This is a genomic window from Acinetobacter seifertii, assembly GCF_016064815.1.
Classification (GTDB): domain Bacteria; phylum Pseudomonadota; class Gammaproteobacteria; order Pseudomonadales; family Moraxellaceae; genus Acinetobacter; species Acinetobacter seifertii.
This window is the reverse complement of sequence record NZ_CP065820.1, coordinates 2,479,870-2,710,555: the sequence shown is the minus strand read 5'-3', so window position 1 is coordinate 2,710,555 and position 230,686 is coordinate 2,479,870. Positions and strand designations below refer to the sequence as shown.

Annotated in this window: 215 protein-coding genes, 3 pseudogenes and 1 riboswitch (2 of these 219 running past the window's edge); of the genes and pseudogenes, 142 read left to right on the top strand and 76 right to left on the bottom strand. The window is 38.3% G+C overall.

All coding sequences use genetic code 11. The annotated features are described in order from the left end of the window. Window positions 1–532, bottom strand: partial view of an isocitrate lyase/PEP mutase family protein gene (locus I8T81_RS12575; protein ID WP_198071353.1) — the 5' portion only. 287 nt of this gene lie to the left of the window's left edge; 532 of the gene's 819 nt are visible here — the first part of the coding sequence; its start codon is at window positions 530–532; its stop codon lies off the left edge, out of view. Window positions 533–847: 315 nt separating this feature from the next. Between I8T81_RS12575 and I8T81_RS12570 the strand changes: the two genes are divergently transcribed. Then, window positions 848–1,552 carry an SDR family oxidoreductase gene (locus I8T81_RS12570; RefSeq protein ID WP_198071352.1) on the top strand — a complete coding sequence of 235 codons (705 nt, stop codon included), beginning with the start codon at window positions 848–850 and terminating at the stop codon, window positions 1,550–1,552. A 120-nt stretch (window positions 1,553–1,672) separates the two neighbouring features. Here I8T81_RS12570 and I8T81_RS12565 read toward each other — a convergent pair whose 3' ends face one another. Then, window positions 1,673–1,993 carry a pyrimidine/purine nucleoside phosphorylase gene (locus tag I8T81_RS12565; RefSeq protein ID WP_004702576.1) on the bottom strand — a complete coding sequence of 107 codons (321 nt, stop codon included), beginning with the start codon at window positions 1,991–1,993 and terminating at the stop codon, window positions 1,673–1,675. Between the two features lie 238 nt (window positions 1,994–2,231). Here I8T81_RS12565 and I8T81_RS12560 point away from each other — a divergent pair, with 238 nt between their 5' ends. The 3 genes from I8T81_RS12560 (at window position 2,232) to metC (ending at window position 4,894) form a co-directional block, all read left to right on the top strand. After that, window positions 2,232–2,702, top strand: coding sequence for an Lrp/AsnC family transcriptional regulator (locus I8T81_RS12560; RefSeq protein ID WP_004702573.1), 471 nt, complete (start codon window positions 2,232–2,234; stop codon window positions 2,700–2,702). 41 nt (window positions 2,703–2,743) lie between these two features. Beyond that, a complete protein-coding gene (locus I8T81_RS12555; RefSeq protein ID WP_198071351.1) occupies window positions 2,744–3,472 on the top strand; it encodes an AAA family ATPase in 729 nt (242 codons plus the stop codon). 240 nt (window positions 3,473–3,712) lie between these two features. Next, entirely contained in the window at window positions 3,713–4,894 is a 1,182-nt protein-coding gene (gene metC, locus I8T81_RS12550) for a cystathionine beta-lyase (protein ID WP_198071350.1), read from the top strand. A 215-nt stretch (window positions 4,895–5,109) separates the two neighbouring features. Here metC and I8T81_RS12545 read toward each other — a convergent pair whose 3' ends face one another. Beyond that, entirely contained in the window at window positions 5,110–5,832 is a 723-nt protein-coding gene (locus tag I8T81_RS12545; RefSeq protein WP_198071349.1) for a type 1 glutamine amidotransferase, read from the bottom strand. 747 nt (window positions 5,833–6,579) lie between these two features. Here I8T81_RS12545 and I8T81_RS12540 point away from each other — a divergent pair. Further along, window positions 6,580–6,792 carry a cold-shock protein gene (locus I8T81_RS12540; RefSeq protein ID WP_002054492.1) on the top strand — a complete coding sequence of 71 codons (213 nt, stop codon included), beginning with the start codon at window positions 6,580–6,582 and terminating at the stop codon, window positions 6,790–6,792. A 353-nt stretch (window positions 6,793–7,145) separates the two neighbouring features. Here the strand turns inward: I8T81_RS12540 and I8T81_RS12535 are convergent, their stop codons facing one another. Continuing rightward, on the bottom strand, window positions 7,146–7,718 hold the full coding sequence (locus tag I8T81_RS12535; protein ID WP_039252003.1) for a TetR/AcrR family transcriptional regulator: 573 nt from the start codon (window positions 7,716–7,718) through the stop codon (window positions 7,146–7,148). 321 nt (window positions 7,719–8,039) lie between these two features. Between I8T81_RS12535 and I8T81_RS12530 the strand changes: the two genes are divergently transcribed. Together I8T81_RS12530 and I8T81_RS12525 are read left to right on the top strand one after the other, a co-directional pair. Beyond that, complete coding sequence (locus I8T81_RS12530) at window positions 8,040–8,903, top strand: heme oxygenase-like domain-containing protein (RefSeq protein ID WP_049065761.1); 864 nt, start codon at window positions 8,040–8,042, stop codon at window positions 8,901–8,903. A gap of 129 nt (window positions 8,904–9,032) precedes the next feature. Beyond that, on the top strand, window positions 9,033–9,518 hold the full coding sequence (locus I8T81_RS12525; protein WP_198071348.1) for a hypothetical protein: 486 nt from the start codon (window positions 9,033–9,035) through the stop codon (window positions 9,516–9,518). On the opposite strand, the gene I8T81_RS12520 is transcribed toward I8T81_RS12525, so the two are convergent. Then, window positions 9,515–10,213, bottom strand: coding sequence for a DUF1826 domain-containing protein (locus I8T81_RS12520; protein ID WP_198071347.1), 699 nt, complete (start codon window positions 10,211–10,213; stop codon window positions 9,515–9,517). The genes I8T81_RS12525 and I8T81_RS12520 overlap by 4 nt on opposite strands. Window positions 10,214–10,747: 534 nt before the next feature. Between I8T81_RS12520 and I8T81_RS12515 the strand changes: the two genes are divergently transcribed. The 4 genes from I8T81_RS12515 to I8T81_RS12500 all read left to right on the top strand — a co-directional run bounded on the left by I8T81_RS12515 (window position 10,748) and on the right by I8T81_RS12500 (window position 12,997). Continuing rightward, window positions 10,748–11,212 (top strand): hypothetical protein, encoded by a 465-nt coding sequence (locus I8T81_RS12515; RefSeq protein WP_198071346.1) that lies wholly within the window; start codon window positions 10,748–10,750, stop codon window positions 11,210–11,212. A 133-nt stretch (window positions 11,213–11,345) separates the two neighbouring features. After that, complete coding sequence (locus I8T81_RS12510) at window positions 11,346–11,744, top strand: hypothetical protein (protein ID WP_198071345.1); 399 nt, start codon at window positions 11,346–11,348, stop codon at window positions 11,742–11,744. A gap of 349 nt (window positions 11,745–12,093) precedes the next feature. Continuing rightward, the gene (locus tag I8T81_RS12505) at window positions 12,094–12,288 is read left to right on the top strand and encodes a hypothetical protein (RefSeq protein WP_100291390.1); all 195 of its coding nucleotides are present in this window, start codon (window positions 12,094–12,096) and stop codon (window positions 12,286–12,288) included. A 250-nt stretch (window positions 12,289–12,538) separates the two neighbouring features. Further along, window positions 12,539–12,997: a hypothetical protein gene (locus tag I8T81_RS12500; protein ID WP_077164220.1), complete on the top strand. Its 459-nt coding sequence runs from the start codon at window positions 12,539–12,541 to the stop codon at window positions 12,995–12,997. 95 nt (window positions 12,998–13,092) lie between these two features. On the opposite strand, the gene I8T81_RS12495 is transcribed toward I8T81_RS12500, so the two are convergent. The 3 genes from I8T81_RS12495 to I8T81_RS12485 form a co-directional block, all read right to left on the bottom strand. Then, window positions 13,093–13,521, bottom strand: a complete 429-nt coding sequence (locus I8T81_RS12495) for a GNAT family N-acetyltransferase (RefSeq protein ID WP_151684506.1) — start codon at window positions 13,519–13,521, stop codon at window positions 13,093–13,095. A gap of 116 nt (window positions 13,522–13,637) precedes the next feature. Beyond that, window positions 13,638–13,982, bottom strand: a complete 345-nt coding sequence (locus tag I8T81_RS12490) for a hypothetical protein (RefSeq protein WP_151684504.1) — start codon at window positions 13,980–13,982, stop codon at window positions 13,638–13,640. 124 nt (window positions 13,983–14,106) lie between these two features. Continuing rightward, window positions 14,107–15,354: a serine hydrolase gene (locus I8T81_RS12485; protein ID WP_198071344.1), complete on the bottom strand. Its 1,248-nt coding sequence runs from the start codon at window positions 15,352–15,354 to the stop codon at window positions 14,107–14,109. Between the two features lie 714 nt (window positions 15,355–16,068). Here I8T81_RS12485 and I8T81_RS12480 point away from each other — a divergent pair. The 6 genes and pseudogenes from I8T81_RS12480 (at window position 16,069) to I8T81_RS12460 (ending at window position 26,250) form a co-directional block, all read left to right on the top strand. Next, on the top strand, window positions 16,069–16,629 hold the full coding sequence (locus tag I8T81_RS12480; RefSeq protein ID WP_198071343.1) for a TetR/AcrR family transcriptional regulator: 561 nt from the start codon (window positions 16,069–16,071) through the stop codon (window positions 16,627–16,629). A gap of 199 nt (window positions 16,630–16,828) precedes the next feature. Beyond that, window positions 16,829–19,978: a type VI secretion system Vgr family protein gene (locus I8T81_RS12475; RefSeq protein ID WP_198071342.1), complete on the top strand. Its 3,150-nt coding sequence runs from the start codon at window positions 16,829–16,831 to the stop codon at window positions 19,976–19,978. 12 nt (window positions 19,979–19,990) lie between these two features. Beyond that, window positions 19,991–24,907: an RHS repeat-associated core domain-containing protein gene (locus tag I8T81_RS12470; protein ID WP_198071341.1), complete on the top strand. Its 4,917-nt coding sequence runs from the start codon at window positions 19,991–19,993 to the stop codon at window positions 24,905–24,907. Then, window positions 24,904–25,230, top strand: coding sequence for a hypothetical protein (locus I8T81_RS12465; RefSeq protein ID WP_000066162.1), 327 nt, complete (start codon window positions 24,904–24,906; stop codon window positions 25,228–25,230). The genes I8T81_RS12470 and I8T81_RS12465 overlap by 4 nt, the downstream gene beginning before the upstream one ends. A gap of 174 nt (window positions 25,231–25,404) precedes the next feature. Then, window positions 25,405–25,653, top strand: a pseudogene (locus tag I8T81_RS19055) (hypothetical protein); the annotation flags it as partial. Between the two features lie 279 nt (window positions 25,654–25,932). Continuing rightward, window positions 25,933–26,250 (top strand): hypothetical protein, encoded by a 318-nt coding sequence (locus tag I8T81_RS12460; RefSeq protein ID WP_198071340.1) that lies wholly within the window; start codon window positions 25,933–25,935, stop codon window positions 26,248–26,250. A 33-nt stretch (window positions 26,251–26,283) separates the two neighbouring features. Here I8T81_RS12460 and I8T81_RS12455 read toward each other — a convergent pair whose 3' ends face one another. The 4 genes from I8T81_RS12455 to I8T81_RS12440 all read right to left on the bottom strand — a co-directional run bounded on the left by I8T81_RS12455 (window position 26,284) and on the right by I8T81_RS12440 (window position 30,533). After that, the gene (locus tag I8T81_RS12455; RefSeq protein ID WP_198071339.1) at window positions 26,284–27,174 is read right to left on the bottom strand and encodes an arginase family protein; all 891 of its coding nucleotides are present in this window, start codon (window positions 27,172–27,174) and stop codon (window positions 26,284–26,286) included. Further along, window positions 27,171–28,238, bottom strand: a complete 1,068-nt coding sequence (locus I8T81_RS12450; RefSeq protein ID WP_198071338.1) for a GNAT family N-acetyltransferase — start codon at window positions 28,236–28,238, stop codon at window positions 27,171–27,173. The genes I8T81_RS12455 and I8T81_RS12450 overlap by 4 nt, the downstream gene beginning before the upstream one ends. Before the next feature lie 9 nt (window positions 28,239–28,247). After that, on the bottom strand, window positions 28,248–29,687 hold the full coding sequence (locus tag I8T81_RS12445) for an aspartate aminotransferase family protein (RefSeq protein WP_077168274.1): 1,440 nt from the start codon (window positions 29,685–29,687) through the stop codon (window positions 28,248–28,250). Window positions 29,688–29,765: 78 nt separating this feature from the next. Continuing rightward, a complete protein-coding gene (locus tag I8T81_RS12440) occupies window positions 29,766–30,533 on the bottom strand; it encodes a MipA/OmpV family protein (protein WP_151762215.1) in 768 nt (255 codons plus the stop codon). A 432-nt stretch (window positions 30,534–30,965) separates the two neighbouring features. Here I8T81_RS12440 and I8T81_RS12435 point away from each other — a divergent pair, with 432 nt between their 5' ends. The 6 genes from I8T81_RS12435 (at window position 30,966) to I8T81_RS12410 (ending at window position 35,449) form a co-directional block, all read left to right on the top strand. After that, on the top strand, window positions 30,966–31,685 hold the full coding sequence (locus tag I8T81_RS12435) for an MtnX-like HAD-IB family phosphatase (protein ID WP_077168276.1): 720 nt from the start codon (window positions 30,966–30,968) through the stop codon (window positions 31,683–31,685). Further along, a complete protein-coding gene (locus tag I8T81_RS12430; protein WP_198071337.1) occupies window positions 31,682–32,566 on the top strand; it encodes an alpha/beta hydrolase in 885 nt (294 codons plus the stop codon). Before I8T81_RS12435 ends, I8T81_RS12430 begins: the two co-directional genes overlap by 4 nt. After that, window positions 32,563–32,922, top strand: a complete 360-nt coding sequence (locus I8T81_RS12425; RefSeq protein ID WP_198071336.1) for an EamA family transporter — start codon at window positions 32,563–32,565, stop codon at window positions 32,920–32,922. Before I8T81_RS12430 ends, I8T81_RS12425 begins: the two co-directional genes overlap by 4 nt. Next, window positions 32,919–33,317 (top strand): DMT family transporter, encoded by a 399-nt coding sequence (locus I8T81_RS12420; RefSeq protein ID WP_049064871.1) that lies wholly within the window; start codon window positions 32,919–32,921, stop codon window positions 33,315–33,317. Before I8T81_RS12425 ends, I8T81_RS12420 begins: the two co-directional genes overlap by 4 nt. Window positions 33,318–33,615: 298 nt before the next feature. Then, window positions 33,616–34,560 carry a DUF4424 family protein gene (locus I8T81_RS12415; protein ID WP_198071335.1) on the top strand — a complete coding sequence of 315 codons (945 nt, stop codon included), beginning with the start codon at window positions 33,616–33,618 and terminating at the stop codon, window positions 34,558–34,560. Between the two features lie 91 nt (window positions 34,561–34,651). After that, entirely contained in the window at window positions 34,652–35,449 is a 798-nt protein-coding gene (locus I8T81_RS12410; RefSeq protein WP_198071334.1) for an SDR family NAD(P)-dependent oxidoreductase, read from the top strand. Here the strand turns inward: I8T81_RS12410 and I8T81_RS12405 are convergent. Next, window positions 35,446–36,048: an HvfX family Cu-binding RiPP maturation protein gene (locus I8T81_RS12405; protein ID WP_004702534.1), complete on the bottom strand. Its 603-nt coding sequence runs from the start codon at window positions 36,046–36,048 to the stop codon at window positions 35,446–35,448. The two genes, I8T81_RS12410 and I8T81_RS12405, sit on opposite strands and share 4 nt — an antisense overlap. A 163-nt stretch (window positions 36,049–36,211) precedes the next feature. Here I8T81_RS12405 and I8T81_RS12400 point away from each other — a divergent pair, with 163 nt between their 5' ends. From I8T81_RS12400 to I8T81_RS12330, 15 genes are all read left to right on the top strand, one after another. Then, window positions 36,212–36,520 (top strand): HvfA family oxazolone/thioamide-modified RiPP metallophore, encoded by a 309-nt coding sequence (locus I8T81_RS12400; RefSeq protein WP_004702533.1) that lies wholly within the window; start codon window positions 36,212–36,214, stop codon window positions 36,518–36,520. Window positions 36,521–36,589: 69 nt separating this feature from the next. Continuing rightward, window positions 36,590–37,453 (top strand): HvfB family MNIO-type RiPP peptide maturase, encoded by an 864-nt coding sequence (locus I8T81_RS12395; RefSeq protein WP_100193390.1) that lies wholly within the window; start codon window positions 36,590–36,592, stop codon window positions 37,451–37,453. Next, a complete protein-coding gene (locus tag I8T81_RS12390; RefSeq protein WP_198071333.1) occupies window positions 37,404–38,165 on the top strand; it encodes an HvfC family RiPP maturation protein in 762 nt (253 codons plus the stop codon). The genes I8T81_RS12395 and I8T81_RS12390 overlap by 50 nt, the downstream gene beginning before the upstream one ends. Further along, window positions 38,162–38,782 (top strand): RNA polymerase factor sigma-70, encoded by a 621-nt coding sequence (locus I8T81_RS12385; RefSeq protein WP_004702529.1) that lies wholly within the window; start codon window positions 38,162–38,164, stop codon window positions 38,780–38,782. Before I8T81_RS12390 ends, I8T81_RS12385 begins: the two co-directional genes overlap by 4 nt. Further along, window positions 38,776–38,955 carry a zf-HC2 domain-containing protein gene (locus tag I8T81_RS12380; RefSeq protein ID WP_004702527.1) on the top strand — a complete coding sequence of 60 codons (180 nt, stop codon included), beginning with the start codon at window positions 38,776–38,778 and terminating at the stop codon, window positions 38,953–38,955. The genes I8T81_RS12385 and I8T81_RS12380 overlap by 7 nt, the downstream gene beginning before the upstream one ends. Window positions 38,956–39,045: 90 nt before the next feature. After that, the gene (gene mumR / locus I8T81_RS12375; RefSeq protein ID WP_004702525.1) at window positions 39,046–39,957 is read left to right on the top strand and encodes a LysR family transcriptional regulator MumR; all 912 of its coding nucleotides are present in this window, start codon (window positions 39,046–39,048) and stop codon (window positions 39,955–39,957) included. A 342-nt stretch (window positions 39,958–40,299) separates the two neighbouring features. After that, on the top strand, window positions 40,300–41,553 hold the full coding sequence (locus I8T81_RS12370) for an NRAMP family divalent metal transporter (protein WP_077168285.1): 1,254 nt from the start codon (window positions 40,300–40,302) through the stop codon (window positions 41,551–41,553). Window positions 41,554–41,587: 34 nt separating this feature from the next. After that, window positions 41,588–42,352, top strand: coding sequence for a LamB/YcsF family protein (locus tag I8T81_RS12365; protein ID WP_000496072.1), 765 nt, complete (start codon window positions 41,588–41,590; stop codon window positions 42,350–42,352). Window positions 42,353–42,354: 2 nt separating this feature from the next. Then, the gene (locus I8T81_RS12360; RefSeq protein WP_198071332.1) at window positions 42,355–43,170 is read left to right on the top strand and encodes a putative hydro-lyase; all 816 of its coding nucleotides are present in this window, start codon (window positions 42,355–42,357) and stop codon (window positions 43,168–43,170) included. 32 nt (window positions 43,171–43,202) lie between these two features. Continuing rightward, window positions 43,203–44,789, top strand: a complete 1,587-nt coding sequence (locus I8T81_RS12355; RefSeq protein WP_198071331.1) for a 5-oxoprolinase subunit B/C family protein — start codon at window positions 43,203–43,205, stop codon at window positions 44,787–44,789. Further along, entirely contained in the window at window positions 44,786–46,504 is a 1,719-nt protein-coding gene (locus I8T81_RS12350; RefSeq protein WP_198071330.1) for an acetyl/propionyl/methylcrotonyl-CoA carboxylase subunit alpha, read from the top strand. Before I8T81_RS12355 ends, I8T81_RS12350 begins: the two co-directional genes overlap by 4 nt. A gap of 262 nt (window positions 46,505–46,766) precedes the next feature. After that, window positions 46,767–47,987: a chloride channel protein gene (locus tag I8T81_RS12345; protein WP_039255009.1), complete on the top strand. Its 1,221-nt coding sequence runs from the start codon at window positions 46,767–46,769 to the stop codon at window positions 47,985–47,987. A 205-nt stretch (window positions 47,988–48,192) separates the two neighbouring features. Continuing rightward, window positions 48,193–48,504: a hypothetical protein gene (locus I8T81_RS12340; protein ID WP_134261445.1), complete on the top strand. Its 312-nt coding sequence runs from the start codon at window positions 48,193–48,195 to the stop codon at window positions 48,502–48,504. A gap of 392 nt (window positions 48,505–48,896) precedes the next feature. Further along, on the top strand, window positions 48,897–49,196 hold the full coding sequence (locus tag I8T81_RS12335) for a hypothetical protein (RefSeq protein WP_077168295.1): 300 nt from the start codon (window positions 48,897–48,899) through the stop codon (window positions 49,194–49,196). A 148-nt stretch (window positions 49,197–49,344) separates the two neighbouring features. Next, complete coding sequence (locus tag I8T81_RS12330; protein WP_191110159.1) at window positions 49,345–50,253, top strand: SEL1-like repeat protein; 909 nt, start codon at window positions 49,345–49,347, stop codon at window positions 50,251–50,253. On the opposite strand, the gene I8T81_RS12325 is transcribed toward I8T81_RS12330, so the two are convergent. Beyond that, the gene (locus I8T81_RS12325) at window positions 50,239–50,736 is read right to left on the bottom strand and encodes a hypothetical protein (RefSeq protein ID WP_198071329.1); all 498 of its coding nucleotides are present in this window, start codon (window positions 50,734–50,736) and stop codon (window positions 50,239–50,241) included. The genes I8T81_RS12330 and I8T81_RS12325 overlap by 15 nt on opposite strands. 957 nt (window positions 50,737–51,693) lie before the next feature. On the opposite strand from I8T81_RS12325, the gene I8T81_RS12320 reads away from it, so the two are divergent. After that, window positions 51,694–52,248, top strand: a complete 555-nt coding sequence (locus I8T81_RS12320) for a TetR/AcrR family transcriptional regulator (protein WP_198071328.1) — start codon at window positions 51,694–51,696, stop codon at window positions 52,246–52,248. Between the two features lie 53 nt (window positions 52,249–52,301). Here I8T81_RS12320 and I8T81_RS12315 read toward each other — a convergent pair whose 3' ends face one another. Together I8T81_RS12315 and I8T81_RS12310 are read right to left on the bottom strand one after the other, a co-directional pair. Further along, window positions 52,302–52,733 (bottom strand): SRPBCC family protein, encoded by a 432-nt coding sequence (locus tag I8T81_RS12315; RefSeq protein WP_022574813.1) that lies wholly within the window; start codon window positions 52,731–52,733, stop codon window positions 52,302–52,304. 128 nt (window positions 52,734–52,861) lie between these two features. Next, a complete protein-coding gene (locus I8T81_RS12310; protein WP_198071327.1) occupies window positions 52,862–53,893 on the bottom strand; it encodes an AraC family transcriptional regulator in 1,032 nt (343 codons plus the stop codon). 101 nt (window positions 53,894–53,994) lie between these two features. Between I8T81_RS12310 and I8T81_RS12305 the strand changes: the two genes are divergently transcribed. From I8T81_RS12305 to uca, 5 genes are all read left to right on the top strand, one after another. Continuing rightward, entirely contained in the window at window positions 53,995–55,068 is a 1,074-nt protein-coding gene (locus tag I8T81_RS12305) for an alpha/beta hydrolase (RefSeq protein WP_198071326.1), read from the top strand. 232 nt (window positions 55,069–55,300) lie between these two features. Next, window positions 55,301–56,464, top strand: coding sequence for a zinc-dependent alcohol dehydrogenase (locus tag I8T81_RS12300; protein WP_107972521.1), 1,164 nt, complete (start codon window positions 55,301–55,303; stop codon window positions 56,462–56,464). A gap of 186 nt (window positions 56,465–56,650) precedes the next feature. Further along, window positions 56,651–56,746, top strand: a riboswitch (guanidine-I (ykkC/yxkD leader). A gap of 28 nt (window positions 56,747–56,774) precedes the next feature. Beyond that, window positions 56,775–57,515, top strand: a complete 741-nt coding sequence (locus I8T81_RS12295; RefSeq protein WP_198071325.1) for an urea amidolyase associated protein UAAP1 — start codon at window positions 56,775–56,777, stop codon at window positions 57,513–57,515. Between the two features lie 15 nt (window positions 57,516–57,530). Beyond that, window positions 57,531–58,184 (top strand): urea amidolyase associated protein UAAP2, encoded by a 654-nt coding sequence (locus I8T81_RS12290; protein WP_000217380.1) that lies wholly within the window; start codon window positions 57,531–57,533, stop codon window positions 58,182–58,184. Window positions 58,185–58,186: 2 nt separating this feature from the next. Further along, window positions 58,187–61,792, top strand: a complete 3,606-nt coding sequence (gene uca, locus I8T81_RS12285) for an urea carboxylase (RefSeq protein ID WP_198071324.1) — start codon at window positions 58,187–58,189, stop codon at window positions 61,790–61,792. Between the two features lie 38 nt (window positions 61,793–61,830). On the opposite strand, the gene I8T81_RS12280 is transcribed toward uca, so the two are convergent. After that, a complete protein-coding gene (locus I8T81_RS12280) occupies window positions 61,831–62,367 on the bottom strand; it encodes an NAD(P)H-dependent oxidoreductase (RefSeq protein WP_198071323.1) in 537 nt (178 codons plus the stop codon). Window positions 62,368–62,459: 92 nt separating this feature from the next. Between I8T81_RS12280 and I8T81_RS12275 the strand changes: the two genes are divergently transcribed. The 5 genes from I8T81_RS12275 (at window position 62,460) to I8T81_RS12255 (ending at window position 66,414) form a co-directional block, all read left to right on the top strand. Continuing rightward, window positions 62,460–62,813 carry a winged helix-turn-helix transcriptional regulator gene (locus I8T81_RS12275; protein ID WP_174736289.1) on the top strand — a complete coding sequence of 118 codons (354 nt, stop codon included), beginning with the start codon at window positions 62,460–62,462 and terminating at the stop codon, window positions 62,811–62,813. Between the two features lie 193 nt (window positions 62,814–63,006). Further along, entirely contained in the window at window positions 63,007–63,132 is a 126-nt protein-coding gene (locus I8T81_RS12270; protein WP_001000625.1) for a hypothetical protein, read from the top strand. Window positions 63,133–63,136: 4 nt separating this feature from the next. Further along, window positions 63,137–63,571 (top strand): CopG family ribbon-helix-helix protein, encoded by a 435-nt coding sequence (locus tag I8T81_RS12265; RefSeq protein ID WP_001125932.1) that lies wholly within the window; start codon window positions 63,137–63,139, stop codon window positions 63,569–63,571. 12 nt (window positions 63,572–63,583) lie between these two features. Next, the gene (gene atzF / locus I8T81_RS12260; protein ID WP_198071322.1) at window positions 63,584–65,395 is read left to right on the top strand and encodes an allophanate hydrolase; all 1,812 of its coding nucleotides are present in this window, start codon (window positions 63,584–63,586) and stop codon (window positions 65,393–65,395) included. Next, window positions 65,392–66,414, top strand: a complete 1,023-nt coding sequence (locus I8T81_RS12255; protein WP_198071321.1) for an ABC transporter substrate-binding protein — start codon at window positions 65,392–65,394, stop codon at window positions 66,412–66,414. The genes atzF and I8T81_RS12255 overlap by 4 nt, the downstream gene beginning before the upstream one ends. Before the next feature lie 50 nt (window positions 66,415–66,464). Here I8T81_RS12255 and I8T81_RS12250 read toward each other — a convergent pair whose 3' ends face one another. From I8T81_RS12250 to I8T81_RS12235, 4 genes are all read right to left on the bottom strand, one after another. Continuing rightward, window positions 66,465–67,346 (bottom strand): ABC transporter ATP-binding protein, encoded by an 882-nt coding sequence (locus I8T81_RS12250; protein ID WP_198071320.1) that lies wholly within the window; start codon window positions 67,344–67,346, stop codon window positions 66,465–66,467. Then, complete coding sequence (locus tag I8T81_RS12245) at window positions 67,346–68,290, bottom strand: ABC transporter permease (RefSeq protein ID WP_198071319.1); 945 nt, start codon at window positions 68,288–68,290, stop codon at window positions 67,346–67,348. The genes I8T81_RS12250 and I8T81_RS12245 overlap by 1 nt, the downstream gene beginning before the upstream one ends. Window positions 68,291–68,385: 95 nt before the next feature. Beyond that, window positions 68,386–68,787, bottom strand: a complete 402-nt coding sequence (locus I8T81_RS12240) for a hypothetical protein (RefSeq protein ID WP_198071318.1) — start codon at window positions 68,785–68,787, stop codon at window positions 68,386–68,388. After that, window positions 68,780–70,120 carry an MFS transporter gene (locus tag I8T81_RS12235; RefSeq protein ID WP_198071317.1) on the bottom strand — a complete coding sequence of 447 codons (1,341 nt, stop codon included), beginning with the start codon at window positions 70,118–70,120 and terminating at the stop codon, window positions 68,780–68,782. Before I8T81_RS12235 ends, I8T81_RS12240 begins: the two co-directional genes overlap by 8 nt. Before the next feature lie 98 nt (window positions 70,121–70,218). Here I8T81_RS12235 and I8T81_RS12230 point away from each other — a divergent pair, with 98 nt between their 5' ends. The 19 genes from I8T81_RS12230 (at window position 70,219) to I8T81_RS12140 (ending at window position 93,891) form a co-directional block, all read left to right on the top strand. After that, window positions 70,219–71,115 carry a LysR family transcriptional regulator gene (locus tag I8T81_RS12230; protein ID WP_198071316.1) on the top strand — a complete coding sequence of 299 codons (897 nt, stop codon included), beginning with the start codon at window positions 70,219–70,221 and terminating at the stop codon, window positions 71,113–71,115. Window positions 71,116–72,180: 1,065 nt separating this feature from the next. Beyond that, entirely contained in the window at window positions 72,181–72,870 is a 690-nt protein-coding gene (locus tag I8T81_RS12225) for a hypothetical protein (protein ID WP_100191550.1), read from the top strand. Window positions 72,871–72,886: 16 nt separating this feature from the next. Beyond that, complete coding sequence (gene tssB / locus I8T81_RS12220) at window positions 72,887–73,390, top strand: type VI secretion system contractile sheath small subunit (RefSeq protein ID WP_004702470.1); 504 nt, start codon at window positions 72,887–72,889, stop codon at window positions 73,388–73,390. Continuing rightward, window positions 73,383–74,864: a type VI secretion system contractile sheath large subunit gene (gene tssC, locus I8T81_RS12215; RefSeq protein ID WP_004702469.1), complete on the top strand. Its 1,482-nt coding sequence runs from the start codon at window positions 73,383–73,385 to the stop codon at window positions 74,862–74,864. The genes tssB and tssC overlap by 8 nt, the downstream gene beginning before the upstream one ends. Before the next feature lie 49 nt (window positions 74,865–74,913). Beyond that, the gene (locus I8T81_RS12210; RefSeq protein ID WP_000653195.1) at window positions 74,914–75,417 is read left to right on the top strand and encodes an Hcp family type VI secretion system effector; all 504 of its coding nucleotides are present in this window, start codon (window positions 74,914–74,916) and stop codon (window positions 75,415–75,417) included. Window positions 75,418–75,496: 79 nt separating this feature from the next. Next, complete coding sequence (tssE, locus tag I8T81_RS12205; protein ID WP_039255167.1) at window positions 75,497–75,973, top strand: type VI secretion system baseplate subunit TssE; 477 nt, start codon at window positions 75,497–75,499, stop codon at window positions 75,971–75,973. Window positions 75,974–75,989: 16 nt separating this feature from the next. Then, window positions 75,990–77,801, top strand: a complete 1,812-nt coding sequence (gene tssF / locus I8T81_RS12200) for a type VI secretion system baseplate subunit TssF (protein WP_198071315.1) — start codon at window positions 75,990–75,992, stop codon at window positions 77,799–77,801. Next, window positions 77,765–78,763 carry a type VI secretion system baseplate subunit TssG gene (gene tssG / locus I8T81_RS12195; RefSeq protein ID WP_198071314.1) on the top strand — a complete coding sequence of 333 codons (999 nt, stop codon included), beginning with the start codon at window positions 77,765–77,767 and terminating at the stop codon, window positions 78,761–78,763. The genes tssF and tssG overlap by 37 nt, the downstream gene beginning before the upstream one ends. Further along, a complete protein-coding gene (locus I8T81_RS12190) occupies window positions 78,760–80,172 on the top strand; it encodes a hypothetical protein (protein WP_198071313.1) in 1,413 nt (470 codons plus the stop codon). The genes tssG and I8T81_RS12190 overlap by 4 nt, the downstream gene beginning before the upstream one ends. A gap of 30 nt (window positions 80,173–80,202) precedes the next feature. After that, complete coding sequence (gene tssM, locus I8T81_RS12185) at window positions 80,203–84,042, top strand: type VI secretion system membrane subunit TssM (RefSeq protein ID WP_198071312.1); 3,840 nt, start codon at window positions 80,203–80,205, stop codon at window positions 84,040–84,042. Window positions 84,043–84,079: 37 nt separating this feature from the next. After that, entirely contained in the window at window positions 84,080–85,039 is a 960-nt protein-coding gene (tagF, locus tag I8T81_RS12180) for a type VI secretion system-associated protein TagF (protein ID WP_198071311.1), read from the top strand. 2 nt (window positions 85,040–85,041) lie between these two features. Continuing rightward, window positions 85,042–85,809, top strand: a complete 768-nt coding sequence (locus tag I8T81_RS12175; protein WP_198071310.1) for an OmpA family protein — start codon at window positions 85,042–85,044, stop codon at window positions 85,807–85,809. Between the two features lie 16 nt (window positions 85,810–85,825). Next, the gene (locus I8T81_RS12170) at window positions 85,826–86,089 is read left to right on the top strand and encodes a PAAR domain-containing protein (RefSeq protein WP_198071309.1); all 264 of its coding nucleotides are present in this window, start codon (window positions 85,826–85,828) and stop codon (window positions 86,087–86,089) included. Window positions 86,090–86,306: 217 nt separating this feature from the next. After that, entirely contained in the window at window positions 86,307–88,991 is a 2,685-nt protein-coding gene (tssH, locus tag I8T81_RS12165) for a type VI secretion system ATPase TssH (RefSeq protein WP_198071308.1), read from the top strand. A 21-nt stretch (window positions 88,992–89,012) separates the two neighbouring features. Then, complete coding sequence (gene tssA, locus I8T81_RS12160) at window positions 89,013–90,110, top strand: type VI secretion system protein TssA (RefSeq protein WP_198071307.1); 1,098 nt, start codon at window positions 89,013–89,015, stop codon at window positions 90,108–90,110. Window positions 90,111–90,126: 16 nt separating this feature from the next. Further along, a complete protein-coding gene (gene tssK, locus I8T81_RS12155) occupies window positions 90,127–91,491 on the top strand; it encodes a type VI secretion system baseplate subunit TssK (RefSeq protein WP_004702450.1) in 1,365 nt (454 codons plus the stop codon). 17 nt (window positions 91,492–91,508) lie between these two features. Further along, a complete protein-coding gene (icmH, locus tag I8T81_RS12150) occupies window positions 91,509–92,315 on the top strand; it encodes a type IVB secretion system protein IcmH/DotU (RefSeq protein WP_198071306.1) in 807 nt (268 codons plus the stop codon). A gap of 12 nt (window positions 92,316–92,327) precedes the next feature. Continuing rightward, on the top strand, window positions 92,328–92,930 hold the full coding sequence (locus I8T81_RS12145) for a hypothetical protein (protein WP_198071305.1): 603 nt from the start codon (window positions 92,328–92,330) through the stop codon (window positions 92,928–92,930). Window positions 92,931–92,937: 7 nt separating this feature from the next. Next, window positions 92,938–93,891 carry a M15 family metallopeptidase gene (locus I8T81_RS12140; RefSeq protein WP_019457589.1) on the top strand — a complete coding sequence of 318 codons (954 nt, stop codon included), beginning with the start codon at window positions 92,938–92,940 and terminating at the stop codon, window positions 93,889–93,891. 4 nt (window positions 93,892–93,895) lie between these two features. On the opposite strand, the gene I8T81_RS12135 is transcribed toward I8T81_RS12140, so the two are convergent. Beyond that, entirely contained in the window at window positions 93,896–94,747 is an 852-nt protein-coding gene (locus I8T81_RS12135; RefSeq protein ID WP_198071304.1) for a LysR family transcriptional regulator, read from the bottom strand. Between the two features lie 269 nt (window positions 94,748–95,016). Between I8T81_RS12135 and I8T81_RS12130 the strand changes: the two genes are divergently transcribed. From I8T81_RS12130 to I8T81_RS12120, 3 genes and pseudogenes are all read left to right on the top strand, one after another. Further along, the gene (locus I8T81_RS12130) at window positions 95,017–95,499 is read left to right on the top strand and encodes a nucleoside deaminase (protein ID WP_198071303.1); all 483 of its coding nucleotides are present in this window, start codon (window positions 95,017–95,019) and stop codon (window positions 95,497–95,499) included. Further along, entirely contained in the window at window positions 95,499–96,680 is a 1,182-nt protein-coding gene (locus I8T81_RS12125) for a cyanate transporter (RefSeq protein ID WP_198071302.1), read from the top strand. The genes I8T81_RS12130 and I8T81_RS12125 overlap by 1 nt, the downstream gene beginning before the upstream one ends. Before the next feature lie 130 nt (window positions 96,681–96,810). Then, window positions 96,811–97,967 (top strand): annotated as a pseudogene (locus tag I8T81_RS12120) (winged helix-turn-helix domain-containing protein). Window positions 97,968–98,033: 66 nt separating this feature from the next. Here the strand turns inward: I8T81_RS12120 and I8T81_RS12115 are convergent. Further along, a complete protein-coding gene (locus I8T81_RS12115; protein ID WP_198071301.1) occupies window positions 98,034–98,489 on the bottom strand; it encodes a GNAT family N-acetyltransferase in 456 nt (151 codons plus the stop codon). A gap of 113 nt (window positions 98,490–98,602) precedes the next feature. Between I8T81_RS12115 and pdxR the strand changes: the two genes are divergently transcribed. Further along, complete coding sequence (gene pdxR, locus I8T81_RS12110) at window positions 98,603–100,078, top strand: MocR-like pyridoxine biosynthesis transcription factor PdxR (RefSeq protein WP_198071300.1); 1,476 nt, start codon at window positions 98,603–98,605, stop codon at window positions 100,076–100,078. A 292-nt stretch (window positions 100,079–100,370) separates the two neighbouring features. On the opposite strand, the gene I8T81_RS12105 is transcribed toward pdxR, so the two are convergent. Beyond that, window positions 100,371–101,030: an epoxyqueuosine reductase QueH gene (locus tag I8T81_RS12105; protein ID WP_004702432.1), complete on the bottom strand. Its 660-nt coding sequence runs from the start codon at window positions 101,028–101,030 to the stop codon at window positions 100,371–100,373. A 425-nt stretch (window positions 101,031–101,455) separates the two neighbouring features. On the opposite strand from I8T81_RS12105, the gene I8T81_RS12100 reads away from it, so the two are divergent. The 4 genes from I8T81_RS12100 (at window position 101,456) to I8T81_RS12085 (ending at window position 104,853) form a co-directional block, all read left to right on the top strand. Continuing rightward, window positions 101,456–101,743, top strand: coding sequence for a hypothetical protein (locus I8T81_RS12100; protein ID WP_004702430.1), 288 nt, complete (start codon window positions 101,456–101,458; stop codon window positions 101,741–101,743). 196 nt (window positions 101,744–101,939) lie between these two features. Continuing rightward, on the top strand, window positions 101,940–102,392 hold the full coding sequence (gene soxR / locus I8T81_RS12095; protein WP_151762446.1) for a redox-sensitive transcriptional activator SoxR: 453 nt from the start codon (window positions 101,940–101,942) through the stop codon (window positions 102,390–102,392). A gap of 158 nt (window positions 102,393–102,550) precedes the next feature. Next, window positions 102,551–102,985, top strand: coding sequence for an I78 family peptidase inhibitor (locus I8T81_RS12090; protein ID WP_198071299.1), 435 nt, complete (start codon window positions 102,551–102,553; stop codon window positions 102,983–102,985). Between the two features lie 488 nt (window positions 102,986–103,473). Beyond that, on the top strand, window positions 103,474–104,853 hold the full coding sequence (locus I8T81_RS12085) for an L-serine ammonia-lyase (RefSeq protein ID WP_198071298.1): 1,380 nt from the start codon (window positions 103,474–103,476) through the stop codon (window positions 104,851–104,853). Window positions 104,854–104,896: 43 nt separating this feature from the next. Here the strand turns inward: I8T81_RS12085 and paaZ are convergent, their stop codons facing one another. Beyond that, window positions 104,897–107,002 carry a phenylacetic acid degradation bifunctional protein PaaZ gene (gene paaZ / locus I8T81_RS12080; RefSeq protein WP_198071297.1) on the bottom strand — a complete coding sequence of 702 codons (2,106 nt, stop codon included), beginning with the start codon at window positions 107,000–107,002 and terminating at the stop codon, window positions 104,897–104,899. 265 nt (window positions 107,003–107,267) lie between these two features. Between paaZ and paaA the strand changes: the two genes are divergently transcribed. The 14 genes from paaA to I8T81_RS12010 all read left to right on the top strand — a co-directional run bounded on the left by paaA (window position 107,268) and on the right by I8T81_RS12010 (window position 119,334). Beyond that, window positions 107,268–108,206: a 1,2-phenylacetyl-CoA epoxidase subunit PaaA gene (paaA, locus tag I8T81_RS12075; protein WP_004793398.1), complete on the top strand. Its 939-nt coding sequence runs from the start codon at window positions 107,268–107,270 to the stop codon at window positions 108,204–108,206. A gap of 32 nt (window positions 108,207–108,238) precedes the next feature. After that, complete coding sequence (gene paaB / locus I8T81_RS12070; RefSeq protein WP_000389648.1) at window positions 108,239–108,529, top strand: 1,2-phenylacetyl-CoA epoxidase subunit PaaB; 291 nt, start codon at window positions 108,239–108,241, stop codon at window positions 108,527–108,529. Window positions 108,530–108,541: 12 nt separating this feature from the next. Next, complete coding sequence (paaC, locus tag I8T81_RS12065; RefSeq protein ID WP_198071296.1) at window positions 108,542–109,297, top strand: 1,2-phenylacetyl-CoA epoxidase subunit PaaC; 756 nt, start codon at window positions 108,542–108,544, stop codon at window positions 109,295–109,297. Between the two features lie 16 nt (window positions 109,298–109,313). Next, window positions 109,314–109,814 carry a 1,2-phenylacetyl-CoA epoxidase subunit PaaD gene (paaD, locus tag I8T81_RS12060; protein WP_198071295.1) on the top strand — a complete coding sequence of 167 codons (501 nt, stop codon included), beginning with the start codon at window positions 109,314–109,316 and terminating at the stop codon, window positions 109,812–109,814. A gap of 23 nt (window positions 109,815–109,837) precedes the next feature. Beyond that, on the top strand, window positions 109,838–110,899 hold the full coding sequence (paaE, locus tag I8T81_RS12055) for a 1,2-phenylacetyl-CoA epoxidase subunit PaaE (RefSeq protein ID WP_198071294.1): 1,062 nt from the start codon (window positions 109,838–109,840) through the stop codon (window positions 110,897–110,899). A gap of 8 nt (window positions 110,900–110,907) precedes the next feature. After that, window positions 110,908–111,681, top strand: coding sequence for an enoyl-CoA hydratase-related protein (locus I8T81_RS12050; protein ID WP_198071293.1), 774 nt, complete (start codon window positions 110,908–110,910; stop codon window positions 111,679–111,681). Then, window positions 111,681–112,472: a 2-(1,2-epoxy-1,2-dihydrophenyl)acetyl-CoA isomerase PaaG gene (gene paaG / locus I8T81_RS12045; protein ID WP_151741416.1), complete on the top strand. Its 792-nt coding sequence runs from the start codon at window positions 111,681–111,683 to the stop codon at window positions 112,470–112,472. The genes I8T81_RS12050 and paaG overlap by 1 nt, the downstream gene beginning before the upstream one ends. 2 nt (window positions 112,473–112,474) lie before the next feature. Beyond that, window positions 112,475–114,013: a 3-hydroxyacyl-CoA dehydrogenase gene (locus I8T81_RS12040; protein ID WP_198071292.1), complete on the top strand. Its 1,539-nt coding sequence runs from the start codon at window positions 112,475–112,477 to the stop codon at window positions 114,011–114,013. A gap of 12 nt (window positions 114,014–114,025) precedes the next feature. After that, window positions 114,026–115,234 carry a 3-oxoadipyl-CoA thiolase gene (gene pcaF / locus I8T81_RS12035; RefSeq protein WP_198071291.1) on the top strand — a complete coding sequence of 403 codons (1,209 nt, stop codon included), beginning with the start codon at window positions 114,026–114,028 and terminating at the stop codon, window positions 115,232–115,234. A 40-nt stretch (window positions 115,235–115,274) separates the two neighbouring features. Then, window positions 115,275–116,564 carry a phenylacetate--CoA ligase PaaK gene (gene paaK / locus I8T81_RS12030; protein ID WP_004702409.1) on the top strand — a complete coding sequence of 430 codons (1,290 nt, stop codon included), beginning with the start codon at window positions 115,275–115,277 and terminating at the stop codon, window positions 116,562–116,564. Between the two features lie 53 nt (window positions 116,565–116,617). After that, a complete protein-coding gene (gene paaX, locus I8T81_RS12025) occupies window positions 116,618–117,583 on the top strand; it encodes a phenylacetic acid degradation operon negative regulatory protein PaaX (RefSeq protein WP_000062822.1) in 966 nt (321 codons plus the stop codon). After that, window positions 117,570–118,175, top strand: a complete 606-nt coding sequence (locus tag I8T81_RS12020) for a DapH/DapD/GlmU-related protein (RefSeq protein ID WP_198071290.1) — start codon at window positions 117,570–117,572, stop codon at window positions 118,173–118,175. The genes paaX and I8T81_RS12020 overlap by 14 nt, the downstream gene beginning before the upstream one ends. A 75-nt stretch (window positions 118,176–118,250) precedes the next feature. Then, window positions 118,251–118,634: a PaaI family thioesterase gene (locus I8T81_RS12015; protein WP_198071289.1), complete on the top strand. Its 384-nt coding sequence runs from the start codon at window positions 118,251–118,253 to the stop codon at window positions 118,632–118,634. Between the two features lie 163 nt (window positions 118,635–118,797). Next, the gene (locus I8T81_RS12010; RefSeq protein ID WP_198071288.1) at window positions 118,798–119,334 is read left to right on the top strand and encodes an SMI1/KNR4 family protein; all 537 of its coding nucleotides are present in this window, start codon (window positions 118,798–118,800) and stop codon (window positions 119,332–119,334) included. 172 nt (window positions 119,335–119,506) lie between these two features. Here I8T81_RS12010 and I8T81_RS12005 read toward each other — a convergent pair whose 3' ends face one another. From I8T81_RS12005 to I8T81_RS11995, 3 genes are read right to left on the bottom strand one after another with little or no spacing between them, the layout of a single operon-like run. Then, complete coding sequence (locus tag I8T81_RS12005) at window positions 119,507–119,941, bottom strand: hypothetical protein (protein WP_191102749.1); 435 nt, start codon at window positions 119,939–119,941, stop codon at window positions 119,507–119,509. Continuing rightward, on the bottom strand, window positions 119,938–120,141 hold the full coding sequence (locus I8T81_RS12000) for a hypothetical protein (RefSeq protein WP_198071287.1): 204 nt from the start codon (window positions 120,139–120,141) through the stop codon (window positions 119,938–119,940). The genes I8T81_RS12005 and I8T81_RS12000 overlap by 4 nt, the downstream gene beginning before the upstream one ends. Continuing rightward, entirely contained in the window at window positions 120,129–120,824 is a 696-nt protein-coding gene (locus tag I8T81_RS11995) for an Ntn hydrolase family protein (RefSeq protein WP_198071286.1), read from the bottom strand. The genes I8T81_RS12000 and I8T81_RS11995 overlap by 13 nt, the downstream gene beginning before the upstream one ends. A 76-nt stretch (window positions 120,825–120,900) precedes the next feature. On the opposite strand from I8T81_RS11995, the gene I8T81_RS11990 reads away from it, so the two are divergent. The 5 genes from I8T81_RS11990 (at window position 120,901) to I8T81_RS11970 (ending at window position 124,416) form a co-directional block, all read left to right on the top strand. Beyond that, window positions 120,901–121,275, top strand: coding sequence for a hypothetical protein (locus I8T81_RS11990; RefSeq protein ID WP_198071285.1), 375 nt, complete (start codon window positions 120,901–120,903; stop codon window positions 121,273–121,275). Then, entirely contained in the window at window positions 121,268–122,596 is a 1,329-nt protein-coding gene (locus I8T81_RS11985; RefSeq protein WP_198071284.1) for a glycoside hydrolase family 19 protein, read from the top strand. Before I8T81_RS11990 ends, I8T81_RS11985 begins: the two co-directional genes overlap by 8 nt. Next, window positions 122,593–123,132 (top strand): hypothetical protein, encoded by a 540-nt coding sequence (locus I8T81_RS11980; RefSeq protein WP_227602136.1) that lies wholly within the window; start codon window positions 122,593–122,595, stop codon window positions 123,130–123,132. Before I8T81_RS11985 ends, I8T81_RS11980 begins: the two co-directional genes overlap by 4 nt. Window positions 123,133–123,586: 454 nt before the next feature. Then, window positions 123,587–123,979 (top strand): hypothetical protein, encoded by a 393-nt coding sequence (locus I8T81_RS11975; protein ID WP_198071283.1) that lies wholly within the window; start codon window positions 123,587–123,589, stop codon window positions 123,977–123,979. A gap of 5 nt (window positions 123,980–123,984) precedes the next feature. Next, complete coding sequence (locus I8T81_RS11970; RefSeq protein ID WP_198071282.1) at window positions 123,985–124,416, top strand: hypothetical protein; 432 nt, start codon at window positions 123,985–123,987, stop codon at window positions 124,414–124,416. A gap of 15 nt (window positions 124,417–124,431) precedes the next feature. On the opposite strand, the gene I8T81_RS11965 is transcribed toward I8T81_RS11970, so the two are convergent. The 5 genes from I8T81_RS11965 to I8T81_RS11945 form a co-directional block, all read right to left on the bottom strand. Next, the gene (locus tag I8T81_RS11965) at window positions 124,432–124,854 is read right to left on the bottom strand and encodes a hypothetical protein (protein ID WP_198071281.1); all 423 of its coding nucleotides are present in this window, start codon (window positions 124,852–124,854) and stop codon (window positions 124,432–124,434) included. Window positions 124,855–124,915: 61 nt separating this feature from the next. Beyond that, window positions 124,916–125,497: a histidine phosphatase family protein gene (locus I8T81_RS11960; RefSeq protein WP_198071280.1), complete on the bottom strand. Its 582-nt coding sequence runs from the start codon at window positions 125,495–125,497 to the stop codon at window positions 124,916–124,918. 1 nt (window position 125,498) lies between these two features. Further along, entirely contained in the window at window positions 125,499–125,939 is a 441-nt protein-coding gene (locus I8T81_RS11955; protein ID WP_198071279.1) for a hypothetical protein, read from the bottom strand. 112 nt (window positions 125,940–126,051) lie between these two features. After that, window positions 126,052–127,008 (bottom strand): hypothetical protein, encoded by a 957-nt coding sequence (locus I8T81_RS11950; protein ID WP_198071278.1) that lies wholly within the window; start codon window positions 127,006–127,008, stop codon window positions 126,052–126,054. A gap of 83 nt (window positions 127,009–127,091) precedes the next feature. Further along, window positions 127,092–128,084 carry a DUF4238 domain-containing protein gene (locus I8T81_RS11945; protein ID WP_227602134.1) on the bottom strand — a complete coding sequence of 331 codons (993 nt, stop codon included), beginning with the start codon at window positions 128,082–128,084 and terminating at the stop codon, window positions 127,092–127,094. Window positions 128,085–128,779: 695 nt separating this feature from the next. Here I8T81_RS11945 and I8T81_RS11940 point away from each other — a divergent pair. Continuing rightward, window positions 128,780–129,364, top strand: coding sequence for a TetR/AcrR family transcriptional regulator (locus I8T81_RS11940; protein WP_198072776.1), 585 nt, complete (start codon window positions 128,780–128,782; stop codon window positions 129,362–129,364). 235 nt (window positions 129,365–129,599) lie between these two features. After that, entirely contained in the window at window positions 129,600–130,940 is a 1,341-nt protein-coding gene (locus I8T81_RS11935) for an aspartate aminotransferase family protein (protein WP_198071276.1), read from the top strand. Window positions 130,941–131,094: 154 nt separating this feature from the next. Here the strand turns inward: I8T81_RS11935 and qhpR are convergent, their stop codons facing one another. The 3 genes from qhpR to I8T81_RS11920 form a co-directional block, all read right to left on the bottom strand. After that, entirely contained in the window at window positions 131,095–132,129 is a 1,035-nt protein-coding gene (gene qhpR / locus I8T81_RS11930) for an AraC-like transcriptional regulator QhpR (RefSeq protein ID WP_198072775.1), read from the bottom strand. Between the two features lie 308 nt (window positions 132,130–132,437). Then, a complete protein-coding gene (locus tag I8T81_RS11925; protein WP_198071275.1) occupies window positions 132,438–133,763 on the bottom strand; it encodes an HAD family hydrolase in 1,326 nt (441 codons plus the stop codon). Between the two features lie 74 nt (window positions 133,764–133,837). Further along, complete coding sequence (locus I8T81_RS11920) at window positions 133,838–134,839, bottom strand: phosphotransferase enzyme family protein (RefSeq protein ID WP_198071274.1); 1,002 nt, start codon at window positions 134,837–134,839, stop codon at window positions 133,838–133,840. A 181-nt stretch (window positions 134,840–135,020) separates the two neighbouring features. On the opposite strand from I8T81_RS11920, the gene eat reads away from it, so the two are divergent. Next, window positions 135,021–136,436, top strand: a complete 1,416-nt coding sequence (eat, locus tag I8T81_RS11915; RefSeq protein ID WP_198071273.1) for an ethanolamine permease — start codon at window positions 135,021–135,023, stop codon at window positions 136,434–136,436. 54 nt (window positions 136,437–136,490) lie between these two features. On the opposite strand, the gene I8T81_RS11910 is transcribed toward eat, so the two are convergent. Continuing rightward, entirely contained in the window at window positions 136,491–137,378 is an 888-nt protein-coding gene (locus I8T81_RS11910; RefSeq protein WP_198071272.1) for a LysR family transcriptional regulator, read from the bottom strand. 106 nt (window positions 137,379–137,484) lie between these two features. On the opposite strand from I8T81_RS11910, the gene I8T81_RS11905 reads away from it, so the two are divergent. Next, window positions 137,485–138,405, top strand: a complete 921-nt coding sequence (locus I8T81_RS11905; protein WP_198071271.1) for an alpha/beta hydrolase — start codon at window positions 137,485–137,487, stop codon at window positions 138,403–138,405. A 24-nt stretch (window positions 138,406–138,429) separates the two neighbouring features. Then, complete coding sequence (locus I8T81_RS11900; RefSeq protein ID WP_022574867.1) at window positions 138,430–139,344, top strand: alpha/beta hydrolase; 915 nt, start codon at window positions 138,430–138,432, stop codon at window positions 139,342–139,344. 268 nt (window positions 139,345–139,612) lie between these two features. Here the strand turns inward: I8T81_RS11900 and I8T81_RS11895 are convergent, their stop codons facing one another. From I8T81_RS11895 to I8T81_RS11885, 3 genes are all read right to left on the bottom strand, one after another. Next, complete coding sequence (locus I8T81_RS11895) at window positions 139,613–139,966, bottom strand: hypothetical protein (RefSeq protein WP_022574868.1); 354 nt, start codon at window positions 139,964–139,966, stop codon at window positions 139,613–139,615. Next, entirely contained in the window at window positions 139,963–140,313 is a 351-nt protein-coding gene (locus tag I8T81_RS11890; RefSeq protein WP_198071270.1) for a hypothetical protein, read from the bottom strand. The genes I8T81_RS11895 and I8T81_RS11890 overlap by 4 nt, the downstream gene beginning before the upstream one ends. A 215-nt stretch (window positions 140,314–140,528) precedes the next feature. Further along, the gene (locus I8T81_RS11885) at window positions 140,529–141,440 is read right to left on the bottom strand and encodes a LysR family transcriptional regulator (protein WP_198071269.1); all 912 of its coding nucleotides are present in this window, start codon (window positions 141,438–141,440) and stop codon (window positions 140,529–140,531) included. A gap of 98 nt (window positions 141,441–141,538) precedes the next feature. On the opposite strand from I8T81_RS11885, the gene I8T81_RS11880 reads away from it, so the two are divergent. Next, the gene (locus I8T81_RS11880) at window positions 141,539–142,135 is read left to right on the top strand and encodes an NAD(P)H-dependent oxidoreductase (RefSeq protein ID WP_198071268.1); all 597 of its coding nucleotides are present in this window, start codon (window positions 141,539–141,541) and stop codon (window positions 142,133–142,135) included. Between the two features lie 56 nt (window positions 142,136–142,191). On the opposite strand, the gene pobR is transcribed toward I8T81_RS11880, so the two are convergent. Then, window positions 142,192–143,007 (bottom strand): IclR family transcriptional regulator PobR, encoded by an 816-nt coding sequence (gene pobR, locus I8T81_RS11875; protein WP_004887747.1) that lies wholly within the window; start codon window positions 143,005–143,007, stop codon window positions 142,192–142,194. A 141-nt stretch (window positions 143,008–143,148) separates the two neighbouring features. On the opposite strand from pobR, the gene pobA reads away from it, so the two are divergent. Continuing rightward, on the top strand, window positions 143,149–144,363 hold the full coding sequence (pobA, locus tag I8T81_RS11870; RefSeq protein WP_198071267.1) for a 4-hydroxybenzoate 3-monooxygenase: 1,215 nt from the start codon (window positions 143,149–143,151) through the stop codon (window positions 144,361–144,363). A gap of 148 nt (window positions 144,364–144,511) precedes the next feature. On the opposite strand, the gene alr is transcribed toward pobA, so the two are convergent. After that, window positions 144,512–145,804 (bottom strand): alanine racemase, encoded by a 1,293-nt coding sequence (alr, locus tag I8T81_RS11865; protein ID WP_198071266.1) that lies wholly within the window; start codon window positions 145,802–145,804, stop codon window positions 144,512–144,514. 1,248 nt (window positions 145,805–147,052) lie between these two features. Between alr and I8T81_RS11860 the strand changes: the two genes are divergently transcribed. From I8T81_RS11860 to phnX, 7 genes are all read left to right on the top strand, one after another. Beyond that, the gene (locus I8T81_RS11860; protein ID WP_198071265.1) at window positions 147,053–147,775 is read left to right on the top strand and encodes a UTRA domain-containing protein; all 723 of its coding nucleotides are present in this window, start codon (window positions 147,053–147,055) and stop codon (window positions 147,773–147,775) included. A gap of 91 nt (window positions 147,776–147,866) precedes the next feature. After that, window positions 147,867–148,904 (top strand): putative 2-aminoethylphosphonate ABC transporter substrate-binding protein, encoded by a 1,038-nt coding sequence (locus I8T81_RS11855; RefSeq protein WP_198071264.1) that lies wholly within the window; start codon window positions 147,867–147,869, stop codon window positions 148,902–148,904. 22 nt (window positions 148,905–148,926) lie between these two features. Continuing rightward, on the top strand, window positions 148,927–150,129 hold the full coding sequence (locus I8T81_RS11850; protein ID WP_198071263.1) for an ABC transporter ATP-binding protein: 1,203 nt from the start codon (window positions 148,927–148,929) through the stop codon (window positions 150,127–150,129). Further along, window positions 150,123–151,832, top strand: coding sequence for a putative 2-aminoethylphosphonate ABC transporter permease subunit (locus I8T81_RS11845; protein WP_198071262.1), 1,710 nt, complete (start codon window positions 150,123–150,125; stop codon window positions 151,830–151,832). Before I8T81_RS11850 ends, I8T81_RS11845 begins: the two co-directional genes overlap by 7 nt. A gap of 102 nt (window positions 151,833–151,934) precedes the next feature. Continuing rightward, window positions 151,935–153,089 carry a TIGR03364 family FAD-dependent oxidoreductase gene (locus I8T81_RS11840; protein ID WP_198071261.1) on the top strand — a complete coding sequence of 385 codons (1,155 nt, stop codon included), beginning with the start codon at window positions 151,935–151,937 and terminating at the stop codon, window positions 153,087–153,089. Between the two features lie 26 nt (window positions 153,090–153,115). After that, the gene (gene phnW / locus I8T81_RS11835) at window positions 153,116–154,303 is read left to right on the top strand and encodes a 2-aminoethylphosphonate--pyruvate transaminase (RefSeq protein WP_198071260.1); all 1,188 of its coding nucleotides are present in this window, start codon (window positions 153,116–153,118) and stop codon (window positions 154,301–154,303) included. A 33-nt stretch (window positions 154,304–154,336) separates the two neighbouring features. Further along, window positions 154,337–155,152 (top strand): phosphonoacetaldehyde hydrolase, encoded by an 816-nt coding sequence (gene phnX / locus I8T81_RS11830; RefSeq protein ID WP_198071259.1) that lies wholly within the window; start codon window positions 154,337–154,339, stop codon window positions 155,150–155,152. 223 nt (window positions 155,153–155,375) lie between these two features. Here phnX and I8T81_RS11825 read toward each other — a convergent pair whose 3' ends face one another. Together I8T81_RS11825 and I8T81_RS11820 are read right to left on the bottom strand one after the other, a co-directional pair. After that, entirely contained in the window at window positions 155,376–156,626 is a 1,251-nt protein-coding gene (locus I8T81_RS11825) for an MFS transporter (RefSeq protein ID WP_198071258.1), read from the bottom strand. A gap of 61 nt (window positions 156,627–156,687) precedes the next feature. Then, window positions 156,688–157,839, bottom strand: coding sequence for an acyl-CoA dehydrogenase family protein (locus tag I8T81_RS11820; protein ID WP_198071257.1), 1,152 nt, complete (start codon window positions 157,837–157,839; stop codon window positions 156,688–156,690). 331 nt (window positions 157,840–158,170) lie between these two features. Between I8T81_RS11820 and I8T81_RS11815 the strand changes: the two genes are divergently transcribed. Together I8T81_RS11815 and I8T81_RS11810 are read left to right on the top strand one after the other, a co-directional pair. Continuing rightward, window positions 158,171–159,388, top strand: coding sequence for a CaiB/BaiF CoA transferase family protein (locus I8T81_RS11815; RefSeq protein ID WP_198071256.1), 1,218 nt, complete (start codon window positions 158,171–158,173; stop codon window positions 159,386–159,388). A gap of 186 nt (window positions 159,389–159,574) precedes the next feature. After that, window positions 159,575–160,420: an IclR family transcriptional regulator gene (locus I8T81_RS11810; RefSeq protein WP_013198245.1), complete on the top strand. Its 846-nt coding sequence runs from the start codon at window positions 159,575–159,577 to the stop codon at window positions 160,418–160,420. Between the two features lie 64 nt (window positions 160,421–160,484). Here the strand turns inward: I8T81_RS11810 and I8T81_RS11805 are convergent, their stop codons facing one another. Continuing rightward, entirely contained in the window at window positions 160,485–161,294 is an 810-nt protein-coding gene (locus I8T81_RS11805) for an enoyl-CoA hydratase (RefSeq protein WP_198071255.1), read from the bottom strand. 230 nt (window positions 161,295–161,524) lie between these two features. Between I8T81_RS11805 and I8T81_RS11800 the strand changes: the two genes are divergently transcribed. Further along, window positions 161,525–162,496, top strand: a complete 972-nt coding sequence (locus I8T81_RS11800; protein WP_198071254.1) for an NAD(P)H-dependent flavin oxidoreductase — start codon at window positions 161,525–161,527, stop codon at window positions 162,494–162,496. A 122-nt stretch (window positions 162,497–162,618) separates the two neighbouring features. Here the strand turns inward: I8T81_RS11800 and I8T81_RS11795 are convergent, their stop codons facing one another. The 7 genes from I8T81_RS11795 to I8T81_RS11765 form a co-directional block, all read right to left on the bottom strand. Then, window positions 162,619–163,212 carry an RDD family protein gene (locus I8T81_RS11795; RefSeq protein WP_198071253.1) on the bottom strand — a complete coding sequence of 198 codons (594 nt, stop codon included), beginning with the start codon at window positions 163,210–163,212 and terminating at the stop codon, window positions 162,619–162,621. A gap of 261 nt (window positions 163,213–163,473) precedes the next feature. After that, entirely contained in the window at window positions 163,474–164,646 is a 1,173-nt protein-coding gene (locus I8T81_RS11790; RefSeq protein ID WP_198071252.1) for an MFS transporter, read from the bottom strand. Between the two features lie 64 nt (window positions 164,647–164,710). Continuing rightward, window positions 164,711–165,553, bottom strand: coding sequence for an IclR family transcriptional regulator (locus I8T81_RS11785; protein WP_087605680.1), 843 nt, complete (start codon window positions 165,551–165,553; stop codon window positions 164,711–164,713). A gap of 109 nt (window positions 165,554–165,662) precedes the next feature. Further along, window positions 165,663–166,868, bottom strand: coding sequence for a 3-oxoadipyl-CoA thiolase (locus I8T81_RS11780; protein ID WP_000930801.1), 1,206 nt, complete (start codon window positions 166,866–166,868; stop codon window positions 165,663–165,665). Between the two features lie 14 nt (window positions 166,869–166,882). Beyond that, window positions 166,883–168,406 carry a 3-hydroxyacyl-CoA dehydrogenase gene (locus I8T81_RS11775; RefSeq protein WP_198071251.1) on the bottom strand — a complete coding sequence of 508 codons (1,524 nt, stop codon included), beginning with the start codon at window positions 168,404–168,406 and terminating at the stop codon, window positions 166,883–166,885. Between the two features lie 60 nt (window positions 168,407–168,466). Further along, on the bottom strand, window positions 168,467–169,228 hold the full coding sequence (locus I8T81_RS11770; protein WP_198071250.1) for an SDR family oxidoreductase: 762 nt from the start codon (window positions 169,226–169,228) through the stop codon (window positions 168,467–168,469). Window positions 169,229–169,257: 29 nt separating this feature from the next. Beyond that, window positions 169,258–170,046: an enoyl-CoA hydratase gene (locus tag I8T81_RS11765; protein ID WP_198071249.1), complete on the bottom strand. Its 789-nt coding sequence runs from the start codon at window positions 170,044–170,046 to the stop codon at window positions 169,258–169,260. A 311-nt stretch (window positions 170,047–170,357) separates the two neighbouring features. On the opposite strand from I8T81_RS11765, the gene I8T81_RS11760 reads away from it, so the two are divergent. From I8T81_RS11760 to I8T81_RS11735, 6 genes are read left to right on the top strand one after another with little or no spacing between them, the layout of a single operon-like run. After that, window positions 170,358–171,512, top strand: coding sequence for an acyl-CoA dehydrogenase family protein (locus I8T81_RS11760; RefSeq protein ID WP_198071248.1), 1,155 nt, complete (start codon window positions 170,358–170,360; stop codon window positions 171,510–171,512). Between the two features lie 54 nt (window positions 171,513–171,566). Beyond that, window positions 171,567–172,850: an MFS transporter gene (locus I8T81_RS11755; protein WP_198071247.1), complete on the top strand. Its 1,284-nt coding sequence runs from the start codon at window positions 171,567–171,569 to the stop codon at window positions 172,848–172,850. 47 nt (window positions 172,851–172,897) lie between these two features. Beyond that, the gene (locus I8T81_RS11750; protein WP_002048307.1) at window positions 172,898–173,566 is read left to right on the top strand and encodes a 3-oxoacid CoA-transferase subunit A; all 669 of its coding nucleotides are present in this window, start codon (window positions 172,898–172,900) and stop codon (window positions 173,564–173,566) included. After that, window positions 173,566–174,219 (top strand): 3-oxoacid CoA-transferase subunit B, encoded by a 654-nt coding sequence (locus I8T81_RS11745; RefSeq protein ID WP_198071246.1) that lies wholly within the window; start codon window positions 173,566–173,568, stop codon window positions 174,217–174,219. Before I8T81_RS11750 ends, I8T81_RS11745 begins: the two co-directional genes overlap by 1 nt. A gap of 37 nt (window positions 174,220–174,256) precedes the next feature. Next, the gene (gene dcaP / locus I8T81_RS11740) at window positions 174,257–175,573 is read left to right on the top strand and encodes an outer membrane trimeric porin-like protein DcaP (RefSeq protein WP_198071245.1); all 1,317 of its coding nucleotides are present in this window, start codon (window positions 174,257–174,259) and stop codon (window positions 175,571–175,573) included. Between the two features lie 18 nt (window positions 175,574–175,591). Then, entirely contained in the window at window positions 175,592–176,809 is a 1,218-nt protein-coding gene (locus I8T81_RS11735) for an MFS transporter (RefSeq protein ID WP_198071244.1), read from the top strand. 20 nt (window positions 176,810–176,829) lie between these two features. Here the strand turns inward: I8T81_RS11735 and I8T81_RS11730 are convergent, their stop codons facing one another. After that, window positions 176,830–177,279: a PaaI family thioesterase gene (locus I8T81_RS11730; RefSeq protein ID WP_191000290.1), complete on the bottom strand. Its 450-nt coding sequence runs from the start codon at window positions 177,277–177,279 to the stop codon at window positions 176,830–176,832. A 303-nt stretch (window positions 177,280–177,582) separates the two neighbouring features. On the opposite strand from I8T81_RS11730, the pseudogene I8T81_RS11725 reads away from it, so the two are divergent. Then, a pseudogene (locus I8T81_RS11725) lies at window positions 177,583–179,385 on the top strand (acyl-CoA dehydrogenase C-terminal domain-containing protein). A 196-nt stretch (window positions 179,386–179,581) separates the two neighbouring features. Next, entirely contained in the window at window positions 179,582–180,385 is an 804-nt protein-coding gene (locus tag I8T81_RS11720) for a thioesterase family protein (RefSeq protein ID WP_198071243.1), read from the top strand. Window positions 180,386–180,444: 59 nt separating this feature from the next. Here I8T81_RS11720 and I8T81_RS11715 read toward each other — a convergent pair whose 3' ends face one another. After that, a complete protein-coding gene (locus I8T81_RS11715; RefSeq protein WP_198071242.1) occupies window positions 180,445–183,927 on the bottom strand; it encodes an indolepyruvate ferredoxin oxidoreductase family protein in 3,483 nt (1,160 codons plus the stop codon). A gap of 203 nt (window positions 183,928–184,130) precedes the next feature. Between I8T81_RS11715 and I8T81_RS11710 the strand changes: the two genes are divergently transcribed. After that, on the top strand, window positions 184,131–185,072 hold the full coding sequence (locus I8T81_RS11710; RefSeq protein ID WP_086266185.1) for a LysR family transcriptional regulator: 942 nt from the start codon (window positions 184,131–184,133) through the stop codon (window positions 185,070–185,072). 251 nt (window positions 185,073–185,323) lie between these two features. Here the strand turns inward: I8T81_RS11710 and I8T81_RS11705 are convergent, their stop codons facing one another. The 5 genes from I8T81_RS11705 to I8T81_RS11685 are packed head-to-tail and all read right to left on the bottom strand — an operon-like array spanning window position 185,324 to window position 191,837. Further along, a complete protein-coding gene (locus I8T81_RS11705) occupies window positions 185,324–186,226 on the bottom strand; it encodes a hydroxymethylglutaryl-CoA lyase (protein WP_198071241.1) in 903 nt (300 codons plus the stop codon). Beyond that, on the bottom strand, window positions 186,223–188,214 hold the full coding sequence (locus tag I8T81_RS11700) for an acetyl/propionyl/methylcrotonyl-CoA carboxylase subunit alpha (protein ID WP_198071240.1): 1,992 nt from the start codon (window positions 188,212–188,214) through the stop codon (window positions 186,223–186,225). Before I8T81_RS11700 ends, I8T81_RS11705 begins: the two co-directional genes overlap by 4 nt. 11 nt (window positions 188,215–188,225) lie before the next feature. After that, entirely contained in the window at window positions 188,226–189,029 is an 804-nt protein-coding gene (locus tag I8T81_RS11695) for an enoyl-CoA hydratase/isomerase family protein (RefSeq protein WP_198071239.1), read from the bottom strand. A gap of 9 nt (window positions 189,030–189,038) precedes the next feature. Next, on the bottom strand, window positions 189,039–190,640 hold the full coding sequence (locus I8T81_RS11690) for a carboxyl transferase domain-containing protein (protein WP_198071238.1): 1,602 nt from the start codon (window positions 190,638–190,640) through the stop codon (window positions 189,039–189,041). Between the two features lie 24 nt (window positions 190,641–190,664). Further along, complete coding sequence (locus tag I8T81_RS11685; protein WP_198071237.1) at window positions 190,665–191,837, bottom strand: isovaleryl-CoA dehydrogenase; 1,173 nt, start codon at window positions 191,835–191,837, stop codon at window positions 190,665–190,667. Between the two features lie 144 nt (window positions 191,838–191,981). On the opposite strand from I8T81_RS11685, the gene I8T81_RS11680 reads away from it, so the two are divergent. The 4 genes from I8T81_RS11680 to I8T81_RS11665 all read left to right on the top strand — a co-directional run bounded on the left by I8T81_RS11680 (window position 191,982) and on the right by I8T81_RS11665 (window position 196,675). Then, window positions 191,982–192,599: a TetR/AcrR family transcriptional regulator gene (locus tag I8T81_RS11680; RefSeq protein WP_000120687.1), complete on the top strand. Its 618-nt coding sequence runs from the start codon at window positions 191,982–191,984 to the stop codon at window positions 192,597–192,599. Between the two features lie 112 nt (window positions 192,600–192,711). Next, window positions 192,712–194,406, top strand: a complete 1,695-nt coding sequence (locus I8T81_RS11675) for an AMP-binding protein (RefSeq protein WP_198071236.1) — start codon at window positions 192,712–192,714, stop codon at window positions 194,404–194,406. Between the two features lie 71 nt (window positions 194,407–194,477). Then, entirely contained in the window at window positions 194,478–195,149 is a 672-nt protein-coding gene (locus I8T81_RS11670; protein ID WP_198071235.1) for an SAM-dependent methyltransferase, read from the top strand. Window positions 195,150–195,391: 242 nt separating this feature from the next. Beyond that, window positions 195,392–196,675: a DcaP family trimeric outer membrane transporter gene (locus tag I8T81_RS11665; RefSeq protein WP_198072774.1), complete on the top strand. Its 1,284-nt coding sequence runs from the start codon at window positions 195,392–195,394 to the stop codon at window positions 196,673–196,675. A 45-nt stretch (window positions 196,676–196,720) separates the two neighbouring features. On the opposite strand, the gene I8T81_RS11660 is transcribed toward I8T81_RS11665, so the two are convergent. Beyond that, window positions 196,721–197,959 carry an SGNH/GDSL hydrolase family protein gene (locus I8T81_RS11660; protein WP_198071234.1) on the bottom strand — a complete coding sequence of 413 codons (1,239 nt, stop codon included), beginning with the start codon at window positions 197,957–197,959 and terminating at the stop codon, window positions 196,721–196,723. Between the two features lie 111 nt (window positions 197,960–198,070). Here I8T81_RS11660 and I8T81_RS11655 point away from each other — a divergent pair, with 111 nt between their 5' ends. Next, entirely contained in the window at window positions 198,071–198,976 is a 906-nt protein-coding gene (locus I8T81_RS11655; RefSeq protein ID WP_198071233.1) for a LysR family transcriptional regulator, read from the top strand. A 4-nt stretch (window positions 198,977–198,980) separates the two neighbouring features. Here I8T81_RS11655 and I8T81_RS11650 read toward each other — a convergent pair whose 3' ends face one another. Continuing rightward, window positions 198,981–199,268 (bottom strand): hypothetical protein, encoded by a 288-nt coding sequence (locus I8T81_RS11650; RefSeq protein WP_019457659.1) that lies wholly within the window; start codon window positions 199,266–199,268, stop codon window positions 198,981–198,983. 896 nt (window positions 199,269–200,164) lie between these two features. On the opposite strand from I8T81_RS11650, the gene I8T81_RS11645 reads away from it, so the two are divergent. Both I8T81_RS11645 and I8T81_RS11640 read left to right on the top strand, forming a co-directional pair. Beyond that, window positions 200,165–200,311: a hypothetical protein gene (locus tag I8T81_RS11645; RefSeq protein WP_191028414.1), complete on the top strand. Its 147-nt coding sequence runs from the start codon at window positions 200,165–200,167 to the stop codon at window positions 200,309–200,311. Window positions 200,312–200,577: 266 nt separating this feature from the next. Beyond that, window positions 200,578–201,006: a hypothetical protein gene (locus tag I8T81_RS11640; RefSeq protein WP_004702333.1), complete on the top strand. Its 429-nt coding sequence runs from the start codon at window positions 200,578–200,580 to the stop codon at window positions 201,004–201,006. A gap of 232 nt (window positions 201,007–201,238) precedes the next feature. Here the strand turns inward: I8T81_RS11640 and surA1 are convergent, their stop codons facing one another. The 3 genes from surA1 to I8T81_RS11625 all read right to left on the bottom strand — a co-directional run bounded on the left by surA1 (window position 201,239) and on the right by I8T81_RS11625 (window position 202,644). Continuing rightward, entirely contained in the window at window positions 201,239–201,556 is a 318-nt protein-coding gene (gene surA1 / locus I8T81_RS11635) for a surface antigen protein 1 (protein ID WP_086497038.1), read from the bottom strand. Between the two features lie 104 nt (window positions 201,557–201,660). Further along, complete coding sequence (locus I8T81_RS11630) at window positions 201,661–201,879, bottom strand: hypothetical protein (RefSeq protein ID WP_049064913.1); 219 nt, start codon at window positions 201,877–201,879, stop codon at window positions 201,661–201,663. Window positions 201,880–202,164: 285 nt separating this feature from the next. Next, window positions 202,165–202,644 carry a CinA family protein gene (locus I8T81_RS11625; protein WP_198071232.1) on the bottom strand — a complete coding sequence of 160 codons (480 nt, stop codon included), beginning with the start codon at window positions 202,642–202,644 and terminating at the stop codon, window positions 202,165–202,167. A gap of 314 nt (window positions 202,645–202,958) precedes the next feature. Between I8T81_RS11625 and I8T81_RS11620 the strand changes: the two genes are divergently transcribed. Together I8T81_RS11620 and katE are read left to right on the top strand one after the other, a co-directional pair. Further along, entirely contained in the window at window positions 202,959–204,368 is a 1,410-nt protein-coding gene (locus I8T81_RS11620; RefSeq protein WP_198071231.1) for an iron-containing redox enzyme family protein, read from the top strand. Between the two features lie 53 nt (window positions 204,369–204,421). Beyond that, window positions 204,422–206,566, top strand: a complete 2,145-nt coding sequence (katE, locus tag I8T81_RS11615; RefSeq protein ID WP_198071230.1) for a catalase HPII — start codon at window positions 204,422–204,424, stop codon at window positions 206,564–206,566. Window positions 206,567–206,734: 168 nt separating this feature from the next. Here the strand turns inward: katE and I8T81_RS11610 are convergent, their stop codons facing one another. Beyond that, window positions 206,735–206,968 carry a hypothetical protein gene (locus tag I8T81_RS11610; RefSeq protein WP_004793031.1) on the bottom strand — a complete coding sequence of 78 codons (234 nt, stop codon included), beginning with the start codon at window positions 206,966–206,968 and terminating at the stop codon, window positions 206,735–206,737. A gap of 288 nt (window positions 206,969–207,256) precedes the next feature. Between I8T81_RS11610 and I8T81_RS11605 the strand changes: the two genes are divergently transcribed. After that, window positions 207,257–207,868 (top strand): LexA family protein, encoded by a 612-nt coding sequence (locus tag I8T81_RS11605; RefSeq protein WP_198071229.1) that lies wholly within the window; start codon window positions 207,257–207,259, stop codon window positions 207,866–207,868. A gap of 72 nt (window positions 207,869–207,940) precedes the next feature. Here the strand turns inward: I8T81_RS11605 and I8T81_RS11600 are convergent, their stop codons facing one another. Beyond that, a complete protein-coding gene (locus I8T81_RS11600; protein ID WP_002157449.1) occupies window positions 207,941–208,552 on the bottom strand; it encodes a LysE family translocator in 612 nt (203 codons plus the stop codon). A gap of 156 nt (window positions 208,553–208,708) precedes the next feature. Here I8T81_RS11600 and I8T81_RS11595 point away from each other — a divergent pair, with 156 nt between their 5' ends. Beyond that, window positions 208,709–209,164 (top strand): Lrp/AsnC family transcriptional regulator, encoded by a 456-nt coding sequence (locus I8T81_RS11595; RefSeq protein ID WP_198071228.1) that lies wholly within the window; start codon window positions 208,709–208,711, stop codon window positions 209,162–209,164. 57 nt (window positions 209,165–209,221) lie between these two features. Here the strand turns inward: I8T81_RS11595 and I8T81_RS11590 are convergent, their stop codons facing one another. After that, window positions 209,222–210,838 carry a purine-cytosine permease family protein gene (locus tag I8T81_RS11590; RefSeq protein ID WP_077164114.1) on the bottom strand — a complete coding sequence of 539 codons (1,617 nt, stop codon included), beginning with the start codon at window positions 210,836–210,838 and terminating at the stop codon, window positions 209,222–209,224. Window positions 210,839–211,033: 195 nt separating this feature from the next. On the opposite strand from I8T81_RS11590, the gene I8T81_RS11585 reads away from it, so the two are divergent. Beyond that, window positions 211,034–214,498 carry a hybrid sensor histidine kinase/response regulator gene (locus tag I8T81_RS11585; protein WP_198072773.1) on the top strand — a complete coding sequence of 1,155 codons (3,465 nt, stop codon included), beginning with the start codon at window positions 211,034–211,036 and terminating at the stop codon, window positions 214,496–214,498. Beyond that, window positions 214,495–215,454: a response regulator transcription factor gene (locus I8T81_RS11580; protein WP_198071227.1), complete on the top strand. Its 960-nt coding sequence runs from the start codon at window positions 214,495–214,497 to the stop codon at window positions 215,452–215,454. Before I8T81_RS11585 ends, I8T81_RS11580 begins: the two co-directional genes overlap by 4 nt. 47 nt (window positions 215,455–215,501) lie before the next feature. On the opposite strand, the gene I8T81_RS11575 is transcribed toward I8T81_RS11580, so the two are convergent. Continuing rightward, window positions 215,502–216,572 (bottom strand): alpha/beta hydrolase, encoded by a 1,071-nt coding sequence (locus I8T81_RS11575; RefSeq protein WP_198071226.1) that lies wholly within the window; start codon window positions 216,570–216,572, stop codon window positions 215,502–215,504. A 45-nt stretch (window positions 216,573–216,617) separates the two neighbouring features. After that, complete coding sequence (locus tag I8T81_RS11570) at window positions 216,618–217,094, bottom strand: cyclophilin-like fold protein (protein WP_198071225.1); 477 nt, start codon at window positions 217,092–217,094, stop codon at window positions 216,618–216,620. Window positions 217,095–217,379: 285 nt separating this feature from the next. On the opposite strand from I8T81_RS11570, the gene I8T81_RS11565 reads away from it, so the two are divergent. Then, a complete protein-coding gene (locus I8T81_RS11565; protein ID WP_005304296.1) occupies window positions 217,380–218,270 on the top strand; it encodes a LysR family transcriptional regulator in 891 nt (296 codons plus the stop codon). Here I8T81_RS11565 and I8T81_RS11560 read toward each other — a convergent pair. Continuing rightward, entirely contained in the window at window positions 218,248–219,453 is a 1,206-nt protein-coding gene (locus I8T81_RS11560; protein ID WP_198071224.1) for an MFS transporter, read from the bottom strand. The genes I8T81_RS11565 and I8T81_RS11560 overlap by 23 nt on opposite strands. A 263-nt stretch (window positions 219,454–219,716) precedes the next feature. Between I8T81_RS11560 and I8T81_RS11555 the strand changes: the two genes are divergently transcribed. Continuing rightward, window positions 219,717–220,001: a GNAT family N-acetyltransferase gene (locus I8T81_RS11555; protein ID WP_039253462.1), complete on the top strand. Its 285-nt coding sequence runs from the start codon at window positions 219,717–219,719 to the stop codon at window positions 219,999–220,001. Window positions 220,002–220,108: 107 nt separating this feature from the next. On the opposite strand, the gene I8T81_RS11550 is transcribed toward I8T81_RS11555, so the two are convergent. Next, window positions 220,109–220,222 carry a hypothetical protein gene (locus I8T81_RS11550; protein ID WP_198071223.1) on the bottom strand — a complete coding sequence of 38 codons (114 nt, stop codon included), beginning with the start codon at window positions 220,220–220,222 and terminating at the stop codon, window positions 220,109–220,111. A gap of 64 nt (window positions 220,223–220,286) precedes the next feature. Here I8T81_RS11550 and I8T81_RS11545 point away from each other — a divergent pair, with 64 nt between their 5' ends. The 5 genes from I8T81_RS11545 (at window position 220,287) to I8T81_RS11525 (ending at window position 224,178) form a co-directional block, all read left to right on the top strand. Continuing rightward, on the top strand, window positions 220,287–220,946 hold the full coding sequence (locus I8T81_RS11545) for an amino acid ABC transporter permease (protein WP_198071222.1): 660 nt from the start codon (window positions 220,287–220,289) through the stop codon (window positions 220,944–220,946). Beyond that, window positions 220,936–221,601: an amino acid ABC transporter permease gene (locus I8T81_RS11540; protein WP_198071221.1), complete on the top strand. Its 666-nt coding sequence runs from the start codon at window positions 220,936–220,938 to the stop codon at window positions 221,599–221,601. The genes I8T81_RS11545 and I8T81_RS11540 overlap by 11 nt, the downstream gene beginning before the upstream one ends. Window positions 221,602–221,603: 2 nt before the next feature. After that, complete coding sequence (locus tag I8T81_RS11535) at window positions 221,604–222,335, top strand: amino acid ABC transporter ATP-binding protein (protein WP_001130360.1); 732 nt, start codon at window positions 221,604–221,606, stop codon at window positions 222,333–222,335. 30 nt (window positions 222,336–222,365) lie between these two features. Then, complete coding sequence (locus I8T81_RS11530; RefSeq protein ID WP_151987811.1) at window positions 222,366–223,226, top strand: transporter substrate-binding domain-containing protein; 861 nt, start codon at window positions 222,366–222,368, stop codon at window positions 223,224–223,226. An 85-nt stretch (window positions 223,227–223,311) separates the two neighbouring features. Continuing rightward, window positions 223,312–224,178 carry a cysteine ABC transporter substrate-binding protein gene (locus tag I8T81_RS11525; protein WP_198071220.1) on the top strand — a complete coding sequence of 289 codons (867 nt, stop codon included), beginning with the start codon at window positions 223,312–223,314 and terminating at the stop codon, window positions 224,176–224,178. A gap of 233 nt (window positions 224,179–224,411) precedes the next feature. Here the strand turns inward: I8T81_RS11525 and I8T81_RS11515 are convergent, their stop codons facing one another. Next, window positions 224,412–225,347, bottom strand: coding sequence for a LysR family transcriptional regulator (locus I8T81_RS11515; RefSeq protein WP_198071218.1), 936 nt, complete (start codon window positions 225,345–225,347; stop codon window positions 224,412–224,414). 91 nt (window positions 225,348–225,438) lie between these two features. Here I8T81_RS11515 and I8T81_RS11510 point away from each other — a divergent pair, with 91 nt between their 5' ends. Further along, window positions 225,439–226,077 carry a LysE family translocator gene (locus tag I8T81_RS11510; RefSeq protein ID WP_198071217.1) on the top strand — a complete coding sequence of 213 codons (639 nt, stop codon included), beginning with the start codon at window positions 225,439–225,441 and terminating at the stop codon, window positions 226,075–226,077. Window positions 226,078–226,452: 375 nt separating this feature from the next. On the opposite strand, the gene I8T81_RS11505 is transcribed toward I8T81_RS11510, so the two are convergent. The 4 genes from I8T81_RS11505 to I8T81_RS11490 all read right to left on the bottom strand — a co-directional run. Then, window positions 226,453–228,414 carry a family 2A encapsulin nanocompartment cargo protein cysteine desulfurase gene (locus I8T81_RS11505; RefSeq protein ID WP_198071216.1) on the bottom strand — a complete coding sequence of 654 codons (1,962 nt, stop codon included), beginning with the start codon at window positions 228,412–228,414 and terminating at the stop codon, window positions 226,453–226,455. Next, a complete protein-coding gene (locus tag I8T81_RS11500) occupies window positions 228,389–229,321 on the bottom strand; it encodes a family 2A encapsulin nanocompartment shell protein (protein WP_001107602.1) in 933 nt (310 codons plus the stop codon). The genes I8T81_RS11505 and I8T81_RS11500 overlap by 26 nt, the downstream gene beginning before the upstream one ends. Window positions 229,322–229,556: 235 nt before the next feature. Continuing rightward, window positions 229,557–230,498: a serine O-acetyltransferase EpsC gene (gene epsC, locus I8T81_RS11495; protein WP_198071215.1), complete on the bottom strand. Its 942-nt coding sequence runs from the start codon at window positions 230,496–230,498 to the stop codon at window positions 229,557–229,559. Between the two features lie 18 nt (window positions 230,499–230,516). Further along, window positions 230,517–230,686, bottom strand: the final stretch of a protein-coding gene (locus tag I8T81_RS11490) for a rhodanese-like domain-containing protein (protein ID WP_077164105.1). The gene runs 340 nt beyond the window's last position; 170 of the gene's 510 nt are visible here — the last part of the coding sequence; the start codon falls outside the window, past its right edge; it ends in the stop codon at window positions 230,517–230,519.

Genomic DNA, 230,686 nt, shown 5'->3' with positions numbered 1-230,686 from the left:
CAGCTTCTGAATATGCTTTTAACCTGTTAATGGTATCTTCTAAATCGGGTACACCCACAAAGAAGTTTTCAGCACGACCAATAAGCATGACGTTAGTTCCGCTTTGGTCGATCGCTAAGCGAGCTGCTCGTATTCTTTCAACAGCATCAGGAATATCACGTAGTGGTTTTTCAATATTTCCGGTTGAATCCTCAATAGAAATACCTGCTATACCTGTATCAAGTGCCATGAGAACATTTTCAATGACGCCTTGAGTTGTATCTGAAAAGCCACTTTCAAAGTCAGCATTGATAGGCAGGTTAGTGGACTGAACCATATAACGTAGATGTGCCAAGGTTTCATCTCGGTCGAGTTGACCATCGGCCTTTCCAGAAGACCATGCATAACCTGAGCTTGTTGTTGCCAGTGCTTTATAGCCCAGTTGTTCGAGTATTTTTGCACTGCCTGCATCCCAAGGGTTGGGTAAAATAAAGCATCCGTCTTTATGGAGATCGCGGAAAATTCTTCTTTTCTCATCGACTGAATTTTTCATTATTTCGTACTCTTTTTAATGTATTTACTTAAACTTAGCCACTCAATTTTGCCTTTAAACTAAGAGATTGAAAGACCAACTCAAGTCGAATGACTATAACAACTTTTTAATGTATACAAATACAATCACTTCTTCATTTCAAATAAGAAAATCAAAATAAAGTCATGTCCATTTTGGGGATATTGATTATAGTTTTCTTGAATTTATATAAATCTGCTTATCGTCATAAAAAATCATAGTGAATGTTTTATTATTTTTGTAGTTAACAGGGGAGAACAAACCAGAAACTATTTTTATGTCTAATAAGGATCCGCTATGAAAAACACTTATTTAGTGACAGGCGCTACAAAAGGTATTGGAAAAGCAATTAGCGACGAACTGTCCTTGCAGGGACATCATGTCATTGGCATTGCCAGAAATATCGACCATATAGACTTTCCCGGACAGCTTTTTAGTTGTGATTTATCCAATATAGAACAAACTGAAGAAACCTTAGCATTAATTGCTAAATCTCATGTCATACATGGAATTGTAAATAACTCAGGAGTTAGCTTGCCTCAACCTTTAGGCCAGATTTCCTTTCTTGCCTTGGAGGAGGTCTGGAACTTAAATGTAAGAGCTGCGATACAAGTGACTCAGCATTTTGTTGCGCAACTAAAAGCACAGCGCTTTGGACGAATTATTAATATTGGCAGCAGGGCAATTTACGGGGCAAAACAACGGACAGCATACTCGGCAGCAAAAAGCGCCTTGGTCGGGTGTACTAAAACTTGGGCACTCGAGTTAGCTGAGTTTGGAATAACGGTAAACTGTATAGCACCGGGGCCAATTGAAACGGAACTTTTTAGAAAAACCCGACCCGTTGGAAGTGAAGCTGAAAAAGCGATATTAGAAAGCATTCCTTTAGGACGGATTGGCACACCACAAGATGTTGCACATGCCGTAACCTTTTTACTATCAGAGCATGCAGGTTTTATTACGGGTCAAGTTCTCAATGTTGATGGTGGTGGAAGCTTATAGATAATTGTAAAAGTGCTTAAATACTAAAATTTAAACTTCATCTCGTCTAGTTTTTAAGAAAAGATGAATATATTCATAGGAAAACATACCCTATGAAAGCTATGACTTTGTAATTTTAATTCATTCTAAATGGCAGACGTAATCAATCACTTCATCTGTAATAATTTTAAATTTACTATTTTCAGGAACATTAAAAGACTCACCACTGGAATAGACTTTAGTATCCGGATCATCGCCAATTTGAACACTACATTTGCCTGAAATGATCTCAATGCGTTCTGAAACGTGGGTTTTAAAAGTTAAAGCTTTTTCTGTTGGAAGAATCACCCCTAAAGTCTTTTTTGTACCATCTTCAAGTTCAATAACATGACTAATGGAGTGTCCCTCGTAATGAACATTCGCTTTTTTTGTTATAGAAACAGCATCAAATTGATTTGGCATTTTTCTTGTCTCTTTTATTGTACCGAATATGTACAAGATAATAATAAAAGCTCATCTAAACTTTCAAGCTTTAAAAATAGATTATTTAGTGGACAATAGAAATAAATGCGTCTCGAATGCGCGGAGATCATTTCAAACATAGGTAAATATTTTTTTTATTAAAATTAGAATAACAATCTAATATATTGTTCATTGATTTGATTTATTGCAAATACATAGTGCAGAGAAGCTTGAAGGTATGAAGTTAAATTTAGATAAATATGACCGTGTAATATTAGATCTTCTACAGAAGGACTGCACATTGGCAATAGGTGATATTGCGGAAAAGGTGGGATTAAGCAACACGGCTTGTTGGCGCAGAATACATAAGATGGAAGAAGAGGGTATTATTCGTGCAAAAGTCGCTTTGCTAGACCGTAAAAAACTCAACATTAATGTGATTGTGATGGTGTTTATTAAAACAGCACAACACAATATTGAGTGGATTCAAAAATTTCACTCTCATATCTATAGCATCGATGAAGTTATTGAAGTTTATAGAATGGCAGGTGAAACAGATTATTTACTTAAAGTCGCTGTATCGGATGTTGCTGAGTTCGATAAAGTTTATAAAAAATTAATTGAAATTAACGGATTGGCCGATGTGAGTTCTAGTTTTGCCATGGAGCAAATTAAATATACGACAGAACTTCCTTTAAATTTTTTCTAATAAAAACGGCGAATACTATTAAAAATTCAGGACCAGCAACAATGCTAGAAGCTAAGCCTTATTTACGTTCGGTACAAATTAAAGCAAATATGCAGACAGACTGGTCAATTTATCCTTTTGCAATACCAGCTGTTAATGATATTGAACAATTAAGCTTCCATCCAGACGTTACTTTTTTTGTTGGCGAAAATGGCTCTGGTAAGTCGACGATTATGGAAGCCATCGCTTTGGCACTTGGCTTTTCCGAAGAAGGCGGCACTCTAAATGTGCGACTTAATTCAGCGAGTAGTTCATCAGGTTTATTTCAGTATTTAAGAATGATTAAAAGCTTTAAAAAGCCTAAAGACTATTACTTTTTAAGAGCCGAGAGTTATTACAATGTCGGCACATATATGAATGAATTGAACTATGTAAAAAGTTATGGGGGCAATATCCATGCTTGTTCACATGGTGAAAGTTTTTTAAAGTTGCTGACTCATAAATTACAAGGTGAAGGGCTTTATTTATTAGATGAACCTGAAGCTGCTCTTTCACCTACCATGCAATTTGTCGCTTTGTCGGCTATTCATGAATTATGCAAAAACCAGTCACAACTGATCATTGCAACGCATTCCCCAATTTTACTGGCTTATCCCAACGCTAAAATCTATCACTTTTCTGACACAGGAATCCGTGAAATCCAGTATGAGCAAACGGAACATTTCCGCGTAACACATGATTTTTTAAATAATTACCAAAAGCGTATCCAGCAAATCATGGATGAAGAATAGTGTGAGAAGTACCTTTTATAACAGCAAGTTCGAACAATAAGCAGATCAATACAAAGTACGCTATAAAATCATATTTTACTTTGAGAAGTAAATATTGGATTAAAATTCTAATTTAAAGTAAAAATAGGAAATAAAAATCTAATATAAAGATAAAAAATAGAAAAGATTAAAATTTATATCCATTGAAATCTCACTATCATGAATTGGTAATAAAGTTGATACGTTTCTTGGAATATAAAAGTGAATCAATTCAGCACAGATGTCATTAATTTAGGACGAACACCCGAGCGCTTTGATGGTTTAGTCAATACACCTGTTTTTCGTGGTTCGACTATTGTTGTAAATAGCTTTAGTGAGTGGGAAGAATTTAAACGCAATGGTGGGGTGTATCGACATTACGGCCGTTTCGGTGCTGCAACAGCTAAATCTTTTGAAAGTGCAATCAATGCACTTGAAGGTGGTGCGGGTAGTATGGTGTTTCCATCTGGCTTATCGGCATGTACACATGCACTTATGGCTTGTGTAGAGGCAAATAGTCATATCTTGATTGCCGATAATATCTATGGCCCAACACGAAATTTTGCTGACAATATATTAGCCAGAATGGGGGTAAGTGTTGAATATTTTGACTCTACTAACCTTGAGGCATTAACTGAAAAAATTAATCATCGTACTAGTGTGGTGTTTATTGAATCACCAGGTTCAATGACATTTGAACTGAGTGATGTTGCGGCAATTTCTGCAATTAGTCATCAATATGGCGCAAAAGTATTAGTCGATAACTCTTGGGCAACGCCGTTACTTTTTCAACCCTTAAAGCATGGTGCTGATATCTCTATTCAGTCCGTAACCAAATACATTGGTGGTCATTCTGACATACTCATGGGCGTGGCTACTGCAAATGCTGAAACATACGAACAACTCACGAAAACTGGACATTTGTTTGGAGAGACCACAAGCCCAGACGACATTTATTTAGCATCACGTGGCTTGCGAAGTTTGGCAGTAAGATTAAAACAGCATCAAAATAGTGCTCTAACTATTGCGCAATTTCTAACAACACATCCGGCTGTTAAGGAAGTTCTTCATCCTGCTTTAGAAACAAGCCCCTATCATGATTTGTGGCTGAGAGATTTTCATGGTTCATCTGGAGTATTTGCTTTTTATTTAAAAGAGTCTGAATCTTCTTATGTGCAAAAATTCTTTGATTCGTTGCAATTATTTCACATTGGTTTGTCTTGGGGTGGATTTGAAAGTCTGATTTTACCTGTTGGACAAGCTTATCGAACCCATACGAATCTACCTAAAGATGGTTATTTAGTACGTTTAAATATCGGACTAGAATCGGTGATCGATTTACAAAAAGATTTGGAATATGCACTAAAGTGCGCAGAACAAATGCGTGTTGAAAGTGTTATATAGGTATCTTAAAGTCTAAAAGCTAACTTGGCATATCAGCCGCTTTATGTGTGACAGGGACTATCATTTTATTAGATATTGTATAGCGACCATCTACTAATTGGGATTCTGTTGCTGCGATATTATGTTCGTTTACTGTCGGTGCAAAAGCGAATTTAAACTTTATAGATCATCTAATTTTATGAAAGAAAGCCCTATTAAAAGGGCTTTGCCATTATTTAGCTAAGTTTTAAATACTTATCTTTTAATTTATCTAGGAAAATAAACAAGTTTTGGTTCATTTCTTTATAGTCATGACTCCTCAATTCTTCTCGGGTATTAACAAATTTATAATCATGAGCTTGATTGAGTTCAGTTGCTGAATGTTGAATGAGTAATTCAACAACTTCAGGCGTTAGTTCCATATGACATTGCAAACCATAAACTAATTTTGAGTATTCAACGATTTGTCGCGGACAGCCTGCACTAAAAGCAATAATTTTTGCATCGCTCGTTAACCCGGGCATATCATTGTGCCAGTGGCCAACTTCTGTCATTCTTCCTAAATGTGAAAATAGAGAATTTTTAAAACCATACTCTGTCAGCATAATAGGAAACTTACCAATTTCTCTTTCAGGGCTATGTTCAAACTTGGCACCTAAAGCTTCACCAATCAGCTGTGAACCTAAACATACGCCTAAAACGACTTTGTTTGCTTGGATAGCTTTCTTAATAACCGCTTGTTCAGCGAGTGAATTAAAATGAGGACACATTTCAACTGTAGTATCTGGACTTTGTGGGCCACCCATCACGATCAGGAAATCTATGTCTTCAACCGTAGAAGGTAAGGGGTCATTTAAATACACTCTTGAATATGTCATTTTGCAGTGATTATTTTGACCCCAAATTTCATATGCTCCAGGTGCTTCAAAATCTTCATGAACAATAAAATGTAGGTGCATGATAGTTCCCTAAATTCAAAGAAGGTATAGATAGGTTTATTGCTAGATCTAAGCCAAAGATATGTTATGAAGCTTAAGGGCTAGTGAACACATCCAGTTTTTCAAAGTTATATGGTCCAGTTTGGTATATTCTTTGCAGTTGTTGCTAATTCGATTATTTAAAAAAAGAATATAAAATAAAAATAATCATTTAATTTATTTAATAATTTAAAAATATGTTTAATTTTTCTTGTTTTAATTGTGATTTAAAGATAAATTTCTTAAATATTTTTAATTATGTGCTTATTCAAAAAATTAATAAGTAGTAATGATGTTTAACATTATATAAAAATATACTTAAAAATTGTAAGTTGTTGTATTTGATAAAGACTATGAGTCTGTTTTTTTATTGATTATTTGTAGTTATATTTCTATTTAGTATAGTTTTAAAATTTTAAACTATTAAATAGAAAATTATTTACTATTTGTTTATATAATAAATTGTAATTGTTTTTTACAAATGTAAGCGAATGTTTACTGTAGAATCAGTAAATTAATTTATATAAATTGCTTGAATAAGTGTTCTTTTGATGTATAATGAAGTCAACTAGAAAAAAGACTTATTAGTTTAGTAAATCCTCTTTTAGTATCGAAGCTTTATTCATAATCCTCCGTTTTTAAGATCTTAAGCTCAATTCGTTATTTTTTCCAAGTTAAACCCGTCATGTCTCATGGCACAAGTTCTTAAAAATCAATAGGATGTATATCATGTCTAACAACACAGCTACTGGTACAGTTAAGTGGTTCAACGAAACTAAAGGTTTCGGTTTTATCCAACAAGATTCAGGTCCAGACGTTTTTGCTCACTTCAAAGAAATCGCTTCTTCTGGCTTCAAAACTTTACATGAAGGTCAACGCGTGACTTTTAATGTTGTGCAAGGTCAAAAAGGCCCTAGCGCTACAAACATCATTCCTCAGTAATTAGTACTGTAGAATAGAAAAAGCCCTCATTTGAGGGCTTTTTTATTGACTAAAAAAAGAATAATTTCATCTTAGTCCCATCAAACTCTAATCAAGTGCTGTCTGAATGCTTTGTACTAAGACTCTTTGATGAAGAGAAATGGATAGTTTGACGAAGAATTTTAAATTGAACGTGTTAGCTCAAGGATTTCTCATCCTGAAACTTAAAAAATCGCTTAATCGTATGAGAATAATATAAGAGGTATATAAAACCTTATATTACATTGAGTAAATATAAGGCTTTAATAAATTTGATGTTAACTGAAATTTTAAAAGAGATCTTTTAATTGATGTAAAAATCTCTTTTATATAATTTAACTAGCGATGCGTGCTTCTGTCTTTTCAAGCTCAATTATTTTAATAATATAAGACCATGTTTTTTCCCGATTAACTAAACCTTTATCAATTGTGCCATCAATAATAATGCCATCAAGAATATTCAGAAAGAGTGTAGTTAATGCTTCAGGATCCTCAACATAAACTTTAATTAATATCGAAAAAACAAGTGTATAGATCCATTCACGATAGTCGTTAATAGGATTTTTTACTGAAGGATAAACTTGAACAACTTCCATGGTCGCCTTTTTAAATAAGCAGCCATTAAAATCGTCGGTATAAATCCAGTCAATATACCAATCAAATAAGCTCCTGAGCTGAACTAAAGGCAAATCTTTAGTATTGATTCTTTCTAATATAGCTGCCTGAATATCTGAATTTCTCTTGTAAAGGCATGATTCTATTAAATTTTCCTTGGACGGAAAATATTTGTAGAATGTCATTTTTGCTACATTAGATTCAGCAATAATTTTGTCAATTCCAATGCCGTTATAGCTTTTCTGATTAAAAAGGGCTATAGCTGTTGTTATAATAGTGTCTCTTTTTGACATCAATTTCCCCATTGTAAACTTTTGAATTCCGTTTCTTTTTAAAGTGGTCTCTTATAAAAGTTAATTTCAATCATATTGAAAAGATTGTCGTAATACAACAGATGAAATAATAAAAACCACAATATTTTTTGCTATCAATTGTTAATTAATTTATTAAAAAAATTTATTAAAACATGGATTGATTTGTGTAAATAATAAACCTAATATCGAATTGTTTAGGGATGAGTATACAATTTTATTGAGTAGCAAATGAATGCGCAATTAAAATAATGGAGAACTCAAAACCTAACTATAAGAATTAATTTGTTATTGAGAATGATTATGTCAAAAAAATTTGAAGATTTTAATAATCCAAGACAAAAAGCTTTACTGGGGATGAAGAATAGTATTCCTTCACAACAGTGGGAAGAAAATCTAGCATTTCTCAAACAATTAAGAGAAAAAATTGCTAAATTACCAGTATGTACACATCCAGCAATTGAAATTTTAAATAACGGACAGCTTGATAAATTTACCTTAACAAAAATTCATTTGGAATATCGTCACGCTATTGTACAAGTATTTACGGATGCTTTATTAATGGCTCAATTTCAGACTAAACAATTAGAACCGAAATTACACTCTGGAGCTAAAATGTTCCCACGTGTTTTATTAAGTTTAAATATACTAGATGAATTTGGTTTTCGACCTGGAACAGACCAAGATAATTATTATTTGGGTAATCCTGAATATGCACATTATCCACTTTATGAAGATTTACTTAATGATTATGGTCTAAATGAACAAGATCGAAGATCATACCATCCTTCAAAAATCGCAGATCAGGTAAGAACGTTTTTAGAATCTTCATACGATAGTTATATTAAAGTTGTTGCATTGCTTGCGGTTGCAGAAGAAGAAGTTATTCTTTTTAGTCCTCCGCTACGTGAGGCGACTAAGGCTGTTGGAATTGAGGTTGAGGGTGGTGGCTATTACCATGTACATGGTGTGTCGACTGACGAGACATCAGAAGCAGCAGATGATGATCATGAAGATGACTTGTGGTTTGCATTGGCTCAAGGCATAACCAAAGATGATTATGAAAGTCTTACCGAGCTGTGTATGGAGTACTGCGCTTTATGGAATGAATTTTGGGATGCCCAAATTGCTTATGTCGATTTTATGGAGACAAAAAAACTGGCATAAACTTAATATTCCATTCCGAATGCTTCACGAAAGCTTATCCAATAGTGGATAGGCTTTTTTTATTGGTGATTTTTATCTTAATTGATGAACTCTTATGTAATAGCGGATTAATTCAGGTATGGGTAAGCTATGTTAATTCAATTAGAACTCACATCGGAACTCGACATTACGCAGTTGCGGCAATACGATGATGAATATGACAACGAAATTAGTGTATTGACAGATATTTGTACTGAACTTTCTAAGAATAAACTCAATCAGTTTAAGATTCAGGCTTTTTCAAATGAGCTTTGGCCTGTAGATATCGAAACTGATCTGGTTGTTTTGTTAGAGCAATTGCCTGTTTGTATAAGAGAGATAAATTTGGGATCTGATTCTTCAATTGATTTATATGAGCAGGGTATAAGTAGAGAAATTTTATTAAAATTTAATCAGGGAAACTATAGCTGCTATGGAAAAAGCCATGATGGGACCTGGGTGCCGAGTTATGCAGAAAATATCAGCCAAACAGATTTATTGAAAATGTTAAAAACTTTCTTAGATCATTTCTTATCAGCTTTAAAAAATAAGCACTCTAATAAATATCTTGTACAGTGGTTAAGTGATAATACCTAGCAAATTAACAGCAATCGATACTCTCCATCTTTTTCAACGGGTGCTCTATGCACACACGGTAAAACCTTTTGAGTAGGATGATCTACTGCCAAACGCCACAAGTGACCTGTACCCAAATTTATCGGTTGTGCATGGGCTTTAGGCTGATAATGTAAATCAAAGAAATACTCTGCTAAAAAACTTTCAAATTCGGCTTCCGCCTCATCATGTAATGCTTTGAGTTTTTCTCTAATTTCGGGAATTAAAACTTTTTGTTCAACCTGATCATTAGGCACAATATCACTAGCCGCACCGTAATAGGTACATAAGAAAGTATCGGTTTCTATAGGCGAGCGATCAACATGAAACGAATAGACATCTGTTGAAATAAAATCTAGCTCTTCATCACGTTCATAGTGTTTAAGTAAATTAAGTACAGGTGATGCACCCATATCAGTTAAAAGCTGCATGTCTTTTAAAATAATGTCTCGAGCCAAATCACCTTGTTTTGAAAGCTCAAGTGCTAGCAAGTCTTCAGTAGAAATTTCGGTAATATTTTCTTTTAACTCAAGCTTAGTCACAATTTCTTGAAAGTCGCCCACCAAATTTCTGTGCCAACAAATAGCATTTTTATGTCCTTGAAAATGTATATTTACAAGTTCAGTAAAAGTAGACACCACCTCAACTTGCTGGTGGTCAGAAAATGTATTTGTCATATGTGAATTGAAGAAATCAGAAGCTAAGTAGCATAATATATACTGAGTTTTTTTGAAAATATTCTATTTAAGACAGTTAAATAGAAGGCATCTTATTTGTAATCATGAAGGCTATTGGGGGAATTCCTAAGGCACATGAGTCGGGAGGATATGTTGGGGGCTTTATAGAACTAGGAGTAGGTTTTTTTTAACTGATTCTTCGGAAAAGAGAGTTGTTCTTAGGGGGGAACAAGTAGGTTTTCAAATTTTCGAAATTTTTTCTAAAAGACAGCCATAAGAATTTAGAGCATTTAAATCTCTTATTAATGATTCTGTAGCAAGTGTAGTAAGAAGAAACGGGGTGAACGGGACAAAATGTCCATATGATTCCTTCACACTAACAATAGACTTCATTTGAAGAGTTTTTATAGATGAAAGATAAAATTCCTAATAAAGATTTTTTAAGAACGTTAAAGGTACTAGTGCAAGCAGAATGCTTAAAATTGAAAACTGGTAAAAGAAAATAGTTGTAATATCGATAATGTGAGGTTTATTTTGGAAGTTAAAAAATTTTTTGATTTTATCAATAGTTTGGATGATTTAAATTTGATTATAGATGAGGTGTATGTATTAATCGATAATGAGAGTGATGATCAATCTATCAATAAAGTAGATAATGTTGGTGAAATTGAAAAGGTTATATTTAAAGTGAAAGATTTTTATATAGTCTTTTCTGTTAATTATGACGATAATGCAATGGCAGTTGAGGTTGTAAAGGATTTCAAAAAAGGCGCACTGGCTTCTGTATTTATTAAGGATTTCATGGATTTGAAAGGTTATGCTCTAGATTCTTTCTATGATATTGTAAATACAAATGGTTTTTCTGATGGCCTCAAAATAACTTTTTATGATCCTTTAATTACTGGAAGTAGACATTTTTTTTCTTCGCTCACATTTTTTTCAAGTTATTCAGGATTAATGTATGAGTTTAGAGACTGCGGAATAGACCGTTATTTTTAAAACGAGATAGAAATAACTTCTATGTTGAAACTAATAAATTTTTTCCAGAAAATAAATTGCATAAAAAACACTGTTATATTACTTGATGATCAATATGAAATTTTCTATTTAAATCTATCAGATTGTACTACAAATGATTAATTCAGCAGAAGAATTTGTTTTACTTCGAATTAGTGAAGCACGTAATGAGTATATCCGTGCGGCCCATGAGGAGGCTCCTGATATTGTTTGGATGGATATTATTTCCAGATTTCCTGAAATGAGAGAGTGGATTGCACACAATCGTACTGTGCCATTAAATATATTAGAAATTCTAGCGCGTGATATGAATGAATCTGTCCGGGCTACAGTTGCTAGTAAAAGAAAGCTTAGCCCAGAACTCTTTGATCTATTGTCTCAAGATATGAGTGAATCAGTTCGTGAGAGAGTCACATGCAATAAAAAGGTTCCAGCTCATATTTTAAAAAGGCTTGCTGATGACCCAGTACGGTTTGTTCGCGAAGCTGCTTTAAAACGAATGGAGAATTACTAAAGGATTTTTCAAACGATCAATATGGAATAGATCATGGTTGATTTCCAGATATAGATAAGGGTTTAAATGGATTATTAGTTGCACCTGCCAGTGCAACTCGCTGGAATGGACGATTTATCAAAAAATACCCAAGGCAAAACTGGTGATACCACATATATAGGGAAATTGTAGGTCTTAATGTACTAAGGTTTTATGCCTGTATTGTGGAAGTCTAGTTAGGGTATGCGGTTGGTGACAACATGGAATGAATATATTGCCTGTGGACTGCTATAATAATATTCACCACAAAATCTAAGCTAAGTTCGTACTTAAAGGCGAACTTTTTATATGTGTAATTCTGTTAGCAAATATGAAACGATACTACAAACAAACTGAATCGGCTGCTTCACATTGGACAACTGAACAAGACTGTTTTTTAATAGAAAATAACTCGCTTTCTATAGATGAGTTAAAAGAACATTTGCCATTTTCTGAAGAAGAAATTAGGGTTCGTAGATCGGTTTTGGGGTTGGTAAGACGAGATCAGCAAATGCGGCCTTATTAATTTTACCAAATGGTAAATTTTAATTGAAAATAAATGTTTCAAGAAATCTTAATAATTTAGAAAAATTGTGGATGAGTTATCAAAACCATACTTTTTTAGGTGATTGTTTAGCAAGGTTTACAGAACACTTTAACTAATTACATTCAATAATAATAACATTTCACTCCTTTACATTTGTTTCATCATAATCAGAACCATAAATCATTTTAAGATCAAAACTTTATAACAATTGAGATCGAGGAGGTTAAAAATGCCAAAATATTTAGCCGTGGCTGAAAAGGTTTATAAGAACATTCAAAAAGACGACTTATTCACCAATGACCTTACACAAAATCTGAATTGTTTGATCAGTCAGATACGTAAGGCCATTAAAGGGACTGAGTTTAAACTTAAGTTTAATTACATCGATTTTGATGAGCAATTAACTAAACCGATTAGTGAGTGCAAAGTCAAAGTTGATTTAAGTGTAATGCCTAAGTTTGAAAATGAAGGAGAGTATCTACTTTGGTTGGCAAGTTTTATTGAACGGATTACAGAAGGGGGAAAACCTAAATTTCCGCCAATTTCACAGCTCATTCCACATGGATTTAAGATGTCGAAAGAATCATTCCCTGTAGTCGCTGCGCCTCAAAAAGAACAGCATGCAGATATGATTATTAGCTATTTTAAATCGAAAGATTTTCTGAAAACCGAGAAAAATCCTTCATAAAAGAATATAGAAGTATTCGTCCACCATACTTCTATATACCTGCTGGTTTATACTCAGCGACCGCCTTCTGGGGCGGTTTTTTTATGGGTGTTATTTCATTTACTTCTTTCTAAAAGCAAAACAGGTTTGTCGTAATTACTATTACACCACTCATGTTTTTTAATTACAGCCTGTGGTACTTGAACCATGTCTTTCACGGGAACAAAACCCATCGAGCTGTAAAAACCATCTAGTTCTACAAAAGGTAGACAATAAAGCACAGAAAAATCTGAATTTTTAATTAAGAAATCGACCACTTTGCGGGCGATGCCTAACCCTTCATTATCAGGAAAGACGTAAATTCCACCGAGTTCGCCGCTATTCGAATCAATAGACACAACTCTACCTTGCCCAACAACTTTCTCACCAATAGAAGCGAGTACAATAAGTTCATCTTCATGTGATGGAACAAAGTCAACCTCAGCATATCGTTCGTTTATAGCTTTTAGATCGGCAGCGTTAGCAAGTCTTAATGAAATGTCCATTATGTTTCCTATACGTGTTAACTTTAATTTTGGGTCTTTATTTTTAAAGATGACCAAAGAATATAAAACAAGACAAATCAGTTATCTAATTATTTTATATATTTCCCAAAGCAACATTAAGTCAGATCAGGGGGAGGGAAAATAAGCTTTCCTTTATGAAAATATTTCTTTCCTTTGTAGGATAAGCGTGAGTTGTAGTCAGTGTCGATCATGAGCGTTACAGTTTCAGCTTTTGCACTTATTGTATAGTAGAGATCATATTGCTCTTCTGTTTTAACACTCACTATTTTGCCATTTGATAGAATAGCCTCAGCGGCTTCTAAGTCAGTTTTATATTTATATATATCAATGCTTTCTTGTGCTTCCCACCAGAGCATAATATCTTCAATATTTTCAAAAGGGCTATACCAAAGAACCTCTAGCGCACCCTCATCAATCGCTACGGGTATAATTAATGGCATCCTCATCACCAACTATTTATTTAATAATAAATTCTTCAAAACGACTGTACGTGAGTATCTGTATAACTCCAAATCAACCCATCATAAGGCGTTGCTAAAAGCCACTCATGATGGGCTTATATGCTTAACGATTCATAGAATCAACTGCTTGGAGTATGCCTGTAAATAATATTGCTAGTTTTGACTCAGACTGTGGCTCATTTCCATTTGCGGTAAATACTGCACAAACTTTATGGCCCTTTTGAGTTTTTCCAATCACTGAAAAGTTAATCACGCCGTATTCGGAACCACCTTTAAAACCAATTTTTTGCCAATTTAAATTTTTAAACAATGGATTTAAAGAGCTGTTTAGTGCAGGGGCATCTTGAACACTTTCAAGCAGAGGACAAATCTCATTGGCTGACATATACCATTCAGCATCTTGCCAAGTAGCCGATTTTCCAATGTCACTCACACTCGGAAGTGGCAGTTTGTCTAAATCAGAGAGTGCTTCTAGACGAGCCGACTTTGTACCTGTTTTAAACTTATTTTTTAGCTTTTCGTTGCTTGGGTCAATCAGTTGAAATAGCTCTCGTGTCGTTAGCATCGGGGTGTTTCTAGGTGATAGTGACTCTATACGAGGCTTTTTTAATACATCTATAAGACTATCGGTTGCAGTGTTATCACTAATTTGAATCATTAACTGCGCAAGAAGTTCCAGATTTACAGGTGTGCCAGCAGGTAGGGTTTGTAGGACTCCGGTTGGCAATGATCGATTTTTTTCTTTTAAAGAGACTATAGTTTCTCTTTTTAATTCACCTTTTTTTATCGCATCTTCATACGCTTTTAAAATGAGTAGCTTAAAAGTTGAACCCACAGCCATTGGAGTTTTATCATTTTCAACAACCACAGGTTTGTTATCTACAACAACTAAAAGAGAGGTTTTACCGACTGCATTTTCATGTAGACCTTTAACCATTTCGTCTAGGCTTACGGTCTTAAAATGAGGCGCGCTAAACCAAAGGGTACTAATTTGCCCTTGCTCATCTAAGCTAATTGAAACAGGTAATTCGCCTTTCTCGAAATCAATCGTTCCTGAACCATTAGAAATATTAATACTTTTAAGAGTGCCTAAAGAGGCTTTTAAGTCATCAACGATTTTTTGAATTTGTGTTATGGAAACTTGTCCTAAAAATTGAGGACTAAATAAAGCAGGTTCTACGGGTTTATCTGCAAAAATTGATGAAAGCTTAGTCGATAAATTATCCATTTTTTGTTCTGTCGCTGCATGAGTAGTAGAAATAACAATAGGGGAAACATTTAAAGCCATAACGCCTACAGCAAAAAATAAAGCTCTAGTTGTATACATTTTCTTGGTTAGAAAGTTCTTCATTCAATGTCCTCTTATATTTAGACTCATCTACAGTTTTTTATAAATGGTTTTAAAATAAGCATTCATTTTGACGCATCAAAATTTATATATCTATATAAATTTCTTCGATTTTATAAATCCTAATTTAATAATAAAATTAAATTATTTACCCTTACTTTTTAATGATTTATTTTAAAGCAAATGTCATTTTGTGTGCTTGACTGTGAAAGGGTTGAACACTATCCTTTGCCTGCTGGCCACATTGCCAGTCGGTCGTCGCGGACCGCTGTTTTCGACCACATCAGGATTATTTCTTCTGAGGAATAGTTTTGTGTGAGCATCTCCTCGTCTCCTCCCGTAGCGGTAGGACGGGAGAGGGACACCTTCGGGTGTGCTGGAGTCGAAACCAGTCCGCGAACCCTCTTCCGTTCTGCCACCATAATTTTAGTGTCTGGCAGAACTCCCAATAGAAGGAGTTGGCTTTGCACATTCATTATTTCTTGGCTCTCGATGCCAAAAGCTATAACGACACCACTTAAATCATCTTTAAACAGCTTGATGGCCTTTAGGGTTCTCAGGCTTTAAGTCATTACGGCTCAAAAAATTGTATCAACAATAAAACTTGAGATGTGCCAAGCACAGTCTTTATGGCTTTGCTGTGCCTTTTTTTCTCCCAAAAAGGGCACAGGCTTTTTTCTCTTTTAGAAACAACAAGAATTTATAACGGTAAAAACTATGCGAAATTTAGAAACCTCTTCCAAAAAATTACACATTATCCGTACGTCTATTCGACTATTTACAACTTACGGATTCCACACAGCAGGCGTAGATCTGATTGCCAAAGAGTCCGAAGTTCAAAAAGCTACGCTTTACAACTACTTTCGTTCAAAAGAGGGCCTGATTGAAATGTGCATTGCCTTTCAAAAAAGTTTACTTAAAGAAGAAGTGCTCGCGATTATTTATTCGAGCCATTACCGCACGCCTATCGATAAACTCAAAGAAAGAGTGGTACTACATGTTAACTCTAATAGTCTGTATCACTTGTTACTTAAAGCCTTTTTTGAAATTAAAGTAGCTTACCCGCAGGCTTACCGTATGGCAGTTGAGTATAGGAAATGGTTGCTTCATGAGATTTTTGATTTGATTTTTAGCTTAGAAATACATGCGTTAAAACCAGATGCTGAGATGGTTTTAAACTTAATAGATGGTTTAATGTTTGAGTTTTTAGGTACAAACAGTTTGGAACACAGGGATGTAGCCGTGGAGTATTTCTTTAAGCCTATCTGTTTAACATAAATGAATTTTTAAATTAATGGTAGAGCTTGGGATTACTGAAGTGCGAGCATTGTAGGTGAGTAGTGCTCACCATTAATTTAGTATTAATTAAGTGTAATTCATCAGCATGTAAACCTATTTTTAAATACCATAAAATAGACAGTTCTGTATATTTTGTTATAAAATATAGTTGATTATGACCCCAATTTATAAAAATGTAATGTTTAATAATATTTCCCAAGTTTTAGAGAGTATAGGTTTTCTCTCACAACATCGTTCGGTGTATCTCCAGTTTTCAGATGCATCACTGAATAGTCAGGTTTTCTTACAACGTATAGATGGGCAACATTCTCTTAATCAGGGCATGAGAGCCGAGCTGATTTGCTTATCAACTAATGCCCATATTGCACTCAAGACATTTATTGGAGTGCGGGTTGCTGTTGACCAAGTAACAGATCGAGGAAGTTTTTTCCGTACTACAGGTATTATTACAGGAGCATCACAGGGGCAAAGTGATGGTGCTCTAACCTTATATAAACTCACCATAAGTGATCCAACTTATCTCTGGCATAAACGCAGAAACAGTCGTGTGTTTATGAACAAGAGTGTGAAAGAAATTAGTGAGATTCTTTTTCAGGAATGGCAGGGGAAAAGTCCATTATTTGCATCTAGTCTGACTTTAGATTTGAGCGGGTTGAAACAGACCTACGATGTCCGTCCTTTTGTAATGCAGCTCAATGAAAGTGACTATGACTTTTTAACTCGTTTATGGCGTAGTGAAGGCATGAGCTGGCTCATTGATGAAGCTGAGCTTACTGTACCAAGCAATACAGATCATATTCAGCCACAAAAGTTACGTCTTATTGATGACAATAACCAATATCAAGCTTTAACAAGAAGAACAATTCGCTACCATCGAAGTCATGCAACTGAACAATTTGACAGTATGACTAGTCTAATGGCTGATCGTAGTTTACAGCCGACTTCTGTTTTTGTGCAGCGTTGGCAGTCAGATGTATTGCAACAAACAGATGGGGCAGGCAGTGTACAAAGTACACATCAACATAGTGCCAACTATGACAATCAAAGCTTAAGTCTTGAAGATGCATGGCACTTTAGCCCGGCATGGATGCAGGATTTAAAAGGCGAAGATGGGGCAACCTCAGCAAGTAACCAACAACTAGAAAAGTTCAATCAGAACCTAAGTGCTTATCATGATGCTCAGTCTAAGCAGTTTATTGCAAAAACCACAGTACGGGATACCCAAGTTGGCTACTGGTTTGAACTCAATGAACATCCTGAAATTGATCTTCATGACGGTGCAGATAAAGAGTTTCTGATTATCGGGAAGCATTACTACAACCAAAATAACTTACCCAAAGATTTAAACCAGCAAATTCAAGCTTTAGTTCAACAAAGCCATTGGCAAGTTGGTCATACAGACGAGCGCCAAGGTAATGAACTGATTTTACAACGCCGTAATATTAAGGTTGTGCCTGCGTATCAACCTTTAGAGAATCGACCTCACGCCTCTGTGCAACGTGCCATAGTCGTAGGGCCACAGGGTGAGCAAATTCATGTCGATCAATGGGGACGCATTAAAGTTCGTTTCTTGTTCACCCGCAGTGATGACCATCGCCATGATGGGGGGGCTGGAAGTAACGGCAATGACACTGATTCGGCTTGGGTCGATGTGGTAACTCCGTGGGCTGGAAAGGGTTATGGGGCACGGTTTTTACCACGCGTGGGTGAAATCGTTGTAATTAATTTCTTTGATGGCAATATTGACCGCCCGTTTGTGGCGGGCCGCATTCACGAAGCTGAACGACATCCAACCCAGTTTGACCAGAAAGGACAGCTACCAGACACTAAGAAATTGAGTGGCATCAGCTCAGAAGAAGTAGGTGGTAAAGGTTTTAACCAGTTACGTCTTGATGATACTACTGGACAAATTAGTGCCCAGTTACAAAGTAGCCATGCGGCCAGTCAGCTAAATTTGGGTAACTTAAGCCATCCAAAAGCCAGTGCGACAAGTGATGGTCGTGGTGAAGGTTTTGAACTGAGAACTGACCAGTGGGGTGCTGTTAGAGCAGGCAAAGGCTTACTCATTACCACTCATAAACAAGACCAAGCTCAAGGCACACATTTAGACGCAGCCAACGCTAAGCAACAAATAGAAGGTGGCCTTAATAATGCTAAGGCACTGAGTGAAGTTGCTAAAAACCAGCAAACTGACCCATTGGAAGTGCTTGAGAACTTAAAAACTTTCTTGGAACAAATTGAGCAACAAGATAAAGACAAAGCTGCTCTATTTAAGCAAGCGATTATGATATTAAGCGCACCTAATAGTATTGCTCTAGCCAGTAATGAAGACATTCATTTAAGTGCAGATGCTCAGTTAAGCCAAAGCGCTGGAGACAGCATTAACCTAAGCACTCAAAAGAACCTGATTGCACACGCCCAAAATAAAATTAGCCTTTTTGCAGCGCAACAGGGAGCGCGGTTGTATGCGGACAAAGGAAAAGTTGAAATACAAGCCCAAGGTGATGGAGCAGATTTAATTGCTCGTAAAGGCATTCAGATTATTTCAACAGAAGACAAAATTGCTATTAATGCTTCTAAAGAAATTGTTATTACAGCCGGTAGTTCTCAAATCAAGATTAATGGTTCGGGTATTTTCCCTGTCACTGGCGGTAAGTTTGAGGTGAAAGCTGGGCAGCATGTGTTCCAAGGTGGCGCATCGGCAAGTGTTCAATCTAGTTTGCCACCACCACCAAAACGTGCACAAGGTGTACTTGAGCTTTTGCATGACTATTCACATGGAGCTTTTGTTAAAGGAGCTGGTTATACCGTAACTGATAATTTGGGCAAAGTTGTTAATGGCAAGCTAGACGATAAAGGTTTTGCTCGTGTTTCAGGTTTGGCAACGGGCTCAGTGAAAGTTCTGTTCGATCCAGACCCACGTAATCCTTGGGATGAGGCAAGTGATTTTAAACGGAAGGTAGAGTGGCCAAATCAAAATGATGTAGAAGGCAGCATTGGTATTGCATCTGGTAGTAAAGGGTTAACTGAAACATTGAAAAATGACTTTAAAAAGTTGAGCCAACTTGCGAGCAATGTGAAATCTGTACAGCAGAAGATTGAATCGGTTAAAAAAATCAAAGATCAAGGTGCTAAAGCATTATTACCAATGGCGATGGAACAGGTTTTGGGAGGGAGTGATGGATCTAAGTTAAGTCAATCATTTGTTAGTCAAAATAGCTTTATGCCTTCAAGTCAGCAGAGTAATCCACTCAGAAGATTGGCTCAAGCAAGCTCTGACAAAACAGCAATAACAGAAATCCGATCACCTTTTGAAACGTTTGTATAATTTGAGAAGAACATGTCACAAAATTCAGTCGTTGCTCCATTAAATACTTTTAGTCCCAAAGATTTAACAACAAAAAAAGCAGAAGTTGATAAATGGTTTCAGGAACATACAGATGGTATTGTTACTGTTGATCGACTAGAGACAATCTGTAGAAATGTACCTGTAATGGGGAGTGCCTTTGCTGTTGGTGATATCATTATTGATATCATGGATATGATCAATAAAGGCATTGATAAAGTTGAAATTTTTGATTGGTTAAATTTAGGAATTGATGTGATTGGATTAGCGCCAATTCCATCTATTGGTCTGGGTATTCGTGGAGTGGCACGACCAGCATTATTTTATGTTAAGAATGAATCAGAACAAATTATCAAAGCGCAAGCAAAGAAATTAGGTAAACAAACGTTAACTTCTCAGGAAGTGAAAAAAGCTTTAAGTACCGGTTTCAAAGACAGTGCAAGTGTATTTTTAACAACTATCATTGCTGAAGATGTAGCGGGGACTTTAGAAAAATTTGCTAAAGAAGGGCAAAGTTTACTTAATCAGGTTCTAAAAGAGATTGGCAACTGGATTATCAAACTAACAAATGCCATTGATGACGGATTAAAAAAACTAGTCAGTGGTACGTTAGATGGACTACCAAATCTTAAACGAGCAGCAGAGCAGACTGGCGGTATTGTAGTAGGGGCATTCCACCTTGACAAAGACCGCGTAGTAAACAATGCTAAATATGCTGTGGAAAATGTGGGAAAGACTGTAGGTAAAGGGTATATCAACCTAGCCAATTTAGGAATTTCTGAAGAAAAACGAGCTAAAGTTTTAGCTTTAGGCACAAAAATAAGATCTATAGGGCAAGTTGCTCAAGGAAAAGTAAATGGTTTAAGTGACCCGAATACTTTATGGACGATTGGTTGGCTATTTAGCATTATGGGAATGGTTGCTGCAAAACATCGGCACAAGAAAGCCCAGATTAAGGCAAAAGAAACGACAAAGGCCAATGCAACTCATCCATCGGCTGCGACTGACAAATCAAATAAACAAGCTCATTCAGAGAACAATGCCAATCAGTGTAAAAACTGTATGGGTGGAACTGGTGGTTCAATTACCTTTGCAATGGGTACAGAGTTCTTTACTCATGTTGATGCACAACTTGGCGGAATAATTCAGGACAGCATTAGCCGGACCTATGCTTCAAACCTTTATCAGATGGATGACGCGATATTTGGAGCACGTTGGGTTACACCGTTCACTACAAAAATTTCTCGTAAATTTAAATATAGTTCAAAGAAAAAAGACCATAAAGACTATTTAAACGGGCTTGAATACATTGGTTTAGATGGTCGAGCTATCAATCTGCCTGACCTAAAGAAGGGGCAAAGTATTTATGATCCGATTGAGCAATACATTTATACAGTTTTATCAGATCAGCTGCATCTAATTGCCTACGGTGAAGACGAGAAACGCTATTATGAAAAATATGGTGCGGACTATCGTCTATCCTATATCGAACGTAAAAATGGTTTCAAAGTCGCTTTACGTTATGACCATGTTTCTATCGATAATAAAACAATTTTATCGGATATTTTATTTAAACAGGACGAGAGTTTGCTGGCTCATTTAGCTTTGCAATTAACTCCTCAAGGTTTGGTTTCCGATATTTGGACCATCAAAAATGGCCAATTAGATCGTGTCTTGGCAAGTTATGACTATGATCAACAAGGTGACTTGATCCAGGCAACAAATGAGTTTGCAGCTTCTTATTATTATCAATATACCCATCACTTAATTACACGTTATACAGATCTTACACATCGTGGGATGAACCTAAAATGGGATGGTATTTTACCTACTTCAAAAGCCATTGAAGAATGGGCCGACAATGCTAGTCGCGCTTCGAAACTTGAGTGGGATAAAGATATCAGAAAAACCACAGTGTTAGATGTTGAAGGGAATAGCACTGAACATTACTACGATATTGATGGCTATACATACCGTATTGTTTATCCTGATAATTTTGAAGAGTGGTTCTTTCGAGATGATGCGAAAAATATAACGCTCCATATTGCTAAAGACGGTTCGAAAACTTCTTACACTTATGATGAGCGCGGTAATGTCTTGACTACAACTCAAGATGATGGTGCGACAAGTTATTTTGAATATGATGAAAAAAATCAACTCACTGGTATGGTTGATGCCGAACAGGGACGTTGGTTTAAGCAATATGATGGTTCTGGAAACCTGATTAAAGAAATTGATCCACTTAAGCACGAAACTGCTTATGCTTACAATGCCATGGGCTTAGTCACTTCCATTTCAGATGCTAAAGGTGGAAGTAAGTCACTCAAATATGATGATCAAGGGAATTTAATTAGTTATACAGATTGCTCAGGTAAAGAGACCAATTGGCAATATGATGAGCGTGGTCGTGTAATCAGCATTGAAAATGCATTAAACCAAAAAGTTGAGTATTTTTATACTGAACTGACCTTACAAAATCGGAAACCAATTATAAAAGGTTTACCTCTGAATGCTTTTGGTCAACTTGAAAAGATTAAACATGCTGATGGTACAGAAGAACACTTCATTCATGATGCGGAAGGGCGTTTACTGGCACATGTAGATTCTAAACAGAACATCACTCGCTATGAATATGATGAGGCGGGTTTAATTCTGTCTCGTACAGATGCTTTAAACCACAAATTAAAATATAAATGGGATCGATTGGGACGTCTCACCCGACTCATTAATGAAAATGGTGCCAGTTACCAATTCTTCTATGATGTCGCAAGCCGACTCGTTAAAGAAATTGACTTTGATGGTAAGGAAACGGTTTACCATTACGATGAAAAGTCAGGCCAACTTGCAACCAGTATTGAAGTTGCATCTGCTTATGGACAAGACCTCAAAGACCGAGCTGCACCGAAAGACCGAATTCAACAATTTATTTTTGACAGTATGGGGCGTTTAGAACAGCGTACTGCGGGCTATGGTCACTATGGTTTAGAACTCGAAGAAAAACAGACGGAAGAATTTGCCTATGATTATATGGGGCGAATCATTCAAGCTAAAAATGCTCAAAGCAATACACAATGGTTTTATGATGCGGCTGGCAATTTAGTACAAGAACACCAGCAAGATTATAAAATCAATAAAACCGCGGTGTGGAAACACCAATATGACGAAATTAATGATCGAATCAAAACAACTCGTCCAGACGGGCAGGTTATTGACTGGTTGACCTATGGTAGCGGTCATGTACAAACTTTAATAGTGAATGGTCAAGACCTTGTTAGCTTTGAGCGTGATGATTTGCACCGAGAAATTGCACGTCACTATGCCAACGGAGTGAGTCAAGAACAGCAATATGACTTGGCAGGTCGTTTGAAAAGCCAAATGATGTTAAGTGAACATGAAAATGGCTATCAAAACGAATATAAGCCGCACAACAATGCATTAGAGCAGACCAGTCAACTGGTACAGCGTCTTTATCAATATGACAAAACAGGTGAGCTAACGGCCATTCGAGATACACGCCGTGGCAATATTGCCTATAAGTACGATCCTGTAGGGCGTTTACTTGAAGCGAGCAGTAAACTTGGAAAAGAAACGTTTAGTTTCGACCCCGCGAGTAACATTCTAGATTCATATCATAGTCAGAAGGCTCAAAGCCACTTACAAAGTGAGCAAGAAAAAGACTATGGTTATAACCGTTTAGTTAATAACGTAGTTAAAGAATATCTAGATCAACAATACCAATATGATGCTTATGGACAACTCGTAATACAAAAAACGAGCCAAGGTGATTTAAACCTTGAGTGGGATGTCTATGGCCGTATGGTAAAGAGCCGTAATAGTAAATACACGGCAGAATATCGCTATGATGCTTTAGGCCGCCGTATTCAAAAGCGGAGTAAGCATCACCATACTGGTCAAGAGCAGAACATCATTTATGGATGGGATAGCGATACGCTTGCTTATGAGTCTACAGAGGAACTGACCAAGCATTACATCTATGAAAAAAACAGTTTTGTACCGATGCTACAAGCTGTTTATTTAAGTCCAATAGAATTGCACCAAACTCCAGATTGGTCAGATAGACCTTATCACATACACCGTGACCCGCTTTGGAAAACTGAAAAAGAGGCTAAAGAGTTTGATGATGTATGGTTCTATCACTGCGACCACTTAGGTACGCCGCAAGAAATGACCGACCATACAGGTGCAATTATTTGGAAAGCCGAATATAAAGCTTGGGGTGAGTGTAAAACAGAGAAAGCCAAGTCGAATTTCTTCGAAAACAGTGAAATTATTTCAAATAATATCCGTTTCCAAGGTCAGTATTTTGATGAAGAGACAGGATTACATTACAATCGCTATCGATATTATTCGCCGTATGTGGGACGGTTTGTAAGTAAAGATCCAATTGGGTTGTTGGGTGGATTTAATGTTTATGAATATGCGCCGAATCCTATTACTAAGATTGACCCTCTAGGTCTAAAGCAAGGTGGCTATAGTTGCCCAGATGCTGCAGCTAAGGCTGCTTTAAATTCGGCCAATCCTAAATCAATTCGTTTAAATAGAGAATATGGTGGGTTAATATATGAAAAAGGTGGCAAATATTTTCATACTATTCCTGTTGCTGGTGGAGATAGAACATTTAAGCCAATATTAGCACTACCGCAAATACCTAGAGGTGCAACAATTGTTGGTGATTATCATACTCATGGTGATTATTCAACAACTGATAATAAAGGAAACGTTATAAGAACAAATAAAGCAAATGCGACATTAGATAGTGATAATTTTTCTTTAGCTGATCAGAGAATAACTATGGCAGCAAGATTAAAGAACCGTTGTCATAAGTCATATTTGGGAACACCAAGCGGGAAATTTAAAGTTAACGGTCCAAAAGGCGATTATGAGTTATGAGTAATAAAGAATGGCGCGAACTTTTTAATAGAAATGAGTATCACGAAATTACGGGATCTTATCTTTTAGTTATTGAGGATGCAAAGAGAAAATTTGAGGAGATTTCCAAGGGGGAATGGGATCTGAAGAAATATGTAGTATGGCTACAAATCTCAACTAATCAAAAATATGCATCAATAGGTTTTATTCCAAATATTGAAAACTTCATTGATGGAATACCATTTGAAATTCCTAATCAAGGAATGTATCAAAACGGACGAGGTGTACAATTTTATTATGAAATTGATAATGTAGAGCTTAAAGAAACGATCTTTATGAGATGATTCATACTGTATGTAATTAACATATAAATTCGGGCTATATAAAGAAAAGTCAATCATACGAAAATTATTTTTTGTGGTTGGCTTTTGTTTTGTAAGTTATTTTTTCTATTAAAGATTAAGAAGTAATGATTAAAGTCTCAATTTCATCTAAGGCGTATCGGATTATAAACTGAGGTAATTAATTATGAAATTGTCTCGAATTTAAAATTTAAATTATTAAATGAGGAGAGCGTATATTTATATTTTTCCGGATCTGAACCAGTGATCGAGATAAATACTAACAAATTTTTTCTGAATTTATTTAACTTTATGGATGAATTTTGTTTTCTAGATTTTATTTATTTTTTAAGTATAGATAGTTCTAAAAAAGATATAAAATTAGTGGAGTTGAGAATTTTTGAATATATATGCGGGAATTTATGATTTTATATTAATCATGATAATTAGGAGGGTACATAAATAATTTTAAATAAATTTTTCTTGGAACACTATAAAATTAATAATCTTATTTCTTATGTATTGAATAGAAAGAGTAAACATCCATACTTACAAAGAGCATTGTAATGTGTTTACGACAACTCAACTATCAATAAATCTGACAGAATCTAACTTTTTATATCAAATAAAAGAAGTTATCTTAATTCTACTTGAGCACAAACTCTTAAGGTGCTCGTCTTTTCGTTAAATTTTTAGGTATTTAAAATGAATAAAATGCTTGTAACTTTGGCTGTAGTAGTCGGTTTAATTGTTGGTGGTGTAGTGGGTGCTTTAGGTTATTCTAAAACTGCCGCACGTTATGATGCGATGACCACCGCATGTATAATGGTCAATCAAGCAGTTGAACACGAGATTTTAAAGCCTGAACAAGTAAAAGAGTTAGGTGAGCTTACAGGTCAAACCCTTAAGAAAGATTATGCTTCTGTGGCATCAAAATTTAAGCTTTCTGAAAAGCAGTTAGGGAATGCTTCTGAAGGTTCTAATTGTAGCCAATTTATCGTTGGTGTGAATGCAGCGAAATAATTAAAAGAAAACCCACATGTTGTGGGTTTTTTCTTATTGATTTGACCAAGCTGAATCTATGGCATGAATTAACCGTAGGTTTAGTGCTTTCTGTTCTAACTGCCAATTTGAGAGTTCTTCGGCATTTGGTTCTTGTTGTCCATCCGAAGCTGCTAAAAACCGTTTAAAGTAGTTTTTATAATGATAGGCAGAAACGTCACCTGTAATATCAGCTGCTACTAATCGGCCCTTGCATGCTTCAATTAAGCTCTGCAAATGACTTTCAAGAAATTTTCCTTGATCCCAGTTTGTCATGACGACTTCGCTTGAAAGGACATCCTTATCAATCGATAAATAAACAGGTAAGTTCGATGCTTTTATTTCTGTGAGAAATGCTGTTAGTAACTCATCTGGATGATCGAAGTTTTGCCATGCATTCTTTTTGCCTGTAAAACGCACCCATGATGCATTTTGCTGAATACTCCAGTAATGTAGTTTTCCTTTTAGTAAAGGCGACCAATGGTTTTCTACTGCATGTAACCATCCAATATCACTTGAGCTAATTCCAAGTACATCTATTCTGACAACTTGTGGAAGTTTACTTGCCCAATACACCCAGGAGCCACAGTGAATACCAAAAGGGTATCGCATATTGTCAGGGTGGTTATCACACACAATCAGATGAATTGGCTCAGCAGATGGCAATCTTTCCAGTAAAAGCTGGGTAACATGGTGATAATCACCACTACCTAAAAGAACACAACCTAGTTTTGAAGGTAAATGTTGGTCAAGGTGAGCTCTTAATTCGTCAAACTCTTTTAATTTACAACCAAAGCGAATGACTTCTTGCCATGAGGTGAGATCAACACTTACAGCATTATCAGGATCACCAGCAGAATCATCAAAGTTTAAAACGATAGGTGTTCTGTTATTTACTGAACTCATGATCGTGTTTCCTGCTTAACATGCCACTGATGATCTGCTTCAAATAAAGGACGTAATTTCTTTAAAATAAAACGTAAGGCAGGGGAATGTATCCACACCAGATGACGGGTAAATGTAAATTTAGCCCCGAGTTGAGCTTTGACTTCAGGGTCTGTCCATCCTGCAATGTAGTACTTGAGGTTGTTAGCTAATGCATAATCTAAATTTACGAACCAACTAATAAAATATAAATTGTATTCTTTTGCGAGCGGATAATTGAGCCCAATATATTTATCAACCAGATTATCTTTATATTCATAACAAATGTTATAGCCTACAAGCGTGTCGTCTGCCCAATATAAAAAGACTTTGCCGCCACTGTTTGCATCTTGAAGAATTTCTGAAAAAAACTCAGGACTGAGTAGGTCGAAATGTATTTCGCTTTGATGATAAACGGCCAGATAGAGCTGATATAAATACGTTCTAAATCGAGAATCGTTAAACCGTTCGTCGCCCGTAGACAATTGCTCAATATTGAGTTCATTTAAACTTTTGAGTTTACGTTTAAAGTTTTTACGGCGTGGCCTAGATAATCTAGAGAGATATTCTTCACGGCTTGAAAAATCGATAGGGACATAAGCTAAAGCTTGTCCCTCTACAGATAGAAAACCTTTTTTTTCTGCTTCTTGAATAAAATTGTGACTGTAATTATTTTCCAGTTCGCTGAGTAAAGGTGAATCTAACGGAAGATCTTTAATAATACCTAACTTAATGTTTTGATCATTATTTTTTAAAAAATCTGCTATTGAGTCTAGAGGAAGTTCACTAGGTAATAAGCTGTATTCTGTGACCGTTGTCCCGATAAAACATGTTTTAAAATGAAGAATTTTCCCCCAGGTTGAATATCCTGGAAATGCTTTAATTTTTTTAAGAAGGTCTGTATCTAGAGTCGTTAATAAATCAAACTCTGTATAAAAATAAGGTAAAAAATCGCTAGGCGAATGAACCTGAAAACTTAAAGGTGGATGCTTTAAAAAAGCATCCACCACCGCCTGAGGTTCTAACTGATTCAGGTTTATAGTCATAAAGTAATTTTATATTTCCCGTTTAGCTCGAACTAATAATTGGTCAAGTAATACCATTGCTTGATCGATTTCGGCTCTTGAGATCTCTAGTGAAGGTGCGAAAGTAATTACGTTCTTGTAATAACCGCCTACATCTAACACCAAACCACATTGCTGTCCTTGATATTCAAGGGTACCTGAAAGACCGATATCAACCATTTTATCCAACAATTCTTTGTTTGGAGTAAAACCATCAGCCTGACAAATTTCTGCACGCAATGCTAGTCCTAAACCATCAACATCACCAATTTCTGGATGACGTGATTGTAATTCTTTTAGACCTTCTAGGAAATAAGCACCACTTTCCATAATTTGTTTTTCATAGTCTTTTTCAGCCAACATGTTCATGACTTCAAGACCTACTGCCGTACCAAGTGGGTTAGATGCAAACGTTGAGTGAGTTGAACCCACTGGGAAAATTTCAGGATTAATCATTTCTTCTTTTGCCCAAATACCGGCAAGAGGATTTAATCCGTTGGTCAACGCTTTACCAAATGCAACAACGTCTGGCGTAATATCGAAATGTTCGAAAGACCAAAGTTTACCGGTACGGTAGAAGCCCATCTGAATTTCGTCTACAACCAATAAAATACCGTGATCATCTAGAACTTTTTTCAAACCTTTGTAGAAGTTCTTCGGTGGAATGACATAACCGCCAGTACCCTGAATTGTTTCGATATAGAAAGCAGCAAATTCACTTTCACGAACTTTAGGATCCCAAACGCCGTGGTATTCATTTTCAAAAAGACGTGCAAATTCGGCAACTAACTTATCTGCATATTCTTCTGGTGTCATACCTTTAGGACGACGGAAAGGATATGGGAATGGAATGAATTGGGCACGCTCACCAAAATGACCATAACGGCGACGGTAGCGATAGCTTGAAGTAATTGAAGATGCACCTAAAGTACGGCCATGATAACCGCCCTCGAAAGCGAACATACGGCTTTTGCCTTTAGTAAAGTTACGTACAACTTTTAGAGAGTCTTCAATTGCTTGAGAACCACCAACGTTGTAGTGAACGCGACCTTGTACCCCTGTCTTTTTGAGTATGTCTTCAGCAATCACTTTACTGAGTTCAATTTTAGTTGGATGTAAATATTGGCTGGCGATTTGAGGAAGTTTATGAATTTGGTCGATAAGCGCTTGATCTAAACGTGGGTTTTTATAACCAAAGTTGACCGCTGAATACCACATTTGTAAGTCTAGATATGGGATATTCTGATCATCAAAAATATAGCTGCCCTGACAATCCGTAAAAATTTTAGGTGGGTTTACATAGTGTACTGTATCGCCGTGTGAACAATACTTTGCCTCATCTGCTAGAAGTTGCGCTTCATCTAGTGGAACGCGGTTATTAGAACTAGTTGCAGAAGTGCGTTCTTGTTTGAATGTATGATTGTTGTTCATACTTCTATTCCTTTTACGGTTGGTATTTTCAGTATGTATGTTTTAGATACAGAGGCTGAGTGAAAAGAGTTGTAGTGTTTAAAAGGTAAAGGTAAGCCCCACAGCTGGTGTAATATCTGTGCGTTTTTTTACCATCGGACTTTTAAACTGTTCGTTTGATAGATAATTAAATTCAACAGAACTAAAAGCATTCACATGTTTGGAAAGTTTGTAGTTGGCTGTCATGCTTACAAAAGGAGATATACTTTGGCCCGGTTCATATGCTGCGATACCACTGCGTTTACTTTCAGCATCACTGACGCCATAGTAATATTGGTTATATTTTGCGTTGTTCCACTGAAAACCAGCTTCTGGATAGACGGTTAAATTACCTTTGTCCAATTCAGCAAGGTAAGAAGCTCTTAAAATGGTTCCTTTACTACGGGATAAAGTATCGGTATTAAGCCGTGCTTTAAAACCGCCATAAGGTGTAATTCGCATATAACTTGCACCTGCTAGGACAGACCATTTGCGTTTATCTAATAAATAGAGTTCGCCGCTTGGATCATAAGTGTTGCCGTCATAGTGAGCATCGAGGCGTAATTGATTTTTATCATCTTTGAACAGGTAATAACCGGCATCATCGCCTTCAATATAAAATTTGTCATTGTCATAGAAAAAAACAGGTAAAAGCGTTTGAGAGGTTTTATGACCTTTATAAGCTTGAAAATTTACAGAATAGTTAAAACCCATTGTGAAATCTGGTGATGAGCTTTCTTCTTGCGCATCTTGTGCATAAGCAGAACAGTAAAAACAGCTACTGCTCATTACTATTGCTATGGAAATTCTTTTCAATGGTTTAATCATATTCAGTCTTTCTATGATAAAAAATGGTCGATGTTTGGTTGTGTTCTGTTCTGTTCAAAATTTTTTTGAATATAAAAGTTAATTCTTATACAAATCTTAATAAAAAATTAAAAATAACTTAATTTTGTATTTTTCAGTCAAATGATTTGAATTTTGAATAAAAAGCACTCTAAATATGAAGGTATAAATGTTAATTTTATTAAAAAATGTTTTTAAATTATTGATTTTAAGTAAATTAAATTTAATGCTTGGCATGTTTGAAAATTTTAACTCATTTGTTCACTATTTATGCTTTTGTAATTGATTGAATCATATAATACTTTATTCAAATTTTTTTTGAATACTATTAATTAAAGAATTTTTAAGATTTCCCGCATAGAGTCAAAATGTAATTTTTATAAAAATTCTTAAATTATTTGTGTGAGGCATTTTATGTTCATGGTCGACCAGCATTACTATACAGATCACACTGTACCTTGGCATATTTTATGTGACTTTGATGGAACAATCAGTTTAAAAGATACAACGGACTATTTGCTTGAAACTTATGCAAAAGCTGGTTGGGAAGAAATTGAGGAAGAGTGGGAGCAAGGGAAAATTGGTTCTAAGGTCTGTATGCAAAAACAGATTGAACTCTTGGATGTCTCTATTGATGAGCTGCGCGATTGCCTTGATCAAATTGAAATTGACCTTGGCTTCATCGAATTAGTGAAGATCACTGCTCAGTATAAAATTCCGTTGACTATTGTGAGTGATGGACTCGATTTTGTTATTCGCCATATTTTAAAAAAATATCAGTTAGACCATTTACCTATTATTGCAAATCATTTGATTCAGACAGATGAAAGGTCATGGAAATTAGAGTTTCCAAATCAAGAAGCGAGTTGCGTAAGTCAAAGTGGAACATGCAAATGTAAGGTTGCAAATCAAAAACCTCAAAAGCATATTATCTTGATTGGTGATGGACGTTCAGATTATTGTCTAGCAGGAAATGCAGACTATGTTTTTGCAAAGAAATCTCTAATAGACCATTGCAAAGAAAACCAGATTTTCCACACAAAGTTTGAAAACTTTGTAGAAATTTGCCAACCCTTGGCTAAGCTACTCAGTAGTGATTTTGGAATAGATACTCCAGTAACGGTGATTACATGATAAAAGACAATTCATTTTTTTTATCGGGAAACCGAACTGGTATTTTACTCATTCATGGTTTGACGGGCACACCGAATGAAATGAGAGGAATTGCGCGAGTACTTCATCAGGCAGGCTATAGCGTATATGGTGTGCAGTTGGCTGGACACTGTGGTGATGTCGAAGATTTGGTGAATAGCCAATGGGAAGATTGGTTTAATAGTGTTGTTGCAGCCGCAGAAAAGTTAAAAGAACATGCAGATGAGATATTTGTTGCCGGTTTATCAATGGGTTCTTTGCTGGCATTAAAATATGCATCGGCATATCCAGTTGCTGGCGTTATTGCCTATAGTCCGACTTTCCAATACGACGGTTGGAGCATTCCTTTGTGGTCAAAAGTGCTTGCACCTATTGTTCTGCCGAGTGTTCATTATTTAAATATTTGTCGTAACAATACTTTTGACGAAGCTGAACCTTATGGCATCAAAAATAAAGTATTGCGTTCTCGTATTGTTCAGGCGATGAACAGCGGCGAAAGTAGTGAAGCTGGTTTGCCGGGTAACCCTTGGCATTCATTGTTCCAGTTACAACGTCTTTCGCGGAATGTTCGTAAAAATCTCTCAAATATTACGGCTCCATGTCTGTTATTGCATGCCTATGATGATGATATTGCTCACCGAAGAAATAGTGAGTTAATTTATGCCAAAGTGAAGGGGCCTAAGACCTTAATCTGGCTTTATAACAGCTATCACATGATTACGATTGATAATGACCGTAAACAAGTGATTGATGAATCCATTCGATTTATTGAACAGTACCAACATCCAAAAAAGCAGTCAGAGCATCTATCAACTCGTCAAGAACGTAAAACTTCACCTGAAAAAATTGGTGAGCTTTTATGAATATTGTAGTGTTCAGTGTATGGATGCTAACCATTTTGATTGATACTGTTGGGCAGTTGGCTTTTAAGGCTGCTGCTCACGAAAGTAAAACCAATGAAGGCCTAGAACATTGGTGGTTCATGGCGAAACGTCCATGGATATGGGGCGGTATTTTTTGTTATATTTTTGAGTTTGTCGTTTGGCTTGCATTCCTCTCGCTGGTTCCACTTTCTGTTGGGGTCATGTTAGGTTGTATCAACATTGTTGTGATTATGCTTGCTGGACGCTTGTTTTTTAATGAAAAATTAACTCGAAATCGATTAATTGGTGTAGTTCTGATAGCGATCGGTGTCACTATTGTTGGGATTGGGGCATGAAAAAATTTTATATTATTGGTTTTTTAATATTAATGCTCTTCGATACTTTGGCTCAGATTAGTTTTAAGCTAGCTTCCATTCATGCGATGCCTTTGACTTTTGATGTACATTGGTTAATCAGAGTTTTTGGGCATCCTTGGATTTATGGGGCTTTTATTGGATATATAGGTGCCTTTTTTATCTGGATGAATTTGTTAAAGCATGCGCCTATTGGGCCTGCTTTTGCAGCTTCACATTTAGAACTCATCACGGTGATGTTTTTGTCGATTTGGCTGTTTAATGAACCACTAACATTTACAAAAGTTACTGGTGCTATTCTTATTTTTGCAGGTGTTTGCTTCTTGGCTAAAGATGAAGAAGAGAGCCATAGTCATGAAGAAGTCGCCACAAAATAAATTTTAATCAATTATTCTTAAAACCGTCGTAACACCCGTAACTAATATTTGCGAATGTTAGTGTGATGCTAATAAGCATTATGAGTGTATGGCGGTTTTTATTGTTTCTGAAGTTAATAAATTGAAAATTAAAAAAGCTTCAAAATAAGCAATCTAGTTATATATAAATAAAGATTTTCTTATCCATTACTTATTTTTCTTAAATAGCATTATGTAATGCTTACTGCGGCACAGCTAAACCGTTATTATTTATATGAGATTGATACTCCATAATGAAAAACGATATAGAGACTTTAAAATGAAAAAGCTTGCAATGACTTTAGCCGTTTTGGTTCCACTCTCAGGCTATAGCTTAGCTAATGACTCGACGGGTTATGTCGGCACAGGTGGCATTCAGTATTTAAAAAACGCACAAGTTACGATGCAAAGTGAAGATCTATTTATTAGTAAAAAGATAATTAAAGTCGATTATCTATATAAGAATTTAAGCAACAAGGATGTCACTGAAACCGTTTTATTTCCACTACCACGTGTAGATAATTTTTTTGAAGCAGATTTTGCAAATACTGAAGCACTTTTAAAAAGCTTTAAAATTGTGGTGGATGGCCAAAATATAAAACCCGAAATGCATGTCAGAACGTTTATTCAAAAAGATGAAAAATCGCCTTTACTAGATGTAACCGATGAGTTTAAGCAATGCGGTTTTACTGAAAAAGACATGCTTAATCCATGGATTCGTAGTAACTATGATTATTTGAATTATCAGGATAAGCTAAACAAATGTAATAAACCACAAATGCAGAAAATTTTAGCTCAATTTGAAAAAGATGATGTAATTCCGTGGTCATCTCAAGTTATTTATAGCTGGAAGCAAACCTTTAAAGCAAATGGCTTAACTAAAATTCACCATGAATATAAACCTTTAGTTGGCGGGTCTGTAGGTCTCACACCAGAAGAAGATAGCAAGCAATTTTGCATGGATAAACAATTTAAGCAGGGTCTTAAAAAAGCTCAGGCAGAACATTCGCCGTTTAGTGCTTTAGGTTATATTTTGACGACAGGGGCTAACTGGGCAAAGCCTATTGAAAACTTTAAGTTAACGATTGAACGTGATAAAGGCGAACTGGTTTCATTTTGTTGGGATGGCAAAGTCAACAAAATTAGTCCGACTCAATTTCAAATGACCAAAACCAAGTTTGTACCAAAACAAGACTTAGACGTTATTTTTGTTCATCTGCCATAAGTTCATACAAACTTTAATCTGTATAAAATTGCATCACTTTTGATTGTGTGTCATAACCTAACTATGGCGCACAATAACAAGAGGATGCCGTATGTTGCTCAAGGGAAAAGTAGCAGTAATTTTTGGAGGGAGCGGTGCAATTGGCACTACGATTGCGCGGGTTTTTCTTCGTGAAGGAGCACATGTTTATTTATGCGCAAGAGATTTAAATAAACTGCAAAACATTGCGATACAACTGCAAAAATACGAAGGCGCGGTACATACCGTCAGTGTCGATGTGCTAGATAGCCAAGCAACCAGTGAGGCAGTTGCTCAAATTGCTCAAGCGACGAGTGGTTTAGATATCGTCATCAATGCGACCAGTTTTATTCATAATCAAGGCAAAGAAATTTTAGAATTAAACCTTGATGAGTTTGTAGGGGGAATAAATCCATTTCTAACGGCGCAGTTTAATATCTCTAAAGCTGCGGTGCCTTTTATGGGCGGTGAGCGCGATGGAACCATCATTTCAATTGTGGCACCTTCAGCACGAATGGCGATACCTGGACATTTAGGGCACATTGTGGGCTGTGCTGGTATTGAGGCATTTATTAAAGCGCTTGCAAGTGAGCTAGGCCCTAAGAATATACGGGTACTCGGTGTGCGCTCACATGCAATTATTGATGCTGTTCAAGCGGGTTCTTATACGCGCGAATTGTTTGAGTCTAAAGCACAGGCCATGGGGCTCAGCATAGGGCAATGGCTTGAAGGTGCGGCTCAGAGCACCATGCTAAAACGACTACCGACACTTTCACAAGTTGCAGAAACCGTTGCTTTTCTTGCCTCGGAACATGCGAACTCAATGACCGCAACGGTTGTAAACATGACTGCTGGTGCAATAATCGATTAGCGTAGTTTATTTTTAATCCAATAATCTAAACTAAAGTAACGGCCACCTCCAAGTACAAGCAGGGCAAGTAGCATAATCATATAGGTCGCGGCAAATTCAATTCCGTTATTTAAAATAACAAACGAACCGCTCGATGTAAGCCAGTCATAGTTGCCATAGTTCTGTAAAATTTCTCGAGCTTTATCTAACTTTTCAGCGGAAGCCAATACTTGCATGTTCGCGAAGGGCGCATGCGGGTCTGCGATTGCTTGCCATCCATTTGGGAGGTGTACAGTAAATATTGCAACCAACATGGTAATAATAAGTGGAATACTAATTAAACGGGTAAACAAACCCAGTGTTAAGAGTATTGCACCTGCCAGTTCAGTTGACGTTGCAAGCACAGCCATTAAATAGGGGAAAGGAAGTCCCAATCCTCCATCTGAACTGCCAAACCATTCTACAATGTCATTGAAGTGCATCAATTTATTTGTACCCGCCATCCAAAATATAGGGACGAGGTACAATCGAAGAGCAAGTGCTGCAATGCCATCAATATGTTGTAAAGACTTACCGAGATTTTGATAATATTGAGATAAGCCATAAATAAAGTTCTTCATGATAATTTCACATCCAATGCGATTGAATAATAATTAGTCGGATGGAAACTGTATTTCTTACATAAAAAATTTTTTATTTACGGTGTAATAAAAAAGGATTTGGTCCGTCTAACTTTATGTACATGTGTACAAACCGAGAAATTAGCATTAAAGGAATACGAAAATGAACAAACTCAACTCAATGACTTCAGTGGCAGCATTATTAGCACTTTCAGTTGCAGGTGCTACGCAAATGGCTGTAGCAGCAACCAATACAACAACTGAAGTACATGCAACTAAAGCAGCTGATGGTAAATGTGGTGAAGCGAAATGCGGAGCTAACAAAATGAAAAAACATGAAAAATCTGCGGAAGCAAAATGTGGAGCAGCTAAAAAAGCAGCAGATGGTAAATGTGGTGCAACTAAAAAAGCAGCGGACGGTAAGTGCGGTGCAGATAAAAAAGTTGCTGATGGCAAGTGTGGCGCTAAGTAAACCATCTGATCATGGATGATGTCGGCCTTCTATTAAGTGTCGGCATCATTTCCAAAAGGAGAAGTCACCATGATGCAGTTGAATGGTGTAGGGCTTGGTTTAAGACGTGACTTTATAGATGCATTTCTAACGGCAAAAACATATCCCGACTTTATTGAGGTTGCCCCAGAAAATTGGCTAGGTTTTGGTGGTCGACATGCAAAATTACTTGCACAGTGTGCAGAAAAAGCACCGTTAATTTGTCATGGCTTGTCATTATCTATTGGAGGACCGCATCCACTTAATCTCGAATTTATAGGTAAAGTAAAAAGCTTTTTAGAACAATACGAAGTACCAATTTATTCTGAACATTTAAGCTATACAAATGATGGTGGCTATTTATACGATTTGTTGCCAATACCGATGACAGAAGCCGCTGTTAAATATGTGGCTGAACGCATTTTGCGTGTACAGGATATTTTAGGGAAAAGATTAGTCATAGAGAATGTTTCTACTTACGTCATGCCGAATGCCGAAATGAGTGAAGCCGAATTTATTCGTGAAGTGATTCAACATGCTGACTGTGATTTGCTGCTTGATGTAAATAATGTCTATGTCAACAGTACCAATCATGGTAGCGATGCATTCGGATTTATTCAGAACATGCCAAAAGAACGAATCCGTTATTTGCATATTGCTGGACATGAAAAAGTTCAGAAAAATTTATTAATTGATACACATGGGGCGGAAGTTTGTGACCGTGTTTGGGAGTTGTTGAGATATACCTATCAAGTATGTGGGATAAAACCGACATTATTAGAACGCGATTTTAATATTCCATCATGGCAAGAATTAGAAGAGGAACTCGCCAAAATCAAACTCATTCAACAACAGGAGACTGGCTATGAAGGGAAATCAAATATCCTTCCAAACCATGCAGCAACAGTTTTGTGACTGGATTCGTGATCCTGATTTGGAACTACCTCAAGCACTTCCTCCTCAAAGAATGCAAATTTATCGGGATTTACTTTTTAATAATGTCAGCTCATTTATTGACTTAGTTTATCCAGTAGCTCGTGCGATGTTGCCAGAGTTAAAGTGGCAACAACTGCTGTTAGAGTTTTTTCAAAAAGCTAAAAGCCGCTCACCTTTATACAATGATATCTCTTTAGAGTTTAGAGAGTATTTAACAGAGCAACAGCATCCGATATTACAAGAGTATCCTTGGTTGGCTGAGTTATTACAGTTTGAATGGCTAGAATTATATTTAGACACTGTTGAAATTGAAGATGTTGTTTTACATGAAAATTATGCTTGGCAGTTAACCACCAAAGTATGGGTATTGGTTTATCAATATCCCGTTTATACGTGGACGACTTTAATGACTCCAGAACAAGTAGAACTTGCACCAGGCGCTGTAATGGTCTGGCGCGATGAACAAGATAAAGTATGTATTGAACAACTCTCTCCACTGTTTGCTATGCTGATTGAACAGTTAACGCAAAATATAACATTAACTGACCATGATATTTTTATACTCATTCAATCTGTACTCGCTAACTTGTATGAGCCTGAAATTTATCTGCAAATTCAAGAACTCAAAAACCTCTTATCTCGACTACAATTAATTCAAACTCTCCATGATTTTAAAGAGGCACAAGCATGACTTCAGCCGCGGCATCACGTCATGATGACTTAGGGGATCAACTGCATAACCCAGCCTTTTTACAAGACTTAAGGCAGCAAATGATTAAATTTGCTTTTTTACAGTTATCCTCGCTTCCACAAGCTGAAGATGTAGTGCAAGAGGCTTTAACCAGTGCTTTTCAAAACTTAGATTCATTTAAAGGGCGGGCTGCGTTCAAAACATGGGTATTCGCTATTTTAAAAAATAAAATTATTGATGTGGTTCGGCAAAAGTCACGTTTGGTCGCCATGTCTGAATTATTTAAAGACGAGGAAAGCGAACTCAGTGTTGATGAATTGTTTGATGCTTCAGGACACTGGCATAAATATGAAGCACCTCAAGCATGGCAAAGCCCTGAAGAAATGATGGAACAGTCAGATTTTTGGATAATTTTTGAAGCCTGTTTAGATCATTTGCCTGCCAAATATGCTCAGGTTTTCATGATGAGAGAAGTGGTAGAGCTGAGTTCTAACGAAATTTGTAGCAAGCTGGAGTTATCTATTTCAAACTTTAATGTGTTGATGTATCGAAGTCGTACCCGTTTACGGGAATGCTTAGAAAATAAATGGTTACTGAAGGAGGATTGTTCATGTTGACATGCCGACAAGCCACCCAACTATTGTCTGAAAAACAAGATAGACCGCTTTTCTTACGTGAGCAAAGTAGTTTACAACTGCATTTGTTGGCGTGCCGATCATGCCGCCGTTATGCAAAACAGATCAAAACAATTAGTCAGCTTTCCAAAGCATTTAAAAATTTGGATAACTAACTTTAGTTAAAAATTTATTTATTGCTGGCCTTAACAGGTTAAAAGCTTACATACTATAAAAGTAAAGGAATTTTTAAGACAGGATGAAACGTGAATTTAAAGAATCTTGAAGCATTTTATTGGGTTGTGACGTTAAATAGCTTCAATAAGGCGGCAATTAAATTACAAACGACGCAGCCTGCTGTCTCTCAAAAAATCACATCTCTTGAAAATGAATTAGGTTTTAAGGTTTTAGACCGAAGCTTGCGGCAGTTTAAACTGACCCATAAAGGTATGACCTTATTTAAATATGCTGAAAAGTTTATGCGTTTAGAAACCGATCTGGTCGCAGAGCTTACCGAAAACCAGCATCTGACGGGAACCATACGTTTAGGCGTTTCCGAAACCATTGTGTATACGTGGCTCGTTGAATATATCGAAAAAGTTCAACAAGAATTTCCAAAAGTTTCGGTCGAAATTGTGGTTGACCTGACACCTAATTTACAAGAAGGCGTTCGTACAGGTGACTTGGACATGGCCTTTTTACTTGGCCCAACCTTGGCTTTTGAATGTATTGAGCAGTCACTTTGTAACTTTGAACTGAGTTTCTTGGCAGCACCATCGTTTAAAGGTGGAATTGGGCAAATGTCTTTTAAAGCCTTAATGTCGCATACCATTTTAACTTATCCAAAAATTACCTATCCCTATAAAGAATTAAAGGCCAAAATGAAAGAACAGGGCATTGATGAGCCGCTTTCAATTACCAGTTATTCATTAGCGACTTTATTACGTCTTGCTGAGCAAGGTTTAGGTATTGCAGTCGTACCGACTTTAACGGCTTTAAAGGAAATTACCGACGGACGATTGGAAATATTAGATACGCCTATTCGCTTAAAAACCTTTCATTTCACGTCTATTTATATTCACGGGAATGACGTTGCCTTGAAAGAAAAATTAACCGAGGTCGCTGTTAAAGTCTCGGCGAGTGCCATGAAAAGGCTGAATGAGCAAATTAAAAAATAAGTAGAATCGGTGATCTTTTCATCTTATTTTTCTTCTCTAAATTATCGCTGCTTGTATGCAAAGTCATAAAAGCAGCTTATGTGCTTCGATAAGTAAAATTTATCCTGACTTTTAATAAAATTAAAAAATAATAAAAATCAAAAACTTAAAAATTTTAATTTATGTAAAAAGTCTTATTGTCCGTAGGGATGAGCTATGTTTTTATTTTAGACACAAGATTTGATCACCGATTAAGTTGATTGGGGAATAGGGAATCTTTGTCATTTTAAAGGATTAAAGAATATCGTTTGGGACAAAAAATGGTGTTCTTGGTTCAACTTGAAATAGCGTTGTTAAGCTCAAATGGATGAGGAACGCATTAATATGTCTTTACTAAAATCTTCTTTTTTATCAGATCGCCAATGGGCCATTGTTGCCTCAATCTTTATGATGGCGACCTCTGCAATGGGGCCAGGATTTTTAACCCAAACTGCTGTATTTACAGTGAAGTTAGGCGCTGCATTTGGCTTTGCAATTTTAGTTTCCATTCTCATTGATTATGTCGTCCAACAAAACATTTGGCGAGTCGTAACACTCACTCAAATGCGTGCATCAGATATTGCCAATAAAGCATTACCGGGTAGTGGTTATTTACTGGCGTTTCTGGTGATTTTGGGCGGTTTTTTCTTTAGTGTCGGTAACATTGCCGGTGCAGCTTTAGGTTTAAATGCGCTTTTTGGCCTAGACACAAAGTGGGGCGGTATTTTAAGTGGTGCGTTAGCCATTTTGATTTTTGCTTCAAGAAAAGCAACGCTTGCCATGGATAAAAGCATGATCGTGTTGGGATTGCTTAAAATCCTGCTGATTATTATTGTTGCCGTCATTGTAATGCCTCCTGTGGGACAAGCTGTACATCAAACCTTTGCTCCAGATCATATCGACTTTGCCATTATTACCACCATTGTTGGCGGTACGGTTGGTGGCTATATCTGCTATGCAGGCGCACATCGTTTACTCGATAAAGGCGCTGTTGGCCCTGAAAATATTGATGAAGTTGCAAAAGCTGCGACCAAGGGCATTGTTGTCGTTGGTATCATGCGTTATGTGCTGTTTTTAGCGTTTTTAGGTGTAGTAGTGAGCGGTGCAACCATTGATTTAGCCAGCCATGATGCCAATCCGGCAGCTCAAGCATTCCAATATGCAGCGGGTACATTTGGTTTTAAATTATTTGGTTTAATTTTCTGGGCAGCGGGTATTAGTAGCACGATCGGCGCAGCATATACTTCAGTGTCATTCTTTACTGCATTTAAAAAGAACTTAACACCAAAACAAACCAACTATACGACCATTACCTTTATCGCATTGGCTTTATTGCTCTATGTGTTATTGGGTGCAACTCCAGCGGGTCTACTCATTTTTGTAGGTGGTTTTAACGGTTTGGTGTTGCCAATTGGTCTTACAATTTTTGTGTATGTTGCTGCATGCCGAAAAGATTTGATGGGTAATTATAACTATCCAAAATGGTTGCTTATTTTGGGTGGTTTAACATGTCTGTTGACGTGGTGGATGGGTTATATGTCATTTACGACAGTATTTAACTATTTGACCAAGCTTTAAGCCAGACTGCGTAAAGTAATAAAGGAATAATGCCATGTTTGTAGATTTAAATAGTGATTTGGGTGAAAGCTTTGGCTCATGGAAAATGGGTAATGATGACCAGATTTTACCAGTCGTGACCAGTGCCAATATTGCTTGTGGCTTCCATGCTGGCGACCCGCTTGGCATTTTAAAAACGGTTCGTAAAGCAGTGGAGCTTGGCGTAACTATTGGCGCTCACGTGTCTTATCCAGACCTTGTAGGTTTTGGCCGCCGTAATATGGATTTGTCACGTGACGAACTGATTGCCGATGTGCTGTACCAAATTTCTGCACTCGATGGCTTGGCAAAAGTGGCAGGCTCAAAAGTGCAATACGTTAAACCACATGGCGCACTTTATAACACTATTGCACATGACCAAGCACAGGCAGCGGCAGTAATTGATGCGATTAAAATGTATAACCCTGAACTGGTTTTGGTGGCTTTGGCTGGGTCGAACTTAGTCGAACAAGCACGAGCTGCGGGTTTAAAAGTGGTGTCTGAAGCATTTGCAGATCGCGCTTATAACAGCGATGGTTCATTGGTATCTCGCCGTCTAGAAGGTGCGGTTTTACACGACTCGGCATTTGTAGCAAGCCGTGTCGTATCTATGCTTAAAAATGGTGGGGTTGAGTCAATTGATGGTGTATTTACCCCAATTCAAGCCGACACCATTTGCTTACATGGCGACACCGACGGTGCGCTTGAGATGTCGGCAGCCATTAAAGCCGAGCTTGTAAAAAACAATATTGAAATCCGCCCATTTGTAAATAAAGCATAAGGATGAGCACCATGTATAAGGATATTAAAGTCGACCCAGCTCAGCTTGAAGCCGCTTTAGATGCGCGTTTAAAAATCCGTGCTGGCTTTGATAAGCCGACAGCAGGCATGGCTGCGGGCATGACGCAGGTCAACATGATTTCGGTGCCAAAAGAGTGGGCATATGACTTTTTGCTTTATGCACACCGTAATCCGCAAAGCTGTCCAGTGCTTGATGTGCTCGAAGAAGGCATCTATGCAACTAAGCTTGCGGCAGATTCAGACATCCGAACGGACTTTCCGCGCTATCGCATATGGAAAGATGGAGAAATGGTCGATGAAGTGACCGATGCAAGTGAGATTTATAACGCCCATCCTGATTTGGTGACTTTCTTAATTGGTTGTAGTTTCTCGTTTGAAACAGCTTTGCAAGAAGCGGGCATCGAAGTGCGCCATATTCATGACGACACCAATGTTCCGATGTATTTGAGCAACATACAGTGTGAACCAGCAGGGCGTATTTCAGGAAACATGGTGGTTTCTATGCGACCTATTCCATCGCATCAAATTAGTGAAGCGGTAAAAATTACATCACGTATGCCAAGCGTGCATGGTGCACCTGTACATATTGGTCACCCTGAAAGTTTGGGCATTAAGGATGTAAATAAACCTGACTTTGGTGATGCTTCTCGTATTGAGGCGGGTGAAATTCCAGTATTTTGGGCATGTGGGGTAACACCGCAAGCAGCAGTGATGAACTCGAAAATTCCTTTTGCCATTAGTCATGCACCGGGTCATATGTTTATTACCGACATTCCTGACCGTGCTTGGATTGGTTAATTGAGCTAAAGAAGAATTAAAAGGATAAGCAAATGCGTTTTTTATCGGTAAACGCCGATTGTTTTCTGATTGAGCTTGCGAGCCTAGAAGAAACTTTGGCGTTATACAATAAATTGCAAAATACTCAATTGAATGGAATTAAAGACTTAGTCCCTGCTGCAAAAACAATTTTGGTTTTTTTCAACGAGATCGAAACCAACTTTAAAACGCTGGTTGCTTCAATTCAGAGCCTTAAAGTTGATTCTGGATTTGAGCGCAGTAGCCAAGAAGTGATTGTGCCGATTCGTTACGATGGCGAAGACCTTGCTCAGGTTGCCGAGTTACAAGGGCTGTCTGTGGCTGATGTGATTAGAAAACATCACCAAAGTGTGTGGAATGTGGCTTTTATTGGTTTTGCGCCGGGCTTTGCTTATATGAGTAGTCCCGATAAACCTTTTACCGATATTCCACGTTTAACGGTTCCTCGTAAAAAAATACCGTCAGGCTCTTTGGGTTTGGCTGGACAATATTCTGGTATTTACCCAAAAGACAGTCCGGGTGGTTGGCAGCTGATTGGAACCACATCAGAAAAAATGTGGGATTTAGAGCGTAAAAATCCTGCATTACTTTTACCGGGCATGAATGTACATTTTGAAGATGTTACGCATCGTCCAACCACTGTAGCTGTACCACAGCAAATCACACGTAAGGTTGAGCCGAAACAATCGGTGTCACTGTTTAAGATCACTGCGCCAAGTTTACAGATGCTTATTCAAGACGAAGGACGCCTAAACCAGACCAATATTGGGGTTGGTGTAGCGGGTGCAATGGACTTATCTGCCATGCATAGTGCCAACCGTATTGTGGGTAATCCAACCGATACGCCTGTCATTGAAGTTTTAAATGGCGGCCTAAAAGCCAAAATGCAGCATGCTGGCGTTATTGCGGTGGCTGGGGCTATTTCAAACATTCGTGTGAAATTTACCGATGGTCAAACCGCAGACTTTGCAAGCTATCAACCGATTGATTTAGATGAAGGCGATGAATTTCAAATTCAGCCACCAACAGCAGGTTTAAGAAACTATCTGGCAGTTCGTGGTGGTATTGACGTTGAACCAGTACTCAATAGTGCTTCGTTTGACAGCTTGGCAGTGTTAGGGCCAGAGCCTTTAAAGCTTGGAGATACCATTTACCAAGGGCCGTTAAAGGCAGCCAATATTAGCGTAAATGAAGTGGGTAAAACCGATTTGCCACAAGCTGGCGAAGTGGTTGAGCTAGACATTGTGATGGGACCACGCACAGACTGGTTTGAACAAGACAGTATTGAACTATTGTGTCAGCAAGAATGGCTGGTAACCAATGAAAGCAACCGCGTCGGGCTAAGACTTTCAGGTGAGCAGGCTTTAACTCGCAAAATTACCTACGAGTTGGAAAGTGAAGGTACATGCATTGGTGCTTTGCAGATTCCACCGAGTGGTCAACCCGTTTTGTTTATGAATGATCACCCTTTAACGGGCGGATATCCGGTCATTGCCTCTGTTGCTAAACACCATTGGGACTTGGTGGCACAGATTCCGACAGGTTGTCGCATCAAATTTAAAAAAATTGCCGAATTTACAGATTTTGAGAATGAAAGATGAATACAGAAAAATTATTGATTGCTAACCGTGGTGAAATTGCTGTTCGTATTATTCATGCTTGCCGTGATATGGGAATTGCATCGGTCGCGTTATATGCAGATGATGATATTGGCAGCATGCATGTCGAACTTGCAGATGAAGCATGGGGCTTGGCTGGTGCGACTGCCAGTGAAACCTATTTAAATATTCCAGCCATTATTGAAGTTGCTAAGAAATCAAAAGCGACGATGGTACATCCCGGTTATGGTTTTTTATCTGAACGTGCCGAGTTTGCCCAAGCCGTGATTGATGCAGGCTTAAAATGGGTAGGGCCATCACCAAGTGCTATTGAAAAACTGGGTGATAAAATCGAAGCGCGTAAAATTGCTGCTTCGGTTGGTGCGCCATTAGTTCAAGGTACGCAAGATCCACTTAATAATGCAGATGAAGCTTTAGAGTTTGCTAAACAGTTTGGTTTACCGATTGCCATTAAAGCGGCATTTGGGGGCGGTGGCCGTGGCTTAAAAGTCGCGTGGAAACTCGAAGAAGTGAAAGAGCTTTATGAGTCGGCAGTACGCGAGGCAAAAGCTGCTTTTGGCCGTGGTGAATGTTTTGTCGAACAATATCTCGATAAACCGCGCCATGTAGAAGCGCAAGTGATTGCCGACCAACATGGCAATATTGTGGTACTTGGTACACGTGATTGCTCGTTGCAACGCCGTAACCAAAAGTTAGTCGAAGAAGCGCCAGCCCCATTTATTAGCGATGAGATTTACCAGCAAATTTTAACCTCGGCAAAAAACATTTGTCAGACTGCAAACTATGTGGGTGCGGGAACAGTTGAATATTTACTGAGCCGTGACGGTAAGCTTTCATTTTTAGAAGTTAATACGCGCTTGCAAGTCGAGCACCCAGTGACTGAAGAAACTTCAAAAGTCGATTTGGTGGTTGAGCAAATTCGCGTGGCACAGGGCCATGAGCTTTCGATTAAAGAAACACCAAAAGCGCAGGGACATGCCATTGAGTTTCGTATTAATGCCGAAGACCCAGCTCGTGGGTTTATTCCAGCCTTTGGTGTGTTGAGTTTATTCGAAGCGCCGTTTGGTAACGGTGTACGCGTGGACACTGGTGTTCGCACTGGTTCTCTAGTGTCTAGTCACTTTGACTCACTCATGTCAAAACTGATTGTGACTGGCTCAACTCGTGAGGTTGCAATTGCTCGCGCTAAACGTGCTTTAAAACAATTTAAAATTGAAGGTGTAGCATCAGTTTTAGACTTTCACCGTGCGGTACTCAACGAGCCTGACTTTACCGAAGAATTTAATGTACACACGCGTTGGATTGAAAATGACTTTAAACAAGAGTTAAAGCCGACTAAACGTGGTATTCCAAACCATCAACAGCCGATGTTACTCAGCTACATTGAAATTGATGGCAAGTTACACCGTTTAGGTTTACCAGCAGGAATGTTTGCACAAGGCCCAGCAACCGCCGCTCAAGCCCAAACGAATGAGCCAGAAGTGAGTGACGAGCATTTACTTGCGCCTATTAATGGAGTGATTAGCGCTTGGAAAGTCGAAAATGGTGAGCAAGTGACAGAAGGCCAAGTAGTTGCCATTATGGAAGCCATGAAAATGGAAGTGCAGGTACTGGCACACCGTAGTGGTGTGATTCAGATTAGCGCAGAGAAGGGTGCGACCTGCCATGCTGAAACCGTGATTGCGAGTATTAATTAATTATTTACTTTATTGATTGTTTATTAATTAATTGAGTCGATGGTTTTAACCTTTGATTAACCAATTTCAACTTGAAAGCCTGTACTGGTTATGAGATATTTATCACAGTTAAGTGATATAAATATTGATCACTGTATTTAAAGCTCGCTTATGCGAGCTTTAATTTTTAGCCCAGTTTAAGCATTTCTCACTTAATGAGCTGGCTGCATAAAAAATAATTTGAGAATTTGGCACTCACTCAAAGGCGAATTGAAGAAAGCGAATGAAAATTCTACCTTCATCTGAATATGATCAAATTCTAAAATACAGTGTTTATTGGCTCGTCATCTCCATTGTGATTGGAGTCGTCGCGGGGCTGGCATCGACCTCAATTTTTGTGGCTTTTGATATTTCAAATAAAGTCAGAAGCTTGCATCATTGGTTGATTTACTTTTTGCCTTTTGTGGGTTTTGGTATTGGTTATCTCATTAAAAAATATGGATCGCCGATTGAACGCGGAACACATTTACTCATAGATGAGATTCATCAACCCAAGTCATTTATTCCAAAACGAATGAGCCCCATCATTTTTATTACGTCAATTTTAACGCAACTGTTTGGTGGTTCGGCAGGGCGTGAGGCACCAGCCGTACAGCTTTCAGGTGCTTTAATTGACCACTTAAGCCATATTTTAAAAATCTCGGAAGACAATCGCAAAATCTGTTTAATCGCCAGTATTGGTGCTGGTTTTGCTGGCGTGTTTGGTCTGCCTATGGCTGGTGCAATCTATGGTTTAGAAATTACCGCTTTGGGTAATTTAAGATACTCAGCTATTTTTCCATGTTTTGTGTCAGCTCTGATTGCTTCGACCATTCCTGAGCTATTCGATATAGTTCATCCCCATGTTTTTTACGTCATAAGTGAGTTTCCAGCCATTCATTTTGGCACGCTCATGAGCTTAATTGCAGCGGGGTTAGTATTTGGCTTTGCTGCACGTTTCTTTATTGCTGCCATTCACTTGGCGAGTGATCTCTTTTATAAATACATTCGTTATTTGCCATTAAGAACAATGGTTGGCGGTATTATTATTATGCTGCTTACGCTGTTTACTGCACATCAGCAATACAACGGTTTGGGTACAGATAAGATCATTGCATCTTTTTATGTACCGATTGAATTTTACGACTTTTTTAATAAGACCGTTTTTACTGCTATTACTTTAGGTTCTGGTTTTAAAGGTGGCGAAATTACGCCATTGTTTTATGTTGGTGCGACATTAGGTAATGCTTTAGGTGCAGTTTTAAACCTACCCATTTCACTGCTTGCAGGTTTAGGGTTAGTCAGTTTGTTTTCAGGGGCAAGTAAGGCGCCGTTAACGTCTATCATTTTAGCCATAGAGCTATTTGGAATGAATGTTGCCACTTACGCGATTATTACTTGTTTATTGGCAGCGTTATTTTCAGGGGATTGTGGGTTGTATCGCCGTAAAAAGCTGATGGATTGATTAAGGCTTTGTAAGGAGTTGAGTGTTTTCAAATTGCTTAACTCCTATTAACTCTCTTTTTTTATAACAATGATAAAAATTGGCATATTAAATGCTTAATAAAAATTGATAAGCAAATGAAAAGAAATGAAGTTCTATCTCTTGTTGGGAACTATAATGAGAAATAGAAAATTATTTTAATATTAAAAAAGGAATAACTTAAACTGTGCCAATATTTATTCTAATACTTACGTTTTTTGTGGGTTTGCTTGTTGGGCGATACACTATTTTTTTAATTGAAAAGTCTTTATCTGTTTTTTTATATGTTGTTAATAAATTTTTAAATAAATATTTAGTTCTTTTACTTTCAATTGTTTTTTGCTTTCTCTTTTTCTCTATCTATTTAACAGGAGGATTGATGTTGTGGCACCTTCTTAGTGGTGGAATAACAGAACTGGGTAAGCTTATATATTTATCTGGATGGGTAGTCGGAGCAATATTTTTTGGATTTCATCCAGAAGATAATAATTTTAAATAAGGGATAAGTAGTTAATATAAAAAATAATCTTAAAGAGGGTGCTATGTCTATATTGGGTTTCGCTATTTTTTTTATAATTTCACATGTCATTGGATACTTTATAGCTAAAACTAAATGGAAGATTCGGCATTTGGCTGCCCTATCTTTTATTTCAACATTTATAATTGTTTGGTTGGGTTTTTTATTACTACTTTATTTTAAAGGAAGATATGTCCAATTTTTTTTGGATGGAAGGATATCTTTGAATTGGCGAGCAGTAGATTTGTTTTTTGTGGCAGGTATGTCTTCAACTTTATTAACATTACTACTAGTTATTGTAGTGTGGAGTATTCGTAATAAGGTTTTCTAAATTAACGTTTTGACAAGTAAGTTATTATTTAAAAGAAGGTACTATGTCTATATTGGGTTTTGCTATTTTTTTTATATTCGTATATGGCATTGGCTATTTTGTAGTTAAAGCAGGGTGGAAGCTTAGCTATTTAGCGCCAATATGGTTTTTATCATTTTTTATTATCACTCTATTTGTTTTAGTAATTTTATTTCCTAAAGATTGGACTAATGCACACTTTTTTACTATAGATGGTCCTAATCACTTAGCACTTCTTTATTTATTAATATCTTCATCTTTAAGTTCACTTATTACCTTTATTTTAGTTTTGGTCGTATGGGCTATTCGACATGATGTATTTTAAATTAATCTAATTAAAGGATTATAGATAATTTATAATTTCATTAAATTACTACAGCCATTAAACTAGAACTTTAAATTTTTTCATGTTTGAGAATTTATGCTAAAATTCATTCGATATATTTCTCATCACAAGCAATTTAATATTTATTATGTTTTTTATTTTAAGAAAAAAACTTCAAAAAATCGCCATTATTTTCGTAGCAATCAATTTATTAGCTTGTAGTCATCAACCAGATTTTAAAGATATTTCGCGTTTAGCAGAAAGAGGTGATGCAGGGGCTCAAGCAAAACTTGCTGAATTATATGTAGAGGGAGAAGTTGTTCCTCAAGATTATAAAAAGGCCTTTGAATTGTATAGCAAAGCTGCTAATCAAGGAAATGCAGAGGCACAGAATAATTTGGGAGCAATGTATGCTCTTGGACAAGGGGTAGAGCAAAATTATAAAAAAGCATTCGAATGGTATAGTAAAGCTGCTAAACAAGGTGAAGTGAAAGCACAGAATAATTTAGGTGCGTATTATGCAAATGGAGATGGTGGTGTTAAAAACTATCAGAAAGCATTTGAATGGTATAACAAAGCTGCTGCACAAGATAATGCCGAAGCTAAATACTATTTGGGCATACTTTACGAAGAAGGCTACGGGGTAACCCAAGATTATAAAAAAGCATTTGATTGGTATAGCAAAGCTGCTGCACAAAATTATGCCGATGCGCAAAATAATCTTGCAGCACTTTATGCACAAGGTAAGGGCGTAGAGCTAAATAATAAAAAAGCCTTTGAGTTATATAGCAAAGCTGCTGAAAAAGGAAACTCAATAGCACAAAATAACTTAGGGGCGTGTTATGCGCTTGGGCAAGGTGTAAATCAAGATTATAAAAAGGCCTTTGAATGGTATAGCAAAGCTGCTCAACAGGAAAATGATGAAGCGCAATTTACAGTAGGGATGATGTACTATAAAGGTGAGGGTGTACCGCAAAACAATGAATTAGCTGAAAAGTGGCTAAGAAAAGCAGCTGAAAATGGCAATAAAGATGCCTTATCACTATTTGAAGAATAGCCATTTTTCTATGATATGGACTTGCTGTTTTGAGGTTTCAATTAGGTGAGGAGAATTCTTTAAAGTCCATGTTTCATCGCACCAATCGCAAGCATCGTAGAAAGATTCGAGCCAAGTAGGGTAATAAATTATGTTGTCTGGAAGATTTCTTGGTGCGCCCATAAAACCTGTTTCTAAATTATTGAAAATAGTACATAACTGAACTGGGCTTAGGTTGTTTTCTTGATAATTATTTAAAATATCTAAAAAAAATCTAGCTGCTAATATTTCTGCTTCAATACAATTATATGAAAAAATAGGGTCTGTTAAGTTTATGATTCGCAGTAATAAAGAATTATAGTCATTAAATGGTAGTAGTAATTCGGTAAAAAAATCTATATGAACATCTTCATTTTCTTCAATGTATTTATTAATCTTTTCCGTTCTTTCTTGAACTGAATATTCTCCATAATAAAACTCGATATATAAAGTCTTTAATGTCATTAGATAACTCTAATCATTTTTATAATAAAAATATATCCTACTAAAAATAATAGAAATTTCATAATGAACTAAACCAATTAAATAACTTTTATTTATTCCAGTCTCTCTACTTTAATACGATTGTCATTTCCTACGCTTGACGATAACGAAAGTGAATAATATTCTTTCTTTCTAGTAGGATGGAAAGAGGACATCTTAGGATGTGCTGGTCTCTTTGGCACCAGTCTGCTAACTCTTTTCGTTCTGCTACCATAATTATTTAGTAGAGATAGTTATTTCATTCTTGAGTTTTTATTTAATTTTTATAGCTAGACAAACAGATCCTCCATATCAATATTCAATTAGTTTTTAAATCTTCCAGATTTGAAAATAATTTAAAACTTAACTGCTCTACTTTAATACGATTGTCATTTCCTACGCTTGACGATAACAAAAGCGAATACTATCCTTTGCGGGCTGGCCTACATTGCCAGTCGGTTTTAGCAGACCGTTTTCATCTAGATCATCAAAGAAGTAATTTTTTGGTGGTGAACTCGTTCGTCTCCCTTCGTAGCGGTAGGACGGAGGAGGGACGCCTTCGGGCGTGCCAGTTCCTAGATGACTGGTCTGCTAACCCTTCTTCGTTCTGCCACCATAATCATTTAGCAGTGATCTGGTAGAACTTCTATTTCATCTAGGAGTCCGCTATGCGTACTATTTCTTCTCATTTATTGGCCTACGCCAAAATTTCTGTATTTATATCGTTTAAACAATTTCTAACTCAGTTTAATCGACTCTAGGTTTTCTGCACCTTAAGAATCGTTACGGCTTAAAAATCATAGCAACAATAAACCTGAGATAGGCGAGCACACCTTTATTGTGCCGCTTTTGCATGCCCGTTTTAAGCACTCAATTTAAGAGTGACGGCATTTCTATCTCTTTTACATACAACAAAAAATTATTTTAAACGGTACAAATATGTCACCTTTAGTACTTTCTACACGTGCTTTAAAAGTTGTGAATAAAGCAATTGATTTATTTCACCATCACGGATTCCATTTAGTAGGTGTGGATAGAATTATCAAAGAGTCTGAAATTACAAAAATGACGTTTTATCATTACTTTCAGTCCAAAGCGCGGTTTATAGAAATCTGCCTACTTGTGCAAAAACAACGGCTACAAGACAAAGTCGTCGCAACGGTGGAATATGACCAAGACTCAAATGTGAGAGACAAACTCAAAACACTATATGACTTACATACAGACTTAGAAGGAATGTATTACCTGCTATTGAAAACCATTTTTGAAACTAAAAGTAATTACCCAAACGCTTATCAAACAGCAGTGAGATATAGAATGTGGCTCACTAATGAAATCTATAGTCAGCTTAGATTTATAAAATCGGGTGTTTCATTTCACGATGCCAAATTACTTTTACATATAATTGAAGGAACCATTATTCAAAGGCTCAGCGATAACCATATAGATGAGCGGGATAAGCAATTCACATATTTTATAGCGATGTTTTCTTAGAAATATTTAAAAAAATAAAAGCCCGTAATAGGGCTTTTATTTGATAGGACCAGTTAAAACTTAAGTTTTTTAAGACCACGACTCACGCCATTTTGTAGAGCGGCTTTAATAATCGGGCCAATAAAAGGAACGCGGCCTTTAAAGCTAATCGTGTAATTCAAACGAGTTCGGTTATTTCCCAAGTCAGTAAATTGCATTACACCGCGATGTGCCTTAATTGGGCTAATGCCGCTTGTGATCGCATACTCAATCAGTTCATTTTCTTTATAGACTAAATTTGTTTCAACAAATGAAGGTGTAAACGGAATAGACATCTTGCGGGCAGAGCCAACACCGTTACGTGCATCTTTGCCATTACTAATGCGAGTGACTTTAGCAGGAGCAAAAAGTTTGCTTAGGTTTTCATGTTCACTCAAGGCTGCAAAGACCTTGTCTATAGGTGCATCAAATTCTTGTACGATGTTGATTTTTTGAGTTTTTAACATCTTGTTCCCTCTAAAGTAAATTTGACATGATTAATTGTCATAATTTTAATAGTAGCATGCTTTTCTCTATGCTGGAATTCTAGTTCGTCGGAGTAACTCCGGATAAAAAGTAACATTTTAAATAGAATTTATTTAATCATTTGCTTTTTATAGTGACTTGGAGCAACGCCAGTCCAACGTTTATAAGCTTGAGAAAAAGTAGATAAATCTGAGAAGCCTAATATTTCTGCCACTTGGCCTAAATTTAGATTTTGCGCTAAAAGGGAATCGGCACGTCGATGCAAGGTTTCATTTTGAAGTGCTCTAAAAGAGATATTCTCGTCTTGTAACCTTCTTTTTAGCGTCCGTTCGCTCATATTTAACTTATTTGAAATCTCTTTAATATTAAGTAATGTGCCAGAAGGAGCATTCATTAAAAAATCACGGACAATCATTGTGGTTGTTAAGGTGGTATGGCGTTGGCTAATAAGCTCCATACACAGCCTTTCACACATAGCAGCAGTATTCGGGTTTGCATGGGGTAGAGCATGGAGCAATTGCGAACTATTAAATTTTAAAATGTTTTCTTTTTGATTAAATTGAATTGGAGCGCCTAAATATTCTTTAGGTATATTTAACAAACAAGACTCAGGCTCATCATATTTAAGATGAAATGCATCTAATTGAAATGAACCTTCATAAATATCGCTAATAACACGAAGAGTTGCAGCCATCGCACGTTCAAGTACAAACCGTTGTAACTCCTGTGTTAGGCCCACAGGTTCAGTAAAGCAAATCATGCACTCATTATTTTTTTGCTGAAAATTTATTTTAACAAAGGTATAGGTGAGGGCCAGATAACGTTGCACAAGTTGCATTGCCTCTAAACCTGTTGCACTACTCATTAGTGCGTAACCCAAAATCCCATAAGTTGTCAGTTGGTGGTTAAAACCGGTAATAAGACCTAAACCTGCGGTGTGAGCAGATAAAACTTTAATTAAATTATTGATGACACCCAGTTCTTCATCGGGTGTAACAACACTGTTAGTATCATTTAAACGAGTTAGGGTTAAACCAGTACTGGCTAACAGATGTGATCTTTGAATTTTTAATTGATCACCTAGTTCTAATAATAGCTGTACGCTAGATGGAGCTCGTAAATAATCTTGAAACTCTAACATCGGTTGGCCTAAAAACTAAAATGCGTGTCCCAATCTAGCATGGTTGATGAGAAGACTAAAGCCTAATATTTATTCATCAGATAGCAACGAGTAGTAAAACAATGAATACCGTTCAACCAGCAAAGCCGATAAATATGATGCGGCAATTAATGAGTAAATTAGGTGTAATTGGCCTAATGATTTGTGTAACAGGTGTATCTTCAGCTCAAGAAATAAAATCAGGAGAGTCTGTCATGGGTTATCAAAATCAAGCAGCTTGGCAACAAATTGAACAATTCCTTCCTCAAGAATTTCATATTCCTAAAGACCAGTTACCCAAAGAAGAATGGTGGTCTTGGAATGGTCATAACATCCATTTGGATACTTACCGTAATCCCAATGCCAAAATTAAAGTGATTTTATTTCACGGTGTGGGGACCAATGGTCGACAAATGTCGATGATTTTAGGAAAACCCTTGGCTGATCGAGGTTATGAAACAATTGCTGTCGATATGCCCGGCTATGGTGTCACTCAAGTTAAAAAGGGTAAGCCGATTAGTTATAACGATTGGATACAGGCAGGTAGCGATTTAATTGATGTGGAATTGGCCAAAGATAATCGTCCAGTTGTACTGTATGGCCTAAGTGCTGGTGGTATGCTGACTTACCATGTTGCTGCCAAAAATAAAAAGGTTAAAGCTATAGTGGGAATGACCTTCCTTGATACAAGCAATCAAAAAGTGAAAGATACTGTAGCAAGCAATTTGTTTATGAGTCGGGTAGGAACGCCAATTACACATTTAACTGCTAAGACGCCGTTAGCAGCTATGCGTGTTCCAATGAGTTGGGCAAGTAAAATGAGTACTTTGGTGAATAATAAAGATGCCTTAAAAGCTTTTATGAAAGATAAAACTTCAGCAGGTAACTCGGTTTCTTTGACCTTTTTAGATTCATATATACATTATAAACCTGAGGTTGCACCTGAAGACTTTGACGTATGTCCTGTCTTATTGACCCAACCTGAAAAAGACCGTTGGACACCACTTGATTTAAGTACGCCTTTTCTTGGCCGCATTCATAAAGTGCCGGTAAAAACTGTGATATTGGAAAATGCAGGCCACTATCCATTAGAGCAACCGGGGTTATCTCAAATGGTTGATGCAATAGATAGTTTTTATACGACGACAGTGAAATAACGGGTAGGTTCTTACCCGTTTTTTAAATTTTAAATATAAAGGGCAAAGGGAGCTCAAATCACGTCTGCCCAAGAAAAAGCTAAGAAACTATATTTTACTTTTATTGTTACTTAAATATAGATCACTTTGCATTTGAGCTATAAGCCTTACGTGAAAAGTAAGAATCGTTGCAAACCGTAAAGAAAGCCTCCTCATAATCAAATGACATGATAGGAAATTGAGGAATAACAATATGCGTGCTCTTACTTACCACGGTGCCGAAGACGTTCGAGTTGAAACGGTTGCAGACCCTATTATTCAAGAACCAGATGACATTATTTTACGTGTAACCGCCACAGCGATATGTGGCTCTGACTTGCATTTATATCGAGGTAAAATTCCAAAGACTGAACATGGCGATATTTTTGGGCATGAGTTTATGGGCGTGGTTGAAGAAGTAGGCCCCGCAGTCACTCACGTGAAAAAAGGCGACCGTGTAATTGTGCCTTTTGTGATTGCTTGTGGTGAATGTTTCTTTTGCCAACTTGACCTGACTGCTGCCTGTGAAACCACCAATACAGGACGCGGCGCGATTATAAATAAAAAGCAAATTCCACCGGGTGCAGCTTTATTTGGTTATAGCCATTTATATGGCGGTGTGCCGGGCGGGCAAGCAGAATATGTGCGTGTGCCAAAAGCCAATAAAGGACCTTTTAAAGTCCCCGGCTCACTGTCAGATGAAAAAGTGCTTTTCTTGACCGATATTTTGCCTACCGCTTGGCAGGCAGTGACCAACGCTCAAGTGACTCGTGGCTCAACCGTTGCAATTTATGGTGCAGGGCCAGTCGGACTATTAAGCGCCGCTTGTGCCAAGATGCTTGGCGCTGAAAAAATATTTATGGTCGATCACAATGAATATCGATTGAACTATGCGGCGGCAACCTACGGTGCTATTCCAGTTAATTTTGATGAAGTCGATGCGGCCGAATTTATTATTCAAAATACTGACAATTATCGCGGCGTCGATGCGGTGATTGATGCCATTGGTTTCGAGGCAAAAGGCAGTGTCATTGAAACCGTGCTTACCAATTTAAAGCTTGAGGGTTCAAGTGGGGCAGCGCTTCGTCAATGTATTGCAGCGGTTCGTCGTGGTGGTGTGGTGAGTGTACCGGGTGTATATGCAGGCCCGATTCATGGCTTTTTATTTGGCGATGCATTTGATAAAGGACTGACTTTTAAAATGGGCCAAACCCATGTGCATCAATATTTACCGCTTTTATTAGAATTTATTGAACGTGGTGATTTGTCACCTGAAACGATTATTACCCATCGAATGAAATTAGAAGATGCCGCAGAGGGTTATCGCATTTTTAATGAAAGAGAACAGGACTGTCGTAAGGTAATTCTACTTCCTTAATACGCTCTCTTATAATTCATTCTTAAGCCTCTTCATGAAAGGGGCTTTTTTATTTTGAAATGCACAATTTTGAGTGCAGATTTTTATCTTGTGTTTTAAATCGCACTCAAATTGCCCAAAATTAGTATTACTTTTAACCAAAACCGTAATACTAAGCTGGCATGTCCTTTGCATAGTCATAACTAATTAAAAGTGATCTAGGGTTCCGATACTTTACGTATGACTGGACCGAGAGTTCACGGTTCCTAGCGAACTACACGGAGGGATAAAAGCCCGGGAGGAAGTCTAAAACTATCCGACAGGAGTAGCTATGAACACTGTAAGTTATCATAACAATCAGGCGATTTGGACCGAACTTTTACCCGGAGGACATCACTGGTCGGGTCGTATTCAAAAAGGAACTATTCTTAGATTTACATCGCTTGACGCTCAGGCAAATGTTTCTTTGTTTTGTGTAAATGCTGCCGATGTGCTTGAACGTTTTAACATGCCCGACAGTTTGAAAGGGCAACACACCGCCTATTTAAAAGCTTCCAATGTGCTGTACTCAGACCTTGGCCGTGTGATGGCTTCGATTGTTCATGACGATCATGGTTGGAATGATGCACTTTGTGGCCCAAGCCGACCAGAACAAATTGAAAAGCATTTTGGCAATCGCACATTTCAAGATGCCCGAAATGATATGTACCAAAACGGCTTAGACAGCTTACTCATTGAAATGTGCAAATACGGACTTACCAGCCAAGACCTGAGTGCCACGGTTAATCTATTTTCTAAAGTTGTGCCTGACGAAAACGGTGTTTTGTCTTATGTCAGTTCTAACAATATCGATCAAAGCATTGAACTGCGTTTTGAAATGGACTGCCTGCTATTTTTATCTGCCGCGCCTCATGGCTTAGACACCAGCCCAAGCTATCAACCTGCTGATGTTCAACTCAGTTTATTTAAAGCCAATTCACTAACAGACAGCGATATTTGTCGTGATGCATGTTCGCAAAATCAGCGTGCGTTTCAAAACACAGCCCGCTACTACGCGCTTAGCAATATTTAAATCAGGAGAAGCATCATGACAGTTTTACAATCATTTGAAAAAGCAGTTTTAAATGAAGTTTGTCCTGCTGGCGAAGCGTGGATGTGCGAGGTTAAAAAGGGCCAATATTTTCGTATTATTGACCTTGAGGGAAACCAAGCGGTCGATACTTTGTTTATGAGTGCCGAAAACCCGACTGAGCGCTATAGCGCAATGGACACTCTGGCTATCAACCAACAAATCTATTTAGAAAAAGGTACTAAGCTCTATAGCAACTTTGGCCGACCAATTGCCGTTATTCATGATGATAACTGCGGTCGCCATGACACCATTGGCGGTGCTTGTTCATGTGAGAGTAATACGGTTCGCTATGCACATGAAACGTACCCAATGCATAGTTGCCGTAACAACTTTATGTATGCCTTGGCAAAACACCCGATTGCAAAAAAGCATGGCTTAAATGTCCGTCATATTGGCCCAAACATTAACTTTTTTATGAATGTACCTGTTACGCCAGATGGTCAGCTTAAATTTGATGATGGAATTTCAGGACCGGGTAAATATGTCGAAGTTCGGGCAGAAATGGATTTGATTGTTTTAATTTCAAATTGCCCCCAGCTGAATAACCCATGTAATGCCTATAACCCAACCAAAATTCAACTGGTTGTCCGTGAAGCGGAAGGGGTGTAAGCATGTTCAAAAAAGTTCTGATTGCTAACCGCGGTGCAATTGCCTGTCGCGTCATTCGCACCCTTAAAAAACTCGGGATCGCTTCGGTTGCGGTTTATTCCGAAGCCGACCGTGATTCTTTACACGTGACTTTGGCCGATGAGGCTTTCCTCATTGGGCCTGCACCTGCCAATCAAAGTTATTTAAATATTGAAAAAATCCTTGAGGTAGCAAAACAGTCGGGAGCTGAAGCCATTCACCCCGGTTATGGGTTTTTGTCTGAAAATGCCGAGTTTTGTGATTTGTGCGAAAGCCAAGGTATTGCGTTTATTGGGCCTACTTCAAGCCAAATGCTCGATTTTGGTTTAAAACATACCGCGCGTGAGCTGGCTATTAAAAGCAATGTGCCTTTACTTCCGGGTAGCTCATTACTTGCCGATGAAGCTGAGGCCTTGTTTGAGGCAGCTCGTATTGGTTATCCAGTCATGCTGAAAAGTACCGCGGGCGGTGGTGGTATTGGTATGCGTCTGGTCTGGAACGAAACCGAGTTAAAAGATGCCTATCAAACCGTGTCTTATTTGGCACAGGTCAATTTTAAAGATGCGGGTTTGTATTTAGAGAAATTTGTACAACACGCGCGCCATATCGAAGTACAAATTTTTGGTGATGGGAAAGGCCAAGTTTTAGCGTTGGGTGAGCGTGATTGTTCAGTGCAACGCCGTAATCAAAAGGTCATTGAAGAAACACCTGCGCCACATTTAAATGAACAGCAACGCGACTACCTTCAAAAAGTTGCGATTCAACTCATGCAGTCGGTGAACTACCGCTCGGCAGGTACGGTTGAGTTTGTCATGGACACCGAAACCCAAGAGTTTTATTTCTTAGAGGTGAACACCCGTTTGCAAGTCGAGCACGGCGTGACCGAGCAAGTGTTTGGTGTCGACTTGGTCGAGTGGATGGTTACCTTAGCAAGCGGTGACTGGTCAGCACCGACTGAAAAGTTAGAACCAACAGGACATTCCATTCAGGTTCGTCTTTATGCCGAAGACCCAATTAAACAGTTCCAGCCGAGTGCAGGCTTACTCACCCATGTTAAATTTGACCCGCAAGCACGAGTCGAAACATGGGTAGAAACAGGTTCAACGGTGTCGTCTTTTTATGATCCAATGATTGCCAAAATCATTGTGACTGCTGCAACACGGGACCAAGCCATACAGGCAATGAGTGCTAGTCTTGCAAATACGCAAGTCGCAGGCATCGAAACCAATCTGGAATATTTGCAAAACATTATTGCTTGCGATGTCTTTGCTTTGGGTACTCAAACCACCCGATTTTTAAATACGTTTGAATGGAAAACTCAAAAAATTGAAGTATTGCAGTCTGGTATTCAAACTGCTATTCAAGATGTAACAGGTCGATTAGGTTATTGGGATGTTGGTGTGCCACCATCAGGTGCCATCGACCCACTCAGTTTAACGGTGGCAAACCAGCTTTTAGCCAATGAGCCAAATACCGCAGGGCTTGAATGTACCTTGCAAGGGCCAACTTTAAAGTTTCACTGCGACAGCCAAATTGTCATTACGGGCGGTGATATGCCTTCAAAACTTGATGGCGAACTGGTGCCGATGTGGCAAATCATCAATGTGAAAAAGGGCCAGATTTTAAAATGTGGGATTATCCGTTCAGGTTGCCGTAGCTATATTGGTGTGAAAGGTGGGCTTAATGTTCCTGAGTATTTAGGGTCACAGGCGACTTTTACTTTGGGGCAGTTTGGTGGGCACGCAGGTCGTAATTTATTAATTGGAGATATGCTGCCAATTACTGAATATTCTACTCAATCGACCACAGCTCTAGCTCAAGCACAAATTCCTAGCTTTACCCAAAACTGGGAAATTGCCGTGATGTATGGTCCACATGGCGCACCAGATTTTTTCACCAAACAAGATATTGATACCTTCTTTGCCAATGAGTTTGAAATTCACTATAACTCAAGTCGGACAGGCATTCGTTTAATTGGGCCAAAACCAGAGTGGGCACGTGAAGACGGCGGTGAGGCAGGCTTACATCCTTCCAATATTCACGACAATGCTTATGCCATTGGCGCAATTGATTTTACGGGCGATATGCCAATTATTTTGGGGCCGGATGGTCCAAGCTTAGGCGGCTTTGTTTGCCCTGCGGTAGTGATTCATTCTGAGCTTTGGAAAATCGGGCAGCTTAAAGCAGGCGATAAGGTCAAATTTGTACCCGTGAGTTATGCGCAAGCAAAAGCACTCGACCAAAAATATCATCAAAGCTTAACCACGGCTGATACGACTCAGATCGATTTTAACCCAGCCATTCAAGCAGAACTCGACACTTTACAAGATGCTGTTTTAGCCACTTTAGAAGGTGAAACTGATTTACCAAGCGTGACCTATCGACCAGCAGGAAATAGCTATTTGTTGGTGGAATATGGCGAGTTAGTACTCGACCTAAATTTACGCTTCCGTATTCATGCGCTTATGCAATGGGTTAAAGAACAAAACATTCAGGGCATTATCGACTTAACACCGGGCATTCGTTCACTACAAATTCATTTTGATTCAATCCAGCTCGATCAACTGGAGCTTTTACAGAAACTTCAACAAGCAGAAGCCGAATTACCCGATATTCAAAATATGCAGGTGCCTTCACGCACTGTCTATTTGCCTTTGGCTTGGGAAGATTCTCAAACTCAACTTGCTACCGAACGCTACACGCAAATTGTTCGTCCAGATGCGCCGTGGTGCCCAGATAACGTCGAGTTTATCCGCCGTATTAATGGCTTAGCTTCAAAGCAAGCAGTTAAAGATGTGGTCTATAGTGCGAACTATTTGGTGATGGGTTTAGGCGATGTGTATTTAGGCGCACCAGTTGCAACGCCGCTCGACCCACGCCAACGTTTAGTCACCACAAAATATAACCCTGCACGAACTTGGACACCTGAAAATGCGGTCGGCATTGGCGGGGCGTATATGTGTGTGTATGGTATGGAAGGGCCGGGCGGCTATCAATTCGTTGGTCGTACCACTCAAATGTGGAGTCGTTACCGTAAAAATGCCGACTTCGAAGAAGGTAAACCGTGGTTATTACGCTTTTTTGACCAAGTGAAGTTTTATGAAGTTTCTGAGGCTGAACTTTTACAAATGCGTGAAGACTTTAAGGCGGGCCGACTAAAACTTTGCATTGAAGAGGGCGTGCTCAACCTAAAAGAATACAACGAGTTTTTAAAGACGCATCAAGACAGCATTCAAGCCTTTAAAGATATGCAACAAGCTAACTTTGAGGCTGAGCGCCGCCGTTGGCACGAAGCGGGCTTGCAAGAATATATCTCTGAAAGCTTAGATGCTGTTGATGAAGGTGAAACCGTGGTGATCCCTGAAGGCGGCTGTGCCGTCGAATCACACATGCCGGGGTCAATCTGGAAAATCGAATGTGCATCAGGAGATATAGTTGAAGAAGGTGCAACCCTTGCAGTAATTGAGGCAATGAAAATCGAAATTCCAATTATTGCGCCCGAACGCATGAAGGTAGAAACCATTACCATTGAAAAAGGTCAAACTGTAAAAACGGGACAAGTGCTATTTACCTTGGCACCAGTCGCTTAAACCAAAAGAGAGCATCGATATTGATGCTCTCTTTTTTCTTATGCTTCGGTCAAATGTTTTAATACTTCATGACCATGTTCAACCGCTTTTAATTTAATTTCAGATTCTGAATGACCTGATAACGGAGAAACTTCATAAAGCAAGAATGTGCTGCTTAATTGCATTTGCGTATATTGAATTGAATATTGAACCGCTTTTAAAAAGCTATCAATTAAGTTTTCTCGGTCGTTCACCATATCGGCTTCTTTTTGCCCGACTGTCATACTAATAATGACTTTTTTATCTTTTAATTTGTCGCCTTGAGAGCCATAAGCAAACTGATAAGTAAAAACTTCATCAAACCATAATTTCAAAATTGCCGGCATATTAAACCAGAACATTGGATATTGCAGAATGATCGTGTCGTGGCGTAACAACGCTTCTTGTTCAGCACTCACGTCAATTTTATAGTCCGGATAAAGCTGAAAAATATCTCGGACTTCAAGGTCCGGATAGGTTTTTATAAGTTCATTCACTATCATTTTATTTGCAATTGATTGAGCGTAGTAGGGATGGGCCAAAATAAGTAAAGCCATAATAATGCCTTGTAGCTATAAAAATCATAGTCACTATAATTTTTATAGTATGGGTGTACAATAACTATCAAAGTTGATAGGTGGCATGAAAAATGGCAAATACTGAAAATAAATGTGAAATCAGCATGAATGGAAAAACGTATCCATGTCATATCAGTATGGCTATGGATTTGGTGGGTGGAAAATGGAAAGGCGTTATTTTGTATTATTTAAAAGATGGGCCAAAACGTTTTAATGAAATCAATCAATTAATGCCAACCATCACAGAAATGACCTTAAGCCTTCAACTCAAGCAATTAGAGCAAAGTGGCTTAATCTCTCGAACCGTTTATGGTGAAAAAGCACCGATTAAGGTGGTTTATGAAATGACTGAATTAGGCCAATCTTTTAAACCTGTTTTAGAGTCTTTATCGGTATGGGCACATACGATGATTAATCAGGCATAAGATGACAAATTAACTTTTTAAAAAAATATAAATATTTAGCCCCATCCCTGTGCATGGGGCTTTTTTTGCCCAAAAATCATTCATAAATACCCATAAATCCCATCAAAACGACGCTTAAAAACTGGCACATTTTCTGCATCTCTTACCAGTAATACAAAAACTGAATTTGGTAATACCAAACTAGAGGTGCGATATGAACGATGTAAAACCTGTGGTTCAACCAAAGCCAACTTTAAAAGCCTTTTTAGTCGAATTGCTCAGCGTACGTGCAGGCGTATATATCAAACAAAACAATCAGCCGCCTAAAACAAAAGGATAAGACTGTGCCGAAACAAAAGCTGGCTCGAATCAGTATTACCGTACCTGAAACGACACTTAACGCACTCGATCAAAAAATTGTCGAGCAGAACTATGAAAGCCGCTCGCAAGCCATTGTCGACATGATTAATAAACACTTAATTGCAGAGCAGGCGCAGGCCAATGAAGTCATGGTGGGCACGTTGACGCTGCTTTATGACGCTAGCCAAATGACCTTGCGTAATCAATTGGTCGATTTACAGCAACAGTTTTTAGCACAGGTGATTAGTTCACTTCATATTCAGCTCGACCAGCAAAAGATATTGCAAGTCATGCTAATGCAGGGCGCAAGTTCTGAACTTAGACAAATTAGCCAGCAATTTATTGTGCTGAAAGGGGTAATCAAAGGACATCTAGAACTGATGGATGCCGTCATGCCGCCTATACAGCAAAATGACTAAATGAGGAGTAGCGTGTTGAAAAATTTATGGACAATTCAAGACTGGAAAACAGCATATCAAAATGGGCAAATCCATCTTGAAGATTTGATTAGTTACGTTGCAGAAATTAAAAATGAAGATCATGCATGGATTGAAATTGCATCGAACGAGCAGATTCAATCGCAAATTGATATTTTACAAGACCAGAATGTTGCTGACTTACCACTATATGGTGTGCCATTTGCAGTTAAAGACAATATTGATGTCGCTGGCTTTCACACCACTGCAGCCTGTAAAGAGATTCAATATTTAGCGAACCAAGATGCAGCCGTAGTAGCCAAACTGAAAAAAGCAGGGGCGATTGTGGTTGGTAAAACTAACCTCGATCAGTTTGCAACTGGACTGGTTGGCGTTCGCTCGCCCTATGGCGCAGTAAAAAATAGCTTTAACCCTGCATATATTAGTGGTGGTTCAAGTTCTGGTTCGTCAGTGGTGGTCGCCAACGGTATTGTGCCTTTTAGTTTGGGAACTGATACGGCGGGTTCAGGTCGTGTTCCTGCGGGCCATAACCATATTGTGGGTCTTAAGCCGACAAAGGGCTGGTTTTCTACTACAGGTTTAATTCCTGCATGTCGCACCATTGATGTCATTTCTATTTTTGCGCTGCATATTGATGATGCTTGGATAGTTGCCAATTTAATGCAGGGCTACGATGAAACGGATGAATATTCACGAGTACATCCAGCCAATGTACCAACTCAATTTTCTAAACAAAAAATTGCCATTCCTGCACAGCTTGAGTTTTATGGTGATCTTGAATCTGAAAAAGCCTTTTTAGTTGCAATTGAGCGCGTAAAAAAACTGGGCTATGACGTTGAGAGTATTGATTTCAGCGCGTTTAATGAGCTTGCTGCTGCACTGTATAACGATGCTTGGGTGGCAGAAAGAACAGTCGCCGTTGAACGCATGACAACACGTGAAAAGGCTCATCCAGTTATTGCTCAAATTATTGCGCAGGCAGATAAATTCAAGGCAACAGATGCACTTCAAGCTGAATATAGCCGCGCCGTTCTGGCTCGAAAAATTAATTTGGCATTACAGCCTTTTGATGCATTGATGGTTCCGACAGCGCCAACCATTTACACCATTGCCGAAGTTGAAACCGACCCATTGACTAAAAATGCGCACATGGGGGCCTATACCAACTTTGTCAATTTTGCCGATCTTTCTGCTTTAGCCTTACCTAATGTACTTCGTGAGGATGGTCTACCAAGTGGCGTAACCTTTATTGCACCAGCTTGGCATGATCAGACACTTGCCAATTTTGCGCAGCTTTGGCAAACCGAAACATCGCTGAGTTTAGGTAAATCAACTCAACACTATCAAAAAAGTATAAACATCCATTCGAATCATTCAGTGCAGCTAGCTGTGGTGGGAGCACACTTAACCGGTATGCCACTTAATTTTCAGCTCACTAGTCGCAATGCCACTTTGCTTAAGAAAACCCAGACCGCAGAGACTTATAAACTCTTTGCTTTAAAAAATACCACGCCACCAAAACCTGGCCTGCAATACGATGCAGCAGGGACATCAATTGAAGTCGAAGTATGGGATGTTCCTTTAGCAAATTTTGGAGCCATTGTGGCTGAAGTACCCGCACCACTTGGTATTGGGAACCTGAAATTAAAAGATGGAACATGGGTCAAAGGCTTTATTTGCGAAGCGTATGCCATTCAAGATGCAACCGATATTAGCCATTTTGGAGGCTGGCGAGCCTATATACAGTCACTCAATCAAACTGCTCAAAGTATTGTTAATAAAAATGTTGGGGAAGTTTCTATATGATTAAAAAAGCGTTTTTATCCGTATCTATTTTATCGGCAGTTGTATTGGGTGGGTGTGACAATACCGCTAAAGTGCCTGAGGCTAAACAAGACACTCAGGCATCCACAAATACAAAACCAATTACCATTGGATATAGCGATTGGCCGGGCTGGGTGGCTTGGCAAGTAGCTATTGAGAAAGGCTGGTTAAAAGAAGCAGGGCTAAATGTAGAGTTTAAATGGTTTGATTATTCGGCTTCGCTTTCAGCTTTTTCGGCAAATCAGCTCGATGCTGTGTTGGTCACCAATGGCGATAACTTGGTAACTGCTTCTGGCGGTACGCAAGGCATGATGATCATGGCAACAGATTATTCTGCGGGCAATGATGTCATTATTGCGAAAGAGGGTATTAATACCATTCAAGACCTAAAAGGAAAATCGATCGGCGTCGAAAAAGGCTTGGTTGATCATCTTTTATTGGCAACAGCTTTAACTGACCATAACATTAAGGCGAATGAGGTAAAGCTGGTAAATTCAGCGACGAATCAATTACCTCAAGTGTTTAATAGCCCCGATATTTCTGCGATTGCTGTTTGGCAACCTGTTGCAGGTCAGGCATTAAAAGCAGTGGCAGGCTCTAAAATTATTTATACTTCTAAAGACAAGCCGGGTTTAATTTATGACACCTTGACCGTCAACATGAGCCATTTAACTGCTCATCAAGAAGAGTGGAAAAAAGTCATTCAGGTGTGGGACAAAACAGTTAAATATATTAATGACCCTGCAACCCATGCCGATGCGGTTAAAATTATGGCAAACCGTTCAGGCGTCGACCCAAAACAATATGAGTTGATGGTTAGCGGTACGCATTTATTAGATATCAACGCCAATAAGAAAGTATTTACTAAATCTCAAGGCTTTGACTCGATTTATGGCTCGACCTATCACGTCAATAAATTTAATGTCGAAAATGGTATTTATAAAACTGAACAAAATGTAGATGGGCTGATTTACCCAACACTCATAGAACAACTCAAATAAGCCAAATAAATAAAAAGCCCAAGTTTAACTTGGGCTTTTTAATGTCTTTCTTATTTTTCTGAACTGACCTGAGTCATACGCGGTATTTTTGGTAAATCTTGTAAAGCTGGGTCAAGCTCATCTTCTTCAGCATGAACTAAATAATCTACCCGTGAACGAAGCTGTTTAAACTCAGGTGTGCTCATTAAGTCGAGTGAGCGTGGACGTGGCAAATTAACTTCAATAATTTCCTTAATTTCACCAGGGTTGGCTTTGAGTGCCACAATTCGGTCTGCCAGTAAAATGGCTTCATCCATGTCATGGGTCACAAAAATAATGGTGATATCAATGTTTTGCCATAAATCCATCAAGTGCTTTTGCATTTTTTGACGGGTATGCGGGTCGAGTGCACCAAAAGGTTCGTCCATGAGTAAAATTTTAGGTTGATTAACCAAAGCTCTAGCAATCGCAACGCGCTGTTTCATACCGCCAGAAAGTTGGTGCGGATACTGATTTTCATATTTTTCCAAACCAATAATATTGATCCATTCACGTGCTTGAGCTTCGGCTGTCATTTGACTAGCGCCGCGCATTTGCGGACCAAACATCACGTTTTCTTTTACAGTTTTCCACGGGAAAAGGGTATAGCCCTGAAATACCATGCCGCGTTCAGGACAAGGTCCCGTAATGCATTCGCCGTCTACTAAAACTTCTCCGCTATGGTATGGGTCTAAACCTGCAATAACACGGCTTAATGTCGATTTACCGCAGCCAGAAGGGCCAATCACACAAATAAATTCTCTTTTATGAATTTTTAAATCGAGCTTATTTAAAACAGTACGTTCACTTTGACCATGCTTAAACACTTGGCTCAGTTGTTTAGCTTCTAAAATAACAGGACGTTCATAAATTTTTTGAAAGTATTCATGTGCGTTAAATGTTGAATCGTTCATTATTTTGCTCCTACTTTCCAAGTGAACATCCGCTCACCTAATTTCATTAATACCCAATCACAGACCAGACCAATTACTCCAATAATCAAAATAGCCGCATAGACATTGTCAAAGTTTTGATAGCGTGCCTGTTGGGTAATAAACCACGTAATACCCGAGGTCGTACCAATCAACTCCGAAACAATTAAATAGGTCCAAGCCCAGCCCAGTAACACACGTAAGTCACGGTAAATATCAGGTAAGGCCGCAGGAATCACCACATGAAATAAACTTTTGAGTTTATTGGTACCAAGTGTATAGCCAGCTTCAATTAAGCTTCGATCTACCATTCGGGTGGTATTGGCAATAATTAGAATTTGCTGAAAGAGAGTACCAATCACAATAATGGCAATTTTAGGTGCGTCATTAATCCCTAAAATTGCTACTGCAAGTGCACCAAAGGCGGGAGCGGGTAAGTAACGGAAAAATTCGACAAACGGTTCTGTTAACAGGGATATACGCTTAGAAAAACCACACAAAATACCCAGTGGAATCCCAATCAGGGAGGAAATAAAAAACGCTGAAAATACCAGTTTAATACTGTGCCATAAACTTTGATGAAACCACGGCGAATCAGGTTGTTCTGGTGGCGTGGTAAAGGCGGTGACCAAAGCCTTAGCGACTTTATGGGGAGCTGGTAAATAAATCGGATTAACCAAAATACCTTGTGGTGGTGCAGAATTTCGATTGACTGCATTTTGTGCTTCGAGATAGAACACATTTTTATCAACGCGACTGCCTACTTGTAAGTAAGGAACACTGCCTGAACTTGTGATTTGTACTTGAGGATGCCAAACAAAAGGTAAGTAACTGATTGCGCACCAAAGACATATTGGAATAACGAAAGAACAAATACTGAGAATCAGCTTGTTCTTTCGCGTAAATTCCTTTGCAACATAACCCATATCGAGAGCTCCCCATTTTGATCAGTATTACGATTTTCATAAAACGTAATATTGTTAAGCAAAATAGGTGCCATCTTTAAGGTGCTTTAGATGAGTTAAGAAGATGAGGGAATTAAAGTTTCATGCAAATAAACCCAATAACACTTTTCACCTTCTACTTTAATGCAGGCCGTCGAAGTGCGTAATGTTTCGGTTTCATCAGTTTGCTGATGTTCCTGATATTGCACCCAACAATAATTTTCAAATTCGTATAAAGTTGTACTCTTAATAATGTCGATTTTTAAAGAGGGTTTCTTTCCAATATTTTGACTAAATAAGTTTTTAACTTCGGCTAAGCCAATACTCTGACCTTGAACTGTTACCATCTTAAAATTCTGATCAAAGCTATCTAAAAGCGGGCTCAGACTTTGCTCTGCATTTTTTCCTGTAAATACATTTTCTATTAAAACATGTAGATCAATGATACTTTGAATGGCTTGATCCATTTGTTTAGACATGGGTTTTCTCCTTTAAAATGGGAATGAGTGAAAGTAAGCAGAGTAAAGCTGCAATTAAAAAAGTATGTTGATAGCGAAGCAGATCGCTTGAGCTAGACATCAAGTTATATATCGAAATGAGAACGACAGTACCGACACTAAATGAAACCTGTCGATTAATATTCCAGAGCACACTTCCTTGTAATAAATCTTGGCCTGAAAAATCAATTAATGAGCTAATTTGGGCAATATTGGCACTTAAGCCCCCGCCCATACCCATCAATAAATAAGCAATTACTAAAAAGCTCAAAGGGCTAGTGTTTGAAATACAAAACAAAAGAAATATGCCAAGGCTATGTAGGGTTATTCCAATAATAAGAAGAGACTTTTTTCCTAACCGTTGATAGAGCAAGCCGCCACTAATCATGGCTGCAAGCGCCCCAGTTGCATAGAGCAACATGAATAAACCAGTTTGTTTTGCATTAAAGCCAAAGTTAAGCTGTAAATTAAAAATATTGAGTAAATTTACGCCTGTAAAAATACCCGGAACGGCATAATAGACAATAAATGCATGACGTAAATTTTTATTTTTTAATAACTCAAGATTAAGAACAGGACGGGAAATTTTCTTCGCATGTCGAATATAAAAAATAAGCATTCCGGCCGAAAGTAGAAAACTCGTTAGAGCGAATGAGGCGTTGTGGTAATCACTATAGAATGAAAAGGAGAGTAACAAACATAACAGGCTTATATTAAAAAAACCTAAGCCTTTTATGTCTGGTTTTTCACTCGACATATTCTCTGTTTTTTTAACCCATAACCATGCCAGAGCTGCCGCCAGTAAAGAAAAAGGAACGTTAGATAAGAATACCCATCTCCAATTCAATGAATCAATAATTACGCCACCAATAGCAGGTGAAAAAGCTGGTGCAATCAATGCAATTGCCATAATTAATGTAGAAATGCGTTGGCGTTCTTGGTTCGGGAAGAATGCATAGACGAGAGCTTGCCCTACTGGAATTAATAAACCTCCTGCTACACCTTGAATAAATCGCCAAAAAATTAAGCTATAAATCGATTCACTAAAGCCAATAAAGCAAATGCTTATCGAGAATAACAGCATTGAATAACATAATAACTTTTGATTCCCAAGTTTGGTGGCTAACCATAAACTCATGGGCATAATTAAAATGAGGCCGAGAATATAAGCATTTGTTACCCAAGCGACCATCGATTGGCTAACTGAAAATGACGATGCAATATTAGGCAATGCAATTGCAGACATAAAAATGTTGATGCAATCAATAAAGAACCCAAGTAAAAACACTGTTGCTATTTTATATCGATAAGACATACCTACCTCCGTGCAGGCAGGGTAAGATCCAGCTCTTTTATTGTCGATGCAAGCGAAGTAAAATCATTGTTTGATAATTTTAAACAATTGGCTTAATTGTGCAAAAAAACCTCAAGCAAATTACCAGTTTTTTACAAGTCGTTGATTCCGGCTCTTTTACTAAGGCTGCTGAAATTTTAGGCTTAAGCCGATCAATGGTGAGTATTGATATAAAACAATTAGAAAAGCAGCTAAATACAAGCCTATTAATTCGCAATACCCGTAATATTGCATTAACTGAAATTGGCCAGCATTTTTATGAGGATTTTAAACAAATCCAACTTCAGATTGATGAAGCATTTGAACGAAGCCAACACTTAGGGACAAGCATTACAGGCACTTTACGGTTTTCATCGACCAATGAGTTTGGCCAACGTTTCATTTTGCCTTTACTTCCTGAGTTTTGTCGGCTTTACCCACATTTACGCTTACAGTATTCGTTTAATTCATCTCTCGATGATTTAGTCACTGAAAAATTAGATCTGGTTATTCGGCTAGGAAATTTAAAAAACTCATCTCTCAAAACTCGGAAAATTGGGGAATATCCAATTTATCTTGTCGCTACCCCTCAATTTATACAAAACCATCCTGTAGAAAATATATCCGATTTGGCAGATGTCCCCTGGATTGGACACACCTTATTAAATTGGCAAGATTCACAATATATTTTGCAAAACAGTTTAGGGGAGCAATATGCATTACCTTTTATTCGAACTCAGTATGAATCAAATTCGGTAACAGCTATTCATCAAATGGCTCTTTCATCTTTAGGTGTGGCAATTTGTCCTGCATGGTTAGTTGATGAAGATATTCAAAACAATCGCCTAATTCGGTTATTTCCAGATTTTTCGTTACCGTTACAAAGTATTCAATTACTTTATCCTCACGCCTCTAGTTTGCCTGCCAAAACACGTGCCTTGATAGAATTTTTGGTGGCTCATCTTTCGTTTAAGTAAACTAAAATATGTAAGTTGAAGAAGATAAGTTATTTTAAATAAATAGACAATTCTGTCTTTTTTTTATAAAATCTTTTCCATCGAAATGGAGCAATACTTAAAAGCTATTTCTTGTACCACTAGGATGTGCTTGTACTGACGTGGTATCCAAAAAGTTGTGAGGCATTCGACTAAAAAGATGCTTTAAATAAAGCAACGCAACGCTAACTTGATAATCAGTGAAAGAGTCTGAGCGAGATGGAAGGAAGTTGAATAGACTTAAAAAGGGTGAGAAGTATTCAAGAGTTTATTTTGAGATTTTTAACATATATTAATGTTTATTTAAAAATAAATCTCATAACGTGACTATCCTTAAGATTCAGTATCATTTACCAAGTATATTTTGACTAAAATTAAGTTGATTAGGATTAGAAAATCCAGAATAAATTAAGTTTTTATAAATATAGATTAACTTTATAAATTAAAATTTTAGATTATATAAAGTGCAAAAATTTATCTTTAGTTAGAATGGATTTTTCTATCTCAATTTTGATATCAATAATAAAAAATGCATCAGAAAATTCTTTTATGCGATAGTAGGTTATGTTTTTTTTATTTCATAAAATAAGTAGACAGATTAGTCTTGACAACTTCAATTATTTTATGTATTGGGTAGTGCTTTGTGACTCGATCTGATTTGTTACTAACCAAACAGAATTAACTTTAATGTCATTTAAGATTAAATATTTTTAAGAAAATGTTTCATATACAATAAGAAGCTAATAATTCAATAAATTTTAAATAATTTTTATATTGTAAAAAAATAATAAATATCAATTATTTATTTTTATTTACAAAAATAAACAATATTATTTTTTTGTTAGAAAAACTTTATTAAGCTATATTTTATAAGCATCTTAACTATTTGCTTTTAGTTTAAGTCGATATGATTTTTATATAAAATATGTTTGTTTATATGATAAACTGCGATCAAATTTTTTGAATATAAGGTTTAAACTTGATTTTTTAATATTTATAAAATGTTAATTTTTCAATAAAACCTTGATTAAATAAGAAGATAGAGGAATGAAAGTTGTGTTAAAGCAAAGTGTTTTGATACTTTTTTTAATTGGTAACTATGTTGGTTTATCTTGTGCACAAGCTGCAGAATTAGAGCCTATAAAACTAAAGAAAAGTTGTATTAAGAAAAATCCTATAATCGAGGGTCAAACTGATCCAGAGTTGTTAAGCCTTTTTAAACAAGTATGTGATACAGATAATTCTACTCAAAAGAATGATTTATTAGCTAAAGCAGCTATGCGGTTTTATCAGACCAACCAACCAGTTAAAGCATTAAATTTAGCTAATCAATTGCAGAGCCAAAACGTTCGTGGTTCATTATTAACAGATGTAATGTTTTTATCTGGTGTAAGTGTTGCAAATAACTCTTTGCAACAAATGCGTGGACAGGAAATGCGTTATTTAACAAATGACGTGACATATCCTCCAGCAAAGCAGTTAATTGAAAATATTCATACGGCAATGCCAGCACCTGATCCGTCAAGTTTTAAAAGTAGTTCGGAAGGTAGTTCGGCTGATAATGAAAAAAGAAGTTATAGAAAACAAAATGTAGTGCGTAATCGAGTTTCTAGTTCTCGATCAACAACTAAACATACAGTAACGCCAGTAAAAACACCTGCGGTTAAACCAAAAACTGCGCCTGTTGCGAGTGTTAGTAAATCAAAAAGTTCGCCTTTTGACCCTTTAACTAAATAATCTGGGATAGAACCTTATGGCTAAAAGAGAAAGCGTACAAAAGAAGCTTCAACGAATTCGACCTCCTCGTGTTCAGCTTACTTACGATGTTGAAATTGGTGATGCAAAAGAAGCGAAAGAACTCCCGTTTGTTGTTGGTGTGATGGGTGACTTTTCCGCAGCATCTGAGCTTGAACGTACAAAGTTAAAAGATAAAAAATTTATTAATGTAGATTTAGACAATATCGATGAAGTAATGGAGTCGTTGTCTCCAAGAGCTGCTTTTCAGGTAGATAATACGCTAACTGAAGAGGGTGGGCGAATGGCAGTTGATTTAACATTTAAGTCAATGGAAGATTTTCGTCCAGAAAATGTTGTTCAACAAGTTGATCCATTAAAGAAACTCGTTGAAGCGCGTGAACGTTTAACTGATTTAAGAAACAAAATTTCTAACAGTGAACGTTTAGAAGATTTGCTTGATGAAGTTCTTAAAAATACTGATCAAATTCGTAAATTAAGTGCGGAGGCTGATCATGAATAATACTCAATCAGCAGCGATGCCACTTGTTGAAAATGAAGAAGTTAATCTTTTAGATTCGATTGTTGAGCAAAGTCGTATTGCACGAAATGACGAAGAGCATACGCGTGCTAAAAGTCTAATTGGTGAACTTGCTAAAGAAGTAATGGCTGGAACCATTACTGTTTCTGAAAATATGACTTTATCAATTGATAAGCGTATTGCAGAAATTGATGCACTGATTTCAAGTCAGTTAAGTCAGATTATGCACAATGAACAATTTCAAAAAATTGAGTCAACGTGGCGTGGTCTTTATTACTTCTGCCAAGAAACTCCTTCAAATCCGCTCATTAAAATTCGTATGTTAAATACGACAAAGAAAGAGTTAGTAAAAGATTTTCAGGGTGCTACAGACTTTGATCAAAGCACTTTATTTAAGAAAATTTATGAAGAAGAGTACGGCTCTTTTGGTGGTGCTCCATATTCAGCATTAATTGGTGATTTTGAGTTTGATCGCACACCATCTGACATGTATTTGCTAGAACAAATTTCTCATGTTGCAGCAGCAGCGCATGCGCCATTTGTTTCAGCAGCTAGCCCAAGTATTTTAGGCCTAGAGTCATTTACAGATATTGATCGTCCTAGAGATGTTTCAAAAATCTTTGAAACGGCTGAATATGTTCAATGGCGTTCATTCCGTGACAGTGAAGATTCACGTTATGTTGCATTGACGTTGCCGCATGTTCTAGGTCGTCTCCCATATCATCCAAAAGAAGGCACTGCGACAGAAGGCTTTAATTTTATTGAAGATGTTTCTGGTGAAAACCACAATGAATATTTGTGGATGAACGCAGCTTATGCTTTTGGTACACGTTTAACAAATGCATTTGATATGCATGGTTGGTGTGCTGCTATTCGTGGTGTTGAAGGTGGTGGTTTGGTTGAAGGTTTACCAGTCCATACATTTAAAACACAAGATGGTGAAGTCGTATTTAAGTGTCCAACTGAAATTGCAATCACAGATCGCCGTGAGAAAGAGCTAAGCGATCTAGGCTTTATTCCGTTAGTACATTGTAAAAATACAGATTACGCAGCTTTCTTTGGTGCGCAATCAACTCAAAAACCTAAAAAATATGACAATGATACTGCCAATGCAAACTCGGCTTTATCAAGTCAAATTCAGTACATCATGGCTGTTTCACGTATTGCACATTACTTAAAAGCAATGATGCGAGATAAAGTGGGTAGTTTTGCTTCTGCCGGTAATGTTGAAGCATTTTTAAATGAGTGGTTGTCACAGTATGTATTACTTGATGACGGTGCTTCTCAAGAAGCAAAAGCTCAATACCCATTACGTGAAGCGTCTGTAAAAGTTGTAGAAGATCCTGCTCAACCAGGTCACTACAAATCTGTGGTTTTCTTGCGACCACATTTCCAGCTGGATGAGTTGTCGGTTTCTTTACGACTTGTCACTGAGTTACCTCAGTCCTCAAATTAATCAAGGTCAGCTAAAGAATAACTTTAAATTAAAAATAGGAAAGTTCTAAATGAAAGATATATACGTTGAGTTTCGCGGTAAATACAAAGTTGATGGAGAATCTCGTGATTCTGAGCACAAAGGTTGGTTAGAAGTTAACTCTTGGTCTCATAACATTCGTCAACCTAAATCTGCTACTTCAAGTAGCGTAGGTGGCCACACTGCTGAACGTGTTGAACATTCTGACATGGTTTTCGTGAAAGACTTAGATGCTACTAGCCCGAAATTATGGGAAGCATGTTCAGCTGGTTATACATTTGATGAAGTACAAATCGACTTTTATCGTGCAAATGGCGATAAACGTATCAAGTACTTACAAATCAAATTGAAGCACGTTCTAGTTTCTAGCGTGACTCCAACTGTTAACGAAGAAGGCGTTCCTACAGAAGCATTTGGCTTGAAATATGCTGCTGTTGAGTGGACTTATAACCAACAAGATATTAACGGTACTGCTAAAGGTGCTGTTACTAAGAAATGGTCACTTTCTAATAATACAGCTTCTTACGCTGCATAATTATTTAAGTGAATATTTGGTGGAGGCTGACATAAAGTTAGCCTCTGCTGTCTCTAAATATGCTTTGTTGTGAATTCGAATGAACTTAGATCGGCTTTATCCATACGGATTTCGTTCAACTTTATTTGATCGCTTAATTCCAGAAAGTGAAGATTATGCAAAAGGTCTTTCTATTCAGCAATTAAGAGAATCAGTCGCAAACGATTTAGAAGACTTGCTCAATAGTCGGGTAGCAAAGTTAGATCATGTGGTTGATGACTATCCGCTTGTAAAAAAATCGATACTTCAGTTCGGGATTATTGATTTTGTTGGGCTTTCTACAGCCAATCCTCTGGATCGGGATAAAATCTGTCAATCCATTGAGCAATCAATAGCAGCTCATGAACCTCGGCTAAGACAAATACGGGTAGAGATGTTGTTAGATGGACATAATATGGGCGCATTATGTTTAAGTATTCAGGCTTATCTAAATATTCACCCTCTATATGAACCTGTTGTATTTGATGCATTGTTAAAACCAACAACGCAGCAGTATGTAATTTCAGCGAGAACTTAAGCGTAGTGGGTGTGTTGTGATAGAAGAGCTTTTACCGTTTTATGAAAAACAATTACAAGAATTTGGTCAGCAATCTAGAGAATTTGCCCAAAAATATCCAAAAATTGCTCAGCGCTTATCTTTAAATCAAGAGCAAATTGATGACCCGCATATTGAACGTCTGATTCAGGCTTTTTCGCTGATTGCCGCTCGAATCGATAAAAAACTTACAGACAGTTATGATGTTTTTACTCGTTCTTTATTTGAGGTGATGTTTCCTCAATACTTGCGTCATTTTCCTGCTTGTTCAGTTGTTAGCTTTGAAGATATTAATAAAATTAAACAGCTTACAGAACCTCATCTTGTACCTGATCATACGGTTTTGAAATCTCGTAGTTTCAAAGGGGTACAGTGTGAGTTTAATACAACTCAAGATGTTAAATTACTACCTATTCATTTAAGTGGTTTAGATTTTAAAACTACACCTAGTGCACATATGCACTTAAACCAAAATGCAACGTTGAGCCTTAAATTTGAAATTTTTAATAGTGCTCATGCATGCTTAATTCATGAGAAGCTTCCTATTTATTTAGATGCTATCTCTAATTTTCCTTTACAAGTACTTGATAGTATTTTCAAAAAAGGGACCAGTTTTGAGGTTAAACATGGTCAAACGATTGTAGAGTTGGGTAAGAATCCATTCGAATTAATAGGTTTTTCTGAACAAGAAAGTTTATTACCTCTCGATCAACATACGCATCATGCTTATCGTTTGTTGATGGAATATTTTTGTTTCCCAGAAAAGTTTAGCTATCTTAAACTCGATTTAGATTTTTTAAAGGCTATACCTCAGCAAGTATCCGAATTTGAGCTCTTAATTCATTTTAAATTAAATTTAAATGATCAAGCCGTTGTTAGAAACTATTCTGAATTAAATATTGCAAACTTTAAATTGTTTACTACCCCAGTAATCAACTTATTTGAAAAATATGCAGAACCTCAAAAAATAGTTCATAAGCAACTCGAATATCCACTTGTTACAGATGCTCATCATCCTGAGTTTTATCAAGTATATTCAATACTTGAGATGAATATGGTGCGTGAAAAAACAAATCAGGAAGAAAGCTATGTTCCTGTTTTACCTTTTTTTGCGATGAGCCATTATCATAATGATACAGCTCGCTTTTTTTACTCAGTGAATTATCAAAAGTTACAGTCTAATTTTGTTGAAATGGGCTATTCCATTATTTCTAAAAATCTAAATCCATTTTCAACACGTTCAGATTTTATTAGCACCAAATTATTATGTTCAAACCGTGACTTGCCTCATGAAGCACTGGGTCAGTCTAATAACGTATTAAATTTAAATGACAGTAGCTTGGCTAGACGTGCCATTGTTTTAAAGCGACCAACAAAGCCTTATAAGTTTGAACAAGGTCAAAGTGAGCAATGGCGTGTGATTTCGCATCTTTCATTAAATAGCTTAGCGCTTATGAAAGGGGATGCTGTTTCTCATGTTAAAGAGCTGTTGGCTTTATATAACTTACCGCAGTCAAAAGAAAATTATTTAATTATTGAATCAATTAAAAAATTAGAATTTTCACTTACCCATAAACTTGTAGATGGCAAACCATTTCCAATGTTTGTGAGAGGGGTAAAAGCTGAATTACAAATTGATTCATCAGTGTTTAGAGGGCATAGCTTATATATTTTTAGTCAACTATTAAGTCGTGTTTTTAATTTAAAGGTTCAAATTAATAGTTTTGTTGATTTGGTGGTTAAGGATTATTCATCTCAGCAGGAGTTATACCAATGCAGTCAGAACGTTGGTGGCAAGACTCTTCTATAACGGCTGAGTTATTTCAACGCCCTAAATCTTTTGAATTTATTCAAGCAACACGGTTATTGCGTCATAGCCCAGCTAATGATGCTTCTTCGTCGTGGACTGATCATTTTAAGTTTGAGACTTCATTTAACTTAAACTTTCCAGCCACTGAAATTGAAAGTTTAGAATTAGTAGATGAGCGTGTTCATTTAACAAACTTGATCGTTGGTCTTACCGGTATACAAGGTGCATTACCTTATACCTATACAAATAAAATTAAGCAGGCTCCACGGCAGCAACGAGCCGAAACTAAAGAGTTTTTGAGTTTATTTAATCATAAGTTAACGAGTCAGTATGTAGAATCAAGTATTACTTATCACTTGCCTGTGCGATATGAAATAGAAAATAAAAATGATTATTTGGATATTCTGCATGCTTTAAATGGTTATGTCCGATCACAGCATCAACAACAAGATTTAGATGAATATTTTGCCGAATTTTCAGGCTTAATGCAGGGGCAAAATAATACCGTTCATGCTTTGAAAACAATGTTGAGTTGTATATTTAAGCATGAAATTACAATTAAAGAGTTCATACAAGAATCATTTAAGTTGGCAAGTGATCAGTTAACAACTTTGGGCGGAAGCCAGCCTAGCTTACTTGGTATAAATACGTTTTGTGGAGAAACGATTCAACAAATTGATGGAAAAATTGAGATTCAGATTGGTCCGCTTAAGCGGCAGCAATATTTAAAGTTTTTACCTCATCAAGAGCTTAGTTTAAAGCTCAAAAAAATCGTAGAAACATGGTGCAGTCCGACTCTATCAATCGATTTAAGATTGATACTGGATGAGTCGGAAATACAACCTGTTCGCCTAACTCAAAGCCAAGAAAGTGGCTTAGGGCAAGGTGCTTTTTTAATATCTCGCAAGCCTAGCACACATAGCTATGAAACATGTTATAGCCTTATTGGAGAGCAAATATGATTAAAAAAATATTACTCTCATTCATCGCTATTTTTACAATTGTTAGTGGATTGATTATTTTCTACTGGCGTGATGTTCAATATAACCCTGATAAAGGGGATTTTTTCCTTTATTTTCTTTTGTTACCGGCAATCATTACACTGGCGATTTTATCGCCTTGGCTGATTTATAGCGCTTATAAAAGTTATAAAGAAAAGAAAGAGAAAGCTGCAAATCAAAGTCAAGATGATGATAGTCAAAAACAACAGACTACACCTGATAAGCCTTTAGAACAGCTAGATTTTCATATTTACTCTGCTTTCGCTATACATGCGTTAGGTGAGAATGAAACGATTATTGAAGAAATACAAGATTTCAAAAGCCCAGAACTTGATGATCAGTTATTAAATTCTTATGGATTGCCTCTTCTATCTTATCGAATTAAAGATTTAGCTGAGTCGAGTGAAGAGGATTTTCAATACGCAGCTTCACCAAGACAAGTTCGGATCATGTCTTTAATAAGACAGCAATTAGAACAAAATATAGAGAATTTATATCACTTGGCTGAACATTTAAAGCGTTCAATTTTATTTTATGAATCTCATCAGATCCGTGAATATCACATGCATCCTGCATGGGTTGATCCAAATTCTGAATATGAAGATACAGAAACACCTGTAGTTGAAGTACATCGTTTAAATCGACTGAATTTACACATTCTTCTTCCAGAGGATTTATTGCATATATGGAATGATGAGCAAAGTAATGATTTGATTTTAGAATTCTTTACTGAAATTGGCATTATTTCCCAAAAAGTTCATATCGAATATCACTTTTTGGGAGAGCGTGTGGCTTATCAGGAATTTATTCATTTATTAAAACGTATTCAAAAGAAAGAGCATGAAGTGTTTCTCGTGCTTGCTGTTGATTCAGAAATAGATCAAGACCTGATTGATGAAAAGTCTTGGATGGTTAAGGACTATATTCCGGCGGAGTTCGCGGCAAGCTGCCTTATTGCAGATCCCTCTTTAAAAATTGAAGGACTTGAACCCGCTAAAAATTTAAAAATTGTGATTGGTCAAGAAAAAACAGCAAAAGTTCTTAATACGCTGAACTTAAATGAATTACCGCAGTACGCAGGGGAAGAGCCATATGTACTTATTGTTTCAGACCAGACAGATATAAAAGCAGCGAAGCATTTGCAGCAGCAATTTACACAAACTTCAGTTGAACCACATCACTTTATTTATGTGAAATCTTCATTGGGGCATACCCAGCATTTAGTTGATATTTATGGCTTTATGCTCAGTATGCATTTTCCTGAACATATCGTTCCTTTTGTCTTTGGAGAAAATACGGTGTCAGCACATACCTTTGTGCAGAGTGTCACTGAAAATTCAGAAGATGATGCGATGGTGTTGAATAGTTAATTTAAACTTTGAACTTAGAACGAGAATAGAATGCATACAATTTTAGGCTACTTGTGGCAGTACATCACGAATCCTAAAGCAATTATCGCCTTGTCATTGTTCGTGGCATTGATGTCTTCCTATACTTCAATTCCTCGCCATATATTTTGGGCTTTAGCATCTGCATATGCTTTAGGGCTCATTGTTTATGGAATTTATTGGCTAATTCAGCGCAAGAAGCATGCGGTTCAAGGTGAAGAGCTTGCTGAAGCGATTGAAAAAGATACTCAAGCAGAGTACGGCAAAAATAAAGATAAAGAAGAACTGCAACTTATCAGCCAACAAATGAAAGAATCTATTCAATTGATTCGTAAGTCAAAGTTAGGCGATAAGAAGGGCAATGCGGCACTATATGAATTGCCGTGGTATATGGTTATTGGTAACCCAGCCGCTGGTAAAAGTTCTGCGATCTATAATTCTGGTTTAAAGTTTCCTTTTGAAGAAACCCATCAAAAAATGGTTTCGGCTGGTTTAAGTGGTACCCGTAATTGTGACTGGTTCTTTTCTACAGAGGGTATTTTATTAGATACGGCTGGTCGTTATTCGGTATATAGCGAAGATCATTCAGAGTGGTTAGGTTTTTTAAATATATTAAAGAAAAACCGTTCTAAAGCTCCAGTAAATGGCTTAATTCTTATTGTAAGTATTGCTGAACTGGTGAGCCAAAGTCCTGAACATTCATTGAAGCTCGCTAAAAATTTACGTGCTCGTATTCAAGATTTAACTGAGCGTTTAGAAGTTGTAGTGCCTGTTTATTTAGTCTTTTCAAAAATGGATTTGATTGCGGGTTTTACCGAGTTTTTCGAATTCTATGAAGTACAAGAATATAATCAGGCATGGGGTGCAACATTACCATATGAGCAAAATTCTTCTCATAATGCGGTAGATCTTTTTGAGAAACACTACACTATTCTTTATGACGGCTTAAAAGGGGTAAGCTCGACTCACCTTAGCCGTCGACACTCTCAAAATATCTCACCGAGTGTGATGACTTTCCCATTAGAATTTAAAACATTAAAACCTGCACTCAAAAGTTTTATTGCTACACTGTTTGAAGACAATCCTTACCAGTTCCAGCCAGTTTTCCGTGGTTTCTATTTCACAAGTGCCTTGCAAGAAGGTGTAATAGAAAGTCCAATGACTGAGCAAATTGCACAAGAATTTCAGCTTTCTCAAATTGCACAAAATGAAGTAAGAGATCAATTAAAAACAACACCTAACCATGGTTATTTCTTAAAAGGCCTATTTTCAGAAGTCATTTTAAAAGATAAAGATTTAGTTAAACAGCATGTTAATACAAGCAGAAAACGTCAACGTTACATTGCATTTATCGGTGCTTTAGCGGGTGTTTCAATTATTCTGGGTGTATGGGTTTGGTCGTATCGCAATAACCAACAGCTTATTTCTGAAGTTCAAGCTGATTTAAATAAAGTCGTTCAGTTAGAGAAGGGTTCAAGTCAGCAGTTGTCGACTCAATTGGAAGCCCTACTTATTTTACAAAGACGTCTACAACAATTAGACGAGTTTGATGAAAATAGACCTCTAAAATTTAGTTTTGGTTTATATCAAGGCAATGAATTACGTGAAAAATTAAAAGCTGAATATTTAAAAGGCGTTAAACAAATTGTTTTAACACCTACTCAGCAAAATATTGCTCAGTATTTGCAACGTGTGAAAAATAATGAAGCAACTTTAAAAGCAAATCATACCAACGTTGAGATTAAGCAAACTGCTCAAACTCAGCAATATTTAGAGCCGTCAGATACCAACCCTCAAGATGCTTATAATGCATTAAAAGCATATTTGATGATGAGTAATCCACAGTATATGGATGCAAGTCATTTAAGTGATCAGGTAACACGTTTCTGGCGTTCTTGGCTAGATGCCAATAAAGGGCAAATGCCACGTGCAGATATGATTCAGGAAGCTGAACAGATCTTGTCGTATGCAATGACATTAGCAAATGACAAGCAATTCCCGATTTTGGATGCTGACTCTCAATTAGTTGATCAGACACGTCAAGTATTGCTCTCTGTGATTAGAGGTATGCCAGCACGTGACCGCGTTTATAACGAAATTAAAATGCGTGCAGCTGTTCGCTTCCCAGCTTTGACAGTAAGTCAAATTGTTGGTGAGGCGAATAAAAATGTTGTATTGGGCAGTTATGCCTTACCAGGTGTATTTACTCAGAAAGCTTGGAATGACTATGTAGAAAAAGCCATTGAGGAAGCAGCAGATAAGCCTACAGATAGTAAAGACTGGGTGCTTAATAGTCGTCAATCTGATGACTTAACTTTCTCGGGTAGCCCAGAGCAAATTAGAAAGCAGCTCACAGCACTTTATAAGCAAGAATATATTGCGGAATGGAGAAAATTCTTAAGTGGTATTCACTATGCAAAAGCAAATCAATTTGCTCAGCAAGTCAAAAATATTGATGTATTAGGTGAGCCACAAAATTCGCCAATTCGTACTCTTATTGAACGTGTAGCTATTGAAACAAATTGGGACAATCCAGTTGTTCAAGCGGAGTTAGCTGCTCCTCAAAAAGGATTTGTTGCTTGGTTTAAACGTAAAGTCTTAAACCGTGATGATAAACAATTAGCAAATCAAGCAGCTACTAATGCTCAAGGTGCTATTTCTCAAGAATATCAAATGTTCTATCAGTTGGTTCGTAAGCGTGATGATCAACAAGGTAAATCTTTACTTGATGAATATATGACGAATCTTGCTTTGGTACGTAGTAAGTTTAATGAACTTAAAAATGCGGGTGAGGTTGGACCAAGTGCAATGACATTGGTTAAGCAAACCCTAAATGAGCAGACATCGGTATTTAATCAGACTCAAAAAATTGTAGATGAAAAAATGGCGGTTGGTTTCAGTGAAATTGATCAGCAACTTTTACAAAAATTAGTGGTGAGTCCTCTTACACAAGCCTTTGAAAGTTTAATTACGCCTACCCAAGATGAAATTAATAAACTTTGGGTTATGCAAGCGTACCAGCCATTTACTACAAATCTTGCTAAGAAATATCCATTTAACTCATCCGCTTCTTTACAAGCAACAAGTAGTGAAATTGGTCAAATTCTTGGTGAAAACGGTAGTATTTCCCGTTTTGTTAAAGAGAGCTTAGACCCATTTGTTATTCGTCGTGGCTATACCTTAACTTCAAAAACATGGAAAGATTTGGGTATTAGTTTAAATCCGCAATTTGTGATGAATTTCCAACGCTATGTTGCACCTACAAATGGTATGGCAACTGGGGAATTAAATAGTCAAGCACCAGCGGCTCCGGCAACAAATCAGTCTAACTTCCAGTTCTACCCAATTCAAAACCCGCAATTGCTTTCATATACCGTTGATATTGATGGTCAGCGTATGACTTATGAAAATGGTGTACAGCAATGGGTTAACTTTATTTGGCCAAATCAAGGCAGTATTCCTGGTGCGCGTATTACGGCTGTAGATTTACAAGGTCAAACGCATACGATTTTTGATGAACCAGGTGAATATGGTATTAACCGCTTGATTGATAGTGCACAGCGTAAAGAGCAGAACGGTGGTTTCGAAATGCTTTGGCGCAGTAAGACTGATCCATCATTGTTTGTGAAAATGAACTTCCGTCTTATTAGTAGTAACTCAGGCAGTATTGGTTCAAGTCGCGGTTACTCTGGTATGCAATTGGTTGACAAAGTTACTGCTGATAAAGCTGCCCGTGTTGTATCAGCGCAGCAAGCACCAGCTCAGGCAGCTGCTCCTGCGAAACCTGCAAATCCAGTTGCTGCATTAACACAACCTACTGCAACTCAACCAGCTGCGGGAGTTAAGCCATGACAGGGAAAATAACCTCAACATTAAAGGAGGAGGTCTAATGCATACATTAAAAACAACTCCTCTTTATTATGGGAAAAGTCCGGCACGCGGTGATTTCTTAAAAACAAAGGGTCAATATGCCTTAATACAGGTCCTTGACCAGTGGATTACAGAAGCGCTGGAATATGCAATGCAATCGACTGCGTTCAAAGAGGCATATGGTACGTTGCCTCCATTGGACTTCTTTATTGCAAATCCACAAGAGAATATGTTTTTAGCTGCAAATTTACTGGCGAGCGAAGACAGTTCAGGCCGAGCTTTTCCAATGGTACTCAGTCATTTACTTGAGATTGATTTACCTTACGAAAATTTATTATATGCACCTTATAGTTATAAGCATGTTTTAGTCGATTTATTTCAAAATAATCGTGCTTTAAGGGGTATTAAAGATTCTGACTTGTTATTTGGTAAGCTCAATCATTTACCAAATCAAATTCAAGTCTTATCTGAACGTGAATGTGTTGGTTTTTATGAAAACCATACAATGCATTCATTTGCTCAGTTAATGAAGCTGAGTATTTATGAATTAGCTCAAAGTATGATTGGGCTGGGATTATTACTGCAGCCAATTTTACAAAATGGAACCAGTCGCTTAAATAAAGTGCTGATTTTGCCGATTAATAATCCTGCTTATTGTTATGAAATAGCAGCATTCTGGGTCAGTATCATTTGTCGTTTTTTAAAACAACATAATACTGAAGTCTTGATTGGATTGTTACATCGAGAGCAGCCAGTATTATTCTTTGGTTTTCAGGGTGCGGATATTTTAGCTCTTAGCGATATTTTTACTCAGAATATGGATAGTAAACATTGGGTTTCTTTAATAGAAGCTCAATGGATTGATACTTATTTGGAACAAAATGCTGGTTTAGCTACGCTAGAACAATCTTTATGTCAACGCCAATTAAGTTTAAATCAAGGTTTAAAACTATTTAGACAGACTTTTTTGGGTGAATAACAATGAATCAAAAATATCAAATTAAACTTTCACAATTAATAAAAGGCTGTTTTATTTATGCGATTGCAAATTATGCTTTAGCACAGCCAATTGTTGTTGAAGGTGTCGTGCCAAATGAAGCGAGTAAACAGGCCATTTTAATGAAAATGCAGTCTGTTTATGGTGCAGACCAAGTGGTAGATAAAATACAAGTTCGACCAGTAGCAGCTCCAAATGGCTGGAGTGACTCTGTAACGCGAGTGATTACACCAGATCTTAAAAAAGTTTCTCAAGGCAAGTTAAGTGTTAACGGCACACGATTTGAACTGACTGGAAAAATGCTAAATCCTACAGAAATACAGCCAACTATTCAGATATTTCAAGGTTTAGTACAGCCACCATATCAATTATTTTCACAGCTTTCTGTAAATCAGGCAGAGCAGAAAGTCATTGATGATGCTTTAAAAAATCGAATTATTGAATTTGAATCTGGTAGTGCCGTGCTCACAGATGCTGGCCAAAAAATTCTAGATGAAATGGCAGTTGCTTTAAATAAAGTTGGCGGTAAAAAAGTCAAAATTGTAGGACATACCGATAGTTCTGGAGATGCGACTAAAAACTTAAAACTCAGTCAAGACCGTGCATTAGCAGTTAAAAATTATTTGGTGAGTAAAAACATTCCTGCTGATCATTTGTCTGCAGAAGGATTAGGTTCGACTAAACCTATAGCGGATAATACATCTCCAGAAGGAAGAAAGAAAAACCGTCGAATTGAGTTCACCGTTTTATAAACATAAGGAGAAGAATATGGCTAGCCCTTATATTACGATTGGTTGCCCAACGACAGGTGGAGGGCAAGTCATTTCTGGTAATAGTGCATTTTTAATAGATGGAATTGCAATTGCGTGCGTAGGTGATAAAGCAACTTGTCTGGCGCATAAAACGGTTTCTACGATTGTTTCTGGAGATCCAAATATGCAGGTCATGGGAAAATCAGCAGCAAGAGTAAATGATTCATTATCTTGTGGTTGTAAATTATTACCGAAACAAAGTTTGGTTAATCAAGGATAGCAGAGGATATATCTTTTCACTTAAACTATTAACTTGAAAAGATATATGTACTAATTAAATGTTCTTAATGATATTAGATTTTTTATATAGATGTAAGAAATCGAACAAATCATATTAATGATTATGATGCTAGGTTATTTGTCGGATAAAGCTAAATTTTGGTAATATACGGGCATTATGATTTTAAGTATTAAATTATTTAAAAATATTGAGAGTAATGATGAGTAGTTTAAAAATTTTAATTACAAAACTTTCTACAGTTGCGCGCACTGCTTTAGAAAAATCAGCTAATGCTTGTGTTCTTCAGCAAAACTACGAAATTGAAATTGAACATTTATTTTTAGAGCTACTTAATCAGCCTTTAGAGAATGATTTAAAAATTTTATTAAAAAAATATAAAATCTCAGCTGATGCTTTGGCAGATGATTTAAAAGAGACAATCTCTCAATTACCAAAAGGGAATACACGTACTCCAATTTTTGCCAAATCAATTGTGCGTTTATTTGAGCAAGCTTGGTTACTGGCTTCAGCAGAACAAAATCCTGTCATTCGTAGTGGTCACTTATTGGTTGCATTATTAACTGCACCAGATTTATATCAAATCGCAACAAGAGCTTCGAGTTTATTTGATCTTTTACCTATAGATTCAATGAAACATAAGTTTCTTGAGATTTGTGAAAAGAGCGTAGAACAACAAGAAGAAACTAAAACCTCTTCACAAGAAGAAGATGAGCTAGAACAAGTCGCTACTCCAACTGTAAAAACTCAAAAAACACCAGCTTTAGATCAATATACGATTAATTTAACTGAAAAAGCGAAGAATGGTGGAATTGATCCTGTTATTGGGCGCGAATTTGAAATTCGTTTAATGCTCGATATTTTAATGCGTAGACGTCAAAACAACCCGATCTTAACTGGCGAACCAGGTGTAGGTAAAACAGCTGTAGTTGAAGGGCTAGCTTTAAAAATTGCTCAAGGTTTAGTGCCTGAAGCTTTAAAAAATGTACATTTGCATGTTTTAGATATGGGCCTTTTACAAGCAGGTGCAAGTGTTAAAGGTGAGTTTGAAAACCGTTTAAAACAAGTGATTCAAGAAGTTCAGGCTTCGGCTCATCCTATTATTTTATTTATTGATGAAGCACACACACTTATTGGTGCAGGTGGCCAAGCAGGGCAAAATGATGCTGCTAACCTTTTAAAACCTGCTCTTGCACGTGGTGAGCTACGAACGATTGCTGCAACAACATGGGCTGAATATAAACAGTATTTTGAAAAAGATGCTGCCTTAAGCCGCCGTTTTCAGGTCGTAAAGGTTGAAGAGCCGACCGAAGAAGTTGCTGTTGATATGCTGCGTGCAATGATTCCAGTGATGCAAAAGCACTTTAATTTACAAATTGACGATGAAGCAATTATCACAGCTGTACATGCTTCTCATCGCTATATCAGTGGTCGTCAACTCCCGGATAAAGCAGTGAGTGTTCTAGACACTGCGGCAGCACGCGTAGCTTTGACTCAAAATGCCCAGCCAGTCAAGCTTGATCAATTGAAGGCACAAGAACATAACTTAAAGCTTGAGCAACAGATTTTGGAAAATGAACATCGTCAGATTCCAATACATCATGAACGATTAGAGAACCTGAAAAATCATTTAGAGTCTTTACAAAATGAGATTCAAGAGACTCAGGAACAATGGCAAAAAGAATTAGAGCTAGTTCGTAAAATTCAGGAATTAGAAGCGCAGAGCCATTCTAATGAGTCTGAAGCCTACGATCAGATTAATTTAATGCGTAAAGACCTTGCTGATCTTCAAGGTCAACAGCCATTAGTTTTTGAGCGCGTAAATTCTCAAATTATTAATGAAATTATTTCTGATTGGACCGGTATTCCTGTTGGGAAAATGGTAAATGATGAAATTAAGCAAATCTTAACGCTTGAAGACAAATTGGGCGAGCGTGTAATGGGCCAAGATTATGCACTTACACAATTGGTTCAGGGCATTAAAACATCAAAAGCTAAATTAGAAGATCCAAATAAACCTCAAGGTGTATTCCTTTTAGTTGGACCTAGCGGGGTGGGTAAAACTGAAACTGCAATCACCTTAGCAAATGAGCTGTATGGCGGTGAACAGCATTTAATCACGATTAATATGTCTGAATATCAAGAAGCGCATACGGTATCTTCACTTAAAGGTGCACCTCCAGGATATGTGGGCTATGGTCAAGGTGGTGTGTTAACCGAAGCAGTACGTCGTAATCCTTATAGTGTTGTACTACTCGACGAAATTGAAAAAGCACATAGTGATGTACAAGAGCTGTTCTACCAAGTATTTGATAAAGGTACTTTAGAAGATGGTGAAGGTCGCGTTATTGATTTTAAAAACACGACAATTTTATTAACTTCAAATGCAGGTTCTAGTGCAATTATGCAGGCGTGTTTAAATCAGCCTGTTGAAGAGTGGCCTACAGCAGAAGAATTAATCGAACATTTAAAACCAAGTTTATATAAACAATTTAAACCAGCCTTTTTAGGGCGTATGAGAGTTGTGCCATATTTCCCGTTGCATGACGATTTATTGGTTCGAATTATTAAACATAAATTGGGCAAAATTACCGCTCGAATTGAAAAACAATATGGAACAGAAGTCCAATATTCAGATGACTTGGTCGAGTTGCTACTCAGCCGTTGTACTGAAGTGGATAGTGGCGCCCGTAATGTCGATAACATCTTAAATTCGACAGTTTTACCTGCTTTGGCAACTGAAATTTTAGTGGCGTTAGCAGATCAAAAATTGCCGAAAGTGATCATGATTGATGCGAAAGATGATGAAATCCAATATTTATTAGATCCGGTGGCGAAGCCCGCTAAAAAACGGACTAGTAAAAAGTTGAAATCAGAAGTTTAAAATTAATAGAGCCAAAATTAGATGAGTATTGATATTTCTGAACTACTTAAACCCATTAATGACAGCTTACTTTGTGGTGAGGATTATTCATTTTCTAATGAATTTCACGAAATAAAGAAAGCAAGAACAGAGGATGATCTACTATTAGATCAGGGGGATTGGGTTGCTGAGCGGAAACAGGCAGATTGGGATTTTGTTGCAAAGAGTGTAAGCACTTTGCTCACAGAAAAAACCAAAGATATCCGTCTATTAACATGGTTAATAGAAGCCTGGACTCATCTAAATGGTTTTGAAGGTATGGTAAAGGGTTTAACATTAACCCATACCATGCTGAACCAATACTGGCAGGATATTCATCCGATTATTGAAGATGATGATTTGGACCAACGCATTGGTTTATTACAAGGTTTAATTAATCAGTTGCCTGGTTTGTTGAAGAAAGTGTCTTTAACTAGCGCAGTGCCTTATTACAATTTGCTTGATTACGATAATTTTCTATATCACGAGAACATTCGTCGTAAGCAAACTGAAGATTATGACAGCCAATCAGGCCCATCTGAATTGGAACAATTTGATCAAGCGATCTTTAATACGTCTAAAACCTTTCAATATTCAAATTATCAAGAATTTACTTCAGTTTTAACTGAGTGGAATGTCTTAAAACAGACGCTTGATCACTTAATGGGATTAGATTCACCAAGTTTTGCTGCAATTGATTCTGCATTTGAAACAATTCACAGCACTTTACGCAAGATTTATAAAGCAGAGGCTTTTGGTACTGGGCTTGCCCAAACCCAAGAACAGGCTGCTGTTATCACGACTCCATCTATGGAAAATCAAGTGCCTGTACAACAAATCGTATCAGAACAGCCTATGTTTCAGCCTCAAGCACAAACTCACTTGGCTAACCGTGAGCAAGCAATGAAAGTGCTACAAGAAATAGCCGATTATTTTCAGGCCAATGAGCCACATAGTCCTGTGAGTTATATGCTTCAAAAGACCATTAAATGGAGTCAAATGCCATTACATGAATGGTTGGCACAAGTCATTAAAGATGAAAATCCATTACAAATGGTTCAGGAAATGTTAGGTGTACAGCCTAAAAATGAATACGAATAAAGATTGGTAAAGACATATGTTTAAAGCTGAAAAAGTCCTGTGGGGCGAAGGTTTATTTTTAAGACCTCAACATTTCCAAATTCAAGATACTTATCATGAACAACGCTTAAATCACACCGTTCGTGCTGTTGTGCCATTTTCATATGGTGTTCAAAAACTTAGTTTTGATGAAGCACAGCTTAGTACACATATTCTTGCGCTTGAGTCGGTAGAAATGATTTGGCAAGACGGTGAAATATACCAAGCACCGGCTTATGACTTATTACCTGAACCAATTTTGCTTGATGAGCTTAATTTGCGTGGTGAGATGGTCATTTATTTGGCATTACCACTACTCCAAGCCAATAAACAGAATTTAATTGATCAAAACCAGTCACAGAAGGGACGTTACCAATCGCATCTTGTGGAGACTCATGATCTTTTCACAAATGCGACAGAAGCAGATATCAGCTTGTTACGCCGTCGAGCTGTGTTTAAATTATTAGATGCAAACAGCAATCCTGATCATAATCTGGATGGTTTCCTCTATTTGCCAATAGGTAAAATCAAACGTCAGAGTTCAGGTGCTTTTGAAATTGATCGCAAATTTATTCCACCTATTTTGCATGTCGATGCATCTGAGACATTGGTTTCGAATTTAAAAAGAACATTGAATGTTATTAAGGCGAAAATTAAAACCATTCAAACCAACAATCGTGAAAATGAACAGAAATTAATTGAATTCCGTTCAGGTGATATCGTTTCGTTTTGGTTGGTTAATGCTTTAAATACTGCCCATGCTGGTCTGAACCATTTCTTACAATATCCGCAAATTCATCCAGAACGATTGTTTTTTGAATTATTGCGTTTAGCAGGTTCATTATTAACATTTTCGACAGCTTATGAAGTTGATCAGTTACCTGCATATAAACATCACAATTTGCAAGAAAGCTTTACTCAGCTCGACACCATTTTGCGTGATTTATTAGACACTATTATTTCTAGTCGTTATATCAGTATTGCACTTAAAGAAATCCGGCCTTCATATTGGGTGGGAAGTCTTGAGACAGATAAGATTACTCGTGACACTAGACTTTATATAGCCGTATCAAGTAGTGCAATGCAGACTCACGAGTTGATTCAGATTGTACCTCTACGATTTAAAATTGGTAGTACGCTGGATGTTGAGCAGCGTGTTGTTGCAGCATTGCCGGCCATTCCATTACACCACTTAATTCAAGTTCCAACGGCTATTCCGGTACGTTCTGGCGTGAGTTATTTCGAAATCGAACCACATCATGAACTCTATCAGCGCATGCTAGATTCAGAGACGATTTGTATTTACGTTCCAGCTGGCTTCCAAGATATCAGTATTGAGCTGATTGCGGTCATGAACGCTTAAAGATAAAGGAGAGAAAAATGTCACAATCTACAGGTGCTCCTTCTTTATTTGATGATGGGCAAATCGGGACTGGGGGAAATAACAATAGTCAGTCCCAAGCAAAACTGCAGGTAATTAATCTGATCGATTTATTGCACGATGGTTTTTATTTAATCTTTTTGATTCGAAATCAGTATGTGCCAGCTGACCCACAGCGGTTTCGTGAAAAGATTTTAGATTTGCTTAATAGATTTGAACAACAAGCTAAAAAGTTGCAGTTTTCAGCAGATGATATTCATGATGCTAAATATGCATTTTGTGCATTGATTGATGAAACAATCGTGACCCAACAAGACCCAAGCTATTTTAATTTGCAAAATGCTTGGTTGATTAGCCCGTTGCAATTGAGCTTATTTGGTTCTCAATTGGCGGGTTATCAGTTCTTCGAAATATTAGAACAATTGCGAAGCCGTGGAAAAGACCGTTTAGCTGCTCTTGAAGTATTTCATTACTGTCTATTATTAGGTTTTCAGGGTAAATATCGAATTGAGTCTATCGAAAGCTTAAATCATTTGGTTGCACGAGTAGGCGACGAAATTGATTATTTAAAAGGTAAAAAAGTTGCTTTTTCGCCGTTCTCGGCAATTCCCGATCAGATACGAAATATTATTCATCGCGAATTACCTTTTTTCTGGATTTTGATTTTCTTGTTGATTTTTGCATTACTTACTTTCGCGGGTCTAAGATTTATGCTCAATAATCAAAATGATAAAGCATTATCTAGCTATCAAAATGTGATTTCTGCCCCACAAGAGCAGGCACATATTACAATTTATTTACCTTGATGATGGAACGAAATGGCTCAGGAAAAACCAACTTCTATTCGAGTTTTGCAATCGAATAAAAAAAAGTCGAGATCACCAGTAATCTATATCATCATTGGTATTATTGCAGGGGTGTTTGTAAGCATCTCACTGTTCCTGTTCTTGTCTCAACCGTATTCGTCAGAACCTACAATTGTTGAGAATAAATCAACTCAAGATCAAGAACGTGATCCAGTATTAATGACGAGCTCCTCTACACATGAGCAAGCTACAAATGGTCAGCAAGAACAAACTGATCCAATGAGCCATGATGGTTTTGAACAACCTAAAGAAAATGAACTGAGTGGTATTTTTAAACCTGCTCCTCATAAAAATGTGGGTCCAACAACTCAGCAACGTGTTTCACCTTTTGATGCACAGTTAACAGGTGAACGGGTAGCACCTAAGCAACAAGTTGTGGCTAAGCCAACTCAACCCATACACCCAGCTCAGCAAAAACCTATCGCTCAACCTAAGGTAGTTCAAGCTAAACCTGTTGAAGCTAAGCAAGCTCCAGCTGAGCCAGAAGCTGAGGCGGAAACACCAAAAGCATCGGTTGATATCAAAGTGACTCGCAGCCCGTTTGCGGTGAATTAGTAAATTCATGATGATTTTTCTAATTTTCTTTTGTTTTGCCTGCCTTGCTATAGGGCTGGCATTTTTAATGTCTTACGAACTCAGAAGTAAGGGTAGAACATTTGTTCTATCTTTATTACCTCAAGGGCGTCGACAACTGAATCAAGTACGGCAATTTGCCCAAACCATGAATCAGGCAGCTGCACCTGAAAAATTACAATCTCATTGGCATTTGCAGCAATGGTGGATTGTAATTGCAGGATTTTTCTTATTTGCCAGTATTTTAGTTTTTGCTTTTACTCGCCCAATTAGCTCAACTCGGATTGAAGCCGAATATTTGAAAAAAACTGATCCGCAAATTTATGCGTTATTAAATGGAGAAATCTTATCACCACCGCCTGAAGTCGATGAAGGTCTGATTGAAGCGGCAATTGTTGAAGCGACGCAATTAGAACAACAATATGCTTCTCAAGACAGTGGTGCAATTAATTCTTCACCTATTGATAAAGCAAGTTTCGATGGTCGTGCAATTTTAGATACCAATATGGTCAACCGTAAGTGGGACAAAATGAACCCACGCTATAAGCAGCGTTTACTCATGGTCTTTAAAATTATGAAAGAGCAATATGGTTATGAGCTTGTTTTGCTTGAAGGTTATCGCAGCCCAGGCCGCCAAAATATGTTGGCAGGCAACCCGAATACCACCAAGGCAAAAGGCTATCAAAGTTATCATCAATTTGGTTTGGCGGCAGATGTAGCATTTAAACGAAATGGTAAAGTTGTTATTTCTGAACGTGATCCATGGGCTATGCAGGGGTACCGACTATATGGGCAAGTTGCAGAGTCAGTTGGACTGACATGGGGTGGTCGCTGGAAATCTATACAAGACTATGGTCATACGGAATATAGAATGCCTGGTTTGAGGAAAACTCAGGAAATGGCGGAAAAATTAATTGCTGAAAGCTTAAATGAAATAAGTTAAAAGCTTAAGAGAGCGATTTGAAACGATCGTGCAATAAAGTAGTCATCTTATCAGCAAGCTGGGAAATCAACCCAGCTTTTTCCCATGTGTAAATTGAAACTACCATAGGTGAAGCTTCGCCTAACGACTTATATTTACGTACACGACGACCTATAGTGGTACTTACAGGGAGTAAAGATATTCCTAAACCCGTTTCAACACTCACTAAAACACTTTCTAAACTACTGCCTGTAAAAGCAATATACCAACGTCTTCGTTCACGTTCTAAGGTTTCAAACATTTCGTCTCGATAAAGTCCTCCTTGGGGGAAAGTCACTAAACGAATTGGATCGGACATCGGTGTGGTGGTATTTTCACTTTCAAACCACGCCATTTCTTCTGGAAAAGATGCATAACAATCAGCACTAGCGGCTGGTTCTTTTACAATAATAATATCCAGCTCACCATTTCGATAACGCTCTGTTAGGTTACGGCTTAGGCCAGAAGTAACATCTAAACGAATAGACCGATGGGCTTGTGCGAACATGCCGAAAATTTCTGCCATAGCGGTACTCATCATATCTTCTGGTAAGCCAATCCGAATAGGAATACTACCTGCTGGATCTTTTAGAACGGCCTCTGCTTCTTGTTGAAGTGTCAAAATCCTTTGAGCATAGCCAATTAAATATTCACCAGAGGCAGTCAATTGTAAAGGTCGTGATGTGCGATCAATAAGTGAATGACCAACAGATTCTTCAAGACGTGCCAACTGCTGACTAATCGTTGATTGTGTCAGGTGCAACTTATCAGCAGCGGCGGTAAAACTGCCACTTTCGAAAATAGTCACGAATGCACGAAGAAGACGAGGGTCAAACATAAGAATTATCACCAACTAGGCAAAGAACGGAATGCTTAAGTATTTATAATCTTAATACAATCGATTAAATAATTTAATTTCCAAATACTTTTAAGCACGCTTATTCTAGTTCCAAATGGTTCTACTCTTAAAGTTTACTTAGATCTTTTCATACTTAAGTTTCTTATATGAATCAATCTGCTCGTTGCTACGGCATGCTTGTTCAAGCGAATACCGTGAAATTGAAAAGTTACTTCTTTTAGCAGGTGCAAAGTAGTTGAGGATAACGGATGAAAGAAAATCAAATGTTTTTACGCCAAGCCATTGAACTTGCTTATCACAATATTGAAAAGGGGGGTAGACCATTTGGCGCAGTGATTGTAAAAGATGGCCAAGTGATTGCTTCGGGTGTAAATCAAATTTTGACGACTAATGATCCAACGGCTCACGCTGAATTACTCGCAATTCGTACAGCTAGTCAAGTTTTAGGATCTGCTAACTTAGAAGGCTGCTCGGTGTATGCAAGTGGACATCCATGCCCAATGTGTATGGCTGCAATACGTTTAGCAGGTATAAAAACAGTTCACTATGCATATTCTAATGAAGAGGGAACACCCTTTGGTTTATCTACAGCTGAAATATATGCTGATCTTGCAAAACCATTTGCTGAGCAGACTATGAAAATTGAATATGTACCCGTTCGATTTGAAGACCGCATCGATCTTTATGTCCTTTGGCAAAATTATCAAATCAATAAGTCAGGCTCAGAGTAATGAAGCAGTCTGGAGCTTTCTTGGCTAGGCCCATGCTCATCGTAACAGTTGCTTTGGTTGGACTTAATTTAAGACCTTTTATGACGAGTATTGGTCCATTAGTCTCCAGTATTAGGGCAGGAACTGGATTAAGTCTACAAGGAATAGCTTTACTCACTTTATTACCCATGATGTTGATGGGCGTTATTGCCTTTGTTGGTCCAATCGTGCAGAGCGTGGTTGGGGAACGTAGCGTTGTTTTGGGCTCCTTACTGACTATTTTTATTGGATGCGTACTAAGATTTTTATTTCCTACTGCTGAGGGTTTAATTACCAGTGCAGTCGTGATTGGTTTGGGCGTCGCGCTGATACAAGCAGCTTTTCCTGGCATTATCAAAAGAGAGTTCAGCCAACATATTGGTCCGATGATGGGTCTTTATTCAGCCATGCTTATGGGCGGTGGCGCATTAGGCGCATGGTTAGCGCCTGTGGTCTCCAATATAACGGGTTTATGGTCTGTTGGACTGGCTTTCTTTGCTATACCAGCTGTATTGGCATTAATCTCAACATTTATTTTTTTACCCTCTATCGTAAGTTCGAATACACCTCCAGCACCTGTAAAGATGTTGCTTAAGAAACCAAGAACATGGTTATTAATGCTGTGCTTTGGGCTCGTTAATGGTGGCTATTCCTCGGTTGTTGCTTGGTTAGCACCTTCATTTCAAGATCATGGTTGGAGTAGTGGACAAAGTGGAAAATTGCTCGCTTTACTTGCTTTAAGCCAAGCAGCATCAGCATTAATTTTGCCTATTTTAGCTAGACAATATAAAGATCGCCGTCCATGGCTATGGTTTACTCTATTCATGCAATTTGCTGGTTTTTCTGGACTTGCATTTATGCCCGAGTTTGCAGCTATTTTATGGGCAATTTGTTTAGGCATTGGCTTGGGAGGCTGTTTTGCTCTAACACTTATTGTTGCACTTGACCATTTTAAAGAACCTAGCAATGCAGGAGCTTTATCTGCACTTATGCAAGGTGGAGGTTTTTTACTTGCGGCAATACCACCTTGGGTTTTAGCAGCATTGCATGACTTTACAGGCGCTTATAAAGCGGGATGGATTTTTCATTTATGTTGTGTGCTGCTCGTGATGGCTTTAGTGGTAAGGCTGGCACCTGAAAGTTATAGTAAAATTCACCTATAAAATATGGTGTGATTAGAGAATATTACATACCTAAAGAAATGCTATTTGGCTACAAATAAGGTTAAAGAAGAGTGTTAGGATAATACTGAAATTTTTAGATTTTAAATGAATACAACAATATTTGGTTTTTATGACATCTTCATTGAAAAAAATTGCCTTACTCAAACAAGGCTTAGGAAAAAATAGTCTATTTGAGACAGGCATAGCTGGAACTTTACAGGCGATTGAGCATTTAGGATATGTGCAGATTGATACCATCTCTGTCGTTGAACGTGCTCATCACCATATATTGTGGAGCCGAGTGCCTGAGTATGATTTAAGCCATTTAAACAGTTTGGTTCGTGAACGTCAGATTTTTGAATATTGGTATCATGCGGCGTCTTATCTTCCTATGAAAGATTATCGCTATGCTTTGCCTGCCATGATGTCAGTTAAGAATGGAGAAAGCCGATATTTTAATAGAGGTGATCAACACCTGATGAATGAAATATTGGCGCGTGTTCGTGCCGAAGGTAAAATTCGACTACGTGATATCGACAAGAAAAATAAAAAAAGTTTAGGGAATTGGTGGAATACAGGTCCGGGTCGCCGTGCTTTTCAGCAGTTATATATGCAGGGCGATCTGATGATCTGTGAGCGTAACGGCATGGAAAAAGTCTATGATTTGACTGAGCGTTGCTTGCCTGAAAATATTGATTTAAGAATGCCTTCGCTTTACGAATATGCGCAGTATTTATTTAATAATACGCTTCGAGCACATGGGGCTTTCACATGGAAGCAATTAGTTCATTTAAAGAAAAATGATTTAAAAGAGGCTATGCGGGTTGTGCTCAAAGAGCAGGTTGATGCTGGTGTTGTATCAGCGGTTAAACTTGCTGACGGCCAAACCCTATATGTAGATGCAGCTGCAATAGAACAAAAAGTGGAGACTGTTTTTGGTTTAAAAATACTTTCGCCTTTTGATAAGTCGCTTATTCATCGTGACCGCTTAACTTCTTTATTTGAGTTTGATTATCGGATCGAATGTTATGTACCAGCAGCCAAACGGGTATTTGGTATTTCTGTTTACCTATTCTTTACCAAGATGAGTTGGTCGGCCGAATTGACTGTAAAGCACATCGGAGTGTGAAACAGTTAGAGGTAATGAGCTTACATTTAGAAAAAACAGTAAAAGATAAAGCGCATTTCTTTTTCGAGTTAGATCAAGAGCTCAAACGTTTCGCAGCATTTAACCAATGTTTAACTGTGAATGACAAAGTAAGTCAGCTTATTCGCAGCAATAAGTAAATAAACACTATTTTTGGTTAAAAATAAAACACCAAAAGAATTATAGCTTTTGGTGTTTTTACTTTTTTAGGTTAAAGACATACGGTATTCAATAACACCGGGTTTTTGTGCAATCCAGTCATAGAGTTTTTGAGCCGTATGATTGGTTTCTTGTGTATGCCAGTATAAACGGTCACAGTTTTGTTCAATGGCTTGCTTCTGAACATATTCGATAAGTTGCTTACCAATATGTTGCCCACGAGCTTCAGGTGAAACATAAAGGTCTTCTAAATAGCAGTAATTATTCTCTGCCCATGTTGAACGATGAATAACATAATGCACAATTCCTAAAACATGTTCGCCCTGTTTGGCAACGGCACAATACACAGGTTCTTTTTCATTAAAAAAACGATTCCAAGTTATTTTTGTGACCTGAAGAGGCAAACTAACTTGGTAAAAATTTTGATAGGCAAGCCAATATTTTTCCCACTGTGAATAGTCTTGTTGCTGAACAGGGACAATTTGAATATCTTGATTTTGCATAAAAAACACACTCTATTTTTAAAGTAATGATAAATTGACAACTGAAGTGTAGTTTTGAAAGTGGTATTTTTATAAGGTACACTTTTGATATTTTTTATAGTACCAGTTTCGTTATGGCTGCTTCAATTTCTGCGCCTTTTCCACATTTAATTTTGCCAAAGGGCCAGATTAAAGACCGACTATATTCAGCTCTACGTGATGCTATTTTAGATGGAAGGCTCACTGCCGGAACAAAATTACCCTCAAGTCGTGCTTTAGCAGACATGATGTCGATTTCACGAAATTCTGTATTAGCTGCACTTGAACGGTTACTCGATGAAGGATATTTATTTACTAAACCGAGTTCAGGGACTTACGTTGCCGAGGTTGTACCAGATCAACTCATACATATCCAAGAAATTTCAAAAAAAACGACAACAAGTAAGCCTCATACCTTAAATATTAATCCGAATATGGAAGCATTATTGGTATCATGGCGAGAGCAGTCATGGTCAACTCAAAAGAAAAAAATGTTCCATGTGGGAGTGGGCTGTGTTGACTTGTTTCCGCATCAGCTTTGGGGGAAGCTATTAACTCAAGCTTGGCGACAATCTTATTATCAATTGGGTCAATTTCATGACCCTCGCGGTTATTTACCACTGCGTCAGGCAATTTGCGAATATGTGCGTTCAACCCGTGGGCTGAATTGTAATGAACAGCAGATTATAATTGTAAATGGAACACAACAGGCCATTCATTTGAGTGCCTATGCCTTACTTCAAGCAAATGATGAAGTGTGCCTAGATGAGCCGGGTTATGATGCAGCCTTTAATATTTTTCAAAGTTTTGGGGCTAAGGTCAATTTAATCGAGAGTGATGAAGAGGGGATGCAAGTCTCTGACATTACAGAGCATTATTTAAAAAGCAAACTTGTTTACACTGCGCCATCGCATCAGTTTCCTTTAGGCGGAACTTTAAGTTTGACTCGCCGTTTTGCATTATTAGATTGGGCGAATAAAGCAGAAAAATGGATTTTTGAAGATGACTATAATAGTGAATTCCGCTATGGCACTCACCCCATCCAAGCCCTACAAGGTTTGGATCAGCAGCAACGTGTTATTTACTCTGGTACTTTTACCAAGATGATGTTTCCGGAGTTTCGCTTAGGTTTCATGGTCGTACCTGAGGCATTAATTGAAACCTTTAGTGCTGCTAAATATTATACTGACGTGCGAAGTTCATATTTAGAACAAGTTGCTTTAGCGCTATTTATACAACAAGGTCACTATGCTAGGCATGTGCGAAAAGTTCGAAAAGCGTGCTATGAACGCCAGCAGACACTAATTAAAGTAATTAATGAGTATCTTCCAGACATACTTGATGTTCAGCCCACAGACTCAGGCATTCATCTTATATGCTGGTTAAAAGGCGCATGGACTGAGCAAGAATTTATTACACATTGTTCGGCTTTGGGTTTGGCGGTTCAGCCTCTATCTCGATATTGTCAACGAACACCGAAAAAGGCTGCTGTTTTATTAGGCTATGCTGCGCATCAACCTGAGGAAATTATAGAAAATATTAAGAAATTGGCTTTAATTTTAGGCAAATAAAATAGCGAGTTTTTTAAACTATATATGAAAGATTGGTTAATTTTACTTTTTAATAAATAAAGTAAATTATTCAGTAAAATTTAATAATTTTATGAAATTTAACTAAATAGCGAAAATATTTTAAATTTAAAATAATATTAATCTTATTTTAAGCTAGCTTTATTATTCTAAAAACATCAAAGCTCATCTAAGTACACCTTTTAGCCACATTCTCCAGATGTGGCTCTTTTTATGGAAAATTAAAAAGTTAACAAAATAAATAAACTAACAAGATTAAATATATAGAATAGTTTTAATCTTCTTCCATAGCATTACTATAAAACTTAACGCCTAGTTTAATACGATCTCGGCCATTACTCATACGCCAGCGATTTGTATCGCGTAAAGAATATACACAACCACAATATTCTTGTTGGTAGAACTCTTCACGTTTGCTAATTTCGATCATGCGACTAGAGCCACCATTCTTTCGCCAGTTATAGTCCCAGTATTGAATTTCAGGATAGTGAGAAGCAGCACGAATCCCACAATCATTGATTTGCGTCATATTTTTCCATCTTGAAATCCCTAATGAGCTACTGATTAAGCTAAACCCATGTTCATAAGCATATAAAGCAGTACGTTCAAATCGCATATCAAAACACATGGTACATCTGATACCGCGTTCAGGTTCATTTTCCATACCTTTGGCACGCGCAAACCAGTTGTCTGTATCATAATCTGCATCAATAAATGGAATATTATGTTTTTCTGCAAATCTAATATTTTCTTCTTTACGAATAAGATATTCTTTTATTGGATGAATATTCGGATTGTAAAAGAATATAGAAAAATTTATTTCGGATTCAATTAATGCTTCCATTACTTCACCTGAGCAAGGCGCACAGCATGAATGAAGTAATAGTTTATTATGTCCTAATGGGAGCTCGATTTTTTGACGTTGAATGGTCATAATTTAAAAATTAACTTATGTTTCTATATATTTTAAGTTTTTTAAAATCATATTGGAATGAATTTTTTTCAATTTAAGATGAAAATTTTTATTTTTTTATTTTGTAATATTAATTTGGATTAAATAAAATTCAATACTATTAATATAATAAATATATTATATTAACCTAATATCAATGAGGTGATTTTTAATTTTATAGCAAGAAAAATTATGGGTCGCTAGAAATGATGATAATTCTACATTGCTGTAACTATTTGTCTTTTAGGTATTTATTTTCCATATTTTGATTGGAAATTAGTGTGATGGGTGTCACAAATAAGTATTATTTTTTAAAATTCAATTATTTTTTAGATTTATGGTTTTAATAATTTTATAATATAACAGTTATTATGTTTTTCTAATTTGAGTATGTGATATTTTAAGATATGGACGATTGGCAATGTAAGTATTGTAATGGTTACATTATGGTTAATCATTCAAAGATAGGAGTAGGAGAAAAAGTTTACTTTTTGGTATATAAATTCGATGCAAAAAATGAAAGAAAAAAATTATATAAAAAAGGAATAGTGATTGCTCGTTGCGATAATATTTTACATATCGAATCAAGAAAAAAGACATATAAAATTGAAGAAGCTAAAGTCTATCCATTAGGTGCTCCTATGCCATTTGTTTACAACATGTTTTGGATATGTGGCTGTGAAAGAAGGCAATAGCATTTTATAAGGTCTAATAAAATTTGACTTCAAAACATTGTCTGTTTTTTATGCATTATTGAGTGCTAAATACTTTTACGAAATTTTAGTTGTTATAAACAATCCTCATAAATGAATGATTAAAATTTATGTTTCTCATTTGACAAAGTTTTCTCATGCTTTTATAAAACCTCAACTAAACTTGAGATTAATAAAAATGACTGAAATGAATCAGAGCCGTTTGTTGACTGTAGGTGAAGTTGCAAAGCGTAGTGGCGTTGCCGTTTCAACACTTCATTTTTATGAATCAAAAGGTTTAATTAAAAGTATTAGAACCAATGGAAATCAACGACGTTTTACTTTAGTGGTTTTACGTTATATAGCGATCATTAAAATTGCGCAAACTGTGGGTATTCCACTAGATGAAATTAAACAAGCTTTAAGCAAATACCCAATGGGGTCTAAATTAACTGCACAGCAATGGAAAGAGTTATCTCTCGACTGGCGGAAAAATTTGGATGAGCGTATTCAAAAACTTACGAGACTTAGAGATGAAATGGATTGGTGTATTGGATGTGGATGCCTCTCTCTAGAGCAGTGCCCATTAAGAAATCCAGATGATAAACTAGGACAAGAAGGCTCTGGACCACGTATTTTAGAAAGACCATAAACCTTGATTTTAGGCTTCAAATTTTGATTATAGTTTACCGATCGGAATAACTTAATGTGTTGTAAGCCGCTATCTATAAAGGTTTTTTATTGTAAATAAGTCATATAAAAGATGAATTTTTTTGATATCTTTAGCTTTTTTAGTAAGAAGTAAAATTTATGAAAAAAATTATCTTTCTTGGTTTAGCACTTGTTTCGTTAACGGCTTGCTCAGCAGTACAACATAAAGAGTTAACTCCACCAAAAATTGGTTCACCAAACCCAGCAAGTAAATATTGTGTTGATCAAGGTGGAAAATTAGAAATTAGAAATGAAGCAAATGGTCAGGTTGGTTACTGTCATTTGCCAAATGGTCAAGTGGTCGAAGAGTGGAAATTATTCCGCGACAACCAAGCTAACTGCGTAGCTGAAGAAGCTCAAAAATTAGTTGGTCAGTCTGGCTTAACTGATGACCAAATCAAACAAAAAACCAAGTCAGAAATTGTACGTAGAGTCGCTCCAGGTCAGCCAATGACAATGGATTATCGTACAAACCGTGTCACTGTTACCATTGATCCAGCAACTAAAAAAATTACCAACGCGAACTGTGGTTAATTTTTTAATTAAAAATTGATTTAAGACCGAACAAGAAAGCCTGTCAGAAGATGGGCTTTTATTATTTTTCAGCTATTCAAAAAAAAGCCCCTAGCGGACTAGAGGCAGAAAAACTTCAGATGCAAGAACAGGTGAATTATGCATCTGAGTTAAGTAGGTTGTATCAAACCATGTAAAGCACTTTACCAGTAAAAATGAGTAAAAATAGGGGCGTGCGACTAATGGCTAATATGTGCTGTTTGTTATTTATACAAATTGATGCATTAAATTAATTTAAGAATCGTTTTAAACATCTACTAAAAAAGAAGTCTTAAAATTTATGACTATGGACTCATGAGCTTAGGGTTCTTGTTCAACCGTTCTCTTTTTGTGCGACTACCCAAGAGTTATTCGTGATTTGTATTTGGCTTAATGATAATTTTAGAGCTATCCGTAAGGACACAATAATGACGAACATACGAATAATAATGAATCTAAGGTAGGACCCAGTGTTTATTAGTGTATTTGATCTTTTTAAAATTGGCATTGGCCCATCTAGCTCCCATACAGTTGGACCAATGCGAGCGGCATACAGTTTTGTAGATGATTTATTTAAACAAAACAATTTACAAGCAACGGTTAGAGTTCAGGTGAAGTTATACGGTTCGCTTTCAGCAACGGGTATTGGTCATGCAACAGACAAGGCTGTTCTGTTAGGTTTAATGGGCTTTGACCCTGAACATATCGATACTCAATTGAGCACAAGCTTGATTGAAGATGTTATTGAAAATAAAGCCATCCAGCTTAATCAACAAAAGAGTATTTGTTTTGACTATAAGCATGATGTGCTTTTTTTAGATGAATCTTTGCCTTATCACCCCAATGCAATGGAACTGATTGCCTATAATGAAGCCGAAGAAACTCTGTACGCAGAAACTTATTATTCGGTTGGTGGTGGTTTTATTGTTAGTCAAAGGCAATTAACACAAACTCAGACTGAAACCAACGACGTTAAGGTTCCTTATCCATTTCACAGTGCGGCTGAACTTTTAAGCTTATGTAAAACTCATCATTTATCAGTGAGTGAGTTAATGCTTGAAAATGAAAAAAGCTGGCGTAGTGAAGCTGAAATTCGTAGCAAGATTATGGAAATTTGGAAAGTGATGCAGCAGTGCATTCACAACGGATTAATTAATGAAGGCATATTACCGGGCGGATTAAACGTAAAACGTCGGGCTAAAAAAATTCACGATAAGTTATTAAATAAGAAAAACTCAAACCTGATTGTGACGACTTTTCATGCGATGGAATGGGTCAATTTATTTGCCTTAGCGGTAAATGAAGAAAATGCTGCTGGCGGTCGAGTAGTGACGGCACCTACAAATGGGGCCGCAGGAATTATTCCGGCAGTTTTATATTACTACGTGACTTTCTCTAAAGACTTTTCCGAAGATAAAGTGGTTCGCTTTTTTCTAAGTGCGGCAGCCGTCGGCATTTTATGTAAACTCAATGCTTCTATTTCTGGTGCAGAAGTAGGGTGTCAGGGTGAAGTCGGCTCGGCGTGTGCGATGGCTTCGGCAGGTTTAGCCGAAATTTTGGGAGCATCACCTGAGCAAGTGGAGCATGCGGCTGAAATTGGGCTTGAACATAACTTGGGTTTAACGTGTGACCCGATTGGTGGTTTGGTTCAGGTGCCTTGTATTGAACGAAATGCGATTGCGGCTGTAAAAGCGATTAATGCAGCACAAATGGCACTTCATGATGAAGGCGAGCATTTTGTGACTTTAGATAAAGTTATTCAAACCATGAAGGAAACAGGTAGAGATATGTCAGAGAAATATAAAGAGACTTCAAAAGGTGGTCTCGCTGTTAACGCGATTGAGTGTTAAAAAAATGAGATGGGGACGAGGTGGCCCCATCTCATTTTAAACATTAAGCCTCGCGAGCAACTAAAGTTAAAATGTCGTAGGTTGCGACAAGTTCACCACGTTGGTTTTTGACTTTAATATCCCATACCACAACGCCATGCGCAGGCTGAGATGGGTCTTTTTGTGGTTTAGGTGTTTTCTGTTTACATGTGAGTTCAACCTGTATTGAGTCACCAATTTTAACCGGTTCAACAAAGCGTAAGTTGTCCATACCGTAATTGGCAATCACAGGACCTTGTGCTGCATCTACAAATAGACCTGCTGCGGCAGACACAATAAAGTAACCATGTGCAACGCGCTCACCAAAGAAAGACTCGGCCGCTGCGATTTTGTCGGTATGCGCATAGAAGTAGTCACCACTTAAACACGCGAAATTAACAATATCTGCTTCTGTTACTGTACGACGTGCCGTTAATAAACGCTCACCAATCACTAACTCATCAAAAGACTTTTTAAATGGATGTACGCGGTCTTCATTAACTTTCGAGCCAGCAGTCCATGAGTGGGTAATTTGCGTCAAGCTATTTGGAGAACCTTGAATTGCAGTGCGCTGCATATAATGTTTAACCGCGCGAATACCACCTAACTCTTCACCGCCACCTGCACGACCAGGGCCGCCATGTACTAAATGCGGAAGTGGAGAACCATGTCCTGTACTTTCTTTTGCTGACTCTGCATCGAGTACATGCACACGTCCATGCCAAGGCGCAATTTTTTGAATAATCTGTTCAATATTCTCATCGTTATTTTTAACGACTGAAGCCACTAAGCTACCTTCACCACGTGACACGAGGTCGGCAAGCTCTTCAATGTTGCTATATGGCATGAGGGTACATACTGGGCCGAAAGCTTCTGTGGTATGTACATGTGTCGCTTGTAAAGGTTGCTCGCAGAGCAATAAAGTTGGAGCGAAAAAAGCACCTTTTTCAGGGTGGTCTGCATTAAATGTAAAACTATTATCGTTGCCACCAAAAACAATTTTTGCATCTTTGCTGAGTTCAGCAACTTTTTCTGCAACGTCATGTTTTTGTTTTATGCTCGCTAAAGCCCCCATGGTGGTTTCTTCTTTTTGAGGGTCGCCCACCACAACTTTAGCAAGTTTGCCAGTAAGCTTCTCTTGTACAGTCGCTAACAAATTTTCAGGAACGAATGCACGACGAATCGCAGTACATTTTTGGCCTGCTTTTGTAGTCATTTCACGGAAGACTTCACGCACAAATAAATCGACAGTTTCTTCATTTGCCTCAGGGCTTAAAATTGCACTGTTTACCGAGTCGGCTTCCATGCTAAATGGAATCGAATATTTATTGAGGTGAGGGTGGTTACGTAGTTTTTGACCTGTGTAGGCAGAACCTGTAAAAGTCACGCAGTCTTGTGGACCTAACTGTTCTAACAGATCATAGGTCTGACCGCAAATGAGTTGTAGTGCGCCTTTTGGTAAGACATGTGTTTCTTCAATGGCTTTTACAACTGCTTGAGTTAATTGGGCACCATCGGTTGCTGGTTTCACAATACATGGCACGCCTGCAAGTAGAGTCGGTGCAATCTTTTCAAGCATTCCCCAAATTGGGAAGTTAAAAGCATTAATGTGAACAGCAACACCCGCTTTAGGGCTTAAAATGTGTTTAGCACCAAAAGTTCCATTTTTAGAGAGTTGAATCCAGCTATCTTCAGTAATAATTTTTTCGTCATTGAGTTCACGGCGAACCAGACTTGAATAAGCAAATAATGTCTGGATGCCACCTTCAATATCAATCCATGCATCTTTACGAGTTGCACCTGTTGCATAAGCAAGTTTGTAAAACTCTTCCTTACGCTCAAGTAAATGTTGGGCAATTTGTTTTAACGCATTGGCACGTTGGTGAAACGTCCAGTTAGCCAACTCTGAACCATTCTGTTTGGCATATTGAACAACACGTTTCATATCTATGCCATGACTACTTACGGTATAAATCGCTTCACCTGTAATGGCATGATAAACGGTACGCAATTCTTCGTCAGACGAATGCCATGTTCCATAGACATAAGAAGCAAGATGAGACAGTTGATGCTCAGGCTGCTGAAAATCTGTGTCAGTTGAGGTTCCTTCTAGGTGTGCTTGTTCAAGCATGACCAAACTCCTTTTTTATTTGATACGTCAATTATAAAAATTGCAAAAATATGATTCATAATTTCAGATTAATTTGTTTAAAAGTCAACTTTATTTTGATTTATAAAAGTAAAAAGGTTTTTTACAATTGACTTAAAATTAATAATTTCAATGATTTGATGCATTTTGTTGTGGCAGATTTAATTTGATACTAAAAAAGTGATTGACTTTGTTTTTGGTGTATCGAAAAATAGATTCAAGGGTGATGCCTACAGGGAATGAAAGAATGGAAAACAATTACCAGAAATTTGAACAAAATATTGCCAATGAAATTACGATCGAGGCTAAGGATCAAATGCCCGATGCCTACCGCAAAACACTGATTCGTCAAATTGGGCAACATGGACATTCTGAAATTGTAGGTATGTTGCCTGAAGGGAACTGGATTACTCGTGCGCCAACTTTAAAACGTAAAGCGGTTTTGCTTGCAAAAGTACAAGATGAAGCAGGCCATGGTTTGTATTTGTACAGTGCAGCAGAAACTTTAGGTGCTGACCGTGATGACATGATGGAAAAGTTGATTGATGGGAAAATGAAATACTCATCAATCTTTAACTATCCAACTTTGACTTGGGCAGATGTTGCTGCAATTGGTTGGCTTGTCGATGGGGCAGCCATTGTGAACCAAGTTGCGCTTTGCCGTACCTCTTACGGGCCATATGCACGTGCAATGGTACGTATTTGTAAAGAAGAAAGTTTCCACCAACGCCAAGGTTTTGAAGCCATGATGGCTTTAGCAGGTGGTACACCAGAACAAAAACAGATGGCACAAGATGCGGTAAATCGCTACTGGTGGCCAGCTCTCATGATGTTTGGTCCAAGTGATGAGCATTCTCCAAACAGCGCGCAAAGCATGGCATGGAAAATCAAACGTTTTAGTAACGATGAATTACGTCAAAAGTTTGTTGATAACACTGTGCCGCAAATTTTACAGCTAGGTTTGGAAGTACCTGATCCAGATTTAAAACTGAATGAAGAAACAGGTCACTACGAGTTTGGCGAGATCGACTGGCACGAATTTAATGAAGTGATTGCCGGACGTGGACCATGTAATCACGAGCGTATCGAAGCACGCCGTAAAGCATGGGAAAACGGCAAATGGGTTCGTGATGCAGCCGTGGTCTATGCGAAAAAACAGCAGCTTGAAGCGAACAAAGTGGCTTAACAAGATTTATGGAAAAATTTGAGGAAATCAAAATGGAAGATAAAAACAACTGGTCGCTCTACGAAGTATTTGTACGTAGTAAACAAGGCTTAAGCCACCGTCACGTAGGCAGCTTAAGAGCACCTGATGATGAAATCGCACTACAACATGCTCGTGATGTTTATACGCGCCGTAATGAAGGAATTAGCATTTGGGTAGTTCGTTCAGAACTGATTAAGTCATCACAGCCAGATGAAAAAGCTGAATTTTTCGATCCTTCTTTAGACAAGGTTTATCGTCATCCGACTTTTTACCATATTCCAGATGGCATTGAGCACATGTAAGGGAGATGACACATGAATCATTCAGTTTTATCTAAATTCTTATTACATATTGGCGATAGCCAACTGGTTTTATCTCAGCGTTTGGCTGAATGGTGCGGGCATGCACCTGAGCTAGAAATTGATATTGCCTTAGCAAATATCGGCTTGGACTTGTTAGGTCAAGCAAGAAACTTTCTGACTTTGGCTGGTCAATATGACGAAGCTCAACGTGATGAAGACCAACTTGCGTATTTCCGTACTGAACGTGAGTTTTTAAACCTATTGTTGTGCGAACAACCGAATGGTGATTTTGCACAAACGATTGTACGCCAGTGGTTGATGGACCATTACCATCTTCATTTATTTACGGCTTTAGCGCAAAGCTCGCTTCCAGAAGTCAGTGCGCTTGCCGTGAAATCTTTAAAAGAAGTGAAGTACCACATCCGCTTTTCGACAAGCTGGATGGAGCGTTTAAGTCTAAGCACAGATGAAGCGCATCAACGTGTGCAAGACGGATTAAATAATTTATGGCGCTTTACCGCTGAATTATTTGAACTCAATGCAGATGAACAAGCATTAGTTACAGAAGGCGTGATTCCAGATTTTTCAAATGAAAAGGAACAATGGAACCAAACCATTGCAGCTGAGCTTAAGCGCTTTGAATTAAACGTTGCTGTGAACGGTGCTTATCGCCGTGGTGCAAAACAAGGATTGCATACCGAGCATTTAGGTTATTTGTTGGCTGAAATGCAATGTATTCAAAGAACTTATCCGGGCATGACCTGGTAAGACAAGGAGGTGAGCCATGCAAATGATTCGTCATTGCATCGACCAATGTTGGGATGTTCTACAAACGGTAAGTGACCCTGAAATTCCGGTTTTATCGGTTGTCGATTTAGGCATGATTCGCGGTGTAGAAATTAACGATCAACAAGAAATTATTGTTCGTCTAACTCCGACATATAGCGGTTGTCCAGCAACAGACATGTTGAAAGCACAAATTGCTGAAGCATTTACCGCAGAAGCTTTGACACCAGTCAAAGTGATGGTCGATTTGTCAGAAGCATGGACCACCGACTGGATGTCTGAAGCGGGTAAAAAGAAACTGCAAGTTTATGGCATTGCACCACCAGAAGGGTTGGCGCATCAGTGCGGTACGCATGTTCATTTGATTGATGGTGTCGAGTGCCCACGTTGCAAAAGCCGACACACCCGACTGTTAACAGAGTTTAGTTCTACCGCCTGTAAAGCACTTTATAAATGTCAGGACTGTCTTGAGCCTTTTGATTACTTCAAATGTATTTAAGTCTTTAGATAAGGAAATCAGCCATGAGCCAATTTGTACCATTAAAAGTAAAAAGTATTACGCCTCAAACCGATCAGGCAATTTGTATTGCATTTGACGTTGTACCTGAACAACAAGAACAATTCCAATTTCAACCGGGTCAACACTTAACCATTCGCCACTTAACTGAAGCGGGTGAAATCCGCCGTTGTTATTCAATTTGTAGCTATGCAGCAAAAGAAGACATCAGCATTGCGGTTAAAAAAATTGATCAAGGTCAATTTTCAAACTGGGCCAATGACCATTTAAAAGTGGGTGATGTGCTTGAAGTGATGCCACCACAAGGTGTGTTTTTCCAAAAAGCAGCCAAGATCGGCGGACAAAACTATTTAGGTGTTGCTGCGGGCAGTGGTATTACCCCAATTTTATCGATTGTTAAGCAAGTTTTATTTGAACAACCTGAAGCTAAATTTACCTTGCTCTATGGAAACCGTTCATGGAAACAAACCATGTTTGCCGAGCAAATTATGGATTTGAAAGATCAGTTTAAAGAACGTTTTCAGCTCATCAATATCTTTTCTCGTGAGTTCAACGATAGTGAACTAATGAACGGTCGTATTGATGAAGAAAAGCTTAAACAGCTTTTTGATTTTGATGTGCTTGAAACGAGTTTTGACCATGTGTTTGCCTGTGGTCCAGACGAAATGATGAATGCCGTAGAAAACACTTTGCCAAACTATGGTATTGCAAAAGAAAAAATCCACACCGAACGTTTCCACACAGGGCAGGCTCGTAAACGTAGCGCTGAAGCTGATGCGAACCGTAAAGAAGAAAAGGTCAACATCATTTTAGACGGTCGTGAACTGATTGTTTCTGTGGCTCAGGACGATGAAAGTATTCTTGATGCGGCTTTACGTGCGGGTGCTGACTTACCATATGCCTGTAAAGGTGGGGTGTGTGCGACTTGTCGTTGTAAAGTTGTTTCTGGTGAAGTTGATATGTTCCTTAACTATAGCCTTGAAAAAGACGAAGTCGAAAAGGGCTATGTACTTAGCTGTCAAACCTTACCAAAAGGCTCAAATGTTCGTTTGAGTTTTGATGAGTAGAGGCTGTCATGCAAGAGTTGATCAGAGCCAGCACAGCTGCTGAAGGTGTTTTGTTATTAACCCTAAACCGTCCAGAAAAAAGAAATGCTTTAAACAATGCAACATTGCAGTGTTTATGCGAGTTGCTCGAAGAAGCTGAACACAATGCTCAAGTCAAAGCAGTGGTTTTAACGGGTAACTCACAATGTTTTGCTGCTGGAGCAGATCTTAGCGAGTTGGCTGCAATGGACGCCGTGACTTTGCAACTCGATATTCGCCCGAAGCTTTGGCAAAAAATTGATGCATTTAGTAAGCCGCTCATTAGCGCAGTCAATGGCTATGCCTTAGGCGCTGGGTTTGAGTTGGTTTTGCACTCAGATATGGTCGTTTGCGGTGAAAATGCCCGTTTTGCATTACCTGAAATTGGCCTTGGGATGTTGCCGGGTGCAGGCGGAACACAGCGTTTAGCACGCTTGGTTGGACAACAACTCACCATGCGCTGGGCCATGACAGGTGAGATGATTTCGGCAAAACAGGCAGAGCAACATGGCATTTGCAGTCAAGTGGTGCCGACCGAATTAACCGTTGAATATGCGGTTCAACTTGCAGCCAAAATTGCGAAACAAGCGCCTTTAGCGATTCGCGTGATTAAACAATCAATTAAAAGTATTCATGAAACAACATTAAGTCAGGGACTCAAGTTTGAACGTCAAAACTTTGTCTGGTTGGCGGCTACAAAAGATCGAAACGAAGGGATTAATGCTTTCTTTGAGAAAAGAAAGCCAGTGTTTAGAGGTGAGTGATGGACTATCAAAATATTATTGCTGAAGAAAAAAATGGTGTTGGCTACCTGACATTTAACCGCCCAAAAGCACTGAATAGCTTTAACGTTGATATGCACCGTGAAGTGGCTGAGGTTTTAAACCAGTGGACCAAAAATCCAGATGTTCGCTGTGTTGTGATTAGTGGTGAAGGCCGCGGCTTTTGTGCAGGGCAAGACTTAGGTGATCGTGTAGTTGACCCAAATGCTGAAGCTCCAGATTTAGGATATTCCATCGAAACCTACTATAACCCGCTCATTAAAACGATTGTAAATATGCCAAAGCCTGTCATTTGCGCCGTAAATGGTGTGGCAGCAGGTGCAGGGGCAAATATTGCACTGGCATGTGATTTGGTGATAGCAGCTAAATCGGCAAACTTCGTACAAGCATTTTGCCGCTTAGGACTGGTTCCAGACTCGGCGGGTACATGGTTTTTACCTCGTGCCGTAGGCCATGCACGTGCGATGGGTTTGACGTTGTTAGGTGACAAGCTCCCAGCAGAAACCGCAAAAGAATGGGGCATGATTTGGGATGTCGTTGAAGACGCCGACCTTAAAACAAAAGTCACTGAACTTGCTGAACGTTTAGCGAAACAGCCTACATTTGGCCTATCTCTTATTAAAAAAGCGATTCATCAATCAAGCAATAACACCTTTGATGAGCAGATGCTGTTAGAGCGTGACTTACAACGTATTGCGGGTCGTTCCGAAGATTATCGTGAAGGTGTACAAGCCTTTATGAATAAACGTGAACCAAATTTTAAAGGGCGCTAAGCATGACAGATTTAGACTTATCTCGTGCCCGAATTGCCGTCATTGGTTCTGGCACCATGGGCATCGGCATTGCCCAGTTAGCGATCGTTAATGGGCACTCGACCGTTTTATATGATCTGGATGCTCAAAAAGCGCAACAAGCCGTTCAAGGTTTAGAGCAGACATTTAAAAAGCTGGTTGAAAAGAATAAGCTCACGCAACAGCAAGCTGATGAAGCTTTAGCGCGTTTAACGGTGGTCAATCAAGTTGAAGCACTACGTGATGCTCACTTGGTGATTGAAGCGGTCGTTGAGAAAAAAGAAGTTAAACAGTCTTTATTTAAGCAACTCGCTGAAATCTGTAGCGCACAAACCATTTTTGCAAGTAACACATCTTCAATTTCAGTCACTGCAATTTCGGCGGGCATTGCTCACCCTGAGCGTGTAGTGGGTTTACACTTTTTTAACCCTGCGCCAGTGATGAAACTGGTTGAAATTGTACAAGGCTTAAAAACACCTAACAGCTTATGTCTGGCTTTAAAAAACTTGATGCTCAGCTGGAAAAAAATTCCTGTACTCACCAAGTCGACTCCAGGGTTTATTGTTAACCGAATTGCACGTCCGTTTTATGCAGAAGGCTTTAGAGCACTGCAAGAACAAGTTACCAGCTACGACCAGCTAGATTATGCATTAAAGCAATGCGGCGGTTTTGCGATGGGGCCATGTGAACTTACCGACCTCATTGGGCAAGATGTTAACTTTTCGGTAACCCAAAGCGTTTATCAAGAGTTCTTTTACGAGCCACGCTACCGTCCAAGCCTCATTCAAAAGGAATTGGTCGATGCGGGTGCGTGGGGGCGTAAGTCAAAACAGGGCTTTTATAGTTATAACCAAAAAAATCAGTACGAGACATTTCAGCCTAAAGCTGTGGTTGCCAAGCCAATTGATGCACATATTCAGCTAAAAGGGATTTGGTCTCAGCTACCTGCGTTTTTAACGCGTTTAGGTTTAAAAAGTGGATCTGCAAGTGACGACAATATCCTTCAAATTGATGATATCGACTTACGTTTAAGCCAAGGTGAGTCAGCCAATATCCATTACTTAAGCCGTAAAGTGGTTTTAATGGATTGGCATCATGATTTTGAGCACGCTGAAGCTTTAGTACTCAGTCATAACGAGATTTGTGAAGCAAGTGACCTCGCTAAAGTGGAGGCTTACTTTGCACAGTTTGGTATCAGCGTGATGTGGATTAAAGACCATCCGGCACTGTTAACCTTACGCACCATCGCTTTACTCATTAATGAAGCCTGCGAAGCAAGTTTACATGGTGTTGCGAGTCTGGAAGATATTGATAATGCCATGAAATATGGAGTGAATTATCCTAAGGGTCCTTACCAGTGGTTGACACAAATGGGCGGCGCTTATGTGCTCCAAACTTTAAATAACTTATATGCACTGTATGGAGAGGAAAAATATCGCGCGAGTATCTACCTCAAGCAATATGTAGCGAAAACTCAAAACATTGCTACTCAATATTCACGTGATATGACCGAATTTGCATAATCAGGAGTCAACATGGAAGACGTTTTAATTTGCGATTTTATTCGTACCCCAATTGGACGATATGCAGGTGCCTTAAGTGCTGTACGTGCAGATGATTTAGCTGCATTGCCCATCAAATATTTAAAAGATAAACACCCGAACTTGCCATGGAATACGGTAGACGAAGTATTTTTAGGATGCGCTAACCAAGCAGGTGAAGACAACCGTAACGTTGCACGTATGGCAACACTTTTAGCAGGTTTACCTGATACAGTGCCAGCCATGACGGTCAATCGCTTATGTGCTTCGGGTTTAGATGCGGTAGGGCTTGCAGCACGTTCAATTAAAGCAGGTGAAGCGCAGTTTGTGTTGGCAGGTGGTGTTGAGTCGATGAGCCGTGCACCATTTGTACAAGCTAAACCGACCGAAGCGTTTAGCCGTACCCCTGAAATTTATGACACCACCATTGGCTGGCGCTTTGTAAATAAGCAACTTAAAGCGCAATACGGCACCGACAGCATGCCGGAAACTGCCGAAAATGTAGCTGAAAAATATCAGATTAGTCGTGAAGACCAAGATGTATTTGCATTGCGTAGCCAACAAAAAACGGCTGCTGCACAACAAAACGGTTTCTTTAATGATGAGATTTTGCCAGTCGAGATTGTAGACCGTAAGAAAAACGTGAACGTAGTTAATCGAGACGAACATCCGCGTGAAACGACACTTGACGCACTCGCAAAACTAAAAGCACCTTTTAGAAAAGAAGGCGGTTCGGTGACTGCCGGAAATGCCTCTGGTGTAAATGATGGCGCCGCATGTGTGTTAATTACCAACCGTGAATTTGCAGATACACATGGTTTAAAACCTTTAGCACGTGTGATTGGCATTGCAAGTGCAGGGGTTGAACCCAAATATATGGGTATAGGTCCTGTTCCGGCTGTGCAGAAAATTTTAAAGCAAACAGGTTTAACGCTAGATCAGATGGATGTGATCGAGCTGAATGAAGCATTCGCAGCCCAGTCTTTGGCTTGTATGCGTGAACTTGGTCTAAAAGATGACGATGAACGTGTTAACCCAAATGGCGGTGCGATTGCGTTAGGCCATCCGCTCGGTATGAGCGGTACACGTTTAGTGATTACGGCAACACGTGAGCTAAAAAAACGAGGTGGACGCTATGCACTTTGCACGATGTGTGTAGGTGTTGGACAAGGCGTCGCACTGATTTTGGAAAACTTAAATTAATTTAGACGGTTTTAAAAATTACATAATGAGGAGATAGGCGATGGACAGCCTTACAACGGATAATGTTGAACAATTAACACTTGCAGAGCTTAGAGAGCTGCAAACTAAACGGTTAAAGCAAACCCTGACTTTTGTATATGAAAATAGTCCGGTGTATAAGAAAAAGTTCGATGAAGCAGGTGTACATCCTGACGACTTCGTAACTTTAGACGATCTGGCAAAGTTTCCATTTACCACCAAACAGGATTTAAGAGACAACTATCCGTTTGGGATGTTTGCTGTGCCACAAGAACAGATTGTGCGTTTACATGCATCATCGGGTACAACGGGTAAACCGACCGTGGTGGGTTATACCCAAAAAGATATTAATACTTGGTCGGACATTGTTGCGCGTTGCTTACGCATGGCAGGTTTAACCGCGAAAGATATGGTTCAGGTTGCTTATGGCTATGGACTATTTACAGGTGGTCTAGGTGCACATTATGGTGCCGAGCGCTTAGGTGCAACGGTTATTCCAATGTCTGGCGGGCAAACTGAAAAGCAAGTTCAGCTTATTCAAGACTTTAAACCGACTGCAATTATGGTTACGCCATCGTATTGCGTGAGCATTATTGAAAAGCTCGAACAACAATTTGGTACTGCACGCAATACGTCTTTAAAAGTTGGTATTTTTGGTGCCGAGCCGTGGACCAACGAACTGCGCCGTGAAATTGAAGAACGCCTCAATATTAAAGCACTCGATATTTATGGTTTGTCTGAGGTAATGGGGCCGGGTGTTGCGATGCAGTGCTTAGGTGAGGGCGAAGGGCTAACCATTTGGGAAGATCATTTCTACCCGGAAATTATTAACCCTGAAACAGGTGAAGTCTGTAAAGATGGCGAACTTGGTGAGCTCGTCTTTACCACCATTACCAAAGAAGGTTTACCGATTATTCGTTACCGTACCCGTGATTTAACTCGTTTACTGGCGGGAGAAAATCTGGCGATGCGTAAAATGGATAAAATTGTTGGCCGTAGTGACGACATGCTGATTATTCGCGGCGTGAACGTTTTCCCTACCCAAATTGAAGAGCAAATTTTGCAAGTTCCGCATTTAGTTCCAAATTATGAAATTTTGGTGACTAAAAAAGGCCATATGGATACTTTGCATATTCGTACAGAGATGTGTCATAACTGTAATATACAGGCCAATCAACTTGCTCAGGAGTTGATGAAACGCATTAAAACCATGATTGGGATTAGCGTTACTGTAGAAGTTGTTACAGAAGCGACCTTACCTCGTTCGGAAGGTAAGGCAAAGCGAGTAATCGATATGCGTCAGATTGCTTAACATCAAGATCATTCAGGGTATAGAATCTATACCCTGAAACTAAACGCCAAGACATGAGTATGAGTGCAAAAATACAGCAAATAATTGATTCTGTTGTAAAGAATGAAACCTTAAGTGGAACTTCGCTTATTTCGACAATTTTTGGAGATTCAGTACTTCATCGGGGTGGAAACATTAGTCTTGCAAGCCTGATTCAGTTATTAGAGCTATTTGGTTTTAATGACCGTGCTGTAAGAACCTCTGTTTTTCGTTTAGTTAAAAATGATTGGTTATGTTCGGACAAAATCGGCAGAACCAGTTTTTATCGCATTACCGATTCAAGCCGCTCGACCTATTTGCAGGCCGAGCAACGTATTTATAACGACCAGATGAAAGAGTGGGACCATTATTGGGATCTTATTCTGATGTCTAGCCTCGACACTGAAAATAAAGCGTTGTTAAAGAAAGAACTCGAATGGTTAGGATTTGCCAATATTTCGACAAACTTAATGGCTTATCCGGGCTGTAACCGTATTGAACTGCAACGCTTGTTGGTTGACTTAAATATGAGTGAGCAAGTGGTGGTGTTTAAAGCCGAAACCTTGCAGCTCTTTAATAATTCGGTCGATACCATTGGCCGTATGCTCAGAACCAACTGGCCAATCGATGAATTACGTCAAAGATATTTACAGTTTCTCGATATTTTTAGAGAAATTGGTGTGTTGCTGATGCAGGAAAACGAACAACTTGAACCTGTTCAGGCCTTTCAAATTCGAACTTTGCTGATTCATTATTATCGACGTATTTTATTGAAAGACCCTGCATTACCGCTTGAGTTGTTGCCAACTGACTGGCCCGCGATTAGTGCACGAACGTTATCAATGAACATTTATAAAAAAGTATTTGAACCTGCGGATGAATACTTCTTGTCTGTTGCCGCAACAGCAGAAGGACCAATGCCAAATGCCACAGCACATTATTGGCGCCGTTTCGGAGGTTTGGTGGCGACAAATGAGAGGTTAAATCATGCCTTGTTATAGTATTGACGGTGTTATTCCAGTCGTCAGCCCAGACGCTTTTGTACACCCAACTGCTGTTTTAATTGGTGATGTGATTATTGAAGCGGGCGTATATGTAGGGCCATTTGCTTCATTGCGTGCCGATTTTGGCCGTATCCATATTAAGCAAAATGCCAATATACAAGATAGCTGCACCATACATGGCTTTCCGCAAAGCGTGACTTTAGTTGAGGAAATGGGGCACATAGGGCATGGCACAACTTTACATGGCTGCCGCATTGGAAAAAATGTTTTGGTCGGCATGAACAGCGTAATTTTGGACTATGCCGAAATTGGTGAAAATACCATTATTGGTGCAAATAGTCTGGTCAAAACCAAAGACATTATTCCGGCAAATGTATTGGCAATGGGTAGTCCAGCCAAGGTTGCACGTGATTTATCAGAACAAGAAAAAAAGTGGAAAACCAGAGGCACGCAAGAATACATGGAGCTTGCACAGCGCTGCTTAAACTCAATGCAAGAGGTTCAGCCTTTAACTTCAGAGTTGGATGGCCGCCTGACCTATAAGGACTTTAGTTCTTCAAACTATCAGATTAAACAAGATAGCGTTTAATGGCTTTTAATCAGTCGATTTCAATACACATAGATTTAACATTTAAGGAATACTCGCACGAGTAGGGAGACGTTTGTGCAAAAAATGGAAACCACTGCGGTTGATCAATTCGCAGAGTTATTGGGTGTTCAAGTGCTGCATCGCAGTTTTGATGAAGCGCGTTGCAAGCTTAATGTGAAAGACGAACACATGAATGCCTTGGGCGGTGTACATGGCGGTGTCATATTTTCTTTAGCTGATATTGCTTTTGCAATGGCTTGTAATGCAGGGGATACGCCATATACTGGCCTACAGGCTGACATTCGCTATATGAGCGGTGCGAAAGATAGGGTGTTACTTGCAACGGCAACAAAGGTCGGAAGTAGTAAAAAATTCGCGCATTATGAAGTTGTGATAACAGACGGTTTGAATAATAGAGTCGCTTTATTTACGTCTACGTGTTATAGGCTTGCGCCGTGATATGGGGTTAGTTTTGAGCAGAGTGCTCAGGCTAGTTTAATTTTGACACATTTGCCAAATTAAAAGTCTCTAAAAAATTAAGAGGCTTTTATATATTTTATATAAAAATCAAAATGTATTAATCTGTAATTTATAGAGATATAAATTAAATTGGATAACTAACATGGATATTGCTGCTTTTAGTGATTATGGCGAAATAGATGCAAAAATTATTGAAAATTATGCTGAAACATTAGCCTTTAAATTTCCAAAATCTTACGTTCAATTATTAAGTAAACACAATGGCTTAACACCTGAAAAGAACTATTTTCAATTTTTAGATCACAATGATGAAATCACAGATAGAGTTATTAGTTTTTATAGCTATGGTTATGAAAAGATAGAGATTTGGGATGAAGATGACCGTAAAAAATATAATGAATCTATCAAAGAGTATGAAGCAATTGAGTTAAATCAGCCTGAAGAATATATGTATGATGAATATATGTATAAAAATATGGTAATTATAGGTGATTGTGCTGGTGGTGACCTTATAGCTTTTGATTATAGAGATAATCTGAATACGGATGAGCCTGCTATTACTCTAATTTATCATGATGATCTTATTGCAATATCACCTACTCAAGATAAGTTGAGAACTATAAAAATAGCAGATAGCTTTAATTCTTTTATAGCATTATTGAAAGAAGATGATTTTTAAATATTTCTGAAATTAGAAGAACCAAATTGAACAGTTTGTCACGAGTTGATTATATTCCAAAGCTAAGTCATGGTTATTGTACTTAGCTTTGACTTATTGGGAAGGGTATACTTGAGTTAGACTTCATTTAAAATCTAATCAACTTTTATAAATAATGAGTTGTGAAGGGGTTTTATTTTTCAGGGTCTAGATAAACAACACCTAAATTAACTTTTTTATAAGGTCTGAATTCACCTTCATCAGCTTTTATTCTTTTATATTTCTCCTCAGAATAGTCTATATCTTTTACCTTAAACCCCTCAAAACTAATATAAATTAAAGCAGCCATATTAGAGTATTCCTGCATGTCTGGTTTAAAAAAGTAATATTTTTTTGCAATAGGCTTTAATGTAAAGCTACCATCTTTATTTGAAACAAGCTCGGGAGCGTCATTTGGAGTTAAACCATTAAATCCAATAAAGCCCTTTTGTTGTCTTAGAGGTTCTTTCGTAGCGTTATTATAAATATAGCCTGTCACTTCCGGAGTAAGATAAATTTCTTTCTGTGAGCAAGCTGTAAGAGTTACTGTCATACAAAAAAAGAGTAGCAGTGTTATTATTTTTTTCATTGTTTTGAGATTCCTGAAATAAATAAAAGCCCAGTTACATCTTTTTTATTTGCAACCATATTTTTATCCCAATTTGGAATTGTTGTTAAATTACCTTTGGCATATTTCATCAAATCTATTTCTCCTGATGTAGGATAGCTTGTCCCAGATTTTGGAACTTGCCAAATCTCTGATGAACTATGGTGTGTTATTGAATCCATGATCCTTCCAAGGGAAGTTTTTCAAATCTTTCTGCTGGAAGTAATATGCCTTTACTTGTTCTTCTATCATGAAAATAAAAGTCGGTATGATGAGAAATAAGGTCATCAAATTTAAGTTGTTTTTGCCAAATGTACTTTATGAGGCAGACATGATAGCTAAAAAAATCTTCAAATTTACTAAAATCATTTGAAGAACGTAAATAGCCTCCAATTTTATTCCAAAAATTTTGATCAGGGTTCATGTTTGCCATCAATGCGACAAGGTTCATTGAATCAACTTCTTGGATCTTTATATGTTGAAACTCGATATTGATTTCTAAAATCGCATCTTTGGTAGTTTTGCCATTCTGATTAAACTCTTTTGCAATTAATAAGATGGTTGTCATTTCTGAAAAATGGCAAACGTCTTTTAAATTACAATATCTATAGTAGGTATTTTCTAATATCTGATCTAAATTTCTTTTATGTGATGTCTCTGTCATACATTCAATATAAAAACATTCAGCTATTAAGTAGTCGCCTGCTGAGGCAAAGAAGCCAAAAGGAATTTTTCTCAGTTTTTGATAGTTGTCATCTATTTTTAAAATAATATTTTCTTTTTCATTGCCATAATGTAATACACCTCTTCTGTCCGTTGCTAGAATGACAAAATCATTTAGGTTAAAAGCTATAACTAAAGACATAATAATTACAAATATTTTTTTAATATATAATATAATTTAGCAAAAAATTAAGCACTTGATAAATAGAGAATTTAAAATGGGCGGAAAATTTGTAGTTAGAGCAGGGCAACATAAGTTTGAAAGTGGTGAGAAAATTGTTTCGCCTGTGAATATATTGCCTTCTGCACCTAATGATTATAGTCGTAAATTTTTTATTCCTCCAAATACTGAATCAACAGAAAGTAATATTAAAGTTGGCCAACCTACTCATATTTTGGGACTTAGAACCGATGATCATAAACCTATTTTTTCAGAAAATATAAAACCAAATAATTCAGATGAAATCGTTAAAACAAATCGCTTTTATACGGACAAATCAACTAAAGCTATCGTTCATTTATTTGTAGACTTGCCTGTGATGAATATTCATGAAAGTGATGAAGAAGCAAGGGAGGAAGATTTAAATGGCTGATTTTATAGATGTAAATGTTTTAATTCTTGACTCTAATAATGAAAAATTTAAAGGTTTTCCATTTAGAGGGAAATTTTCTAATGAAACTGTGCAAAAACAGAAGATATGTGATGAGAACGGAATTTGTAAATTAACTCTAAAAGTTGGTACGGCTTATCAAATTTCTGTTTTAATGCCAGATGATAGTTACCAAGAAAAATTAGTCATTAACGCTATGGCAGGTTTAAACAACAGTACTCAAAAAATTGTTCTAGATGACCCAATTAATTCATATTTAGCATCTATCATTTTGACTGCAAAAGATATTAGTACTCCTCCACAAATTGTGCCTAAAGCACAAATCCAAATTAGTTATATGGGAAAAACCAGTATTCGAGATACGGATGATTCGGGTGTTCTTAAACTTAGAATATTGATTGGTGAACCACTACAATATCAACTTGTTGATCCACTTTCTAAAAAGCCAATGAAAGGTACTCATATAGATGAGACTATCGCTAAAAAAATGAAAAACGAGGTAATAGTAGTTCAACCATCAATCAGAGTTGATGCTAGTTTAGAGCCTGATAAGCCCGATACAACTACGCCTAAACCGCCTGAAAGCGATATGACGATTACTATGGCACAAATGCAAAAAATGTGGCCTGATGTTAAAAATACATCAAGCATGCAAACTGTTATAGATGAATTAAATATTGGTCTTAAAGAGTATAAACTTGATACTCGATTGAGGCAGGCTCATTTTATGGCACAAGCTCGTGCTGAATCAGGGCGATATTTCAAGCTTAGAGAAAATATTGCTTCGTATACAGAGAAAAATCTTTTAGATAATATGGGATATTATAAAAAACATCCTGCCGAAGCTAAAATTGATGCCGCAATAAAAGATAGGGCATTAAAAGAAAAAACTATTTGTAATAAAGCATATATGGATATAAATCGGGCAAAGAAATTGGCATTAGGAAATGTGAAGCAGGGGGATGGTTATAGGTTTATTGGTCGAGGAATGAAACAATTGACAGGAAGGTATAATTACACTCAGTTTAATAAATTTTATATGAAAGCTTGGCCTAATGAAAAACTAAATTTTGTGGAAAATCCAGAATTAATTGAGCAGCCTAAATATGCTGCAAGAACTGCTCTTGTCTATTGGTTAGCAAATAAACTGTATGATCTTGCTGATAAAGGTGCAATTCATGATTTTGTTGATTTAGTGACAAAGGGTGTTAATGCTGGAGCAACTGATAAAATGCTAGCAGAAAGACGAGAGTTATTTGATCAAGCAAAAAAAATCTTTAAAGGTATAGAAGGTAAAAAATGAGAATAATTAAATTAATGATGTTTATTAGTAGCTTTTTTATAGTATCAACTGGATATGCAGGTAGTTCAGTTGATACGGAAAAATTTTGTAAAACTCAAATTACTAAACTCACAGTATATACAAAAAATGATTTTGAACTTATTAGTAAATCATGTGATTCTGAAAGTAACCCTTTTATTGAAAACACTTTAGTTTCTAAAAATCAAAAAATTTTTTTAAATAAATACAGTATGGATGGTGGTGATAACCCTCAAAAACTAGCTGCGGTTAGTGTGTATACAAAGAAAAATAGTGAACCTATTTTAATTACTTTACATACTCAAGAATGGTGTTGTTATCCTTCACCTCAAGGGACTGTTTATTCTGTTGATTTATATAAAATAAAAAAGATAAATAATAATATAAAAATAGATCCAATAACTAATATTTTAGGTAAAAATAGTTCTGGATTAGATGGTGTTTCTGATGAATATTTGAGCTTTAAATTTAAAGATATAGCATCAATTAAAAAATGGCTGGAAAAAAATTATAAATAGCTAGATACTTTCAAATATGATTTTAGTTCCTTTAAAGCTGGGGGCATTTTTGTCCCCTATAACTTTAAATAATGCTAAAATAATAGAGAAAAACATGGCACAACAGAATTTATAGCAAATTATAGAGAGTACAAGTGAAAAAATATATATGGATTCTATTTATATTTTTATCTTTTAATGTATATGCCGATACAAATAAGTGTATTAATTTTAAAAAGGATTATAGTCATTATAATAATGAAAATATGTATGATTTGGATGCTTACTAACTGATTGTCATCAGAAATCTAAAAAAATAGAAACTTTTGGATATTTTGGAGATAGCCCTAAAGTAAATTATTACTTTTTTCAAAAAATAGACGGTGTTAATCGTTTATTTATTTCTACTTATGTTTTAACAGATCAGTATGAAGAAAATCCCAAATATGTATATGAAGATGGTAAGTATAATTTCATGAAAGTATTTGATTGTTATGACTTTACTTGTAAAACTAATAAAAAGATGACTGATTTTTTTGGTGATGGTGCTAATTTAATCGAAGTTAAAAGCTATAAAACAATGTGGAAATATCCTTATTCTGTAGCTAATGATGTAAAAAAAGAATTAAATTCCAATTTTTTTAAAAACTGGTGGAGTAATCAGTTAAAGTCCGGTGTTGTGAAAAATAAAACTGAAATTTATAAAGAGGCTGGGCTAAATTCTGAAAAAGCTGGTTATCTTATTTCTGGTGATAAATTTAATATTTCAGGTGTTTACTCTAGATGGTTAAATATTTCTTATGTTAGTAAGAATCATAAAACCATAACTGGTTGGATTCGCTGTGAAGATACGAATATTTGTAGTTGATTCTTATGAAAAAAACATTACTTCGTTTAATTGTAGTCCCATATAGCTTCTTTGCTGTAGCACCCGTTTATGCTGAAACTATATTTCAATGTACTACAAAAAATAATAAAGTAATAAAGGTCGTTGATGCGGATAAGACTATTCAATATTCTTTTGGCAAATCGCTGAAAACGCCTGAAATAGCACTCTCTATTCCTCGCAATAAAGTAACGACCTATCAATGGGCTGGCATAGGTCGTGATGAAAATTACTCAATTCAAATCCCAAATGGCAAGATCGTCTATGATGTTTTTCATAGCTTTGATAGAAGTACACGTAAAAACTCAGCCGGTATCAATGTAATGCAAGAAGATGAACAGCTTGCAACTGTAAGTTGTGATATGCGCAAGCCTATTATTAATAAATTAGAAGGTATTAAACTTCGATCAGAGTTCTAAAATCGACATAGCTTATCAGGTACTTAACTTATAACCAAAGTGATTAAGGCATACGTTAATTCCATTAAGTGAGTAGTCAGTACAACCTTTATGAATGCACTTGTTTTCTGAAAAGCCTTCATGAGCTAAAACAACTAAGAATTGCTTAATACTGTTTATTCGATTTTGGCTTAATGTTTGGTTCACAGTTGAAAGTTTAATTCCAAAAATAGGCGCTGTTGGTGTATCTGGATAACACTCGAAATACCATGCTTGCTCACACTCAGAGCAGGCATAATAAAACGTATCATAGTCAAATTTTGGATGAGTTTCTTCGCATGGAGCTTCTTCAATGATGTAGTGAGGAAACCTATTTTTCATTCCATAGTTATTGCTGAAAATATTTGAAAAGCTGTCAGGGCATACAAAAAATTCACTGACATTTTGACATTCACACATAGATTTTGTTCTTTAATAATTTCCTAAAATACTAAATGGAGATTATACGAAATTGATCAGTTCAATAAGTAAAAACCTGAGTGTTTCTAATTGGCTGATAAACCAGATTGTATCTAAATTGCCGCATCAAATCTTTTGAAATTGGTTGAGGTTGTTGTATTTGCATCATCAAAAGCTGTAAAAACTGTCCGTGACTAAACACAGCCAAATTCTTTTGGACATAATTTTCATTTAATACTTTTAACTTCTCATGGAAAGTTTGAACCCGCATATATAGATCTTCAAAAGATTCGGCATCATCTGCATCTTTATGCTGATAATCCATTTTCTCCCAATATGCATTTACCCAAGCTTTACGATCATCCATATTGGTATTGGCACATTTACGCTCTGACAAATAGCTAAACTCATGCAAATGCTCATCTACTTCAAAATTGAGATTATATTCTTCTAATAGTGGGGCGGCGGTTTGATGTGTACGCAAATATTGAGACACAATCACATGATCAATTTTAGGCAGTTTTGAACAGAGTGCTTGAGCTTGTTTATGCCCATGTTGACTTAAAGCAATTGAAGCATGTGAAAGGGTTTTTCCATTAATATTAGCTTCACTTTCAGCATGTCGGATTAGAAAAATACTCATATTAATTCCGTTTTGATAAAACTAATTCCTGACTTTCATTGTAAAAAGTTAAGGTATAGCTTTTTAAGGTTTTCCCATTCGAACTTATACAAAACTTTCCTGAGACTGGTACTTTCCATTCAGAGTCGACATTGCTTACCAAACCAATCCATGCGTGTCCATTAAAAGTAAATACTCGTTCCTTTTCTATATGGAAGTTTTCAAAATAAATAGCATCACACCAAAATTTATCAATATTATTAAAGTCTTTTTTAGAGAATTTCCAACAACTTAAAATTGAAAAGTTACTTTCAAACCATTCATCTTTGTAGTTGAGATTAATGTAGTTATGAATAGCCTCGGCCGTAAGTTTCTCTAATTGTAGAACTCTTCGCTGAATGCGTCTTTTACTCAAATAAATGAACTTTCTATATTGATCTTCTTGATATTCGTTTTTTTCCATAGTTTTAGATATTACTGATTTTGATTCAAAGCTAAGTCATGGTTATTGTACTTAGCTTTGGTTTTTTGAGAAGGGTATACTTAAGTTAGACTGCGCTTTAAATAACTAATAATTATTCTTCTAAAGAAACATTGAGTCTAAGAGGTTGACGCATTCGACTCTCAACATTAGTTTTAACATAGTCAGTATCAGGTTTCCCTAAAATTGCCACTAACAAGCGGCAAACCAAATGCTGCATTTGAAGTAGGACGTTTACACTGTTTGTAGTGGGCTGATTTCCACCATAAATTGAAAAACCTAGAGGCTCATCGAAGAATAAGGCTTCATGTATGGTATCGTTTCGTACAATTGAAATATCTGATTTATTATCATTAGTCATTGACCAACTAGGTGTTGGTATATCAAATTTTTCACACATCCATTGTATTCTTTCAGCATGATTTAATTTTTTATTTGGTTTTGATTTAGTCGCTATAATTTTAAAACAAGTATCAATAGCCATGTAAAGGTATTGAAATCTCTCGAATGGAAGATTTTGCGGAAACTGTGATAAAAAAAATGTATGTATTGCTGCAATAACTCGTTTGGTAGCACGAAAGTTTTCACGCTCTGCTTCTATGTAATCTAGGGCTAAATTAATAGCATCTTCTAATGTACAATCAGTCAATACAAAATCTACGAGTTTTCCTTGTTTTATCGGGGTTGCATCAAGGAAACCAGCCTCTTCTATAGTTAATCTCATTCCAGTGAAAAATGATAAGCACCACACTACAAAATCGAGATCATCCATATTTTGACTCTTAAAGAGTGTGAGAATATGAGTTTTTGGTAAACTAAAGATACGAGCTGTGTATGGTAAATCTTGTGTTTTTCCAGTTATAAAATCATGTTGTAAAGCTGGACCAGGATATATCCAATCTTTTTGTATATTAGGGTCATTTTTAATTAGTTCTAGATTTTCTTCGAAGTTAGCTAGTGTTTGGATAGAGAAGCGTTCAGTAGTTAAATTATATATTTTAGGATAGTAGCCAAACTCGGCGGAAACCCCATTATTAATTTCTGTTTGCATAGTATTGGCTTCTTTAAATAATTCTGATTAATTAACTGAAACTTTTAATATATTTGAAATTAAAAGCGTACTGTTTAAGTTAGCTATTTTTTTATTTCTCTTATGTTTTTTAATCTTTTTCCAACCAATTTTTTATAAATTTTCAATTGATCTTCAGTAGTACCAATAATGTATTGATCGGCATAGAAAGCTAATTTTGTATTAACTTCCCTAACGAAATCTATTGATACGTAATTTATACCTTTTTTAAAGCGGTTAGATTTATTAATCATATAGCCCAATTTAGGGGAAATTGCATAAAAAAAGTCCGCCTCATTCTCAGATGGAACAGTCATATCATCTTCATTTATTGCTTCATGTATATTAATAATTGGATGATCTGATGTTATAAAATCTTCATTTGTTTCATTGATTAACAAGCAATGTATATCAATTTTTCGTGTTTCGAAAAAACTTTTTCCTAAATTCATACCAAGCATATAACTAATAAACCACCAAGATTCTTTATAAACTTTCTGTACTTCTGGGTTTGTCTGAGTAGCTAAGATTTTATCTCTGAATGGTTTAGTCCTAGCAATTTGGTGTCCCCAATAGCTCATAAAATTAATCATATTTTGAATGTCATCCAAAACGGATATATCGTGATTTTGTAAGCTTTTTAGGATAACACTAACCCTTTCTTCAATATCTGTATGAATATTTTCTATTGTATTGCTTTTGAATGCTTCAATATAAGCTTGGACTTTCTCATCTTTTTTTCCCGATTTTATGTACAGAGATTCTATTGCTTGAAATTGTAAGAATGAGTCTAGGCCAAACTTATGTAGCTTTTGTAGTTCTACTGATGAGCTACTCGATATAGATTTGATTAGTTCCAAATGTTGTTTTGTAATAAACTGGTATTTGTAGAAGTCTTTTTCCTTAAGAATTGCTTTAACACTGTCACGAGCTATTTTAAGTTTCTTTGTTGTATACCATACCTGTGAACTATTTATAGTGGACCAATTTTTTAAGTAATTGGCCCACACATAGTGATTTTCTCTTTTTAATTCTAATTGTTTCGATGTCATTTCCATTTGATGATTTAGTACCATTTTAAAAGATCATTAAAATTAACCTAGTATAGTTTATAACAAATATTTATCACCCACCCAAAACAGCCTCCCAAGGCTGTTTTTTATACCCACTTAACAATAACCCCTTCATTATTTAGCCTTACTTTTCTAATGATTTAATTTAAAACAAATGGCATTTTGTGTGCTTGACGGCAAAAGAGTTGAGCACTATTCTTTGCCTGCTGGCCACATTGCCAGTCGGTCGTCGCGGACCGCAGTAAGAACACATCAGATATATTCCTTTCTGAGGAATAGTCATATGTGTTACTCCTAGTCTCCTCCCGTTGCGGTAGGACGGGAGTGGGACACCTTCGGGTGTGCTGGAGTCTTACCCAGTCCGCGAACCCTCTTCCGTTCTGCCACCATAATTTCTATTCATGTCGGCAGAACTCCCAATAAAAAGGAGTTGGCTTTGCACATCCATTATTTCTTGGCACCGAGTGCCAAAAGCTATAACGACACAGCTTAAAAAATCAAAGCAGCTTGAACGCCTTAAGGTTTTCAGGCTTAAAGTCTTTTTTACTTAAAACTTAGCAACAACAAACTTGAGATGTGCCAAGCACAGTCTTTACGGCTTTGCTGTGCCTTTTTTCTCCCAAAAGGGGCACAGGCTTTTTTCTCTTTTAGAAACAACAAGAATTTATAACGGAAAAATTATGCGAAATTTAGAAATCTCTTCCAAAAAACTACAGGTTATTCAAACCGCAATTCAACTCTTTACTACTCGTGGCTTTCACACTGTAGGTGTAGACCTGATTGCTAAACAATCCCAAATCACCAAATCTACGTTTTATAAATATTTTGGCTCAAAAGAACGCTTAGTTGAAATGTGCATCGCCTTTCAAAAAAGCCTGCTCCGAGAGAAAGTGCTCGCTATTATTTACTCAAGCCGTTATTACGCGTCAAAAGATAAACTCAAAGAAATTATAGTTTTACATACCAATTTAAACAGCCTCTATAACCTTTTACTAAAAGCTATTTTTGAAATAAAACTACTTCACCCGCAGGCTTACCGTATGACGGTTGAATATCGAAAGTGGCTGTGCCATGAAATTTTTGATCTGATTTTTAGCGGAGAAATCCGTGAGCCACAATTCGATGCCAACATGGTGGTAAACCTGATAGACGGTTTACTGCTACAGGTTTTAGGCTCGCAAAGTTTGGAGGAAAGAGATGTAGTGTTGGATTATTTTTTAAATTCTTTTGTTAGAAACTTTAGCCCACGATTAGGGGAAGCATAAGCTCTAATGATAAATAGCGATTAGATGAGCTTTGAGAGTTGCAATAACAGAGCAATAAGTTGACTTCAAATCGTGGCTTAAGTGGTCTGAGGTCAAGTTTTTTTAAAGATACTTCAGCAATATGGTTTGCGTAACTTCAATCAAATACTGAAATATTTCGAATCAGCGTATGAGTTGCCTACATCAGTCATCGTGTCACGCAAAAGTATGCTGAATATAAATAGAGGAGTCATTCATGGGTACGCGTTCAACCATTATGGATACCAATAGCTTTCGTCCAGAACATGCTGCTGAGCTGGACCATGCTACCCGCAAACTGACCGATAAAAGAAATAAAATTTTAGGTGAATCCTATCGCTTGTTTTATCGTAATCCCGTGCATCTGGTGAAAGGACAGGGGCAATATTTATGGGATGCAGCAGGTCATAAATATCTAGATGTTTACAACAATGTTGCCAGCATTGGTCATTGTCATCCTGCGGTGATTGAAGCGGTAAATGAGCAAATGAAAATGCTCAATACGCATACCCGCTATTTACATGAAAATATTTTGGATTATACCGAAGAACTTTTACAAACCACTCCCGATGAAATTGACCGTGCCATGTATATGTGTACGGGTTCGGAAGCGAATGATTTAGCGATTCGTATTGCCCGTGAATATAGCGGCGGCACAGGAATCATTGTGTCTCAAGAATCGTATCATGGAACCAGTAGTTTAACCTCAGGATGCTCTCCAGCACTTGGAACTGAACAACCTTTAGATGCGACAACTCGTTTAGTTCCAGCACCTGATTATTATCGGGTTCAAACTGATGATTTAGGTGCATGGTTCGCGCAGCAAATCCAGCAACAAATTGACGATATGAATGCAAAAGGCATTAGGTTTGCAGGTTTTTTGGCGGACTCAATATTTTCTTCTGACGGTGTAATGCCTAATCCTGTTGGGTTCTTACAAAAAGCGGTTGATGTCGTGCATGCCAATGGCGGTATTTTTATTGCTGACGAAGTACAACCGGGTTTCGCGCGCACTGGCGATTCTTTTTGGGGTTTTGGTCGTCACAATGTTGTGCCTGATATCATTACCACAGGTAAACCAATGGGTAACGGCGTGCCAGTGTCAGGGCTTTTAGCCAAGAGTGAAGTCCTCGCTGCTTTCAGCGATAAAATTCCATATTTTAATACTTTTGGCGGTAATCCTGTTTCTATGGCAGCGGCACAGGCTGTACTTAAAGTCATTCAGGAAGAAGAATTGCAAACCCATAGTAAATATGTGGGAGGGCTACTTCTCAAAGAACTCACTAAACTTATGGACAAACATGAGATGGTCGGCGATGTCCGTGGCGCTGGTCTGTTCATAGGGTTTGAACTGGTTAAAGATAGAGCCACAAAAGAGCCGAATAAAGCATTGGCTTTGAACCTTATTGAAGAGCTTAGAAATACTCATCGAGTTTTAACCTCAGTTGCAGGTCCTTATGGCAACGTATTAAAACTGCGCCCACCTTTGGCTTTCCAAATAAAAGATATCGATTGGTTAGTCGGTGCTTTGGATCAAGCCTTAACAAAATTAAAGTAAGTCACTTTAAATATAAAAAATGCCCTTCAAGTTGGATGTTAAATCTAATTTGAGGGGTATTTTGTTGTTCAATTATTTTATTCGTCTTTAGAAGTTATCTCGAATTGCGTAAATAATAAAAAGGCCTTTATTCAAGGCCTGTATTTGCAATGTTTTAGTGTCTTAATTGACGTGGTGTAACACCAAACCAGCGTTTAAACGCACGAGATAAAGCACTTACTTCTGAGTAACCTAATAAGAATGCCATTTCTGAAATAGGAATATTTTTCTGTTTAATATAATGCTCGGCCAACTCACAACGAACTTGATCAACTAAATGGGTAAAGGTGAGTCCTTCATTTTTTAAACGGCGAGTAAGGGTGCAGCTCGTTAAACCAATATCATGAGCGATTTTTTCAAGGTTGGGTTCACCTTCACTCAGTTCAAGTTGGATGTGGGAACGAACCTGATCTGCAAGACTTTGACTTGGTGACGCGCGATTGAGTAGGTGCAACGTATCTAGAATCACTGTTAATAAAATAGAATCACGCCCCGGCATAGTATGCTGGACGTCTTTTTTTGAAATGATGATGGAGTTAAAAGGTTGATCAAAATAAACAGGCGCGTTAAATAGTTTGCTGTGTTCTTGCCAGAATTCAGGTCGAGTATGCTCAAAGTGAATCGCGCGTGGTGAATAATGAGGGCCCATCACGTCACGAATCACATTCATAAACATGCCCATGGTTAGTTCTGCATCTTGGCGGCGCGTTAAAATTGCACCGTGTTGAACTTGATAATCTATACGCCAGCTATCTCCCAAATCGACCATTCGATTGAGGGTATCTTTCTGATGCAAATAAAAATTATTGGTCATGTTCATGAGTGCAGACTCTAATGTATTTGAGCAAAGACCAATGTACCCAATGAGCCCTAATGATTTCGGTTGAAACTGTTGACCATAATGCAGACCAAAATTATCACAACCTGAAACCAGTGCTGCCTGTTCAAGCACCTTGCAATAATTGGGGAGTTGTAAGCTTAAAGTTGGGCTGATTAAAAGTTCAGGATTAATACCACTAATTCCTAAAACGCGATCAACATCGGCACCTTTTTGACAAATAAACTCGCTTAATCCAGAGGCAGCTGCAGACAATACACCTTGATTACACATATTTGAGTCGACAAGATGAGCTGGGTTGAGATGTAACATGTCAAGTCTCATGATATTTATTCCTACTATTCTTATATTAAGCAAAAGCCATACCAGTTTTTGCTTACGTCCTTGATTTTGTTTTGTTAAAAGTTTTTATAAAATAATGACTTATGTGTTGCTGTTTTAAGTTTCAGGCTTGATTCTTTAAGAAGAGATCAAGAGTTGTATTTAACGTGGGGGTAGCGAACTAAAAGAAGGCAGAAAATGCATTAGAGATAGGCAAAAAGGGTAGAACTAAAACAAGAAATTAAGCGGCTTCTCATGCATACAACATGTATTGTAGGCATGAGAAAATAAGTGAAATACTAATTTTTTGTAGTTTTTGCCGTTTGCGCGCCATAACTTAAACTGGCCATTGAGGGTCTAAATTGACCTGTATTGGCATCGCGGCCCTGTAGTAAGAACTTAGTATTGGCTTGACCATAGCCTTGCACAGCCTGCTGAGAAAACTTTCCAATATCAGAGCTTGGGCTGCGCAATCGATTGATAATCAGAACCTTCTGAGTCATCGCAAAATCTTGCATCATATTTTGATCGCCTTCACTGTCACCTGCGATAAAAATTGGCCCATAACCATATTTAGAGACTAAAAAACGTTGAATGGTTGCGGTTTTGCCTTTACCTTGAGTTTGCGCATAGCCATGACGAAACTCGGGTAAAATTCGATTTTGTGCATCTCGTTCCAACTCCATGGCATAGGCATTTTTTTCATTAATGTTATAGCCGATCTCTGGATTAGAAATAATTTCCTTAATCACATCAATAAAAGATGCCGAACAGACATAGACATCAATGCCATTATCCTGAAAGGCCTTAAATAGATTTTGCATTTCTCGGTATGGTCTTAAACCATTTTCCCACGTGGTTTTAACAACACCTGATTGGCCTGAAAGCGCTGCTGGGGAAGTCCATGTAACAGGGCCAATCGGTTGCTGCATTTGCCAAGCCACTGTTGCTTTCACCAAATTACGGACTTCTTGTTCGGTAAGCCCAGTAAACAAATAAGTGACCCACGGATATGCAACTTCATGATCAAACGTGTCTCCAATTGCCGCATATAGATATCTCATTTTAGTAATGAAATCGAGATAATGCGGATCTTGTTTAATTTGATTGAGACTTTGCTTACCTTTTAGACCGCTATAGTGGTGATAAAGCCATGTGTAGCTGGCAATAATATCTGGGGCAATTTTATCAATATTGACGGCTTGGCCTTGCTGGTTATTGTAGGCCGCTTCAAAATTTTGCGAGCTAATTCCTTTACGAATAATCTGATTAAGCTGCTCTGGCGTGACATTAAACGCTAAGTGTTCAAGCTGATAAATTAAAGTTGCTTCTTCGATGTCTAAAAATACCGAGGTATTGTCAAAGTCAGTGACAATATATGGTCGTTTTTCAGGGTTATAGTTCGGGCTATCTTTTCCATAGGTAGCAATTAATTGATTTAGCTGGTCAAAGTTAAAAGCGTCCCATTGACCTTTTTGGATATATTCCTTTTTTTGAATAGCGATTGGGGGAGATGTGCTTTGTATAGGGTTATAGTTACATGCGCTTAGGGCAATCATGCTTGCCAGACTACTGGTGAGTAATAGTGCTTTGGCAACTTTGCTCAGTTGATGGGTAGCTTGCATAAACCCTTCCTTTAAACTCTATAAAATTTAAAAACTAAAAATTGAAAATGAAGAAAAGCGATCTAAATCACTTTTCAAATTCCGACAGGCATTTGTCCGTTTAGATATTTTTTACAAAGACGCACAGTTTCATTGGACCATTGATCGTCAAGACTTTGAGCCATTTCTGTTTGTGCGTGAGAACCATTCCAAGCCATCATTTGAATGCGGCGTTGCATAATAAAAGTCGGAATCATTTCATATTCTTCAGACTGAATATGACCTACGCGCTCGTAGCCTTTTAACCAGTAATCAACCCAATGCGGCGCATTTGCATAATGTTCATTGAAGCTAATTGCAGCGGCGAGGTCATGCATAAACCAGCTCATGCCGCAGTCATCAAAATCGATTACACCGATACGTTCTTGTTGTAGTAATAGATTGGTTAAACGCAAATCAGCATGAATCAGTCCATAGCGTTCTTGGGTTTTGCCAAAGAAATTTAAATCTTTCGCAATTTGTGCAATGGCTTCTTCAATCACGCCGTGATCTTGTGGTCTTAAGTGAGGTGCATTTTTCCAGTTTCCCCAGTGTCCATCTGCACCAACCATGGTTTCATGATTCCATACAATACGTTGAAAGTTTTCAGGCGCTTGCCATGTCTTACTATGTACGTGCAACTTTGCGGTAATTTGTCCTAATTGTTCAAATGCAGTGGGGTCAACTTCAACCGTCGGCATATCGCCCTCAACCCAGTTAAAAAGAACTGCATAACGACAAATATCATTTGATAGTTTCAAGGTAATGACGCGTTCACCCGATTGATCTGCAATCGCAACAGGAACTTGGATTCCACTCGCATTTAAAGCATCTAACCATTCAAGCTCACTTTGTATATCCAGTTTGCTGTGATAGTTGGGGCGGTGAATTCGAAGTGCATATCGGGCAGACCCAGTCGAAACCTGAAACGTTGCATTTTCAGACTGACACAATAGTTTGACCTGTCCTTGATAGTCTGATGGATACTGCTTAATTGCTTGTTCTGCAAGTATTTGTAATTGAACTTGGCTTAAAAATTCATTTTGTTCTACAGACATAACCCATCTCCTCAATTTAATTTTTAAACACGTTTTGTGTTGAGATGCCGTCGATCTTATAAAAGAAAAAATGAATCAACTTGACTTCAAGTGGTCGGGGAGATGTTTTGCTGTCAAGTTTTATGAATATCTTTTGCGCAACTATTGGTGGTGTAAATTTGGTCGATAAGGCAATACGACAATGAAAGAGTCTGAATTAAGCGTAGAGGTTGGTGCTTTACAACAGGACGCAGAGTATTTTGCAAAACGTCAGTTAAAAAAGGGGGCAGTAGGTTGGTTACTTTTAGTGGGGCTAGGTGTCTCTTACGTCATTTCGGGTGACTTTGCGGGTTGGAATTTTGGACTGGCACAAGGCGGCTGGGGTGGACTCTTTATTGCAACAGTCATCGTGGCGTTTATGTATCTGTGCATGAGCTTTGTGATGTCCGAGATGTCAACCATGTTACCTACCGCTGGCGGTGGCTATAGTTTTGCCCGCGTTGCATTTGGTCCTTTTGGTGGATACCTCACAGGGACTGCGATTTTAATTGAATATGCAATTGCACCTGCTGCCATTGCCGTATTTATTGGGTCATATTGCCAATCACTCTTTGGAGTTGGCGGTTGGGCTGTTTATTTAATTTGCTATTTAGTTTTTATGGGCATTCATCTCAAAGGTGCAGGTGAAGCGCTTAAAATCATGTTTGGAATTACCGCCGTTGCTTGTATTGCACTGGTCGTATTTATTGTCGCGATGCTTCCCCATTTTGACAGCGCACGGTTATTTGATATTCCAGTCAGTTCTCATGCAGGTGCAAGTCAATTTTTACCATTTGGCTATATGGGAATATGGGCCGCAGTACCTTATGCCATCTGGTTTTTTCTTGCGGTTGAAGGGGTCCCACTAGCAGCCGAAGAAGCAAAAGATCCAGTACGTTCATTGCCACGAGGCTTGATTGGTTCAATGCTGATATTGGCATCGTTTGCACTTTTAATTTTATTTTTAGGTGCAGGCGCTGCGGGTTCAAATGCTTTAAAAAATTCAGGAGCACCTTTAGTTGACGCACTGATTGCGGTATATGGTCAGCACACATGGTTGGCAAGCTTTGTTAACTTTGTGGGTCTTGCGGGACTTGTCGCAAGTTTCTTCTCAATTATTTATGCCTATTCACGTCAGATCTTTGCATTGTCACGTGCGGGATATTTACCAAAAAACTTATCACTTACCAATGAAAATAAAGCACCATATTGGGCCATTATCATTCCAGGCCTTATTGGCTTCTTACTCTCTTTAACAGGTGAGGGTGACTTACTCATTTTAATGGCAGTATTCGGTGCAACCATTTCTTATGTGTTGATGATGCTTTCACATATTAAATTACGTTTGTCTCGCCCTGAATTACCACGCCCTTATAAAACGCCTGGTGGAATGTGGACGTCTTGCATTGCCTTGATTCTTGCTGCTGTTGCTGTCGTTGCAGGGTTAATGGTAAATCCAAAAGTTTGGTTATTGGCCGCGCTGATTTATGTCGGATTTATACTCTATTACTTGTTATATAGCCGTCACCATTTGGTGAAAGGCACGCCTGAGCAAGAGTTCGCCATGATTGATGACTAATTTTAAGTGGGTTAAAAATAAAGAGGCTTCGGCCTCTTTTTAGCTTTTACTAAGTTAAATCTCACTCAATGTATCTTTAACAATTTTAAAGGCAGGGGACATTAACCGACGGCTCGTATAAAACAAGTAAAAAGGCGGCAAGGTAACAGCGTGTTGGTCTAATAAACTGACTAATTTTTTTTCCTCTAAAGCTGGTTTCACTAGAAAGTAGGGCAAATAAGCTACTGCGCAACCATCAAGTACAGCATCAAGCATTTCATCTAAACTGGTCATGACCAGTTGAACGGGGCCTCTAAAAAATACACTTTTATTTTTATCTTTAAATTCCCATGCCATTAAAGAGTTATCTGTTAAAAGACGAATATAGATGCCTTTGTGTTTTTTTAGATCGTCTATAGATTGTGGCGTTCCGTACTTTTCTAAATATTCAGGAGAAGCGACCAATCGAAAGGGAATTTCTTTACTAATTGGAACCGCAATTAAATCTTTTTCTACCAAGTTTCCAACACGTACCCCAGCATCATATCCTTCTTTTGCAATATCAATTCGTCTGTTTTCAGACGTCAGTTCTAACGATATATCGGGATATTGTTTTACAAGCTTTTTAAGCTTTGGCCATAAATAATACTTAATGGTAAATGCATCTGCAGAAATACGTACATGACCACTTGGTAAGTCTTTCATAGAACTAATTTGTTCTATGCCTAAGTCGATATTTTCAATACTTTGACCAACAAGCTCAATAAGGCGCGAACCTGCTTCTGTAAGGGTGAGACTACGGGTAGAACGGTTTAATAGCTTTATCCCTAACTGTGCTTCAAGATTATTAATACTCTGGCTTACAGCCGATTGGGTAACACCCATATATGCCGCAGCTTTCGTAAAATTTTTAGTTTTTACTACTTCAGAAAATGTTTTTAAATCATTCAGATTAATTTTCATGATTCATAAGTTCTACTAATAGTTACGATCAGATTATAGCATCTAATCAGACTAATCTTTGCTTGTTACTATGTTTTTCATGAAGTTCAACACAGGTGAGTCAACAATGAAAAACGTAAAAATCAAAGCACCTTATTGGGAAATCGCAGCAAATCTCTATTTCCCAGAAAATTTTGATGAAAGTATTCAATACCCAGCAATTATTAGTGGACACCCAATCGGAAGCTGTAAAGAACAAACCTCTGGAAATGTATACGGTGCAGCATTAGCAAAAGCTGGCTTTATTGTGATTGCATTTGATGCAAGTTTTCAGGGTGAAAGTGGCGGTGAACCACGTTCAACAGAAAATCCGGTACTTCGTGTAGAAGACTTCCGTTTAGTGACTGATTATTTAATGACGCTTAACTATGTCGATGAAAACCGAATTGGCGTATTAGGAATTTGCGGGGGCGGTGGTTATGCACTCAATGTTGCCATGACTGAAAAACGGATTAAGGCAGTTGCTACAGTAGACGCCGTAAATTTTGGTCGCTTGTCGAGAGAAGGCTTTAGCAACTGGAATCCTTTGGAGAAACTAGAGCTTATTGCAAAACAACGTACTGCCGAAGCTCGCGGAGAAACAAGAAGAATCGATGATTTGCTGCCAAGTTCTGTTGAAGAAGCCAAATCGGCTGGAATAACAGATATTGATGTACTAGAAGCAACAGACTATTACAAAACCGATCGTGGCTATCAACTAAATGGTGTTGCTAAAACATTATTTTCACATTCGGCTGTGGCAATTGGTTGGGATGCATTTCACTTAGCTGAAGTATTACTTACACAGCCTTTATTGCTGATTACAGGTGATAAGGTCGGTGGTTTTGGTTCATATCGAGACAGTTTGGAAATCTATGGTCGAGCACGTTCACAAAATAAAGAGCTTGTGATTGTAGAAGGTTGGTCTCACTACGATTTATATGACAAGCCTGAACCAGTGGCACAAGCATTAGCAAAACTCATCCCATTTTTTCAAAAAAATATCTAAGTTAAGCCTAAAAAGGAGCTAACCATGAATACAGTTAAATTTCAAAATTCAAATGGTCAAGATATTACTATTGCAGCAAATATTCACTATCCATCAAACTTTGATGAAACACAAAAGTACGTAGCAATTGTTGTTGCTCATCCGGGTGGAGGCGTAAAAGAGCAGACCGCAGGTTTGTATGCGTCCAAGCTCGCTGAACAAGGTTTTATTGCGATAGCATTTGATGCAAGTTTTCAGGGCGAAAGTACAGGTTTACCTCGCCAGTTAGAAAACCCTTACATTCGCACAGAAGACATTAGTGCCGTGATTGATTACTTAACCACCTTAAGTTATGTCGATCAAAACCGTATTGGGGCGATGGGTATTTGTGCGGGCGGTGGATATGCCGCAAATGCAGCAATCAATGACCGCCGTATTAAAGCAGTAGGTACGGTAAGTGCAGTGAATATTGGTTCAATGTTCAGAAATGGTTGGGAAAACACAGTTAAAGATGCAGATGCTATTCCATATATCCAAGCGGGTTCAGATGCGCGTACAGCAGATGCAAATAGTGGAAATGTTGCAACCATTCCGCTTGCACCTTTAAAAGAAGAAGATGCTCCGAATGAAGAGCTTCGTCAAGCGTGGGAATATTACCATACGCCAAGAGCTGAGCACCCTAACTCACCAGGGGTTGCAACCGCCCGTAGCTTAACTCAAATTATTACTTACGATGCTTATAACAAAGCCGAAGCTTTCTTAACTCAACCATTAATTGCAATTGCTGGAAGTGTTGCAGGTAGTAAATGGATGAGTGAAGACCTAATTCAGCGCGCTGCAAGTCAGGATAAAACTTTACATATTGTTGAAGGTTCAAACCACATGGAGTTATATGACATTCCTAAATATGTAAATGAAGCTTCGAACGTACTTGCAGATTTCTTTAAAATGAAATTATAGAATTACCACTATTCATTTAATAAAAGCCCGTTAATGGGCTTTTATTATTTAAACAGGAAAAGATGTTGGAGCGTTTTCTAAAAGTTTTGGTTTGCGTAAGTAGCCATTGCGACAAGTTAAAGCGTATATGGCAACTTTGGGGTAAAGCGATAGGCATCTATGGTTGCAGCCAAGTGCTAATTAATTACAGAGCCGCCACATGGGTTCATTTTTACCACTGCTACAGAGAGTAAGAAGGTGTAGGCGTTAACGGGGCGGCTTAAGGGAATTAAGGATTGATCTTGCCACGTCGTGCATCCACGACATAATTGCCATCCACACAATTAATTGATATCAGATTACCACTCTCATCAACATAGTCAGCATTTAAAACCGAACTACATGGATGTTGTTGCAGTCTCAGCGCACTAGCCACAGCCTCTAATATTTCGGTCTGAGTTGCAGCACGCTCGGTTGGCATCTTTGGCATTTCAGCTATTTGATTGGCATTAAAATAAACATTTTGCGTAAAACCGAGTAATTGACCAAGTAAGGCTTGAGACAATTCTTGTTGGGTCTGCGCATTAACATTGCTAATCAGCATTGCTGAAACAAACCCAAATAGGCAAATGCGTGATTTCATTTACCTTTAACCTCACCTGTTAGAGGCAATACTTGATAGCTTTCCCCGCCAGCACACTTCACCGATATTTTTGAACCATTGGCATCTAGTGCACGAGCGTCAACCACACTATTGCAGTTTTTACCACGAACTCGAACACCAGCCGCCACACCATTATAAAGTTCAGCTTTCGTCAACGGATGTCCTTTAGGAAATTGAGGCATATCCGCTGCTTTTTTTATACCTGTAAATGCATTGTATACAAAAGCTCTCAAGCCCAAGTGAGTTGCATCCATAGGGGCTTCCTCGGCGTGAACAGCAGAGACCAATAACAAACCTGTAAGCAATGCGATAACGTTATATTTCATATAAGTAATTCTTGTAAAGTGAATCGAGCGAATACTCACATAAACGCTTTTTATAGTCAAGAAAGTTGACCATCACCTTATTATTTTTCTTCTAATAAAATAATAACTTAATAGTTTTTCAAGTGCGCTGCATAGTGAAGAGGTACAGTTGAAAATTTGATTGAGAAGACGAGGCTTATTAAAGCTTAATTCCTTATGTTAAGGCCTCTTTTATTTTAAGCTTGTTTGTTCAGTTCAGACGGTAAATGCTGCGCTAAATAATCAATTGCAAGACGGGTTTTGAGTGGCATAAAGGGTAGCGTAGGCCATACCAAATGAATCGGAAAAGCAATGCTCGACATGGTTTCTAATACTTGTACGAGCGTACCGTCCTGTAATTCATTTTGAATGAGCCAATCGGGTAGCCAAGCGATACCTGCTCCAGCAAGCGCTGCATTTTTAATGGCTTGTAAGTCATTTAAAAGGAGTTTTGCTTTGGGCTTAATAAATAAAGGCGCGTCATTTTCCTTTTGAAGTTGCCATTTTTGCATTTGACCAAAATGTGGATCGGCAATCGTGGCGTGATGGTCTAAGTCTTCAATGTTTTCTATGGGGACTGCTTCATTTAAATAGTCAGGTGAGGCACAAAGTAGCATTCGATGCTCACCAATCGGTTTGGCAACGAGCTGAGTGGTATCAGGCAGTGCCCCGATTCTTATACATAAATCAAAACCTTCTTCGACCAAGTCTAAAGTTCGATCATTAAATGAAATTTCTAGCTGTAAGTCCGAATGTTGTTGAGCAAATTTAACCATAAGCGGGGCAGCAAAGACTTGCCCGAATAGCACTGGCACAGACATTCGCAAACGGCCTGTTGCGTTAATTTTCCCTTGGTCTAACAGAGCTGCTGCATTTTGTATTTCACTCAATGCTCGGCAGCTATGCTCATAAAACAAAGCGCCTTCATCAGTCATGCTGAGTGAACGTGTTGTTCTTTTAAATAGAACGACGCCAAGCTGTTCTTCAAGCCGAGCAATATTTTTACTTATGGCTGAGCGAGTTAAATGCAATTGCTCGGCAGCTTTTACAAAACTTCCAGCTTCAACCACAGTCACAAATATAGAAATTGCACTTAACTCATGTTGCATGATTGTTGCCTAAAAGGAACCAATGATAAGAAATAATATCACCACTGTTGAATTTATTGTGGAGTTAATATGGCTTCATCAAAAACGTGGAGATGGTCATGGCTAAAATATTGGTATTAAAATCCAGCATTATGGGTGAGGGTTCACAAACCAATCGCTTAATTGATGTCATGCTTGAACATCGAAAAGACCAAGGTTTACAAGATGACATCACCATACGCAATTTAGCTGAAATGAACCTGCCTGTATTAGATCTGGAAATTTTTCAGGCGCTGCGTGGTGCGGAAAATAACAATCAAGACATTCAGCAAATCGTTGCTTTATCTGATGAATTAATTGCTGAGTTAAAAAGTGCTGATTTATTGGTGATAGGCGCACCAATGTACAACTTAAATGTGCCTACTCAACTCAAAAACTGGTTTGATTTAGTGGCACGAGCAAGACAAACATTCCGCTACACCGAAACTTACCCGCAAGGTTTGGTTGAAGGGGTAAAAGCGGTGGTGGTAAGCAGTCGGGGCGGTATTCATGTTGGCCAAGAAACTGAGGCAGTCACGCCTTACCTCAAGGCAGTGTTAGGGTTAATGGGCATTCATGATGTTGAATTTATTTATGCAGAAGGCTTAGACATGCAAGTTTATCGTAACAATGCATTGGATCTGGCAAGCCAGCAAGTCAAAGAATTCGCTATTTAAAATTATGGGTTGAAACTCTTGTACCTCTAATTGATAACAAGAGTTTCTAAGTCTATTTAAATCACATTTCTAAGTTCATTTGCCGTGTTGCGCAGCAATGGCAAAATTTGCTGAACCAAATAATCTTCTTGTACACGGTTAGTTTGAGACATGCAGTTAAGCGCTGCTATCGCTTGACCTTGGGCGTTAAATACGGGCACTGCAATCGCAATTACGCCAAGCTCATGTTCTTCTTTGGAAAGACAATAATCCGATAACGAAATACCCTTAAGCACTTCAAAAAACTTTGATTCATCTACTATGGTAAATGGTGTTAAGCGCTTTAAACCGTAAGTTTTTACCCACGTATGTTGAGCTTCTTCGGGTAGTGCTGCCAGCAATACTTTACCCGTAGAAGTGGCATGGGCAGGGAGTCGGTTTCCTAAATGCATACCATAAGGGCTGACACGTAAATTATCTTGCTGTGGTAAATAACTACGGGCAATCGGCACCACTTCGTTATCGTCTAACACCACAATTGAAAAAGTAAGAGATGTCTGTGCACACAAAAGATTTAAAAATGATTGAGCAACTTTAGGCAAGTGGGCAGAGCTTAGATAAGAACTCGAAAAGCGCAGCACGCGATGAGTAAGCCAAAAGTAATGTTCATCGGTTTCTAAATAGCCTAAGTATTTTAAAGTTTTTAGGTAACGCCTTGCCGCTGTACGGCTAATACCGGTTCGCTCGGCTACTTGAGTGACATTAAGCCGTTGCCGATCTGTTCCAAAAGCTTCCAGTAAAGCCAAACCTTTTGCTAACCCTGCAATGTAGTCATCTTGACGTATTTTCTCATGCGAGTTCGGGTGCTCTAGAAAAGCATCGAGAGAAGGCATCCTTTCATTCCTGTTATTTTGATTGTTTCTGTCCGATATTCGGACAAACTAAATGATAAACGGTTATTTTCGTCTTGGATACATAGTGAACAAAACTTAAAGCCAGTAATTTAAAAGTCAGGATGAAACAAGGATGAAGTTATGGATATTTTAAAGACACAGGTTGCAATTATTGGTTCTGGCCCAGCAGGGTTATTGCTTGGGCAACTCCTATATAAAGCTGGCATCGATCATATTATTGTTGAGCAACGTAGTGCTGAATATGTGGCTTCACGGATTCGTGCAGGAATTTTAGAGCAAGTTTCGGTCGACTTACTCAAACAAGCAGGCGTTGACCAAAACTTAAAAGATAAAGGATTACCGCATTCGGGTATTGAAATCTTAACCAATGGTGAAAAGCATCGGGTTGATTTGGCAGCACTTACAGGTGGTAAACAAGTAACTGTATATGGCCAGACCGAAGTCACCAAAGATTTAATGACTGCGCGTGAAGCAGCACAGCTCACTTCATTTTATGAAGCTCAAAATGTACAGGTAAAAGATTTCTACACTGAACCAAAAGTTGAGTTTGAGTATCAAGCTAAAGCTTTTCAAATTCAGTGTGACTTTATAGCAGGGTGTGATGGTTACCACGGTGTCTGCCGTGCCAGCGTGCCAGAAGACAAAATTAAGACCTTTGAAAAAGTTTATCCGTTTGGTTGGTTAGGGGTGTTGGCCGATGTCCCGCCTGTAGCCGATGAACTCATTTACGTACAGTCTGAACGTGGATTTGCTTTATGTAGTATGCGTTCAGAAACACGTAGCCGTTATTATTTACAAGTCCCTTTAACAGATCACGTCGAAGATTGGTCAGATGAAAAGTTCTGGGATGAGTTAAAAAACCGCCTAGACCCTGAAAGCCGTGAAAAGTTAGTGACGGGACCTTCTATTGAAAAAAGTATCGCGCCGTTACGTAGCTTTGTGACTGAACCAATGCGTTTCGGAAAACTATTTTTAGCAGGTGATTCTGCGCATATTGTTCCACCGACTGGAGCAAAAGGCCTAAACCTCGCTGCATCTGATATTGCTTATTTATCAAGTGCACTCATTGAATATTATGCCGAAGGTTCAGAGCAAGGTATAAATGAATATTCTGAAAAATGCCTACAACGTGTATGGAAAGCGGAGCGTTTTTCTTGGTGGATGACTCATTTATTACATCGCTTTGAAACTGAAAGTGAGTTCGATCACAAGATTAAACAAGCCGAGTTAAGTTATGTACTAGGTTCAATTGCAGGTAAAACCACATTAGCCGAAAACTATGTTGGTTTGCCTTATGAAATTAAGCAAATAGATCGTTTTAAGCACGCAAGCTAAAGGCTAGATAAAAATAAAAAGGGCATGAAAATGCTCTTTTTTTATATAAGAATTTTAGTCAGACGTAATAGCTTAAGAGATATAGTCATACTAAAAGTAGCCCCGATACTTTTTGAAATATAGGGCTACTCATCAATTCACCTAAAGTTTACTCAGCGGTTGCTGCAACTTGATGATTACTGATTTGCGTTGATTGCTGAGATTGAATAGGTTTAATCACTTGTGGATTAGAGTTACTCCATGGTGTATAGGCCTCTGTCAAAATATGGCCTGTAAGACTCGTTAAATCACTAGATTGAACCTCAGCATTGCCTTGACGTCCAAATAATACAACTTCATCGCCTGCTTTGGCTTCTGGAATATCTGTTACATCAACCATAACAGTATTCATGGATACTCGACCAACCACTGGCGCTTTTTGTCCATTTACTAAGACAAAAGCTTTATTACTAAAACTACGACGGTAGCCATCCGAATAACCTACAGGCAAGTTTGCGAGTTTAGAATCACGTGTCAACGTATAAGTTTGGTCATAACCTACAGTTGAACCTTTAAGGTAATTATTAACTGCAGCAATTTGTGTTTTAAATGCCATCATGCGTTTAAATTCAGGGTGATTAGGAAAATCTCCATAAATAATTGCGCCTGCACGAACCATATCTAAATGTGATTCAGGAACATTTACGGTAGCAAATGAATTTGCTGTATGTAATGTTAATTCTTTACGATTCAGTTTGGCTTTTTTAATCAACCATGCTGTTTGTTCATTAAATTGAGCTAGGCGCTCACGAACATATTTTTCATCTTCTACAGCATAATGGGTCATAATGCCGTCAATTTTAAGATTTGGAAGCTTAGTGATTGCAACAGCTTGTTCTTTACCTTGAGCTGTAGACATTTCAAGACCATTACGATCCATACCACCCGAATTTAAAGCCAAGCTATAATGAACAGTTGTATTGTTCGCTTCTGCCCATTTAGAGATACGGGCAGCCTGATCATAATTACCCAAAAGCTCTTCAATATTTAACGCATGTGCATTGATGATTTCACTATCTGTGGCTGTTCGTAAACGTGTAATTTTGCCTTTATAGCCATGCTTACGAACCATCGCCGCTTCTGCATTACTGGTAATACCAATACACGATACGTTTAAGTTCATAACACTCGGCATAAGTAGGTCAATACTATGCCCATATGCATTTGCTTTCATGACTACACAAAGTTGTGTTTTGCCATTAAGTAATTGATTTGTCCTTTTAATATTATCTTCAAAAGCTTGAGTATCAACTTCAATCCATGCATTGGCTGTAGGTGCAGGGCTGACTTCATTTGTGATATGAGGCGTAAGTAAAGGTGCAGCATGGGCAAATTGCATGGAACCGAATAATGCGAATGCACAGCTATAAGCGAGAAGCGAAAAATTTGTTTTAAGTTTCATGAGTTTTTTAATCTTTCCTGGCTGAATATGATTTAACGCTGGGTGGATTTTTATGGTTAAGTACAGAGATATAATTAATTTAAAATGTCACACGATTTGGTCGTAATAATACTTTCTCCTTAAAATATTATGGTCAGTGTTAAGTAAAATTTAATTTTGCTTAAACTGTATTCATAAAATACAAATGTGATTTTAAATAATCTTAATTAAATCTAAATATACATTTGTGAAAAAACAAGAAGAAAAATCATTATATTTTTTTGAATGTTATTTTTTTAATCTAATTATTGGTGATCTTTTTAATAACAATTTTTAAAATATAACATTTGGTAAATAATTAACTTTATTATTACAAGAGGTTTTTTATTTTTTTAATTTATTTATTGTGATTTTTTTATCATTCGGTAAAATATAAAAAATATATGGAGGTAAACATCCGAAACTTTGTTTTATGGCATGTGAAATATTAAAATTATTATATTTATCATATATTTATATTTGTTTATTAAAATTATTTGGAAATTTTTGGTTATACCGTGACAAATTTTTAAGCATCAAATGTCATATTTAATAGTTTTTAATTAATTAATTTAAATTTTATAAATGAAATATTAATTAGATTGAATAAATAGTTGAGTGGTATTTAACCTTGGAGGTATAGCTTTGGTTTTGTTTAATAAACCGACGAATGTGCTTTATCTTGTTTTTTTAATTAAATTTGTTGTTTGAAATTTTGATTAAATTAAAATTTTATGTTTATTTTTAAATCAGGAAATTTTCTTAATATTTTAGTTTTTATTAAATGGGTGATTTTATATTGAGAGTTTTTAAATATAAGATGGTGGGTTTGTTTTTTAAATTACTCAAGAAGTTTTGGGGTTTTATTGACCATACTATTCTAATTCTACAAGGCAGTAATATAGGAGGACGGATATTGAGTGTTAGGGAAAATCCTCAATTCCTGTGTAAGAGTCAGTACAAAATATGAATTTTTATCTTAAATAAGTGTCTCAATAAATATGATGTAATGATTAAGCTATGCCGTTTATCTTTGATAAACAGATGAGTCAAGGAAAGTTTTCCGAAGCCAGAGTACGCGTGCACACACGATTTTTTATGGAAAAGCTGAATTGAAGAAAAGGGGGGATAGGACGCGTTTTGCTTAAAAGATGAGCATTAATAAAAGCTTTTGTCACATTTTTTCAGTATATTGCTATTAATTTCTTTATTTATAAATTCTAAGTTTGTATGGAACAGGACCAAGCACGCATACCTAAATATATTCCTATCCGCGATGCTATTGCCCATGATATTGAATCGGGTGTATTAGAAGCCCACGCAAAACTCCCTTCGGAAAGAGTGCTTTCTGAACAATTCCAAACTACTCGCGTGGCTGCACGTGAAGCTTTGCTGGCTTTGGAAACTGATGGCTTGATTTATCGCTTGGACCGCCGTGGTTGGTATGTTCGTTCTCCTCGCATTATTTATCACCCGCAATCGACTAAAAACTTTAATCAGTTTGTGATTGAGCAAGGTTATGAACCTTCTACAGAAGTAATTTCGAGTGAACTGACTCAGGCTACTTCTTGGGATGCCAAGCATTTAAAAGTTGAAAAAGGGCATCCGATTTACTCAGTTTGGCGACGTCGTTGTATTAATGGTCGCCCTGTTTTAGTTGAACATTTACGTGTAAATGCCGAGCTTTTTCCCAAGTTTTTAACTCATGATCTCAAGCAATCCATTACTTTACTCATGGCAAATCAATATGACTGCCATATCACCCGAGCTGACATTAACCTTTATCCAACCGCTTTATCGGAACAACAGGCTAAAGCACTGCATGTGAATGTTGGGGCACTGGGTTTATATATTTGCCGTAGCAACAGAAATGAAGAAGGCGTGATTACCGATGTTGACCAAGAATATTGGCTACATGATGTTTTAGATTTGCATTTCGAAGCGCGAGCATAAAAATACAATCTGGTTTAAACCAGATTAATTAAACTGTCATATAAAGCTGTTGAAATACGATCATCAAATAATTGCATTCGATGGTTTGCAGATGAAACAGTACGTTCAACAGACAATTAAACTCGGTACTGCATCAGTTTTAGGTGTAGTGGTCGCTATTCAAATGGGATGTTCATCAGCAACATCAAAACAATCAGAAGAAATTACAGTCTATACGGCAGTGGAAGCCGACCAGCTTAAGCAATACCAAGAGGAATTACATAAAGCCTATCCTGAACTCAAAGTAAAATGGGTACGTGATTCAACAGGTGTAATCACCGCTAAACTTTTGGCAGAGCAGAAAAATCCTCAAGCGGATGTGGTTTTTGGTGTGGCTTTAACCAGTTTGCTGGTCATGGAAAAGAAAGACATGCTTGAGCCTTTTAAACCTGAAGGCATTCAAAACTTAAAACCAGAATTTGTCAGCCAAAAACATGTACCGACTTGGACGGGTATGGATGCATGGGAATCTGCAATTTGTGTCAATAAAGTCGAATTAGAAAAGCGTAAGCTACCAATTCCAAAAACTTGGAAAGATTTAACCAACCCAATTTATAAAAACCTGATTGTGATGCCAAACCCAGCCTCAAGTGGCACAGGCTATTTAGATGTCACGGCTTGGATGCAAATTTGGGGCGAAAAGCAGGCATGGGATTATATGCAGGCTTTAAATAAAAACATTTCCCAATATCCTCATTCGGGTTCCAAACCTTGCAAGATGGCAGCACAAGGTGAAATCCCAATAGGAGTTTCTTTCGGTTATCCAGCATTTAAATTAAAAGCAGAGGGTGCACCTTTAGAAGTGGTTTATCCAACAGAAGGTTTAGGCTGGGAAATGGAAGCCTCAGCAATTGTGAAAGGAACCAAGAAATTAAGTAGCGCACAAAAATTTATAAATTGGTCGGTAAGCAAAGCGGCAAACGAAGCTTATGCCCATAACTTTTCAATGGTGGCCTATAAAGGCATTGAAAATACTACTATGGACTTCCCAAAAAATCTTCCTCAAATGCTCGTAAAAAATGATTTTTATTGGGCGGCCGAGCAGCGTGAACGTATTTTGGCTGAATGGTCAAAGCGTTTTGAAAAGTGATCTTTTGGATAAGGGCCTCATTATGCAAATTCCTTCGTCATTGCAATCATCGCTGCTAGGTCAAAACCAAAAGGGTGAGTTAGCAGGGCATTTATTATCGTCATTAACGACCTATAAATATCCTGAACATGGCCCCTCAGTTTTAGAAGTGGTGGATATCCAAAAAAAGTTCCAACACTTTCAGGCCCTAACGCATATTAATTTAGACCTGAAAGCTGGCGAGTTCGTGAGCTTTTTGGGACCTTCAGGGTGCGGTAAAACCACATTACTACGCATTATTGCGGGTCTAGAAAAACCTGATTATGGAAAGGTTATAAAAAAGGGCGCAGACATTACGTTGCTCAGTGCTGAGAAGCGTCACTGTGGCATTGTGTTTCAGAACTATGCGTTATTTCCAAACTTAAATGTAGAAGAAAATATTGCCTTTGGCTTAGATAAAAAGAAATGGGATAAAGCACAGCGTAGCCAACGGGTTCAACAGTTATTAGAAATGATTGAGTTACCTGATATTGCTAAAAAATATCCAAACCAATTGTCGGGCGGTCAGCAACAACGTGTTGCGCTTGCTCGGGCAATTGCGCCGAAGCCTGATATTTTACTGCTCGATGAACCGCTTTCTGCACTCGATGCTCAGGTACGCCTAAACCTAAGACAAAAGATCCGTTCGATTCAATCGCAGCTTAATTTGCCAACCATTATGGTCACACACGACCAAGAAGAAGCATTAAGCATTTCTGACCGTGTTGTAGTCATGAATCATGGCGTCATTGAGCAAATTGATACACCGCACAATATTTACTACAAGCCACAAACCCAATTCGTTGCCAAGTTTATTGGCACCATGAACTTTTTGGTAGCCACTTGTTCGATAGTTAATCAGCTCGAGGTTCTAGGTTTTATTCCTCTAAATTTGGAACAGCAAAAACTTAAAGCTGGGCAAAGCTACAGCATTGGTTTTAGACCCGAAGCCGCCGAGTTGGTTGATGATTTTGGTAGTGATAAAGAGTCGTTGTATTTGCCAGTTAAAGTATTAAGCACTGAATTTTTAGGTGCCAAGCGTCGTTTATTTTGCGCTATTCATATCGATGGAATTGAGCAAGCAAAACATCTTTTGCAAATTGAAATTGAAAATACCACGTTCAAATCTTTGCAAGAAATCATGTTTATAAAAGTGCCTAATCAGCTCATTCATGTCTTTGACGAACAAGGGTACGCACTATGTTAAATGAAGCTGCATCAGCGGTTCTAAAAACACAGCCGTGTCGAAAAACTGAATATTCATTAAGATCAAATATTGCTTTAGCAAGCGTTGCAATTGCTTTGACTTTAGTGATTATTGCTCCATTAATCATGCTGTTTGAAACTGCATTTTTTAATGAAAATCAAAGTTTTGTTGGGCTTGAAAATTTTTATCATTATTTTGGTAGTCCAGCTTTACTCAGTTCCGTATTTAACTCGGTGTGGGTTGCTTGTGCTGCTACTGTCATTACAGTATTGCTTGCCAGTATTTATGCTTTTGCACTCACCAATGTAAATATAAAGGGTAAAAACTTCTTTAAACTGGTGGCTTTTTTACCCATTTTAGCGCCATCACTTTTACCTTCTTTAGCATTGGTTTATTTGTTTGGTAAGCAAGGCATATTAAAGCCTTTACTGGGCGATATACAAATTTATGGCCCAATCGGTATTTTAATCAGTTACTGCTTTTGGCTATTTCCAGCAATGTTGATGTTGATGATGGTGTCTTTTCGCAGTGTCGATCAGCGTTTAATTGAGGCATCTTTGTCGCTCGGCAAAAATATCTGGAAGACCCATTACCACGTCACACTACCTGCAATTCGCTATGGACTCATTAGCGCAAGTCTAGTGGCTTTTATTTATGTATTGACCGATTTCGGAATTCCGAAAGTCATTGGCGGTTCATTTAACATGATGGCGCTTGATGTCTATAAACAGATTATTGGTCAGCAAAACATGAGTATGGGTGCGGTAATTTCCATCCTGTTATTGCTACCAGCAGTGTTTGTCTTTATTTTCGACCGAATACAAAGCAAGCGGCATGCACGGTTTCAAGCTTTTCAGACTAAACCTTACGTTTCAGCACCGAATAAAAAACTTGAAGTCATTCTGAGCCTATTTTGTGGTTTGGTTTCAGGTGCGATTTTACTGATTATCTTTACGGCTGTGCTGGCTTCATTCATCCAGTCTTGGCCTTATGATTTGTCTTTGACCTTGGCACATTACAGTTTTGAATATGTCGATGGTGGTGGTTGGGCGGCGTATTTTAACTCGGTTCGCATGGCACTCTTTAGTACGTTTTTTGGAACAGCACTCATTTTTATGGTGGCGCTATTAACCGAACGTTTTAAAGCACATCCACTCATTAAGAACTATGTGCAAGCTTTGGTTTTATTACCGCTTGCTGTGCCGGGGCTGGTCTTGGGTATTGCTTATATTTTGTTTTTTAACCAGCAAAGCAACCCGTTAAATGTGCTGTATGGAACCATGACCATTTTGGTGATTTCAACCATCGTGCATTATTACACTGTGCCACACCTCACTTTAACCAATGCCATTAAACAGATTCCGCTACAGCTCGATCAGGCAGCAGAAACTCTAGGAACATCGAAGTGGAAAACCTTTTGGAAAGTATATTTGCCTATGTGTTTTCCAGCGCTATGTGATGTATCGGTCTATATTTTTGTGAATGCCATGACCACTGTGTCGGCTGCCATTTTCCTTTATTCACCAGACACCAGTTTAGCGGCGGTGGCGGTTTTAAATATGGATGATGCAGGCGACACGGTTGCTGCTGTTGCGATGAGTATTCTCATTTTAACCACCTCATGTGTTGTAAAACTCACTCATTGGTTATTTACCAGAAAAATTATGGCAAGAAGTCAGCAATGGCGTGAAAGTGCTCACTAAGTTTTAGCTAAACACAATTTTTATTTAACCGACTGAAATGAAAATGCTTTGTTCAACAAGGCAAGGGTTTATTCATCCTAAATTTCGCAAATTGGAAGTCTTATGAATCACGCACAGTTTGATTTAATTGTTGTCGGAGCCGGTATTTTAGGTTTGTCCGCGGCCATACAAGCGCAAGAACAAGGCTTAAAAGTTTGTATCTTCGAGAAAAATGCCAAACCTGTGGGCGCAACTCGTCGTAATTTCGGCATGGTCGGAACTTCGACATTAACCCATCCAGAGCAGCAGTGGCGAAAGTACGCACTTGAAACGCGTTCTTTTTATCAGCGTATTCAGGCTGAAACCGATATTTCATTTGCTCAAAGACAAGGTGTCTATCTCGCCAATACGGCACTTGAATGGCAGGTTTTAAATGAGTTTGCCGAGCGTGCAAATAACTACCAAATTCCTGTGCATTTACGAAGTCATGATGAGCTGGTCACCCAATTTTCTTATTTAAACCCCGAGCAGCAGTTTCAAGGCGGCTTGGTTTTTGAGGAAGATTATTCGGTCGAACCGCATGTGGTTGGGCAGCGACTGTTGGCATATGCCGAAAGTAAAGGTGTAGAAATTTATACCAATGCTTGTGTCGTTCAAACCCAATATCAACATGGAATTTGTCAGGTTCGCTTGGCAAGTGGCGAGGCATATCGGGCAAATAAAGTTTTGATCTGCCATGGTGAAGTTATCGATGTTTTATATCCAGATATCTTACAAAGCTTGAATTTGAAACGTTGTGGCTTACAAATGGCGCTGACTCAACCATTTCAAAAAAAATTAAATGCTTCTCTTTATTCAGGCTTATCTATCTCTCGTTATCCAGCTTTTGAAATTTGCCCGAGTCATGCTGAGCTGGTTAGAGCATCACAGCAAGGGCTGATCAAAGAATTCGGCATTCATATTCTGATTAAACAAAACGAATTTGGCGAACTGATTGTGGGCGATAGCCACGAATATCATTCGATTAATGAAGCACCTCAGTTTGAGCAACGCGAAGAGATTAATGAGTTTATTCAAGCTTACTGCCACGAAAAATTAGGCCTGACTTTACCTCCAATTCAAAAACGTTGGAATGGTTATTACCTGACCCATGAACATGATTTGGCATGCGTCACTGAAGCTGAAAAAAACATTTTTCTGGTGAGTGCAATTGCTGGCAAAGGCATGACTACAGGGGCTGGCTTTATGAAAGAAATATTAGAACAAAATATTTACTAGTTTGTCATCTGGTTTAAACCAGATTTATGTATATTGAAATTAACGCGTACAAGATGAGCAACATTATGAACATGCAACCACACCTCGATATGGACTTAGAGAACAAATATTTGCTTCTAACGCCAGGTCCGTTATCAACATCGGCGACAGTACGCCGTGCCATGCAAAAAGACTGGTGTACTTGGGACCAAGAATATAACTCGCTGGTACAGGATATTCGTAATCGACTGGTCAACTTGGCAACCAGCCAAACTAAAAAATATACGGCTGTGTTAATGCAAGGCAGTGGAAGTTTTGCTGTGGAGTCTGTACTTGGGTCAGCTATTCCGCGTGATTGCAAAATCTTGATCATTAATAACGGCGCATATGGTGCACGTATGGTACAAATGGCGCGTTGCCTAAATATTGAAGTTGTAGAACTGAACTATTTAGAAACCCAAACACCAAATTTACAAGAAATTGAAGGTGTTTTAAAAGATAAAACTATTAGCCACGTTGCTTGTGTGCACTGTGAAACCACCACAGGAATTTTAAACCCGATTCAAGACATTGGCCGTTTGGTGAAAGCAGCAGGAAAAATCTGGATTGTGGATGCCATGAGTTCATTCGGTGGTGTGCCTATGGATATTGCCGAGCTTGAAATTGATTTCCTGATTTCAAGTGCAAATAAATGTATTCAAGGTGTTCCGGGCTTTGGTTTTATTTTGGCCAAGCGTGATTGCCTAGAAGCATGTAAAGGCTTAGCACGTTCGGTCAGCCTCGACTTGTATGACCAGTGGAATACCATGGAGCAGCATAACGGTAAATGGCGTTTTACCTCGCCAACCCATGTGGTACGTGCTTTTTATCAAGCCTTGCTTGAGCTTGAAGCCGAAGGTGGAGTTGCTGCACGTTATCAACGTTATTTACAAAACCAACAAGCCTTATCGCAAGGTATGCAACAACTGGGCTTTGAATTGGTGCTCGGTAAAGAGTGCCCACAATCACCCATTATTACTAATTTTCTTTATCCAACAGCCGAGACATTTAGCTTCCAGTCATTTTATGAAACCTTGAAAAAATCAGGTTATGTAATTTATCCGGGCAAAGTCACCGACCTCAACTGCTTCCGTATAGGCAATATTGGCGAAGTTTATGTACAGGACATTGAAGGGCTTCTTGCTGCGATTGCGAGCTACTGCAAAAACCACCTCAATCAAGCTGTAACAACATAATTTTTTAAATCATTTGCATTAAAGGAATACACCATGACGACCAACAATACACAAATTCAGGCTGTTGTTTTTGACTGGGCTGGCACAACTGTAGATTTTGGCTCACGTGCACCAATTTTAGCTTTTATGGCTTTATTTAAAGACAATAAAGTTGAAATTACGGTTGAAGAAGCTCGTGCACCAATGGGTTTAGAAAAACGTGATCATATTGCGGCAGTTTTAAAAATGCCACGTGTGGCAGCTGCATGGCAGGAAGTTTATGGGAAGCCTGCAACAGAAGCAGATATTGATCGTTTATATAAGGACTTTATTCCTTATCAATTAGATTCGATTCCAACATGTTCGGCTTTAATTCCGGGTGCATTGGCGACTTTTGAAAATATTAAAAATCGCGGTGCAAAAATTGGCAGTAACACGGGATATGCATCCATGATGATTGGTCGTTTGGTTAAAGATGCTGCCGATCAGGGCTACCGACCTGACTGTATTGTTACTGCCAGTGACGTGAAATATGGCCGCCCATATCCTGAAATGCTATGGAAGAACTTAATTCAACTCGACGTATCCGATATCAAAACTGTTGTAAAAGTAGATGATACCGTGGTGGGGATTGACGAAGGTTTAAACGCAGGGTGCTGGACAGTCGGACTTGCGATTAGTGGTAATGAAGTCGGTTTAAGCTATGAAGAGTGGAGTGCGCTATCGGCAGATGAACAGATTGTACTAAAAGATAAGGCATACCAAAAAATGAATGCATCGGGCGCTCACTATGTGATTGATAGTGTCGCCGACTTACCAAATGTACTCGATGATATTGAACGTCGTTTGGGGCAGGGTGAACGACCTTAAACATAGTTTGGGTCAATATATTTTTAAGCTTAGCTCCCTTGGGAGCTAAGCTTACCTAAAAAATTAAAATGAAGAGTAATAAACTCTACATACGTGGAAATAAGGAGTAACTTTGAAACGTCAATTCCTTATTTCCTGCTAACCATCTAAAACACATGTTTAGATGGTTAGTACCATCAATCCTATAGGTACAGGACCTATAGGATTTTTTGTGATGGATCTTTTACGACTTTTGTGGGTCGTATATTTTTTCTTTAATGAATAAGGCTGGTATCACACCACAAATTAGGTAGGCAGCACCCATCACGACAAAACCTAAACCAATAGACCCGCCGGATGCCAAGAAACCAATCGTTGCAGGGGCTAATGCAGCGCCTAAACGTCCGACGTTATAAGCACCGCCAATGGCTGTACCGCGGATTGCTGTTGCAAAGCTTTCGGTCATATAGGTTGCATTTACGCCATAAGGGATGCCGTATAGAAAACCAAAGGTCACCAGTAAATATAAAATGTTGCTTGGCGAGTTATAAAAAACAATCAGAGGTAGGAAAATAGCAGTGCCGATTGCACCAAAGGCATAGGTAAAACGACGCCCTAATTTATCGGCCATCATACCCGCAAGAACTTTACCTAAAATCATGGCGGTATATGTACCTACCATATAGGCGGTCATTTCCTTAAACTTCATACCGAGTTCACTTTCTAGGTATGACGGCATCCAGTTATTTACGCCATAGTAGCCAAACTGTAAAAAGCCCGCGGTTAGTGCCCATAAGATAAACATATTGCGGTTTCGTTTATCTTGAAAAATAAGCTTAAATGCTGAAGTTTTCGATGCGTTTTGAGCCACAACTGGTTGTTGTAGTCGAGACTTTTGCCATGCTTCTGGTTCGGGTACCAAAATATGCATGAGAACAGCAATAATGACGGGAATAATCGCAACATAAAACAGCATGCGCCAGCCATGATCAGGAATAATCCAGCCTGCCAGTAAGGTCGCAACAATATAGCCAACGGTCCAGCCAGCTTGTAGAGTGCCAAGTACTGTTGTGCGGAAACGTGTTGGGACATATTCGGCCATGAGGGTATTACAGGCGATATAAAGTGAACCCAAACCCAGTGATGCAAAAAATCTTAAAATACCAAACTGAAGAAAGCTGTGGGTAAAACCTAAGCCACAGGTAAGAAGTGAGAAAATTAAAATAGAAATAACCACAATACGCACGCGACCAAATTTATCGCATGCCCATCCCCCAAAAATGCCACCAACAGCCATACCTGCCAATGTAAAACTGCCAAGCATACCTGCTTGTACTGAACTTAATCCAAAATCTGCCTTAATACTATTTAAGCTATAAGACAGCAGCATCAAATCTGCACCATCTACCAACAGTGCCAGAAATGCAAAAATAAATGCTATTTTCCACGTATGAGGCTGTATACGAGAAAGACCTTCTTTGTAATTTGTAGCCATAATCCATTACCTACATTTGATAAAAAGCACTTCAAGTCGTTTTGAAGTGCTTTAAATTTGATTAAGACGCAGCGCGAATCATATTTCGGGCAATAATCACTTGTTGAATTTGAGTGGTCCCTTCATAGAGACGGAACAGACGAACATCTCGATAAAAACGTTCAATGGCATATTCACTGATGTAACCCGCACCACCATGAATTTGTACGCAGCGATCAGCAACGCGGCCACACATTTCGGTTGCAAACATTTTTGCGCAAGAAGCTTCCGTGCTAACGTTTTGTCCCGCATCGCGTAGGCGGGCAGCGTCTAAGACCATACATTTAGCTGCATAAATTTCAGCTTTTGAATCGGCAAGCATGGATTGAATGAGTTGGAACTCGGCAATTGGTTGTCCAAATTGCTTGCGTTCGATGGCGTAATTTAAAGAATCATCTAGCATTCGAGTGGCTGCACCGACACTCAAGGCAGCAATATGCAAACGGCCTTTATCGAGTACTTTCATGGCAGTTTTAAAACCAACACCTTCAACACCACCAATGAGTGCTGAAGCAGGGATGCGGCAATTTTCAAAAATAACGTCACAGGTATGGGCACCTTTTTGTCCCATTTTTTTATCGCGTTTGCCAAGAGAAATGCCCGGAGTTTGGCTATCAACAATAAAGGCAGAAATGCCACCAGCGCCTTTAATATCAGTGTTTGTACGTGCCATGACTGTAAATACACCAGCATGAGGAGCATTGGTAATAAAGCGTTTGGTACCATTTAAAATATAAAACTCACCATCTTTTACTGCGGTGGTTTTTAAAGAGGCAGCATCAGAACCTGCGTCAGGTTCGGTTAAGCAAAAAGAACTGATCACTTCACCACGAGCTAGACGCGGTAAGAAAAATGATTTTTGTGCTTCGGTCCCATCAATAATCAGGCCACTTGAGCCAATGCCATTATTGGTTCCAATGAGAGACCGAAAAGCTGGAGAGGTACGACCTAATTCAAAAGCCACATAGACCTCTTCTTCCATCGTTAGGCCAAGACCTTCGTACTCTTCAGGAATGGTTAAACCAAATAAGCCCAGCGCTTTCATTTGCTCAACGATATCTTGAGGAATTTCATCCGTTTCAGCGACTTCATTCTCATGAGGAATTAATACACCTTCAACAAATTGTCGAATCATATCAACAAGTTGATCTAAGGTTTCCTGATCTCGAATCATAGTCTCGTCCTTTTACTACATGTAGAAAACATCAATGTGATGTTCGTAAAATCACCAATATTTGAAGCGATAGTAATCAAAGGATGAACGCAAAACAATATATTTTGAAAATTAATTTCGCAATGCGATACTTTGTTGTTGGTTTGTGTTTGGCTAATTTATTGATTTATTTAAGCTATATTTTATTATAAAAAATCATTATTTTTAGTGGAAAATTAAAGTTTGATTTTTAAAAAGAGGTGTGTATATTAAAAATATATATCGCTATGCGAAATTTTAAATGGATAAGTTTTCCTATAGGAAATAAGTCACAAAATATAGTGGGATGAAGATGGGTGCTTTAAATGGAATTCGGGTACTTGACTTAAGTCGGGTATTGGCTGGGCCTTGGTGTGGACAGATTCTTGCCGATTTAGGTGCAGAGGTCATCAAAATTGAAAGGCCGAAAGTAGGCGATGATACTCGCTCTTGGGGGCCACCTTGGATGAAAGATGACTCAGGTCAAGACACTCAAGAAGCCGCTTATTATCAGTCTACTAACCGCAATAAACTATCGGTTGCTATCGATATTGCGAGTCCTGATGGCCAAGAATTGATTAAAGCCCTTATTCAAGACACTGATGTTGTGATTGAAAACTACAAAGCGGGTTCTTTGAAAAAGTACGGTTTGGACTATGAGTCTTTATCTGAGATTAACCCTAAACTGGTTTATTGCTCGATTACAGGTTTTGGTCAAAATGGCCCAAGAGCCGAAGAACCCGGTTATGACTTTATTATTCAAGGCATGGGCGGACTTATGTCAGTCACGGGTGAGCGTGATGATTTGCCGGGTGGAGGCCCTCAAAAAGTAGGGGTCGCATTTTCTGATTTAGCTACAGGACTTTATTCTACGATTGCCATACAGGCTGCTTTACTCAACCGCCATGTGACAGGTTTAGGCCAATACATTGATATGGCTTTGCTTGATGTTCAAATTGCCACAATGGCAAATCAGGGAATGAATTATTTGTCATCGGGTAATATCCCTAAGCGTTATGGCAATGCACACGCCAATATTGTGCCTTATCAAGTGTTCAAAGCTTCTGACCGTGATTTTATTATCGCGTGTGGAAATGATAGTCAGTTTATTCAGCTTTGTAGAAGTATTGGTTTACCTGATTTACCAAATGATGCACTTTTTGCCCGAAATGCGGACCGAATCAAGCATCGTGATGAAATTATCGGAATTTTACAAACACACTTTTTAACTAAAACGGCAGATGAATGGGTAGATGCAATCTATGCGGCTAAAGTTCCGGTAGGTGTGATTAATAACTTGGAGCAAGCTTTTCAAGAGCCGCAAGTCATTGCCCGAGAAATGTTAGTCGAGATGAACCATCCTCAACGTGAGAAATTGAAGGTAATTGGCTCACCAATCAAACTTTCTAGGACACCCGTTGAATACAAAACAGCACCACCACTGCTGGGAGAACATACGCAAGCCGTTTTGGGCCGAGTGGTTTCTTCAGAAAAACTAGCTGAGCTCAAAGAAAAGGGTGTAATTGGGTAGGTGGCTTAAAAGCGGAAGGTTAAAATTATATTTAAAATCAGAAAATAAAATATTTAATCTTTCGCTTTAATGAGTTAAATGAAGTTATCTTTTAGATGCAGACTTGGATGTTTGCTCTTTTGCTATTTATAGAAAAAATAGATTATAATTTTCGCAGTGCGAAACAAAATATGGATTGGTATGACAATGAACGATGCAGTTGATGCAGAACCGACAGAAAAATTATTAGCGCCTTTAAGGCATGAATTATTACATCCGATTGAAGACATGCAGGATGAAAATGATCGCCAATTTATTACTGCATTAGCACGTGGTTTAGAGCTATTACGTTGTTTTACGCCGAAGCATCAGCATTTGGGTAACCAAGAGCTTGCTCAAATGACAGGTTTGCCAAAACCAACCATTACTCGCCTTACACATACCTTGTCGCGTTTGGGTTATATCAAACAAGTGCCTAACTCAAGTAAATTCCAGCTTTCAGTAGGTGTTCTTGCTTTTGGTTATTCCATGCTGTCTAACGTATCGATTCGCTCTATTGCCCATCCATATATGAAAAATTTGGCAGACTATGCTGGCGCTGCTGTAGCCATGGCAACACGCGATCGATTGAATATGATTTATCTTGATGTGGTACAAGGCAAAGGCAATATGACCATGCGCCGTCAAGTTGGAACCTATTTACCCATCCATTTAAGTTCGATGGGACGGGCTTGTTTAGCTGCAATGCCTGAAGATGAACGAGAGTTTCTGCTAGATGCCATTCGTAGTAAGCACAAAGAAGACTGGATCAAAATTAACCGTGATTTAGACAAAGCGTTTAAAGACTACCAAGATTTTGGATACTGTTTTTCAATCGGAGAATGGCATAAAGATGTAAATTCGGTTGCAGTTCCACTTATTCATGAACAACATGGTTTATTGGTGTTCAACTGTGGTGGCCCAAGCTTTATTATGAACCGTGAAAAGCTTGAAGAAGATATTGCACCGCGTCTTTTACATATGGTGAATAATATTCGTACCGAGATTAGCTAAACTTATCTGATTCACTTAAAAAAGCCAGCTTTGATTTTCAATGCTGGCTTTTTAGTGGGTGTATCTAGACTATTTGGCTGTGAAAGTTCGGTTTTCTTTTTTCTTTGAAAGCACTTAATGCTTCTTTAAACTCGGAACCCTGTAAACAGTGTGAGAAAATAGTCGACTCATGGTCAATACGATTGAGTAGATCATCGACTGGCATATCTCTTAGCAATTTTTTACTCAGTTGTAAGGCTTGACTTGGTTTATGAGCAAGTTTAATTGCCATATCTTCAACTACTTGATCTAGCTCAGTTGCTTCAAATATTTCATTCACCAAGCCATAATTTTTTGCTTGGTCTGCCGAAAATTTTTCACCTAATAAAATAATTTCCGAAGCTCGAGCAAAGCCCAATAATCTTGGCAAGATGTAACTTGAACCCGCTTCAGGTACAAGTCCCAAATTCACAAAGGGAAACTGAAAAATAGAGCCTTGGCTTGCATACACAAGGTCACAATGTAGAAGCATAGTACTGCCAATACCAATTGCCACACCATTTACTTTAGCAATAATCGGTTTTGGAAACGTTGCTAAGCTTTTTAAGAAAACAATCGAAGCGGGTGGTTCTGAACTTGATGCGTCGCGTTTTTCAAATGCATTGACATCATTACCACTGGTAAACGAAGAACCTTCACCAGCAAGCACAACGACATGAACATTTTGATTAGTTGCTGCTTGACTTAATGCCTGACTTAAAGCTGCATACATTTCATAATTAATTGCATTCTTTTTAGTGGGATTGCTCATGGTGAGCGTTAGTATATTTCTATCTAAATGTTGTTGAATTGTGCCTGTTTTAAGCTCGCTTTGGGTTTTATTGTCCTGCTGCATTATTCATTCCTTTAAATAACTTTCCGTCTAAAAAATAAACTCATTAAAAGAATGCTATCGAAAAACAATTCCGTTATCAATTATTTTGTTTTATATTGTGGTATAAAATTTTGTATTGTGGAATTTTTAACTTAAATTACTTTAAATGCTGATAGGATTTATGAGTAAATAAGCATCTAGCTCTGCTAAGGAAATGAGAAGCTAGCTATAGAACAGTGAGTTGAAAGAATATGAAGACCAAAATTACAGAACTATTTGAAATCGAGCATCCAATTATTCAAGGTGGTATGCATTATGTTGGTTTTGCAGAGCTTGCTGCTGCGGTTTCTAACGCAGGTGGGTTAGGTATTATTACTGGCTTAACTCAGCGTACACCTGAAAATCTAGCAAAAGAAATTGCACGTTGCCGTGAAATGACTGATAAGCCTTTTGGGGTAAATTTAACCTTTTTGCCTACGGTGAATACTCCTGATTATCCGGGTTTTGTAGAGGCAATTATTAAAGGTGGAGTCAAGGTTGTAGAAACAGCAGGGCGTAATCCTGAACAGGTGATGCCATATTTAAAGACTGCTGGTATTAAAGTAATTCACAAATGTACTTCGGTTCGACATAGCTTAAAAGCTCAGCAAATTGGATGTGATGCGGTTTCTGTAGATGGTTTCGAGTGTGGTGGTCACCCTGGTGAGGATGACGTGCCAAATATGATTTTATTGCCTTTAGCAGCCGATGCATTAGAAATTCCGTTTGTTGCTTCAGGTGGAATGGCAGACGGACGCTCACTCGCTGCGGCTTTAGCGATGGGAGCCGATGGAATTAACATGGGAACGCGTTTTATTGCGACTCAGGAAGCTCCCGTACATGCAAGTGTGAAACAGGCGATTTTGAATGCAACCGAACGAGACACGCGTTTAATTATGCGTGCTTTGCGAAATACAGAACGTGTCATGAATAATGCTGCTGTAGAAAAAATCGTGGCAAAAGAAAAAGCACTTGGCGATAACATTAAATTTGAAGATATTATTGAAGAAGTTGCAGGGGTTTATCCAAAAGTGATGATTGATGGAGATGTTAATGCAGGTGCATGGTCATGTGGTTTAGTGGCAAGCTTGATTCATGATATTCCGACATGCGATGAACTGGTTAGCCGAATTGTCAAAGAGGCAGAAGATATTATTCGCGGACGTTTATTAAGCTTGTTATAAAGTAAAATTATTATCTATATTAATCTTAATAATAGAGCAAGATTTCTTTATAGTAAGTAATATAGTGATCTAAATTTAATAATAGATTAAATTTAGATCATTATATAGAGTACCCTCTTATATTAGTTTTTTGAATATTGTTTTTTAATTACAATAGTTCCAGCAATAAAGTCATGAATAGCTCTTTTTCTCTTATTAAAAAGTAAAACAATAAACTCACTCCAAGTCCATAATTCACTTGCTGAGTTAACTATACTGTACCAAGCTGGATAAAAAAGTAGAATATATTTTGCTTGATCAATTTTCCCTGCATTTAGGTATATTTCAGGATCAGCATAGCTTAATGCGATTAATTCGGATGTAACCGTAATAATACAAAAGCCAATATCAACTGAAGATCTTAATACAGCTTGTATAAGACTGATTTTACTACCATCAGGACGTGTAATTTTTATTCCAACCACCATTTTTCCTATCGTTGCACCAAATCGATAGTGAAAGTAAATTATATAAGTAATCGCGAAGAGAGCTGCAATAACTACAGTGATCATTGAAATAATTATAGATATATTTTGAGTAAAATAACCTATTATCATCAAAGGTATCATCACTAGCATATCAATAATGCCAGCACTAAGACGTTTCCAAAAACCAGCATAGACTGTTTCATTATCTATTTTGATTGGTAAGAAAAATATTTCTTTTTTGTTGAACATACACTTAATTATTAAAAATTTAATATTGGTAATGTTATGTTAAATAATTAATCTAAGCAATTTATTATTATTTTTTTGTTGGTTATAAGTATTAAAATAAGAAAAACTTTACTCGTTTTAAAAAATGAATATTAAGTTTGTTAGTTGCATTATCAAAGAGGCAGAAGATATTATTCGTAGACGCTTATTAGAACTTTTATAGAATTATCCTAGCTTCTATACTTCATTATTAGCCTACTTTATATAAGATCAGCACAAGCTTTAATTGTGCTGATTTTTTGCATCATGCACACAGTAATAAAGACATAAAACGGCAAAAATTAAGCCTAAAATATAGACGCCTGTCCATCCGAAGTGTTTCCAAGCATAACTTCCTGCCGTTGTGCCTAAAGCGCCGCCAGCAAAGTAACCCGTCATATAAATGGCATTAAACCGCGAACGTAATTCTTGATTAAGTTTAAATACGATACTTTGATTGGTGACATGTACCGCAGAAAGAGAAGCGTAGAGAATAAGTAAGGCAATAATATAAAAAGCAAAATGGTAGGGTAAAAGTGAAAAAAGAATCCAACTTAAAATAAGCCCAATGCCGCAATAAATCGAAATTTTATGGATATAGCCTTGGTCAATAAATTTGCCTGAGAAATTGGCAACGAAAGTTCCTAACACGCCAACAAAACTAAAAAGGCCAATGGTAAAGTCGCTAAAAAAATAGGGCGCTGGAGCCAGAAGCAACGACATGGTGGTAAAGGTTAAACTCACACAAGCAAATGTAAAACCACCAATATAAGTTCTGGTTCTTAACCGTCGATTTTGAATAAAAATCTGGGGTAAAGAGCGAATAGTTTTTACATAGTTTTCAGATTTAGTCGGTGGGAATAGCCCGATATTACGATGCAAAATAAAGGCAATAATAAGTAAAAGAAAGCCACTGACCAGATAAATAATATTCCATGCAAAAAGCGTAGACATCAGCCCAGAAAGGGAACGGGCGAGTAAAACACCCATCATCAGGCCGCTCAGTAAAAAGCCGACCACACGGCCGCTTTGTTGAATCGGAACCAGACTTGCAGCAAGGGGTAATAACAGTTGGGCTGAACTTGAAAATAGACCAGTAATGACGGTGCCAAGCAGTAAAAGATAAATATTGTGTGAAAAACCGCTAATAATTAATCCGCTTGAAGCCAATAACATAAAGATAAATAGTAGTTTGCGCTTTTCTATTATGTCTCCCAACGGCATTAAAAAAAGCAAGCCACATGCGTAGGTGATTTGGGCTAGAGTCGGCACCCACGCTGTAGTCGTTTCAGTTAAATTTAGGCTTACACTAATTGAATGAATAAGTGGCTGACTAAAATAATTTCCGCCTGTACAAATGCCTGCTGCAATTGCCATTAAAATAATGGTTGGGGTATAGAGTGCGTTTTTTATCATGCCTATAGTCATAATGAAAGTGGAACTTTAATCAACACAACCATGACTGTTTTAAGTATGGTTATCAGTGCGTTTCATTCAAGGCATCTTGAATATTGTGCACCATGTGAATTAAACGTGGTCCAATTTCACCTTCAAGTTTTTCTGGATTTAAATGAAAACTTGGCGCACCACAGTTAAAAACATAAAGACCGTGTTTAGAGCTGACCAAAGGTACAGCCACTGAGTTCACTTCTTTATGCCACTCACCCAAAGACAAACAATATCCATAATCTTGATAATCACGGAAAGCTCGTTCTAAAGAGCGTTTTATGGCTGGCCAGTTTTCTGGATTTTTTTGTTTCAATGCATCAAGTAGAAAGTTGCGCTCACGTTCAGGAGTCGCAGCCAAGCATGCTCGTCCCATAGAACTGCTATGCAGTGGTAAAGTCGAACCAATTGGACGGCGCATATTTAAGGCTGTTTCAATTTGCACAACGTCGATATACACCATATTTAAGCGATCACGCGTTGCCATCGCTACGGGCGCTTGAACATATTGGCTCATCTCTTCCATATATTGATGAGCAATATTACGAATCGAGATGTTAGATAAAGCTGCGTATCCTAAAGATAAGACACCAATATCTAATGTATATTTGGTCGAGTTAGGTAATTGTTTTAAATAACCTAATGACACAAGGGTATTGGTAATACGTGCAATGGTCGGTTTAGGTAAACCTGTCATTTTTGCTAATTCTTGGTTGCCAAGAACCTGATTATTTGCAGAAAAGCATCTTAAAAGTTCTAAACCGCGTGCTAAAGAAGCAATAAATTGCGGGTTATTTTCCCGATGTATATGCGAAATAGGATCTAAACGTATCTCATCAAAATTTATTGGTTTTTCAGTTTCCATGTTTTGAGACATTCGATCCTCAAATATAATTAAAGCAATAGTTTTGCCATTATATTTCGCTCTGCAAAATAAATCCATTCATCACTGCGCTGTTGTGATGAATGGATATTGGGTTCAACGGTTATGAAACGTTTTCAATCACCATCGCAAGACCTTGACCTACACCAATACATAGGCTCACCACGGCATATTTCTTTTTACGGCGAATTAACTCGCGGGCTACTGTTAACGCAAGACGAGCGCCAGATGCACCAAGTGGATGGCCAACAGCAATCGCACCACCGTTCGGGTTCACACGTGGATCATTAAAATCAACATTTAAACCTTTTAAACAAGATAAAACTTGTGAAGCAAAGGCTTCATTAATTTCGATAATGTCCATGTCGTCTAAAGTAAGGCCTGCACGCGCAACTGCTTTTTTAATGGCTTCGATTGGGCCTGCACCCATAATGCGTGGCTCAATACCAGCTGCTGCTGCTGACAAGATTTTTGCCATTGGTTTTAGGCCATATTTTTGTCCTGCTGCTTCTGAGCCAATCAAGAGTGCAGCTGCGCCATCATTAATACCAGAGGCATTACCCGCAGTAACCACGCCACCTTCAAAGAGCGGTTTTAACTTTGTAAGTGCTTCAACCGTTGAGCTTGGGCGAGGGTGTTCATCTTCTGAAACGAGTTTAGGGGGCAATTTTTTACCTTGGAAAACCTCAATTGGCGTAATTTCATCGGCAAAGAAACCTTCTTCTTTGGCTTTTTGATATTTGGCTTGTGATTGGGCTGCAAATAAGTCAGCTTGTTCACGGCTAATACCAAACTCGGCTGCAACGTTATCGCCCGTTTCAGGCATTGAATGACCGCCGTACTGCGCAATAATTTTTTTATTTGGAAAGCGAGAGCCAATGGTGGTGTCATAAATTTTTGCATCACGGCTATAAGCACTTTCTGCTTTACCCATCACGAAGGGTGCACGTGACATACTTTCTACACCACCAGCAATATAGAGCTCGCCTTCACCACAAGTAATAGCACGTGCTGAGTCAATCACGGCACCTAAACCACTAGCACATAGGCGGTTTACCGTCTGGCCCGGTACAGTAACAGGTAAACCTGCAAGTAATAATGCATTTCGTGCCACATTACGACTATCTTCACCCGCTTGGTTGGTATCGCCTAAAATCACATCTTCAATATCCGCGCCTGGTACACCAGTTTTTTCAAGTAATTTTTGAATAACGGTTGCTGCTAAATCATCAGGGCGAATTGAGGCAAGTTCACCCGCATGACGGCCAAATGGACTACGTAAACCATCATAGATATATGCATTTAACATTGAGAAATTCCTTTTCAAGACTCGTGAGTAAAAGTAAGAGGTAAATGAAGTGCGACACGACGTTGTAACCACGGGCTAGGGCGGTAACGCGGGTCATGGGTAAGTGCTGTTATACGGTTCAGAATAAGTAAGACTTTTTCACTGCCGACTTGATCGCCCCATTCAATTGGTCCAAATGGATAGCCTAAGCCAAGACGTACTGCAGCATTAATATCATCTACTGTGGCAATATTTTGCTGGGCAATATCGCAGCCTAAATTAATAACCATGGCTAAAACACGCTGCGCAACAAAGCCAATACTTTCATTAATCATACTGACCATATTTCCATCTAGATTGAAAATAGAGTGAGCTGCTTGACGATATTCAGGTTTGGTAACAAGTGAAGGCATTAAGGTGCGGTGCTTTGCAATGCCATAAAGCATGTCTATAGCAACAGCGTGCTTTGGATTAACCCCTAGGCGAGTGGCTGCTTGGGTTGTATCTTCACCATAACAAGCGAGTAAACATAAGCTATCTGTTTGTGGCTCAGAATTGGTGTCTAGGGCAATATTTTGCTGAGTTAAATAATCTTCGAGTTGTTTTTTATCGTCCAAGAAATCGGCAGCGATCCAAACTTTTGGATATTGTGCTAAACGCTCTACCAATTTGGCTGGTTGTTCACCTGTTTTTGAACCAGTTTCATAGTTATAAAAACCTTGATTAACCTTACGTCCAAGTTGCTTGGCATCTAGCATTTGCTTGGTCAACGGGTTCGGTTTGTAGCGAGCTTCTTCATAGTACTGGTGATAAATCGACTCCATCACTGGATGAGAAACATCAAGACCAGTTAAATCGAGTAATTCAAAAGGACCCATTCTAAAACCAACGCCGTCACGTAAAATTCGGTCAATTTCACTAATGTCACAAACGTTTTCATTTAAAATTTTGAGTGCTTCAGTGCCATAAGCCCGACCCGCGTGATTAATAATAAATCCAGGGGTGTCCTTCGCTACAACAGGGCGATGACCAAATGCGCTAGACAGATCATTTAAGGCATCAATAATAAGTGGGTCAGTTTTTAAACCACGAATGACTTCGACTACTTTCATGAGTGGAACTGGGTTAAAAAAGTGATAACCCACAACACGCTCAGGCTTTTTGCAATTTGCCGCAATGGCTGTAATAGAAAGAGAAGAGGTGTTCGAGGCTAAAATGGCATTTTCTGAAACGACGTCTTCAAGCTGCTGCATCAAGCTCTGTTTGATATCTAGACGTTCAACAATTGCTTCTACAATCAGATCGCAATTTTTTAAATCTTCAATTTGATGAGCAACAACTAAATGGCTATTTGCCTGAGCTGCTTGCTCAAGTGTAATTTTATTTTTGTCGACTAACTTTTGAAATGTGGCAGCTAGTTTTTCTTTGGCCTGTTCTGCTGCACCCGCTTTGGCATCATATAAATAAGTGGTATGACCTGACTGCGCAGCAATTTGAGCAATACCGCTGCCCATAATACCGACACCAATCACAGCCATGCTTTTAATATCATAAGTCATGTCGATCATCCTGATGATTAATCAATATTTGAAATTAAACGGAAAATAGGGTTTGGTGATTTAGCTTAAGCATTGTTTATCACCATCAATCGGTAAGATTTGACCTGAAATTGAGCGACCACTGTCTGATGCTAAAAACAGGCATAAATCTGCAATATGCTTTGGATTGACAAAATATTTGAGCGACTGATTTTTCAGTGCATTTTGAGTCACTTCTTCAAGTGAGGTATGCGCTACATCGGCACGGGCCTGTAGTACGCGTTGAACCCGATCACCATCGACTGCACCCGGAAGAATAGCGTTAACTCGAATATTGTCTGCACCAAGTTCCATAGAAAGCGTTTTGGTAAAACCGATCAGTCCCCATTTTGAAGTGGAATAGGCCAATCGATATGGATAGCCTAAGCGGCCAGCAATAGACGACATATTAATAATCACGCCTGCCTGTGCTTGCTTTAAATAGGGAATGGCTAACTGGGTAATTAAAAAAGTGCTATTCAGGTTTAAATTAATGACCGTATTCCAATCTTCAAAACTTAGCTCATCTGCTGCAACGGTCGGGCCTGAAATGCCTGTGTTATTGACTAAAACATCAATACCGCCAAGTTTCGAAATTGCTTGGCTAAACATCAGTTTAATTTGTTCATGGTCAGCCAAATCACACGTCTGTATATGCAGCTTTGGATAATCTTGTTGAAACTGTTCTAGGCTTTTAGCATTAATATCGCAAACAAAAACTTCATCATGATTGTTTAAAAATGCTTCAGCAATGCATCGTCCAATCCCTGAACCACCTGCACTAATTAATACTTTTCTGGTCATATTCATTCCTTTGTTATTATGGTTTTAAATTATTTACCTTGATATGACGGTTTACGTTTTTCGATAAAAGCTTGAACGCCTTCATTTTTATCTTCGGTCGAAAACAGTAACTGGAATGCTTTTCGTTCTAACGTTAAGCCTGCATTTAATGGAACGTCTTCGCTCATGAGTGCAACTTCTTTAATTTGTTGCAGGGCAATAGGAGGCATTTTTGCGAGGCTTTGCGCCATTTGAATCGCAGTTGGAATAGTTTGGTCATCTTCTGTGACTTGTGAAACAAGACCGATGATATAAGCTTCTTCGGCTTTTACCATGGCACCTGTCATAATCATGCGCATGGCATGAAATTTACCCATAGCGCGGAACAAACGTTGTGTACCACCTGCACCCGGCATTAACCCGACTTTAATTTCCGGTTGGCCAAAGATTGCGCCTTTACCTGCAATAATAATGTCAGCGTGCATTGCAAGTTCACAGCCACCACCTAATGCATAACCATTTACAGCAGCAATCACAGGTTTAGGGCACTGAGCAATCGCGTTCCAGTAACGTTCCGTATGACGCAATAACATTTCTGTGGAAGTTGCGGTTGCCATTTCTTTTAGATCTGCACCCGCGGCAAAGACTTCTTCACCACCTGTGAGCACAACCGCATTGATCTCATCGTTAAAACTTAATTCGGTAAAAGCTTGTGCTAGTTGTTTGCGAACCTCTGTATTCAATGCATTTTTTGCTTCAGGTCGGTTAATTTTAATAACTGCTATTTTTTGAATAGAAAAGTCGACTTCTACGAAATTATTCCCTATTGATACACTCATTTTTGAATTCCTTGTTTCGCACATCAAAACTATATTCCTTTTATGATGCTTATTTTGGAATTTATTTCAAGTCTTATTTAGCCGATTAGAGCAATTATGATTTATTAAATAAGCTAAGTGTTTGATATTACGTAATGGTGTATTTTTAAATTTCGTTTAACGAAATTAATTTCCAAAAAAGCTTGAAATTTGTATTTTCGTTCTCGTACTATGAAACACATCCGCAGTAAACAAGATTTAAAACATGGTATCCAGACAAGCTGGAGATGGCTGATGGGTACGATGGAAATACATAAAAAGGGAGATCACAGATGATCCGTGATGAAGGGATGTTGGAGCAGTTACTTTCAACAATTCGAGATTTTGTAAAAAATGAATTGATCCCTCGTGAAAACGAAGTGGTAGAGAAAGACAAAATTCCAGATGACATTGTGCAGCAAATGCGTGAGCTTGGTTTGTTCGGTCTTACAATTCCCGAAGAATATGGTGGCTTAGGCATCACTATGGAAGAGGAAGTCAGAGTTGCATTTGAACTTGGACAAACTTCACCGGCTTTTCGTTCTTTAATTGGCACCAATAACGGGATTGGCTCAAGTGCAATTTTGATTGATGGTACAGAAGAGCAAAAGCAAAAATATTTACCTCGTTACGCAAGTGGCGAAATTATTGGTTCATTTTGTTTAACCGAGCCTGAATCTGGTTCTGATGCTGCCTCTTTAAAAACCAGTGCAGTAAAAGATGGTGATTTTTATGTGTTAAACGGTACCAAACGTTTTATTACCAATGCGCCCCATGCTGCAACTTTCACTGTAATGGCTCGAACCAATCCTGAAATTAAAGGGTCTGGTGGCATTTCAGCTTTTTTAGTTGAGGCCAATACACCGGGTATTACGTTAGGCAAAATTGACCAAAAAATGGGTCAAAAGGGTTCACACACCTGTGATGTGATTTTTGATAACTGCCGTGTACCTGCTTCTGCACTGATTGGTGGGGTAGAAGGTGTCGGTTTTAAAACCGCTATGAAAGTGCTGGATAAAGGACGTTTGCACATTGGTGCTTATAGCGTTGGGGTTGCTGAACGCATGCTAAACGACGCATTGCATTATGCGATTGAGCGTAAGCAGTTTGGTCAACCTATTGCGGACTTCCAGCTTATTCAAGCCATGCTTGCCGACTCAAAAGCCGAAATATATGCCGCTAAATGTATGGTCCTAGATGCAGCTCGCCGCCGTGATAATGGAGAAAACATTAGTACGGAAGCCTCTTGCGCAAAAATGTTTGCGACTGAAATGTGTGGCCGCGTTGCTGACCGCTGTGTACAGATTCATGGTGGTGCAGGTTATATCAGTGAATATGCCATTGAGCGCTTTTATCGCGATGTGCGTTTGTTCCGTTTATATGAAGGAACCACGCAAGTTCAACAAATTATTATTGCCAAAAACATGATTAGGGAAGCTACTACCTAAAAAACAAATGCCATGAGGCATTGGATGCCTCATGTTCCTTCTGAGGATATGGACATGACAACAAATACTGTGACAGAAAATATGAGTAGCACTGAAGCTATTCAAACGCCCAAAAAGATTTGGATTACTGCATTTATATTCGCTTTTTTTACACTTTTATGTGATGGGGCAGATTTAGGTTTTTTGGCATTAAGCCTGACCAGTCTTAAAACAGAATTTCATTTAACTGGTGTACAAGCTGGTACATTAGGAAGCCTGACTCTATTTGGCTCGGCCGTGGGTGGACTCATTGGTGGTTGGGCATGTGACCGTTTTGGTCGGGTTCGCATTATTGTGTTCTTTATTGCTTATTCTTCAGTTTTAACCTGCGCGCTAGGCTTTACACACTCTTATATGCAATTTGCAGTTTTAAGAACTTTTGGAGCCATGGGTTTAGGTGCACTTTATATTGCCTGTAATATTTTAATGTCAGAAATGGTTCCGACCAAACATCGCTCGACTGTTTTGGCTACCCTTATGACGGGTTATACCTTAGGTTCCTTGCTAGCGACCTTATTAGCAGGACATATTATTCCTGAACACGGCTGGCGTTTCCTATACTGGATTGCGATTACGCCTGTGGTGTTGTCAATTTTAATGCACTTTTGTGTACCTGAACCTGAGTCTTGGAAAAAAGCACGTCAATTAAAAGCGCTAGAGGTCGCTCAAAGTAACCAACCTAAAAAACGTCAAAACCCATATCTTGAAATTTTAAGAGATAAGAAACATGGGACCATGTTTGTTCTTTGGATTATTAGTACAGGTGCATTGCAGTTTGGTTATTACGGCGTAAGTAACTGGTTACCAGCTTATTTAGAGTCTGATCTTGGCATCAAATTTAAAGAAATGGCCATGTATATGGTCGGTACTTTCCTGATTATGATGTTTGCCAAAGTAATTGCAGGGATCGTTGCCGATAAATTAGGCCGCCGTGCTGTATTCGCTTTCGGAACCATTGGCACAGCCTTATTTATTCCGGTTATTGTCTATTTAAATACACCAACCAACATTTTATGGATGATGCTGTTCTTCGGTTTCCTTTACGGTATTCCATATGCAATTAATGCCACCTATATGACAGAAAGCTTCCCGACTTCTATTCGAGGTTCGGCGGTGGGCGGCGCTTATAACATTGGCAAAGTACTTTCAATTTTTTCTCCATTAACAATTGGTTATCTATCGCAAAACGGTTCTATTGGCTTAGGACTTTTGGTGATGGCTGCGGCTTATTTTATCTGCGGGGTAATTCCATTGTTATTTATTAAAGACCGACTATTTAACCCGCAAAAGGCAGAGTGACAGATCAATCTGTCACCTTAAATTAAGGATGAAAAGGGACAAGTGAGATGATAAATAAAATCACCAGTGACATTGAACCGATTTTAAAAGCTATTCCTGATGGAGCAACCATCATGACAGGCGGGTTTGGTGTGACGGGGCAACCTGCTGAGTTAATTGAAGCCTTAATCGATTTAGGAAAAAAAGAACTCACCATTGTAAACAATAATGCAGCTTCGGGTGACCGTGGTCTAACCAAGCTGATTATTGCCGGGTGTGTTAAAAAAATGATTAGCTCATTTCCGAAATCTGCAGGATCCACTGTTTTTCAAGACTTATATAGAGCGGGAAAAATTGAGTTGGAACTGGTTCCGCAAGGTAATTTGGCATGTCGTATTCAAGCCGCAGGGGCAGGTTTGGGTGCTATTTTTACTCCGACTGGTTATGGCACTAAAATTGCCGAAGGCAAAGAAACCCGAACCATCAACGGTAAAAACTATGTGCTTGAATATCCACTTGAAGCTGATTTTGCACTGATTTATGCCGATAAAGCCGACCGCTGGGGCAATTTAACTTATCGCAAAGCGGCCCGCAATTTTGGTCCAATCATGGCAAAAGCCGCCAAGACCACGATTGTTCAAGTGAATGACACCGTAGAGCTAGGAACGCTTGACCCAGAGTGCATTATTACACCGGGAATTTTTGTTCAGCACGTTGTAAAAGTAGGAGATATCTAATGTCAGTTCAAAAGCGTTCTCGTGAAGATATTGCCAAACTCATTGCTAACGACATTCCGGAAGGTTCTTATGTCAATTTAGGCATTGGCTTACCGACCAACGTTGCTAAATTCTTGCCAAAAGACAAAGAAATCTTTTTACATTCGGAAAATGGTGTTTTGGCTTTTGGACCTCCACCACAACTGGGTGAGGAAGATGAAGATTTAGTGAATGCCGGAAAAGAACTTGTCACTTTGTTAGATGGGGGATGCTTTATGCATCATGGCGACTCGTTTGACATTATGCGCGGCGGTCATTTGGACATTTGCGTGATTGGTGCATTCCAAGTTGCGGTCAATGGAGACTTGGCAAACTGGCATACCGGTAAAGCAGATGATGTACCAGCAGTCGGCGGTGCTATGGATTTGGCAGTTGGTGCAAAAACGATTTATGTCTATATGGAGCATGTCACTAAAAAAGGTGAGCCCAAAATTGTAAAAGAACTGAGTTATCCAATAACGGGTGAGCAGTGTGTAAACCGTATTTACACCGATTTATGCATTATTGAACTCAAGGACCAAAAAGCTTACGTCAAGGAAATGGTAGACGGCTTAACTTTTGATGAATTACAGGCAGTTACTGACTGTGAACTAATTGATGCACGTGTAGCCTAAATACACACGGAAAAAACGCTTCTTTAAGGATTAAAAGATGAAAAAATTAATTTTAGCTGCAGCTTGCGCTGCGGCTTCAGGGACTATTTTTGCAAATTCTTCAGATACCACAGAACAAAGAATTAATTTGCTAGAAACCGAGCTGCAAAAATTAAAAGCAGAACTTGCTGCTCAGAAACAAACTCAAAATAATTTACAGGTCAAGCACGTTAAGATCGAAGAGAACATTGAAAAAACTAAAGCAACTGTACCAGAGAAGCCAGTTGCTCCTTCATGGGTTACTTGGACGGATAACGTTAAGGTTTACGGTATTGCCCGTATTGATGCAGCGGTTGATTTTAAATCATCACCTGACTCGGGCGGTAGAACGACCAGCAGTCTGTACCGAACACCTTTTGAAAGTGAAAAGCGTTCAAACCATGCACGCTCTGATGCCATGATTAATGCAAGCCGACTCGGTGTTTATTTTAATAGCCCAAATAAAGCTGTGACGGGAAATATTGAAGCCGATTTCTTTGATAGCTCTAACATGGGAACGGGGGATGGTAAATTCCGTATCCGTCATGCTTTTTTCACTTATAAAGACTGGACCTTTGGTCAAACATGGTCACTCATGTCTAACATGGAAACCCGTACAGAAGCTGTTGATTACACCCAATTTGTGGGAACTTCCTATACGCGTACTCCTCAAATTCGCTATGATTGGAAAATCGATGCGAATAATGATTTAAAACTAGCTTTGGAATATACAGGTTCGAGAGTCTCGGCATTGCCATCTTTAACGGGGCGCTATACTTTTAAACAAGGGCCTTTAACTGCTCTTGCGCAAGGTTTTATAAATGAAAAATCCGCAGATGTCGCAACTGCTACGGTGAAGAAAGTAAGCTGGGGTGCAGGAGGTGGCTTAAAATATCAACTCACGCCACAACAATCGCTGCAAGCAAATTATCAATATATAGTCGGTGATCAAAAATTTATGCCGTACACCACTCAGAGTGGACTGGCAAATTCAACAAGTTTAAATGCTGCGGGAGATTTTTCTTTAAACGAAGACAAAACAGATTTGGTTATGAATAAGTTGAATAGCATCAATATTGGTTATTCATATAAATTTAATGAGCAATGGCGTGCAAATTTATCGGCTTCAATGTTTGATTATGATGACGACACGGCTTATGCCAAACTCAACCCAGATGCCAACAGACGTCTAACGGACTACGCAGCTAACGTCTTTTATTCACCGATTGAGCAAATGGATATTGGTATGGAATATCATCAAGGCAAACGAGAAGTATTTGATGGCAGAACCGCTGATGTATCACGCGTAAACTTTGTATCGATGTATAAATTTTAAAATAGGGCGTAGTTAAAAATGGAAAAAATAGTTGAGCCCAATGCAGAAAATATACTGTCAAAAAGCTTTATTTTTATCATGGCAATGACATGTGGAATTTGTGCGGGTTCAAACTATTATAACCAGCCCTTAATCTATTCAATTGCTGAAGCATTAAAAGTCAATGCCGATCAAGTCGCCTTAACTATTGTGATTAGCCAACTGTCATATGCAGTTGGCCTTTTTATATTGGTTCCCTTAGGAGACTTTTTTGAAAAGCGTAGTTATATTTGCTTGCTCATGTGTTGTACGGGGCTTGCACAAGTAGGGTTATCTTTAAGTCAAACCTTGCCAGCTTTATATGGCTTTACCTTTTTAGCCACATTCTTTTCGATTGCGACTCAAGTTTTAGTTCCTTTCGCCGCAGGTTTAGCTAGCCCGAAAAAAAGCCCTCAAGTAGTAGGCACTCTCATGAGTGGTTTGTTTTTGGGAATATTATTGGCGCGTTCTATTGCAGGCTTACTTTCTACAGTTTGGTCTTGGCATGCGGTTTATTTAATTAGTGGAATTGTCATTTTGGTGTTTGCTTGGGTAATGTGGATGAAGTTACCAGTTGCGCGAAAATCCCATCAACTCAATATTCTACAGATTTATGGTTCACTATTTTCATTAGCAGTTCATCAGCCTCATTTGCTACGCCGTGGTTTTGCAGGGGGAATTGGCTTTGGAATTTTGGCTCTTATTTTTACCACCATGACTTTTATTTTGGCGAATGAGCCTTATCACTTTAACGATTTCCAGATTGGTTTATTTGGGATTGTTGGACTGGCAGGTGTGTTTGCGACCCCTTGGGCAGGTAAGAAAATTGCGGCAGGGCTTGAGAATAAAATTGCAGTGATTTGTATGGGCTTATTAATAAGTGCATGGCTACCGCTATTTTTTGCACAGCAGTCTCTGGTTGCCTACGCTGTTGGGGTGTTTATGGCGTACTTTGGTTTGTCGGCATTTCATGTGCTTAACCAAAATCTGGTCTACCGAATTTCGGCCGAGGCTCGTTCGCGTATTAACTCAATTTATATGACCTTATATTTTGGTGGAGCCGCTTTGGGTTCTTTTATTGCGGTGTATGCATGGAAACATTGGGGGTGGGAAGCATGTGCCGCTTTAGGTTTAGCGATGGCAATATTAAGTTTTATGATTGATCGCTTAGATTTTTATGGAATGAACAAAATTGCAAGGCAAGAAAAAGCTCCATAAACAGGAGCTTCAATATTTTTTTATTTGCGAATAATCATTAAGGTCGCCGAGGCAAAGGCATACACTTTGCCGCTTTCATCTACGATTTTTCCTTCGGTACTAATAATATTGCGGCCCGCATTAATTAATTCGGCTATCGCATAGTAAGACGTATCAATTTGCATAGGACGAATCATTTTTACATTTAAATCAATGGTTCCATAGCCAACGCCATGTTCAAGTAAAGTGTGAGCTGCACTGCCTGTTGCGGTATCTAAAGCTGTGGCGCAAAAGCCGCCGTGTACACCGCCTTGAATATTTCTATGTTCTTTGCGAGGGGTAACTTTATAAGTTGCTTTACCTTCAGATACTTCAACGAGTTCCATCGGTATGGTGTGAGCCATAGGTGATGGAGAAACTTCACCATTTTTTAAAGCGGTTAAAAACTCAAGACCTGTGTATTTCGGGCTTTCCATAAATCGTCCTTGCATGATTAAGCAGTCTAATCACAATACTATAAATTGAATTTTTACGGAATAAAATTTTGCAATACAAAATTAAAATTTATTCTGATTAAGCAGCGCTAATTACTTTTTATTCTATATTTGTATTTAAAACATGTGTTTATGCTTTGTATTTATTTTTTAGTTACGATAATTTTATTAAATTGGTGAAAATATATTTTGCTATAAGAAATTTTTTGATATTTTGGTGAGATTGAAATAATAAAAGTCTATTCAAGGAAAAAACGATATCTGCCCATGACACAGGCAGTGAAGTGAAAGGAAAAAACTATGCCTTTATACAAAGCTCCATTACGCGATATGCAATTTGTGTTGCATGAAATGCTTCAAACAGAACAGAACTATCAAGGTTTAAGCAAATATCAGGAAAGCGTAAATCGAGAATTAATTGATCAATACTTAGAGGCAGCAGCAGATTTTTGTGAAAATGAATTGGCGCCTATTAACCAAAATGGCGATCAGGAAGGCTGACATTTAAATCAAGGCGTAGTCACAACTCCGAAAGGTTTTAAAGAAACCTACCAAAAATATGCTGGGCTTGGGTTTACCTCATTAACTGCTGACCCAGAATATGGTGGACAAGGGTTACCAACATTGCTGCGGATTGCCATTTCTGAAATGCTATGTGGTTCCAATTGGGCTTGGGCGATGTATCCCGGCTTGTCTCATGGCGCAATGAGAACCATTGAGCATCATGGCACCGAGCAACAAAAACAGAAGTTTTTGACTAAACTCATTAGTGGTGTCTGGACGGGAACCATGTGTTTAACCGAATCACATGCGGGTTCGGACCTTGGGTTAATTAGAACGAAAGCAGAGCCAAAGCCAGACGGTAGTTACTCAATTACAGGTGAAAAGATTTTTATCTCGGCGGGTGAGCATGATCTTTCTGAAAATATTATTCATATTGTTTTAGCCCGTCTGCCTCAGGCACCCGCAGGGACTAAAGGTATTTCTTTATTTATTGTGCCTAAATTTAATGTGAGTGATGACGGTCAGGTGCTGGACCGTAATAAAGTCGTTTGTAGCGCGATTGAACATAAAATGGGGATTCATGGCAATGCCACCTGTGTACTGAATTTTGATGGTGCTCAAGGCTATTTGATTGGTCCTGAAAATCGTGGACTTAATTGTATGTTTACCTTTATGAATACCGCACGTATTGGAACGGCAGTACAAGGACTCGCTGCTTCTGAAATTTCATTTCAAGGCGCATTAAGTTATGCCAAAGAGCGGCTCGCCATGCGTTCGCTATCTGGTCCTCAATATCCTGACAAAAATGCCGATCCAATTATTGTGCATCCCGCTGTGCGCTCGATGCTAATGACGCAAAAAGCTTTTTCTGAAGGTGGCCGTGCACTGGCTTACTTTCTAGCTCAGCATGTCGATATTGTTGAAAGTTCAAAAGATCAGGAACAGCAAAAACACTCTGATGAGTTACTGGCTTTTTTAACACCAATTGCTAAAGCTTTTTTAACAGAATCAGGCAATGAATCTGCAAAGCATGGTGTTCAAGTATTTGGCGGTCATGGCTTTATTGTTGAGCATGGTATGGAGCAAATTGTACGTGATGCGCGTATCTCAACATTGTATGAGGGAACGACCGAAATCCAGTCTTTAGATCTACTTGCGCGTAAAGTCCTCAAATCGGAAGGCAAACTTCTAAAAAATATGACGGATTTAATTGATCAATTTATTGGTCAACAGCAATCAAATGAAGTGCTGACACCTTATTTAGAAAAATTAGCTGAGCTCAAGCAACAATGGTTGTCACTGACCAAAACGATTGCAGAGAAAGCCAAGCACAACCCAGAGGAAATAGGGGCAGCTTCAGTGGATTATCTTTATTTTTCTAGTTACGTCGTGTTCGCTTATTTGTGGGCTCGAATGGCACAAGTTGCCTATGAAAAATTAGAATCGGCTACACAAGAGGAAGCTTTTTATAAAGCAAAATTAGCGACAGCTAAGTTTTTCTATCAAAAACTTTTGCATCGTACACAGAGCCATGCTGCTTCTATTGAGTCTGGCGCTGAATCGATCATGGAACTCGATCAAGATGCTTTTGCATTTTAATGACTAGTAATTTTTAGGATCACTAGGTGAAATTGAATTGCGAAATTTTACCTGGTGATTAAATTTGTAATTTTAGACTCATGAGTTTTTGGTAGGAAAAACCAGTTGAGCCAAAGAAATAGAGGGTTAACATAAGCATTAAAACGTGAATTTTCATCAAATATTGATGTTGGATAAGGACTACGGAAAGAAAATCATGAATGCTTATTATCAATTACTGAATAGAACAATTGATCCTCAAGGTGAAGTTATTGCTCATTATTGCTCAACTGTCCATGCACAAGGGGCTTGGAACCCTCATGAACAGCACATGGCGCCTGCAAGTGGAGTTATCGCAGCAGAGTTAGAGCAATTTTCGCCACGACAAGATATGCGAATTGGTCGAATTAGTTTTGATATTTTTGGATTGATTGCATTTGGTGAATTTACGATTAAGACACATGTGATTCGTGCCGGTAAAACCATTGAATTGATTGAAGCTGAAATGCAAGCACAAGGTAAAACCTGCATTGTGGCTAGAGCGTGGCGAATGTGTACTCAAGACAGTTCCGATATTGCTGGACTTGAAGATCAACCAGTTCATCATCCAGATACCTTTACAGAATGGACAGGCATGAAAAGATGGCCGGGTGGTTTTATTCAGACATTAGTCACTAAAACTGATGATCAGCATCGCGCAGGTAAAGGTATTGTTTGGCTCAATAATGATAAAGAAATGATTGAAGGGCAGCCGACGACAGATTTTGTCCATTTGATTGGCATGATAGATACAGCAAACGGGATTGTGCCTAGACAAGAAGGCGAATTTACTTGGGGCTTCCCAAATCTTGATTTACAGATTCACATGCACCGTTATCCGAAAGGTAAATGGTTAGGTCTGGAAACCGTTCAGCAATATGGCTCAGATGGTATTGGTTTAACCAGTGCGGTTTTACATGACGTGTATGGTCCATTTGGACGAAGCGAGCAGATTTTGACGTTACGTAAAATGGCTAAATAAATATTTGAGCCAATAAAAAAGTCATCCCTAAGGACGACTTTTTTATTGAGATTTAATTATTAGTTACGGACTTTTAGCAGTGTTGGGGTAAGTTCATCCCAACGTTGTTTTGCAGCGTCCATTGCTTTCATTTTGATATGACCATAACCGCGGACTTCTGCCGGTAATTTTGCAATTTGTTCAGCAACTGCCAAGTTATGATTGTCTGGTGCCTCAACAAGTGCTTCAACAAAGGCGATGTAACGGTCACGCCATGCTTGTTCGTGTTGACGTTCTTCTTGACGTGCAAATGGGTCAAGGAAAGTTTCACGAAGCCATTGTAAGCGAGCGAGCATCATCATTGGGAAACGCATCCAGTAACCAAACGCACGTTTACGGACATTTTTCAGACCACCAAGTAACGCTGGTGGAGCAAGATGATAGGTTAAACGTAAGCCTTTACCGAATTGGGTTTCAATTGATTCTTTGAAGCTTTTACCTGTTAGTAGACGTGCAACTTCATATTCATCTTTATAAGCCATAACTCTGTATAGCTGAGTTGCAATCGTACCTGTTAATTCTTCAGGTAACTTTTTAGCTGCTAGTTCGACAAGTGTGCGGTATTTAGCTGCATAAGCTTCATTCCAATAGTCTGTTAGACGAGCAGAACGGTCTTCAACAAGTTCAGCTAAAGTTTGCGGAGTTTTGGTTTTTGGCATTGCCGCAACTAAGCGTGCAGCTAAAGTTGGGTCACTTGTAAGATGACAACCCACGCGGAAAGCTTCGATGTTCTTTTCAACAGCAGTACCATTTAAGCGAATTGCTTTTTCAATGCTTTCACGTAATAACGGAATACGACCAGATTGCCATGCCATACCGAGTAATAACTGGTTGGTATAAATTGAATCACCTAGCAGTTGCGTTGCAATGCGAGCTGCTGGCAAAGAAACCAGTTGACCTTGACGAACACGACCACGGAGGCGATCAATTAAATCACTAATAGGTGCATACCAGTCACGAGATTTAATAAACTCAGAAGTAGGCGTACTGTCTTCATTCACAATAACCAAAGCATCATCTTTTAAGCGAGATAGAGCAGCACTACCACCAGCAACTACCGCATCGGCACCAATTAGTAATTCACATTGGCCCGCTGGAATTTTGGTAGAAGAAATTTGTTCATCAGTTGCTGCAAGTTGAACGTATGAATAAACCGTACCACCTTTTTGCGCAAGTCCAGCCATGTCCATAACACGTGTTGCTTTACCTTCGAGATGAGCGGCCATACCAAGCAGTGCACCAATAGTCACAACACCTGTACCACCAATACCACCGACCATAATACGACTTGGAACATCGTATAGCTGAGGAATAACTGGTGATGTCGGCCAGCCTGCACCAATACCTTCAAATTTAGCTGGACGTTTCATATCACGTGTGTGAACAGTCACAAAACTTGGGCAGAAACCTTCAGCACAAGTGAAGTCTTTGTTACAGCTACTTTGGTTAATTTGACGTTTAGTCCCTAAAGCAGTCTCTACTGGCTCAATAGATAAGCAGTTTGATTTTTTCGAACAGTCGCCACAGCCTTCGCAAATATCACTATTAATGTATAAACGCTCAGCCGGGTCAGGGTAGGCATCACGTTTACGGCGACGGCGTTTTTCACTGGCACAGGTTTGTACATAAATTAAAGCGGTTACACCTGTAACTTCACGTAGCTCACGTTGAACTGCATCAAGCTCATTACGGTGGCGAATTTCTACACCCGCTGCAATACCGTCTTCTTCATTTAATAATTTAACTTCATCAGTGACAATCACTTGTTTTTTAATACCTTCGGCAGCGAGCTGGCGAGTTAACTGTGCAACGCTCAAATGCCCATCTACATGCTGACCACCTGTCATAGCGACCGCATCGTTGTAGAGAATTTTGTAGGTAATATTAGTTTTTGCAGCGATAGATTGACGAATTGCTAAGTAACCAGAGTGGAAATAGGTTCCATCACCAAGGTTTGCAAAAATGTGTTTTTCATTGGTAAATGGTGATGCACCCACCCAACTTACACCTTCACCGCCCATTTGTGAGAACGTTTCGGTACCACGGTCCAGTGAAACGGCAATATAGTGACAACCGATACCGCCTAATGCACGGCTACCTTCAGGGACGACTGTTGATGAGTTATGTGGGCAACCACTACAGAAATACGGTTTACGTTCAGCAAGGTCAATCACACGTTTTGATTCTTGCTCTGCTTTTAGCAGTAAGTCGATTCTGCTTTGAATTTGTACTTTTAAGCTTTCTGGAATATCGAGTTTTAAGAAGCGAGCAGCCAGCATTTTTGCAATCGGTTCAGGCTGATATTCATAGTGACCAATGAGCGGTGCTTCTTCAATAGAGGTACTCCATTCACCTTTGCCGTCAATTGCTTTACCAATAACACGAGGACGTTTGTCATCAGGAAGTGAGTACAACTCATCTTTAATTTGTGTCTCAAGAATTGGACGTTTTTCTTCAACAACAATTAGCTCTTCTAAACCTTCGGCAAATTCACGTAGACCTTGTGGTTCTAGAGGCCAAATCAGCCCAACTTGATAAACACGTAACCCAAGCTGTTGGGCTGTTTCATCCTCAATACCTAAAATACGTAGGGCTTCAATGGTATCTAAATAACCTTTACCACTTGCAGCAATACCAATACGGGCATTTTCACAAGGCCATGTTACGGTATTGATTTTATTCGCACGGGCATAAGCCAAAACAGCAGGTAAGCGATATTTATAAAGACGTTCTTCTTGTTGAATGCCATGATCTGGCCAACGAATATTAACGCCACCCTCTGGGAAATTGACATCTTTTGGTATAACAGGAGTGACACGGTCTAAATCGACATGAACAGAAGCTGAAGTTTCTACAATTTCACTGACCAGCTTCATTGAAGTCCACAGACCAGAAAAACGTGAAACAGCAATGGCGTGAACACCAAAGTCTAAAATTTGTTGAACGGATGTTGGGTAGAAAATTGGAATACCGCAACCAATCATGACATGTTCAGACTGGTGGGGAATTGTAGAAGATTTACAAGAGTGGTCATCACCAAATAAAGCAACGACACCACCACGTTCAGAAGTACCAGCTAAGTTAGCATGGCGGAGTACATCGCCTGAACGGTCAACACCCGGGCCTTTACCATACCACCATGAAGACACTCCATCATATTTGCCTTGACCTGAAAGGTTAACTTGTTGTGTACCCCAGATTGCGGTAGCAGCCAAGTCTTCATTTACGCCAGGTTGAAATACAACATTATGGGATTTAAGTAATCCTTGAACTTGCCAAAGGAAACTATCATAGTTACCAACAGGAGAACCGCGATAACCAGAAATAAAACCAGCAGTATGATAACCATTGATCGCGTCACGGCGAGTTTGGGCAAGAGGCAAGCGAACAAGTGCCTGAATGCCGGTCATATATGCTGTACCGTTATCACTTACATATTTATCTTCAAGTGACACATCCTTTGTTGCAATAATATTTGGAGTGACTTTTGTAGCTATATTCATTTATATCTCCTTAGAATTTTTAGTAGCTCGGACTACTTTCTTTTTTCAACATCCAGTTGAATATTTGGAGCAAGTGACATACGAAATAAAAAAGATCGGTTCCTCTTCTTAAAAAGAATTAGTGCCAATGTATGTACATTTAGTCATTGTGGTTGAACTAAACTGGTGCAACAATCCGTAATTTAGGAAAACATATTTACGTTATGCGCAAAAATCTCGATGGTGGACTATTGCATGCAATGCATGCATTCCTGAAAGTGATTGATAGCGGGAGTTTCACAGCAGCAGCTGAGCAGATGGATCTGACCACAGCACAGGTTTCACGTCTTATCAGCGAGCTAGAAACACGCTTAGGTACAAAATTAATACAACGCTCAACGCGCCAGCAGGCACTGACCGATATTGGTGCGACTTATGCAGAGCGCTGTCGCCAAGTCATTTCAATGGTGGATGAAGCAGAATCAGAAGTAACAGGAACGGCATCTAAACCGAAAGGACGTTTGCGGGTATTAAGCATGGGAAGCTTTGGGCATCATTATGTTTTTCCTGTCATGGCTGAGTTTTGTAAGCATTATCCTGAATTAACTGTGGAATATACGACCTCACAATACGTTCCGGACCTGTTGGCAAAAGGGGTCGATGTCAGCTTGTATCTGACCGAATCCTTAACAGACTCTCGGTTTGTTGCACGCAGAATTGGCACTATTTTTTCTGTTTTATGTGCTTCACCTGCTTACCTCGAAAAACATGGGGTACCTGAGTCCCCCGAAGACTTAAAAAACCATGCCTGTTTACGCTTAGTAAACCCATCTATTACACCAGATTGGCACTTATTAAATGCAAAGGGTGAATCTTACCAAATTGATACTGGCGGGCAACTCATTGCAGATAACCCTGAGTTATTGTTAGATGTGGTGCAACAAGATATGGGCGTGGCATTATTGCCGATGTTTTCGGCTTTAGATGCAGTTCAAAATGGAAGATTATGTCATATCTTGCCAGAGTGGCGTTCACCTGATATCGGGGTTTATACCTTATTGCCTTCACGCCACTTTATTGATGCAAAAACACGTGCATGGCTAGATTGGGTGGAAGAACATATTTCTCCAAGAATTGAAATGGATGCATCTTATTTTTATAAATAATGAGATAAATTTTTTAAGGACTAAGATAGAAAAGGATGAAGAATAATACGGATTAGAATAAAAATAGGGTAGAAAATGCTTCTGTTGAGAGAGGCATTTAATACAAAGATAAATAATAGATTTAAAAAAAAATTGCATGAGGAACTTAGTCCCAATTTCTGAACGAAATGAGATAAAGATGAGATAGGATGATCTGGTACTCAGCCTAATATTAAGCTTTATACCAGATGCTGAGCTATTTTAATTTATGACTACGCACACTTGGTTTGCCAATAAGCATTTGCATAATTCGACAAGCTTTTTCGGTTTAATACATTGCTAATATTTTGGCTGGCTTGCATCAGTTTTTCTAAGTCAATGCCCGTTTGAAAGCCCATGTGTGACAGCAAATAAAATAGATCTTCGGTCGATACATTGCCAGAAGCACCTTTGGCATACGGGCAACCACCGAGTCCTGCAAGGGACGAGTCAAAAACACGAATGCCTTGCTGCAAAGACTGATAAATATTGGCAATTGCCATGCCGTAGGTGTTGTGGAAATGTCCAGCTAAAACCTTACTATCGAGTTCAGCAAGGCAGGCTTGCCAAACCTTTTGAACGCGATCTGGTGTGGCTGTGCCGATGGTTTCACCTAAAGACACTTCATAGCAGCCCATGTCATAGAGTCGTTTAACAACTTTTACCACTTGTTCAGGAGCAATTGCACCTTCATATGGACAATCGACTATACAAGAGACATAACCACGCACACGGATGTTATGTGTTTTTGCTGCACTCAGGACATCGCTAAACTTCTCAAAGCTCTCATCGATTGAGCAGTTAATATTTTTACGGGTAAAGCTTTCAGAAGCTGCGGTAAACACCGCAACCTCTTTGCATCCTACCGCTTGAGCAGTTTCAAAACCTTTGATATTGGGGGTGAGTAGGCTAAATTGCACATCGGTTGTTTGGGGTAACAGCTTAAATAGCTTGTCACTTTGAGCCATTTGCGGCACCCATTTTGCCGAAACGCATGAACCGACTTCAATCGATTTTAGGCCAGCATTTATCAAGTCATTAATAAAATTTAAGCGCTGTTCGACAGTCAAAGCCTGCTTTTCGTTTTGGAGGCCATCTCTGGGACCGACCTCCACAATTTTGACAAACTCACTCATGCAACTTCCTCCTGCGCAGGCTGAAATTCCACAAGCTCGTCGCCAGCTTTGACTTGATCACCGACTTGGAAATAGGAGTCTACAATTAAGCCGTCTTTAGGGGCACGGATTGTATATTCCATTTTCATGGCTTCAAGCGTCATTAAAATATCGTCTTTCTTCACGCTATGATTTGCACTGACTAGCACTTGTGTGACTACACCTGGCATTGGTGCTTTTAGGTGGCCTTCATCGGCTTGGCTCTCTGCTTGATTAAAGTCTTGGCGAATATAAGCAAACTTATAGCTTTGACCATTTTGGAACAAGGTAATACCTTGCTGACTTTGGTTAAAAGGTAGCTTTTGCTGAGTCCTACCAATTTGAATAGAGGCCGTATGTGCATCAAGCAATTGACCTGAAATCGGGTAGCTTTGGCCGTTATATTCTGCGGTGAAGCCATCTTCATTTGAGGCAAATTTGATTTGGATATTTTGGTTTAAATAATTCAGTTTAATGCTGTGCTGATAAGCAATATTTAAACGCCAAAGTGGCTGAGCTTGCCAAAGCTGTTTTTGGCTTGAGCTGTTATTATTAAGTTGGCTTAAAAACTCAATAAATGCCGCTGCTACCACCAGTTCAGGGTTGATCTCTTCAGGACTAAACAAGAAGTTTTGTTCACGCTGAATCAGGTTGGTATCAAGCTTGGCTTGTTTAAAAGATTCGCTACGTACAATCTTTTCAAGAAAAGCAATGTTGTTGCCTAAGCCATCGACATGGAATTGGCTCAAAGCATTTTGCATTTGAATAAGCGCAGCTTCACGATTTTTTCCCCATACAATGAGTTTAGCAATCATAGGGTCGTAATACGTCGTGATTTCATCGCCTTCAACAATACCGCTGTCTACACGCACATATTGGTTTTGAGTTGGGTAGTGCAAATAGTCAATTTTACCGATGGCAGGTAAAAAGCCTTTTTCAGGTTCTTCAGCGTAAATACGTGCTTCGAGCGCATGTCCGTGAATCTGCAATTCGTTTTGTAGTTTAGGTAAAGGTTCGCCATAAGCCACACGAAGTTGCCATTCGACCAAGTCTTCACCTGTAATCATTTCAGTAACAGGATGTTCGACTTGCAGACGGGTATTCATTTCCATGAAATACGCCGTACCGTCTTGTTCTACAATAAACTCGACCGTACCTGCACCAACATAATTTACGGCGCGTGCAGCATCAATTGCAGCTTGGCGCATTGCATCGAGCTTTTCGCTTGGCATTTGTGGAGCAGGGGCTTCTTCTAGCACTTTTTGGTGACGGCGTTGTACCGAACAATCACGTTCAAACAAATGCACATAGTTGCCATGTGTATCACCAAACACTTGCACTTCAATATGACGCGGTTGAATCACATAACGCTCAATCAAGACATCATCATTACCAAAGCTCGATTTGGCTTCACGTTTACAAGAGGCTAAGGCATGCAGAAAATCTTCACTGCGTTCAACCAGACTCATGCCTTTACCACCGCCGCCAGCACTGGCTTTAATTAAAACAGGATAGCCAATTCGGTCTGCTTGTTGTTTTAAAAAGTCGGCATCTTGGTTGGTTCCGTGATAGCCCGGTGTTAAAGGAACGCCTGCTTTTTCCATTAAAGCTTTAGAAGTTGCTTTTAAGCCCATCGCTAAAATGGCATCCACTGGCGGGCCAATAAAGCAAATGTTGTGTTGTTGGCAAGCGAGTGCAAACTGGTCATTTTCAGAAAGGAAGCCGTAGCCTGGGTGAACCGCTTGGCTACCTGTATCAATCGCCGCTTGAATAATACGATCAACCTGTAAATAACTTTGCGTTGCAGGGGACTGACCAATATAAACCGCTTCATCTGCAATTTTGACGTGTTGTGCATTTGCGTCTGCATCTGAGTAAACGGCAACCGTTCTAATACCTAATTTTTTAGCTGTACGAATTACGCGGCAGGCAATCTCGCCACGGTTCGCAATTAAAATCTTTTCAAACATGATGATCGTCCTTAATTGTTGTTATTCGAGTTAGAAACCCAAGCAGGCTGCTGTTTATTTAAAAAGGCACTCAGACCTTCTTTTGCCTCACTGCCTTGACGAACTTGAGCAATATGATGTGCTGTCTGTTGGAGCAAGTCATTGCTCATGGTCTGGTTGCTCACCATTTGAATGAGTTGTTTGGAGGCCGTTTGAGCGTGCGGGCCACCGAGTAATAGAGCATCAATAATTTCTTGAACTTTTTTATCTAAGTCTTCGGCATCTGCTACTTCGTGGGCCAAGCCAATTTGTTTGGCTTCACGTGCTGAAATCCGTTCGGCAGTTAAGAAGTAACGGGAAGCTTGTCTTGCACCAATCGCACGAATCACATAAGGACTAATGGTAGATGGAGCAAGACCTAAACGAACTTCAGAGGTTGCAAACTTGGCATCAGTGCTGGCAATGCAAATATCACATGCCGACGCTAAGCCCATACCGCCGCCAAAGGCAATGCCATGCACGCGGGCAATAGTCGGTTGTTTAAGTGTTGCAAGTGCATCAAGCATTTGCGCAAGTTTTAATGCATCTGCTTCATTTTCTGCTGAAGATGCCTGACCTGCCTGTTTCATCCAGTTGAGGTCGGCACCTGCCGAAAAGCTTTTACCGCGACCAGCTAAAACCACAACACGAATGTCATCACGTGTATTGATTTGCTTAAAGCAAGTATGCAGTTCTTCAATGACTGTCGTATTAAAAGCATTGTGCAATTCAGGGCGATTCAGCCAAACATAGGCAACCTGACCTTGTTGTTCGAGTTGTAAAAATTGATAACTCATATACACCTCTTACATGCGGAACACGCCAAATTTGGTTGGCAGGATTGGGGCATTCATGGCCGCAGCCAAACTTAAACCAAGTACCTGACGGGTTTGAGCTGGATCAATTACGCCATCATCCCAAAGGCGGGCAGACGCATAGTATGGATGGCCTTGACGCTCGTATTGTTCACGAATCGGTTGTTTAAACTCGTCTTCTTCTTGCGCTGACCACTCGGCACCTTTTTGCTCAATCTGGTCACGTTTTAAAGTCGAAAGTACGCTCGCTGCTTGTTCGCCGCCCATTACTGAAATACGAGAGTTCGGCCAAGTCCATAAAAAGCGTGGTGAATAAGCGCGGCCACACATACCGTAGTTACCTGCACCAAATGAACCACCAATAATCAGGGTGAGTTTAGGTACATTTGCAGTGGCAACTGCCATCACTAGTTTAGCGCCGTGTTTGGCAATCCCTTCATTTTCATACTGGCGACCAACCATAAAGCCAGTAATGTTTTGTATAAATAACAATGGAATATTGCGCTGTGTGCACAGTTCAATAAAGTGCGCACCTTTTTGTGCAGACTCAGAAAATAAAATCCCGTTATTTGCAATAATGCCGACTGGCATACCATAGAGTGAAGCGAAACCGGTAATGAGTGTTGAACCAAAGCGTGCTTTGAACTCATCAAAACGAGAGCCGTCTACAATACGGGCAATCACTTCACGCACATCGAAAGGTTTACGCGCATCACTTGGAACCACGCCATAGAGTTCCGATGCATCAAATAATGGTTCATCAACTTGTTTATTTAAGTCGTTTGGCTTTTTATTTAAGTTCGCAACAATGTTTCGTGCAATCGCAATCGCATGTTCATCATTTTCAGCTAAGTGGTCAGCTACACCTGAAAGACGTGTGTGGACATCGCCACCGCCTAAATCTTCACTGCTTACCACTTCGCCAGTTGCAGCTTTTACCAAAGGAGGGCCGCCTAAGAAAATTGTACCTTGATTACGGACAATAATCGTTTCATCAGACATGGCAGGTACATAAGCACCACCTGCGGTACAACTACCCATCACCACGGCAATTTGAGCAATACCTAGGCTCGACATACGTGCTTGATTATAGAAAATACGCCCGAAGTGATCACGGTCTGGGAAAACTTCATCTTGCATTGGTAAATAAGCACCGCCTGAATCTACCAAATAAATACAAGGCAGGTGATTTTGTTCAGCAATTTCTTGTGCGCGTAAATGCTTTTTAACTGTAAGGGGATAATACGTTCCGCCTTTAACCGTTGCATCGTTAGCAACAATCATGCAAGTGATGCCGTTGACTTGACCAACACCTGCAATCACTCCCGCGGCAGGAACATCATCTTCATAAACGTTGTACGCTGCCAATTGACCAATTTCTAAAAATGCCGTGCCGATATCAATCAGTTGGTCAATACGTTCACGGGGTAAAAGTTTACCTCTAGCCAAATGTTTTTGACGGGCATTTTCACCGCCACCTAAAGCAATACGCTGGGCAACTTGTTTTAGATCTGTGACCAATGTTTGCATGGCTTGCTGGTTTGTTTTGAAGTCTTCGCTTCGAACATTAATCTTGCTTTGTAATTGGTTCATAAGATGCGTCCTTATTTATAATTATTATTTGGTTTCATTGAAAAGTTCGCGACCAATCAGCATGCGGCGAATTTCAGAAGTTCCCGCGCCAATTTCATAAAGTTTTGCATCGCGCCATAAACGGCCAGCAGGGAATTCATTGATATAACCGTTGCCACCTAAAGTCTGAATGGCTTCACCTGCCATCCAAGTTGCTTTTTCGGCAGCATATAAAATGGCACTTGCGGCATCTTTGCGTAAACTGCGGTCATGATCCGCTTTGTCACAGGCAGCACCAACAGCATAAACGAGCGCTTTACATGCCAACCAAGTTGAATACATATCGGCAAGTTTGCCTTGCATAAGTTGGAATTCACCTAACGCCTGACCAAACTGTTCGCGTTGATGTAAATAAGGAATGACCACATCTAGACAGGCATCCATAATGCCTAAAGGTCCGGCACTTAAAACTGCTCGTTCATAGTCCAAACCACTCATCAGTACTTTTGTACCGTTACCGACACCGCCGAGTACGTTTTCAGCAGGCACTTCCACATTGTCAAAGAACAGCGGATAAGTATTAGAGCCACGCATACCGAGTTTGTCTAAATGGTTGCCGTGACTAAAGCCTTTCATGCTTTTTTCAATCAAGAATGCGGTCATGCCTTTCGCGCCAGCTTGCGGATCAGTTTTAGCGTAAACCACGAGTACATCTGCATCACCGCCGTTAGTGATCCACATTTTTGAACCATTTAAAACGTAGTGATCACCTTTTTGTTCAGCACGTAATTTCATGCTGACCACATCAGAACCCGCATTCGGTTCAGACATTGCAAGGGCACCCACATATTCACCAGAAATCAATTTTGGTAAATACTTTTGTTTTTGTTGCTCATTACCGTTACGGTTAATCTGGTTTACACATAAATTAGAATGAGCTCCATAAGAAAGACCAATGGCTGCCGAAGCACGAGAAATTTCTTGCATAGCAATAATATGAGCTAAATAACCCATATTGGCACCGCCATATTCTTCAGAAACTGTCATGCCTAAAAGGCCCATATCTCCGAATTTTTTCCAGAGATGTGCAGGGAATTTGTTGTCTTGATCAACTTGTTGGGCAATTGGTGCAATTTCCTTTGCACAAAAAGCGGCTACCGAATCTTGAAGCGCAATTAAAGTTTCATCTAGACCGAAATTCAAGCTGCGTAGGTTCATGATATTTTCATCCTATTGGTTATATTTGTTGTCCATAAAATATTTTGTGGGTATTTGATAATTACCATACAATGATTTTTTGAAAAAGTGAATACAGATTCATAAAATGATTTACAATTCATTTTATTTGTTAGAGAATAAATTATGAGCTATAAACGATCATCTTTAATGCAGGAGCGGATGGAGCAAAATCGTAAATCGATTTTGAATTCAGCCAGAAAAATAATTTCAGAAGGAGGATTTAAGGACGCACAAATACAAACAATTGCAGAGCAAGCGGGTGTATCTAGTGGACTGGTTTATCGCTACTTCGATAATAAAAGCCAAGTGCTAATAGAGGTTTTGTCTGATGCCATTAATACAGAGCTATTGGTCATCGATTCGATTACCGAAAGTGACTTATCGGCAAAGCAGAAATTACACAAGGCGGTGGCTACCTTTGTAAAACGGGCACTGAATAGTCCTCAGCTTGCGTATTCACTCATGTTTGAACCCGTCGATTCAACGGTTGAACATGAGCGTTTTCGTGTGAAGCAATTGATTAAACAAAGTATTAAAAAAATACTTGCGGATGGAAATGCAAGCGGTGAGTTTGTCTTGGATGATTTAAACACAGCAGCACTTTGTGTAGTCGGTGCTATGACTTATGTGGTGGTTGAACCCCTAGACCCAGCTCAAAATACAAAGTTTGATCATGCGCATAAAGACTATTTTTCAAAACAGATTGCTGACTTTTGTGTGGATGCTGTGCAGAAGAAATAGGGCATATAAAGGATATAAAACAACACAAAATAAGTAGTTTGGAAAAGTAGTTGCAGTAACAACAATTAGATCAGGTAAGAAGAGAATTAAAAGAATCAAGGAGAATGATTCAATGCAACAAGAACGGTTAAGCTACGCCTCGGGACCAAGCACACAGCCCTTATTGGGTATGACCATTGGTGAACAATTTGATCAGGCTTGTCGGCAATATGCTGAAAAGGAAGCAATCGTTAGTTTTCATCAAAACAGACGATTAACCTATAAAGCTTTACAGGATGAAGTAAATGCTTTTGCTTGTAGCCTTTTAAAATTGGGATTAAAAAAAGGAGATCGATTAGCCATCTGGTCGCCTAACTGTGTGGAATGGACAGTTACCCAATTTGCAGCTTTTAAAGCAGGGATTATTTTAGTCAACCTGAATACAGCTTATAAGAGCCATGAACTTGAATATGTGTTGAATAAAGTCTCATGCAAAGGATTGATTATTGCTTCTCAATTCAAAACCACTGATTACCAAGAATTACTGACAAAAATTGCTCCTGAGTTAACCAACAGTCCAGATAAAGTGCTGAATTCAGCGCGACTACCACATTTAAAATTTGTCATTAAAATTGATGACCAACAACATACGGGTATTTATCGCTTTAATGATTTAGTCACTACACCAACTTCTGAGCAGCTTGAACAATTAAAACGATTAACCAAGCAGCTCCAGTTTGATGAAACCATTAATATTCAATTTACCTCAGGTACAACAGGTAACCCTAAAGGGACTATGTTGACCCACCATAATATTTTAAATAATGGTTATTTTGTCGGTGAAGGGATACGTTTAACCCCTCAAGATAAAGTCTGTATTTCTGTACCGTTATTTCATTGTTTTGGCATGGTCATGGGGAATTTAGCCTGCGTTACACATGGTTCAACCATGGTCTACCCATCGGCGGTATTTAATCCTTTAGAAACTTTAAAAGCGATTCATCAAGAACGTTGTACGGCAGCTTATGGCGTGCCAACCATGTTTATTGCCACCTTAGAACATGAGCAATTTAATGAGTTTGATTTATCGAGCTTAAGAACAGGAATTATGGCAGGCAGTCCTTGTCCACGTGAAATTATGCAACGTGTCATAGACCGAATGCATATGTCGGAAATTACCATTTGTTATGGTATGACCGAAACCTCGCCAGTGAGTGTACAAAGCTCGGTAAACGATTCAATCGATAAACGGGTAAGCACAGTTGGGCATGTTCATCCGCATGTTGAAATTAAAATTGTCGATTTAGAAGGACAAATTGTTCCGCAAGGCACATTGGGTGAGTTATGCGTTCGTGGTTATTCAGTGATGGCGGGTTATTGGGGTGAAGAAGAAAAGACCAAAGAGGTCATTGATTCAGCTGGCTGGATGCATACGGGTGATATTGCCGAAATGGACCAAGACGGTTTTATTAAAATTAAAGGCCGTATTAAAGATGTAGTGATTCGGGGCGGAGAAAATCTCTTTCCAAAAGAAATTGAAGACTTTTTATATACCCATCCAGATGTAAGTGATGTGCAGGTCATTGGCTTGCCAGATGCGAAATATGGTGAAGAACTTTGCGCATGCATTATTTTGCATGAACATCATCAAATTGATGAAGACAGCATTCGCCAGTTCTGCAAAGAGCACATTTCTCATAATAAAGTACCGCGCTATGTCCGATTCTTTAATGAGTTTCCAATGACTGCTTCAGGCAAAGCACAAAAGTTTAAATTGCAGGAAATTATGCGAGCTGAACTTAACTTAACTGGGAATGTCTTTGATTAAAGAAGTCGGAAGCCCGTTCAAAGTGCAGCAAACTATAAATTTAAAGGTAGTTTAAGTAGGAATAAAACAAAATGGCAAAAGACTTTAATAGCCCAAAAGTAGTCGAAGGATATGACGAACATATTCGTAAATTAATTCCAGGTTATGAAGCCATCCATTTACAGGTGGATGCCATTTTACAATCTGTGTTGAAACCTAATGCTCATATTTTAATTGTAGGCTGTGGTACGGGTTATGAACTCGAATATTTACTTAAAAGACATCCTGACTGGAAATTTACAGCAGTTGACCCATCTTTAACCATGCTGCAAAAAGCTCAGGAACAGGTTGAACTTTTAGATAAATCTTCACAAGTGACTTTTATTCATGGTGATACTTCAGCACTGCCTTTGGAAGCATGTTTCGATGCTGCATTGTCTATTCTTGTGGCGCATTTCGTTGCCGATGATATAAAGCCTACTTTCTTTAAAGATATTTATGATCGTTTAAAAGAAAAAGCAGTTTTGCTTACTTATGACCTCATGACCTGTATAAACCCAATGCAACTTCAAGCATTGCGTTATTTGTGCTTGGCACAAGGTCTAACAGAAGAACAGTGTCAAAAAATGTTAGGGCGTATGGCGCAAGACTTTTTTAGCCTAACCACTGAGGGGTATATAAAACTTTTGGAAAAAACTGGCTTTGAAAGCATACAGCCTTATACGCAAATTTTGACTTATCAGGGGTTTATTGCAAAAAAATAATACTATTGGGGAATATAAATAAGGTCTTAAAACCGAATATTCTCAATGTGGATGAGAATATAAAAATGAAAAATTAAATAGTCGCTTTTACTGCTTTAGGGAGGATAGGACTAAAAATATGAGGGAAGGTCTTTCTTGTGAAAGAAAGGCAAATTTTTAAGGATCTATTTTAGATAGTTACATAACAAAAAGGATGTCGAGATCTTTAAGTCTGTTTTAAAGGTCTAAAGGAAAATTTCATGATGAAAGTTTTAAATACAATGGTTCAAAAAAGCCTATTAGCGGTTTCTGTGTCTTTACTTATGTCTTCTGCTTTTGCGGGGCAAGTAAACCCTGAAATAGAGCAACTTCGCCAAGAAGTAAACGAATTAAGGGCAATACTACAGGCAGATATACAAACTCAGAAATCTTTAACCCAAGAAAAAGTAGAACAAGTCACACCTGTCGTTACCCCAGCTCCGCAATCTATACAACAAGTACTAACTAAATCGGGTACAGAATTTAACTTATATGGATATATACGGGCAGATGCTTCTTATCAAATTAAGGGTGCATCTACCATGTATAACAATATTAGCGGGGTTCCACTTGAACATACGCCAGAAGAATCTGCTCAGAAGGACCAATTGCACAGTACGGTTTATGTGACCCGTTTCGGATTGAATTTTAAAACACCGACAACTGCTGGCGATGTGGGTGGAAAACTGGAAATGGACTTTTTTGGGGCTGCTACTCGTGATCAGTTTCGGATACGCCATGCTTATTTAACCTTTGATAAATGGTTGATTGGTCAAACATGGTCGACATTCATTGCACCAGAATATTACCCAGAAACGATTGATGCAGGTACATTTGTAGGCAGTGCCTTACTTAGATCGCCAATGGTTCGCTATAGCGATAATTTAACGGCAAATACAAGTTTTGCAGTATCAGTTGAAGATCCGAAATATACTGCGGCAACAGACCCAGATAATAAAATGCGTTTACCTGCTTTAGTGGGGCGTTTAAATCATAAATTTACCAATGGTTCGATGCTTTCAGGCCGTAGTTTTGTTGCAGAAAAAAGAACCAATAATGACAGTGAATGGGCTTGGGGCATAGGTTTCGGCGGTAAATACCAAATGACACCAGATACTTTACTCAAGGCAGATTATTACCATGTCAAAGGCGATGGACGTTTCTTATTGTGGAGCAATAGTGGCTATGCAATAGATGATCAAAACAACATGCATAGCAATGAATTTGATACGGTGTCTTTGGGGGTAACTCATCAATTTACACCGAAAATTCGCTCGACTTTAGCGTATGGTTATATGAAGGCCAAAGATGATAACCGTTTTGCCGAATTACAGCACAATAGCACGACTCAAAACAAACAGCTTTGGCAGGGCTGGGTAAATGCGATGTATAACCCGTACAAACCAATTACCTTAGGTGTTGAGTATGTATATGGTGAACGAGAAACTTTTGATGGTCGTAACGGGATTGATAACCGCTTCAACATGATAGCGAGTTATGACTTCTAAATAGCTATTCCCATCAGATGAAAGGCTCACCTGATGGGGCAATCATTAATTTTTAATAATCTGGTTTAACTGTACCAATTCAGCCATATGCTGATTGCCACGATCATTGGGGTGTAAATGATCTCCTGAATCATAAATTGGATTTAACCGATCAGGATGTTTTGGATCTTTTAAGCCGTTATCAAGATCAAGTACACCATCAAAAGTATGACTGGTTCTTATCCATTGGTTAATGCGCTGACGTAATTGATCTTTGTTGGGTTGATAGTAATTATCTAAAGGCGTATTGGGTAGAGCACCAGAGAACGGAAGTAAGGTTGCGCCAATCACCTGAATACCCTGTTTGTGAGCTTCTCTCACAATACATTGATAACCTTCAGTTAAGGCTTCAAAAGAAGGTATTTGCTGTTTAGGAGCAAAGGCTGTACCTGGCCATGAAATGTCATTGATACCAATCAAAACAATTAAAGTTTTAACTCCTGAATATTGAAATACTTCACTGTTTAAACGTTTTAAAGCACTGTCACCCATACCGTCTGTAAGTAGTCGATTTCCTGAAATTCCGCTATTAATCACGGCTACTTGGTGTGCTGATAAACGTTTCGCTAAAAAATCGGTCCATCTCGTATTTGCATCTAAGGTTGCAGTGGCTCCATCGGTAATTGAGTCTCCAATAACAGCAACCACTTGAGCTTTCTGTTTGGGTTTTACCTCGATTGCTGATAATAATAATCGCGCCGTTGTTGTTTTGGCATCAGTTGGCGTAGTTAAATTTATTGTCTGATTTCCCTTAATGAGCCAACTGGTTTGTTTCGCATCCCAATGGAAAGTTTTAAACGTTGTTGGTTTTTGGATAAAGCTATTTACCACCAATTGAGTATGGTCGGGAACAGCTAACTCGATTGGATCACTCACCAGTTGTTTGCCCGGTAAAATTTTTGCTTTAAGTTGACCAGAAAAATAAACAGGATAGGTGCTCTTATATTTCAGGCTTGCTGCGTTCACTAAACCAATTGTTGTTTGATCTATATAAAGTGGCTGCTCGCCATATTGATTGATAAAAACAAGCCGAACAGCTTCACCACCTAAACTAATTTGGCTGATTTGTTTGATGGTCTGATTCGTTATTTGCTCTGGAATATTGGTCGGGAAAACGAAGTCTTTATTCCAGACTTTTTGAGGACTCGCAGACCAAGTGGTAATCCACTGATGCTTTGGTACTTCAGCTTGTGTAACGCTCGTAAATAAAGTCAAAGAAAATAGGGTGGCTTGATAAAGTTTCATCTCGTGAACTCTTTAAAACGAATTAAAGTTATCTTGAAATAAATTGATGCCTTGTTATAGCGGGCTAAGCGGAATAAGATTTGTGAGTACAATTCATAAATAAATTTTGTTATGGCTTATTTTGATATTAATCGATCTGGCGAGTTGGCAATTTTTATACGTGTGGTCGAGCTTGGAAGTTTTTCAGCCGTTGCAAGAGCTTATGACATGACGCCATCTGCGGTCAGTAAGTTAATTTCTCGGTTGGAAAAAAGACTTGGCGTCAGGTTATTGAACCGTTCAACACGTCAGTTTCAGCTGACGAGTGAAGGATGCCAGTTTTATGAGCAAGGTCTTCAAATACTCAATAGCTTAGATGAACTAGAACAATCCGTTACCGCAAATCATATACCACAAGGGCGAATCAGAATTCATACCAGTCTTTCATATTGGACGCATTTTTTATTGCCTTGTATTTCTCGGTTTAACGAGTGCTATCCACAAATTGAGTTAGAGGCTCATTTGAGTGACGAAGTGATTAATTTGGTTGAGCAAAGAATTGATGTTGCAATTCGGACAGGACCATTAAAAAGTTCCAATTTGGTGGCTCGCTCACTCGGAAGCACGCAGAAACATTACGTCTGTTCACCTGCATATATTGAAAAGTATGGTTGTCCCCAACATCCAGATGAACTGCATGAACATCAGCTTTTAGATGTAAGCTATCAGCGCCAGAACAAAACTTGGCTATTTAAAAAAGCAGATCAGGAAATTAACCTAGCACCCTCAAAGATGTTAAAAGTAAACAACGGTGAAGCTATTTTACAATTGGCCCTTGCAGATGTAGGTATTGCTCAGCTTAATAAATTTCAAATTCAAAACGCATTACAGCAAAAACAACTCGTTAAAATTCTTGAAGACTGGAATATCAAAGCTTTTGAAGAATTTCATGCTGTTTGGATTGGTCATGATAAATATGTCCCTAAACGTGTACGTGTATTTTTAGATTTTCTGGTAGAGCATGCCGTTATAAGTTAGATAGCTATTTTCTAGCACTAAATTGGCACTGTCGCATTGTTGTATTCATGGTGTCTACAAAGTTCATTTTAGCATCAATATTCTGCAAACTCACTTTTGGTAAGTTTTCAACAAATTGTGGTGAATAATGTTGTTCTAAAGAGTTATAAATACAATTACATTGTGAAAGGTCATGTCCTGCCCAAACACAATGTGCATTAAATTCTTTTTTGCTCAATGGTCTGCATCCTATTAAATTTAAAACACTTATCGCAAGCAGGCTCACCAGAACAAAACGACGGAGAAAAAACATTATTGTTACTCTGCATAGGTTGTTGTTATCGCTAAGTGATGTTGATAGAAGTTCTTATCTTTATGCGGTTTTTTTGAATACATAAAACTCTTACCTAAACTTATATAGATGGGTAGGTAAAAGGATTAAATAAACAATTTTTGAACTCTATATTAGGTTTTTATTTTAGAGAGATGTGAGGGGCGATCTCTAAAAAATGCCTGAATAAGTAAAAGATGTCGAATATAAATATGATTAATAAAAGAATTTAAAAAATATAAAATAATAGTCATGAGTGACTCCTTGATTAAAGAAGTTACGCCCATTCATTGCTAATCATTATGGTGGTGAAACGAAAGAGGGTTAGCAGACTGATACCTAAGAAACCAGCACACCCGAAGGTGTCCCACTCTCGTTCCTCCATCAAAGGCACGAGGGGCTTCACACCAAAAAACGTGTTTTTAGTGCACTTAGGTAGACGGTCTGCTAAAACCGACTGACAAAATTGGTCAGCGCGAGCATCATAAGCTGAGCATTAGAGTGGGTCAATTGCAAAAATAAAAGATTGATTTATATAATTTGATATAAATATTTGCCTGTTTTTATTTAGAAAATAGAAAAACTAAAACGCATAACATTAATATAACTTATTTTTATTTTACTTGCGGTGTTGTTTTTTAATCATATATATCAATTATTTATTAATTGTATATTTATATAGTATATGAGTGTCATTAATTGGATGTATTGTTTTGCTAAACTATTTAATAATTCTATTTTTATAATTTGGACTATGGAGTCTATACACTGCATGCCAAAAAATAACCAGAATTTCAATTGCAATAAATATAATTTTACTCATCATATTTTAGGTTTTTACATAAGCTTGCATAATCTACAAAAGTTAAGTGATTTAAATGGTTAGAATCTTTTGTGCAGTGAGTATGGTACTTGTAATAGCTATGGGCGTGAGCGCATGCCAAGACCGCAATTCAAGAAATGATGGAATGCATGGAGCAAGTGATCCAGCAGTACCTCATGATATGAATAGAAATTCACAATAATTAGTTTTCCTTAACAAAGCCTACTTATTAAGTGGGCTTTTTTTATTGTTATTTTATCTAAAAAATATAGCATAATAAAAATTAAATATATGAAAATATAATGTTTATCAGTTATTTATTATCTATTTTCTGCTTGGCAATCTAAGTGTTACTGAATTGTTGTAAAATGAATATATCTTTTCAAAAAGTTAATAAAACAAACACAATAGCTTACTTATATTCATCCAAAATTCATTTTAGTAATAATGAACTATAAAGGTAAGGATATGCCCCAATATTTAAAAATAGCTGAGAAAATATATCAAAATGTCAAAGAAAAAAAAGGGTTTACGGATGAGCCGATGGAAGATCTTAACAACTTGATGATCGAACTCAGACATGAAATAAAAGGGACACAGCTAAAGCTTTTATATAATTATATTGATTTCGCTGAGCTGCTAATTAAGCCTTTGCAAGAGTCAAAAATTAAATTGGATTTAAGTCTTATTCCTAAAAGTAAAAATACACAGGAGTTTGTACTCTGGCTTGCTGGTTTTATTGAGCGGATTACTACGGGTGGACAAGAGAAATTACCTCCAATTCGGGCCAAAATTACATTACCAGCTTATGCATATGAGGAAACTTATCCTTCACAGAAAAAGCCGGTAAATAATGGTGAAGAAATAATTGAATATTTTAAGAAAAATCAAAATTGATTTTTATCGAAAACCTGACTTGATTATCTAAGTCAGGTTTTTATTTTGATAAGCTAGTAATTATTGATATTCAAGTTGACATGTATGTTTGTATATTTTACACAAGCAACTTGCATTAGCGATTCGGAAATTTATGGTGTAAAAGCAAAAGTGAGCAAAACAAAACGATAAAAAAGCCTATTTCCCAGGGCCAATAGGAAATAAGCTTATAGCTTTGGACCGTTTGAGGATGTTAAATATCATCCCATGCATCTTTAATGGCTTGTTTCGCATGTTCCCATTTTAAGCGAGACTCAGCTTTGAGTTCTTCCCATTTTTGCTGCAAACTACTTTCCATGTCTTCAAACTGAGTTCCTTCCTTAGATTCAGAGCGAGCCCGATGACCAAGTTCATAAGCTGTAGAAAAGTCACGATCATAATCTAGATCTGGTGTTGTTAATTGCGCTTCTTGGTAATAAGGTCGGGTAAGGTAGCTTTCACGCCAGCGCGAGTCAGAATAGTTATGATCGCCAGCAACTAGTTGAGCATGATCTGTATTTTGATCTGTCATTAGAATTCCCTCATATTTTATTAAATTTTATGCTTATATTAGATTTAGGAAGGTGAGTTCACCTTCCTAAATGATCGACCCCATCAAAGAACAACTACAAACGATTAACGTTGTTGGTTGTTATTTGAATTTTGTTGGCCAGAATCTTTTTGGTTAGATCCTTGTTGTTGGCCGCGGTTATCATTTTGCTGTTGCTGCTGATTATTGCGTTGTTGATCGTTTTGCTGTTGGTTACCGTGTTGTTGTTGATTACGGTTGTCATTTTGCTGTTGTTGCTGTTGCTGATTATTGCGTTGATTTGCTTGATTATTAGTAGTGCTCATTTTTTAATACCTCATATCAATTATGACGATGTGTTTTATCTGAGAGCTTCAGATAGGGTTATTAAAACATGTAGCTTTTAAATGTGTAGGGTGGGGGTGTTACCCCATATTTAAATGTAAATTTAAAAGTTATCAATTTTAAATAACTTGCTGATTTTTAGTTAATGTGATTTTTAGTCATAAACATTATTAATATGAATGTTTAAAAAATTACATTTCAGCACATAATATTTAAGAAAGATAATAAATATTTCCAAATGTATATTTGTTAACTTTTTATATAATTTAAGAGGCTTTTTCATCTAATATAATAAGTTTTATATCTTGAGTAATATAGTGCGTCAAATTTCTAAGTTTTAAAAAGGCTGGTCCTTTTAAAACACGTCTAAAATTATAAAAATTATTTTTATAATATATTGAATAAAAGAACGTTCCTACAGGTTTTTCCTCTGTTTCAGAACCCCTTTTTTTTAAGAGGCCTGTGCAGGCAATATACAGGTCAGCATGCAAAAGTTCCTTTCCTTTATTAATCATTTCAACAGTCACTTGCATTGATTCGGCAGTATATTTTTCAATAAGTTGCTCTGAAATATGCAGAGTGTTTTCCTTTACTAGAAGATCATAACTTACAAGACTACCTATAAGGATATCTCCTGAATAAGGACTCAAAGAAAAACGATAAGCAAGATAGCCAGCAGAAGCGCTTTCAAAAAAAGCAATTTTGATTTTCTTATCTGCTAATAATTTACAACATGAATTAAACATTCTAATTCTCCCTTTAATTATTTTTTAAATGTTATAGAACTATTTGAAATTTTGATTAGTTATTTTTTAACATTTTACTTTTGATGGTTAAATTAATGTAAATTTAGATTAATTTTTGCAAATTTTATATAAAAACAGCAGCTTAAATAATTCTAAAAGTTTAAATGTAATTTTGCGTTAATTTGTATATCTTTGAATTTTTTTGATTTATACGGTTTATCTTAATTTTTAATAACGCAAAATAACAAACTTAAAACTTGATTATAATTCAGGTCACGTATGGTAATTGATATCTCACAAACGGAGAATAAAAAATGCCTGTTGTAGTGAAAGAAAGATTATTAGACTTATTACAAGATAATCAAAAAAATTATTATGAATTGTTTGTTTTTTTTCTTGATCCTGATGTTTCAAGTTTTGAGAAAGAGAAAAAGGCAAGAGATTTTCTGATTAAAGAGATTGAAAAATTAGAGATAGAGGAAATAGATTTTCCTTCAGATATCAATTCGATTAAAACATGGTGTGAGAACGATAATAAAAAAAATTGTCAGGGATTTCAGGCATATTTAAACCGTAGACAAGCTGGTCAAGATAGAGAGTATTTTCAGAATGTTGCTCAGGCATTTGAATTTCTCATAAAAATATCGCCGACTAAAAAGGTCGATGGTGCATGGTTATATAGCTCAGTGCATTATTGGAATGATCCGGTCTTTCATGAACTCATTATTACTTATTTGGAAGAACTTGGTTTAGGAGAACCGAAAGCGAACCATGTTTGTATTTATGATGACCTTTTACGTAGTCTCGGACTCGACAGTTTCGATTTACTTTTAGACGACGAATACTATCATCAAGCAGTCGTTCAGCTAGCACTAGGGTATGCACCACCTGAGTTTATTCCTGAAATGGTCGGTTTTAATTTAGGATATGAACAGCTTCCACTACATCTTTTAATTTCAAATTATGAGCTTGCCGAATTAGGCATTGATTCTAAATATTTTAATCTACATATCACCATTGATAACATTGACAATGGCCATGCCCATAAAGCCATTAAAGTTATTGAAGATATTTACAACAAATACAGAGATAAAGAGCTTTTCTTTACCAAGTTAAAACAAGGTTTTGCCTTGAATAACCGTGGTGAATCTTCCTCAAATATTATCAAGAATTTAAGTCTTGAAGACTTTGTTCATAAAATTTTGAAAAGAAAGGCACTTGTCGGGCAGTTAATTCATAACGAAACCAGACAGTTTGGCTGCAAAACCATTAATCAATGGTTATCAAACCCTGATGATATTGCAGGTTTGATCACTCATTTAACTGAGCAGAAATGGATTAAGTTTAATACCGACCCTGAACAGAGCGTGTTCTGGCGGATGATTAATGAAGAAAATGGAAAAATGTTTGGGGTATTTAACCCTGTAGAGCGCCAAATTATTCATGACTGGATTGCTGGTAGTGATCATTCTTCTAACTTCTTGGCATACAGCCGAGAACTAAAGAATAGCCAGCGTATTCAGGACTATTTATTTAGTTATATCTCTGATGGCGAGCTTGATGCACTGCAAGAGCGCGTGCTGCAATCAAGCGATCTTGCAATAAAAATATGCAAACTTATCCCATTTCTAGCCCCTGATTCTCATCATAAAAGTATTGGTCTTTGGAGTACTCGTAAATACGTAGAACTTCTTTTTCCTTATTTAGGTACGTTTAAAAACTAGTTTGATAAACGTTTTCAACCTCAACCCCAAGTTTAACTTTCAAAACATAGGTAATGGACATGAACGACAAAACTAAATTAACTAATAAAACAAGTGAAATGGCTGGCGCCGATGCAGCAAATAAAGCCAATACTACCCAGAAAACTGAACAGTTAGACACCGTAAGAGATGATGCAACCAATGAGGCATTAACCACCAATCAGGGGGTTAAAATAGCGGATAACCAAAATAGCTTAAGAGCGGGTATTCGTGGCTCAACTTTATTGGAAGATTTCATTTTAAGAGAAAAAATCACCCACTTTGACCATGAGCGTATACCTGAGCGTATTGTGCATGCACGTGGTGTAGGGGCACATGGTTATTTTCAGGCATATGAAGGAAATGAACGTTTAACCAAAGCTGGGTTTTTAACCGACCCAAGTATTCAGACCCCAATTTTTGTACGTTTTTCAACAGTGCAAGGGCCTCGTGGTTCGGCAGATACTGTTCGTGATATTCGTGGTTTTGCAATTAAGTTTTATACCCAAGAAGGTAACTTTGACTTAGTGGGAAATAACGCACCTGTCTTTTTTGTGCAAGACGGGATTAAGTTTCCGGACTTTGTGCATGCAGTAAAACCTGAACCCGATACAGAAATGCCAACAGGGGCAACTGCGCATGATACTTTCTGGGATTTTGTGTCCTTGGTTCCTGAGTCAGCACATGCGGTAATTTGGGCAATGTCAGACCGTGCGATTCCACGTAATTTACGTTCAATTCAAGGGTTTGGTGTGCATACCTTCCGTCTAATTAATGCCGAAGGTAAATCACATTTCGTAAAATTTCACTGGACACCAAAACAAGGTTTAAGTGCGCTGGTATGGGATGAAGCTCAGAAACTTGCAGGTAAAGACCCAGATTTCCACCGTCGTGATCTTTATGAAGCAATTGAGCAAGGTTTTTATCCAGAATGGGAACTCGGCGTGCAGATTGTTGAAGAAGAAGATGAAATGAACTTTGACTTCGATTTATTGGACCCAACCAAAATTATTCCTGAAGAATTAGTTCCTGTTACGCCAATTGGCCGATTTGTTTTAAACAGAAATGTAGATAACTTCTTTGCTGAAACAGAGCAGGTGGCTTTTTGTCCCGGCCATGTAGTACCTGGTATCGATTTTACAAATGACCCACTTTTACAAGCACGTCTATTTTCGTATACAGATACCCAATTAAGCCGTTTAGGTGGACCAAACTTCCATCAAATTCCAATTAATAAACCTGTGTGTCCATTCCATAACAATCAACGTGATGGCATTCATCAACATACCATCCATAAAGGCCAAGCCTCATATCAACCAAACTCGATCGATGGAAATTGGCCAGTCGAAACTCCACCAGCGGCTTCAAATGGTGGTTTTGAAAGTTATCCTGAAAAAATCAGTGGACATAAACTGCGTCAAAGAAGTGAGACATTCTCTGACTATTTTTCACAGCCTCGACTTTATTACAAAAGCCTTGCGCCGCATGAGCAAAAACATGTGGTCGATGCCTATACTTTTGAATTAAGTAAAGTTCAAAGAAAACATATTCGTGAGCGTCAGGTACAAGAAATTTTGGCAAATATCGATCTCGATCTGGCACGTCAAGTCGGTGCAAACCTAGGTATTGAAGTGCCTGACTTAACCTTAGATTATAAGAAAACAGCAATTGAAAAATCTGCCAAGTTGTCTCTTTTAGCTTTCCCACCTGAGGATATTCAAGGTAGAAAAGTTGCTGTACTTATTCATAATCTTGTGAAGTCAGATACACTTGAAGCTATTAAAAATTGGGCGATTAAAGAAGGTGTGGTTGTTCATTTACTAGCGCCGAGCTTGGCTCCAGTAAAAGACCATAAAGATAACGTTATTGTAGCTGATGGTATGCAAATGGCTGAACCTTCAATTGCTTATGATGCTGCAATTGTTCCAGATGGCGATAATTTAAATGCAGTGATGCAAGATGGTGTAGCACGCCATTATGTACTCGAAGCTTATAAGCATTTAAAACCAATTGCATTTTTAGGTAATAAATCTGATTTGCTTGAGCCACTTGGTTTAGTTGCAGATGAAGGAACTTTGGTTGAGGATGAGTTCCAGCATATTGCAGAAAAATTTAAAAATCTGATTAAAGCTCATCGTGTTTGGTCACGAGAACAAATAGCCGCACACGTACCGGCTTAAATAAAAAAGCCCTGAAAGTTAATTTTTTAACTAAATGAAATTGCGGCCTTAACTACGACAATAATGTAGTAATCAAAAACGCGATACCTCTGGACGTTTTACGTCTTGAGCATAATGTTTTAAAAACGAAGGAGGCTTTTGCCTCCTTCGTTTTTTAATTTATCTACTTTACTGTGGGAGCAGTTGTAGTCCTTTTACAATATCAATGTACTCAGAACCGTTTAACCAAAAAGATTTTTTTAAAAATAGCGTCGTCATAATACTTTCGGCTGCTTCGCTATCCGGATTTTCACAGAATAATCCGTAGCTTTCACCTAAAACCGCATCATTTTCAATTAGGCGGATATAGTAAGCATGTTGCTCATTTGCATAACCTAAAACCGCATCACGTTGATTTTTCATTTCGCATGTCTCCATACCAAAAAACTGAATTTAACCAGAATGTTAAGTGTTCAGAATCTCATTTGATAAAAATCAAAAAACAGTCAGCAATAATGACTATCTCGAAATAGGTTTTGATTTTCTTCAAATTGCCATTTTGATTAAAACATCCCTGTTAAAAGCAAAATGGATTAAAATCTGATCATGAGATTTATTGTTATGCAAAAAAAATATTTCGTCAACTTGAAAATGTAACTTTTTCAAGTTACATTGTTTGTGTAGGATTTGAACAGTGAAAAGGGAGGCAATATGCCAAAGAAAAAAGAGTTCGAGCATGGCGGTGTACGAGAAAATGCCGGACGTAAAGCACAGTTCAATGAACCCACCAAAGTCATTCGTGTTCCCGAGTCTCAAGTTAACTTTATCAAAAATTGGTTACTGAATAATGTCAAAACCGATAACCAGACAGATTTTAGTTCAAAACTAAAAATACAACAGGTTCATCCAAACAACGATAAAATTTATCAGATTCCTTTGGCAACAGAGCGTGTTGCTGCAGGTTTTCCTTCACCTGCACAAGATGATATTGAGCAAGCGCTCGATTTAAATGAATATTTAATTAGAAATGAAAATGCAACGTTCATTGTCAAAGCCAATTCGTTGTCTATGTTAGATGCTGGAATTGATATTAATGATCCGCTTATTGTGGACCGTAGTATTCCTGCTAAATCGGGTGATATTGTGATTGCACTCATCGACAATGATTTCACTGTGAAGCGCTTAATGATTGATAGTCAATTTAAGCCGCCTAAAGTTTGGCTAAAAGCTGAAAACCCTGATTATCAAAATATTTATATTGAAGAGGGGCAAGAACTGGTTATTTGGGGAGTTGTGACGTATAACCTCAAACGAATGAGATAAATTTTTCTTATATTTTACTATTCAAGTTACTGACCTGAAATGGAGGCCAGTAACTTTTTGCTAAATGTTTTTTTAAATTTGCCCAATCAATAAGCACGTTGCGATAACAACCATCAAACCACCTGAAAAACGGCCGACTAACTGAGCTGCTTGTGGTCTGGTTTTCAAAATAGCCTCTGAACCATAACCCACCATTAAGTAGATTATCGCGCAGCTAATCATGTGGACAACACCAAAGGCAAGAATTTGTGTTGTCACTGACCATGAAGCAGTAGTGTCAATAAATTGAGGAAGCAGCGCTAAAAACAGCAAAAAAACTTTCGGGTTTAAGCCACTCACATAAACGCCTTTGGTTGCCCATCTCAACCATGACTGAGCCTTTTCAGAACCAGACTGATTTGGAGTAGGAGGGGTAAGTAATAAGTTTATTCCCATCCATAACAAATAAGCAGAACCCGCCACAGTAAGAATCATCAAAGCAGTTGGGTTATTTGCTACAAGCAGACCAACACCAGCCGCTACCAATAAAATCGTAATAAAGTGCCCAAATAGCATACCTGCAACAGCTGGTACGACGACTTTGCCTTTAATGCCTGCCGAAATGGCATAGGCCCAGTCTGCCCCTGGCGTAATAATAAAAAGAATGGAGACACTCCAAAATGCAATAAAAATGTTAAAAGCCATATGCTTATCTCGGCAAACTATTTTCCAAAGGTTTCGCTCGTGGTTTAGAAAAAATCCCTATTTATTCGAGCTTGTTGAAAATAATATGCTCATGTATTTAGAATGTGCTTTTAAATGTTTGCTCATATCATACTCATTTGGGGTAAAATTTTCTAAATGGATCTTACAGATAAAAAGATTCTTGCTGAATTGCAATTAAATGGCCGATTATCTATCACTGAATTGGCAGAAAAAGTAGGTTTGAGCATTTCACCTTGTCACAGACGAGTGAAGGCTTTAGAAGAGTCGGGAGCTATCAAAGGCTATCGGGCAGAACTCGACCCAAACTTAGTGGGATTTGAATTTTCAGCGATTGTTTTTATTACGCTTAAAGAAGGTGATAAACAGGCCGTTGAGAAGTTTGAAAATGCCGTAATTGATATCCCGCAAATTATTCAGGCCCAGCGCTTGTTTGGTGAGCCAGATTACTTGTTGCATGTGGTCGCTAAAGATTTACCGGCTTTTCAGCGTTTATATGACGAAAAATTATCTGCTATTCCAAGTGTGCAGCGGCTCATCTCAACCATTGTGATGAAAGATGTAGTGCCTGAACGTTTATTCCCAATTGGCTAAAAACTATCAGATATAAAAAAAGAAGCTTTAAAGCTTCTTTTTTAGTTTTGAGAGTATTTAAGCGTCGAGTGTTTTACACAAAGAACAGATCGTGCCGTTATGTTTGTGAGAGAACATAATATCTGGACGCTCATAACCTTGCTCACATACGCGGCAGTGGTAAACCGTTGCTACAGGTGTACCTTCAGCATCGTAACGTGGTTCTTTAATACCGTCATCGTGTGACTTGATATAGTATTTTCCTTTGGTTAATAAGCCCATGATTGGTGTTAATACAAAGGCAAGTACAAGTGCGATAAGCGGTGAGTAAGGTGCCAAGAAGCTACCAAGTAAACCGAAGAATGCTGCAATTGATAAGCCTGCTGATACAAGGAACGCAACCATACCGACAGGGTTTACGTTGTAGAGCATGTCACGGCGATATTCCGGTTCTTTCGGTGAAAGTTTTAAAACATATTTGTTGATTGAAATGTCTGTTGCAACCACCACCACCCATGCAATTGCAAAGTTTGAATAGAACCCTAAGATTTTACCCAGTACAGCAAACATGTTGCCTTCCATCAAAGCAAGCGCAATTGCTAAGTTCACCATCACAAACACAATACGACCCGGATAATGTTTGCTAATACGTGTGTAGGCACTTGTCCATGCAAGCGAACCAGAGTAAGCATTGGTCACATTAATTTTAATTTGAGAAATGACCACCAAAATCACTGCGAGTGTTAAAGCAGCCCAACCCGGAAGCATGTCATGAAACGCTGCATTAAACTGTTGAACAGGTTCAGTGCTGTTTACGCCTGGTATTTTAGTGAGTAAATAGAAACCTAAAAATGCCCCGATAATTTGTTTGATTGCCCCTAAAATCACCCAACCCGGACCTGCTGAAATAACCGCAGCCCACCATGCTTTGCTATTTTCTTTGGTTTTGGCAGGCATGAAACGTAAGTAATCAATTTGCTCACCGATTTGCATGATGAGCGATAAACAAATACCAGCACCTAACATGATTGCTGCCATGTCTACGGTTGCAAAACCTTCTTTACCTGTAAAAGTAGCAAACTGGCTAACTAAGGTAGGTTCTTGATAAATTAGGTAGGCCACAGGACCAATCATGAGAACGAGCCAAAGTGGGGTAGTCCAAACTTGTAATTTACTCAAGGCTTTCATGCCGTAAATGACCAGTGGAATGACCATAATGGTTGAGATGAGGTAACCTGCCCAAAGCGGAATGCCTAAACCGAGTAGTAACCCTTGCGCCATGATTGAACCTTCAAGGGCAAAGAAAATAAATGTAAAACTGGCGAAAATGATACTGGTAAGAACCGAACCGATATAACCGAAACCTGCGCCGCGGGTAATCAAGTCAAGGTCAATGTTATAGCGTGCTGCGTAGTAGGCTAAAGGAATGCCGGTTAAGAAGATAATAATCGCTGCAAATAAAATGGAGAAAACAGCATTAGTTGTTCCGTAAGACATACCAATACTGGCACCAATAGAAAAGTCAGCAAGATAGGCAATACCACCAAGTGCAGTAATAGCGACAACTTTGGGACTCCAGCGCCGAAAGCTGTGTGGAGCATAACGTAAAGTATAATCTTCTAAGGTTTCATTCACTGCTTTTTGTGAATCTGTACCTTGCACAGTGTCCAGATTTGGATGTTCAGATACACTCATAACATCAACCTCCCAATCATTTTCGGTCAATCAACACAAATATTGATCATTGTTTTTTGATGGTTTTGAGTGTGTGATTTTTGGGAAAAATTGAAAATACGTTATTTTGCGTATATGTGCGTATTAGAAAAAATCGCGATGATAAATGACTTTTGGCATAAGGATTGCTGGGTTTAATGCAACCACATGCCAAACATGAGTGTTATGCCAGATTCTTCACGCCCCCAACAAGCGCCACAACGTGTGATCAAAACACGCCGTGAATATAATATTTGGGTGGCAGATGAAAGTATCGAAGATTATGCGCTCCGCTATGCACCTACCTCAGTGAGAAAATGGTCACCTTGGACCGTAACAAATACTGCAATTTCGACTGTTAGCTTTTTGGCGATGGAAGCCATTGGGGCGACCATGCTTTGGCAGTATGGCTTTAGCAATGCGTTATGGGCAGCAATTGTCGTATGTACCATCATATTTTTAACCAGTTGGCCGATTAGTTACTACGCCGCAAAATATAATGTAGATGTTGATTTGCTTACTCGTGGTGCAGGCTTTGGCTACATTGGCTCGACCATTACGTCTCTAATTTATGCCAGTTTTACCTTTATTTTACTTGCATTTGAAGCCGCCATTATGGCGATGGCACTTGAGCTTGCTTTGGGTATTCCACAAGTTATTGGTTACTTAATTTCTGCCTTAGTGATCTTACCTTTAGTGGTCAAAGGTATTGGTTTTATTAATAAAGTTCAGGCGATTACACAACCAATCTGGCTTTTATTGCTGTTATTACCGTGGTTTTTTGTACTTTGGAAACAGCCACAAATTTTAAGTAGTAGCCTGCATTTTGTTGGTGCGATTTCAAACTCGACCGATTTTAATCTGTATTACTTTGGTGCGGCGTGCACTCTTATTTTTTCATTTGTGATCCAAATTGGGGAACAAGCCGACTATTTACGTTTTTTACCCCAACAAGAAAAGAATAGAACCGCATGGCGTTTTGCTGTTTTTTTAGGTGGTCCATCTTGGATTATTTTCGGTTTTCTAAAAGTATTGATGGGCATGTTACTGATGGTTTTGGCTTTTCAGCTGTTTATTCCTGCCTCTGAATTAGACAATCCGACTTACCTGTATTGGGCTGCCTATCAACAATTTATTCCAAACCCTCAGCTAGCGTTAATATTGACTCTAGCACTGGTTTGCTTGGCGCAAATTAAAATTAATATGACCAATGCCTATGCTGGCTCATTGGCATGGTCCAATTTTTTTGCCCGTTTAACTCATAGCCATCCGGGGCGAATTGTCTGGCTTCTTTTTAACGTGTTTATTGCTATTGTTTTGATGGAAATGGGCATTAGCCATGCGGTTGAACGCATTTTGGGACTATATAGCAATATCGCTTTGGCATGGATTGGCGCCGTTGTTGCCGATTTAATTATCTGTAAGCCTTTAGGCCTAAGCCCAAAGGGAATTGAATTTCGCCGTGCTTATTTATATGACATTAACCCCGTAGGTGTGGGCGCATTACTGATTGCCTCAGTGTTATCGATGCTTAGCTATTTGGGCTTTTTCGGACTCATGGCAAAAGGCTTGGCGAGTTTTATTGCTTTGGGAAGTGCGGTTTTATGCGTGCCTGTCATTGCTTACCTAACTAAAGGTAAATATTACATTGCACGCCAACCTGAAAAAATTCAGGCGACGTCGGTTGCTAACTGTGTCGTGTGTGAACGGGACTATGAACTTGCCGATATGGCTGGCTGTCCAGCCTATAACGGTACGATTTGCTCTTTATGCTGTTCACTTGAAGCACGCTGCCACGATTTATGTAAACCCGATGCACGTTGGTCAGTACAACTCAAAAAAGCCATTTGGTACTATTTACCAGAACGTTGGGCTAGTCGTTTAAATAGCAGGGTTAGTTTATATTTATTGCTGACTCTAGGGCTGTCTATTGTTTTGGCAGTGAGCTTGAGTCTGGTTTATATCCAAGAAAAAACCTATTTAGAAACCATTAATGCGGCAGCCGTTCCTCAGTTATTTACACTGTTTGTCAAAATTTACACCATTTTATTTCTATTGATGAGTGTTGCTGCATGGTGGTTAGTACTAAACGATGAAAGCCGTCGTAATGCCGAAATCGAAACGCATCAGCAAACAGCATTATTGATTGATGAAATTGCTGCCCATGAAGTCACTTCAAAAGACCTGCAAGATGCCAGAATTTCAGCAGAGCGAGCAAATGATGCAAAAAGCCGTTATGTCATTGGCATTAGCCACGAACTACGAACACCTCTAAATAGTATTTTGGGCTATAGCCAATTGCTTCAAAAACAAGAGCAACTCTCTGAACAAGGAAAAATGGCGCTCGGTGTGATTAGCCGTAGTGGGCAGCATTTGACTTCACTGATTGACGGTTTACTAGATTTAGCGCGAATTGAAACAGGCAAGATTTCTTTAAATGTAGTGGACGTTCATTTCCCAAATTTTATTGAACAAATTATTCAAATGTTTCAGCCACAGTTTGAACAGAAGAATTTACAGTTTGTTTATGAAATTGGAGATAACCTACCGCACTATGTTCGTACCGACAAAAAACGCCTAGAGCAAGTGCTCATCAATTTACTGGGCAATGCTTTAAAGTTTACGACGAGCGGCACAATTACTTTGAAAGTCGAGTACCGTTTTCAGACGGCTTATTTTGAAATTAGAGATACCGGCTGTGGTATTGCTGAGGCTGATTTAGAGCGAATCTTTAACCCGTTTGAACGGGGCAGTAATGTGGTTCAAGGTGGGTTTACCGGAACAGGACTCGGATTACCAATTGTAAAATTATTAGTCGATTTACTCGGTGGCCAGTTATCTGTAACTAGCCAACTCAATCAGGGCTCACAGTTTAAGATTAAGTTTTACTTACCTTCAAAAGAAGTGGTTCATCCAATTTCCAATGTTTACTCCAACCAGATTACGGGTTATCAAGGCGAGCGAAAACGAATTTTGGTTGTCGATAATGAAGCGGTAGATCGAGGTTTAGTCGCTAATTTTCTCAAACCTTTAGGATTTATGATTGAAGAAGCCGAGTCGGGCATTGACTGTTTAAGACGTGTACCTATTTTTCAGCCTAACCTGATTTTGATGGATTTAAATATGCCTTTGATGGGCGGCTGGGAAACAGCGCGATTATTACGTCAGAATAATATTACCAATGTGCCGATCTTAATTATTTCAGCCAATGCAGGCGAGCGCGAAGTCAATCCACAAGATGCGGTCTTAAGTGAAGACTTTATGCTAAAACCAATCGATCTTAATTTGTTGCTGAGTAAAATTGGAGACAAGTTAGGCTTGGTATGGATTGATTCCAAATCAGATGCCCATCTTGAAAATAATGAGGTTCAAGCATTGGATGTAAAAGTGTTTAAGCAAGAGCAAGCCACTGTTCATACATCAATTACACAACCTGAAAATAATGATCTGCTCGATTTACCGCAAAGCTTGCAGCAATTAAATGATTTAATTGGGCAGGGTTATATTCGTGGAATTCAACAGACTTTAACGCAATGCCGTCAAAATTTTCCGGAGCATAATGAGTTATGGGAACAGCTTGAACAGGCTATTCAAAAGTTTGATTTAAAACACGCGCAACGATTGATTCAGGATAAGCAATGAGTACGCAACATGTTTCTTTTCAGCAAGCTTTGCCAAACGAGCAGGCTGTTATTCTGATTGTGGATGATGTGCCGGAAAATTTAGGCTTGCTACATGAAAGTCTGGATCAGGCCGGTTATCGCGTGCTTGTCACAACCGATGGATTGAGTGCAATTGAAATTGCACACCGATGCTTACCAGATATGATTTTGCTCGATGGCAATATGCCACATATGGACGGTTTTGAAAGTTGCATACAGCTTAAAGCAAGTCCAATTACGCAGTTTATTCCCGTCATTTTTATGACAGGTTTGTCTGAGACAGAGCATATTGTGCGTGGTTTTCAAGTTGGAGGAGTGGACTATGTAACCAAGCCTCTGAATATTGAAGAAGTATTAGCAAGGGTAAAAACACATTTGGCACATGCCAAACTATTGCAGCAACAAAAACAGGTGATTGATGCAACGGAAACAGCCATTCTTGCGCTAGATGTTCACGGTAAAATTGTATGGAAAACCCAAAAAGCCAGTGATTTACTGAATCAATATTTACCTGAATTAGAAGGTTTTGAAGCAGGCTTAAAAGCTTGGTTTTCAGACTTAGAGCATGAAAAAGATCCTAAAAAATTAACCAGCTGTTCTTATTCGACGCCATCTCAGCAATTACAGCTTTTATTGCTTACGCCGTGGGAAACTGAACCAAGTGTGGCAAAAAATTATCTTATCCAGATAAAAACTTCTACGCCAGCTTTGGAAATGGCTGATATTTTGAAATATTGTCCGCAGTTGACTCAGCGTGAGGCAGAAGTCATGCACTGGTTGTTGTTGGGCAAAACCAATAAAGATATTGCAGAAATTTTGGAGCTTAGTCCACGGACCGTGAACAAACATTTAGAGCATGTTTTTGAAAAACTTTGCGTTGAAAACCGAACTGCTGCTGTGGCTCACATTAATAGTCTGGTACAAGAGTTTCATTAAAGTTAATTAAAAAGATAGAGGCCCGTATTGAGCCTCTATCATCTGTATTACTTCAAGTTTTGTTTAAAGAAACTGGTTAATTTATTAAATGGAATGAGATCGACCCGATCATATAAATCAACATGTCCAGCGCCTTTAACGTAGTAAAGCTCTTTAGGTTGGCCTGCGAGTTTATAAGCTTCCTCACTAAACTCTTTTGAATGGGCCTGATCACCTGTAATAAATAGCATCGGACGTGGTGAAATCGTTTCAATGTCGTTAAATGGGTAGAAGTTTAAAAATTTGACATTACTGGTGAGAGTTGGGTGGGTTGTAAGCTCTCTCGATGAGCCTTTAGGCGTATATTCTCCGCGTGGAGTACGATAAAAGTCGTAAAATTCACGTTGAATAGGGTGTGTATCTGCTGTTAGCTCATGCGTAGTTCCGCTGGTATATTTGGTTTCACCACCTTTAAATTCAACGTAACGCTGTGCAGCGGCTTCTGCAATAATTTGCTTTCTCTGCTCTAGGGTTTGTGAGTGACGTAAGCCATTGCGGTTTGCTGCGCCCATATCATACATACTGACAGTTGCTATCGCTTTCATACGCGGATCAATTTTTGCTGCACTAATGACAAAACTCCCACTTCCACAAATACCTAATACACCAATATTATTAGGATCAATGAAAGATTGTGTTCCCAAATAATCTACAGCGGCACTAAACGCTTCTGCATAAATGTCTGGTGCCACCACATTTCTTGGTTGGCCCGCGCTTTCACCCCAAAATGATTGATCAATTGCTAAGGTCACAAAACCTTGTTCAGCCAGTTTTTGTGCATAAAGCATAGAGCTTTGTTCTTTTACAGCCCCCATAGGGTGGCCAATTATAATTGCAGAGGCTTTGGTCTTTTTATTCAAATTTTTGGGAATAACTAGATTGCCAACAATATCCATATTGTATTGATTTTTAAAAGTCACTTTTTGAATAGTCACTTGCTGACTTTGATAAAAGTTATTTGGACCATTAGACATATCGGCCGCCATAGCTGAAGTTGAAGAAAATAGACCAATAGTTACTGCACAAATTGCAGCCGCCGTATGGGTTTTAAGCTTTTTAAATAAGGGAGATGTACTCATAAATACCTCAATTTAAACAATGTGAATGGGTGAGTAGGTGCATGCTTATTTGATTTGTGAAATTGAAATTTTGATCTGTTGTTTTGGCTTGAATGCTTGGGGAATAGCATCTAGTTTTCCGAGAAAAATGAGGCCATTGGCATAACCAACATGAGAATCTTTATAGAAAAAAGCCAGATTACCCCAAGGAGCATAATAGGTAAGATCACCCGCTTTTCCGGTATATCCATGAGGCGCGTTTTGTGTAGTTAGCTTGGTGGGTAGATCAGCTATTTTTTCAGTAGAGTCATAATCTTTAAGCATTAATGTCAGTGGAAGCTGCTTGGCAAAATCTTCAACAGTAGGTGACATGGCTAATGTGGCAAATAGCGGTTGCTGTGTTCCATCAATATCAATACGGATTTTCATCATCGATCCCCTTTGTTGATTCTTACCTTGAGGCTTTATTGCATAAGAAGCGGAAGTTACTGAGAACAAAACACATAGGCTGACTAAGCCTTTAAAAAACTTATAACTAGCCACATCAATTTACCTCGCTTCTTTAAGAAAAAGCACATAAAAGCAATGAAGCTATTTATTCTTTAACGTAAAGATATGAGTGGAATTTATTAATTTTTTACAATAATAAAATGACTTATAATAATCGCCTCAGTTTATTTAAATCTTCAGATTTACTGCTTGATATGGATTTTAACGAATCTTCTTTTTAATAATTAGTCTAAAAAACAAACATGGACTTATGAGTAATATTCATGAATAGTTTTATCCTTTATAATGAGGTTGACTCCCCAATAAGAGATAAAGCAGATGATAAATAAAGAAAACTATAATGATCTTTATGCTTTTTTAATGGTGGCAAGGGAGGGTAGTTTTACTAAGGCTGCTGGGAAAATGGGAATTTCACAATCTGCGCTAAGCCATACGATTCGGGGTTTAGAAGAACGTTTGGGAATGTTGCTCCTGACCAGAACCACACGTAGTGTTTCACCTACAGCAGCAGGCGAAAGGTTGAAACAAACAATTAGTGCTAGCTTCGATCAGATTGATAATGAATTATCCCTTTTAACTTCATTTCGAGACCAACCCGCTGGTACGGTTCGGATTAATGCCAGTAGCCATGCGATACGGGAAGTGCTGATTCCAAAACTTAAAAAGATTGCTGGTGATTACCCAGATGTGCAAGTTGAACTAACTGCCAATAGTGGGATGGTCGATATTGTGGCAGAGCGCTTTGATGCAGGCGTTCGTTTCGGAAGCCGCGTAGCTGATGGCATGATTGCAGTACGTATTAGTCCAGATGTCAAAATGGCGGTAATAGCAACACCAGCATATTTTGAACAATATGGAATTCCTAATACTCCTAAAGATTTGGTAAATTATCAATGTATTGGCTATCGTTTAACCACACAAGGCAGCGTGTATGCGTGGGAGTTTGTGAAAGATGGTCAAGAGACAAAAATCAAAATTCAGGGGCAATGGATATTTAATGAAAGCTACGATATCGTCGAGGCGGTTAGAGCTGGATTTGGACTGGCTTATATTCCCGAAGATTTGATTCGAGAAGATTTAAAAGAGGGGAAGCTGATACAAGTTTTGGAAGAGTACAGTATCCAGTTTCCTGGATACCATTTGTACTATCCACATCGAAGACAACTTTCACCTGCGTTAAGGTTGGTTATTGATGTGCTACGTGAATAGCGTTTCGCCATGTGAGAAATGCAGTAATTGCGCCTAATAGCAAAATAGTTGCGCTCATATAGAACGTGGCACTATAGCCATGTGAGTCATATAATAATCCACCTATAGTTGCACCTAGAGTAATTGCAAATTGAATAATCGCAACCATCAAACCACCACCAATTTCGGCATCTTGATGTAGTGTTTGGGCAAGCCATGTATTCCATGCAACAGGTGCCGACGTTCCAATAAAGCCCCATAGACCCATCAATATGGCAACAAACCATAAATGCTCACCATCTAGCACAAAAGCTCCAGCAATCACTGCCATGATGAATGGAATAAGAATCAGATAACGATAAACATGTTGGTGAAGGATTAAACTAATTACAAATGTACCCACTAAGCCTGCTAAACCTAAGATTAATAATAAAATGGATAGCATTGTCGCATCGACATGAGTAACGGTTTCTAGAAATGGGCGTAGATAGGTAAATAGCGCAAATTGGCCCATAAAGAGTAATAAAATTCCGGTCATCCCATAAAGTACAATTGGACGTTTTAGTAAACCAAATGGATTTTTAGATTTCTCAAATGACAATATTGCAGGAAGAGAAGGCATACTTTTAAATTGCCAAATAAGTGCAACAATCGCGATGGGGACAATACAGAAAAAAGCACCACGCCAGCCAATAATTGAACCCAAAAAACTTCCTAATGGTGCTGCAATTGTGGTGGCTAGAGCATTTCCGCCATTTAATAAACCGAGTGCTTTAGGTACTAAAAGCGGAGGAACGAGTCGCATGACAATTGATGTCGAGATTGCCCAAAAACCACCAATAACTACACCTAAGATTGCACGACCCAACATAAACAAAGCCGCAGAATGGGCAAATGTAATGACTATGCCAGAGACAATCATCAGTAGGGTGAGTAATAAAATGATATGACGTCGATCCCATGCCTTAAATACACGACTAATAGACAGGCTGGTCATCACAGCAAAAATACCAGAAATTGCGATTGCTTGACCCACTTGGCCTTCACTCATATTTAAATCTAAAGAGATGGGGGTGAGTAAACTTACGGGCATGAACTCAGATGCAATTAATACTGCGCAGCAGAGCGACATTACAAAGACAGCACCCCAGGCAGTTGTTGAATGTTCATATGTGCTTTGCTCAATTTGATGAAAAGAAGGCATAAAAGTTCCAATCTCAAAACCATTGAATTTTCATAAATGAAATGAATAAAATCTGGTCGCAGAGCTTAACAGTAATGATTTGAGAGCATTAGACGCAGAATTACGAATAGAATTATGAGTTTTATGCATGAATTGTATTTAAAAAGCATACAGACTCGCTGCTAAAAACAGGCTATTTTTTTACACTTAGATTTGTTCTTATAGATAAAGATTATACAAAGTCATTTCTAAATAAATATGAGTCGTAATACGAGGAATTCATTGTGAATATTCAACAAAAAGATGATACAAAACACGGCAGCTTTAGCTTACTTGATGGTGAAACCATTGCAGGTGAAATGACTTATACATGGGCAGGCGAGAGCATGCTAATTATTGATGCTACAGATGTGAATGAAAATTATCGTGGACAAGGTGTAGGTCGCCAATTACTTGATGCCTTGGTGGCTTTTGTCCGTGAAAAAGACGTAAAGGTGATTCCACTTTGCCCATATGCAAAATCAGTTTTTGATAAAGACCCAAGTATTGGTGATGTACTTAGAAAATAAGAAATAGATTGAAAATCATTTAATAAAAATCGGGCCTTGGTGTCCGATTTTTTTATTGGTTTTATTATTCATCTTTGTTTTAGTGAATATGTTTTGAGCGGTTGTATTTAACTGATTCGAAGGTTTTCGATTGCCAAATCGAATTTATCAAACTTATAGAAAAGCTTATCTAATAAAAATAGTTTTAGACCAATTGGGGAAAAAATAAACTCGTTGCACAAATATTTAATAGCTGACGAAAGCTAAATATTTATAACGTTTTAATATTATTTTTTGGAATTTTCCTTGAACTGGCAGTATATCCATAGTGTGTTGCCGCAATTTTTCTCTGCAACTTTGACCACGCTGAAAATTTCAATTATCAGCATTATTTTGGCAATTATTGTGGGGCTAATTTGCAGCATTTTAATCACATATCGCGTGCGGGTGCTAAATAGAATTGCCCAGTTCTATATTGAGTTATCTCGAAATACCCCTTTATTAATTCAACTATTCTTTTTGTATTACGGTTTGCCAAAGCTGGGTATCAAAATTGATGGTTTTACCTGTGGTGTGATCGGACTGACCTTTTTAGGCGGAAGCTATATGGCTGAAGCCTTCCGAGCAGGTTTGCAGTCTGTTGCTAACGGGCAAATTGACTCAGCAAAAAGTATTGGTCTGCAACCGACTCAGATTTTTAGATATGTCATTTTTCCTCAAGCACTGGCTATTTCAATTCCAGCAATAGGGGCAAATTGTCTATTTCTAATTAAAGAAAGTTCTGTGGTCAGTGCAATTGCTGTCGTTGAACTGCTTTTTGTCACCAAAGACTTAATTGGCATGGACTATAAAACCACGGAAGCTTTATTTTTGCTCATCATGGCTTATCTAATCATTTTATTGCCCGTGTCTATTTTAACCAGCTATCTGGAGCACAGAAGTCGGAAGGTGAGTCATGGAACTTGATTATCTATTTCAAGCGAGTCACCTCGAACGTTTAATGTGGGGACTTTGGGTAACTGCAAAAATTGCATTTATTTCAGTGTTTTTCTCTGCAATTCTCGGCACAGTTTTCGGCGTCATTATGATCTCTAAAAACATAGTCGTTAAAGCGCTATGCCGTCTGTATTTAGAAGCCATTCGAATCATTCCGATTTTAGTTTTGCTATTCGTGTTTTATTTCGGCTTTGCGACATGGTTTAACTGGCAGTTTTCAGCAATGTGGGTGTGCGTTGTTGTGTTTGTTTTATGGGGTACTGCTGAAATGGGCGATTTGGTTCGTGCAGCTATTACTTCAATTGATCAGCATCAACGCGATTCGGCCTATGCGCTCGGACTTACCCATGTTCAAGCCTTGGTCTATGTCATTTTTCCGCAAAGTCTAAAACGAGTAACACCAGGCGCGATTAATTTATTTACCCGAATGGTGAAAACCAGCTCTTTGGCAGTCCTGATGGGTGTGGTTGAGGTCATTAAAGTTGGCCAGCAAATTATTGAAAACTCGCTGTTGACCGTGCCGAGCGCTTCTCTTTGGATTTATGGCTTTATTTTTATTTTGTACTTTCTGATTTGCTATCCCTTATCTCGTTTGGCGGCACATTTAGAAAAGGTCTGGGAGTAATTATGCCTTTGTTATCGATACAACAATTACAGAAATCATTTGCACAAAGTCATATTTTACAGGGCATTGATCTGGATGTAGAACAAGGAGAGGTGGTAGTTATTTTAGGTCCATCGGGCTGCGGTAAAAGTACTTTATTGCGCTGTATTAACGGCTTAGAACCCATTCAGGGTGGTGAGATTCGTTTAACTGGTTCAGGCGTGCTCGGTAAAGATGTGGACTGGACTAATGCTCGTCAAAAAATTGGCATGGTTTTTCAGAACTATGAGCTGTTTGGGCATATGAACGTCATTGACAACATCTTGCTTGGACCACTCAAAGTACAAAAACGTCACCGTGATGAAGCTGAACAAGTAGCAGATGAATTGTTAAAGCGAGTGGGGCTTTTTGAGCGAAAACTCGATTATCCACGACAACTTTCTGGTGGACAAAAACAACGTATAGCCATTGTTCGTTCACTGGTCATGCAACCTAAAGTCATTTTGCTTGATGAAATTACCGCTGCACTTGATCCGGAAATGGTTAGGGAAGTACTCGATGTGGTACTCAAGTTAGCGAATGAAGGAATGACGATGCTGATTGTGACACATGAGATGTCCTTTGCACGCAAGGTTGCCGACCGCATTATTTTTATGGATAAGGGCAAGATTATTGAACAGGCTTCACCAGAAGAATTTTTTGAACAGCCAAAAACAGAACGAGCGAAAGCCTTTCTAAATATTTTGTCGTACTAAATTTTTATTATTTGAATCATGAGGAAGTGAATGTTTAAAGGTAATTCAATAAAAATATTAAGCAGTCTTGCCGTTGCTGGGGTGTTATTAACTGCATGTAGTAAAACGCCATCAACTGAACAGGCAAGTAATGCTCAAGCAGACCATTCTTTAGAGCAAGTCAAAAAAAATGGAGTTCTACGAGTTGCCGTTTTTGCCGATGATCCGCCGTTTGGTTTTGTAGATAGTGCAGGTAATAATCAGGGCTTTGATGTGGCTTTAGCAAAACGGGTGACCAAAGACTTGCTCGGTGATGAAAAGAAAGTTGAGTTTATTGTGACTGAAGCTTCAAATCGGGTGGAGTTTTTAAAATCAAACCGTGCCGATGTAGTATTCGCGACATTTACGGTAACGCCAGAACGTAAGGAAGTTGTCGATTTTGCTGAGCCTTATTTAAAAGGTGCTTTTGGTATAGTCTCACCTAAAGCCAAACCGATTACAGATATTGCCCAATTAGAAGGTAAGACCTTAATTGTAAATAAAGGCACAAGTTCAGATACCTACTTTACCAAGCATTATCCAAAAGTGAATTTACTCAAGTTTGAAAGAAATTCGGATGCCTTCAAAGCTTTAACCGATGGTCGTGGTGACGCAATCTCACAAGATAGTACTTATGCTTTGGCATGGGCCGCGAAGAACCCAAGTTATGTGGCGGGTATTCAGTCTATTGGTGATCAAGAGTTTATTGCACCAGCAGTTAAAAAGGGCAATACCCAATTATTGAATTGGCTCAATACTGAAATTAAGCAACTCAGAACAAGTGGTGAAATTAATAAAATTTATGATGAAACCTTGAAACCAATTTACGGTGACTCGGTCAATCCGAATGTGTTTTTAGATGTAGGCCAATAATTTTCGATATCGCTAGAGCAGTAGTGTCTACCAAGAGGCGCTGCTGTTTTAAATAAGACTTTTACAAGAACGATAGGGTGAAATAATGACAACATTAACATTGCAAAACGTGAAGCATATTTTAGCTGCGTCTTTACTGAGTTTAGGTTTAGTTGCATGTGACAAAGGAACTCAGTCTACTGAAAAAACGGCAGATATCACACAAACAGTGTCGAGTATTGAACAGATCAAAAAGAATGGCGTGGTACGAATTGGCGTATTTAGTGATAAACCGCCGTTTGGATATTTAGATGCTCAAGGTAAAAATCAAGGTTTTGATGTAGAAATTGCTAAGCATGTTGCGAAAGATCTGCTGGGTGATGAAAACAAAGTTGAGTTTGTTTTAACTGAAGCGGCTAACCGTGTCGAATATTTAAAAGCCAATAAAGTAGATATTATTTTTGCCAACTTTACTGTTACACCAGAACGTAAAGAAGTTGTCGATTTTGCTAAGCCTTACCTAAAAGTGGCACTAGGTGTGGTTTCTCCTAAAAGTCATCCGATTACTGATGTGGCTCAACTTAAAGATAAAACTTTACTGGTAAACAAAGGTACAACGGCTGATTCATTCTTCACCAAGACTCATCCTGAAATTAAGCTACAAAAGTATGAGCAAAACACTGAAACTTTTGATGCTTTAAAAGATGGTCGTGGTGCTGCGCTTGCACATGATAACTTGCTGGTTTTAGCTTGGGCTAAAGAAAATCCAAATTACACGGTTGGCATTACTAATTTAGGTGAGCAGGACTTAATTGCACCCGCAGTGAAAAAGGGTGATAAAGAGTTGCTGGATTGGTTGAACCAAGATTTAGAGAAACTGGCGAAAGAAGGCGTGATTCATCAGGCTTATGAAAAAACGTTAAAACCAGTCTATGGCGATACGATTAATCCAAAAGATTTATTGGTTGAATAATTCTAATAAAGAGGACTCTAGATAGGATTTGCTTGAGCTAAGGTTCATCTACAGCCTGCCCATAATCTATAAAGTTAATGTTTTTGCAATATTTTTTATAGATGTAAACAGTGGTCAGGTTCTGTAGATGAGAAAGTTTTTTGGTTACTTTTTTCAAAAAAAGTAACAGAATTAGCTGCTTACTTTAGAGATTTAAAAGTAGGATTCCATCGTGCTAATTCCTTGACTTTGTATTACTTTAACTTAAATAAAGTCGGCTCTGCTGCTAGTTTATCTGCCAAATATTGAATCAACACACTCAATTTAGGTGGGACATGCCGTGTCGGTGGGTAAAGTAACCACAGCCCACCACTATAATAGGTCTTAAAATACCAATCTGGTAAAACCTGAACTAAGGTACCTTGTTGTAGCGCATAGCGTGCAACGAAGTACGGCAAGCTCGCAATACCTAAATGCTGTAATGCGGCACTTAAACGCACACCCGTATGGTTTGCTGCATAACGCCCACGCACAGCCACACTTATCGATTTATTTCCTTGCTGAAATTTCCATTTTGAGTCACTGGCTTGTTCGCCCAAGTAAATACATTCATGCTGCTTTAAATCATGAGGGTGGTTCGGAGTGCCATGCTTTGCCAAATATTCAGGCGTAGCACAAACCAAGTGATCAATATCAATGAGTTTTCGACCCATAAGGCCACCTGGTGGTTGCTCTGTAATTCGAAGTGCTAGATCAACTCCATCATCAATGAGATCTACATAACGATCTTCTAAAAGCATTTGTATATCAATTTTAGGGTAACGTCTTAAAAATTCGGGTAAATGCGGATGAATCATAAAATGCCCCACAGCTTTCGGAACACTCATGCGAATAATACCTTCTGGCTCGACATGAAATTGGCCCGAACTTTCCATGACTGCTTGTGCCGCATTCACCATATCTAAGCAACGTTGATAAACCTGTTGTCCGCTTTCACTTAAACGAAGTTTCCGCGTAGTTCGATAGAGTAAGCGGGTGCCTAAAGCACGTTCTAAACGGGCAATCGCACGACTAACAGCAGAAGGTGTTGTACCAAGCTGGCGGGCCGTTTCAGAAAAACTTTCCGACTCGACAACCTTAACGAAAGTCGCCATTTCATTTAACAGAACCAGACTTTGATTTGTGCTCATGAGGCAAAAGTTATTTGGATTTTGATTGGATTATCGCGTTTAAAAAATCGCAATACAATCTTTTAGGTGATTTTCAGGAAACTAAATTGTTATGTGGCAGTTGTATGGACATGAGTTTTTAACGCTAGCTCTTATTCACTTTATGGCGGTGATTTTACCGGGACCAGATTTTGTGATTACGGTAAGACAAAGTGTTCGTTATGGCTATTTGATTGGATGTCTAACCGCAATTGGTATTGGTGTCGGGATTTCAGTCCATGTGTTTTATACACTTGTTGGTATTGGCTTTTTGATTCAACAAAGTGAATGGCTCATGTCACTGATCAGAACAGCAGGGGCAGCTTACTTAGTGTATTTAGGGTGGCAGTGTTTACGTAGCCAGCCGAATACCAATATTGAGATTAATGGCCAAGCAGACAGTGATACACCGAGTTTATTTAAAGCTTTTACAATGGGTTTTCTTACCAATGCGTTAAACCCCAAAGCCACTATCTTTTTTCTGGCAATTTTTACGACGATTGTAAGTACGACCACTCCGATGAAAGTTCAGGTTTTTTATGGGATTTGGATGTGTATGGTTAATGCCATTTGGTTTATGGTGGTGAGTGTACTGTTTGCTCAGCCTATTGTACGTAAAAGATTTTTAGAGTTTGGGGTTTATTTTGAGCGGGTAATGGGAGTTTTATTAATTGGGATTGCATTGAGATTGATTTGGGGATTGTTTAATTAAGTTGGTTTTATTTATAAGTGGATGGGCTGTCACGACGGAGTCTTACCGTTTATACATCAGAAGAACGAAGCTAATTCTGTTACTTTTTTTGGAAAAAGTAACCAAAAAACTTTGTCATCTACAGAACCTGTTCACTGTTTTCATCTATCAAAAAATGTTGCAAAAACATTATTTTTATAAATTATGGGCAGGCTGTAGATGACTCTTAGCTCGAGCCGAAGGCTAATTCAGAAATTGAATTTAAAATAATAAGATTCCTCCGTGATAGCTACTTTGACTTGTTCCTATATATAACTTTAGAGCTCAAGTAGTTTTAATAAATAATCCATAAAAAAAGACCGCTCAAAAGCAGTCTTTTCTAGTCTAGAAATAGATTTAATTGCTACGTCTATTACGCGTCAGTTGATGTAACACCGACACCAATAAATCAATTTCTTCAGTCGTATTATAAAAAGCCAAAGACGGACGCACGGTTTGTTCTACACCAAAACGGCGTAAAATTGGCTGTGCACAGTGATGCCCAGAACGTACCGCAATGCCATGTTGATTTAACGCTTTACCGACTTGTTCAGTTGAATAGCCTTGTAAGGTAAAGGACATAACACTGGCTTTGTGATGTGCAGTTCCGATCAAACGTAAACCTGACACACTGCTCAGTGCATTTTGACCATATTCGAGTAGATCATGTTCATAGCGAGCAATGTTATGAATGCCTAGACTTTCGACATATTCAAGCGCAGCACCCAAACCAACAGCATCGGCAATGTTTCCAGTTCCAGCTTCAAACTTGTTTGGTGCAGGTTGGTAAACTACTTGTTCGAAGGTCACATCCTGAATCATGTTACCGCCGCCTTCCCAAACAGGCATGCTTTCTAGCAACTCTGGTTTTGCATAAACCGCGCCAATACCCGTCGGCCCAAACACTTTATGTCCAGAAAACACAAAAAAGTCCGCATCGAGAGCTTGTACATCGGTAGGGATGTGCGAAACAGATTGCGCACCATCAACTAAAACACGTACACCTTTGGCATGCGCAATTTTAATGACTTCAGCAACAGGTGTGACTGTGCCTAAAGCATTCGAAACTTGAGTAATCGACAGCAGTTTAGTGCGTTCATTAATCAGTTTTGGTAATTCTTCTAAAATAATCTGGCCTGTGTCATCCACAGGAATGACTCTTAATTTTGCTCCAGTTTTTTTTGTGAGTTGATACCAAGGCACAATATTGGCATGGTGTTCTAAGTGAGAAACGATAATTTCATCACCTTCACCAATATTTTGCTCACCCCATGTTTTTGCAATCAGGTTAATACCTTCGGTTGTCCCTCGAACAAAAATAATTTCTTTAGAAGAGGGTGCACCAATAAATCGGGCAACTACATTTCTTGCATGCTCATAGGCGTCGGTTGCACGAGCTGCTAACTCATGTGCAGCACGGTGAATATTTGAGTTTTCATGCTGATAAAAATAAGCAATCCGATCAATCACGCGCTGCGGTTTTTGTGTGGTCGCAGCATTATCCAACCAGACCAGAGGACGACCATTTACGCGTTCCTGTAAAATTGGGAAATCACGACGTATAGCATGTACATCGAGTGGTTGAGCACTGCTTGCGACAAAAGTGGGTTGTGATGGTTGATAGTGACTATAACTTTGTCCAGTTTGAGGCAAGTCTAAAAAATAAAATGCAGAGCTTGCCGAACTTTGGGGAGGCGTGTTCGTTGCAAAACGATTTTCCGTCAGTAATGACTTCAGCTGGTTACCATGTGGCAATTGAAAAGACTGTGCAACCGAATAATTATCTTCAACACCTTTAACAGACGGTTCTGCTGCATTTGGAGCAGAAAAATCATTTAAAAAATAATAAGGTGATTCAGCTGCACCAGTGGGTAAGTTTGGTTCAATGCGTGGCACATTAGGTTCACTATGAGCAGCTTGTGGCAAATGTGGCTCAAATGGTGGGCGCGGCAAATTAGCTCCACCAACCACAGGCGCAGACGCTACAATTCGACGTTCAGGGTAGTCTGGCAAATTTGGAATATGCTCAGGATATTCCGGATTAAGACTTTTCTGAAAGGCGATATTGGGCGCACGACCACTGAGAGCAGAGAATGGTTCACCCGGTTGTGGAGGGTGCGGTGGCGCTCCGACAGGTAAGTCCAAGTTAAGGCCCGATGGAGAAGCTGAACTGCTTGAGCTTGGTAATGCTGAAAAAAACTCATTAGCAAGTCGAGCAATGGTGGACTCATCAGGGAAGTTGGCTGGTGGGTTAACACCAGTCACTTCAGGCCCTGTTGGACTACCTTGCAGATTACTTGTAGTTAACTGGGTAGTCATGATATTTGTCCACCTCCACATCATCTAATACTGCCAACGCATCATCAGTGAGTACTGCAAGTGAGCAATATAATGAGATTAGATACGACGCAATCGCGTTACGGTTGATTCCCATAAAGCGTACTGAAAGCCCTGGTGACTGTTCACCAGCAAGACCTGGTTGGAACAAACCAACAATCCCTTGACGCTTTTCACCAACACGAAGCAGCAAGATTTTAGTTTTGCCATCTTCTACAGGAATTTTATTTGATGGAATGAGTGGAATACCGCGCCATGTAATGAATTGCGAACCAAATAAGCTAACCGTTGGAGGCGGTACACCACGGCGTGTACATTCACGGCCAAATGCTGCAATTGCATCAGGATGTGCTAGGAAAAATCCCGGTTCTTTCCAGACTTTACGTAGCAAATCATCAAGATCATCTGGAGTAGGTGGGCCATTTAAAGTCGAAATACGTTGGTCATCTGTCACACTTGCCAGTAAACCGTATTCGGGGTTATTGATAAGCTCACTTTCTTGACGTTCTTTAATGGTTTCAATCGTTAAACGAAGCTGTTCTTTAATTTGGTCGTGTGGGCTGCTGTAAAGGTCAGCAACACGTGTATGTACATCTAAAACAGTAGACACACCATTTAAAAAGTATTCGCGTGGCTCTGGGTCATAATCAACAAAAGTTTGAGGTAAAGTGGCTTCATCACGTTGTGTGCAAGCGACTTGAATATCATCGGTATTATTTACACGGTTTAAGCGATAAATACCTGCTTCAACAGGAAGCCATTGAAGTAAGTGAGTCAGCCATCGGGGAGTGATCGTAGAAAGTTGGGGAGCTGTCTTGGTCGCATTGGCTAGTTGACGCGCTGCGTGATCCCCAAGTGCAAGTTGGGCTTTGTCTGTATTTTTCGCCATGAATCATTTTTCCTTATTACATTGGCTTTTTGAAAATAAAAATTCTAGGGTGCATATAAACTAGAATTAGTTCTGGTTTAAAATTAAAATAGCGTTGTAATTTAAATACTGAGCTTATTAATGAGTTATCTATTTTCTAAATAAAAATATATTTAAACTAGAAATAAGCATTTTATTAATCTGCACGTTCTTTGTTTATTTATCTCCTTATCTATTTATTTCACATCTATAGTGTTTAACCGGCAATATGATTTTTTTGATAAGACTCATTAGGAGACTGTAAAATCTGACTACCTGCTGCAACACTATGCGTAAGCCAGACATTTCCCCCAATAATGGACCCTCGACCAATCGTAATACGGCCTAAAATAGTCGCGCCTGCATAGATCACCACGTCATCTTCAACAATTGGATGGCGTGTATAATCTTTTTTCAAAGCACCATCATCATTGGTTTCAAAGCGTTTTGCTCCAAGAGTTACTGCCTGATAAATACGGACACGCTCTCCAATCACACAAGTTTCACCAATCACCACACCAGTACCATGATCGATGAAGAATCCTTTACCGATTTTTGCACCCGGATGAATATCAATACCCGTTGCAGAATGCGCTAACTCGGAAATAATGCGAGACAATAAAGGCACTTGGGCATACAGTTGATGCGCAATTCGATGATGAATAATCGCAAATATGCCCGGATAGCAAAGTAATACCTCATCCACACTATGCGCCGCTGGATCGCCTTCATAAGCAGCACGCACATCGCCGTCTAAAAGACGTCGTATAGAGGGCAAGGTGTTGGCAAAATCCTGCACAATATTTTGAGCAAGTTCTTGTGGCTGCTGGTCTGTGCTTGAATGACCCAAATGACGTTTTGCTTCATAATTTAAAGCCAGTTGTACTTGAGCATGTAAGGCTGTCAGTACCCGATTTAAAGTATAGGCAATATAAGAATCTTCAGTTTCTTGACGTAAGTCGGCAGGGCCTAAACGCATTGGAAATAAAATTCCGCACAGGTCATCTAAAATAGCTTTTAAAGCTTCTTTAGATGGAAGTTCACGGCCCCCAAATTCTTTGGTCCTGTGTTGCTGCTGACGCCAGTCATGCCTTGCTTGTTGTAAACCTTGTACAACAGCATTAATGTTCCATTGAGTCACAAGCTTTCCTTGATTCACTGAAAATTGATTAAAATATTAGTCTTGTTGCCAAGGAAGTTGATGGATGCGCCAGCCATTTTTCTGGTTACGTTGTTGCTTATCATCTAAGTCGCCTTCGAAGCCTTCAAGAACGTTATAAATATGCTCAAAACCAGCATTAAATGCGGCCTCGGCAGCTTGTGCTGAGCGGTTGCCACTACGACATA

Coding starts and splice junctions, on each gene's coding strand:
- I8T81_RS12570 (WP_198071352.1), top strand. CDS start 848: ATGAAAAACACTTATTTAGTGACAGGCGCTACAAAAGGTATTGGAAAA.
- I8T81_RS12565 (WP_004702576.1), bottom strand. CDS start 1,993: ATGCCAAATCAATTTGATGCTGTTTCTATAACAAAAAAAGCGAATGTT.
- I8T81_RS12560 (WP_004702573.1), top strand. CDS start 2,232: ATGAAGTTAAATTTAGATAAATATGACCGTGTAATATTAGATCTTCTA.
- I8T81_RS12555 (WP_198071351.1), top strand. CDS start 2,744: ATGCTAGAAGCTAAGCCTTATTTACGTTCGGTACAAATTAAAGCAAAT.
- I8T81_RS12545 (WP_198071349.1), bottom strand. CDS start 5,832: ATGCACCTACATTTTATTGTTCATGAAGATTTTGAAGCACCTGGAGCA.
- I8T81_RS12540 (WP_002054492.1), top strand. CDS start 6,580: ATGTCTAACAACACAGCTACTGGTACAGTTAAGTGGTTCAACGAAACT.
- I8T81_RS12535 (WP_039252003.1), bottom strand. CDS start 7,718: ATGTCAAAAAGAGACACTATTATAACAACAGCTATAGCCCTTTTTAAT.
- I8T81_RS12530 (WP_049065761.1), top strand. CDS start 8,040: ATGTCAAAAAAATTTGAAGATTTTAATAATCCAAGACAAAAAGCTTTA.
- I8T81_RS12525 (WP_198071348.1), top strand. CDS start 9,033: ATGTTAATTCAATTAGAACTCACATCGGAACTCGACATTACGCAGTTG.
- I8T81_RS12520 (WP_198071347.1), bottom strand. CDS start 10,213: ATGACAAATACATTTTCTGACCACCAGCAAGTTGAGGTGGTGTCTACT.
- I8T81_RS12510 (WP_198071345.1), top strand. CDS start 11,346: ATGATTAATTCAGCAGAAGAATTTGTTTTACTTCGAATTAGTGAAGCA.
- I8T81_RS12505 (WP_100291390.1), top strand. CDS start 12,094: ATGAAACGATACTACAAACAAACTGAATCGGCTGCTTCACATTGGACA.
- I8T81_RS12500 (WP_077164220.1), top strand. CDS start 12,539: ATGCCAAAATATTTAGCCGTGGCTGAAAAGGTTTATAAGAACATTCAA.
- I8T81_RS12495 (WP_151684506.1), bottom strand. CDS start 13,521: ATGGACATTTCATTAAGACTTGCTAACGCTGCCGATCTAAAAGCTATA.
- I8T81_RS12490 (WP_151684504.1), bottom strand. CDS start 13,982: ATGCCATTAATTATACCCGTAGCGATTGATGAGGGTGCGCTAGAGGTT.
- I8T81_RS12485 (WP_198071344.1), bottom strand. CDS start 15,354: ATGAAGAACTTTCTAACCAAGAAAATGTATACAACTAGAGCTTTATTT.
- I8T81_RS12480 (WP_198071343.1), top strand. CDS start 16,069: ATGCGAAATTTAGAAACCTCTTCCAAAAAATTACACATTATCCGTACG.
- I8T81_RS12475 (WP_198071342.1), top strand. CDS start 16,829: ATGTTTAATAATATTTCCCAAGTTTTAGAGAGTATAGGTTTTCTCTCA.
- I8T81_RS12470 (WP_198071341.1), top strand. CDS start 19,991: ATGTCACAAAATTCAGTCGTTGCTCCATTAAATACTTTTAGTCCCAAA.
- I8T81_RS12465 (WP_000066162.1), top strand. CDS start 24,904: ATGAGTAATAAAGAATGGCGCGAACTTTTTAATAGAAATGAGTATCAC.
- I8T81_RS12460 (WP_198071340.1), top strand. CDS start 25,933: ATGAATAAAATGCTTGTAACTTTGGCTGTAGTAGTCGGTTTAATTGTT.
- I8T81_RS12455 (WP_198071339.1), bottom strand. CDS start 27,174: ATGAGTTCAGTAAATAACAGAACACCTATCGTTTTAAACTTTGATGAT.
- I8T81_RS12450 (WP_198071338.1), bottom strand. CDS start 28,238: ATGACTATAAACCTGAATCAGTTAGAACCTCAGGCGGTGGTGGATGCT.
- I8T81_RS12445 (WP_077168274.1), bottom strand. CDS start 29,687: ATGAACAACAATCATACATTCAAACAAGAACGCACTTCTGCAACTAGT.
- I8T81_RS12440 (WP_151762215.1), bottom strand. CDS start 30,533: ATGATTAAACCATTGAAAAGAATTTCCATAGCAATAGTAATGAGCAGT.
- I8T81_RS12435 (WP_077168276.1), top strand. CDS start 30,966: ATGTTCATGGTCGACCAGCATTACTATACAGATCACACTGTACCTTGG.
- I8T81_RS12430 (WP_198071337.1), top strand. CDS start 31,682: ATGATAAAAGACAATTCATTTTTTTTATCGGGAAACCGAACTGGTATT.
- I8T81_RS12425 (WP_198071336.1), top strand. CDS start 32,563: ATGAATATTGTAGTGTTCAGTGTATGGATGCTAACCATTTTGATTGAT.
- I8T81_RS12420 (WP_049064871.1), top strand. CDS start 32,919: ATGAAAAAATTTTATATTATTGGTTTTTTAATATTAATGCTCTTCGAT.
- I8T81_RS12415 (WP_198071335.1), top strand. CDS start 33,616: ATGAAAAAGCTTGCAATGACTTTAGCCGTTTTGGTTCCACTCTCAGGC.
- I8T81_RS12410 (WP_198071334.1), top strand. CDS start 34,652: ATGTTGCTCAAGGGAAAAGTAGCAGTAATTTTTGGAGGGAGCGGTGCA.
- I8T81_RS12405 (WP_004702534.1), bottom strand. CDS start 36,048: ATGAAGAACTTTATTTATGGCTTATCTCAATATTATCAAAATCTCGGT.
- I8T81_RS12400 (WP_004702533.1), top strand. CDS start 36,212: ATGAACAAACTCAACTCAATGACTTCAGTGGCAGCATTATTAGCACTT.
- I8T81_RS12395 (WP_100193390.1), top strand. CDS start 36,590: ATGATGCAGTTGAATGGTGTAGGGCTTGGTTTAAGACGTGACTTTATA.
- I8T81_RS12390 (WP_198071333.1), top strand. CDS start 37,404: ATGAAGGGAAATCAAATATCCTTCCAAACCATGCAGCAACAGTTTTGT.
- I8T81_RS12385 (WP_004702529.1), top strand. CDS start 38,162: ATGACTTCAGCCGCGGCATCACGTCATGATGACTTAGGGGATCAACTG.
- I8T81_RS12380 (WP_004702527.1), top strand. CDS start 38,776: ATGTTGACATGCCGACAAGCCACCCAACTATTGTCTGAAAAACAAGAT.
- I8T81_RS12370 (WP_077168285.1), top strand. CDS start 40,300: ATGGATGAGGAACGCATTAATATGTCTTTACTAAAATCTTCTTTTTTA.
- I8T81_RS12365 (WP_000496072.1), top strand. CDS start 41,588: ATGTTTGTAGATTTAAATAGTGATTTGGGTGAAAGCTTTGGCTCATGG.
- I8T81_RS12360 (WP_198071332.1), top strand. CDS start 42,355: ATGAGCACCATGTATAAGGATATTAAAGTCGACCCAGCTCAGCTTGAA.
- I8T81_RS12355 (WP_198071331.1), top strand. CDS start 43,203: ATGCGTTTTTTATCGGTAAACGCCGATTGTTTTCTGATTGAGCTTGCG.
- I8T81_RS12350 (WP_198071330.1), top strand. CDS start 44,786: ATGAATACAGAAAAATTATTGATTGCTAACCGTGGTGAAATTGCTGTT.
- I8T81_RS12345 (WP_039255009.1), top strand. CDS start 46,767: ATGAAAATTCTACCTTCATCTGAATATGATCAAATTCTAAAATACAGT.
- I8T81_RS12335 (WP_077168295.1), top strand. CDS start 48,897: ATGTCTATATTGGGTTTTGCTATTTTTTTTATATTCGTATATGGCATT.
- I8T81_RS12330 (WP_191110159.1), top strand. CDS start 49,345: ATGTTTTTTATTTTAAGAAAAAAACTTCAAAAAATCGCCATTATTTTC.
- I8T81_RS12325 (WP_198071329.1), bottom strand. CDS start 50,736: ATGACATTAAAGACTTTATATATCGAGTTTTATTATGGAGAATATTCA.
- I8T81_RS12320 (WP_198071328.1), top strand. CDS start 51,694: ATGTCACCTTTAGTACTTTCTACACGTGCTTTAAAAGTTGTGAATAAA.
- I8T81_RS12315 (WP_022574813.1), bottom strand. CDS start 52,733: ATGTTAAAAACTCAAAAAATCAACATCGTACAAGAATTTGATGCACCT.
- I8T81_RS12310 (WP_198071327.1), bottom strand. CDS start 53,893: ATGTTAGAGTTTCAAGATTATTTACGAGCTCCATCTAGCGTACAGCTA.
- I8T81_RS12305 (WP_198071326.1), top strand. CDS start 53,995: ATGAATACCGTTCAACCAGCAAAGCCGATAAATATGATGCGGCAATTA.
- I8T81_RS12300 (WP_107972521.1), top strand. CDS start 55,301: ATGCGTGCTCTTACTTACCACGGTGCCGAAGACGTTCGAGTTGAAACG.
- I8T81_RS12295 (WP_198071325.1), top strand. CDS start 56,775: ATGAACACTGTAAGTTATCATAACAATCAGGCGATTTGGACCGAACTT.
- I8T81_RS12290 (WP_000217380.1), top strand. CDS start 57,531: ATGACAGTTTTACAATCATTTGAAAAAGCAGTTTTAAATGAAGTTTGT.
- uca (WP_198071324.1), top strand. CDS start 58,187: ATGTTCAAAAAAGTTCTGATTGCTAACCGCGGTGCAATTGCCTGTCGC.
- I8T81_RS12280 (WP_198071323.1), bottom strand. CDS start 62,367: ATGGCTTTACTTATTTTGGCCCATCCCTACTACGCTCAATCAATTGCA.
- I8T81_RS12275 (WP_174736289.1), top strand. CDS start 62,460: ATGGCAAATACTGAAAATAAATGTGAAATCAGCATGAATGGAAAAACG.
- I8T81_RS12270 (WP_001000625.1), top strand. CDS start 63,007: ATGAACGATGTAAAACCTGTGGTTCAACCAAAGCCAACTTTAAAAGCC.
- I8T81_RS12255 (WP_198071321.1), top strand. CDS start 65,392: ATGATTAAAAAAGCGTTTTTATCCGTATCTATTTTATCGGCAGTTGTA.
- I8T81_RS12250 (WP_198071320.1), bottom strand. CDS start 67,346: ATGAACGATTCAACATTTAACGCACATGAATACTTTCAAAAAATTTAT.
- I8T81_RS12245 (WP_198071319.1), bottom strand. CDS start 68,290: ATGGGTTATGTTGCAAAGGAATTTACGCGAAAGAACAAGCTGATTCTC.
- I8T81_RS12240 (WP_198071318.1), bottom strand. CDS start 68,787: ATGTCTAAACAAATGGATCAAGCCATTCAAAGTATCATTGATCTACAT.
- I8T81_RS12235 (WP_198071317.1), bottom strand. CDS start 70,120: ATGTCTTATCGATATAAAATAGCAACAGTGTTTTTACTTGGGTTCTTT.
- I8T81_RS12225 (WP_100191550.1), top strand. CDS start 72,181: ATGAAAGTTGTGTTAAAGCAAAGTGTTTTGATACTTTTTTTAATTGGT.
- tssB (WP_004702470.1), top strand. CDS start 72,887: ATGGCTAAAAGAGAAAGCGTACAAAAGAAGCTTCAACGAATTCGACCT.
- tssC (WP_004702469.1), top strand. CDS start 73,383: ATGAATAATACTCAATCAGCAGCGATGCCACTTGTTGAAAATGAAGAA.
- I8T81_RS12210 (WP_000653195.1), top strand. CDS start 74,914: ATGAAAGATATATACGTTGAGTTTCGCGGTAAATACAAAGTTGATGGA.
- tssE (WP_039255167.1), top strand. CDS start 75,497: ATGAACTTAGATCGGCTTTATCCATACGGATTTCGTTCAACTTTATTT.
- tssG (WP_198071314.1), top strand. CDS start 77,765: ATGCAGTCAGAACGTTGGTGGCAAGACTCTTCTATAACGGCTGAGTTA.
- I8T81_RS12190 (WP_198071313.1), top strand. CDS start 78,760: ATGATTAAAAAAATATTACTCTCATTCATCGCTATTTTTACAATTGTT.
- tssM (WP_198071312.1), top strand. CDS start 80,203: ATGCATACAATTTTAGGCTACTTGTGGCAGTACATCACGAATCCTAAA.
- tagF (WP_198071311.1), top strand. CDS start 84,080: ATGCATACATTAAAAACAACTCCTCTTTATTATGGGAAAAGTCCGGCA.
- I8T81_RS12175 (WP_198071310.1), top strand. CDS start 85,042: ATGAATCAAAAATATCAAATTAAACTTTCACAATTAATAAAAGGCTGT.
- I8T81_RS12170 (WP_198071309.1), top strand. CDS start 85,826: ATGGCTAGCCCTTATATTACGATTGGTTGCCCAACGACAGGTGGAGGG.
- tssH (WP_198071308.1), top strand. CDS start 86,307: ATGATGAGTAGTTTAAAAATTTTAATTACAAAACTTTCTACAGTTGCG.
- tssA (WP_198071307.1), top strand. CDS start 89,013: ATGAGTATTGATATTTCTGAACTACTTAAACCCATTAATGACAGCTTA.
- tssK (WP_004702450.1), top strand. CDS start 90,127: ATGTTTAAAGCTGAAAAAGTCCTGTGGGGCGAAGGTTTATTTTTAAGA.
- icmH (WP_198071306.1), top strand. CDS start 91,509: ATGTCACAATCTACAGGTGCTCCTTCTTTATTTGATGATGGGCAAATC.
- I8T81_RS12145 (WP_198071305.1), top strand. CDS start 92,328: ATGGCTCAGGAAAAACCAACTTCTATTCGAGTTTTGCAATCGAATAAA.
- I8T81_RS12140 (WP_019457589.1), top strand. CDS start 92,938: ATGATGATTTTTCTAATTTTCTTTTGTTTTGCCTGCCTTGCTATAGGG.
- I8T81_RS12135 (WP_198071304.1), bottom strand. CDS start 94,747: ATGTTTGACCCTCGTCTTCTTCGTGCATTCGTGACTATTTTCGAAAGT.
- I8T81_RS12130 (WP_198071303.1), top strand. CDS start 95,017: ATGAAAGAAAATCAAATGTTTTTACGCCAAGCCATTGAACTTGCTTAT.
- I8T81_RS12125 (WP_198071302.1), top strand. CDS start 95,499: ATGAAGCAGTCTGGAGCTTTCTTGGCTAGGCCCATGCTCATCGTAACA.
- I8T81_RS12115 (WP_198071301.1), bottom strand. CDS start 98,489: ATGCAAAATCAAGATATTCAAATTGTCCCTGTTCAGCAACAAGACTAT.
- pdxR (WP_198071300.1), top strand. CDS start 98,603: ATGGCTGCTTCAATTTCTGCGCCTTTTCCACATTTAATTTTGCCAAAG.
- I8T81_RS12105 (WP_004702432.1), bottom strand. CDS start 101,030: ATGACCATTCAACGTCAAAAAATCGAGCTCCCATTAGGACATAATAAA.
- I8T81_RS12100 (WP_004702430.1), top strand. CDS start 101,456: ATGGACGATTGGCAATGTAAGTATTGTAATGGTTACATTATGGTTAAT.
- soxR (WP_151762446.1), top strand. CDS start 101,940: ATGACTGAAATGAATCAGAGCCGTTTGTTGACTGTAGGTGAAGTTGCA.
- I8T81_RS12090 (WP_198071299.1), top strand. CDS start 102,551: ATGAAAAAAATTATCTTTCTTGGTTTAGCACTTGTTTCGTTAACGGCT.
- paaZ (WP_198071297.1), bottom strand. CDS start 107,002: ATGCTTGAACAAGCACACCTAGAAGGAACCTCAACTGACACAGATTTT.
- paaA (WP_004793398.1), top strand. CDS start 107,268: ATGGAAAACAATTACCAGAAATTTGAACAAAATATTGCCAATGAAATT.
- paaB (WP_000389648.1), top strand. CDS start 108,239: ATGGAAGATAAAAACAACTGGTCGCTCTACGAAGTATTTGTACGTAGT.
- paaC (WP_198071296.1), top strand. CDS start 108,542: ATGAATCATTCAGTTTTATCTAAATTCTTATTACATATTGGCGATAGC.
- paaD (WP_198071295.1), top strand. CDS start 109,314: ATGCAAATGATTCGTCATTGCATCGACCAATGTTGGGATGTTCTACAA.
- paaE (WP_198071294.1), top strand. CDS start 109,838: ATGAGCCAATTTGTACCATTAAAAGTAAAAAGTATTACGCCTCAAACC.
- I8T81_RS12050 (WP_198071293.1), top strand. CDS start 110,908: ATGCAAGAGTTGATCAGAGCCAGCACAGCTGCTGAAGGTGTTTTGTTA.
- paaG (WP_151741416.1), top strand. CDS start 111,681: ATGGACTATCAAAATATTATTGCTGAAGAAAAAAATGGTGTTGGCTAC.
- I8T81_RS12040 (WP_198071292.1), top strand. CDS start 112,475: ATGACAGATTTAGACTTATCTCGTGCCCGAATTGCCGTCATTGGTTCT.
- pcaF (WP_198071291.1), top strand. CDS start 114,026: ATGGAAGACGTTTTAATTTGCGATTTTATTCGTACCCCAATTGGACGA.
- paaK (WP_004702409.1), top strand. CDS start 115,275: ATGGACAGCCTTACAACGGATAATGTTGAACAATTAACACTTGCAGAG.
- paaX (WP_000062822.1), top strand. CDS start 116,618: ATGAGTATGAGTGCAAAAATACAGCAAATAATTGATTCTGTTGTAAAG.
- I8T81_RS12020 (WP_198071290.1), top strand. CDS start 117,570: ATGCCTTGTTATAGTATTGACGGTGTTATTCCAGTCGTCAGCCCAGAC.
- I8T81_RS12010 (WP_198071288.1), top strand. CDS start 118,798: ATGGATATTGCTGCTTTTAGTGATTATGGCGAAATAGATGCAAAAATT.
- I8T81_RS12005 (WP_191102749.1), bottom strand. CDS start 119,941: ATGAAAAAAATAATAACACTGCTACTCTTTTTTTGTATGACAGTAACT.
- I8T81_RS12000 (WP_198071287.1), bottom strand. CDS start 120,141: ATGGATTCAATAACACACCATAGTTCATCAGAGATTTGGCAAGTTCCA.
- I8T81_RS11995 (WP_198071286.1), bottom strand. CDS start 120,824: ATGTCTTTAGTTATAGCTTTTAACCTAAATGATTTTGTCATTCTAGCA.
- I8T81_RS11990 (WP_198071285.1), top strand. CDS start 120,901: ATGGGCGGAAAATTTGTAGTTAGAGCAGGGCAACATAAGTTTGAAAGT.
- I8T81_RS11985 (WP_198071284.1), top strand. CDS start 121,268: ATGGCTGATTTTATAGATGTAAATGTTTTAATTCTTGACTCTAATAAT.
- I8T81_RS11980 (WP_227602136.1), top strand. CDS start 122,593: ATGAGAATAATTAAATTAATGATGTTTATTAGTAGCTTTTTTATAGTA.
- I8T81_RS11975 (WP_198071283.1), top strand. CDS start 123,587: ATGAAAGTATTTGATTGTTATGACTTTACTTGTAAAACTAATAAAAAG.
- I8T81_RS11970 (WP_198071282.1), top strand. CDS start 123,985: ATGAAAAAAACATTACTTCGTTTAATTGTAGTCCCATATAGCTTCTTT.
- I8T81_RS11965 (WP_198071281.1), bottom strand. CDS start 124,854: ATGTGTGAATGTCAAAATGTCAGTGAATTTTTTGTATGCCCTGACAGC.
- I8T81_RS11960 (WP_198071280.1), bottom strand. CDS start 125,497: ATGAGTATTTTTCTAATCCGACATGCTGAAAGTGAAGCTAATATTAAT.
- I8T81_RS11955 (WP_198071279.1), bottom strand. CDS start 125,939: ATGGAAAAAAACGAATATCAAGAAGATCAATATAGAAAGTTCATTTAT.
- I8T81_RS11950 (WP_198071278.1), bottom strand. CDS start 127,008: ATGCAAACAGAAATTAATAATGGGGTTTCCGCCGAGTTTGGCTACTAT.
- I8T81_RS11945 (WP_227602134.1), bottom strand. CDS start 128,084: ATGGAAATGACATCGAAACAATTAGAATTAAAAAGAGAAAATCACTAT.
- I8T81_RS11940 (WP_198072776.1), top strand. CDS start 128,780: ATGCGAAATTTAGAAATCTCTTCCAAAAAACTACAGGTTATTCAAACC.
- I8T81_RS11935 (WP_198071276.1), top strand. CDS start 129,600: ATGGGTACGCGTTCAACCATTATGGATACCAATAGCTTTCGTCCAGAA.
- qhpR (WP_198072775.1), bottom strand. CDS start 132,129: ATGTTACATCTCAACCCAGCTCATCTTGTCGACTCAAATATGTGTAAT.
- I8T81_RS11925 (WP_198071275.1), bottom strand. CDS start 133,763: ATGCAAGCTACCCATCAACTGAGCAAAGTTGCCAAAGCACTATTACTC.
- I8T81_RS11920 (WP_198071274.1), bottom strand. CDS start 134,839: ATGTCTGTAGAACAAAATGAATTTTTAAGCCAAGTTCAATTACAAATA.
- eat (WP_198071273.1), top strand. CDS start 135,021: ATGAAAGAGTCTGAATTAAGCGTAGAGGTTGGTGCTTTACAACAGGAC.
- I8T81_RS11910 (WP_198071272.1), bottom strand. CDS start 137,378: ATGAAAATTAATCTGAATGATTTAAAAACATTTTCTGAAGTAGTAAAA.
- I8T81_RS11905 (WP_198071271.1), top strand. CDS start 137,485: ATGAAAAACGTAAAAATCAAAGCACCTTATTGGGAAATCGCAGCAAAT.
- I8T81_RS11900 (WP_022574867.1), top strand. CDS start 138,430: ATGAATACAGTTAAATTTCAAAATTCAAATGGTCAAGATATTACTATT.
- I8T81_RS11895 (WP_022574868.1), bottom strand. CDS start 139,966: ATGAAATCACGCATTTGCCTATTTGGGTTTGTTTCAGCAATGCTGATT.
- I8T81_RS11890 (WP_198071270.1), bottom strand. CDS start 140,313: ATGAAATATAACGTTATCGCATTGCTTACAGGTTTGTTATTGGTCTCT.
- I8T81_RS11885 (WP_198071269.1), bottom strand. CDS start 141,440: ATGCAACATGAGTTAAGTGCAATTTCTATATTTGTGACTGTGGTTGAA.
- I8T81_RS11880 (WP_198071268.1), top strand. CDS start 141,539: ATGGCTAAAATATTGGTATTAAAATCCAGCATTATGGGTGAGGGTTCA.
- pobR (WP_004887747.1), bottom strand. CDS start 143,007: ATGCCTTCTCTCGATGCTTTTCTAGAGCACCCGAACTCGCATGAGAAA.
- pobA (WP_198071267.1), top strand. CDS start 143,149: ATGGATATTTTAAAGACACAGGTTGCAATTATTGGTTCTGGCCCAGCA.
- alr (WP_198071266.1), bottom strand. CDS start 145,804: ATGAAACTTAAAACAAATTTTTCGCTTCTCGCTTATAGCTGTGCATTC.
- I8T81_RS11860 (WP_198071265.1), top strand. CDS start 147,053: ATGGAACAGGACCAAGCACGCATACCTAAATATATTCCTATCCGCGAT.
- I8T81_RS11855 (WP_198071264.1), top strand. CDS start 147,867: ATGAAACAGTACGTTCAACAGACAATTAAACTCGGTACTGCATCAGTT.
- I8T81_RS11850 (WP_198071263.1), top strand. CDS start 148,927: ATGCAAATTCCTTCGTCATTGCAATCATCGCTGCTAGGTCAAAACCAA.
- I8T81_RS11845 (WP_198071262.1), top strand. CDS start 150,123: ATGTTAAATGAAGCTGCATCAGCGGTTCTAAAAACACAGCCGTGTCGA.
- I8T81_RS11840 (WP_198071261.1), top strand. CDS start 151,935: ATGAATCACGCACAGTTTGATTTAATTGTTGTCGGAGCCGGTATTTTA.
- phnW (WP_198071260.1), top strand. CDS start 153,116: ATGTATATTGAAATTAACGCGTACAAGATGAGCAACATTATGAACATG.
- phnX (WP_198071259.1), top strand. CDS start 154,337: ATGACGACCAACAATACACAAATTCAGGCTGTTGTTTTTGACTGGGCT.
- I8T81_RS11825 (WP_198071258.1), bottom strand. CDS start 156,626: ATGGCTACAAATTACAAAGAAGGTCTTTCTCGTATACAGCCTCATACG.
- I8T81_RS11820 (WP_198071257.1), bottom strand. CDS start 157,839: ATGATTCGAGATCAGGAAACCTTAGATCAACTTGTTGATATGATTCGA.
- I8T81_RS11815 (WP_198071256.1), top strand. CDS start 158,171: ATGGGTGCTTTAAATGGAATTCGGGTACTTGACTTAAGTCGGGTATTG.
- I8T81_RS11810 (WP_013198245.1), top strand. CDS start 159,575: ATGAACGATGCAGTTGATGCAGAACCGACAGAAAAATTATTAGCGCCT.
- I8T81_RS11805 (WP_198071255.1), bottom strand. CDS start 161,294: ATGCAGCAGGACAATAAAACCCAAAGCGAGCTTAAAACAGGCACAATT.
- I8T81_RS11800 (WP_198071254.1), top strand. CDS start 161,525: ATGAAGACCAAAATTACAGAACTATTTGAAATCGAGCATCCAATTATT.
- I8T81_RS11795 (WP_198071253.1), bottom strand. CDS start 163,212: ATGTTCAACAAAAAAGAAATATTTTTCTTACCAATCAAAATAGATAAT.
- I8T81_RS11790 (WP_198071252.1), bottom strand. CDS start 164,646: ATGATAAAAAACGCACTCTATACCCCAACCATTATTTTAATGGCAATT.
- I8T81_RS11785 (WP_087605680.1), bottom strand. CDS start 165,553: ATGTCTCAAAACATGGAAACTGAAAAACCAATAAATTTTGATGAGATA.
- I8T81_RS11780 (WP_000930801.1), bottom strand. CDS start 166,868: ATGTTAAATGCATATATCTATGATGGTTTACGTAGTCCATTTGGCCGT.
- I8T81_RS11775 (WP_198071251.1), bottom strand. CDS start 168,406: ATGACTTATGATATTAAAAGCATGGCTGTGATTGGTGTCGGTATTATG.
- I8T81_RS11770 (WP_198071250.1), bottom strand. CDS start 169,228: ATGACCAGAAAAGTATTAATTAGTGCAGGTGGTTCAGGGATTGGACGA.
- I8T81_RS11765 (WP_198071249.1), bottom strand. CDS start 170,046: ATGAGTGTATCAATAGGGAATAATTTCGTAGAAGTCGACTTTTCTATT.
- I8T81_RS11760 (WP_198071248.1), top strand. CDS start 170,358: ATGATCCGTGATGAAGGGATGTTGGAGCAGTTACTTTCAACAATTCGA.
- I8T81_RS11755 (WP_198071247.1), top strand. CDS start 171,567: ATGACAACAAATACTGTGACAGAAAATATGAGTAGCACTGAAGCTATT.
- I8T81_RS11750 (WP_002048307.1), top strand. CDS start 172,898: ATGATAAATAAAATCACCAGTGACATTGAACCGATTTTAAAAGCTATT.
- I8T81_RS11745 (WP_198071246.1), top strand. CDS start 173,566: ATGTCAGTTCAAAAGCGTTCTCGTGAAGATATTGCCAAACTCATTGCT.
- dcaP (WP_198071245.1), top strand. CDS start 174,257: ATGAAAAAATTAATTTTAGCTGCAGCTTGCGCTGCGGCTTCAGGGACT.
- I8T81_RS11735 (WP_198071244.1), top strand. CDS start 175,592: ATGGAAAAAATAGTTGAGCCCAATGCAGAAAATATACTGTCAAAAAGC.
- I8T81_RS11730 (WP_191000290.1), bottom strand. CDS start 177,279: ATGCAAGGACGATTTATGGAAAGCCCGAAATACACAGGTCTTGAGTTT.
- I8T81_RS11720 (WP_198071243.1), top strand. CDS start 179,582: ATGAATGCTTATTATCAATTACTGAATAGAACAATTGATCCTCAAGGT.
- I8T81_RS11715 (WP_198071242.1), bottom strand. CDS start 183,927: ATGAATATAGCTACAAAAGTCACTCCAAATATTATTGCAACAAAGGAT.
- I8T81_RS11710 (WP_086266185.1), top strand. CDS start 184,131: ATGCGCAAAAATCTCGATGGTGGACTATTGCATGCAATGCATGCATTC.
- I8T81_RS11705 (WP_198071241.1), bottom strand. CDS start 186,226: ATGAGTGAGTTTGTCAAAATTGTGGAGGTCGGTCCCAGAGATGGCCTC.
- I8T81_RS11700 (WP_198071240.1), bottom strand. CDS start 188,214: ATGTTTGAAAAGATTTTAATTGCGAACCGTGGCGAGATTGCCTGCCGC.
- I8T81_RS11695 (WP_198071239.1), bottom strand. CDS start 189,029: ATGAGTTATCAATTTTTACAACTCGAACAACAAGGTCAGGTTGCCTAT.
- I8T81_RS11690 (WP_198071238.1), bottom strand. CDS start 190,640: ATGAACCAATTACAAAGCAAGATTAATGTTCGAAGCGAAGACTTCAAA.
- I8T81_RS11685 (WP_198071237.1), bottom strand. CDS start 191,837: ATGAACCTACGCAGCTTGAATTTCGGTCTAGATGAAACTTTAATTGCG.
- I8T81_RS11680 (WP_000120687.1), top strand. CDS start 191,982: ATGAGCTATAAACGATCATCTTTAATGCAGGAGCGGATGGAGCAAAAT.
- I8T81_RS11675 (WP_198071236.1), top strand. CDS start 192,712: ATGCAACAAGAACGGTTAAGCTACGCCTCGGGACCAAGCACACAGCCC.
- I8T81_RS11670 (WP_198071235.1), top strand. CDS start 194,478: ATGGCAAAAGACTTTAATAGCCCAAAAGTAGTCGAAGGATATGACGAA.
- I8T81_RS11665 (WP_198072774.1), top strand. CDS start 195,392: ATGAAAGTTTTAAATACAATGGTTCAAAAAAGCCTATTAGCGGTTTCT.
- I8T81_RS11660 (WP_198071234.1), bottom strand. CDS start 197,959: ATGAAACTTTATCAAGCCACCCTATTTTCTTTGACTTTATTTACGAGC.
- I8T81_RS11655 (WP_198071233.1), top strand. CDS start 198,071: ATGGCTTATTTTGATATTAATCGATCTGGCGAGTTGGCAATTTTTATA.
- I8T81_RS11650 (WP_019457659.1), bottom strand. CDS start 199,268: ATGTTTTTTCTCCGTCGTTTTGTTCTGGTGAGCCTGCTTGCGATAAGT.
- I8T81_RS11645 (WP_191028414.1), top strand. CDS start 200,165: ATGGTTAGAATCTTTTGTGCAGTGAGTATGGTACTTGTAATAGCTATG.
- I8T81_RS11640 (WP_004702333.1), top strand. CDS start 200,578: ATGCCCCAATATTTAAAAATAGCTGAGAAAATATATCAAAATGTCAAA.
- surA1 (WP_086497038.1), bottom strand. CDS start 201,556: ATGACAGATCAAAATACAGATCATGCTCAACTAGTTGCTGGCGATCAT.
- I8T81_RS11630 (WP_049064913.1), bottom strand. CDS start 201,879: ATGAGCACTACTAATAATCAAGCAAATCAACGCAATAATCAGCAACAG.
- I8T81_RS11625 (WP_198071232.1), bottom strand. CDS start 202,644: ATGTTTAATTCATGTTGTAAATTATTAGCAGATAAGAAAATCAAAATT.
- I8T81_RS11620 (WP_198071231.1), top strand. CDS start 202,959: ATGCCTGTTGTAGTGAAAGAAAGATTATTAGACTTATTACAAGATAAT.
- katE (WP_198071230.1), top strand. CDS start 204,422: ATGGACATGAACGACAAAACTAAATTAACTAATAAAACAAGTGAAATG.
- I8T81_RS11610 (WP_004793031.1), bottom strand. CDS start 206,968: ATGAAAAATCAACGTGATGCGGTTTTAGGTTATGCAAATGAGCAACAT.
- I8T81_RS11605 (WP_198071229.1), top strand. CDS start 207,257: ATGCCAAAGAAAAAAGAGTTCGAGCATGGCGGTGTACGAGAAAATGCC.
- I8T81_RS11600 (WP_002157449.1), bottom strand. CDS start 208,552: ATGGCTTTTAACATTTTTATTGCATTTTGGAGTGTCTCCATTCTTTTT.
- I8T81_RS11595 (WP_198071228.1), top strand. CDS start 208,709: ATGGATCTTACAGATAAAAAGATTCTTGCTGAATTGCAATTAAATGGC.
- I8T81_RS11590 (WP_077164114.1), bottom strand. CDS start 210,838: ATGAGTGTATCTGAACATCCAAATCTGGACACTGTGCAAGGTACAGAT.
- I8T81_RS11585 (WP_198072773.1), top strand. CDS start 211,034: ATGAGTGTTATGCCAGATTCTTCACGCCCCCAACAAGCGCCACAACGT.
- I8T81_RS11580 (WP_198071227.1), top strand. CDS start 214,495: ATGAGTACGCAACATGTTTCTTTTCAGCAAGCTTTGCCAAACGAGCAG.
- I8T81_RS11575 (WP_198071226.1), bottom strand. CDS start 216,572: ATGAGTACATCTCCCTTATTTAAAAAGCTTAAAACCCATACGGCGGCT.
- I8T81_RS11565 (WP_005304296.1), top strand. CDS start 217,380: ATGATAAATAAAGAAAACTATAATGATCTTTATGCTTTTTTAATGGTG.
- I8T81_RS11560 (WP_198071224.1), bottom strand. CDS start 219,453: ATGCCTTCTTTTCATCAAATTGAGCAAAGCACATATGAACATTCAACA.
- I8T81_RS11540 (WP_198071221.1), top strand. CDS start 220,936: ATGGAACTTGATTATCTATTTCAAGCGAGTCACCTCGAACGTTTAATG.
- I8T81_RS11535 (WP_001130360.1), top strand. CDS start 221,604: ATGCCTTTGTTATCGATACAACAATTACAGAAATCATTTGCACAAAGT.
- I8T81_RS11530 (WP_151987811.1), top strand. CDS start 222,366: ATGTTTAAAGGTAATTCAATAAAAATATTAAGCAGTCTTGCCGTTGCT.
- I8T81_RS11525 (WP_198071220.1), top strand. CDS start 223,312: ATGACAACATTAACATTGCAAAACGTGAAGCATATTTTAGCTGCGTCT.
- I8T81_RS11515 (WP_198071218.1), bottom strand. CDS start 225,347: ATGAGCACAAATCAAAGTCTGGTTCTGTTAAATGAAATGGCGACTTTC.
- I8T81_RS11510 (WP_198071217.1), top strand. CDS start 225,439: ATGTGGCAGTTGTATGGACATGAGTTTTTAACGCTAGCTCTTATTCAC.
- I8T81_RS11505 (WP_198071216.1), bottom strand. CDS start 228,414: ATGACTACCCAGTTAACTACAAGTAATCTGCAAGGTAGTCCAACAGGG.
- I8T81_RS11500 (WP_001107602.1), bottom strand. CDS start 229,321: ATGGCGAAAAATACAGACAAAGCCCAACTTGCACTTGGGGATCACGCA.